The 230,686-nt window shown below is 73.2% G+C and carries 138 protein-coding genes and 7 pseudogenes (2 of these 145 only partly in view); 83 read left to right on the forward strand and 62 right to left on the reverse strand.

What is annotated here, in order from left to right:
- Nucleotides 1–1,148, reverse strand: the 5' end (the start) of a protein-coding gene (locus MUY14_RS00265) for a toll/interleukin-1 receptor domain-containing protein (protein WP_247019616.1). The gene continues 1,663 nt to the left of window position 1, outside the view; 1,148 of the gene's 2,811 nt are visible here — the first part of the coding sequence; its start codon is at nt 1,146–1,148; the stop codon falls past the left edge of the window.
- Nucleotides 1,149–1,496: 348 nt separating this feature from the next.
- On the opposite strand from MUY14_RS00265, the gene MUY14_RS00270 reads away from it, so the two are divergent.
- Both MUY14_RS00270 and shbA read left to right on the forward strand, forming a co-directional pair.
- Nucleotides 1,497–1,904 carry a hypothetical protein gene (locus MUY14_RS00270; protein WP_247019617.1) on the forward strand — a complete coding sequence of 136 codons (408 nt, stop codon included), beginning with the start codon at nt 1,497–1,499 and terminating at the stop codon, nt 1,902–1,904.
- Nucleotides 1,905–1,935: 31 nt separating this feature from the next.
- Nucleotides 1,936–2,586, forward strand: coding sequence for an RNA polymerase sigma factor ShbA (shbA, locus tag MUY14_RS00275; protein WP_247019618.1), 651 nt, complete (start codon nt 1,936–1,938; stop codon nt 2,584–2,586).
- Between the two features lie 60 nt (nt 2,587–2,646).
- Here shbA and MUY14_RS00280 read toward each other — a convergent pair.
- A pseudogene (locus MUY14_RS00280) lies at nt 2,647–3,182 on the reverse strand (sigma-70 family RNA polymerase sigma factor).
- Nucleotides 3,183–3,441: 259 nt separating this feature from the next.
- Nucleotides 3,442–3,807: an RNA-binding S4 domain-containing protein gene (locus MUY14_RS00285; RefSeq protein ID WP_247019620.1), complete on the reverse strand. Its 366-nt coding sequence runs from the start codon at nt 3,805–3,807 to the stop codon at nt 3,442–3,444.
- A gap of 209 nt (nt 3,808–4,016) precedes the next feature.
- Here MUY14_RS00285 and MUY14_RS00290 point away from each other — a divergent pair, with 209 nt between their 5' ends.
- Nucleotides 4,017–5,579 (forward strand): GMC oxidoreductase, encoded by a 1,563-nt coding sequence (locus tag MUY14_RS00290; protein ID WP_247019621.1) that lies wholly within the window; start codon nt 4,017–4,019, stop codon nt 5,577–5,579.
- Between the two features lie 49 nt (nt 5,580–5,628).
- Here the strand turns inward: MUY14_RS00290 and MUY14_RS00295 are convergent, their stop codons facing one another.
- Together MUY14_RS00295 and MUY14_RS00300 are read right to left on the reverse strand one after the other, a co-directional pair.
- Nucleotides 5,629–6,114, reverse strand: coding sequence for a carboxymuconolactone decarboxylase family protein (locus tag MUY14_RS00295; RefSeq protein ID WP_247019622.1), 486 nt, complete (start codon nt 6,112–6,114; stop codon nt 5,629–5,631).
- Nucleotides 6,111–7,190, reverse strand: coding sequence for a dihydrodipicolinate reductase (locus MUY14_RS00300; protein WP_247019624.1), 1,080 nt, complete (start codon nt 7,188–7,190; stop codon nt 6,111–6,113). The genes MUY14_RS00295 and MUY14_RS00300 overlap by 4 nt, the downstream gene beginning before the upstream one ends.
- Before the next feature lie 113 nt (nt 7,191–7,303).
- Between MUY14_RS00300 and ilvD the strand changes: the two genes are divergently transcribed.
- Nucleotides 7,304–8,995 carry a dihydroxy-acid dehydratase gene (gene ilvD, locus MUY14_RS00305; protein ID WP_247019626.1) on the forward strand — a complete coding sequence of 564 codons (1,692 nt, stop codon included), beginning with the start codon at nt 7,304–7,306 and terminating at the stop codon, nt 8,993–8,995.
- A 185-nt stretch (nt 8,996–9,180) separates the two neighbouring features.
- Here ilvD and MUY14_RS00310 read toward each other — a convergent pair whose 3' ends face one another.
- Together MUY14_RS00310 and MUY14_RS00315 are read right to left on the reverse strand one after the other, a co-directional pair.
- Nucleotides 9,181–10,545, reverse strand: a complete 1,365-nt coding sequence (locus MUY14_RS00310) for a class I adenylate-forming enzyme family protein (protein WP_247019628.1) — start codon at nt 10,543–10,545, stop codon at nt 9,181–9,183.
- 13 nt (nt 10,546–10,558) lie between these two features.
- Nucleotides 10,559–10,972: an SsgA family sporulation/cell division regulator gene (locus MUY14_RS00315; RefSeq protein WP_247019630.1), complete on the reverse strand. Its 414-nt coding sequence runs from the start codon at nt 10,970–10,972 to the stop codon at nt 10,559–10,561.
- 345 nt (nt 10,973–11,317) lie between these two features.
- Between MUY14_RS00315 and sigK the strand changes: the two genes are divergently transcribed.
- From sigK to MUY14_RS00335, 4 genes and pseudogenes are all read left to right on the forward strand, one after another.
- A complete protein-coding gene (gene sigK / locus MUY14_RS00320; RefSeq protein ID WP_247019631.1) occupies nt 11,318–11,914 on the forward strand; it encodes an ECF RNA polymerase sigma factor SigK in 597 nt (198 codons plus the stop codon).
- Nucleotides 11,911–12,612: an anti-sigma factor domain-containing protein gene (locus tag MUY14_RS00325; RefSeq protein ID WP_247019632.1), complete on the forward strand. Its 702-nt coding sequence runs from the start codon at nt 11,911–11,913 to the stop codon at nt 12,610–12,612. Before sigK ends, MUY14_RS00325 begins: the two co-directional genes overlap by 4 nt.
- A 99-nt stretch (nt 12,613–12,711) precedes the next feature.
- Nucleotides 12,712–14,252, forward strand: a pseudogene (locus MUY14_RS00330) (molybdopterin-dependent oxidoreductase).
- A gap of 93 nt (nt 14,253–14,345) precedes the next feature.
- Complete coding sequence (locus tag MUY14_RS00335; protein WP_247019633.1) at nt 14,346–15,014, forward strand: fasciclin domain-containing protein; 669 nt, start codon at nt 14,346–14,348, stop codon at nt 15,012–15,014.
- A 4-nt stretch (nt 15,015–15,018) separates the two neighbouring features.
- Here the strand turns inward: MUY14_RS00335 and MUY14_RS00340 are convergent, their stop codons facing one another.
- Together MUY14_RS00340 and MUY14_RS00345 are read right to left on the reverse strand one after the other, a co-directional pair.
- On the reverse strand, nt 15,019–16,026 hold the full coding sequence (locus MUY14_RS00340) for an LLM class flavin-dependent oxidoreductase (RefSeq protein ID WP_247019634.1): 1,008 nt from the start codon (nt 16,024–16,026) through the stop codon (nt 15,019–15,021).
- Between the two features lie 45 nt (nt 16,027–16,071).
- The gene (locus tag MUY14_RS00345) at nt 16,072–16,725 is read right to left on the reverse strand and encodes a TetR/AcrR family transcriptional regulator C-terminal domain-containing protein (RefSeq protein ID WP_247019635.1); all 654 of its coding nucleotides are present in this window, start codon (nt 16,723–16,725) and stop codon (nt 16,072–16,074) included.
- A 91-nt stretch (nt 16,726–16,816) separates the two neighbouring features.
- On the opposite strand from MUY14_RS00345, the gene MUY14_RS00350 reads away from it, so the two are divergent.
- Nucleotides 16,817–17,794, forward strand: coding sequence for an NAD(P)-dependent alcohol dehydrogenase (locus MUY14_RS00350; RefSeq protein ID WP_247019636.1), 978 nt, complete (start codon nt 16,817–16,819; stop codon nt 17,792–17,794).
- On the opposite strand, the gene MUY14_RS00355 is transcribed toward MUY14_RS00350, so the two are convergent.
- Nucleotides 17,775–18,656, reverse strand: coding sequence for an aldo/keto reductase (locus tag MUY14_RS00355; protein WP_247019637.1), 882 nt, complete (start codon nt 18,654–18,656; stop codon nt 17,775–17,777). The genes MUY14_RS00350 and MUY14_RS00355 overlap by 20 nt on opposite strands.
- Nucleotides 18,657–18,756: 100 nt before the next feature.
- Here MUY14_RS00355 and MUY14_RS00360 point away from each other — a divergent pair, with 100 nt between their 5' ends.
- Complete coding sequence (locus MUY14_RS00360) at nt 18,757–19,596, forward strand: helix-turn-helix transcriptional regulator (RefSeq protein WP_247019640.1); 840 nt, start codon at nt 18,757–18,759, stop codon at nt 19,594–19,596.
- A 23-nt stretch (nt 19,597–19,619) separates the two neighbouring features.
- Here MUY14_RS00360 and MUY14_RS00365 read toward each other — a convergent pair whose 3' ends face one another.
- Nucleotides 19,620–20,549, reverse strand: coding sequence for a dienelactone hydrolase family protein (locus MUY14_RS00365; protein ID WP_247019642.1), 930 nt, complete (start codon nt 20,547–20,549; stop codon nt 19,620–19,622).
- A 426-nt stretch (nt 20,550–20,975) separates the two neighbouring features.
- Nucleotides 20,976–21,575, reverse strand: coding sequence for a QsdR family transcriptional regulator (locus MUY14_RS00370; protein ID WP_247019644.1), 600 nt, complete (start codon nt 21,573–21,575; stop codon nt 20,976–20,978).
- Nucleotides 21,576–21,662: 87 nt separating this feature from the next.
- Here MUY14_RS00370 and MUY14_RS00375 point away from each other — a divergent pair, with 87 nt between their 5' ends.
- A complete protein-coding gene (locus MUY14_RS00375; protein ID WP_315863313.1) occupies nt 21,663–22,295 on the forward strand; it encodes a DsbA family oxidoreductase in 633 nt (210 codons plus the stop codon).
- Here MUY14_RS00375 and MUY14_RS00380 read toward each other — a convergent pair.
- Nucleotides 22,273–22,455, reverse strand: a complete 183-nt coding sequence (locus tag MUY14_RS00380) for a hypothetical protein (protein WP_160701928.1) — start codon at nt 22,453–22,455, stop codon at nt 22,273–22,275. The genes MUY14_RS00375 and MUY14_RS00380 overlap by 23 nt on opposite strands.
- Before the next feature lie 208 nt (nt 22,456–22,663).
- Nucleotides 22,664–23,650, reverse strand: coding sequence for a LacI family DNA-binding transcriptional regulator (locus tag MUY14_RS00385; protein ID WP_247025548.1), 987 nt, complete (start codon nt 23,648–23,650; stop codon nt 22,664–22,666).
- Between the two features lie 131 nt (nt 23,651–23,781).
- On the opposite strand from MUY14_RS00385, the gene MUY14_RS00390 reads away from it, so the two are divergent.
- The 7 genes from MUY14_RS00390 (at nt 23,782) to MUY14_RS00420 (ending at nt 33,139) form a co-directional block, all read left to right on the forward strand.
- On the forward strand, nt 23,782–24,711 hold the full coding sequence (locus MUY14_RS00390) for a carbohydrate ABC transporter permease (RefSeq protein WP_247019646.1): 930 nt from the start codon (nt 23,782–23,784) through the stop codon (nt 24,709–24,711).
- A 1-nt stretch (nt 24,712) separates the two neighbouring features.
- Nucleotides 24,713–25,576 (forward strand): carbohydrate ABC transporter permease, encoded by an 864-nt coding sequence (locus tag MUY14_RS00395; RefSeq protein ID WP_247019647.1) that lies wholly within the window; start codon nt 24,713–24,715, stop codon nt 25,574–25,576.
- Between the two features lie 28 nt (nt 25,577–25,604).
- A complete protein-coding gene (locus tag MUY14_RS00400; protein ID WP_247019648.1) occupies nt 25,605–26,942 on the forward strand; it encodes a sugar ABC transporter substrate-binding protein in 1,338 nt (445 codons plus the stop codon).
- Nucleotides 26,939–28,465, forward strand: a complete 1,527-nt coding sequence (locus MUY14_RS00405; protein ID WP_247019649.1) for an alpha-N-arabinofuranosidase — start codon at nt 26,939–26,941, stop codon at nt 28,463–28,465. The genes MUY14_RS00400 and MUY14_RS00405 overlap by 4 nt, the downstream gene beginning before the upstream one ends.
- Nucleotides 28,458–30,212 carry a beta-galactosidase family protein gene (locus MUY14_RS00410; protein ID WP_247019650.1) on the forward strand — a complete coding sequence of 585 codons (1,755 nt, stop codon included), beginning with the start codon at nt 28,458–28,460 and terminating at the stop codon, nt 30,210–30,212. The genes MUY14_RS00405 and MUY14_RS00410 overlap by 8 nt, the downstream gene beginning before the upstream one ends.
- A 35-nt stretch (nt 30,213–30,247) precedes the next feature.
- Nucleotides 30,248–32,227, forward strand: coding sequence for a glycoside hydrolase (locus MUY14_RS00415; RefSeq protein WP_247019651.1), 1,980 nt, complete (start codon nt 30,248–30,250; stop codon nt 32,225–32,227).
- 186 nt (nt 32,228–32,413) lie between these two features.
- Nucleotides 32,414–33,139 (forward strand): ANTAR domain-containing response regulator, encoded by a 726-nt coding sequence (locus MUY14_RS00420; RefSeq protein WP_247025549.1) that lies wholly within the window; start codon nt 32,414–32,416, stop codon nt 33,137–33,139.
- Here the strand turns inward: MUY14_RS00420 and MUY14_RS00425 are convergent.
- Together MUY14_RS00425 and MUY14_RS00430 are read right to left on the reverse strand one after the other, a co-directional pair.
- Nucleotides 33,093–33,701, reverse strand: coding sequence for a decarboxylase (locus tag MUY14_RS00425; protein WP_247019653.1), 609 nt, complete (start codon nt 33,699–33,701; stop codon nt 33,093–33,095). The genes MUY14_RS00420 and MUY14_RS00425 overlap by 47 nt on opposite strands.
- A 165-nt stretch (nt 33,702–33,866) precedes the next feature.
- Nucleotides 33,867–34,745 (reverse strand): MurR/RpiR family transcriptional regulator, encoded by an 879-nt coding sequence (locus tag MUY14_RS00430; RefSeq protein WP_247025550.1) that lies wholly within the window; start codon nt 34,743–34,745, stop codon nt 33,867–33,869.
- 130 nt (nt 34,746–34,875) lie between these two features.
- Between MUY14_RS00430 and MUY14_RS00435 the strand changes: the two genes are divergently transcribed.
- The 3 genes from MUY14_RS00435 to MUY14_RS00445 are packed head-to-tail and all read left to right on the forward strand — an operon-like array spanning nt 34,876 to nt 37,903.
- The gene (locus MUY14_RS00435) at nt 34,876–36,267 is read left to right on the forward strand and encodes an MFS transporter (RefSeq protein WP_247019655.1); all 1,392 of its coding nucleotides are present in this window, start codon (nt 34,876–34,878) and stop codon (nt 36,265–36,267) included.
- On the forward strand, nt 36,264–36,689 hold the full coding sequence (locus MUY14_RS00440) for a GAF domain-containing protein (RefSeq protein ID WP_247019656.1): 426 nt from the start codon (nt 36,264–36,266) through the stop codon (nt 36,687–36,689). The genes MUY14_RS00435 and MUY14_RS00440 overlap by 4 nt, the downstream gene beginning before the upstream one ends.
- Nucleotides 36,686–37,903 (forward strand): amidohydrolase family protein, encoded by a 1,218-nt coding sequence (locus tag MUY14_RS00445; protein ID WP_247019657.1) that lies wholly within the window; start codon nt 36,686–36,688, stop codon nt 37,901–37,903. Before MUY14_RS00440 ends, MUY14_RS00445 begins: the two co-directional genes overlap by 4 nt.
- 49 nt (nt 37,904–37,952) lie before the next feature.
- Here MUY14_RS00445 and MUY14_RS00450 read toward each other — a convergent pair whose 3' ends face one another.
- From MUY14_RS00450 to MUY14_RS00460, 3 genes are all read right to left on the reverse strand, one after another.
- The gene (locus MUY14_RS00450) at nt 37,953–39,020 is read right to left on the reverse strand and encodes an aldo/keto reductase (RefSeq protein ID WP_247019658.1); all 1,068 of its coding nucleotides are present in this window, start codon (nt 39,018–39,020) and stop codon (nt 37,953–37,955) included.
- A gap of 74 nt (nt 39,021–39,094) precedes the next feature.
- Nucleotides 39,095–39,337, reverse strand: a complete 243-nt coding sequence (locus tag MUY14_RS00455; protein ID WP_315863314.1) for a DUF6130 family protein — start codon at nt 39,335–39,337, stop codon at nt 39,095–39,097.
- A gap of 343 nt (nt 39,338–39,680) precedes the next feature.
- Nucleotides 39,681–41,207 (reverse strand): tannase/feruloyl esterase family alpha/beta hydrolase, encoded by a 1,527-nt coding sequence (locus tag MUY14_RS00460; RefSeq protein ID WP_247019659.1) that lies wholly within the window; start codon nt 41,205–41,207, stop codon nt 39,681–39,683.
- A 142-nt stretch (nt 41,208–41,349) separates the two neighbouring features.
- On the opposite strand from MUY14_RS00460, the gene MUY14_RS00465 reads away from it, so the two are divergent.
- Both MUY14_RS00465 and MUY14_RS00470 read left to right on the forward strand, forming a co-directional pair.
- Nucleotides 41,350–44,097: an AAA family ATPase gene (locus MUY14_RS00465; RefSeq protein ID WP_247019660.1), complete on the forward strand. Its 2,748-nt coding sequence runs from the start codon at nt 41,350–41,352 to the stop codon at nt 44,095–44,097.
- A gap of 92 nt (nt 44,098–44,189) precedes the next feature.
- Nucleotides 44,190–45,215 carry an alpha/beta fold hydrolase gene (locus MUY14_RS00470; RefSeq protein WP_247019661.1) on the forward strand — a complete coding sequence of 342 codons (1,026 nt, stop codon included), beginning with the start codon at nt 44,190–44,192 and terminating at the stop codon, nt 45,213–45,215.
- Nucleotides 45,216–45,275: 60 nt separating this feature from the next.
- On the opposite strand, the gene MUY14_RS00475 is transcribed toward MUY14_RS00470, so the two are convergent.
- The 3 genes from MUY14_RS00475 to MUY14_RS00485 form a co-directional block, all read right to left on the reverse strand.
- Nucleotides 45,276–46,046, reverse strand: coding sequence for an alpha/beta fold hydrolase (locus MUY14_RS00475; RefSeq protein WP_247019662.1), 771 nt, complete (start codon nt 46,044–46,046; stop codon nt 45,276–45,278).
- Nucleotides 46,046–46,477 carry an organic hydroperoxide resistance protein gene (locus MUY14_RS00480; protein ID WP_247019663.1) on the reverse strand — a complete coding sequence of 144 codons (432 nt, stop codon included), beginning with the start codon at nt 46,475–46,477 and terminating at the stop codon, nt 46,046–46,048. Before MUY14_RS00480 ends, MUY14_RS00475 begins: the two co-directional genes overlap by 1 nt.
- A gap of 71 nt (nt 46,478–46,548) precedes the next feature.
- Nucleotides 46,549–48,144 carry an ABC-F family ATP-binding cassette domain-containing protein gene (locus MUY14_RS00485; protein ID WP_247019664.1) on the reverse strand — a complete coding sequence of 532 codons (1,596 nt, stop codon included), beginning with the start codon at nt 48,142–48,144 and terminating at the stop codon, nt 46,549–46,551.
- Between the two features lie 168 nt (nt 48,145–48,312).
- Here MUY14_RS00485 and MUY14_RS00490 point away from each other — a divergent pair.
- Nucleotides 48,313–49,334 (forward strand): annotated as a pseudogene (locus MUY14_RS00490) (NAD-dependent epimerase/dehydratase family protein).
- A gap of 43 nt (nt 49,335–49,377) precedes the next feature.
- On the opposite strand, the pseudogene MUY14_RS00495 reads toward MUY14_RS00490, so the two are convergent.
- The 5 genes and pseudogenes from MUY14_RS00495 to MUY14_RS00510 form a co-directional block, all read right to left on the reverse strand.
- A pseudogene (locus tag MUY14_RS00495) lies at nt 49,378–49,764 on the reverse strand (VOC family protein); the annotation flags it as partial.
- The gene (locus MUY14_RS00500; RefSeq protein ID WP_315863251.1) at nt 49,721–50,008 is read right to left on the reverse strand and encodes a DUF4383 domain-containing protein; all 288 of its coding nucleotides are present in this window, start codon (nt 50,006–50,008) and stop codon (nt 49,721–49,723) included. The pseudogene MUY14_RS00495 and the gene MUY14_RS00500, both read right to left, overlap by 44 nt.
- 1 nt (nt 50,009) lies before the next feature.
- Nucleotides 50,010–50,123, reverse strand: coding sequence for a DUF4383 domain-containing protein (locus MUY14_RS47065; protein WP_315863252.1), 114 nt, complete (start codon nt 50,121–50,123; stop codon nt 50,010–50,012).
- A 44-nt stretch (nt 50,124–50,167) separates the two neighbouring features.
- Complete coding sequence (locus MUY14_RS00505; RefSeq protein ID WP_247019665.1) at nt 50,168–50,434, reverse strand: hypothetical protein; 267 nt, start codon at nt 50,432–50,434, stop codon at nt 50,168–50,170.
- A gap of 186 nt (nt 50,435–50,620) precedes the next feature.
- The gene (locus MUY14_RS00510) at nt 50,621–51,580 is read right to left on the reverse strand and encodes a helix-turn-helix transcriptional regulator (RefSeq protein ID WP_247019666.1); all 960 of its coding nucleotides are present in this window, start codon (nt 51,578–51,580) and stop codon (nt 50,621–50,623) included.
- A gap of 324 nt (nt 51,581–51,904) precedes the next feature.
- Between MUY14_RS00510 and MUY14_RS00515 the strand changes: the two genes are divergently transcribed.
- The 22 genes and pseudogenes from MUY14_RS00515 (at nt 51,905) to MUY14_RS00630 (ending at nt 156,338) form a co-directional block, all read left to right on the forward strand.
- The gene (locus MUY14_RS00515; RefSeq protein ID WP_247019667.1) at nt 51,905–55,123 is read left to right on the forward strand and encodes a BTAD domain-containing putative transcriptional regulator; all 3,219 of its coding nucleotides are present in this window, start codon (nt 51,905–51,907) and stop codon (nt 55,121–55,123) included.
- Nucleotides 55,124–55,276: 153 nt separating this feature from the next.
- On the forward strand, nt 55,277–56,878 hold the full coding sequence (locus tag MUY14_RS00520) for a carboxylesterase/lipase family protein (RefSeq protein ID WP_247019668.1): 1,602 nt from the start codon (nt 55,277–55,279) through the stop codon (nt 56,876–56,878).
- A gap of 188 nt (nt 56,879–57,066) precedes the next feature.
- The gene (locus tag MUY14_RS00525; protein ID WP_247019669.1) at nt 57,067–69,789 is read left to right on the forward strand and encodes a type I polyketide synthase; all 12,723 of its coding nucleotides are present in this window, start codon (nt 57,067–57,069) and stop codon (nt 69,787–69,789) included.
- On the forward strand, nt 69,782–72,943 hold the full coding sequence (locus MUY14_RS00535) for a type I polyketide synthase (RefSeq protein WP_281506238.1): 3,162 nt from the start codon (nt 69,782–69,784) through the stop codon (nt 72,941–72,943). The genes MUY14_RS00525 and MUY14_RS00535 overlap by 8 nt, the downstream gene beginning before the upstream one ends.
- Complete coding sequence (locus tag MUY14_RS00545) at nt 72,940–80,325, forward strand: type I polyketide synthase (protein ID WP_247019670.1); 7,386 nt, start codon at nt 72,940–72,942, stop codon at nt 80,323–80,325. Before MUY14_RS00535 ends, MUY14_RS00545 begins: the two co-directional genes overlap by 4 nt.
- A 173-nt stretch (nt 80,326–80,498) precedes the next feature.
- A pseudogene (locus tag MUY14_RS00550) lies at nt 80,499–90,899 on the forward strand (type I polyketide synthase); the annotation flags it as partial.
- Nucleotides 90,900–90,901: 2 nt separating this feature from the next.
- Nucleotides 90,902–105,784 (forward strand): type I polyketide synthase, encoded by a 14,883-nt coding sequence (locus MUY14_RS00555; RefSeq protein ID WP_247019672.1) that lies wholly within the window; start codon nt 90,902–90,904, stop codon nt 105,782–105,784.
- 29 nt (nt 105,785–105,813) lie between these two features.
- The gene (locus MUY14_RS00560; protein ID WP_247019674.1) at nt 105,814–119,760 is read left to right on the forward strand and encodes a type I polyketide synthase; all 13,947 of its coding nucleotides are present in this window, start codon (nt 105,814–105,816) and stop codon (nt 119,758–119,760) included.
- A 45-nt stretch (nt 119,761–119,805) separates the two neighbouring features.
- On the forward strand, nt 119,806–125,013 hold the full coding sequence (locus MUY14_RS00565; protein ID WP_396126888.1) for a type I polyketide synthase: 5,208 nt from the start codon (nt 119,806–119,808) through the stop codon (nt 125,011–125,013).
- 56 nt (nt 125,014–125,069) lie between these two features.
- The gene (locus MUY14_RS00570) at nt 125,070–133,226 is read left to right on the forward strand and encodes an SDR family NAD(P)-dependent oxidoreductase (protein WP_396126889.1); all 8,157 of its coding nucleotides are present in this window, start codon (nt 125,070–125,072) and stop codon (nt 133,224–133,226) included.
- Between the two features lie 67 nt (nt 133,227–133,293).
- Nucleotides 133,294–144,048 (forward strand): annotated as a pseudogene (locus MUY14_RS00575) (SDR family NAD(P)-dependent oxidoreductase); the annotation flags it as partial.
- Between the two features lie 20 nt (nt 144,049–144,068).
- A complete protein-coding gene (locus MUY14_RS00580; protein ID WP_247019683.1) occupies nt 144,069–145,289 on the forward strand; it encodes a cytochrome P450 in 1,221 nt (406 codons plus the stop codon).
- Nucleotides 145,286–146,512: a cytochrome P450 gene (locus MUY14_RS00585; protein WP_247019685.1), complete on the forward strand. Its 1,227-nt coding sequence runs from the start codon at nt 145,286–145,288 to the stop codon at nt 146,510–146,512. The genes MUY14_RS00580 and MUY14_RS00585 overlap by 4 nt, the downstream gene beginning before the upstream one ends.
- On the forward strand, nt 146,509–147,738 hold the full coding sequence (locus MUY14_RS00590) for a cytochrome P450 (RefSeq protein ID WP_247019688.1): 1,230 nt from the start codon (nt 146,509–146,511) through the stop codon (nt 147,736–147,738). The genes MUY14_RS00585 and MUY14_RS00590 overlap by 4 nt, the downstream gene beginning before the upstream one ends.
- Nucleotides 147,735–148,478 (forward strand): thioesterase II family protein, encoded by a 744-nt coding sequence (locus tag MUY14_RS00595; RefSeq protein WP_247019690.1) that lies wholly within the window; start codon nt 147,735–147,737, stop codon nt 148,476–148,478. The genes MUY14_RS00590 and MUY14_RS00595 overlap by 4 nt, the downstream gene beginning before the upstream one ends.
- Before the next feature lie 175 nt (nt 148,479–148,653).
- Nucleotides 148,654–150,141, forward strand: a complete 1,488-nt coding sequence (locus MUY14_RS00600; protein WP_247019692.1) for a PKD domain-containing protein — start codon at nt 148,654–148,656, stop codon at nt 150,139–150,141.
- Nucleotides 150,142–150,158: 17 nt separating this feature from the next.
- Nucleotides 150,159–151,613: a hypothetical protein gene (locus MUY14_RS00605; RefSeq protein ID WP_247019694.1), complete on the forward strand. Its 1,455-nt coding sequence runs from the start codon at nt 150,159–150,161 to the stop codon at nt 151,611–151,613.
- Between the two features lie 430 nt (nt 151,614–152,043).
- Nucleotides 152,044–154,188: an ATP-binding protein gene (locus MUY14_RS00610; RefSeq protein ID WP_247019695.1), complete on the forward strand. Its 2,145-nt coding sequence runs from the start codon at nt 152,044–152,046 to the stop codon at nt 154,186–154,188.
- Nucleotides 154,185–154,619, forward strand: a complete 435-nt coding sequence (locus MUY14_RS00615) for a roadblock/LC7 domain-containing protein (protein ID WP_247019696.1) — start codon at nt 154,185–154,187, stop codon at nt 154,617–154,619. Before MUY14_RS00610 ends, MUY14_RS00615 begins: the two co-directional genes overlap by 4 nt.
- Entirely contained in the window at nt 154,616–154,993 is a 378-nt protein-coding gene (locus tag MUY14_RS00620) for a DUF742 domain-containing protein (protein WP_247019697.1), read from the forward strand. Before MUY14_RS00615 ends, MUY14_RS00620 begins: the two co-directional genes overlap by 4 nt.
- On the forward strand, nt 154,974–155,561 hold the full coding sequence (locus MUY14_RS00625; RefSeq protein ID WP_247019698.1) for an ATP/GTP-binding protein: 588 nt from the start codon (nt 154,974–154,976) through the stop codon (nt 155,559–155,561). Before MUY14_RS00620 ends, MUY14_RS00625 begins: the two co-directional genes overlap by 20 nt.
- Nucleotides 155,562–155,579: 18 nt before the next feature.
- Nucleotides 155,580–156,338, forward strand: coding sequence for an MHYT domain-containing protein (locus MUY14_RS00630; protein WP_247025553.1), 759 nt, complete (start codon nt 155,580–155,582; stop codon nt 156,336–156,338).
- 11 nt (nt 156,339–156,349) lie between these two features.
- Here MUY14_RS00630 and MUY14_RS00635 read toward each other — a convergent pair whose 3' ends face one another.
- Nucleotides 156,350–156,967, reverse strand: coding sequence for a PaaI family thioesterase (locus tag MUY14_RS00635; protein ID WP_247019699.1), 618 nt, complete (start codon nt 156,965–156,967; stop codon nt 156,350–156,352).
- A gap of 31 nt (nt 156,968–156,998) precedes the next feature.
- Nucleotides 156,999–157,757, reverse strand: a complete 759-nt coding sequence (locus tag MUY14_RS00640; protein ID WP_247019700.1) for an SDR family NAD(P)-dependent oxidoreductase — start codon at nt 157,755–157,757, stop codon at nt 156,999–157,001.
- Between the two features lie 46 nt (nt 157,758–157,803).
- On the opposite strand from MUY14_RS00640, the gene MUY14_RS00645 reads away from it, so the two are divergent.
- Nucleotides 157,804–158,340 carry a ferritin gene (locus MUY14_RS00645; protein WP_247019702.1) on the forward strand — a complete coding sequence of 179 codons (537 nt, stop codon included), beginning with the start codon at nt 157,804–157,806 and terminating at the stop codon, nt 158,338–158,340.
- Nucleotides 158,341–158,651: 311 nt separating this feature from the next.
- Here the strand turns inward: MUY14_RS00645 and MUY14_RS00650 are convergent, their stop codons facing one another.
- The 5 genes from MUY14_RS00650 to MUY14_RS00670 are packed head-to-tail and all read right to left on the reverse strand — an operon-like array spanning nt 158,652 to nt 163,920.
- Nucleotides 158,652–160,541: an esterase gene (locus tag MUY14_RS00650; protein WP_247019703.1), complete on the reverse strand. Its 1,890-nt coding sequence runs from the start codon at nt 160,539–160,541 to the stop codon at nt 158,652–158,654.
- Nucleotides 160,538–161,647, reverse strand: a complete 1,110-nt coding sequence (locus MUY14_RS00655) for an alpha/beta hydrolase (RefSeq protein ID WP_247019704.1) — start codon at nt 161,645–161,647, stop codon at nt 160,538–160,540. Before MUY14_RS00655 ends, MUY14_RS00650 begins: the two co-directional genes overlap by 4 nt.
- Before the next feature lie 19 nt (nt 161,648–161,666).
- The gene (locus tag MUY14_RS00660) at nt 161,667–162,650 is read right to left on the reverse strand and encodes an ABC transporter permease subunit (RefSeq protein ID WP_247019705.1); all 984 of its coding nucleotides are present in this window, start codon (nt 162,648–162,650) and stop codon (nt 161,667–161,669) included.
- The gene (locus MUY14_RS00665) at nt 162,647–163,528 is read right to left on the reverse strand and encodes an ABC transporter ATP-binding protein (RefSeq protein ID WP_247019706.1); all 882 of its coding nucleotides are present in this window, start codon (nt 163,526–163,528) and stop codon (nt 162,647–162,649) included. The genes MUY14_RS00660 and MUY14_RS00665 overlap by 4 nt, the downstream gene beginning before the upstream one ends.
- Nucleotides 163,525–163,920: a GntR family transcriptional regulator gene (locus MUY14_RS00670; RefSeq protein WP_160697495.1), complete on the reverse strand. Its 396-nt coding sequence runs from the start codon at nt 163,918–163,920 to the stop codon at nt 163,525–163,527. The genes MUY14_RS00665 and MUY14_RS00670 overlap by 4 nt, the downstream gene beginning before the upstream one ends.
- Before the next feature lie 256 nt (nt 163,921–164,176).
- Here MUY14_RS00670 and MUY14_RS00675 point away from each other — a divergent pair, with 256 nt between their 5' ends.
- Nucleotides 164,177–165,682, forward strand: a complete 1,506-nt coding sequence (locus MUY14_RS00675) for an alpha/beta fold hydrolase (protein ID WP_247019708.1) — start codon at nt 164,177–164,179, stop codon at nt 165,680–165,682.
- A gap of 179 nt (nt 165,683–165,861) precedes the next feature.
- Here the strand turns inward: MUY14_RS00675 and MUY14_RS00680 are convergent, their stop codons facing one another.
- The gene (locus MUY14_RS00680) at nt 165,862–166,035 is read right to left on the reverse strand and encodes a hypothetical protein (RefSeq protein WP_247019710.1); all 174 of its coding nucleotides are present in this window, start codon (nt 166,033–166,035) and stop codon (nt 165,862–165,864) included.
- Between the two features lie 190 nt (nt 166,036–166,225).
- Here MUY14_RS00680 and MUY14_RS00685 point away from each other — a divergent pair, with 190 nt between their 5' ends.
- The 4 genes from MUY14_RS00685 (at nt 166,226) to MUY14_RS00700 (ending at nt 174,511) form a co-directional block, all read left to right on the forward strand.
- Nucleotides 166,226–166,909, forward strand: coding sequence for a hypothetical protein (locus tag MUY14_RS00685; protein WP_247019711.1), 684 nt, complete (start codon nt 166,226–166,228; stop codon nt 166,907–166,909).
- Between the two features lie 497 nt (nt 166,910–167,406).
- On the forward strand, nt 167,407–168,960 hold the full coding sequence (locus MUY14_RS00690) for a DNA polymerase Y family protein (protein WP_247019713.1): 1,554 nt from the start codon (nt 167,407–167,409) through the stop codon (nt 168,958–168,960).
- Nucleotides 168,961–169,116: 156 nt separating this feature from the next.
- The gene (locus MUY14_RS00695; protein WP_247019715.1) at nt 169,117–172,434 is read left to right on the forward strand and encodes an error-prone DNA polymerase; all 3,318 of its coding nucleotides are present in this window, start codon (nt 169,117–169,119) and stop codon (nt 172,432–172,434) included.
- 79 nt (nt 172,435–172,513) lie between these two features.
- Nucleotides 172,514–174,511, forward strand: coding sequence for a cellulose binding domain-containing protein (locus MUY14_RS00700; protein WP_247019717.1), 1,998 nt, complete (start codon nt 172,514–172,516; stop codon nt 174,509–174,511).
- 11 nt (nt 174,512–174,522) lie between these two features.
- Here the strand turns inward: MUY14_RS00700 and MUY14_RS00705 are convergent, their stop codons facing one another.
- The gene (locus MUY14_RS00705; protein WP_247019719.1) at nt 174,523–174,933 is read right to left on the reverse strand and encodes a MarR family winged helix-turn-helix transcriptional regulator; all 411 of its coding nucleotides are present in this window, start codon (nt 174,931–174,933) and stop codon (nt 174,523–174,525) included.
- A 53-nt stretch (nt 174,934–174,986) separates the two neighbouring features.
- Between MUY14_RS00705 and MUY14_RS00710 the strand changes: the two genes are divergently transcribed.
- A complete protein-coding gene (locus MUY14_RS00710) occupies nt 174,987–175,391 on the forward strand; it encodes a hypothetical protein (RefSeq protein ID WP_247019722.1) in 405 nt (134 codons plus the stop codon).
- 172 nt (nt 175,392–175,563) lie between these two features.
- Complete coding sequence (locus MUY14_RS00715) at nt 175,564–175,989, forward strand: class I SAM-dependent methyltransferase (protein WP_247019724.1); 426 nt, start codon at nt 175,564–175,566, stop codon at nt 175,987–175,989.
- Between the two features lie 474 nt (nt 175,990–176,463).
- On the opposite strand, the gene MUY14_RS00720 is transcribed toward MUY14_RS00715, so the two are convergent.
- Complete coding sequence (locus tag MUY14_RS00720; protein ID WP_247019726.1) at nt 176,464–177,324, reverse strand: LLM class flavin-dependent oxidoreductase; 861 nt, start codon at nt 177,322–177,324, stop codon at nt 176,464–176,466.
- Complete coding sequence (locus MUY14_RS00725; RefSeq protein WP_247025554.1) at nt 177,324–178,343, reverse strand: aldo/keto reductase; 1,020 nt, start codon at nt 178,341–178,343, stop codon at nt 177,324–177,326. The genes MUY14_RS00720 and MUY14_RS00725 overlap by 1 nt, the downstream gene beginning before the upstream one ends.
- 89 nt (nt 178,344–178,432) lie before the next feature.
- On the opposite strand from MUY14_RS00725, the gene MUY14_RS00730 reads away from it, so the two are divergent.
- The 8 genes from MUY14_RS00730 (at nt 178,433) to MUY14_RS00765 (ending at nt 185,506) form a co-directional block, all read left to right on the forward strand.
- Nucleotides 178,433–178,975: a TetR/AcrR family transcriptional regulator gene (locus MUY14_RS00730; RefSeq protein ID WP_247019728.1), complete on the forward strand. Its 543-nt coding sequence runs from the start codon at nt 178,433–178,435 to the stop codon at nt 178,973–178,975.
- Complete coding sequence (locus MUY14_RS00735; RefSeq protein ID WP_247019730.1) at nt 178,972–180,075, forward strand: cytochrome P450; 1,104 nt, start codon at nt 178,972–178,974, stop codon at nt 180,073–180,075. Before MUY14_RS00730 ends, MUY14_RS00735 begins: the two co-directional genes overlap by 4 nt.
- 4 nt (nt 180,076–180,079) lie before the next feature.
- Nucleotides 180,080–180,514, forward strand: coding sequence for a pyridoxamine 5'-phosphate oxidase family protein (locus MUY14_RS00740; RefSeq protein ID WP_247019732.1), 435 nt, complete (start codon nt 180,080–180,082; stop codon nt 180,512–180,514).
- 294 nt (nt 180,515–180,808) lie between these two features.
- On the forward strand, nt 180,809–182,011 hold the full coding sequence (locus MUY14_RS00745) for a cytochrome P450 (protein WP_247019734.1): 1,203 nt from the start codon (nt 180,809–180,811) through the stop codon (nt 182,009–182,011).
- Nucleotides 182,008–182,673, forward strand: coding sequence for a TetR/AcrR family transcriptional regulator (locus MUY14_RS00750; protein ID WP_247019736.1), 666 nt, complete (start codon nt 182,008–182,010; stop codon nt 182,671–182,673). Before MUY14_RS00745 ends, MUY14_RS00750 begins: the two co-directional genes overlap by 4 nt.
- Nucleotides 182,654–182,854, forward strand: a complete 201-nt coding sequence (locus MUY14_RS00755) for a ferredoxin (RefSeq protein ID WP_247019738.1) — start codon at nt 182,654–182,656, stop codon at nt 182,852–182,854. The genes MUY14_RS00750 and MUY14_RS00755 overlap by 20 nt, the downstream gene beginning before the upstream one ends.
- Nucleotides 182,851–184,020 (forward strand): NAD(P)/FAD-dependent oxidoreductase, encoded by a 1,170-nt coding sequence (locus tag MUY14_RS00760; RefSeq protein WP_247019740.1) that lies wholly within the window; start codon nt 182,851–182,853, stop codon nt 184,018–184,020. The genes MUY14_RS00755 and MUY14_RS00760 overlap by 4 nt, the downstream gene beginning before the upstream one ends.
- 88 nt (nt 184,021–184,108) lie before the next feature.
- Entirely contained in the window at nt 184,109–185,506 is a 1,398-nt protein-coding gene (locus MUY14_RS00765) for a BNR repeat-containing protein (protein ID WP_247019742.1), read from the forward strand.
- 3 nt (nt 185,507–185,509) lie between these two features.
- Here MUY14_RS00765 and glmS read toward each other — a convergent pair whose 3' ends face one another.
- Genes glmS through dapA form a run of 3 tightly spaced genes read right to left on the reverse strand, consistent with a single transcriptional unit; the run spans nt 185,510 to nt 188,493 of the window.
- Nucleotides 185,510–187,333, reverse strand: a complete 1,824-nt coding sequence (glmS, locus tag MUY14_RS00770) for a glutamine--fructose-6-phosphate transaminase (isomerizing) (protein ID WP_247019744.1) — start codon at nt 187,331–187,333, stop codon at nt 185,510–185,512.
- Nucleotides 187,334–187,345: 12 nt separating this feature from the next.
- Entirely contained in the window at nt 187,346–187,618 is a 273-nt protein-coding gene (locus MUY14_RS00775; protein ID WP_247019746.1) for a hypothetical protein, read from the reverse strand.
- A complete protein-coding gene (gene dapA / locus MUY14_RS00780; protein WP_247019748.1) occupies nt 187,615–188,493 on the reverse strand; it encodes a 4-hydroxy-tetrahydrodipicolinate synthase in 879 nt (292 codons plus the stop codon). Before dapA ends, MUY14_RS00775 begins: the two co-directional genes overlap by 4 nt.
- A 73-nt stretch (nt 188,494–188,566) precedes the next feature.
- Here dapA and MUY14_RS00785 point away from each other — a divergent pair, with 73 nt between their 5' ends.
- Entirely contained in the window at nt 188,567–189,472 is a 906-nt protein-coding gene (locus MUY14_RS00785) for a LysR family transcriptional regulator (protein WP_247019751.1), read from the forward strand.
- On the opposite strand, the gene MUY14_RS00790 is transcribed toward MUY14_RS00785, so the two are convergent.
- Nucleotides 189,438–189,848: a hypothetical protein gene (locus MUY14_RS00790; protein WP_247019753.1), complete on the reverse strand. Its 411-nt coding sequence runs from the start codon at nt 189,846–189,848 to the stop codon at nt 189,438–189,440. The two genes, MUY14_RS00785 and MUY14_RS00790, sit on opposite strands and share 35 nt — an antisense overlap.
- On the reverse strand, nt 189,845–190,618 hold the full coding sequence (locus MUY14_RS00795) for a hypothetical protein (protein WP_247019755.1): 774 nt from the start codon (nt 190,616–190,618) through the stop codon (nt 189,845–189,847). Before MUY14_RS00795 ends, MUY14_RS00790 begins: the two co-directional genes overlap by 4 nt.
- A gap of 163 nt (nt 190,619–190,781) precedes the next feature.
- On the opposite strand from MUY14_RS00795, the gene MUY14_RS00800 reads away from it, so the two are divergent.
- Entirely contained in the window at nt 190,782–191,258 is a 477-nt protein-coding gene (locus MUY14_RS00800) for a VOC family protein (RefSeq protein WP_247019757.1), read from the forward strand.
- A gap of 8 nt (nt 191,259–191,266) precedes the next feature.
- Nucleotides 191,267–191,671 carry a hypothetical protein gene (locus tag MUY14_RS00805; protein WP_247019760.1) on the forward strand — a complete coding sequence of 135 codons (405 nt, stop codon included), beginning with the start codon at nt 191,267–191,269 and terminating at the stop codon, nt 191,669–191,671.
- A 37-nt stretch (nt 191,672–191,708) separates the two neighbouring features.
- Here the strand turns inward: MUY14_RS00805 and MUY14_RS00810 are convergent, their stop codons facing one another.
- From MUY14_RS00810 to MUY14_RS00825, 4 genes are read right to left on the reverse strand one after another with little or no spacing between them, the layout of a single operon-like run.
- Nucleotides 191,709–192,053 carry an STAS domain-containing protein gene (locus tag MUY14_RS00810; protein WP_247019762.1) on the reverse strand — a complete coding sequence of 115 codons (345 nt, stop codon included), beginning with the start codon at nt 192,051–192,053 and terminating at the stop codon, nt 191,709–191,711.
- Nucleotides 192,050–193,264, reverse strand: coding sequence for a PP2C family protein-serine/threonine phosphatase (locus MUY14_RS00815; RefSeq protein WP_247019764.1), 1,215 nt, complete (start codon nt 193,262–193,264; stop codon nt 192,050–192,052). Before MUY14_RS00815 ends, MUY14_RS00810 begins: the two co-directional genes overlap by 4 nt.
- Nucleotides 193,261–194,061, reverse strand: a complete 801-nt coding sequence (locus MUY14_RS00820) for an alpha/beta hydrolase (RefSeq protein WP_315863253.1) — start codon at nt 194,059–194,061, stop codon at nt 193,261–193,263. Before MUY14_RS00820 ends, MUY14_RS00815 begins: the two co-directional genes overlap by 4 nt.
- 38 nt (nt 194,062–194,099) lie before the next feature.
- Nucleotides 194,100–194,468, reverse strand: a complete 369-nt coding sequence (locus MUY14_RS00825) for an STAS domain-containing protein (RefSeq protein ID WP_247019766.1) — start codon at nt 194,466–194,468, stop codon at nt 194,100–194,102.
- Between the two features lie 198 nt (nt 194,469–194,666).
- Between MUY14_RS00825 and MUY14_RS00830 the strand changes: the two genes are divergently transcribed.
- A complete protein-coding gene (locus tag MUY14_RS00830; protein ID WP_247019768.1) occupies nt 194,667–195,398 on the forward strand; it encodes a hypothetical protein in 732 nt (243 codons plus the stop codon).
- On the opposite strand, the gene MUY14_RS00835 is transcribed toward MUY14_RS00830, so the two are convergent.
- Together MUY14_RS00835 and MUY14_RS00840 are read right to left on the reverse strand one after the other, a co-directional pair.
- Nucleotides 195,377–198,244, reverse strand: a complete 2,868-nt coding sequence (locus MUY14_RS00835) for a beta-galactosidase (RefSeq protein WP_247019770.1) — start codon at nt 198,242–198,244, stop codon at nt 195,377–195,379. The two genes, MUY14_RS00830 and MUY14_RS00835, sit on opposite strands and share 22 nt — an antisense overlap.
- Entirely contained in the window at nt 198,241–198,672 is a 432-nt protein-coding gene (locus MUY14_RS00840) for a hypothetical protein (protein ID WP_247019772.1), read from the reverse strand. The genes MUY14_RS00835 and MUY14_RS00840 overlap by 4 nt, the downstream gene beginning before the upstream one ends.
- A 210-nt stretch (nt 198,673–198,882) precedes the next feature.
- On the opposite strand from MUY14_RS00840, the gene MUY14_RS00845 reads away from it, so the two are divergent.
- Entirely contained in the window at nt 198,883–201,153 is a 2,271-nt protein-coding gene (locus MUY14_RS00845) for a cellulase family glycosylhydrolase (protein WP_247019774.1), read from the forward strand.
- A gap of 27 nt (nt 201,154–201,180) precedes the next feature.
- Entirely contained in the window at nt 201,181–202,992 is a 1,812-nt protein-coding gene (locus tag MUY14_RS00850; protein ID WP_247019776.1) for a rhamnogalacturonan lyase, read from the forward strand.
- Here MUY14_RS00850 and MUY14_RS46735 read toward each other — a convergent pair.
- A complete protein-coding gene (locus MUY14_RS46735) occupies nt 202,979–203,452 on the reverse strand; it encodes a winged helix-turn-helix domain-containing protein (RefSeq protein ID WP_281506239.1) in 474 nt (157 codons plus the stop codon). The two genes, MUY14_RS00850 and MUY14_RS46735, sit on opposite strands and share 14 nt — an antisense overlap.
- 92 nt (nt 203,453–203,544) lie before the next feature.
- Here MUY14_RS46735 and MUY14_RS00860 point away from each other — a divergent pair, with 92 nt between their 5' ends.
- From MUY14_RS00860 to MUY14_RS00870, 3 genes are read left to right on the forward strand one after another with little or no spacing between them, the layout of a single operon-like run.
- Nucleotides 203,545–203,775 (forward strand): hypothetical protein, encoded by a 231-nt coding sequence (locus MUY14_RS00860; RefSeq protein WP_247019778.1) that lies wholly within the window; start codon nt 203,545–203,547, stop codon nt 203,773–203,775.
- Nucleotides 203,776–203,828: 53 nt separating this feature from the next.
- Entirely contained in the window at nt 203,829–203,984 is a 156-nt protein-coding gene (locus MUY14_RS00865; RefSeq protein WP_247019780.1) for a hypothetical protein, read from the forward strand.
- A 46-nt stretch (nt 203,985–204,030) separates the two neighbouring features.
- Entirely contained in the window at nt 204,031–204,180 is a 150-nt protein-coding gene (locus MUY14_RS00870) for a hypothetical protein (protein WP_247019782.1), read from the forward strand.
- A gap of 183 nt (nt 204,181–204,363) precedes the next feature.
- On the opposite strand, the pseudogene MUY14_RS00880 reads toward MUY14_RS00870, so the two are convergent.
- The 4 genes and pseudogenes from MUY14_RS00880 to MUY14_RS00895 all read right to left on the reverse strand — a co-directional run.
- Nucleotides 204,364–204,525 (reverse strand): annotated as a pseudogene (locus MUY14_RS00880) (F420-dependent methylene-tetrahydromethanopterin reductase); the annotation flags it as partial.
- 40 nt (nt 204,526–204,565) lie between these two features.
- A complete protein-coding gene (locus MUY14_RS00885) occupies nt 204,566–205,897 on the reverse strand; it encodes an NtaA/DmoA family FMN-dependent monooxygenase (RefSeq protein WP_247019783.1) in 1,332 nt (443 codons plus the stop codon).
- Nucleotides 205,898–205,908: 11 nt separating this feature from the next.
- Complete coding sequence (locus MUY14_RS00890) at nt 205,909–207,105, reverse strand: LLM class flavin-dependent oxidoreductase (RefSeq protein WP_247019785.1); 1,197 nt, start codon at nt 207,103–207,105, stop codon at nt 205,909–205,911.
- Between the two features lie 111 nt (nt 207,106–207,216).
- Nucleotides 207,217–207,705 carry a carbonic anhydrase gene (locus MUY14_RS00895; RefSeq protein ID WP_247019787.1) on the reverse strand — a complete coding sequence of 163 codons (489 nt, stop codon included), beginning with the start codon at nt 207,703–207,705 and terminating at the stop codon, nt 207,217–207,219.
- A 156-nt stretch (nt 207,706–207,861) separates the two neighbouring features.
- Between MUY14_RS00895 and MUY14_RS00900 the strand changes: the two genes are divergently transcribed.
- The 5 genes from MUY14_RS00900 (at nt 207,862) to fahA (ending at nt 213,650) form a co-directional block, all read left to right on the forward strand.
- Entirely contained in the window at nt 207,862–209,115 is a 1,254-nt protein-coding gene (locus MUY14_RS00900) for a sulfite oxidase (protein ID WP_247019789.1), read from the forward strand.
- 409 nt (nt 209,116–209,524) lie between these two features.
- Entirely contained in the window at nt 209,525–211,057 is a 1,533-nt protein-coding gene (locus MUY14_RS00905) for a hypothetical protein (protein ID WP_247019791.1), read from the forward strand.
- A gap of 54 nt (nt 211,058–211,111) precedes the next feature.
- Entirely contained in the window at nt 211,112–211,645 is a 534-nt protein-coding gene (locus MUY14_RS00910) for a MarR family winged helix-turn-helix transcriptional regulator (RefSeq protein WP_247019793.1), read from the forward strand.
- A 17-nt stretch (nt 211,646–211,662) separates the two neighbouring features.
- Nucleotides 211,663–212,484, forward strand: coding sequence for a hypothetical protein (locus tag MUY14_RS00915; RefSeq protein WP_247019796.1), 822 nt, complete (start codon nt 211,663–211,665; stop codon nt 212,482–212,484).
- Nucleotides 212,481–213,650, forward strand: a complete 1,170-nt coding sequence (gene fahA / locus MUY14_RS00920; protein WP_247019798.1) for a fumarylacetoacetase — start codon at nt 212,481–212,483, stop codon at nt 213,648–213,650. Before MUY14_RS00915 ends, fahA begins: the two co-directional genes overlap by 4 nt.
- A gap of 172 nt (nt 213,651–213,822) precedes the next feature.
- Here fahA and MUY14_RS00925 read toward each other — a convergent pair whose 3' ends face one another.
- Entirely contained in the window at nt 213,823–214,860 is a 1,038-nt protein-coding gene (locus MUY14_RS00925; protein WP_247019800.1) for a glycoside hydrolase family 43 protein, read from the reverse strand.
- A gap of 161 nt (nt 214,861–215,021) precedes the next feature.
- Between MUY14_RS00925 and MUY14_RS00930 the strand changes: the two genes are divergently transcribed.
- Nucleotides 215,022–215,528, forward strand: coding sequence for a DUF6630 family protein (locus tag MUY14_RS00930; protein WP_247019802.1), 507 nt, complete (start codon nt 215,022–215,024; stop codon nt 215,526–215,528).
- Nucleotide 215,529: 1 nt separating this feature from the next.
- Here MUY14_RS00930 and MUY14_RS00935 read toward each other — a convergent pair whose 3' ends face one another.
- The 3 genes from MUY14_RS00935 to MUY14_RS00945 all read right to left on the reverse strand — a co-directional run bounded on the left by MUY14_RS00935 (nt 215,530) and on the right by MUY14_RS00945 (nt 217,581).
- Nucleotides 215,530–216,354, reverse strand: a complete 825-nt coding sequence (locus MUY14_RS00935) for a DUF72 domain-containing protein (RefSeq protein ID WP_247025556.1) — start codon at nt 216,352–216,354, stop codon at nt 215,530–215,532.
- An 85-nt stretch (nt 216,355–216,439) separates the two neighbouring features.
- Complete coding sequence (locus MUY14_RS00940; protein ID WP_247019804.1) at nt 216,440–216,685, reverse strand: SRPBCC family protein; 246 nt, start codon at nt 216,683–216,685, stop codon at nt 216,440–216,442.
- Between the two features lie 14 nt (nt 216,686–216,699).
- Nucleotides 216,700–217,581: a cyclase family protein gene (locus MUY14_RS00945; RefSeq protein WP_247019806.1), complete on the reverse strand. Its 882-nt coding sequence runs from the start codon at nt 217,579–217,581 to the stop codon at nt 216,700–216,702.
- A gap of 121 nt (nt 217,582–217,702) precedes the next feature.
- On the opposite strand from MUY14_RS00945, the gene MUY14_RS00950 reads away from it, so the two are divergent.
- Entirely contained in the window at nt 217,703–219,670 is a 1,968-nt protein-coding gene (locus tag MUY14_RS00950) for an ATP-binding protein (protein ID WP_247019808.1), read from the forward strand.
- On the opposite strand, the gene MUY14_RS00955 is transcribed toward MUY14_RS00950, so the two are convergent.
- Both MUY14_RS00955 and MUY14_RS00960 read right to left on the reverse strand, forming a co-directional pair.
- The gene (locus tag MUY14_RS00955) at nt 219,671–220,531 is read right to left on the reverse strand and encodes a hypothetical protein (protein WP_247019810.1); all 861 of its coding nucleotides are present in this window, start codon (nt 220,529–220,531) and stop codon (nt 219,671–219,673) included.
- A gap of 116 nt (nt 220,532–220,647) precedes the next feature.
- The gene (locus MUY14_RS00960) at nt 220,648–223,782 is read right to left on the reverse strand and encodes a LamG-like jellyroll fold domain-containing protein (protein WP_247019812.1); all 3,135 of its coding nucleotides are present in this window, start codon (nt 223,780–223,782) and stop codon (nt 220,648–220,650) included.
- Between the two features lie 418 nt (nt 223,783–224,200).
- On the opposite strand from MUY14_RS00960, the gene MUY14_RS00965 reads away from it, so the two are divergent.
- Complete coding sequence (locus MUY14_RS00965; protein WP_247019814.1) at nt 224,201–224,998, forward strand: tyrosine-protein phosphatase; 798 nt, start codon at nt 224,201–224,203, stop codon at nt 224,996–224,998.
- Nucleotides 224,999–225,011: 13 nt separating this feature from the next.
- On the opposite strand, the gene MUY14_RS00970 is transcribed toward MUY14_RS00965, so the two are convergent.
- Together MUY14_RS00970 and MUY14_RS00975 are read right to left on the reverse strand one after the other, a co-directional pair.
- Complete coding sequence (locus MUY14_RS00970; RefSeq protein WP_247019815.1) at nt 225,012–225,878, reverse strand: fumarylacetoacetate hydrolase family protein; 867 nt, start codon at nt 225,876–225,878, stop codon at nt 225,012–225,014.
- 13 nt (nt 225,879–225,891) lie between these two features.
- Nucleotides 225,892–227,055, reverse strand: coding sequence for a mandelate racemase/muconate lactonizing enzyme family protein (locus tag MUY14_RS00975; protein ID WP_247019817.1), 1,164 nt, complete (start codon nt 227,053–227,055; stop codon nt 225,892–225,894).
- A gap of 72 nt (nt 227,056–227,127) precedes the next feature.
- On the opposite strand from MUY14_RS00975, the gene MUY14_RS00980 reads away from it, so the two are divergent.
- From MUY14_RS00980 to MUY14_RS00995, 4 genes are all read left to right on the forward strand, one after another.
- The gene (locus MUY14_RS00980) at nt 227,128–227,874 is read left to right on the forward strand and encodes a FadR/GntR family transcriptional regulator (RefSeq protein ID WP_247019819.1); all 747 of its coding nucleotides are present in this window, start codon (nt 227,128–227,130) and stop codon (nt 227,872–227,874) included.
- 47 nt (nt 227,875–227,921) lie between these two features.
- Complete coding sequence (locus MUY14_RS00985) at nt 227,922–229,070, forward strand: Gfo/Idh/MocA family protein (protein WP_247019821.1); 1,149 nt, start codon at nt 227,922–227,924, stop codon at nt 229,068–229,070.
- 72 nt (nt 229,071–229,142) lie between these two features.
- The gene (locus MUY14_RS00990) at nt 229,143–230,567 is read left to right on the forward strand and encodes an ABC transporter substrate-binding protein (protein ID WP_247019823.1); all 1,425 of its coding nucleotides are present in this window, start codon (nt 229,143–229,145) and stop codon (nt 230,565–230,567) included.
- On the forward strand, nt 230,564–230,686 hold the start of the coding sequence (locus MUY14_RS00995; RefSeq protein ID WP_247019825.1) for an ABC transporter permease subunit. The gene runs 1,887 nt beyond the window's last position; the window shows 123 of its 2,010 coding nt (coding positions 1–123); it begins with the start codon at nt 230,564–230,566; the stop codon falls past the right edge of the window. The genes MUY14_RS00990 and MUY14_RS00995 overlap by 4 nt, the downstream gene beginning before the upstream one ends.

Raw genomic sequence — 230,686 nt, forward strand, 5'->3', positions numbered from 1 at the left:
GTGGCCCGCAACGTGACCGGGTGCCCGCCGCAGCGGTCGGCGAAGCGGAGCACGGCCTCGCGTTCGGCGTCGTCGGCCGGCGCCCGGAACTCCGAGAAGAGCCGCAGGCCCTCCTCCGGCGTGAGGCCGGGGAGCTCGATCGTCGCCGCGTCCCACGGCGCGTGCCCGTACCGGCTGGTGATCAGCGTGTGCACCCGGTCGCTCGGCAGCAGCAGCCGGTCGAGGACGGCGGGCGGCAGGCCCGCCGGGACGTCGTCGACGAGCACCAGCACCCGGTCGCCCGCCGCGTCGAGCCGGTCGGCGAGCAGCTCGCGCAGGCGGTCGAGGTCCAGCCCGGACACGTCCGTGCCGAGGCGGTCCGCGGCGGCCCGGGCGAGGGCGAGCGGGAACTGGGCGAGGAAGTCGTCCGGTTCGTGGTGCCCGAACGGGCCCAGCCGGATCACCCCGCCGCCGAACGCGTCGTGGAACAGGTAGGCGTACTGCTCGGCCAGCGCCGTCTTGCCCGCGCCCGGCAGGCCGCGCAGCACGGCCACCGGCCGCGAATACGCTGTGGCGCAAGGGAAAGCGGCCGCGTTCAGTGCACTGTGGACGGACCACAGTTCCGGGTACCGGCCGGCGAGCCGCGGTGGCGGCCGCCGGCCCGGCGGGGCCGTCCGCCCGGTGGGTGCGCCGAGCGGGACGCGGGTGCGCTCCACCTTCCGCCGCACCCGGCCGACCAGCTCCGGCAGCGCGCCGTCGGTCACCGGGCCGGTGCAGAACTTCGCGTCGGCCAGCTCGACCGGTGCGAGGTGGTCGGTCCCCGGTTCCGGGTTGATCACCAGCACGCGGTCCGCCGGGTCGCCGTGGCGCCGCGCGGCGACGAACGCGGCCGTCAATTCCCACTGGCACGCGTACCGGGACGGCAGGATCCGCGAATAGTAGACGAGCAGCACGCGCGAACCGGCGATTGCGTCCGCGAGTTCACGGGTGATCGGTTCGAAAAGGCCGATCCCGGAGTCGCGGAACACGCGAAGCCCGGCGGCGCGCAGCGCTTCTTCGATCCGGTCGACCGCGATCGCGCCGTCGGGGTCGGCCCGGGTGAAACACAGGAACACGTCGAATCGGTCCGCCGTGCGGGTGCCGGACAGACCGGGATCGGGATCCGTCATCGGGGAACACTCTCCGGTGGCGTCAAGTGGGGGCATTTCAGTGGGTGATCATGATGGGGTCCTGGTGGTCGGCGGCGGTACGGGCGGAGGATCGGTGCCGGGCTCGTTTTCGCTACCGCTCTTCGCGCGCCGGCGGGAATTGTCAAGAATTTGACCTGTAGTCCGGTGGTGTCCGCCGGGGCCGCCGAACAGGCGGTTTCTGGTTAACGGACAACTTGTGGACAAGAAGTGCGGCCGTGCAACGCCCCAGGTCAGCGCCTCGATAACCGAATTGTTCGGAGTGCGAATCGTAGGAGCGGACATGGAATGCGCGGATGATCCACAGTGGCCGGTGAGGCGGGCGGAGCCGTGACCCTCCTCGTCATCCTGCTCGTGGTCGTCGCGGGCGGCTACCTGTGGTCGGCCGCGACCACCTGTTCGCTGACCGGGTTCGCCCCCGGCGCCACCGTGGTCAGCCAGGTGATGGGGCCGGGGGCGCACGCCGATTTCGCGGCGGCCCTCGCCGCCGTGCCCGGCGTGCGGGTGCTCGAACGGGCCGACGACGCCGTGCTGGTGTCGGCGATGCCGGTGCCCGGGTCGCTGGAGCGCGGGCTGGGGCTGTTCGCCGTCGCGCGGCGCACCGAGGACGACGGGATCGTGCTGCTCGGCCGCGGCAGGCTGCCCGTGGCGCCCGGGCTCGAAGCCGCGCTGCGGCAACTGGAACGCGACGTGCGGATGCGGGTCTCGGAGGACCCGCGGTCCGGCGGCGATCGATGACGCCCCTGGTGGCGGACGCGAGGAGGGACCCGTGGAAACCGTGATCTCGGCGCCGGCGGCGCCGGAAGCACTGGACGGCTATTCCGTGCCGGCGGACTTGCCGCGGCCGGAGGGCAAGCTGGGGAAGGAGGAGCTCGACCCCGTCGTGGCGGCCGCGCGGGCCGGGGACCCGGAGGCCGTGCAGACGCTGCTGCGGCTGGTCAAGCCGACCGTCGTGCGGTACTGCCGCGCGCGGATCGGCGGGCGCGACCTCTCCTACCTCTCCGCCGACGACGTCGCGCAGGAGGTGTGCCTGGCCGTGCTCAAGGTGCTGCCCGGCTACCAGGACCGCGGGGGCTCGTTCCTGTACCTCGTGCGGGCCATCGCCGCGAACAAGGTCGCCGACGCCTTCCGGTCGGTGGCGCGCGACCGGTCGAAGCCGGTGCCGGAGCTGCCGGACCGCCCGCTCGGCGGCAACGAGCCCGAGAGCCACGTGCTCGACCTCGACCTCGGTGCCCGGCTGGGCAAGCTGCTCGCGCTGCTGCCGCCGCTGCACCGGGAGATCCTGTCGATGCGGATCGTGGTCGGGCTGTCGGCGAACGAGACCGCGGAAGCGCTCGGCATCTCGCCGGGCAACGTCCGGATCACGCAGTACCGCGCGCTGACGAAGCTGCGCGGCATGATCGGCGAACGCGGGCTCTGAGCGTCACTCCGGCCGTGAGCTGAAGGGGACCTTCAGCTCACGGCGCGGGACCTTGCCCGCTCAGCCCGCCACGGCTTTGCGCAGCTGGCTCAGCGCCCGGTGCTGGGCGACGCGCACCGCACCCGGCGTCGACCCGACCGCCTCCGCCGTCTCCTCCGCGGACAGGCCGACGGCGACGCGCAGCACCAGGATTTCCCGCTGCTTCTCCGGCAGGACCCGGAGCAGCTTCGCCATGCGCTCGCCGAGTTCGCGCTGCAGCGCGTGGTGCTCGGGGTCGAGCGCCGCGTCGACCTCGTCCGGCAGCTCGGCGACCGGTTCGGCCCACTGCCGCGCGGCGGCCTTGCGGGCGGCCTCGACCTGGTGGCGCGCGATCCCGCAGACGAACGCCGGGAAGGACCGCTCCGGCCGCCGCCCGGGCAGGGCCTTCAGCACCGCGAGGCAGACCTCCTGCACGACGTCGTCGGGATCCTGCCCGGTGCCGAGCCGGGCCCGGCAGTAGCGCACCACGAGCGGCCGCACCGCGGCCAGCAACCGGTCCGGGCCGCCCGGTTCCCGGGCAGCGCTGCTCGCCATGACGTCCTCTCCCCATCGCCCACGCCGGCGGATCGCGCACCGGCAGGGGGGACTACCCGTTTTCCGGACGGCCCGACCCGCGCCCGCGGAATTCCCCGCTCTGTCCGGGCAAGCCGCGCCGCGGACGGCGATCCCTCGATCAAGTCACCGGATGACCATCGGCGGCTCGGGCCCGCGCGATGCGAGCCGACGCCGAGCGCGGATCCTGGAGGTCGCGCGCGCGGCACCGAAGGCGTCCAGTGCCGAGCCGGCGTTGCTGCCGGGCGTCGTGAAGCCGCCGGCCTAGGGCTCCTGCTGCCGGAACGCGTCCAGCACGCGACGCTCCCTTTTGGTCGGCCGCCCCGCGCCGCGGTCCCGGCGGGCGACCGGGATCGCCGTCTCCGGCGGGGGTTTCGGGGTGCGGTCGACGTAGCACGTCGCCGCGTCCGGGGCGCCGACGCGCTTCTGGATCACGCGGACCACGTCGAGGACCTTGGTCGTGCCGGCGATGCGCAGGCGCACTTCGTCGCCCGGGACGACGGTCGTCGCGGGCTTCGCGGGTTTGTCGTTGACGCGCACGTGCCCGCCGCGGCACGCCGCCGCGGCGTCCGGTCGGGTCTTCGTCAGCCGGACCGCCCACAGCCAGCGGTCCACACGGGTCGACTCCACAGTCGTCCATCATGGCCCATTCAGCGGAACTCCCGCACAACCCGGCGATGTTACTCGTGGGTATATGTCGACTTGTCTGCACCACTGAGCTATAACCTGTTCTAATATACCTCAACGGTGAGGACTATCACATGCGCGACGAATCCATGTGGAGTACAGCTTCTGGGGGAGTTTCCCGCCGTCTCTTCATCGCAGGAACCGGTTCTATCTTGGCGGGTGCCGCGCTGGCCGGCCGAGCGTCGGCCACGACCGCCGGAGCGGCCACCAAGGCCGCCATCCCCGACGGCGCCTCGGTCTCCGCGCTGGTGATCGGCACCGGCTACGGCGGCTCGGTCGCCGCGCTCCGGCTCGCGGAGGCCGGCGTCGACGTGCACATGGTCGAAATGGGCATGGCCTGGGACACGCCCGGCTCGGACGGCAAGATCTTCGCCAACACGACCACCCCCGACCAGCGCTCGTTCTGGTTGCGCACCAAGACGAAGCAGCCGCTGTCCAACTTCCTCGGGTTCCCCATCGACCGGGACATCCCGCGCTACACCGGCATCCTCGACGCCGAGGAGTTCAGCGGCATCACCGTCTACCAGGGCCGCGGGGTCGGCGGCGGCTCGCTCGTCAACGGCGGCATGGCCGTCACGCCCAAGCGGGAGAACTTCGGCGCGATCCTCCCGACGGTCAACGCGGACGAGATGTACAACACCTACTACCCGCGCGCCAACGCCGGGCTCGGCGTCGCCACCATCCGCCCGGCCTGGTTCGACACCACCGACGCCTACCAGTACGCCCGCGTGGGCCGGAAACAGGCGCAGCGGTCCGGGTTCCCGTTCGTGTTCGTGCCGGACGTGTACGACTGGAACTACATGGAGCAGGAAGCCGCGGGCACCGTGCCGAAGTCGGCGCTGGCCGGGGAAATCCTGTACGGCAACAACTACGGCAAGAAGTCCCTGCAGAAGACCTACCTCCCGCGGATCGCCGCGACCGGCCGCGTCACCATCTCCCCGCTGCACCGCGTGACGCAGGTGGTGCCCGCGTCCGGCGGCGGCTACACGGTGACGATCGAGCAGCTGACCACCGCCGGCGCGGTGGCCACCACCAAGACCGTGACCGCGGCCAAGGTGTTCTTCGCCGCCGGCAGCGTCGGGACGAGCAAGCTGCTGGTGAAGCTGAAGGCGACCGGCGCGCTGCCCAACCTGAACGGCGAGGTCGGCAAGGGCTGGGGCGACAACGGGAACGTGATGTGCGGGCGTGCCAACCACATCTGGGACCCGACGGGCAGCCTCCAGTCGTCCATCCCGTGCGGTGGCATCGACAACTGGAACGCGGGCGGTGCCTTCGCGGAGGTCGCGCCGCTGCCGACCGGGATCGAGACGTGGGCGTCGTTCTACCTGTCGATCACGAAGAACCCGAACCGCGCGCAGTTCACCTGGAACCCCACCACGCGCGCGGTCGAGCTGAACTGGCAGACGGCGTGGAAGCAGCCGTCGATCGACATGGCGAAGACCATCTTCGACAAGATCAACTCGACGGAGGGGACGATCTACCGGACCGACCTCTTCGGCGTGTACAAGATCTGGGGCGACCATCTCACCTACCACCCGCTCGGCGGCGCGGTGCTCGGCAAGGCGACCGACAACTACGGCAGGCTCGCCGGCCACCCGGGCCTGTACGCGATCGACGGCTCGCTGATCCCGGGCAACACCAGCGTCAACCCGTTCGTCACGATCACGGCGCTGGCCGAGCGCAACATCGAAAAGATCATCGCGACCGACTTCTAGCCCCACCCGGGTCGTGAGTGGTCCGGGCGGTCAGGACCGCCCGGACCACTCACGACCGGTGGGACGGCAGGACGCAGACGACGTCGAGACCCAGGACGTGGTTGAGGCGCCCGAAAGCCAGCCACGCGCCGAGGCTCATGCTGAGCTCGACGATCTCCTGCTGGCTGTAGCAGGCGGACATCCGCTTCCAGAACTCGTCGTCCAGGTTGTGGTGGTCGAGGGTGTACCGCTCGGCGTACTCGGCCGCGAGGCGCGTGCGCTCGTCGAAGCGGTCCGTCGTGCGCCAATCGAGAACGGCGTCCGCGAACTCCTCCTCGACCTTCTGCCCGTCGCGTTCGGTCCGCCAGTCCAGGCAGAAGACGCAGCCGTTGAGCTGCGCGATCCGCAGCCGCGCGGCCTCGAACTCCCGCAGCCCCAGCGTGGTGTGCTCGTACACCGCGAGCGAGAACTGCGAAGCGGCGATCCCGATGCCGGGCACCAGCTCGCCCCACACGTACCCGATCGGGTCCTTGCCCTCGGGGATGTCGATGTTCACGAGCGCCTCCTTCCGAGCTTGCCGGCTGCCGGGCGCAGCGGGACGTCGAGTGCGTCGTAGAGACCGGGTTCCGCGCCGGCCAGCCAGTCGATGGCGCCGACGAGCCGGCCGACGGCGGTCGCGTTGCCGCCCGCGGACCGGTTTTCGCCTTCGTCGGAAGCTTCGACGCTGACCTCGATGCGCGGCCGGCCTTCGATGATCACGCGGTGCGCGCCGTCCCCGCTCGGCGGCGTCGGCCAGTCCGGCGCGCACGACGGGTGGATGCGGGTGACGTGCTCGACGACGATCCGCGGCTCGCCGTCGACGATCCCCTGGACCTCGAACCGCACCGCGCCCTGCGTGCCCTTTTCGAACTCGCCCATGGTCCGCGTGGACACGGTCTCCTCCAGGGGCCGCCGGTCGAGCGTCTCGCGCAGCTCGGCCACCTCGACGCCGAGGCCGCGCGCGATCAGCCGCACCTGCCCGCCCCACACCATCGACGGCACGCCGGTCATCAGCATCGGCGGGTCGTAGTCCATCGGCTGGCCCATGCCGACCAGGTACCGGACGGAGTCGGGCTGCTCGTAGGTCGAGTAGTCGAAGATCTCCTGGCAGCGGATGACGTCGACGTCGGTGCCGAGCCCGCTGATCAGCAGCGGCAGCACGTCGTTGCCCCAGCCGGGGTCGACGCCGGAGACGAACAGCGAGCCGCCGCCCTCGTCGATCGCCTTCAGCACCGGGTCGCGCAGCTCCGGCGGCGCGTTGCGCTGGTCGTAGAGCGGGTAGAGGGCCGGCGTCACGACGACCGCGCCCGCCCGGACGGCCCGCACGATGTCGGCGAACGCGCCGTCGAACCGGACGTCACCGGAAGCGGCGTAGACCACGGCCCCCGGGCTCGCCGCGAGCACCGTCTCGACGTCGTCGGTCGCTTCGACCCCCAGCTCGACGTCGAGCCCGGCCAGCGCGCCCGCGTCCTTGCCGACCTTCGCCGGGTCGTGGACGAGCACCGCGGTGAGCTTCAGCGCCGGATGGGCGTCGACGGCCCGGATTGCCGCACGGCCGACGTTGCCCGTGCCCCACACCACTGTGGCGATCATGGCCCGAGTTTTCGCCCGTACGCGACGGTCCGGGAAGGGATTCGTTCCGCCCAGCGGACCGTCCGGACGTTGGTAGCATGCAGTTCGTCCGGACGTCGTATCGGAGGCCCACGATGACGATCGACCCCAAGCCCCGCAGCCGCACGGTGACCGACGGGATCGAGGCGGCACCCGCCCGCGGCATGCTCCGCGCCGTCGGGATGGGGGACGGCGACTGGCGCAAGCCGATCATCGGCGTCGCCAGTTCCTGGAACGAGATCACGCCGTGCAACCTGTCGCTGGACCGGCTGGCGCAGGCGTCGAAGGAAGGCGTGCACGCGGCCGGCGGCTACCCGCTGCAGTTCGGCACGATCTCGGTGTCCGACGGCATCTCCATGGGCCACGACGGCATGCACTTCTCGCTGGTTTCGCGCGAGGTCATCGCGGACTCCGTCGAGACGGTCATGCAGGCCGAGCGGCTCGACGGCTCGATCCTGCTGGCCGGCTGCGACAAGTCGCTGCCCGGCATGCTGATGGCCGCGGCGCGCCTCGACCTGGCGTCGGTGTTCCTCTATGCGGGCTCGATCGCCCCCGGCTGGGTGAAGCTCACCGACGGCACCGAGAAGGACGTCACGCTGATCGACGCCTTCGAGGCCGTCGGCGCGTGCCGGGCCGGGCGGCTGAAGACCGACGACCTGGACCGCATCGAACGCGCCATCTGCCCCGGTGAGGGCGCCTGCGGCGGCATGTACACGGCGAACACGATGGCTTCGGCCGCCGAGGCGATGGGCATGAGCATGCCCGGCTCGGCCGCGCCGCCGTCCGCGGACCGCCGTCGCGACCACTACGCGCACCTTTCGGGTGAAGCCGTGGTCGGCCTGCTCGAGAAGGGCATCACCGCGCGGGACATCCTCACGCGCGAGGCGTTCGAGAACGCGATCACCGTCATCATGGCCCTCGGCGGCTCGACCAACGCCGTGCTGCACCTGCTGGCCATCGCGCACGAGGCGAAGGTCGAGCTCACCCTCGACGACTTCAACCGCGTCGGCGACCGCGTGCCGCACCTGGGCGACCTGAAGCCGTTCGGCAAGTACGTCATGAACGACATCGACCGCCACGGCGGCATCCCGGTGCTGATGAAGGCGCTGCTCGACGAGGGATTGCTCCACGGCGACGCGCTGACCGTCACCGGCCGCACGGTCGCGGAGAACCTCGCCGAGCTGGACCCCGAGCCGATCGACGGCGAGGTCCTGCGCCGGCTGGACAACCCGCTGCACCCGACCGGCGGCATCACCATCCTGCGCGGCTCGCTCGCCCCCGAGGGCGCCGTGGTGAAGTCCGCGGGCTTCGACACCGCCAACTTCGAGGGCCCGGCGCGCGTGTTCGAACGCGAGCAGGAGGCGATGGCGGCGCTGAACGAAGGCCGCATCGAGGCCGGCGACGTCGTCATCATCCGCTACGAGGGCCCCAAGGGCGGCCCGGGCATGCGGGAGATGCTGGCGATCACGGCGGCGATCAAGGGCGCCGGCCTCGGCCGCGACGTCCTGCTGCTGACCGACGGCCGCTTCTCCGGCGGCACCACCGGCCTGTGCATCGGCCACGTAGCCCCGGAGGCGGTCGACGGCGGCCCGATCGCCTTCGTCCGCACCGGCGACCGGATCGCCGTGGACATCAAGGCGCGCAGCATCGACCTGCTGGTCGACGCGGCCGAGCTGGCGCGGCGGCGCGAGGGCTGGGAGCCGCTGCCGAACAAGTTCCCGGAGGGCGTGCTCGGCAAGTACGCGAAGCTGGTCCGCTCGTCGTCCTACGGAGCGGTCACGAGCTGAACGAGGGCGCGCTTGTCGACCTTGCCGACTTCCGTGAGGGGCAGCGCGTCGAGGAAGTCCACGCCGGCGGGTACGTAGTGTTCCCGGCCGAAGGCGGCCCTGGTGTGGGCCCGGACCTCTTCGGCGGTGACCTCCCCGGCGGCGGCGAGGGCGTGCAGCAGCTGGCCGGACCGCCGCGGCCCCCCTCACGAGCTGAACGCGGCTCGCAGCGCGCGTTTGTCGACCTTCCCGACTTCCGTGAGCGGCAGCGCGTCGAGGAAGTCCACGCCGGCCGGAACGTAGTGCTCCCGGCCGAAGGCGGCCCTCACGTGGGCCCGGACCTCCTCGGCGGTGACCTCCCCAGCGGCGACGACGACGGCGTGCAGCAGCTGGCCGTCCAGGCCCGGCACGCCGAAGACGGCCGCGGTCGTGATCGACGGGTGGGTCGCGATGGCGTGCTCCACCACGGTCGTGGGGACCTTCGTGCCGTGCTCGCCGACCACGACGACGTCGTCCGCGCGGTCGAGCAGGGAGAGGTAGCCATCGGCGTCGAAGCGGCCGAGGTCGCCGGTGCGGAGCCAGCCGGGGCCGATCTCCGGGCCGCCGAGGTAACCGTCCATCATGGACAGTCCGCGGACCTCGACCTCGCCGTCGGGGGTGAGGCGGGCTTCCATGCCGGGCACGATCCGCCCGACCGAGCCCAGCCGCTCCGGGCGGTCGATCAGCTCGGCCGCGGAGATGCTCGCGATCATCGGGGCCTCGGTGAGGCCGTAGCCCTGGCCGACGACCGGCCCGAACACCTCGAGCGCCTGCGCGAGCCGGTGCGGTGGCAGCGGGGCGGCCCCGAGCGACAGCGACCGGACGCTGCTCAGGTCGGTGGCCGGCCGCGCGGGGTGGTCGAGGATCGCCGCCAGCCGCGGTGGGGTCAGCGAGAGCGTGTCGATCCGGTGCTCCTGGATCGCGGCGAGGACCGCGCCCGCGTCGAAGCCGTCGTGCACCACGACGGTGTCGCGCCGCAGCAGCGCGCCGAGCACGGTGGCGTTGCCGGTCATGTGCGTCATCGGGGCGACGAGCAGCGTGCGGCCCGGGCCGTCCGGCGACGGCGCGAAGATGTGCGCCATGCCGTCGTAGATGCCGCTGTGGCGGATGAGCTTCGGGGTGCCGGTGGTGCCGCCGGTGGGGAAGAGGAGACGGACCGTTTCCGGCGGGTCGAGCGGCTCCGGCTCGCCGTCGAGCTCGGGGAGCGTCCGGACGTCGGTGCCCGGCCAGTGCTGCGGGCGGTCGGTGACGACGGTGGTCACGCCCGCCCGTTCGTAGCGCTCGCCGTCCGGTGCGGACGCCGGGACCAGCAGGACGGTCGCCCCGCGCAGCAGGGCGGCGACCTGGACCAGGACCGTCTCCGGGCGGTTGCGGAGGTCGACCGCGACGACGCCGGTGCCGCCGAGGCCCGCGTGCAGCCGGCGGAGGCGGGCGCGGGCCTGGTGGTAGGTCGTGACGCCGCCGGAGATGAACAGGGGGCGGTCGCCGCCGTCGTCGAGCGCGGCGAGGACCTTCGTCAGGAAGAAGCTCACCCGGCGACGGTACTCAGTCCTGGTAGGAGAGCTTTTCGAGTTCGGTGTCGAAGTCGAACCAGTCGCTTTCGCTGCCGGCCGGGACGACGTCGTAGGTCCGGTCGAGGAACGCCGCGATCTCCTTCGCGGGCGCTTCGAGCACGGCGGCGCCGTCGGGGGAGTTCAGCTCCACGACGACGAGGGCGGGGTCGCCGGCCGGCCCGATGCGGACGTCGCCGTCGCCACAGCGCGCGAGGAGGCCGTCGGCCAGCAGGTCGCGGCCGAAGAGCCAGCGGACCGCGCTCGGGCCGGCGTGCAGCACCACGGCGACCGCGTACGGGTCACGGGTGTCGTAGGCCAGCTCGGCGGGCACCGGCCGCGGACCGGCCCCGAAGGTGCGCAGGGCGAAGTCGATGCTGGCGCTGGTCTGGCTGTGCGGGTCGGTCATCGGACCGCCTTTGCTACTCGTCGGTTAACTTCGGCTGGTTCCACAGATAACGCATAGTGAGTTCAACGCCCAGCGTTCCGAAAAACTTTCACACTTCGGGGTGATCAAGAAGTGTCGGAGGTTACCGCCGGCGTGGCCGAACGGGCACTTTCTCACGCACCGTGACGCGCCCCGGGAACTTCGCGTCCCGAGTTTTCGGAGCTGCCCGGGTGCCGGATGGGTCGGCGCCCCGGAGTTGGGCCTTCCGGGTGGGAAGGACCACTGCGCACCAGTCCGCGCCGCTGTCCAGCCGCGAACCCCTGTCGAGGCCGGAGGGCGTGGTGGGTGACGTGGAGGTTGCCGGACATGGGTGAACGTGGACGGCTACGGCTGCATCCGGGTGAGGTGCCGGTGCCCGCGCCGGGTGCCGAAGAACTGCTCGGGCGGGTGGCGGTGGGGGACGAGATGGCGTTCTCGGCGCTCTACGACCTGATCGCCGGCCCGGTGCTCGGGCTGGTGACGCGCGTGCTGCGCAACCACGCGCAAGCCGAGGAAGTGGCTCAGGAGGTTCTGGTGGAGGTGTGGCGCAAGGCCGCGAGGTACGTCCCGGAGCGCGGGAGCGCGCTTTCGTGGGTGCTGACGATCGCGCACCGCCGGGCCGTGGACCGCGTGCGTTCGCACCAGGCCGTGCTCGACCGCGAGGACCGGGCGGGCCGGATGGACGTGCGGCGGCCGTTCGACGAGGTCACCGAGTCCACTTTGGCCGGTCTGGACCAGCAGCGGGTGCGGCAGTGCCTGTCCGCGCTCACCGACCTGCAGCGCGAGTCGATCGTGCTCGCCTACTACAACGGCTACACCTACCCCGAAGTCGCCGAGGTGCTGAAGGTGGCGCCGGGAACCGTGAAGACCCGGATCCGCGACGGCCTGATCCGGCTGCGTGACTGCCTGGGGGTGGACCGATGACCGCCGAGCTGCACACGCTGACCGGGGCCTACGCGCTCGACGCCGTGTCCGATGTGGACCGGGCCGAGTTCGAACGGCACCTCGGGGAGTGCCCGGCCTGCCGCCAGGAGGTCGAGGAACTGCGCGCGACCGGCGCCCGCCTCGGCGCGGCCGCCGCAGTGACGCCGCCGCCGGAGCTGAAGCTGGTCGTGCTCGCCGACGTGGCCCGCACCCGCCAGCTGCCGCCGCGGGTGCCGGTGGTCCGCAAGCTCAGCCGCGCCAAGACGTGGCAGCTGCGCATCGCGCTGTTCGGCGCCGCGGCGGCGGCCGTGGTGGCGGTGATCGTGGCCGGCGTGCAGACCACGACCACGGTCCCGCAGCAGAAGGCCGACCCGGTGCTGGCCGCCCCGGACGCCACGGCGATCCAGGGCTCCGGCCAGGGCAGCGCGACGCTCGTGGTGTCCCGCAGCCGGAAGCAGGCGGTCCTGCTCGCGTCCGGGCTGCCGGCCCTCGACGCGGCCCACGTCTACCAGGTCTGGCTCATCGGCAAGGGCGGCGCGCACTCGGCCGGCCTGATGCAGCCGGAGTCCCCGGACCGCATGCGCCCCATGCGGGCGGAGCTGCCCCCGGGCGTCGACCGCATCGGGATCACGGTCGAGCCCGCGGGCGGTTCCCCGGGCCCGACGACCCCGGCGGTCACCCGGATCGACCTGACCTGACGACCGCGCGAGCGCCCCGAGATGGCCTTGGTCGCGTCTGCCGCACCGAAGGCCGCCTTGGGGCGCACCCGCGACCCCAGAACCCTGACCAGGAACAGCATGAGCACCTCGACGCTGGAGCCGCCGGTGGCCGCCGAACCGCGCCTGCGGCGGTGGCTCGCCGCGGCGCTGGGCGTCGTGGCGCTCCTCGCCGCACTCGCCGCCGGCCACCTCGTCGCCGGGTTCGTCGGCGTCAACGCGTCGCCGTACCTCGCGGTCGGCAACGGCGCCATCGACCTGACCCCGGTGCAGCTCAAGGACTTCGCGGTCCGCACCTTCGGCACCTACGACAAGCTCGTGCTGCTGTCCGGGATGGCCGTCGTCATGGTGGTCGTCTCGGCGGTGGCGGGCCTGCTTTCCCGCCGCTCGCCGTGGCCGGGCACCGTCGTGATCGCCGGGTTCGGCCTGGTCGGGCTCGTTGCGGTGTACGCCCGGCCCGACCTCGACACCGTCGCGTTGCTCGCCCCGCCGGCGAGCCTGGTCGCCGGGGTCGCCGCGTTCACCTGGCTGTACCGGCTGGCCCGGCGCGACGCCGCACCGGAACCGGCCGGAGGTTCCTCGCGCCGGACGGTCCTGCTGGCCGGCGCCGGGGTGGTCGCCGGGGCCGGGGTGGCCGGCGTCGGCGGGCAGCTGCTCGCCGTCGCGGGAGGCGGTCGGGCGCCTGGTCCCGGCGCGCACCGCGCCGATGATCCCGGCCGACGCCGACTTCGCGAAGCTCGGGACGCCGGCGTTCGTCACCCGCAACGCCGACTTCTACCGCGTGGACACCGCGCTGTCCGTCCCGCAGGTGCGCACCGAGGACTGGAGCCTGCGCCTGCACGGCATGGTCGACCGCGAGGTCCGCTACCGCTACGGCGACATCCGCAACCGGCCGCTCGTCGAACGCACCATCACCATGACCTGCGTGTCCAACGAGGTCGGCGGCACGTACGTGTCCACCGCGAACTTCATCGGCGTCGACCTGGCGGACCTGCTCGAAGAGGCCGGCGTGCGCCCCGGCGCCGAGCAGCTCTATTCGTCCAGTGTGGACGGCTGGACGTCGGGCAGCCCGGTCGCCGCCGCGATGGACCGCGGGCGCGGCGCCATGCTCGCCATCGGGATGAACGGCGAGCCGCTGCCGATCGAACACGGTTTCCCGGCCCGCCTGGTCATTCCGGGATTGTACGGCTACGTGTCGGCCACGAAATGGGTGACCGACCTCGAAGTGACGACGTGGAAGGCGCGGCAAGCCTATTGGCTGAAACGCGGCTGGGGCCGGGAAGCGCCGATCAAGACGGAATCGCGGATCGACACGCCGAAGGGTTTCGAAACCGCCCCTTCGGGGAAGGTCCGCGTGGCCGGGATCGCCTGGGCGCAGCACCGGGGTCGCCCGGGTCGAGCTGCGGATGGACGACGGCCCGTGGCGGGAAGCCATCCTGTCCCAGGAAGTCAACCAGAACACCTGGCGCATGTGGTGGCTCGAGTTCGACGTCGCGCCCGGCGGGCACCAGGTCGTCTGCCGGACGACCGACAAAAGCGGGTACGCGCAGACCGAAATGCGCGCGGGAACCGTGCCCGACGGCGCGACCGGGTGGCATAGCATCGCTTTCACCGCCTGGTGACCCAGGTCACCCGATCGGGTACCAATCCGATTTCCCAGTAGTTCCGAATACCCGGCAAGAAGAAGTTCTCAGCTGATTGTGGGAGTGATTTTCGTGACCAAGCTTCGTGTCGCCGGAATCGGCGTCGCCGCTGTCGCCGCCCTTTCGCTGGCCGCGTGCAGCAGCAGCGACACCGCTTCGTCGGGCAGCTCCAGCAGCTCGATGGCGCCGTCGTCGTCGATGGCGGCGCCGTCGTCCAGCGCGGCCTCCGCGGACGGCGTGACCACCAACGCCGACGTGTTCGGCCCCGCGTGCAGCCAGCTGCCGCAGGGTTCCGCCCCCGGTTCACTGGACTCGATGGGCCCGCAGCCGGTCGCCTCGGCCGCGTCGACGAACCCGCTGCTGACCAAGCTCGTGGCCGCCGTCAAGGCCACCAACCTGGTCGACACGCTCAACAGCCAGCAGGCCATCACCGTGTTCGCGCCGGCCGACCCGGCGTTCGCCGCGCTGGGCGACGCCAAGTTCGCCGAGCTGGCGGGCAAGCCGGCCGAGCTGGCGCCGATCCTGCAGTACCACGTCGTCGGCAAGCGCTACGACGCCAAGGGCCTCGCGTCCGCGGGCTCGCTCGACACGCTGAACACCGCCGGCGGCCCGCTGAAGATCGAGGGCTCGGGCGAGAACATGACCGTCAACGGCGCGAAGATCCTGTGCGGCAACATCCCGACGAAGAACGCCACCGTCTTCGTGATCGACAAGGTGCTGACCCCGGGCACCAACAAGTAAGCGGTCAGGAACTCCGGCCCAGCGCCGGGCCGAGGCGTTCCGCGATGTCGGTGAGGATCTGCACGTAGTCTTCGTGGTCGAAGGTGAACGGCAGGGCGAAAGCCACCTCGTCGACTTCGCGGAACGCCTCGTGCGCGTCGAGCCGGTCGGCGATTTCGGCCGACGTGCCCACGAAGTCGGGGGAGAAGAGCATCCGCGCCGGGCCTTGTGGTCCGGCCGTGCGCGGCAGCCGTTTCCGGGCGTAGTCCTCGTACTTCGCGCGCTGCTCGGCGGTGGCGCTGTCGGTCGGGATCACGACCAGGCCCTGCGAGACCCGGGCGGCCTCGCCGTCCGGGTGGTGCGCGCGGAACGCCTTGATGTGCGACAGCTGGATTTCCGCGAAGTCCGTGCTGTCGCTTTCGGCCTTGACCACGCTGCTGGTCAGGAAGTTCATCGCGTGCTTGCCCGCCCACGCGGCCGAGCGCAGGCTCGCACCGCCGTACCACATCCGGTCGCCGAGCCCGGGTGCTTGCGGCTGCACCCGGTCGGAGAACACCTCGAAGCCCTGGGTCCCGCTGAACCCGGTGGCCGGCTTGCCGCGCACGAAGCCGAGCAGCCGTTCCACGCGGTCGTAGGAGAAGTCCTCGACGTCGGCGGTGTCCGGGTAGAGGGCGCCTTTGACGTCGTCCCAGCGCATCGGCGGCCCCACGCTGAGCCCCGGGTTGAGCCGCCCGCCGGAGAGCAGGTCGACGGTGGCGAGGTCCTCGGCGAGCCGCAGCGGGTTTTCCCAGCCGAGCGGGATGACGGCGGTGCCGAGGTGGATCCGGCTGGTCCGCTGCGTCGCGGCGGCGAGCACGGCGACCGGCGACGAGATGCCGTACTGCAGGTGCCGGTGCCGCACCCACGCGCTGTCGAACCCGAGCCGCTCACCCAGTTCGATGATCTCGAGGGTCGACTCGTGCCCCCGGCGCGGGTCGGCCGCGTCGAAGAGGCCGATGGTCAGGAAGCCGAGCTTCCGCAGAGGTCGTGCCACCCCGCCGATTCTGCTCCGGTGCTCCGGGGTGTCCCACGTGATGGACTACCGCGCCCGGTCCAGCCCGTCGAGGATCAGGTCCAGGCCGAATTCGAACTCCGCCTGGTCGTCGCACCAGCCCAGCGTCGAATCCGGGTCGTCGTGGGCGATCTCGCTCAGCATGGCCACCAGGTTCGGCAGCTGCGCGGCCACTTCCGCCGGGACCTCGGCCGACGCGTCCGGGCCGGGGTCGAACGGCTCCTGGCTGAACCCCAGCGCCCGGCTGCCGAGCGCGTGCAGCGCGTGGTGGATCCGGTCGTGCGAGAACCCGCCCTCGCGCATCAGGCCGACCAGGTTGTCGTAGTACTTCAGCACCGCCACGCTGGTCGAGGACCGCGTCCCGAACAGCGCCGGCGCCCAGCGGTGGCGGAGCAGCACCGCACGCGCGGCGAGGATGCGCCGACGGGCCGTGTCCTTCCAGTCCGGGCCGGCGTCCAGGCGTGCGACGGCCTCGTTGATCTCCTGGGCCACGACGTCGACGATCCCGGCGAGCACGTCTTCCTTCTTGGCCACGTGGTAGTAGAGCGACATCGCTTCGGCGCCGAGCTCCTCCGCGAGCCGGCGCATCGTCACCGCGGCCAGGCCTTGCTCGTCGGCGAGCGCGACGGCCGTGCGCAGGACGCGCTCGCGGCTCAGCGGGATCCGGGCTTCGGTGGTCACGCACAAGATCGTACAGCGTAAGTCTTCCTTGACGCGGCGTCGCGCCCGGAGCTACCTTACGACGTAAGACTTACAACGTAAGGGAGACGTCATGAAGGCCCTCGTCCAGCGTGTGTACGGCCCGCCCGACAGCCTGAACTGGGAAGACGTGCCCGATCCGGTGCCGGGCGAAGGCGAAGTGCTGGTCCGCGTGCACGCCACTTCGGTCAACCCGTACGACTGGCACTTCCTCAGAGGCGAGCCCTACGCGGCGCGCCTGATGACCGGCGGCTTCGGGCTGCGCCGCCCGCCGGTGGGCGTCCTCGGCTGCGACCTCGCGGGCCGGGTCGAGACCGCCGGGACGGAGTTCGGCCCCGGCGACGACGTCTACGCGCTGCTGCCCGGGGGTGCGCACGCCGAGTACGTCTGCGTGCCGGAGAGCCTGCTGGCGCGGATGCCGGCGAACCTCTCCCCCGAGCAGGCCGCGACGCTGCCGATGGCGGGCGTCACGGCGCTGCTCGCCCTGCGCGGGGTGCGGCCCGGGCACCGGGTCCTGGTCAACGGCGCTTCCGGCGGTGTCGGCACCTTCGCCGTCCAGCTGGCCAAGGCGCTCGGCGCGCACGTCGACGCCGTGTGCGGCGCGGCCAACGCCGATCTGGTGCGTTCGCTCGGCGCCGGGCACGTCGTCGACTACCGGACCGAGGACTTCACCCGCGTCGGCCGCCGCTACGACTTCGTGCTGGACATCGCCGGCGGCCGGTCGGTGTTCGCCTGCCGCCGGATCCTCGAGCACGGCGGGACGTTCGTCGCCGTCGGCGGCCCGGCCGGACGCTGGCTGCAGCCCGCCGGGCACGTCTTCGCCGCGCTGGCCGCCGGGCCGTTCGCGCGGCGGCGGGTCGTGCTCGCCGACGCGGTGGGCTGTCCGGACAAGAAGGCGGTCCTGGGTGAGCTGGCGGCGTTCGCCGAGCGCGGCGAGCTCACCCCGGTCCTCGACCGGACCTACCCGTTCGACGACCTGCGGGCCGCGTTTGCCCACCAGGAAGCCGGGCACGCCCGGGGAAAGGTCGCCGTCACCCGCGCAGCGCGGTGATCGCGGCGAGCTCTTCGGGGCTCAGGACGAGGTCCTGCGCGGCGAGGTTCTCCCGCACGTGCGCGAGCGACGTCGTCCCGGGGATCGGCAGGACGGCGGGCGAGCGGTCGAGCAGCCAGGCGAGCGCGACCTGGGAGACGGTGGCGCCGTGGCGTGCGGCGATCGGTTCGAGGACGCCGCGGACCGCCGCCGGGCCTTCGGTGTCGGTCGGCGCGCCCGGCGTGCTGAGCGAGACCGGCTGCCAGGGGACGAAGACCGCGCCGGCCTCGGCGGCGGCGTCGAGCAACGGCTGTTCGTGGCGGTCCACCAGGTTGTAGTGCGCGGTGACGGCGGTGATCTCGACGATCTCCCGCGCGGCCTTCAGCTGCTCCAGCGTCACGTTGGACAGGCCGATGTGCCGGATCACGCCCTCCTGGCGCAGCTCGGCGAGCGTGCCGACCTGGTCTTCGAAGGACGCGTCCTGCGCGTAGCCGCTGTGCAGGTAGTAGAGGTCGATCCGCTCGACGCCGAGGCGCCGCGCGCTCAGCATCGCGGACTGCCGCAGGTACTGCCGCTGCCCGATCGCGGCGATCGTCGAGATCTCCGGGCCGCTGCGGACGAAGCCGCCCTTGGTCGCGAGCAGCAGGTGCTCGGGGTAGGGGTGGAGGGCTTCGCGGATCAGCTGTTCGTTGGTGTGCGGGCCGTAGACGTCGGCGGTGTCGATCAGCGTCACACCGGCGTCGACGACCCGGCGCAGCAGCTCGAGGCCCGCGGCCCGGTCGGGGTAGTCGCCCCAGTGGCCGGGGCCGGTGAGCCGCATCGCGCCGTAGCCGATCCGGCCGGTCGTCAGGTCGCCGAGGGAGAGGGTGGTTCGTTCGGTCATGGCTCCACCGTCGCCCGGTCCGCCGGTGGGGGCCAGGGAGGGAACTGCCTATGCAGCCTGGTACCAGGCACGCGGCGGGCGATCTTGCGACACTGGGGGCATGGCTGCCACCGATCTGGGCGAGTTCCTGCGGGCTCGCCGCGCCGCGCTCGACCCGCGACGGGCCGGGCTGCCCGACGACGGCCGGCTCCGGCGCGTCCCCGGCCTGCGCCGGGAGGAGCTGGCCCAGCTCGCGCACATCAGCATCGACTACGTGGTCCGGCTGGAGCAGGGCCGCACGCGCCGGGTGTCCCGGCCGGTCCTCGACGCGCTCGCGGACGCGTTGCAGCTGGCCCCGGACGAACGCGCGTACCTGTTCACCCTGGCCGACGTCGCCCCGGAGACCCGGGTGCCGGCCGGGGACCACGTCGCCGGCCCGCTGCGGCAGCTGCTCGACGGCATGCCGGACGTGCCGGCGATGGTGCTGAACCGCCGTCAGGACGTGCTGGCCTGGAACCGCGCGGCGGTCGCGCTGCTGGGCGACTTCGGCGCGCGGCCGCCCGCCGAGCGCAACCTGATCCGGCTGACGTTCCTCGACGAGGACTACCGCGCCCGGTACGCGGACTGGCCGCGGGCGGCGGGCGCGTGCGTCGAGGTGCTGCGGATGGAGTCGGGCCGCGACCCGGCCGACCCGGTGCTCGCCGCCCTCGTGCGCGAGCTGCTGGAGAAGGACGCGGACTTCCGGACGTGGTGGGAGCGCCACCAGGTGCGCGGGGCCCGGGAGCTGACCAAGACCTACCGCCACCCGGTGGCCGGCCCGGTCACCCTGGACGTCCAGCAGTTCGCCGTCGAGACGCACCCGGGTCAGCGGCTGGTGGCCTACACCGCCGAACCCGGGTCGCCGTCGGAAGAAGCGCTGCGGTTCCTGCTGCAGTGGTCCGCCGAGCCCGCGCAACGCTGACCGCGGGCCCGGCGGGCCGGGTGTCAGCCGTTGTGCGGGCAGTTGCCCCGGTAGTCCGAAATGGACAGGCTGGTGCCCGGGATCGGGCAGAGGAACTGCTCGTAGCGGGTGTCGTTGTCGATGAACCGCTTGAGCCAGGACAGCGTGTACTTCGCGATCGTCGTGTTCGACGAGTTCGGCGCGAAGTGGCTGGCACCGCGCAGTTCCAGGTACGCCTTGTCCAAAGAGGACGGCAGGCTGGTGTAGAACGGGATCGAGTGCGTCGCCACCGGCGCGATGGTGTCCGCTTCGGCCCCGACGACCAGCGTCGGCACGCGCACCGTCGACCAGCTCTTCGTCAGGTTCCAGCCGGTCAGCGGCACCGCGGCCTGCAGCGACGGCCGTGAGCGCGCCGCTTCGAGCGTGCCGCCGCCGCCCATCGAGTGCCCGACGACGCCGAGCCTGCTGCTGTCGATGCGGGACCGCACCGAGCTCTGCTGGGTGAGGTAGTCGAGCGAGGCCAGCAGCTGCCTGCCCCGGCTGTCGGGCTGGTCGCTGGTGGTCAGGGTGTCGATGGTGAACACCACGAAGCCTTGGGACGCCAGGCGCGGGCCGAGCCACGCCATGCTCGACTGCGTGGCGGTGAAGCCGGGGGCGATGGAGATCGCGCCGAAGGTGCCGGCGGTGGTGGTCGTCGGGTAGTAGATGGTGCCGCCGCCGAAGCCGGAGACGGACAGCCGCGAAACGGTGGCGGTGCTGGTCGCGAAGCTGCCCCGGCTGGCCTCGATGCTGGCCGTGGTCGGGGCGGGCCCGCGTTCGTAGGGGTTGTCGGCGGCGGGTGCCGGCGAGGCGACCGCGGTGGTCACCGCCAGCGCGGCGGCGATGACCCCGGCGGCCTTGGCGCGCCACGGTCGGCGGCGGGAAATTTTCTCACCCGGGCCAGACGACGTCGGCGGGCTGGTGAGTAAGGACATGGATCGCTCTCTTTCCCCGGGCAGGCGAAAGCGGGCCCGGACACGGACGGGCGGACCGATGGAACCGTTGCACGGCAACGAAGAGCGTGCCGTCACCCCGGGTGCGGGGAACCGCTTCCCGGTCGCCCTATGAAACACTTCGTCGAAATGTTCCACAACGGCCGAACGGGTGAGTGGTTGACAGACTGGGCGGTCGCTCAGTGGGTCGGGGAGGCGCGGCACTCACGCGCGTGACAAAGGTGGGCGCTCAGCGCGGCCGGTCCGGCGGCCCGCAATGTCATGAACGAGTCGTTCACCGCGTCTGGCGAGGTGAAAGGGTCGTTCATGACGTTGCGGGCCTGGGATCACGGCGAAACGCCCAGCCGGCCCGGCGGCATTGCCGCGCCCCCTGACCCGGAGGCGGCACTTTCACGTGAAAGTGCGGGCTCAGGGGGTGGCGCTCGGCTCCAGCGCGCCGCGGACGAGCGTGTCCAGCAGGGTCGTGGCCACCGTCAGGTCGACCGTGCGCGCGGCCAGCACGTCCGAGTACAGGAACGACTCCCCGAGCCGCACCACCGCGAACGCGAGATCCGGCAGCCCCACCAGCGGCGTCAGCCCGGCCGCTTCGGCGTCGGCGCGGAAGAGCTCCACGTGCTCGTCGACCAACGCCGGCTGGACCGCGCCGCGCGGATCGGTCAGCACCCGCAGGGCGACCGTCGACTCCGCCTCGATCAGCTTGCGCATGCCGTCGCTGGCGGCGACCTCGCGGCGGTACTCCTCCATGACCCACAGGCAGCGCAACCGGCCCTCCGGCGTGCGGACCGCGTCGCCGTGCGTGGTGCGCCAGCCGTCGAGCGCGCGCTGCCAGGTGCGGTCGGACAGCAGCCGCAGCCCGGCGCCCATGAGGTCGTCGCGGTTGCCGACGCGGCGGAAGAACGTCGTGCGCGAGATCCCCAGTTCGGCGGCCATCCGGCCGAGGTCGAGGCGGGTGCCGGTGACCAGCAGGCGGGCGGCGTGCCGGACGATGTCGTCGGTCGAGACGGTCACCGGGCCAACCCTATCCCGCAGGTCGCGGACAGTTACCTTGAAGTGCGCGGGGCCCGGTCGGTTAGCGTGGACGTCGTGCGCGTAGACATCTGGTCCGATCTGGTCTGTCCCTGGTGCTATCTCGGCAAACGCCGCTTCGAGCAGGCGGTCGCCGAACTCGGGGTCGACGTCGAGGTGGTGCACCACTCGTTCCAGCTCGACCCGTCGTTCCCGCGCGGGACTTCCCGGCCGACGCGCGAGGTGCTGTCCGAGAAGTACGGCCGGACACTGGAAGAAGCCGACGCGATGGAAGCGCAGATGGAAGAGCGCGCGGCCACCGACGGGCTCGAGTACCACCTGGACGGTGTCCACATGGGCAACACCGTCGACGGCCACCGCCTGGTCCACCTCGCCACCGACCGCGGCGTGGCCGACGCCGTCGTCGATCGCTTCTACCGCGCGCACTTCACCGAGCGCCGGTCGCTGTTCGACCGCGATTCACTGGTGGAGCTGGCCGCCGAAGCGGGCCTGGACGCGGCGGAAGCGCGGGCCGTGCTCGAATCCGACGCCTACGAAGCCGAAGTCGCGGCGGACGGCGAGCAGGCCCGCGCCCTCGGCGCGTCCGGCGTCCCGTTCTTCGTGGTCGACCAGCGCTTCGGGGTCGCCGGAGCCCAGTCGCCCGAGGTGTTCGCGCAGGTGCTGACGCGCGCGGCGGAGGTCAGCGGCGCCGCCGCCGGCTGAACCGCGACCGGTCGGTGGCGACGCCGGCCAGGTGCAAGGCGACGCACAGCAACCCGGCGGTGGTCAGCGTGCCGGTCGTGACGACCGGACCGAGCCCGAACCCGGCCAGCTCCATCAACAGGGCGAGCCCGAAGAGCACGGCGGCGAGAATGGCGAGCATGAGACCCTCGTTTCGGTGGGGATGACGCCGAATGGTCCACACCATTACGACGTTCGCGGTACCGGTGGTCCCGGCTTGGCTGGCCGGTAATGCCCCGGCTTCCGCGCGGTGAAACGAGAACTTCCGCGTGGCTGCCGCCCCCGGTTTCCACGCTACCGGCCGGCACCGACAATTCCGCTGGGGGAGCCGAGCCGGACTCCGCGTCGCGTCAGGACGGGGGAGGCGCGGTGCTGGAGCGCAGGACCAGTTCCGTCGGGACGCTCACCGGTTCCCCCACCTCCGCGCCTGTCTCGATCTCCGTCAGCAGCGCCGCCACCGCGTAGCTGCCCACCGCCTCGAACGACTGGCGGATCGTCGTCAGCGGTGGCCAGAAGTGCGCCGACTCCTCCATGTCGTCGAACCCCACCACGCTCACCTCGCCCGGCACCGCCCGGCCCGCCTCGTGCAGCGCCCGCAGCAACCCCAGCGCCATCTGGTCGTTGGCCGCGAACACCGCCGTCACCGTGGGATCCGCCGCCAGCGTCAACCCCGCCTCGTACCCCGACGACGGCGACCAGTCACCGGTCAGCACCGGGGGCACGAACGCGCCCGCGAGCTCCAAAGTGGACCGCCACGACTTCCGCCGCCGTTCGGCCGAATAGGACTGCGGGGGTCCCGCGATGTGCCACACCGTCTCGTGCCCCAGTGAAAGCAGGTGCCGGGTCGCTGTCGCGGCGCCGTCGGCCTGGTCCGTGTCGACGACCGGGTAGTCGTAGCGCGCGCTGGAGTCGATCACCACCACCGGGAGCCCGTGCGGGAGCTCGATCGAGCTCTGGTCGAGCTGGTGCTGCTCGATCAGGATGATCACGCCGTCGACCGCCTGCTCGTTGAGCTTGCTGAACGCGCCGGTCACCTCGCCCTGCGTCGGGCGCGTCACCGGCATCAGGATGATCGAAAACCCTTGGGCGACGACCGCCGCCGCGATGGCGTCCAGGGTGCGGCTGTTGCCGAACGTCGGGAGCGCCGAAATGATCACGCCGATGCTGCGGAACTTGCCGTTGCGCAGTGCGCGGGCCGCGCTGTTGGGGCGGTAGCCGATCCGGCGCATCGCGGCGAGGACCCGGTCGCGCGTGGCGTCGTCGACGTTCGTCTTGCCGTTCGCGACCCGGGACACGGTCTGGCCGGAGACCCCAGCCTCGCGCGCGACGTCCGCCATCGACGGTCCACGGCGCGGGGAAGCAGTCGGCACGGGTGGCTCCTCGAAGTGTCCTGGACATGTTTACGTCAACACGTTACCCTCCGACCGTCCATGTTGACGTAAACATCTGCACGAACACCGGAGGGACGATGACGTCCACAGCGGCACCGCCGGTCGCGGCACCGGCCCGCCCGGCGCCGCCGGCCCGTCGCCGGCGGCGCAACTGGCGCGGCTGGCTCTTCGTCGCCCCCTTCATGCTGGTGTTCGCGCTGACGTTCATCGCGCCCGTCGTCTACGCCTTCGTCCTCAGCCTCTTCCGGGACCAGGCCTTCTTCGGTGGCACGGTGTTCGTCGGCGCCGACAACTACGCGCAGGTGCTCGCCGACCCGAAGTTCTGGGAGTCCTTCCAGCGGGTGCTGGTGTTCCTCGCCGTGCAGGTGCCGATCATGCTGCTGCTCGCGCTGGTCGCGGCGCTCGCGATCGACAGCGCCCGGCTGCACGCCGCCGGGTTCTTCCGGATCGTGATCTTCCTGCCCTACGCGGTGCCCGCCGTGGTCGCCGCGCTGATGTGGGGCTTCATCTACGGTGACCACTTCGGACTCGCCGCGGACCTCAACCACCTGCTCGGCACCGATGCCGTGAAACCGCTGTCCCAGAACTGGCTGCTCACGTCGATCGGCAACGTCGTCACGTGGGAGTTCGTCGGCTACAACATGCTCATCTTCTACTCGGCCCTGAAGGTGATCCCGAAGGAGCTGTTCGAAGCCGCCGCGATCGACGGCGCCGGCGCGTTCCGCACGATCGTCTCCGTCAAGCTCCCCGCGATCCGCGGCGCGATCGTGATCGCGACGATCTTCTCGATCATCGGCAGCTTCCAGCTGTTCAACGAACCCAACATCATGCGCAACCTGGTGCCGAACGTGATCGGCACCTTCTACACACCGAACATGTACGCCTACAACCTCTCCTTCGCCGGCCAGCAGTACAACTACTCCGCCACGGTCGCGATCGTGATGGGCGTGATCACCGCGGTCATCGCCTACGTCGTGCAGCTGCGCGGCACCCGGAAGGGGATGTGACGTGGCCACGCTCTCGGTGACGCGCCCCAAGAAGTCGCGCACGCTCACCGCCGTCATGGCGCTGTACCTGCTCTACACCCTGGTTCCCCTGATGTGGCTGGTGATCAACGCGACCAAGACGCAGGCGTCCCTGTTCTCGACGTCGGGCCTGTCCTTCGGCGGCCCGTTCGCGCTGTTCGACAACATCGCCCAGACGTTCACCTACAACAACGGGATCTTCTTCCGCTGGCTCGGCAACACCCTGCTCTACGTCGTGGTCGGCGCCGGCGGGGCGACCATCCTCGCCACGGCGGCGGGGTACGGACTGGCCAAGTACCGCTTCCCGGGCCGCCGCGCGGTGTTCGCCGTCGTGCTCGGTGCGGTGGCCGTGCCCGCCACCGCGCTCGCCGTGCCGACGTTCCTGATGTTCAGCAAGCTCGGGCTGACCAACACCCCGCTGGCCATCATCATCCCGTCGCTGATCAGCCCGTTCGGCCTCTACCTGATCTGGGTCTACGCCGCCGATGCCATCCCCGACGAGCTGCTGGAAGCGGCGCGGATCGACGGCGCGGGCGAGTTCCGGATCTTCCTCACCGTCACGCTGCGCCAGCTCGTGCCCGGGATCGTCACCGTCGCGCTGTTCACCGTGGTGCAGACGTGGAACAACTACTTCCTGCCGCTGATCATGCTCAGCGAGCCCAAGTGGTACCCGCTGACCGTCGGGCTGAACCAGTGGAGCGCGCAGGCCAACGGCGCCGGCGCGCAGCCGATCTTCAACCTGGTGCTCACCGGTTCGCTGCTCACCATCATCCCCCTCGTCCTCGCTTTCCTGCTCATGCAACGGTTCTGGCAGTCCGGGCTGAGCGCGGGCAGCGTCAAGCAATAGCCGTCACACCGTCGTGAAGGGACATTCGATGTCACGCATCCGCAGTCGCGCCAAGGCGTTCGCCGCCGTGGCGCTGGCCGCCGCACTGGCGGCCGGTTGCTCGTCCGGGAGCTCGTCCGGGCCCGCCGCCGCCACCGGCACCCAGGACTCGGTCGACGCCGCGCTCAAGGCGGGCGGGGAGATCACCTACTGGAGCTGGACGCCGTCGGCCAAAGACCAGGTCGCCGCGTTCGAGAAGGAATACCCGAACGTCAAGGTCAACTACGTCAACGCCGGGACGAACAAGGACGAGTACACCAAGCTGCAGAACGCGATCAAGGCCGGCTCCGGCGCCCCGGACGTCGCGCAGATCGAGTACTACGCCCTCCCGCAGTTCGCGCTGACCGATTCACTCGCCGACCTGAACCAGTTCGGCTTCGGCTCGTTCGAAAAGGACTACAGCGCCTCGACGTGGGCGCAGGTCAAGAACGGCAACGGGATCTACGGCCTGCCGCAGGACTCCGGGCCGATGGCGTTGTTCTACAACAAGGAAGTCTTCGACAAGAACGCCATCGCGGTGCCGAAGACGTGGGACGAGTACATCGCCGCGGCGAAGAAGCTGCACGCCGCCGACCCCACCAAGTACATCACCTCGGACACCGGTGACCCGGGCTTCGTGCTGAGCATGATCTGGCAGGCGGGCGGGCGCCCCTTCGCCGTCGACGGCCGGAACGTGAAGGTCAACCTCGCCGACGCGGGCACCAAGAAGTGGACCGCGATGTGGGACCAGCTGATCCAGGGCAAGCAGCTCGCCCCGGTCAAGGAGTGGTCCGACGACTGGTTCCGCGCCCTCGGCGACGGCACCATCTCCTCGCTGGTCACCGGCGCCTGGATGCCGGGCAACTTCATCTCCTCGGTGCCCGGCGGGGCCGGCAAGTGGGCGGTCGCGCCGATGCCGACCTACGACGGTAAGCCGGTGACCTCGGAAAACGGTGGTAGCACGCAGTCGGTGCTCAAGCAGAGCAAGAACCCGGCGCTGGCCGCGGCGTTCGTGCGCTGGCTCAACCACGGCGGCGGTGTCCAGCCGTTCATCAAGAGCGGCGGCTTCCCGTCCACGACGGCGGACCTGGGCGCGCCCGCGTTCGTCGACCAGGCCGTGCCGTACTTCGGCGGCCAGAAGGTCAACGAGGTGCTGACCCAGGCGTCGAAGGACGTCGCACCGGGCTGGACCTACCTGCCGTACCAGACCTACGCCAACAGCGTCTTCAGCGACACCGCGGGCAAGGCCTACCTCAACGGCACCGGGCTCGACGCCGGGTTGGCGGCCTGGCAGCAGGCCATTGTGGACTACGGCAACCAGCAGGGCTTCACGGTCAGCGCGGGATGACCGTCCACATCGAAGGTGACGCGGGCCAGGTCGTCGGCCCGGTCCCGCGTCGCCTCTTCGGCTCGTTCGTCGAGCACATGGGCCGTTCCGTGTACACCGGGTTGTACGAGCCCGGACACTCCACTTCGGACGAACGCGGGTTCCGCGGCGACGTCCTGGAGCTGGTGCGCGAGCTCGGCCCGACCGTGCTCCGGTACCCCGGCGGCAACTTCGTCTCCGGGTACCGCTGGGAGGACGGCGTCGGCCCGGACCGGCCCGTCCGGCTCGACCCGGCCTGGCACAGCGTGGAATCCAACCGCTTCGGCCTGCACGAGTTCGTCGCGTGGGCCGAAGCCGCGGGTGCCGAGGTGATGTACGCGGTCAACCTCGGCACCCGCGGCATCCAGGAAGCCGTCGACGTCCTGGAGTACTGCAACCACACCGGCGGCACGGCGCTGAGCGAGCGGCGGCGCGCTAACGGCGCCGACCACCCGTTCGGCTTCAAGCTGTGGTGCCTGGGCAACGAGATGGACGGCCCGTGGCAGATCGGCCACAAGACGGCCGACGAATACGGGCGCCTGGCCGCCGAAACCGCGCGGGTCATGCGGATGATCGACCCGGCCGTCGAACTGGTCGTCGCGGGCAGCTCGCACGCGGACATGCCGACGTTCGGCGAGTGGGAACGCACGGTGCTGCGCCACACGGCCGGGCTGGTCGACCACATCTCGCTGCACGCCTACTACCAGGAACTGCACGGCGACACCGACAGCTACCTGGCCAGCGGGGCCGCGCTCGACGCCTACATCGGCAAGGTCGCCGGGATCATCGACGAGCTCGGGCTCGGCGGCCGCGTCGGGATCAGCGTCGACGAGTGGAACGTCTGGGACCTGCGCCGCTGGAACGAAGTCGACCAGGCGCGCTTGGCCGAAGGCGGCTGGCGGGAGCACCCGCGAATCATCGAGGACGACTACACCGTCACCGATGCCGTCGTCGTCGGCTCGCTGCTGAGTTCGCTGCTGCGCAACGTCGACCACGTCACCATGGCGAACCAGGCGCAGCTGGTCAACGTCATCGCGCCGATCCGCACCGAGCCCGGCGGCCCGGCCTGGCGGCAGTCGACCTTCCACCCGTTCCGGCAGGTCGCCGCGCTGGCCGGCGGGTCGAGCCTGCGCCTGACCGTCGACGGCCCGCGGCTGCGCACCGCGCAGCACGGCGAAGTCGACCTCGTCGACGTCGCCGCGACGGCCGAGGAGTCCGGGCGCGGCGCGGTGTTCCTGACCAACCGCGCCACGGCGTCGCCGACCGAGGTCCGCATCCGGCTCCGCGGCGCCGGGTTCGGCGTGTACGCCGCCGAAACGCTGACTGCGCCGGAGGGCGAAACCCGGCACGCCGTCAACACCGCTGTCTCGCAACCGGTCCGGCCGGTGCCGCTCCCCGGCACCGCCGTGACGTCCGACCCAGGGGGGACCACCATCACCGCGACACTGCCACCGCTGTCCTGGACCGTGCTCCAGCTGAGCCCGGAGGCGGGCCGGCATGCCTGAGTTCGCCGTCGGGGACACCGACTTCCTGCTGGACGGCCGCCCGTTCCGGATCCTTTCCGGTGCCCTGCACTACTTCCGGGTGCACCCGGACCTGTGGGCCGACCGGATCGACAAGGCCCGGCGGATGGGCCTCAACACCATCGAGACGTACGTGCCGTGGAACGCGCACGCGCCCGAGCCCGGCGTCTTCGACCTCACCGGCGGGCTCGACCTGGACCGCTTCCTGCGGCTCGTCGCCGACGCCGGGATGTACGCGATCGTGCGGCCCGGCCCGTACATCTGCGCCGAATGGGACAACGGCGGCCTGCCGGCGTGGCTGTTCCGCGACCCGGACGTGGGGGTGCGGCGCTTCGAACCGCGCTACCTCGCCGCCGTGCGCGAATACCTCACGCGCGTCTACGAAGTCGTGGTGCCGCACCAGGTCGACCGCGGCGGGCCGGTGCTGCTGGTCCAGGTCGAGAACGAGTACGGCGCGTTCGGCGACGACAAGCGCTACCTGAAAGCGCTTGCCGAGCACACGCGCGCGTCGGGGATCACCGTGCCGCTGACCACAGTGGACCAGCCGACGCCGGAGATGCTCGAGGCCGGCAGCCTGGACGGGGTGCACCGCACCGCTTCCTTCGGCTCCGGCGCGGTGGAGCGGCTGGCGATCCTGCGGGCGCACCAGCCGACCGGGCCGTTGATGTGCAGCGAGTTCTGGAACGGCTGGTTCGACAACTGGGGCGCGCACCACCACACGACGTCCGCCGCGGATTCGGCGGCCGAGCTCGACGCACTCCTCGCGGCCGGCGCGTCGGTCAACCTGTACATGTTCCACGGCGGCACCAACTTCGGGTGCACCAACGGCGCCAACGACAAGGGCGTCTACCAGCCGATCGTGACGTCGTACGACTACGACGCGCCGCTCGACGAAGCCGGTGACCCGACGCCGAAGTACCACGCCTTCCGCGACGTGATCGCCCGCTACCACAAGGTTCCCGACACCGTCCCGCCGCCGGCGCGCCCGGCACCGACCCCGCACGGCGTCCTGCGCGACCCGATCCGCCTCCTCGACGCCCCGGACCGCTGGGGCACCTGGGAGTTCCACGAAGAGCTGCCCGCGTTCGACGACCTGACGCCGATGCCGCGGGTGGCGTTGCTGCGCTGCGCCGTCGAGGGGGACCGGCCCGGCGTGCTGACCTTCGGCGAGGTGCGCGACCGCGCGACGGTGTTCTTCGACGGCGACCCGGTGGGCACGCTCTCGCGGGAGCACCACGACCGCGCGATCGCGCTGCCGCGGGCGGCGGGCGAGCTGCTGGTGCTGGTCGAGGACCAGGGCCGCGTCGACTACGGCCCGCGGATCGGCGAGGCCAAGGGGATCGTCGGCGGCGCGGAACTGCACGGCGAGCCGCTGACCGGCTGGGACGTCCTGCCGCTCGACCTGACCGAGGTGCCTTCGCTGCGGTCCGCGACCAAGGCCGTGGTTTCGGGCCCGGTGGCGGGGCCGGTCCTGCTGCGCGCCGACATCGATGTCGACGCGCCCGCCGACCTCTTCCTCGACACCGGGGAGTGGGGCAAGGGCCTGGCGTGGTTCAACGGCTTCCCGCTCGGCCGGTACTGGCGGCGCGGGCCGCAGCGGACGTTGTACGTGCCGCGCCCGGTGGCCCGGGCCGGCGGCAACGAACTCGTCGTGCTCGAACTGGGCACGATGCTCGACCCCGCGGCCCGGTTCACGCCGCGGCCGCTGCTGGGCCACACGGAGGCCTGAGAGAAGTCCCCACCGCTCCGAAGGGCAGTTCGACGATGAACCGCAGGCGTTTGCTCACCGTCCTTTGTGTACCTCTGATCGGCGCCGCGGTGGTCGCGGCACCGGCGGCGGCGGCCACCGCCGTCACGGTGAAACCCGACCCGACCTACCGGCAGCAGTCGTTCGACGGCTGGGGCGCCAGCCTGGCCTGGATGGCCGAGGCGACCGGCGGCTACCCCGACGCGATCCGCAACCGGCTGGCCGACCTGGTCTTCGGCGCCGACGGGCTGAACCTGAACATCGCCCGGTTCAACGTCGGCGGCGGCAACGCCCCCGACGTCCCGCCGTACCTGCGCGCGGGCGGCGCCGTCCCGGGCTGGTGGAAGGCGCCGGCGGGCACCACGCGCGCGGACAAGGACTGGTGGACCCCCGGCGACCCGGCCGAGTTCGACACCGCCGCGGACCCGAACCAGCGCTGGTGGGTCGACAGGATCAAGCAGCGCGTCACGAAGTGGGAGGCGTTCAGCAACTCGCCGCCGTACTTCCAGACCGTCTCGGGATACGTCTCGGGCGGCTTCACCGCCACCGACGAGCAGCTGCGCCCGGACAAGATCGGCGACTTCACCGCGTACCTGGCGCAGGCGGTGCGCACGCTCGAACGCGCGCACGGCATCAAGTTCACCTCGGTGAACCCGCTGAACGAGCCCAACACGAACTACTGGAAGACCACCCTCGGCGCCGACGGCAACCCGACCGGCGGGCGGCAGGAAGGCGCGCACATCGGCCCGTCGGTCCAGGCACAGCTGATCCCCGCGATGGCGGCCGCGCTGGCCGGGTCGAAGACGATCGTCTCCGCGCCCGACGAGACCAATCCGGACATCTTCGCCGCGGACTGGTCCGGCTGGTCGGACGCGGCCCGCGCGGCGGCGGGCCGGCTCAACGTGCACACCTACGGCACCGGCAACCGGCCGATCCCGCGGGACCTGGCCAAGGGCGCGTCGAAGCCGCTGTGGATGAGCGAGGTCGGCGGGAGCTGGCTGGACCGGCAGGACTTCACGTCGATGGACCCCGGCCTCGGGATGGCCGAGCAGATCACCGACGACCTGCGCCTGCTGGAGCCGAGCGCGTGGGTGAGCTGGCAGCCGATCGAGGACTACAACAACATGAAGCCCGGTGGGGAGTCCGCGGCCGGGATGAACTGGGGCGAGATCCAGGTCCCCTTCGACTGCCCGGCCTCGGCCACGCCGCAGACGTGCCGGATCCGGACCAACACGAAGTTCGACACGATGCGGAACTTCACCCACTACATCCGGCCGGGTGACCGGCTGACCGGGGTGGACGACCCGGCGTCGACGGCCGCCATGCGCGGCGAGGACCTGGCGACGGTCGTGCACACGAACGCGGGCACGGACGCCCAGGACGTCACCCTCGACCTGTCCGGCTTCCGCGGCATCCGCCCGGGTGCCTCCGTGACGCCGGTCGTCACCGACGTCACGGGTGCGTTGAAGCGGGGCAAGCCGGTGAAGGTGACGTCGGCGCACGCCACGCTGCGGGTGCCCGCGCGCTCGGTGACGAGCTTCCTGGTCGACGGCGTGTCCGCGACGGCGGCCGGCACGGGCCTGGGCTCGGGCAAGCCGTTCGCCTTCACCGGCGTGCAGAGCGGCAAGACGCTGTCGGCGGAGAACGGCACCCTGGTCCAGCGCACGACCGACGTCTCGGCGCCGGCCCAGCGCTGGACGCTGGCCGACCGCACCGGCCGCTACGGCAACCGCGACCGGTTCACGATCACCAACACGGGCACCGGCCAGGTGCTGGCCACGGCCGGCGGCGCGGTGACCCTGGCCCCGGCGGGCACGTGCGACCCGGCCGCCCAGTGGACGCTCTCCACGACCGGCGACGGCACGTGGACGTTCGTCAACGCGGCGACCGGGCAACTGCTGGACGTGCCGGGCGAGTCCCGCGACGACGGCGCCCGGATCGGCCTGTACCGGCCGACCAACGGCCCGAACCAGCGCTGGCAGGCCGTGGCCCGCTGACCGCGGTCCGTCGTCGGCGGCCCACCGGCGCGGCCCTCGCCGGACCGGGGGCCCTGGGCCGGTAGAGTTCACCCGGACCCGTTGAAACGCCAGCGGTGGTCTTGGTTGACGCTGCTGGCGAGCTCATCCCCGTGCTCGCCGCTTGACGCATGGGAGGGGTGGGCCTTGCCGACCACTGGCGACGGCATGGCGGAGCGGGTCGACGAGCTGAACGCCGTACTGGCCGATCTCGTCGGGGTCCTCGAATCGGTGTCCGACACACCCGGGCTGCTCGACGCGGTCTGCGGCGAGGCGGTCCGCGTGGTGCCGGACGCGGACCTGGCCAGCATCATGGTGGTCCGCGACGGCGTGACGCAGACGGCGGCCTTCACCGACGAGCGCGCCCGGCGCATCGACGACGTGCAGTACGCGGCGGGCGACGGCCCCGGCCTGCTCGCGGCATTGACGGGCGAGGTCGTGCGGGTGACGGTCGGCGAGACGGACGAGCAGTGGCCCGAGTTCGTGGCCGCGGCGAAGGAGATCGGCGTCGGCAGCTACCTGGCGGTCCCGCTGCGCGTGGACGACACCCTGGTCGGTGCGGTCACGCTGTTCGGCTTCGGCGCCCACGGCTACCACGAGTTCGACACGAAGGTGCTGCGCCTGTTCACGTTGTGCGTGGAGACTGTCCTGCGCCTGACCCGCCGCTACCGCGAAGCCCGGCGCCTGGCCGACGAGCTGCGCAACGCGATGGAGACGCGCGCGGTGATCGAGCAGGCCAAGGGCATGCTGATGCTGATCCACCGGGTCAACGAGGACGCCGCGATGCAACGCCTGATCGTGGAGTCCCAGCACACGAACATCAAGCTCCGCGACGTCGCGGCCCGCTTCACGAGGAGGATGAGCTCGGCCGACGGCGGCCCGCCGCGCCACTGAACAACGTCCCGAGACCGTCCTGGACCGGCTCCGCACCGAGCCGGTCCAGCGCGTCCCAGACGGTGACGGCGGTGGCGGTCAGCACCGGTTTGCCGAGCCGCGCTTCCAGCTCACCGAGCAGCGGCGTGGTGTGCAGGGCGGTCTCGGGCAGGAGCACGGCTTCGGCGTCGTCGTGCGCGCCGGCTTCGGCCAGTCCGGTGATCCGCGCCGGGCTCCAAGTGGCCAGGTCCCGGTCTCGGCCGGCGCCGGCCGAGACCGCGTGCACCGTCTCGACGCCCGCCTCGGCGAGGAACGCGGAGAGCCGGGCGGTCAGCTCCGGGTGGTAGACGGAAGCGAGTGCGACGCGCCCGGCGCCCAGCCGCTCGAGCGCGGCGAGGTAGGCGAGTGAAGTGCTGCTCGCGGGCACCCCGAGGTGCGCGGCGAGCGCGCCGGCCTGGGCGCGGGCGCCGTCGAGCCCGCGGGTGAAACTGCAGCTCGAGCAGGCCCAGCTGACGACGTCCGGGGTGGTGGCGAACGCGTCGGCGGCCCGGGTGAGGCGCTCGGGCGCGCCGATCTCGCGCACGGCCGCGGTCTGGCCTGCCGCGTCCGACCGGCCGGCGGCCGGGCCCTACTCCGGATGGGCGAAGCCGACGCCGATGGCCGGGTCGAGCCGCCGGCACAGCTCGGCGAAGTCGTCCTCGCCGCGGTCGCGGGCCGGGTACAGCAGTCCGAGTTCCATGCCCCCGGGCTACCCGGATTTGGCGGACGGGCGCCGGTGCAGGAGGTCGAACCGCGACCACATGGCCTCCGCCGCCTCGATCGACTCGCTCGTGCGGGCCGGGTCGACCGCCGCCAGCTGGGCGACGATCGCCTGGACCAGGGCCATGCCCGCGGTCAGGGACGGGAAGAACGTCACGCCCTCGGCGGGCACCATCAGCACGTGCTCGGCCGCGCCCGCGAGCGCCGGGCTGGCGGCGTCGGTGATGGCGAAGACGCGCGCGCCGCGGCTCTTCGCCTCGTTCGCCGCCAGGACCGTGCTCTCGTAGAGGCGCCAGAAGCTGATGGCGACCAGGACGTCGTCGCCGGTCAGCTTCGCCGTCTGGTTGGCGAGCTCCGCGTCGCCCGCCGTCACGGCGTGGACGTCGTAACCGGCCAGGCGCGCGTTGTGCGCCATCGCGATCCCGACCGCCGCGTAGCTGCCGTCGGCGATGACCAGCGTGCGGCGGGCCGCGCCGATCGCGCGGGCGACTTCGCGCAGCACCTCCTCGTCGAACCGGCGGTTGAGCAGGGCCAGGCCGTCGAGGTCGCGGCGCAGGGACGCCGAGCCCGGCGAGTCGACACCGCGGTGCTCCTCGGCGACCTGCGGCGCGCTCAGCGACGACATGTACCGCGCCCGCAGCTCCTGCTGCAGCGCCGGCCACCCGGCGAAGCCCAGCGCCTGCGCCGTGCGCGTCACGGTCGCGACGTTGACGCCGGCGAGCTGCGCCAGCTCGGCCGTCGACCCGAACGACGCCCGCCGCGGCTGGGAGACCAGCACCTCCAGCACGGCGGCCGACTTCGGCCGCAGGCCCCGCGCGGGCAGCCGGTCGCGCAGCCACGTCTCGAAACCGTCGTCGGTCTCCGCCACTTCGGTGCCTCCCCTCATCCGCGTAGACCGTAACGCAGCGAGTTCGTCTTGCAATGAACGTTGCAAATTCCGAGAAACGCAGTATACGTTGTCCGCACTCCCCGACGCCCGGACACGGAAGGCGTTCCCCATGACCCTGCTGGCGCGACTGGACCGGCTCCCGCTGAGCCGGCCCCACTACAAACTGCTGCTCATCGGCGGGCTCGGCTACACCTTCGACGGCATGGACTCGGCGGTCGTGGCCTTCCTGCTGCCCAGCGCCAAGGCCGCGTGGGGGCTCGACAACGGCCAGCTCGGGCTGATCGGCTCCGCGACGCCGTTCGGCTTCCTCTTCGGCGCGATCGCGGCCGGCCTGCTCGGCGACCGCATCGGCCGCAAGAAGGTCATGATGTACGCGCTGGCCTTCTACGCGCTGTTCTCGGTCATCGCGTCCTTCTCGCCCAACTACGAAGTCTTCCTCGGTGCCCGCGTGCTGGCCGGCGCCGGTGCGGGCGCGGAAAGCGCGATCATCGCGCCGTTCCTGTCCGAGTTCGTCCCGGCCAAGCGGCGCGGCTGGTTCGTCGGCGCGCTCGCCGGGTTCTTCTCCTTCGGCTTCGTCGCGGCCGCGCTGATCGGGCGGTTCGTGGTGCCGTCGTTCGACGAAGGCTGGCGCGTCGCGCAGCTCGTCACCGCGCTGCCGATCGTGATGCTGCTGTGGTGGCGCCGGTCCCTGCCCGAGTCGCCGCGGTTCCTGCTGGCGCAAGGGCGGTCGGCCGAAGCCGAGAACGTCGTCGCGAAGCTGGAGCGTGACGTCGAACGGGCGACCGGCGCGGTCCTGCCGCCGGTGCCGCCGTCCGGCGCGCAGCCCGCGACCGAGACGCCGAAGGTCAACCTGTTCAGCGCCCTGAAGTTCCTGTGGAGCCCCGCGATGCGGCGCCGGACGGCGGTGATCTGGACCGTCTGGTTCGTGATCACGTTCTCCTACTACGGTTTCTTCTCCTGGATCCCGACGCTGCTCGTGGAGCGCGGCATCACGGTGACGAAGAGCTTCGAGTTCTCGATCATCATCTACCTGGCCCAGGTGCCCGGGTACTTCTCGGCCGCGTGGCTGTCCGAGCGGCTCGACCGCAAGCACACGATCGCGCTGTACCTCGCGGGTTCGGCGGTGAGCGCGTTCTGGCTGAGCCAGACGAGCGCGCCGTGGTCGATCACCCTCGCCGGCGCGGTGCTGTCGTTCTTCCTCAACGGCACGTACGCCGGGGTGTACTCCTACACGCCCGAGGTGTTCCCGACCTGGATCCGCGCCAGCGGCACCGGCCTGTCCAGCGCGTTCGGCCGCGTCGGCAGCATCCTGGCCCCGACGATCATCGGCCTGTCCGCGGCGAGCCTCGGCTTCGCCGGCGTCTTCGGCCTGACGACGGCGGTGCTGGCCGCCGGCGTGCTCTGCGTGCTCGTCTTCGGCCTGTCCACCGCGGGCCGTTCCCTGGAAGAACTGACCGAACACGGCGCCCCGAAGGCGGTCGCGAAGGAGATGACGAAGTGACACTGTCCACAGTGGAAGAACGGGTGCGGACCGAGCTGGGCGTGCGGTTGTTCACGGTCCTCGCGTGGATCCCGGAGCGCGGGGCGTTGCGGCGCGTGCACAGCAGCCACCCGGCGGAGTACCCGGTGGGCGGGGAGAAGACGGTGGAGGTCGCGGCCGGCTGGCTGGACCGCTGCATCACCGCGCGGGAGCCGTACTTCGGCCCGGACCGCGCGGCGGTGCGCGAGATCTTCGCCGACCACGAGCTGATCGAATCCCTCGGCTGCGGCTCGATCATCAACGTGCCGGTGGTGTCCGGCGGCCGCACGCTCGGGGTGCTGAACATCCTCGACGCGGAAGGCGCGTACGACGAGAAGTCGGTCGCACTGGCCGAATCCCTGGCCCCGCTCGCGGTGCCGGCCCTGCTGGAGGTGACCTGGTGAACCTGGTGCTGCGCAACGCCCGTCTGCTCGACCCGCGCTCCGGCGAATACACCGAGGGCGACCTGCGGTGCGCCGACGGCCGCATCGTGGAAACGGGCCCCGGGCTCACCGCGCCCGACGTGCCTTCCCTCGACCTCCGCGGCGCGGTCGTGCTGCCGGGACTGGTGGACGCGCACGTCCACGTCACGGCGTCGACGGCGGACCTGGGGTCGCTCCCGTCGACGTCACCGTCCTACGTGACCGCCCACAGCGCCCGCACGATGAGCCGCATGCTGGACCGCGGCTTCACGACGGTCCGCGACGCGTCGGGCGCTGACTACGGCCTGGCGGACGCCCAGTCGGAGGGCCTGTTCCGCGGCCCCCGCCTGCTGTTCTGCGGCCGCGCGCTGAGCCAGACGGGCGGCCACGGCGACAGCCGGACCAGGGGAGCCCACGCGAAGGACGACCACCCGTGCTGCGCGGGTCTCGGCCGCGTGGCGGACGGCGTCGACGCGGTCCGCGCGGCCGCCCGCGACGAGCTGAGGAAAGGCGCCCACCACATCAAGGTGATGGCCTCGGGCGGCGTCGCCTCCCCGACGGACCGCATCGATTCGACCCAGTATTCGGCCGACGAACTGCGCGCGATCGTCGAGGAGGCATCGGCGGCCAACCGTTACGTGGCGGCCCACGCGTACACGGCTCGGGCGATCAACCGCGCCCTGGAACTGGGCATCCGGTCGATCGAGCACGGCAACCTGCTGGACGAGCGGAGCGTTTCGCTGTTCCTGGAGCACGACGCGTACCTGGTGCCGACGCTGGTGACGTACTGGGCGCTGAAGGAGGAAGGCCGCGAGCACGGCCTCCCGGAGTCGAGCTGGCGCAAGGTGGACGACGTCCTGGGCGCGGGGTTGTCAGCCCTGGAGCGCGCGGCCCGCGGCGGGGTGAAGATCGTCTACGGGACGGATCTGCTGGGCGGGATGCACCGGCACCAGAACCACGAGTTCCGCCTGCGCGGGGAGGTCCAGACGCCGTTGGAGGTCATCCGTTCGGCCACGTCGACGGCGGCGGACCTGGTGAACCTGACGGGGGAGATCGGCACGCTGGCGGTGGGTGCGCACGCGGACCTGCTGGTGGTGGCGGGGGATCCGCTGGCGGACATCGGGGTTTTGGCGGAGCCGAAGAACTTCACCCACATCGTGCAGGGCGGGGAAGTGGTCGGGGGAACGGCCGCCTGAGCCGCTGGTGCCCTGGACGTGCGTCCGGGGCACCAGACGTGCTCCGCCGTCACCAGTTCCGGACCGCCGGTGCGTAGCCCGCCGGCTTGGTGCCCACCTTCAAGCCCGGGCTCACGATCCAGTTCTGGTACTCCGCCGTGAACATCCGGTACACCGACGCCGGCGCGACCGCGCTCGCCTCGTCCAGCAGCTTCCGCTGCTCGGCCGGGAGCTCGAAGTCCAACGCGGCCATGCTCTTGCCCAGCTGCTCGGCACTGCTGGCGCCCACGATCGCCGACGCGATGCCCGGCTGGGTGGCCACCCAGTTGATCGCCACCTGGGCCATCGTCACGCCCAGCTGGGCCGCCACCTGCTCCAGCGGCTTCAGCAGCTGCCAATCGCGGTCGGTCCACTGGTTGTCCGCGTCACTGAAGCGGCCCGCGCCGCCGTTGCGGTACTTGCCCGTCAGGAAGCCGCCGGCCAGGGGGCTCCAGGCCGTGACGCCCAGGCCCAGTTCCTGGCCCATCGGGACGTGCTCGGTCTCGATCTCGCGCTGCACCAGGGAATACGGCAGCTGGAGGTTGATCATCGGGGCCAGCGAATGGGCCTCGGCGTACGTCTGGGCGCGGGCCGCGTACCAGCTCGGGACGTCGGACAGACCCGGGTAGCGGATCTTGCCCGCGCGGACGAGGTCGTCGAACGTGCGGACGACCTCCTCCACCGGGGTGATGCGGTCCCACGTGTGCAGCAGGAACAGGTCGACGTAGTCGGTGCCCAGCCGGCGCAGCGACGCCTCCAGGGCGCGGATCATGTGCTTGCGCCCGTTGCCGCCCGCGTTGGGGTCGGCCGGGTCGACGCTGTTGGTGAACTTGGTGGTCAGGACCACCCGGTCGCGCGTGCCCGTCTCGGCGATCAGCTTGCCGAGGATCGTTTCGCTTTCGCCCGCCGTGTAGAAGTCCGCCGTGTCGAGGAAGTTGCCGCCTTCGTCGAGGTACTTGCGGAAGATCGGGCGGACCTCGTCCTCGGTCTTCCCGTAGGCCGCGTGGAAGCCGCCGGTGCCGAAGTTCATCGTGCCGAGGGCGAGCCTGCTCACGCGCAGACCGGAGCGGCCGAGGAGGTAGTACTGGTCGAGAGGCATGGGAAGTGCTCCTGGGAAAGGGAAATCCGTTGACTTCTCCACCGTGCCCGCACATTTTTGGACCCGCAAGTCCACTAGTGGTGGCCGCCACCCGGGGGCACCACGAAGCTCACCGTCTTGCTGTCCAGCACCTTGTGGGCGGGGTCGGCGAGCCCGATCCACAGCCGGTGCGGACCCGGCGGCAGCGCCTGGATGATGAGCGGCTCGCCACTGGCGTCGGCCCAGTGCCACGGCGCGTCGTCGACCGTCACGTGGATGTGGCCGACGCGCGGGGAGACGTCGAGGGCCGCGGGGCCGTAGACCGGGACGATCCGCAGGTTCTCCGCGCGGTAGCCGGAGCACGACGAGCCCCATGGCGAGCTGCTCGGGCAGCGGCGCGTCGACGACGAGCGCGGGCGGCGGCTGTGAGGGGAGCGGGACGACCTGCGCCGGGGCCCAGCCGGCCGGGGTGGCGGGTGGTGCGGGCGGCGCCGCGCTCGCCTAACAGGCGGCGGCGAGCGCGACGACGGCGGTCAGAACGGCTCCGCGGATCAGGTGCGGCATGCCTTCGACGCCAGGTTCTCGATGATCGGCTTCGCGCCCGCCGGACGACGCTGCCGGCGTACGTCGCCGGGCAGGCGCCCCGATGCGGTGGGGCCGGCCGCATCGGGGCGCGTGGACTCAGCGGCAGCGGTAGCTCGCCGCCGTGGCCGGGTCGCCGTGGCCGGTGTAGCGCGAGACCTTCGGGTACGCGCACAGGTCACGGGTCGCGCCGCTCGCGGTCGCCGCCGCGAGGGTGGCCGGGGCCTTGCCGTGCTCGACCCAGTCGACCAGCGCGCCCAGCGGGTTCGACGGCTGCGGGCCGATGCCGCCGCCGCAGTGCTCGACGCCCGGGGCCAGGAACAGCCGGTAGAAGTCGTTCACCCGCTGCGGGCCGCCCAGTGCGCGCTCGACCTGCTGGCGGTAGTACAGCGCGCCGCCGGGCGGGATGAGCTGGTCGCTCGTGCCGACGTAGGTCAGCAGCTTGCCGCCGGAGCGGCGGAACGCCGACAGGTCGGGGTCCGACGTGCCGATCACGCCGTCGTACTCGCGCACCGACTGCCGGAAGACGTCCCGGTACTGCGCGTACGTCAGCTTCGAGGTGTCGAAGCCCGGCTGCTTCTCGAGGAACGACTGCACCCACAGGACGGCCACCGGGAAGCCCGGCGCGGTCAGCGTGCCGTCGGGTCCGGCCTGCGTGCCCGCGACCCACGTGTAGTCCGCGCCCTTCGGCAGCCCGGCCCACAGCTTGCGGCCGCGCTCGTCGGTCGGCCCGGCCCAGATCTTGCGCATGACCTCGGCGTCGGCCGCGGTCACGGTGAACTCGTGGCCGTCGCAGACGACCTTCGTGCCGACCAGGCTGCGGGGGTCGTAGCTGCACTCGTCCGGGTGATCGATGATGCCGTCGGTGACGCCGTCACGCGCGTCGCACGTCTGCACCGCGGCCTTCTGGAACGCCGAAAGCACGCAGTTGCTGGGGAAATCGTGCTCGTTGTTCATCACGACCTGCGGCCAGAGCGTCGCGACCGCGAACTGCGACCACTCGACGGCCGGGGCGTTCGCGAGGATGCCGTCGAAGTCGCCGGCGTGGTTCTGGGCCTCCGAGTAGCCTTGGCGGCCGCCGGTGGAGCAGCCGGTCCAGTAGGAGAACGTGATCGGCCGCTGGTAGTGGCGTTCCGTGACGGCCTTGCCGAGCACGGCCTCTTCGTGGGCCGACCGGGTGGCGAAGTTCGTCAGCAGGGTGCGGTCGACCTTGCCGCCGGCGGTCAGCGCCCACGACGTGTCGAGCGGGTTCGCGGACACCCCGGCGTCGGTCGTCACGGCGCTGTAGCCGTCCTTGACCGCCTGGGTGAACGGCGCCCCGGACTCGCCGGCGGCGTAGGCGCTGCCGCCGAGGGCCTGCAGGCGCCCGGTCCAGCCGGATTCGGGCAGCCCGACGACGACCTTGACGTGGTCGTGGCCGTCGTGGGTGAGGGTCACGGTGATCTGGCAGAACGCGGGCGCGTCGGTCTTGCGCTCCGCCGACACGGATTCGACCTTCGCGCCGGGCGGGGCCGGCACCGCGACGGCGGCGCACGCCGGCGCGGCCGAAGCCGAGGCGGCGGGTGCGAGCTGCGTGACGGTGGTCAGCAGGAGCGGCACGGCGGCCGCGAGGAGTATGCGTCTCATCGGTCTCTCTGATCGCTTGCGTCTTTCATCCGCTGCGAAAGCTAGGTGCCGGCCCGGGGGCGCCGCGCCCGTCGGGTGACGCTGTCGATGTACGTCACTCGGCGCTGAACTGCGAAAACGTGCGTTGGGTAAGGTCGTTTCCATGGTGCTGCGTGGCCGGGAAACCGAGCTGAAGGAGCTGGGCGAGCTCGTCGACGGCCCGGAAGACCGGGCCGGGGTGCTCATCCGCGGCGAAGCGGGCATCGGCAAGTCCGCGCTGGTGACGGAGACGGCGGCCGCGGCGTCGGTCGCCGGGCTGCGGGTGCTGCGCACGACCGGCGCCGAGGGCGAGCAGAACCTCGCGTACGCCGGGCTGCACCAGCTGCTGTACCCGGTCCGTGGCGGGGCGGCCGCGCTGCCGGCGCCGCAGCGTGACGCCCTGCGGACGGCGCTGGGGCTGGCGGACGGCGCTGAGCCGAGCGCCTACCTGGTGGGGCTCGCGGCGCTGACGTTGCTGGCCGAGGAGGCCGTGGCGAAGCCGTTGCTGCTGGTTGCGGAGGACGTGCACTGGCTGGACCGCGCGAGCGCGGACGTTCTGGCGTTCGTCGCGCGGCGGATCGAGACCGAGCCGGTAGTACTGGTCGCCACGCTGCGCGAGGGGGCGGAGTCACCGCTGCTCGACGCGGGTCTGGCGCCGATGCCGCTGGATCGGCTGGCGGCCGACGACGCGGCGGAGCTGCTGGACTCGGTGGCGCCGCGGCTGGCCCCGGCGGTCCGGACGCGGTTGCTGGCCGAGGCGGCGGGCCACCCGCTGGCGTTGACGGAGCTGCCGGCGGCGGTGGCCGAGCTGGACGGGCTGGACCCGGTGCTGCCGTTGACGGAGCGGCTGGAGCGCACGTTCACGGCCCGGGTGGCGGCGTTGCCGGCGGCGACGCGGACGGCGTTGCTGGTGGCGGCGCTGAACGAGACGACTTCACTGGCGGAGACGCTGACGGCGACCAGCACACTGCTCGCGGACGACGCGCCCGCGACCGGCGCCGGGCAAGGTGCGGCGGCCGACTCTCCCACCACCAGCGCCGATCCCGGAATCCTCGCCCCCGCCGTCGAGGCTCGGCTGATCGAACTCACCGCCGGCGTTCTCACCTTCCGCCACCCCCTCATGCGCTCCGCCATCCCGGCCGCCGCCAACGCTCTCGACCGGCGCCGGGCCCACCTCGCCCTCGTCGAAGCCCTTCAAGACCAACCCGACCGCCGCGCCTGGCACCAGGCCGCCGCCACCGCCGGGCCCGACGAAGCCGTCGCCGAAGAACTCGAGCGCACGGCCGAACGCGCCCGGTACCGGGGCGGAGCCGCCGCCGCGATCGCCGCGCTCGAACAGGCCGCTCGGCTCAGCTGTGCGCCCGGGCCGCGGGCCGATCGGCTGCTCAAGGCCGCCGAACTGGCCGTCGAATCGGGACGGCGGGAGACCGCCGAACGGCTGGTCCGCGAAGCCCGGCCCGCCGACCCTCGACGCCGGGCCACCGCGAGCCGGCTGCTCAGCGAGTTCGAAGACGGCGTCCGCGAAGATCCCGCGCGCGTCGCCGAGCTGGCCGAGGTCGCGCGGGCCGTCGCGGCCGACGGGGAGCGCGACGCCGCCATGCGGATCCTCTGGAGCGCCGCCATGCGCTGCTTCTGGACCGAGCCCGGGGCCGCCGCGAGGCAAGCGCTGCTCGACGTCGCCGACCTGCTGCCCGTCCCGGCCGACGACCCGCGGATCGTGGCCGTCACCGCGTACGTCGCGCCGTTCGAGCGGGGCGAGGCCGTCCTCGGGCACCTTCGGGCGCTGGTCGCGCGGACCGGGGCCGATCCCGAGGTCGACCGGTACCTCGGCAGCGCCGCGCTGCAGGTCGGCGCCTTCGACCTCGCCGCCCGGTTCTCCGCGGCCGCCGCGCCCGGCCTGCGCGCGCAGGGGCGGCTCGGGCTGCTGCCGCGCGCGCTCGCCGTGCTCGCCTGGAGCCGCGTGCGGCTCGGGGACCTGGCCGGCGCCGTGCCCGCCGCGGCGGAGGCGGCTCGGTTCGCGCAGGAGACCGGGCAGCCGTTCATGGCCGGGCTGGCCACCGCCGTCCAGGCCGAGATCGCGGCGCTGCGGGGTGACCACCGGCAGGCCGGGGCGCTGGCCGCGGAGGCCGAACGCGCCGGGCTCGCCGCCGGGGCGCGGCCGGTGCTCGCCACCGTCCAGCTCACGCGTGGTCTCGTCAACCTCGGCGAAGGGCGCTTCGAGGACGCCTTCGCCGACCTTCGCCGGCTGCTCGATCCCGCCGACCCCGCGTACCAGCTGGCGTTGCGCGCCTACTGCGTCGCCGAGCTGACCGAAGCCGCCGTCCGGGCCGGGCAGACCGACGCGGTGCGGGACATCCTGGCCGAGCTGGAGCGCCTCGGCTCGCCGTCACCCGCGCTGCACATCGGGCTGCGGTACGCGCGCGCCGTGCTCGACCCGTGCGACGAGCGGTTCGCCGAAGCGCTGCAGGCCGACCTGGCCGGCTGGCCCGCCGAACGCGGCCGCGTCCACCTGGCGTTCGGCGAGTGGCTGCGGCGGCAGCGGCGGGTCGTCGAATCGCGGACGCACCTGCGCACCGCCCGCGAGACGTTCGACGCGCTCGGCATGACGACGTGGGCCGAGCGGGCCCGGCGCGAGCTGCGCGGCGCGGGCGAGTCGAGCCCGAACCGCGGTCCGGACGCCCGGGACAAGCTCACCCCGCACGAGCTGAGCATCGCGCAGCTGGCCGCGGAGGGGCTGACGAACCGGGAGATCGGGCAGCGGCTGTACCTTTCGCACCGGACCGTCGGCACGCACCTGCACCGGATCTTCCCCAAGCTCGGCGTGAGTTCGCGCGCCGACCTCGCCGGGACGCTGAAGGCCCTGGAAGGGTGACTTACACCCGCTGCGTCACCTGACGGGCGCGCAGCTCACCGGACACTCCCTAACGTCGTGAAAGTCCCACAGTCTTTCGCGCAGGAGTCACGATGATCAGCAGGAGAAGGTTCGGGCAGGCGTTCGCGGCGGGACTGGCGGCGACCTCCTTGGCGGCCTGCTCGTCCCCGGCCGCCCCCGCCGCGTCCACGGCACCCGACCTGCGGGCCGGGTCCGGCGAGCACACCTCGCTCGGCGAGGTCAAGCACGTCGGCGCCGGGGTGCTGGACATGGCGTACTTCGAGGCCGGCCCGGCGACCGGGCAGCCGGTGGTGCTGCTGCACGGCTGGCCGTACGACCCGTACAGCTACGTCGACGTCGCGCCGATCCTGGCCGCGGCCGGCTACCGGGTGATCATCCCGTTCCTGCGCGGCTACGGGCCGACGGTCTTCAAGTCGGCGGCGACCGTCCGCAACGGGCAGCAGGCCGCGGTGGCGCTCGACGTCGTCGCGCTGATGGACGCGCTCAAGATCGACAAGGCCGTCCTGGGCGGCTACGACTGGGGCGCGCGGACGGTCGACATCATCGCGGCGCTGTTCCCGGAGCGATGCAAGGCGGTCGTCGCGGTGAGCGGGTACATCGTCACGAACCTGGTGGCCAACCAGAAACCCCTGGCGCCGCAGGCGGAACTCGGCTGGTGGTACCAGTACTACTTCGCGACCGAGCGCGGCCGCGCGGGCTACGCGGCGAACCGTCACGACTTCAACAAGCTGATCTGGAAGACGGCGTCCCCGGCGTGGCACTTCGACGACGCGACGTACGACCGCAGCGCGGCGGCGTTCGACAACCCGGACCACGTGGCCATCGTCGTCCACAACTACCGCTGGCGCCTGAGCCTCGCCCCGGGCGAGCCGCAGTACGACGCCTACGAGCAGAAGCTGGCCACCGGCCCGGCGATCACGGTCCCGTCGATCACGATCGGCAGCGACTTCGACGCGGCGGCCAAGGACGGTAAGGCGTACCGCGCGAAGTTCACGGGCAAGTACGAACACCGGGTCCTCGACGGGATCGGCCACAACGTGCCGCAGGAGGCCCCCAAGCCGTTCGCCCAGGCCATTGTGGACGCCGACCGGATGTGACGTGGCCGGTCGTGAGTGTGCAGGCGGGTTCTAACCCTCCTGAACACTCACGACCGGCACTCAGCGGGACGCGCGGTGGATCACGTCGACGACGGCGTCGGGAGCCGCCGACGCGATCGCGTGCGGGGAGGGCACCTCGGTGATCGACGCGTGGGCGCGCCGGGCCTCGAAGCGTTCCGCCGCCGGGGGAATCGCCTGGTCGCGCGTCGCAACCAGTGCGTACTTCGCAATCCCCGAAGGGGCCGTGGAGAGCACCTTCTCGTCGAACGCCGCCGCCAGGATCGGGCGCTGGCCCGCTGCGGCGACCGCGGTGTCCAGGGCCGGCAGGCCCGCGGCGAACAGCGAGGGGTAGCTCGCCGCGTTCACGAACAGGTCCGGGCCGACCGCGTGCGTCGTCGACGGGCCGATCAGCGAGCCCGGGAACCGGGCGTTCAGCTGACCCGCCGTCTCGCCCGCCTCCGGGATGAACGCCGCCGCGTAGACCAGCGCCTTCACCTCGGACGTCGAGCCCGCCAGCTCGCTGATCAGCAGCCCGCCGTACGAGTGCCCGACGAGGATCTTCGGGCCCGGCACGGAATCCAGGACCCCTTGCAGCGAAGCCACATCCGCCGCGACGCCGCGCAGCGGGACCGCCGGCGCGAGCACCGGGTAGTGCTCGGCCAGCAGCCGGCGGGTGACCGGGGTCCACGCCGACGCGTCCTCGAACGCGCCGTGGACCAGCACGACCGTCGGCTTCGGGTGCGACGTCACGGCGGCGCCGGGGGTGGCGGCGGTGAGCACGCCCGCCCCGACGACCGCCGCGACGCCCAGGACGCCGAGCGCGCGTTTCATCACGCGACCGTCGCGTCGAGGGTGACCTCGATGTTGCCGCGCGTCGCCTTCGAGTACGGGCACACCTGGTGCGCGCCGTTGACGAGCTCGTCGGCGGTGGCCTGGTCGATACCGGTCGCCTCCAGGTGCAGCACGGCGCTGAGCTGGAACTCGCCCGCTTCGGTGTCGTGGTGGAGGGTGACCTCCGCGACGACGGCGAGGTCGTTCAGCGGCACCTTCTTCACGCTCGCGACGCGGCGCACCGCACCGACGAAGCAGGACGCCCAGCCCGCCGCGAACAGCTGCTCCGGGTTGGTGCCGTCGCCCGCGCCGCCGAAGGCTTTCGGGACGGCGAGGGTGACGTCGAGGGCGCCGTCGTCGGAGGTCGCGCGGCCGCCGTTGCGGCCCTCCGCGGTGGAGGTGGCGACGGCGGTGTAGGTGACTTCGGACATCGTGTTCCTTTCAGCGGGTGATGGCACCACGCTAGGAATCCGGGCACCCCCGCGGCGACCGTCGTGCGACGTCACCCGTGTAAGTCACCGTTTTCCAGGCGCAGCCACCGGTCGACGCCGATCGCGTCGAGGAACCGTTCGTCGTGGCTGACGACGACGAACGCGCCCCGGAACGCCGCCAGTGCGCTCTCCAGCTGTCCGGTGCTCACCAGGTCGAGGTTGTTCGTCGGCTCGTCGAGCAGCAGCAGCTGCGGCGCCGGTTCGGCGAACAGGACGCAGGCCAGCGTGGCGCGCAGCCGTTCCCCGCCGGAGAGCACGCCGACCGGCAGGTGCACACGCGAGCCGCGGAACAGGAAGCGGGCCAGCAGGTTCATCCGCTGCGCCGTCGGCAACGCGGGGGCGGCCGCGGCCAGGTTCTCGGCCACCGAGCGGTCCTCGTCCAGCAGGTCCAGCCGCTGGGAGAGGAACGCGATCCGGCCGTCGGCGCGGGACACCGCACCGCCGCCGGGCTCGAGGTCGCCCCGCAGGATCCGCAGCAGGGTCGACTTCCCGGCGCCGTTGGGGCCGGTGAGCGCGATCCGCTCGGGGCCGCGGATGGCGAGGTCGACGCCGGTGCCGAAGAGGTCGCGCACGCGCAGGCCCTCGCCGAGGAACAGCGTCCGGCCCGCCGGGACCACCGTCTGCGGCAGCTCCAGGCTGATCTTCTGCTCGGTGCGCAGCTCGCGCTCGGCCTGGTCGAGCTTGGCCTTCGCGGCGCCGACCCGCGCGGTGTGCGTGCCATCCGCCTTGCCCGCCGACTCCTGGGCGTTGCGCTTCATGGTGCCGGCGAAGATCTTCGGCAGCCCGGCGTTGCCGAGGTTGCGCGACGCGGTGCTCGCCCGGCGCGCGGCGCGTTCCCGCGCCTGCTGCAGTTCCCGCTTCTCGCGCTTGACTTCCTGTTCGGCACTGCGGATGTTCTTCTCCGCGACCTCACGCGCGGCTCGGACGGCCGTTTCGTACGACGTGAAGTTCCCGCCGTGGAACCGGATTTCCCCGCGGTCGAGCTCGGCGATCCGGTCCATCCGGTCGAGCAGCGCGCGGTCGTGGCTGACGACGAGCAGGCAGCCGGACCAGTCGTCGAGCACGGCGTGGAGCTTGCGCCGCGCGTCGAGGTCGAGGTTGTTCGTGGGTTCGTCGAGCAGCAGCACGTCGGGGCGCTTCAGCAGCTGCGCGGCCAGTCCCAGCGAGACGATCTGGCCGCCGCTGAGGGAGCCGAGCGTGCGCTCGAGCGCGACGTCGCCGAGCCCGAGCCGGTCGAGCTGGGCGCGGCTGCGTTCCTCGACGTCCCAATCGGTGCCGATGGTGGTGAAGTGCTCCTCGGCGGCGTCCCCGGATTCGACGGCGGCGAGCGCACGCAGAACCGGCGCCACGCCGAGGATTTCGGCGACGGACGGCTCCCCGCTCAACGGCAGGTCCTGCGGGAGGTAGCCGAGCACGCCGTCGGTGACGACGCTGCCGGCCGACGGGGTCAGGGTGCCGGCGACGAGCTTCAGGAGCGTCGTCTTGCCGGCGCCGTTGGGCGCGACGAGCCCGGTGCGCCCGCCGGGGAAGGTGGCGGAGAGGCGGTCGAAGACGGGGGTGTCGTCCGGCCAGGAGAAGGACAGGCCGGACAGAATGATTTCGGACACGGTGAAGACCTTTGTGGAGGGTGGCGGAAAAGGTGGTCGACAAGGGCGGCCCGCACCGGCGCTGCCGGGGGCCTGCCTGCTCCGGAGCTATCCGGAGATGTCGACGTCACCTGCCACGCTTCCGAAGATAGCAGGGTTGACCGCCGGGGTGCGGGGTAGCCGCCGTGCATGCGCGTAGCCGTCACCGGAGCAACCGGCAACATCGGGACGGGCGTGGTCGCCGCCTTGCGCGCCGACCCGCAGGTCGGCACGGTCGCCGGGCTGGCCAGGCGGCCGGCGGAGGGGGTCGTCACGGCCGACGTCGAGCGCGACGACCTCGTGCCGCACTTTCGCGGCGCCGACGTGGTCGTGCACCTGGCGTGGCTGTTCCAGCCGGCCCGCAGTCCCGAACGGACGTGGCGTGCGAACGTCCTCGGCTCGATGCGGGTGTTCGACGCGATGGCGGCCGCCGGCGTGCCCAAACTCGTGTACACGTCTTCGATCGGGGCGTACTCCCCGCGGACGGACGACGAGCCGGTCACCGAGGACTGGCCGACGCACGGCTGGCCAGGAGCGGCCTGCACGCGGGAAAAGCTTATCCGGAGCGGTACCTGGACGCGTTCGAGGCCCGGCACCCGGAACCGGCCGTCGTCCGCCTGCGGCCGGGGTTCGTGTTCCAGCGCGCCGCGGCGACCGAACAGCGGCGGCTCTTCGCCGGGCCCTTCGTCCCGGGCTCGCTGGTGCGTCCGAGCTTGCTCCCGGTGGTGCCGGACGTCCGCGGGCTGCGTGCGCAGATCGTGCACACAGCGGATCTCGCGGACGCCGTTCGCCGGGCGGTGACCCGGCCGGTGCGAGGGGCGTTCAACATCGCGACCGGTCCGGTGGTGGACGCGCGGTTCGCCGCGGACCTGCTGGGCGCCCGCACGATCCCGGTGCCGGCGGCCGTGGTCCGGGCCGCGGTGGCCGCGGCCTGGCGCCTGCACGCCGTCCCGGCGACACCGGGGCTGTTCGACGCCGTGCCGCGGCTGCCGTTGCTCGACACGAGCCGCGCACAGTCCGAATTGGACTGGCAGCCGCGCCACGATGCCGCGGGCACGCTGAAGGAGTTCCTCGCCGGGCTGCGTGCGGGTGCCGGGGCGGACACCGCGCCGCTGGCCCCGGACCGCCACCGCCTGCACGAGATCGCCACCGGGGTGGGCCGGAAGCCGTGAGGCAGCCGCTCGACGGAGCCCTGCTGAGGTCGACCACGCAGAAGCGGTTGCCGTCCGGGCCGGCGAGCACGACGAAGTCCGGGACGGCCGGGTAGCGGTCCCACGCCACCTCGGACGCCCCGAGCCGCAGGAGCCGGGCCACTTCGGCCTCGTGCTCCTCGGTCGTGTCGACGAGCAGGTCGAGGTGGATCCGCGGGTACGGTTCGGGCACCGATTCGCTGGACATCAGCCCGAGGGCGCGCCCGGAGCCGTCGGCGTGCTCGAGGGTGCGCCAGCCCTCGCTCGCCCACTCGTCGGTGGCGACGAGGTTCAGCGCCGCCGTCCAGAAGGCGGTGGCGCGCGGGACGTCGGAGACGCCGATCACCGGGAAGCCGAGCCGGAGCACCTCAGCGGCCCTGCTTCTCCGGCTCCGGGTACTGCCCCCGCGCACGATCCGCCGCGGCCGTCGCGATGCCGGTGGCGATCATCGCCACTCCGAGACCCAGGTGCAGCCAGTCGTCGGCGTTGTCCATCGGGAGGAAGTTCGCCGCGCTGTCGTGGTCCATCGCCAGGCCGAACACCCACAGCAGCACGTAAACCCCGCCACCGATCATCAGGAACGCCCGCGAACTCCCGTTGGCGCGCGAGGCCGGCACGCCGAGCACACCGAACAGCAGGTGGACCAGGTTGTGCACCTTAGTCCGCGGTGATCCCGGGGACGAACCCCAGCACCCCCACCGCCAGGAACGCGATCCCGAACAGTGCCGCGGCGGTCCGGGCGGTACTGCGTCGAACTCGCACATCCGTCATGGGCCCGGGCTACCCGGCGGCCGCGCCGGCAAACGGACCCGGCGTCAGGCGAGCTCGGCCGAAACCACCGCGGGCAACGCGCGGAGCTGCTCGAGCAGACCGTCGATCTCGTCGCCGCCCAGCAGGACGGCGCAGACCATGCTGCTCTCCCGGACCCCGTCCCTGATGTCGACGGACAGCTCGTGCACCGAAGTGCCACCGAGCGCGCGGACCAGCGCCGGGATTTCCCCGGCGCCACCGGTGAAGTACGTGGCGATGCGGCGGCGCAGCAGCATGGCCGGGCGGGTGGCGAACGACGTGGGACTGGACATGGCGTGATCTCCACGGGGAAGTGCGGATGGGATCGGGGCCAGGTCCCGAAAGAGGTGCCGCGGGGAATCCGCGATCGCCGGAGCTGCGCGCCGGCGACCTGGGTTCAGCCGGCGCGCCGGACTACGAGTCGCGAGAACATCGTGGGGCGCTGCACGGCGACAGGCTAACACGCCGGGGCAAGTCCCTCAGCTCGCCCGGATGACCCCCAGGCCCAGCGGCGTGATCTCGTGGATCTGCGACTTGCCCGACCGCGCGCTCGTGATCAGCCCGCTCGCCCGCAGGATCGACGCGTGCTGGCTCGCCGTGGCCAGCGAAATCCCCGTCAGCTCCGCCAGCTCGCTGGTGTTGCAGCGCGTGATCGCGACCGTCATCAGCACCCGCGCCCGCGTGTGGCCCAGCAGCGCCGCCAGTGACGGGCCCGGCTCCGCGTCGCTGTCGAAGCGCGTGTGGCTGATCGAATAGACCAGCACCGGGGGCAGGCCCGGGTCCTTGTACGTCGTCGGCATGCCGTGCGCGAAGAACGTCGGGATCAGCCGGAGGCCGCGGCCGTCCAGGTGCAGTTCCTGCTCGATCGGGAAGCGGACGCGCAGCACCGGCGGGGTCCACGTGATGTCCGGGTGCAACGTCGACAGCAGCAGCTGCGGGCCGCCGCGGTCCAGGCCGGACTGCAGGCGGCGGCGGTCGCGGGCGACCGCGCGGCGCACCGCCGGCCAGTCCGGGGCCACGCACTGGCGGTAGTAGTCGTGCAGGGCCGTGCCCAGGCGCCGCAGTTCGGCGGGTTCGCCCTCGCCGAGGCGCCGCAGCCACGGCGGCACGCGGGTGCCCTGCGCCGCCAGCTCGGCGACGTCGGCGGCCAGCACCGGGGACGTCGTTTCGAGCACCGTCGAGACGCCTTCGCCGATGGTGCGGGCGCCGGCCGGGGTGAGGAAGTCGGGGCAGTAGCCGTACGGCGGGACCGCCGACATGAGCAGCCGGCCGGACTCGGGGACTGCGGAGCGTGATCCCCGGCGCCACCGGCCGAACAGCGGTTCGCCTTCGGGACGCCGGATCCGGTAGCTGCTCATCAGCAGCTCCCACATCGGGTCGGCGTCCTCGGCGATGGTCACCCGCGCCAGGTCCGCTTCCGTGAAGTGAATTTTCAACAACGCCGCCCGCTCCCTTCCCGGCTGAGGATAGCCCTGGTGGAGCGGGTTTTCGCTGGCACGGGCCCGACGTCACAGAGGTTCCGGAATTCGGGTCCCGAGTGGACGTTTCGGGCTGGCGCGAAACGTTTTCGAGCCGGTTGACGCTGCTCGCGCGCCGCTGGCACGTTCGGCTCGACGAGAGTGTCTTCACCCGGCCGGGGGACGACGTGGTGACGATCTGAACACTTTCCGTCACTGGGGCTGAACTTTACTGGGGAAGGCGGACGCCCGCATGACGAACGACGCACGCAGAGCGCGGTTCCTCCGGCGCGCCGGAGGACGCCGATGACGGCCGACGAAGTCTCGTACCGGTCCGTGCCGGTGCGAACCCGGCCGGCGCCCGTGCTGACGCTCCCGGCCTTCACGGACCTCAAGTACCGCCTGCTCGGGCCGGTGTCGGCGGTCGGCGTCGACGGGCCCGCCCGGCTCGGCGGCCCGAAGCAGCGGACCGTCCTGGCCGCGTTGCTGCTCAACGCCAACCAGGTCGTCTCGGAAGACCAGCTGATCGAACTGCTGTGGGAAGACCGCCCGCCGGCCAGCGCGCGCGGGCAGCTGCAGGTGCGCGTCTGGGAGCTGCGCAAACTGCTCGGCCGCGAGGTGATCGTGCGCCGCGAACCGGGGTACCTGATCGAGGTCGGGCCCGGCGAACTGGACACCGAGCTCTTCGACGACGTCGCCAAGGACGCGCGGCGGCTGATCGAGAGCGGGGAGCCGCGCCGGGGCGTCGAACGCCTGCGCGCGGTCCTGGAGCTGTGGCAGGGGCCGCCGCTGGGCGGGGTCACCGACGTGCTCGTCCGGCGCAGCGGCCAGCTCCTGGCCGAGCAGCGGATGAGCGCGCTCGAGACGCTCTTCGACGCCGAACTCACCACCGGACGGCACACGCACGTCGTGCGGGAGCTGCGCCACTTCGTCGACGAATACCCCTTCGGCGAGCGGCTGCAGGAGCAGCTGATGCTCGCGCTGCAGCGGTCCGGCCGGACGCCGGAAGCGCTGGAGGTCTACACCGCGACCCGCGAGCGCCTCGACGCCGAGCTGGGCGTCGAACCCGGCGAGCGGCTGCGGGCGATGCACCTGCAGGTGCTCAAGGGCGAGGGCGACGAGCCGCCCGAGCCGCCGGCGCCGGTGGGCGAGGTCGTCGTCCCGGCCCGGCCCGCCGAACTGCCCCGAGACGTCCGGGGCTTCGCCGGGCGGACCGAACAGCTGGCGCAGCTGGACCGCCAGCTCGCCGCGCGCGCCGGCTCCTACGCGTCGGACGTCTGGCTCGTGCACGGCATCCCCGGCGTCGGGAAGACCGCGCTCGCGCTGCACTGGGCCCACCGCGTGCGCGAGCGGTTCCCGGACGGGCAGCTGTACGTCAACCTGCGCGGGTTCGACGCCGACCGCGAGCCGATGGAGCCGGCGGTCGCGCTGGCCCAGCTGCTGCGCGCGCTCGGCGCCGACCCGCGGCGGATCCCGGAGGAGGTCGACGCGCAGGCCGGGCTCTACCGGTCGCTGCTCGCCGACCGCCAGGTGCTGCTCGTGCTCGACAACGTCCGCGACGCCGAGCAGGTCCTGCCGCTGCTGCCGCCGACCGGGACGGTGCTGGTCACCAGCCGTCACCGGCTCGGCAGGCTGGTCGCCGAGTACGGCGCGTTCTCCCTCGGCCTCGGCGCGCTGACCGAGGCCGACTCGCGGGCGTTGCTCGGCGGCGTGCTCGGCGAAGGCCGGGTGGCGGCCGAGCCGGCGGCGGCCGGGGAGCTGGCCGAGCTGTGCGGGCACCTGCCGCTGGCGCTGCGGATCGCCGCCGCGAACATCGCGACCGGCCCGGACACCACGGTCGCCGCGATGGCCGCGGACCTAGCCAAGGGCGACCGGCTCAAGCAGCTCGTCGTGGACGGGGCGGAGGAGAGCGCCGTGACGCGGGCGTTCGCCGTCTCCTACGAGGCGCTCGCCCCGGAGCTGCGGCGGCTGTTCCGGCTGCTCGGCCTGGCTTCGTGCGCCGACTTCACCGCCCGCGGCGCCGCGGCGCTCACCGGCGACCCGGTCGACACGGTGGCGCGGCAGCTGCGGCTGCTGGCCGCGGCACACCTGGTCGAACAGCACGTGGCCGGGCGCTACCGGCTGCACGACCTGCTGCGGGCGTACGCGCTGCGGCAGGCCGGGGCGCACGAAGCCCCGGCGGCGCGGGCCCGGGCGTGGCGCCGGTTCGTCGAGCTGTACCTCTCCGGCGCGGACGCGGCCGAACGGATCTTCGGCAGACGGCACGACCCGCGGCTGCCGCGCGAGCCCGCCGTGGTGCCGGCGAACCCCCTCTCCTTCGCCGACTCCGCCGAGGCCGCGGCCTGGCTCGACGCCGAGCACGAGAACCTCTGCGCCGTCGTCACGCAGGCGGTCACCGACGGGCCGTACCCGATCGCCTGGTACCTCGCCGACGCCGTGCGCTCGGCGTTCTACCACCGGGGACGGCGGGTCGAGTGGGTCGACATCGCGACCACGGTCCTGGCCGCCGCGCGCCGCCTCGACGTGCCCGCGGTGGAAGCGGTCACCGCGCAGAGCATCGGCCTGGCGTTCGTCCACCGGGAACGGCACGAGCAGGCCGTCGAGTGGATGACCGAGGCGCTGCGCGTGTTCGAGCGCGTGGACTGGCCCGAGGGCAAGGCCGCCGCGCTCAACGCGTCCGCCATCGCGCTGCGGGTCGCCGGCCGGTTCGAGGAGGCGGCTTCGCAGTTCGAGCTGGCGCTGGAGCTGCAGCGGCAGTCCGGCTACCGGCTGGGCCAGGTGAGCGTGCTGAACAACCTGGCTTCGGTGCACCGGCAGCGCTGCCTGCTCGACGCGGCCCGCGCGTGCCTCGACGAGGCGCTGGAGCTCGCGGTCGCCGAGGGCTACCAGCTGGGGGAGGCGGTGGTGCTCGTCGGGATCGGCGTCGTCCAGCGGCTGCAAGGTGACCTGCCGGGCGCGCGGCGGTCGCTGACCCGGGCGTTCGACCTGCACAAGGCGCACTCCCACCCGTACGGCCAGGGTTCGGCGCTGTGCGGGCTGAGCCTGGTGTCGATCGACCTCGGCGAGTTCGAGCAGGGCCGCGCGCAAGCCGTGCAGGGGCTGGAGATCGCGCGTCAGGAACAGAACCGCGAGACCGAAGTGGGCGCGCTCAACGCGCTGGCCAGGGCGGAGGCGGCGCTGGGGGAGACGTGCTCGGCGGTCCGCCACCAGCAGGAGGCGGTCGCGGTGGCCCGGCACTGGGGTTCGCCGTGGCACGTGGCGGAAGCGCTGAGCGGCATGGCGGCGGTCCACGGCGCCCGCGGCGACCACGCGGAGGTCCTGCTGATCGGCACGGAAGCCCTCGACCTGGCCCGCGGCGGCGGGTTGCGCCTGATCGAGGTCCGCTGCCTGCTCGCGCTGGCCCGCGCCCACGCGGGTCAGGGGCGGCGAGAGGAAGCGCGCCGCCTGTGCGGCGAAGGCCTGCGGCTGGCGGCCGGGCTCCCCGCGTTGCAGACCCGCGCCCGCGAGGTGCTCGCCCGCCTCTGAGAAGCCATGAACGACTCGTTCACCTCGCCTGACGCGATGAACGAGTCGTTCATGACGTCCGCGCCGCGCGTGCTTGCCGGGGGAAGCGGATTGGAAGCGGGCGCGCCTAGCGTCCCGACCGTCCCTTCCGGCGAGAGAACCTTCGGAGCTTTGATGAGATGGGGTAGAGCCGTCGCCGCGGTCGGTGCCGTGGTCGCGCTCGCGGTGTCGGGGGTCGCCGGTCCGGCGGCCGCCGGTGAGGCGAAGTACGTCGGGGAGCTGGCGCTCACCGAGACCGGCGTGGTCCGCGGGACCGCGGCCGCCGACCTGGTGACGTTCAAGGGCGTGCCGTACGCCGCCCCGCCGGTCGGGGCGCTGCGCTGGCGGGCACCGCAGGCCGCGAAGGCGTGGGACGGCGTCCTCGACGCCACGAACTTCCGCAGCCAGTGCGCGCAGCTCGGCGGCCTCGGCGGGATCATCGAGTCCTACGAGGAGAACTGCCTCTACCTGAACGTCTTCGCGCCGAAGACCGCCGGGGTCAAGCCGGTGGTCGTCTGGTTCTACGGCGGCGGTTTCCAGAACGGCACCAGCTCCACCTACGACGCCGCGCGCCTGGCCGCGCAGGGTGACGTCGTGGTCGTCACCGTCAACTACCGCGTCGGCGTGCTGGGCTTCCTCGCGCTGCCGTCGCTCGACGGCGAGACGCCCGGCGTGCAGTCCGGCAACTTCGGCATCCAGGACCAGCGCGCGTCGCTGAAGTGGGTGCAGCGCAACATCGCCGGCTTCGGCGGGAACCCGGGCAACATCACCATCGGCGGCCAGTCCGCCGGCGCCGGGGCCGCGTGCATCCACCTCGCCTCACCCGCCTCGGCCGGGTTGTTCCAGCGCGCCATCGGCGAGACCTACAGCTGCGGCTCGCCGCTGCTCACCAAGGACGCCGCCGAGACCATGGGCACGACCGTGGCCACGCAGTCCGGCTGCGCCGACGCCGCCACCGCCGCGAACTGCCTGCGCGGCAAGACCGACGTCAAGGCACTGATGCAGGCGTGGCCGCCGCTGCCGCAGGGGCCGGTGGCCGGGGGCAGCGAACAGCCGCTGCAGCCGATCGACGCGTTCCGGCAGGGCAGGTTCAACCGCGTGCCGATGCTGTGGGGCAACAACCGCGACGAGATGCGGCTGATCGTCAGCATCCAGTACGACGCCGCGGGCAACCCGGTCACCGCCGAGTCGTACCCGCGGATCATCCGGAACACCTTCGGCGTGGACGCCGACCGCGTGCTGGCGAAGTACCCCGCGGCCGCGTACCCGACGCCGGGTCTCGCGCTGTCGCAGGTGCTCAGCGACGCCGGGGACGACCAGCTCGCCACCTGCCAGCACGTCACGGCGTACCGCGCCGCGATCGCCGGGCAGGCCAAGCTGTTCGTCTACCAGTTCTCCGACCGCACGGCCCCGCCGGTCGTCGACATCCCCGGCTTCGACGAGGGTGCCGAGCACGGCGCGGAGCTGAACTACCTGTTCCCGAAGTTCACCGGTGCGACGCTGAACGCGCCGCAGCAAGCGCTCTCCGACCAGATGGTGAAGTACTGGTCGACGTTCGCCCGCACCGGCGACCCGAACGCTTCGGGCCTGCCCGCGTGGCCGCGCTTCAGCACGGGAACGGCGCGTGACGCGCTGTCGCTGGACCTCGCGTCCGCCGGCGGCAACCAGAAGATCGACCTGGCGACGCGCAGCCAGTGCGACTTCTGGGCGACCGTGCCGCCTCCGCCGGGAGCCTGAAACCCGTTGGTACCGAAGGGGACTGCCCGCGAGGGCAGTCCCCTTCTTCGTGTCCGGGGGGCACCACGGATCGCGTCGCTCCCGTCGCGGCCGGTGACTTTCAGGCCCGGGGAAGCCGGTGGAAGCGAAGCAGAAGCCACGCCTTCTAGGTTTTTCCAGGTACCGCAAGAAAACTGTGAGGAGGGCCCATGCCGGACGGGATCGCGATCGTCGGCCTGTCCTGCCGGCTGCCCTCGGCCGCGGACCCCGCCGGGTTCTGGGCGCTGCTGCGCGAAGGCCGCAGCGCGATCGGGGAACCGCCCGCCGGCCGCGCCGCTTCCCCCGGCGCGCCGCCGGCGGCGTACCTCGAGCGCGTCGCGGACTTCGACCCCGCGTTCTTCGGGATCTCGCCGCGGGAAGCCGCCGCGATCGACCCGCAGCAGCGGCTGATGCTCGAACTCGCCTGGGAGGCCGTGGAAAACGCCGGTCTCGTGCCGGGGCCGCGGACCGGCGTCTTCCTCGGCGCCGCCTCCGACGACTACGCCACCCTGCTCGACCGCGCCGGTGCCGACGCCGTCACGCGGCACTCCATGGCCGGGATCCGCCGCGGCCTGATCGCCAACCGCGTCTCCTACGCGCTCGGTCTGCGCGGGCCGAGCTTCACCGTCGACTCCGGACAGTCGTCGTCGCTGGTCGCGGTGCACCAGGCCGCGGAAAGCCTGCGCCGCGGGGAATGCGCGGTCGCGCTCGCCGGCGGTGTGCACCTCAACCTCGTACCGGAAGGTGCTGTCCTGGCCGAACGTTTCGGCGGGCTGTCGCCCGACGGCACCACTCACGTCTTCGACGCGCGCGCCAACGGGTTCGTGCGCGGCGAGGGCGGCGCGGTCGTCGTCCTCAAGCCCCTCGACCAGGCCCTCGCCGACGGCGACCTCGTGCACGCGGTGCTCCTCGGCGGCGCGGTCGGCAACGACGGCGGCGGCGCCGGTCTCACCGCGCCGGACGCCGACGGCCAGGCCGAAGTCCTGCGGCGGGCTTACGCGGGGGTCGACCCGCGGTCGGTCCAGTACGTCGAGCTGCACGGCACCGGCACGAAGGCCGGCGACCCGGTCGAAGCCGCCGCGCTGGGCCGGGTCCTCGGCCGTCCGGACGCGCCCCTGATCGTCGGGTCCGCGAAGGCGAACGTCGGTCACACCGAAGCCGCGGCCGGGATCACCGGCCTGGTCAAGGTGGTTCTCGCGCTGCGGCACCGGAAACTGCCGCCCACCCCCGGTTTCGAGACCTCGGCGATCCCGCTGGCGGAGCTCGGCTTGCGGGTGCAGACGTCGTTGTCGGACTGGCCCGAGCCCGGCCGCCCGCTCGTGGCCGGCGTGTCCTCGTTCGGCATGGGCGGAACGAACTGCCACCTGGTCTTGCAGGAGCCGCCCGCGCGGGAGAAGGCGGCACCGGACGTCCCGCACGCGTTGCCGTTCCTGCTGTCGGCGCGTACGCCGGAAGCCCTGCGCGATCAGGCGTCACAGCTTTCCACGATGTCCGAAATGGACACCGTGGACGTCGGTCTTTCGCTGGCCACCACGCGCAAGCACCACGAACACCGGGCCGTCGTCGTCGGCCGGGACCGCGCGGCGCTCCTGGCCGGCCTGCGCACGCTCGCCGGCGGCGGCAGCGCCCACGAGATCGTCCGGGGCCGGGTGGCGGACCGGGGCGCGCTCGCCTTCCTGTTCAGCGGGCAGGGCAGCCAGCGCGCCGGGATGGGCCGGGAGCTGGCCGAAGCCTTCCCGGCGTTCGCCTCAGCTTTCGCCGAGACGTGCGCCGCCTTCGACGGCCTGCTCGACCGGCCGCTGGCCGACGTCGTCCTCGAAGACGCCGTCGATCGGACGGAGTACACCCAGGCCGGCCTTTTCGCGTTCGAAGTGGCGCTGTTCCGGCTGTTCGAGGCCGCCGGGGTGCGGCCGGACTTCGTCGCCGGGCACTCGGTCGGCGAGCTGGCCGCCGCGCACGTCGCCGGCGTGTTCTCCCTGACCGACGCGGCCCGGCTGGTCGCCGCCCGCGGCGCGCTCATGCAGGCCCTCCCGGCCGGCGGGGCGATGGTCGCGGTGGAAGCCGCCGAGGCCGACGTACGGTTGCTGCTGGGCGAGCGCGTCTCGCTCGCCGCGGTGAACGGGCCGTCGGCGGTCGTGCTGTCCGGTGACGAAGACGCCGTCCTCACCGCCGCGGCCGAGCTGGCCGCGCGCGGGCACCGCACCAAGCGGCTGACCGTCAGCCACGCCTTCCACTCCGCGCGGATCGAGCCGATGCTGGCGGCGTTCGGCGAAGTCGCGAGTGGACTGTCCTATGCGGACGCGCGGATCCCGGTGGTGTCGAACGTGACCGGCCGGCTCGCGACGGCCGAACTGGGCACCGCCGCATACTGGGTGCGGCACGCGCGCGAGGCGGTCCGGTTCGCCGACGGCGTCCGGACGCTGGAAGCCCGCGGCGTAACGGACTTCGTCGAGATCGGCCCGGCCGGGGTGCTGACCGAGCAGGTCCGCGCGACCGTCGCGCGGGCCGCCGTCGTCCCCGCCCAGCGCGGCGCGCGGTCCGAGACCGCTGCATTACTGCGGGCGCTGGCGACCCTGCACGTCACCGGCCGCGACGTCGGCTGGGCCGCGCTTTTCGCGCCCTGGCGAGGCAACCGCGTCGAGCTGCCGACGTACCCGTTCCAGCGCGCGAGCTACTGGCTTCCGGACCGGCGGGACATCCTGACCGCCGGCCCGGTTGCCGAGCGGGTCCCCGAACGCGGGGCCGGGGACCCGCTCGTTCCCCTCGACCTGGTCCGCGCCGAGGTCGCGGCCGTCCTGGAGTACGCGTCGGCGGCCGACGTCGACCCGGCGCGGAGCTTCCGCGACCTCGGCGTCGACTCGCTGACCGGCCTCGAGCTGCGGGACCGGCTCGCCGAGGCGACCGGCCGCGCGCTGCCCGCGACGCTGCTGTTCGAGCACCCGACGCCCGAGGCCGTGGCCGCGCACCTGGCCGGTGCCGCCGAGGCCCGCGACGACTTCGCCGCCGCGTCGGGCGAACCCATCGCGATCGTGGCGATGGCCTGCCGGTTCCCCGGCGACGTCCGCACGCCGGAGGACCTCTGGCAGCTGGTCGCATCGGGCCGGGACGCGGTGTCCGCGCCGCCGTCGGACCGCGGCTGGGACAGCGACGCCGTCCGCGAGGGCGGGTTCCTGACCGGGGCGGCCGAGTTCGACCCGGCGTTCTTCGGCATCAGCCCGCGCGAGGCGCTCGCGATGGACCCGCAGCAGCGGCTGGTGTTGCAGGCGGTGTGGGAGGCCTACGAGCGCGCGGGCATCCGACCCGAGACGGTCCGCGGCCACCGCGACGGCGTCTTCCTCGGCGCGACCTCGCACGAATACGGCCCGCGGCTGCACGAAGCCGAGGACGGCCACCTGCTGACCGGGACGTCGCCGAGCCTGATCTCCGGCCGCGTCGCGCACGTCTTCGGGCTGGAAGGCCCGGCGATCACGGTGGACACGGCGTGCTCGTCGTCGCTGGTCGCACTGCACCTGGCGGTGCGGTCGCTGCGGGCGGGCGAGTGCGGGATGGCGCTCGCGGGCGGGGTCACGGTCATGTCCGGGCCCGGGATGTTCGTCGAGTTCGCCAAGCAGGGCGGCCTGTCCGCCGACGGCCGCTGCCGCGCGTTTTCGGCCGACGCGGCCGGCACCGGCTGGGCGGAAGGCGCCGGGGTGGTGCTGCTGGAGCGTCTGTCCGACGCGCGGCGCCACGGCCACCCGGTGCTGGCCCTGGTCCGCGGCACGGCGGTGAACTCCGACGGCGCGTCCAACGGCCTGACCGCTCCGAGCGGCCCGGCCCAGCGCCGGGTGATCCGGGCGGCACTGGCGGACGCGGGACTGACGGCGTCCGAGGTGGACGTCGTCGAGGCGCACGGGACGGGCACGGTCCTGGGCGACCCGATCGAGGCGTCGGCGGTGCTGGCGACCTACGGCCAGGACCGCTCGACGCCGTTGTGGCTGGGCTCGCTGAAGTCGAACATCGGTCACGCCCAGGCGGCGGCCGGCATCGGCGGCGTGCTGAAGCTGGTGCTGGCGATGCGGCACGGGATCCTGCCGAAGACGCTGCACGTCGGCGAGCCGACCCCGCACGTGGACTGGACGTCGGGCGCGGTCGAGCTGCTCACCGAGAGCCGCGCCTGGCCCGAGGTCCCGCGCCCCCGCCGGGCGGCGGTCTCGTCGTTCGGCATCAGCGGCACGAACGCCCACGCCATCCTGGAGGCACCCCCCGAGCACCCCAACGCCACATTGGGTCGCTCGGCCGCGCCGTGGGTGCTCAGTGCCAAGACTCCGGATGCGCTCCGGCGGCAAGCCCTTGACCTGCGGGAACACCTTCTCGCACACCCCTCGCTGACGTCCGGCGAGGTGGCGGCCACGCTGGCCGCGCGGAGCCGGTTCGAGTACCGCGCGGGGATTGTCGGCGGTCAGCTCGACGCGCTCGAAGCGCTGGCCGAGCACGGCACCGGCATCCATCGCACGACCCCGGGCAAGCTCGCTTTCCTCTGCACCGGACAGGGTTCCCAGCGCGCCCGCATGGCCCAGCCCCTCTACGACGCCGACCCGGTCTTCGCCGCCGCCCTCGACGAGGTTTTCGCGGCGCTCGACCCGCACCTGGACCGTCCACTCAAGACCGTCGTCTTCGCCGACGACACCACCCTCCTCGACCGCACCGCCTACACCCAGCCCGCGCTCTTCGCCGTCGAAGTGGCGTTGTTCCGGCTGTTCGAGCACCACGGCATCCGGCCGGACTTCGTGGCCGGGCACTCGATCGGCGAACTCGCTGCCGCACACGTCGCCGGGATCCTCGACCTCGCCGACGCCGCCCGGCTCGTCGCCGCCCGCGGCACGCTGATGGACGCACTCCCCGGCGGCGGGGCGATGGCCGCCATCGAAGCGACCGAGGCCGAGATCCCGCTCGGCGACGGCGTTTCCCTCGCCGCGGTCAACGGGCCCCGGTCCGTCGTCGTCGCCGGCGACGAAACCGCCGTTGCGAAGATCGAAACGCACTTCGCCGGACTCGGGCGGCGGACCCGGCGCCTCACCGTCAGCCATGCCTTCCACTCCCCGCACATGGACGGCATGCTCGACGCCTTCCGCGCGGTCGCCGGGTCGGCCACGTTCCACCCGGCGCGCATCCCGCTGGAGGTCGACGGCGATCCCGCGACGCCGGAGTTCTGGGTCCGGCACGTCCGCGGCACCGTCCGCTTCGCCGACACCGTCGCCCGCCTGGCCGACGCCGGCGTCACCACGTTCGTCGAGCTGGGGCCCGACGGCGTCCTGACCGCCATGGGCCGCGATTGCCTGCCGGACGGCGACTTCCTCCCGACCCTCCGCTCCGGCCGCGACGACGTCCAAGCCGTGTACCCGGTGCTGGCCGTGCTCGGCGAAGCGATTCCGAGTAAGTCCACAGTAGACTTGCCGACTTATCCGTTCGAGCGGCAGCGCTTCTGGCTCCCGCCACGCTCGCTGCGCGCCGACGTCGCGGCCGCGGGCCTCACCCCGACCGGCCACCCGCTGCTCGGCGGCGGCGCCGAGGTCGCCGGCACGGACGGCGCCCTGTTCACCGGCCTCCTGTCCGTGCGGACCCAGCCGTGGCTGGCCGATCACGTCGTGCTCGGCGCGAACCTCCTGCCCGGCAGTGCTTTCGTGGAACTCGCGCTGCTCGCCGCCGGGCAGGCGGGCTGCGACCGGCTCGACGAGCTCGTCCAGGAGACCCCGCTCGTCCTGCCCGCGGACGGCCGCGTCCAGCTCCAAGTTTCTCTCGGCGCACCCGACGAGTCCGGCCGCCGCGCGGTGGCCGTTTCGTCGCGGCCCGACCAGCCGTCGGTGACCGCGGGCTGGACCCGCAACGCCGCCGGGTCCGTCTCCGCCGGCGGAACCGTGCCCGCGCCGGAGCCGGTCTGGCCGCCGGAAGGCGCCGAGCCCGTCGACCTCGACGGCCGGTACGACCGCATCGCCGACGCCGGGTTCGGCTACGGCCCCGAATTCCGGTGCTTGCGCGCGGTCTGGCGGCGAGGCGACGAGCTGTTCGCCGAAGTGGCACTGCCTGAGCACCGCGTCGCCGAGGCCGCGGACTACGGCCTGCACCCCGCCTTGCTCGACGGCGCCCTGCACGTCGTCGCGTTCGGCGACCCGGAAGGCGTCGAGGCGGGCCGGATCCCGTTCTCCTGGCACGACGTCCGTCTGCACGCGGCCGGCGCGAGCACGATCCGCGTCCGCTACACCGCGGCCGCCGGAATGTCCATCGTAGACACCGCAGGTGCTCCGGTCGCCGAAGTCGGTGCCCTGTCCCTGCGGCCCGTCGCCGCGGACCAGCTGACGGCCACCGTCTCCCGCGACGACCTCTACCGCGTCGCCTGGACGCCGGTGCCCGCCCCGGTCACGACGGCGACCTGCGTGCTCACCACCGGCCTCGACCTGGCCGAGGTCCCCGACTTCGTGGCGGTGCGCCCCGAGTCCGGCACAAGCGCGGTGCCGGCCCGGGTGCGCACCGCCACGAACCACGCGCTCGGCCTCATCCGCACCTGGCTCGCCGACGCCCGCTTCGACGGCGCCCAGCTCATCTTCGTGACCAGCGAACTCGCTGACGCCGGGGTGCGCGGGCTGGTCCGCTCGGCCCAGACCGAGCATCCCGGCCGGTTCGTGCTCCTGGACACCGACACCGAGCTGACGCCGAAGGAAATCGCCGCCGTCGCGGCCACCGGCGAACCGGAACTGGCGTACCGGGACGGCGTCGTGCTCGTCCCGCGGCTGGCCCGGGCCACCGTGCCGGACGCGGTCCCGGCTCCGCACGGCACCGTGCTCATCACCGGCGCGACCGGTGGTCTCGGCCGCGCGCTGGCCCGGCGCCTCGCCGAGCAGGGCGTCCGGCACCTGCTGCTGGTCAGCCGCCGCGGTCCCGCCGCGGAAGGCGCCGGAGAACTGGTCGCGGAACTGGAGGCGCTGGGCGCGGAGGTGACCCTCGCTGCCTGCGACGTCGCCGATCGCGACGCACTGGCCGCGCTGCTGTCCGAACACCCGGTGACCGCGGTCGTCCACGCCGCCGGTGTTCTCGCCGACGGTCCGGTCGAGACGCTCACCACCGAGCAGCTCGACGACGTCCTGCGCGCGAAGGTCGATGCCGCCTGGAACCTGCACGAGCTGACCGGCGAGCTGACCGAGTTCGTGCTGTTCTCCTCCGTTTCCGGCCTGCTCGGCACGGCGGGTCAGGCCAACTACGCGGCCGCGAACGCTTTCCTCGACGCACTCGCCGGACATCGGCGTGCTCAGGGACTTCCGGCCACGGCGCTGGCGTGGGGTCTGTGGGAGACGGCGGACGGCATGGGCGGCGGGCTGGCCGCCGCGGACCGGACCCGGATGTCCCGCACCGGCGTCGGCACTTTGTCCACTGTGGACGCGCTCGACCTGTTCGACACCGCCCGCGGCGCCGCAGACGCGCTGCTCGTGCCTCTGCGCGTCGACGAAGCCGGACTGCGTGCCGCGGGGACGGTGCCGTCGCTGCTGCGAAGCGTCGTCCGCTTGCGCGCCGGCCGCGGTGCCACCAAGACCGCGATCACCGTCGAGGGGATCGCCGACGTCGTCCGTGCCGAGGTCGCGGCCGTGCTCGGGCTGGGGAACCCGGCCGCGGTGGAGCCGGGCCGGGCGTTCAAGGAGATCGGGTTCGACTCGCTCACGTCGGTCGAGCTGCGCAACCGCCTGGCCGCCGCGACCGGGCTCCGGCTGCCGGCCACGCTCCTGTTCGACCACCCGACGCCGGCCGCGGTGATCGACCGCCTGCACGCGGAACTGGGCGGCGGCGAGGAAGCCGCGGAAGCCGCCACACAGACCGCCGTCGTGGGGGACCCGGTCGCCATCGTCGGCATGGCCTGCCGCTTCCCCGGGGGCGTGACCGGCCCGGACGAGCTGTGGCAGCTGGTCGTCGACGGCCGGGACGCGATCAGCGAGTTCCCGGTCGACCGCGGCTGGGACGTCGAGGCGCTGTACGACGCCGATCCCGACCGCCCCGGCCGCACCTACACCACGCGCGGCGGGTTCCTGCACGACGCGGGCGAGTTCGACGCCGAGTTCTTCGGCATCAGCCCGCGCGAGGCCACCGCGATGGATCCGCAGCAGCGCCTCCTGCTCGAAACCTCCTGGGAGGCCTTCGAAAACGCCGGGATCGACCCGCTCGGCCTGCGCGGCAGCCGCACCGGCGTCTTCGCGGGCGCGATGTACCACGACTACACCGCGCGCCTGGCCCCGCTGCCCGAGGAAGCCGAGGGCTACTCGTTCACCGGCGGGTCCGGCAGCGTCGTTTCCGGCCGCGTCGCCTACACCTTCGGGTTCGAAGGCCCGGCCGTCACGGTCGACACCGCGTGCTCGTCGTCGCTGGTCGCGCTGCACCTCGCCGCGCAAGCCCTGCGGCAGGGCGAATGCGGCCTCGCGCTCGCGGGCGGCGTCGCGGTGATGGCCACGCCGGGCTCGTTCGTGGAGTTCAGCCGCCAGCGCGCGCTCGCCCCGGACGGCCGCTGCAAGCCGTTCGCGGCCGCCGCCGACGGCACCGCCTGGGCCGAGGGTGCCGGGATGCTGCTGCTGGAATGCCTGTCCGACGCCCGCCGCAACGGGCACCCGGTGCTCGCCGTGCTGCGCGGGTCCGCGATCAACTCCGACGGCGCGTCGAACGGCCTCACCGCCCCGAACGGCCCGTCGCAGCAACGCGTGATCCGCGCCGCGCTCGCGACCGCGGGCCTGACGACGTCCGATGTGGACACCGTCGAGGCGCACGGCACCGGCACCCCGCTCGGCGACCCGATCGAGGCGCAGGCCCTGTTGGAGACGTACGGCCAGGGCCGGGAAACGCCGCTGTGGCTGGGTTCGCTCAAGTCGAACGTCGGGCACACGCAGGCCGCCGCGGGTGTCGGCGCGGTCGTGAAGATGGTGCAGGCGATGCGGCACGGCGTGCTGCCGAAGACACTGCACGTCGACGAGCCGTCCCCGCACGTCGACTGGACGGCGGGCGCGGTCGAGCTGCTCACCGAGAACCGCGCCTGGCCCGAGGTCGCACGGCCGCGGCGCGCGGCGGTGTCGTCGTTCGGCATCAGCGGGACCAACGCGCACGTGATCCTCGAAGCCGTTCCGGAACCGGAGCCGTCCGCGACAGCGAACGAGCCGGCCCCGTGGGTGCTCTCGGCCCGCACGGAACCCGCACTGCGTGAGCAAGCCCGGCGCCTTCTGTCCCTTGTGGACGGCGATCCCGCCGGCGTCGCGCGGGCGTTGGTCGAGCGACCGGCGTTCGACCACCGCGCCGTCGTCACCGGTGACCTGAAGGCCGGGCTCACCGCGCTCGCCGAGCGGGGGACCGGCGCCGGTGTGGCGCGGCCGGGCCGCCGGGTCGTGTTCGTCTTCCCCGGTCAGGGCTCGCAGTGGGCCGGGATGGGCCGGGAACTCCTCCAGACCGAACCGGTGTTCGCCGAGCGGATGGCCGAGTGCGCGGCCGCCCTCGGCTCCTTTGTGGACTGGCACCTCCTGGACGTCCTCGGCGACGCCGAGGCGCTGCAGCGGGTCGACGTGGTCCAGCCCGCGCTGTGGGCGATGATGGTGTCGCTCGCCGCCGTCTGGCGGGCGTACGGCGTCGAACCCGCCGCCGTCGTGGGCCACTCCCAGGGTGAGATCGCCGCCGCGGTCGTCGCGGGTGGACTGTCCCTGTCGGACGGTGCCCGCGTGGTCGCGCTGCGCAGTAGGGCGTTGCTGGCGCTGTCGGGACGCGGCGGCATGGTGTCCGTGGCCGCGCCGGCCGATCGGACGCGGGAGCTCATCGCTCCTTGGCCGGGGCTCGCGGTCGCCGTGGTCAACGGCGGCGCCTCGACCGTGGTGTCCGGTGACGCCGACGCGCTCGACGAGCTGCTGGCCTCGGACGTCCCGGCCAAGCGGATCGCCGTCGACTACGCCTCCCACTCGCCGCACGTGGAAGTCCTCGAAGACGAGCTGGCCCGAGTGCTCGCCCCGGTGCGGCCGCGGTCGGGGGAGATTCCCTTCCACTCCACCGTGACCGGCGAACTCACCGACACCGCCGACCTCGGCGCCGCGTACTGGTACCGCAACCTCCGTCAGCCCGTCGAATTCGCGCGCACCACCGAAAACCTCACCGAAACGGGCCACGACGTCTTCATCGAGTGCAGCCCGCACCCGGTCCTCGTCAGCGCCCTCGCCGAGACCACCACCGCCCTCGGCACGCTCAAGCGGAACGACGGCGGTCCGGTCCGCGTGCTCGCGGCACTCGGCGAGGCGCACGTCCACGGCGTGCCGGTCGACTGGGCGCTGCCCGCGGGCACTCGCGCGGCCCTGCCGACCTACCCCTTCCAGCGCGAACGGTTCTGGCTCGACGCGGTCGAAACCCCCGCCGGCGTCGACGGGCTCGGCCTCGACGCGGCCGGGCACCCGCTGCTGGCCGCCTCGACCCGGCTCGCCGACCCGGACGTCCGGCTGTTCACCGGCCGGCTGTCGCTGCGGGCGATGCCGTGGCTCGCCGACCACGCCGTCCTCGACACGCCGTTGCTGCCCGGCACCGCGTTCCTCGACCTCGCCCTGCACGCGGCCCGCGAAACCGGTGCCACCGTGGAAGATCTGACCGTCGAAGCACCGCTCGTCCTGCCGCGCCGCGGCGCCGTGCTCGTCCAGGTCACCGTCAGTGAAGACGCCGTGAAGATCTTCGCCCGCACCGAGGACGGGCCCTGGACGCGGCACGCTTCGGGCACCCTCGGCCCGGCCACCGCCGCGGTCCGCCCGCCGCTGACCTGGCCACCTGCCGGGACCGAGATCGACGTCGAGAAGTTTTACGTCGCCGCGGCCGAAGACGGCTTCGACTACGGCCCCGCCTTCCAGGGCCTGGCCCGGGCCTGGCGGTCCGGTGACGACGTCCACGCCGAGATCAGCCCGGCCGAGCCCGGCACCTTCGTGGTGCACCCGGCCCTGCTCGACGCCGCGGCCCAAGCGGTCCGGCTCGGCGGCTTCTTCGCCGACGACGCCCCCCGGCTGCCGTTCGCGTGGTCCGGCGTCACCGCCCACGCGTCCGGCGCCCGGGCGCTGCGGGCCCGGCTTTCCCCGGCCGGCCCGGACGCGGTGTCGCTGGCGGTGGACGACGAGGACGGCCGTCCGGTGCTGACGGCGGAAGCGCTGACCCTGCGCCCATTCTCACCCGCGCAGCTCGCGGCCGGTTCGGACTCGCTGTACCGCCTCGCGTGGCAGCCGGCCGAGACCGGCGCGCCGGTCGAGGGCGACGTGGTGGTGTCCGCCGGCACCGGAGAAGTCCGCGAAGTCCTCACCCGGCACCTGGACCTCGTGCGCGAGTTCCTGGATTCGCCCGCCGACGGCCGGCTCGTGGTGCTGACCAGCGGCGCGACCGAAGACGACCTCACCGGCGCCGCGCTCTGGGGGCTCTTGCGGTCGGCGCAGGCGGAGCACCCGGGCCGGATCGTGCTGGCCGACGTCGACGACGACCCGCGTTCGCGGGAAGCTCTGCCCGCCGCACTCGGGACCGGGGAGGGGCAGCTCGCCCTGCGTGCCGGGGTCGCGTACGTTCCGGCGTTCGCCCGCGCGGACGTCCGCGCTGCCACCGGGCCGCTGCTCGACGCGGCCGGCACGGTGCTCGTGACGGGGGCGCTCGGCACGCTCGGGCGGCTCGTCACCCGGCACCTCGTGCTCGCCCACGGCGCCCGCCACCTGCTGCTGCTCAGCCGCCGGGGACCGGAAGCCGACGGCGCGGCCGAGTTCGCCGCCGAGCTGGCGGAGCTGGGCGCGGAGGCTGAGGTCGTCGCCGCGGACGCCGCCGACCGGGACAGGCTCGCCGACGTGCTCGCGGCGATCCCGGCCGAGCGCCCGCTGACGTCGGTCGTGCACGCCGCCGGGGTGCTGGCCGACGCGACCTTCTCCGCGCTCACCGCCGGGCAGCTCGACACCGTGCTGTGGCCGAAGGTCGACGCCGCCCGGCACCTGCACGAGCTGACCGCCGGACTCCCGTTGCGCAGCTTCGTCCTGTTCTCCTCGGTCGCGGGCACGCTCGGCACCGCGGGGCAGGCGAACTACGCCGCCGCGAACGCCTACCTCGACGCGCTCGCCCGGCACCGCCGCGCGCACGGGCTGCCGGCGTTGTCGCTGGGCTGGGGCCTGTGGGCCGAGGCGAGCACGATGACCGGCGGGCTGGACCGCACCGACCTGGGCCGGCTGGGCCGCACGGGGGTGCTGCCGCTGTCGAACCGGCAGGGCCTGGATCTCTTCGACGCGGCCTGGGCGGCCGGGGAGGCGGTGCTGTACCCGGTCCGGCTGGAGACGTCGGCGGCCCGGCTCGGCGAGGTCCCGCCGTTGCTGCGCGGGCTCGTCCGCGCTCCGGTCACCCCGGCGAAAGCGCGGGTCGAGCTGACCGACGTCCCCGCCGCCGAGCTGCCGAAGGTGCTGCTCGACCTGGTCCGGGGCGAGGTCGCCGCGGTGCTCGGGCACCAGGGGACGGCCGCGATCGACCCCGCCCAGCCGTTCGCGGAGATCGGGTTCGACTCCCTGACCGCGGTCGAGCTGCGCAACCGGCTCACCGCCGCGACCGGGGTGCGGCTGCCCGCGACGCTCGTCTTCGACCACCCGACGCCGTCGGCCGTCGCCGCGCACCTCGAACGCGGGCTGGTCACCGGCCCGGCCCGGCCGGCGGCGCTCGACCACGTCGAGCGCCTCGAGCACGCCCTCGCCGACGTCGACGAGTCCGTGCTGGCCACGGTGCTGGCCCGGCTCGAAGCCCTCGGCGCCCGCCTGCGGCGGCCCGAACCCGAACCCGGCGACCCGGCGCAGCACCTGCGCACCGCTTCGGCCGGCGAACTACTCGACTTCATCTCCAAGGAGCTGGGCAACCATGGCTGAGCACGACGACCGCGTGCTGGAGAACCTCCGCTGGGTCACCCTCGAACTGCACCAGGCCCGCGAGAAGCTGCGGGCCGCCGAGGAGCCGATCGCCGTCGTCGGCACCGGCTGCCGGTACCCCGGCGGCGTCACCACGCCCGAGGACCTCTGGCGGCTGCTCGACGGCGGCACTGACGCCATCACCGAGTTCCCCGGAGACCGCGGCTGGGACGTCGAAAGCCTGCACCGGCCGGACGAACCGGGGCACTCCAGCACCCGCCACGGCGGGTTCCTCGCCGAGCCGGGCGCGTTCGACGCCGGGTTCTTCGGCATGTCCCCGGCCGCCGCCGAGGTCACCGACCCGCAGCACCGGCTGCTGCTCGAACTGTCCTGGGAGGCCGTCGAACGCGCCGGCATCGACCCGCAGTCGTTGCGCGGCAGCCGGACCGGCGTGTTCGCCGGGACGATGTACGCCGACTACGGCACCGGCGCGGCCGACGCGGACCTCGCCGGCCGGGTGCTGATGGGCACCTCCGGCTCCCTGGCCTCGGGCCGGATCGCCTACACCCTCGGCTTCGAAGGCCCGGCGCTGACGCTCGACACCGCCTGCTCGTCGTCGCTGGTCGCCGTGCACCTGGCGGTGCAGGCGCTGCGCCGCGGCGAGTGCACGCTCGCGCTCGCGGGCGGCGCGACGGTGCTCGCGACGCCGTCGGTGTTCGTCGAATTTTCCCGCCAGCGCGGGCTTTCCGCCGACGGGCGCTGTAAGGCGTTCGGCGCGGGCGCCGACGGCACCGGCTTCGCCGAGGGCGCCGGGGTCCTGTTGCTGGAACGGCTTTCCGACGCGCGCCGGCTCGGGCACCCGGTGCTGGCCGTGGTGCGCGGCTCGGCGGTGAACTCCGACGGCGCGTCGAACGGCCTGACCGCGCCGAACGGTCCCGCGCAGCAGCGGGTCATCGCGCAGGCGCTCGCCGACGCGCGGCTGGCACCGTCCGATGTGGACGTCGTCGAGGCACACGGGACCGGTACCGCGCTGGGCGACCCGATCGAAGCCCAGGCGGTGCTCGCCGCGTACGGACAGGATCGGGCGGAGCCGCTGTGGCTCGGGTCGGTCAAGTCGAACCTCGGGCACACCCAGGCCGCCGCCGGCGTCGCCGGGCTGCTGAAGATGATCCTGGCGTTGCGGCACGGCGTGCTACCGAAGACGTTGCACGCCGACGAGCCGTCACCGCACGTGGACTGGACGGCGGGCGCGGTGTCGCTGCTGACCGAACCGCGGCCGTGGCCCGCGGGGGACCGCCCGCGCCGGGCCGGGGTGTCGTCGTTCGGGGTCAGCGGGACCAACGCGCACGTGATCCTGGAGGAGGCGCCCGCGGCCGAACCGGCTGTCTCGTCGCCGGACGTTCCCTCGGCACCGTGGGTGCTGTCCGCCCGGAGTGCCACGGCGTTGCGTGGCCAGGCCACCCGGCTGCTGTCCGTCGTGGACGATAACCCGCTCGACGTCGCCCACTCGCTGCTGAGCTCACGCAGCCGGTTCGACCACCGCGCGGTCGTGCTCGGCGAGGACCGGCGCCGGGGGCTCGCGGCGCTCGCCGCCGGGGAGGAATCGTCCACTGTGGTCACCGGGATCGCCGACGCCGGGCCGGACGCGGTGTTCGTCTTCCCCGGCCAGGGTTCCCAGTGGGCCGGGATGGGCCGTGAGCTGCTGGAAACGTCTCCGGTGTTCGCCGCCCGGCTGGCCGAGTGCGCGGCCGCGCTGGTGCCGTTTACCGACTTCGACCTGCTGCGCGTCCTGCGCCGCGGCGACGAGCTCGACCGCGTCGACGTCGTCCAGCCCGCGCTGTGGGCCGTGATGGTGTCGCTGGCGGCGCTGTGGGAGTCCCACGGCGTCCGGCCCGCGGCCGTGCTCGGGCACAGCCAGGGTGAGATCGCCGCCGCGTGCGTCGCCGGTGCACTGTCCCTTTCGGACGGTGCGCGGGTGGTCGCGTTGCGCAGCAGGGCCCTGGCCGCGTTGTCCGGCCAGGGCGGGATGGTGTCCGTGCGGCGGCCGGTCGGCGAGGTCGAGCAGCTGCTGACGCCGGGGCTGTCGATCGCCGCGGTCAACGGGGCCGCCTCGGTCGTCGTGTCCGGCGAACCGTCCGCATTGGACGAACTCGTCGAGAAGTGCGGTGAGCACGCGAAACGGATTCCGGTGGACTACGCGTCCCACTCCGCGCAGGTCGACTCGCTGCGGGAGCGGCTCCTCGCCGACCTCGCGCCGATCCGGCCGCGCCGGGCCGAGGTCCCGTTCCTCTCGACGGTGACCGCGTCGGCGTTCGACACCACCGGGCTGGACGCGGAGTACTGGTTCACGAACCTGCGGCAGCCGGTGCTGTTCGACCCGGCGCTGCGGGCCGCGCTGGCCGAGGGCTGGACCGCGTTCGTCGAGCTCAGCCCGCACCCCGTGCTCACGCTGGGCATGCAGCAGACGGCGCCGGGCGCGGTCGTCGCCGGTGCGCTGCGCCGCGGCGACGGCGGCCTCGGCCGGGTCCGGCTGGCGCTGGCCGAACTGGCCGTCCGCGGGATCGACGTCGACTGGGCACTGCCGGCGGGACGGCGGATCGACCTGCCCACGTACGCGTTCGACCACCGCAACCACTGGCTCACCACCCAGACCGCACTTTCACGTGAAAGTGATCCGGAGGAGCCCTCTCCAGATCACTTTCACGTGAAAGTGGTGGGGCTGACCGGCGCCGAGCGGCGGCGGGCGCTGGTGAAGCTGGTCCGTTCCGCCGCGGCGGCCGTGCTCGGCCACGCCTCGGCCGACGACGTCCGGCCGGCCGGGTCGTTCCGCGAGCTGGGCTTCGACTCGGCGGCGGGTGTCCAGCTCCGCAACCGCCTCGCCGCGGCGACCGGGCTGGAGCTGCCGGTGACGGTGGTGTTCGACCACCCGACCGCCGCTGCGCTGGCCGACTACCTGCTGGCTTCGCTGGCGGACACGCCGTCGGCCGGCCTCGACCGCCACCTCGACGCGCTCGAGGCCGGCCTGCGCGACCTCGACGGCGCCGCGCGCGACCACGTGCTGACCCGGCTCCGGACGCTCGTCGCGGCCGGGCCGGGCGCCGCGGCGGAACTGGCGGGCGCCACGGCCGACGAGATGTTCGCGCTGCTCGACGAAGAACTGGGTGCCGCCAAGTGACGAACGAACAGAAGCTCCTCGACTACCTCAAGCGCGCCACCGGCGACCTGCGCGAAGCCCGCGGCCGGGTCCGGGAGCTCGAGGACCGCGCGCACGAGCCGATCGCCGTCGTCGGGATGAGCTGCCGGTACCCCGGCGGTGTCGCTTCGCCCGCTGACCTGTGGACGCTGGTCGACGAGGGCCGCGACGCCGTCACGGAGTTCCCGGCCGACCGCGGCTGGGACCTGGCGAAGCTGGCCGATCCCGCGTCGGCGTCCGGCACGAGCTACGTCCGGCACGGCGGGTTCCTCGACGACGTCGCCGGGTTCGACGCGGCGCTGTTCGACCTCAGCCCACGCGAAGCCACGGCGATGGACCCGCAGCAGCGCCTGCTGCTCGAAGCCGCCTGGGAAGCGTTCGAACGGGCCGGCATCGCACCGGATTCCGTGCGCGGCAGCCGGACCGGCGTCTTCGCGGGGACCAACGGCCAGGACTACGGGCCGCGGCTGCACGAGGCACCCGCCGACGTCGAAGGCCACCTGCTGACCGGGCTGGCCGCGAGTGTCCTTTCCGGACGGATCGCCTACGCGTTCGGCCTCGAAGGCCCGGCGCTCACGGTGGACACCGCGTGCTCGGCGTCGCTGGTCGCGGTGCACCTGGCGATCCGGTCGCTGCGCGCGGGGGAGAGCACGCTCGCGCTGGCCGCCGGCGTGTCGGTGATGAGCACGCCCGGCGGGTTCGTCGAGTTCAGCCGCCAGCGCGGGCTCGCCCCGGACGGCCGCTGCAAGTCCTTCGGCGCCGGCGCGGACGGCACCGGCTGGGCCGAGGGCGTCGGCGTCCTCGTGCTGGAACGCCTGTCGGACGCGCAGGCGAACGGCCACGACGTCCTGGCCGTGCTGGCGGGTTCGGCGGTCAACTCCGACGGCGCGTCCAACGGCCTCACCGCGCCCAGCGGTCCCGCGCAGCAGCGGGTCATCCGGGCCGCGCTGGCCGACGCGCGGCTCGTCCCGTCCGATGTGGACGCCGTCGAGGCACACGGCACCGGCACCGTGCTGGGTGACCCGATCGAGGCTTCGGCGCTGCTGGCCACCTACGGCCAGAACCGGGAAACGCCGCTGTGGCTGGGATCGCTCAAGTCCAACATCGGGCACGCGCAGGCCGCGGCGGGCATCGGCGGGATCATCAAGACGGTCCTCGCCCTCCGCGCGGGGAAGCTGCCGCGCACGCTGCACGCGGACGAGCGCTCACCGCACGTCGACTGGACGGCCGGCGCGGTGTCCCTCCTGACCGAAGCCCAGTCGTGGCCCGCGGGGGATTTCCCGCGCCGTGCGGGGGTCTCGTCGTTCGGGGTCAGCGGAACCAACGCCCACGTGATCGTCGAGGAAGCTCCGGCGGTCACCGCCGAACCGACCGAGCGGGTCGCGCCTGTCGTGCTGCCGTGGTTGCTGTCGGCCAAGACGCCCGAAGCTCTGCGTGCCCAGGCGGCTCGGCTGGGTGGGGTCGAGCCGAGCGTCGACGTCGCGTTTTCGCTGGCCACGACCCGGGCGCAGCTCGAGCACCGGGCCGTTGTCGTCGGGGAGCTGCCTGCCGGGCTGGCCGCGTTGGCTGCGGGGTTGCCCGCCGCCGGGCTCGTCCAGGGCCAGGCTCGCGCCGAGACCAAGCTCGCCTTCCTGTGCACCGGCCAGGGCGCCCAGCGGCCGGGCATGGGCCGCGAGCTGTACGCCGCGTTCCCGGTGTTCGCGGCCGCGTTCGACGCCGTCTGCGCCGAGATCGACGCCCGCCGGGACGGCGCGCCGCCGCTCAAGGACGTCGTCTTCGCCGACGTCGGCACGCTGCTCGACCGCACCGACCACGCGCAGGCCGGGCTGTTCGCGGTCGAGGTCGCGCTGGCCCGGCTCGTCGAGTCTTGGGGCATCCGCCCGGACGTCGTCGCCGGGCACTCGCTCGGCGAGATCACCGCGGCGCACCTGGCCGGCGTGCTCTCCCTCGCCGACGCGGCCGCGCTGGTCGCCGCGCGCGGCCGGCTGATGGCGGCGGTGCCCGCGGGCGGCGCCATGGCCGCGATCGAGGCCGGGGAAGCCGAACTCGACCTGCCACCGGACGTCGACCTGGCCGCCGTCAACGGGTCGGCCGCGGTCGTCGTCTCCGGCCCGGAAGACGCCGTCGCGGACGTGGTCGCGCACTGGGCGGCCCGGGGACGCCGGACCCGGCGGCTCACCACGAGCCACGCCTTCCACTCCGCCGCGATGGACCCGGTCCTCGAGCCGCTGGCGGAAACCGTGCGGACACTGGACTTCCGGCCGCCGGTCGTCCCGCTGGTGTCCACCCGCACCGGACAGGCCGCCGAGATGTCCACAGTGGACTACTGGGCCGCGCAGGTCCGGGAGCCGGTCCGCTTCGCCGACGCCGTCGCGACGTTGGCCGGGCAGGACGTCACGGCCTACCTGGAACTCGGCCCCGACGGCGTGCTCACCGCGATCGCCCGCGGCCTCACCGACGCCGTGACGGCGGTCGCGCTGCGCCCGGACCGCGACGAGCCGGCCACCCTGCTCACGGCGGTCGCCACCCTGCACACGCACGGCGTCCCGGTCGACTGGACCGCGTTCTTCGCCGGTGCGCGGCGCACCGACCTGCCGACCTACGCCTTCCAGCACGAGCGCTACTGGCTCACCGCGGACGGCCGCACGCCGGCTCGTGTCCGCGCGGAAGTTCCCGTACCAGGCGGGAACCTGACCGATATGGTCCGCGCGCAGGCCGCGGCCGTCCTGGGCCACCCCGAAGCCCTCGACGCCGAGCGCGCGTTCGCCGACCTGGGCTTCGACTCGCTGACCGCCGTCGAACTCAGCTCCCGGCTGGGCACCGCGACGGGGCTGACGCTGCCCGCCACGCTCGTCTTCGACCACCCGACCCCCGCCGCGCTCGCCGCGTGGCTCGCGGGCAAGACGCCGGCCGGGGCGATCACCGCCCACGCGGGCTCGGCCGACCCGATCGTCGTCGTCGGCATGGGCTGCCGCTACCCGGGCGGCGTCGCGTCCCCGGCCCAGCTGTGGGACCTGGTGCTGAGCGGCACCGACGCGATCAGCGCGTTCCCCGCCGACCGCGGCTGGGACGTCGACGGGCTGCACGACCCGGAACCCGGCCGGCCGGGCAAGACCTACGTCCGGCACGGCGGGTTCCTGGCCGACGCCGCCGGGTTCGACGCCGGCTTCTTCGGGCTCAGCCCCCGCGAGGCCCTGGCGACGGACCCGCAGCAGCGGCTGCTCCTGGAAGTCGCGTGGGAGACGTTCGAGCACGCGGGCATCGACCCGCGCGCGGTTCGCGGTGACGCCGTCGGCGTGTTCGCCGGCACTGCGTCCCAGGACTACGGACCGCCGCTGCACGAAGCTCCCGAGCACGTCGGTGGCAACCTCGGCACCGGCACCGCGGCCAGTGTCCTTTCCGGACGGATCGCCTACACGTTCGGCTTCGAAGGCCCGACGCTGACCGTCGACACGGCGTGCTCGTCGTCGCTGGTCGCGCTGCACCTCGCGGCGCAGTCGCTGCGCGCGGGCGAATGCACGCTCGCCCTCGCCGGCGGGGTCACGGTCATGTCGAGCCCCGGCGCGTTCGTCGAGTTCAGCCGCCAGCGCGGGCTCGCGCCGGACGGCCGCATCAAGTCCTTTTCGGACACCGCGGACGGCACGGCGTGGGCCGAAGGCGCCGGGATGCTGCTGCTGGAGCGGCTTTCGGACGCGCGGCGGCTCGGGCACCCGGTGCTGGCCGTGGTCGCCGGGTCGGCGGTCAACTCCGACGGCGCGTCCAACGGCCTCACCGCGCCCAACGGGCCGTCGCAGCAGCGGGTGATCCGGCAGGCACTCGCCAACGCCGGACTGTCCGCTTCGGACATCGACGCGGTCGAAGCCCACGGCACCGGCACGGTGCTGGGCGACCCCATCGAGGCGCAGGCCGTCCTGGCCACCTACGGTCAGGACCGGACGGCGCCGCTGTGGCTCGGGTCGCTGAAGTCGAACATCGGCCACGCGCAGGCCGCGTCCGGGGTCGGCGGGATCATCAAGATGATCGAGGCCATGCGCCACGGCGTCCTGCCGCGGACCCTGCACCTCGAGTCGCCATCGGCCAAGGTGGACTGGACGGCCGGTGCGGTCGCGTTGCTGACCGGCACCACGCCGTGGCCCGAGACGGACGTCCGGCGTGCCGCCGTGTCGTCCTTCGGCGTCAGCGGCACGAACGCCCACGTGATCCTCGAACACCCGGCGGGCACCGCCGCACCGGACGGGTTCACGGGCCCGGTGCCGTGGCTGCTGTCGGCGCGCACCGAGACGGCGTTGCGCTCGCAGGCCGGGCAACTGCTCGAGGTCGACGCCGATCCCGCGGAGGTCGCGCGGGTCCTCGCCTCCGGCCGGGCCGCGTTCGCGCACCGGGCGGTCGTCCTCGCGGACACGCCGGAGGACCGCGCCGCCGGACTGGCCGCGATCCGCGACGGCCGTGGCGCGATCACCGGGGAAGCCGGACCCGGCCGGACGGCGTTCCTGTTCACCGGCCAGGGTTCCCAGCGGGCCGGGATGGGCCGCGAACTGTACGGGACGTACCCGGCGTTCGCGGCCGCGTTCGACGCCGCGTGCCCGGATCCGCGAGTCCGGGAGGTCGTCTTCGCGGGCGGCCCCGAGCTCGACGGCACCGAGTTCGCGCAGCCGGCCATCTTCGCGGTCGAGGTCGCGCTCGTGCGGCTGCTCGAATCGTGGGGCGTGCGGCCGGACGCCGTGCTGGGCCACTCCGCCGGCGAGATCGCCGCCGCCCACGTCGCCGGCATCCTGACCCTCGAAGACGCGGTCACGCTGGTCACCGCGCGGGGCAGGTTGATGCAGGCGCTGCCCGAGGGCGGCGTGATGATCGCGGTGCAAGCGTCCGAAGAGGACGTCCGGCCGCTGCCGGCCGGGGTGTCGCTGGCCGCGGTCAACGGCCCGGACGCCGTGGTGCTCTCCGGGGAAGCGGCCGCGGTCGCCGAGGTGGCGGCGCGGTTCGCCAAGACCAAGCGGCTCGCCACGAGCCACGCGTTCCACTCGCCGCTGATGGCCCCGATGCTGCCGGACTTCCGCGCGGCACTCGAAACGGTGTCCTTCGCCGCGCCCGCACTCCCGTTCGTCCCCACCGGCGGGACCGGCCCGGAGACGGCGGAGTACTGGATCGGGCAGGTCGAAGCCACCGTCCGGTTCGCCGACGGCATCGAGGCCCTGCGCGCCGACGGCGTCACGACGTTCGTCGAGATCGGCCCGGACGCCGTGCTGGCGGCGCTGGTCGAGGACGCCGTGCCGGTGCTGCGCGCGGACCGGCCCGAAGCCGAGACGCTGCTGACGGCGGTGGCCCGCCTGCACGTCCAGGGCAAGGGTCCACAGTGGACGTCGATCCTGGGTTCGGCGACCACGCGGGTCGACCTGCCGACGTACCCGTTCGAGCGCGAGCGGTTCTGGCTCGACCCGGGCACGCCCCCGGCGGCCGACCCGGCCGGCGCGCGGTTCTGGGCCGCCGTCCGCGACGGCGACGGCATCGGGCTGGCCGAAACCCTCGGCGTCGAAAGCTCCACAGTGGACGCCGTGCTGCCCGCGCTCGCCCGCTGGCGCGGCGAAGCCGACGGCGGGACCACCGGCTGGCGGTACCGCGTGGCCTGGCAGCCGATCGACACCCCGGCCGCGCTCGACGGCTGGTGGCTCGCCGTCGTCCCCGAAGGCAGCGACCTGCGGCTTCCCGAAGGCGTCACGGTGCTGGAGGTGCCTGCCGGGATCAGCCGCGCGGACCTCGCGGCGCGGCTGCCGGAGACCGACGGCGTGCTGTCGTACCTCACCACCGCCGAGGACGTCCTCGTGCTGGTCCAGGCCCTCGGGGACGCGGGCCGGGACGCGCCGCTGTGGTGCGTCACGCGCACCGCCGTCCAGGTCGGACCGGGCGAGCCGGTGGACCCCGCCGCGGCCGGGATCTGGGGTCTCGGCCGCGTCGTGGGGCTGGAGCACCCGCGCCGCTGGGGCGGGTGCGTCGACCTCGCGGACGGCGCCGACCTCGTGCTCGGCGGCGGCGAGGACCAGATCGCGGTGCGGCCGTCCGGGGTGTTCGGACGGCGGCTCGTGCGGACGACCGGGCGGCAGGTCCGCGAGTGGCGCCCGCGCGGCACGGTGCTGATCACCGGCGGCACCGGCGCGCTCGGCGGGCACGTCGCCCGGCGCCTGGCGGCCGGCGGCGCCGAGCACCTGGTGCTGACCAGCCGTCGTGGCCAGGCCGCACCCGGGCTCGCCGAGGACCTGACCGCGCTCGGCGCGCGGGTGACGGTCCGCGCGTGCGACGTCGCCGACCGGGCCGCGCTGGCCGCGCTGCTGGCCGAATTCCCGCCGTCCGCGGTGGTCCACGCCGCCGGCGCGGCCGATCCCGAGTACCTGGCCGGCACCTCCGTGGCCGAGTTCGCCCGCGTCCGCGCGGCGAAGGTGCTGGGCGCGGCCCACCTCGACGAGCTGCTCGGGGACACCCCGCTCGACGCGTTCGTGCTGTTCTCGTCGATCGCGGCCACCTGGGGAAGCGGCGGCCAGGGCGCGTATTCCGCGGCGAACGCGGCGCTCGACGCCGTCGCCGAGTCACGCCGGGCCCGCGGCCTGACCGCGACGTCGATCGCCTGGGGCCCGTGGGCCGGGCCGGGCATGGCCGAGGGCGAGGCCGGCGTGCAGATGGCGCGGCGCGGGGTGCCCGGGCTGCCGCCGGAGCGCGCGGTCGCCGAGCTGATCGCGGCGGTCGAGCGGGACGAGCCCACAGTCGTCGTCGCGGACGTCGACTGGACGCGGTTCGTGCCGGCGTTCACCGCCCAGCGCCCGAGCCCGCTGCTCGGCGAGCTGCCCGAGGTCCGCGAGGTCCTGGCGCTCGAACCGGCGGCCGGCGGCGCGGTCGCGGAGATCCTCGGCACCGCCCAGGGGCCAGAGCTGGACCGGCTGCTGCTCGACATCGTGCGCGGCGAGATCGCCGTGGTGCTCGGGCACGCGACGCCGGAGTCGGTGGACGTCCGCCAGCCGCTGCGCGACCTCGGCCTCGACTCGCTGGCCTCGGTCGAGCTGCGCAACGGGCTGTCCCGCGCGACCGGGCTCGCCCTGACCAGCACGCTGGTCTTCGACCACCCGACGGCCGAAGCGCTGGCCGCGCACCTGCGCACCCGCGTCGAGCCCGCGCCCGACGGCCTCGCCGAGGAGCTGGACCGCCTCGAAGCCGGCCTGACGTCGGCGGGTGCCCAGGACCGGGGCCGGGCGCTGGCCCGCCTGGAGGTCCTGCTCGCCCAGTGGCGCGAGGACCGCGAGTCGATCGCGGAACGCCTCGACTCGGCCGACGACGACGAGATGTTCCGCCTGCTCGACACCGAATTCGGCATCTCCTGATGCCGCCGACCCCCTGCCACCGCTCGGCGCCGACGCCATGAACGACCCGTTCACCGCGTCCGACGTCATGAACGACTCGTTCATGACGTCCAGCCGCCGCCCAGCGACCCCCTGTTCCCCGAGGACCACCCATGTCGAGTGAAGACAAGCTCCGCTACTTCCTCAAGCGCGTCACCGCGGACCTGCACGACGTCCGCGCGCGGCTGCGTGAGGCCGAAGAGAAGGCCGGCGAGCCCATCGCGATCGTCGGCACCGCCTGCCGGTACCCCGGCGGGGCGGACACGCCCGAACGGCTGTGGGACCTGGTCGCCGCGGGGACCGACGCGATTTCCGGCTTCCCCGCCGACCGCGGCTGGGACACCGCGCGGCTCTACCGGCCCGGCGGCCCGCGGCCCGGGCACAGCTACGTCCGCGAGGGCGGATTCCTCGCGGAGGCCGCGGACTTCGACCCCGAGTTCTTCGGGATCTCACCGCGCGAAGCCGTCGCCATGGACCCGCAGCAGCGGCTGCTCCTCGAGGTCGCGCACGAGGCGTTCGAGCGCGCCGGCCTGCCCGTCGACGGCCTGCGCGGCAGCCGCACCGGCGTCTTCGTCGGTGGGATGGCGCAGATCTCCGGCCCGTCCGAGGAGCAGATCGAGGCGCTGTCCGGGTACCTCCTGACCGGCAGCGCGGCCAGCGTGTTCTCCGGCCGGATCGCCTACACCTTCGGGCTCGAAGGCCCGGCGATCACCGTCGACACGGCGTGTTCGTCGTCGCTGGTCGCCCTGCACCTCGCGGCGCAGGCCCTGCGCGCGGGCGAGTGCACGCTCGCTCTCGCCGGCGGGGTCACCGTGATGACGACGCCCGAGGGGTTCGTCGAGTTCAGCCAGCAGAACGGGCTCGCGGCCGACGGCCGCTGCAAGGCGTTCGCCGAAGCCGCCGACGGCACCGCGTGGGGCGAGGGTGCCGGGATGCTCGTGCTGGAACGGCTTTCCGACGCCCGCCGCCACGGCCACCCCGTGCTCGCCGTGCTGCGCGGCTCGGCGGTGAACTCCGACGGCGCGTCCAACGGCCTCACCGCGCCGAACGGCCCGTCGCAGCAACGGGTGATCCGGGCCGCGCTGGCCTCCGCGCGGCTGGCACCGTCCGATGTGGACGTCGTCGAGGCGCACGGCACCGGGACTTCCCTGGGCGACCCGATCGAGGCTGAGGCGCTGCTGGCGACGTACGGCCAGGACCGCGACCGGCCGTTGTGGCTGGGCTCGCTGAAGTCCAACATCGGGCACACGCAGGCCGCCGCCGGGGTCGGCGGGGTGATCAAGGTGATCGAAGCGATGCGGCACGGCGTGCTGCCCCGCACGCTGCACGTCGACGCGCCCTCGTCGCACGTGGACTGGACGGCCGGGCAGGTCCGGCTGCTGACCGAAGCCGTGCCGTGGCCGGAAACCGGCGCGCCGAGGCGCGCCGGGGTGTCGTCGTTCGGGGTCAGCGGGACCAACGCCCACGTGCTCATCGAAGCGGTCCCGGCCGAGGCGGACGAACCGCCCTCGTCGTTGCCCGTGGTGCCGTGGGTGCTGTCGGCCAAGACCGGTCCGGCGCTGCGCGATCTCGCGCGGGCGCTGCGAAACCACGACGGTGACCCGGTCGACGTCGGTCGTGCGCTGGCCACCACGCGGTCGGTGCGCGAACACCGGGCCGTGGTTCTCGACGCCGCCGGGCTGGATGCTGTCGTCGACGGTGTCAGCGAGCCGGCCGACCCGGGTGACGTCGTCTTCGTGTTCCCCGGGCAGGGTTCGCAGTGGGCCGGGATGGGCCGGGAGCTGCTCGGTTCCTCGCCGGTGTTCGCGGCGCGGATGGCCGAATGTGCTGCCGCGCTGTCGTCATTCGTGGATTGGGACCTGCTGGAGGCCCTCGACGGCGACCTGGATCGGGTCGACGTCGTGCAGCCCGTGCTGTGGGCGGTCATGGTGTCGCTGGCGGCGGTGTGGCGCTCGTACGGTGTCGAGCCCGCCGCTGTGGTGGGGCATTCGCAGGGTGAGATCGCGGCCGCGGTGGTCGCGGGTGGACTGTCCCTTGAGGATGGTGCTCGAGTGGTTGCCTTGCGGAGCAAAGCCATCCTGCGACTGTCCGGACTGGGCGGCATGGTGTCGCTGGGCGCGCCCGTCGAGCGGGCGCGAGAGCTGATCGCGCCGTGGGGCGGAAAGATTTCGGTCGCCGCGGTGAACGGCCCGTCGTCCGTGGTGGTGTCCGGTGAGCCCGGCGCTTTGGACGAGCTGCTGGCGTCGGTGGACGTCCGAGCGCGCCGGATCGCCGTCGACTATGCCTCCCACTCGGCGCAGGTCGAGTTGCTGGCCGACGAGCTGGCTTCCGTGCTGGCCGAGGTGAAGCCGCGCTCCGGCCGGATCCCGTTCGTGTCCGCGGTGACCGGGGAAGTGCTCGACACGGCGGAGCTGGACGCGGCCTACTGGTACCGCAACCTGCGTGAACCGGTCCGGTTCGACCAGGCCGTCTCGACCCTGCTCGGCCTGCGCGCGACCGTCTTCGTCGAGTGCAGTGCCCACCCCGTGCTCACCGTCGGCGTCGAAGAGACCATCGACGAGGCCGGGGCGGCCGCCGCCGCGGTCGGCACCCTTCGCCGGGGCGACGGCGGCCTGACCCGGGTCGTCACCTCGCTGGGCGAGGCGTTCGCCCGCGGTGCCGACGTCGGCTGGGCCGGGCTGTTCGCGGGCACCGGTACCCGCCGCGTCACCCTGCCCACCTACCCGTTCCAGCGCGACCGCTACTGGTCCGAGGCCGCGCCCGGCCGTCGCACGGCCGTCGACGACCTGCGCTACGAAGTCACCTGGCGGCTCGTCCCCGTCGAACCGTCCACTGTGGCGGGTACCTGGGTCGTGTGCGCCCCGGACGACGACCTCGCCGACCGCATCGCCCGAGGCCTCAGCCGTCACGGCGCCGAGGTGATCCGCACGGCCGAACCCGGCGATGTCACCGGTGTCACCGGCATCATCGCCGTCGCTCCGGCCGGGCGGACTCCTGATCACCCGGACGTTCCCGCCGGGCTAGCCGCCGCATTGGCCCTCGTGCACGCCGACGTTCCCCTGTGGATGGTCACCCGCGGCGCGGTCTCGACCGGGGCCGCGGACCCGGTCACCGACCCGGAGCAGGCCCTCGTCTGGGGCCTCGGCCAGGTCGTCCGCCAGGAGCAGCCGAGCCGCTGGGGTGGCCTCGCCGACCTGCCCGCCGACACCGGCGACGCCACCGTCGACCTGTTCCTCGGCGCCCTGACCGGCCCCGAGGACGAACTCGCCGTCCGGCCCGACGGCGTCTTCGCCCGCCGTCTCACCCGGCCGGCCGCCACGAGCGCCCGGCGCACCTGGCGTCCCGAAGGCACCACGCTGATCACCGGCGGTACGGGCGCGCTCGGCGCCCACGTCGCCCGGCGGCTGGCCGCCCAAGGGGCCCCGCACCTGCTGCTCGTCAGCCGCAGTGGCCGTGCCGCCGAAGGGGCCACGGAGCTGGCAGCCGAGCTGACCGGCCTCGGGTCCCGGGTCACCGTCGCCGCGTGCGACGCCGCCGACCGCGACGCGCTCGGCGCGCTGCTCGGTGACCTGCCCGCGGACGCGCCGCTGCGCGCGGTGGTCCACACCGCCGCCGTGCTCGACGACGCCGTGCTCGACGAGCTCACCCTCGACCAGGTCGGGCGCGTGCTGCGGGTCAAGGCCGAGGCCGCGCTCGCCCTGCACGAACTGACCCGCGACCTCGACCTCGACGCCTTCGTGCTGTTCTCCTCCCTCGCCGGCACCTACGGCGGCGCGGGTCAGGGGAACTACGCTCCGGGAAACGCTTTCCTCGACGCGTTCGCGCGCTTCCGCCGCGGCCTCGGGCTGCCGGCGACGTCGATCGGCTGGGGCCACTGGGCGGGCGGCGGCATGGCCGAGGGCGGCCTGGAGACGCGGCTGCGGCAGCGCGGGGTCCCGCCGATGCCGCCGGAGCTGGCCCTCGACGGCCTGCAGCGGGTCCTCGACCTCGACGACACGGCCGTCGTCGTCGCCGACGTCGACTGGACGGCCGCGCAGGAGCCCGGCCGGCTGCTCGCCGACCTGCTCCCGCGCACCGGGACCGACGCCGCCGAGCCCGGCCTCGCGGGTCTGGCACCAGGGGAGCGGGACCGGCGGCTGCTCGAGATCGTGCGTACGCAGATCGCCGCCGTGCTCGGGTTCGCCGAGCCGGACCGGATCGACCCGGCCCGCGCCCTCCGCGACCTGGGGTTCGACTCGCTGACCGCGGTCGAGCTGCGCAACAAGCTCGGCGCCGCGGTCGGCCTGAAACTGCCCGCCACGCTCGTTTTCGACCACCCGAGCCCGGCCGCGCTGGTCGGCCACCTCGCGTCGCACTTCAGCGGCGCGACCGCTACCACCGAACTCGTCGAGCGCGGTGCGGCCGACGAGCCGATCGCGATCGTCGCGATGAGCTGCCGCTTCCCCGGCGGCGTCGGCTCGCCCGAAGACCTCTGGGACCTCCTGGCCGAAGGCCGGGACACGGTCGCGCCCTTCCCGGCGGACCGCGGCTGGGACGTCGACGCCGTGTACGACCCCGACCCGGAAACCCCGGGCCGGTCCTACGTCCGGCACGGGTCCTTTGTGGACGACGTGACCGGTTTCGACGCCGTGTTCTTCGGGATCAGCCCGCGCGAGGCCCTCGCGATGGACCCGCAGCAGCGGCTGCTGCTGGAGACGTCGTGGGAGGCGTTCGAACGCGCCGGGCTCGACCCGTCGGCGCTGCGCGGCAGCCGGGTCGGCGTGTTCGTCGGCACCAACGGCCAGGACTACGGCACCCTGCTGATGAACGCCCGCGACCAGGTCGAGGGCTACCTCGGCACCGGCAGCTCGGCGAGCGTCTTCTCCGGCCGCGTCGCGTACGCGCTGGGCTTGGAAGGACCGGCGGTCACCGTCGACACGGCGTGTTCGTCGTCGCTGGTGGCACTGCACCTGGCGGCGCAGGCGCTGCGCTCGGGTGAGTGTTCGCTGGCGCTGGCCGGCGGTGTGACGGTGATGTCGACGCCGATCGGGTTCGTCGAGTTCTCGCGGCAGCGCGGCTTGGCCGCCGACGGCCGCTGCAAGCCGTTCGCGGCCGCCGCCGACGGCACCGCCTGGGGCGAGGGCGCCGGCCTCCTGCTGGTGGAAAGGCTTTCCGACGCCCAGCGGCTCGGTCACCCGGTGCTCGCCGTGCTGCGCGGTTCCGCGGTGAACTCCGACGGCGCGTCGAACGGGCTGACCGCGCCGAACGGGCCGTCACAGCAGCGGGTGATCCGGGCCGCCTTGGCCACGACGGGACTGACACCGTCCGATGTGGACGTCGTCGAGGCCCACGGAACCGGGACCCGCCTCGGTGATCCCATCGAGGCGCAAGCGCTGCTGGCCACCTACGGGCAGGACCGGGCGGAGCCGTTGTGGCTCGGTTCGGTGAAGTCGAACCTCGGGCACACCCAGGCGGCGGCCGGGGTCGCCGGGGTGATCAAGGTGGTCGAGTCGTTGCGGCACGGTGTGCTGCCCCGGACGTTGCACGTCGATTCGCCATCGTCCCAAGTGGACTGGTCGGCGGGTTCGCTTCGGCTGCTGACGGAGTCGGTTGCTTGGCCCGCATCCGACCGGGTACGGCGGGCTGGGGTGTCGTCGTTCGGGATCAGCGGGACCAACGCGCACATCGTGCTGGAGGAAGCGCCCCGTACCGCCGACCCGGCCGAGACGTTCTCCGGGGCCGTGGTGCCGTGGCTGGTTTCGGCACGGACCGAGGAAGGCTTGCGGGCGCAGGCTTCCCGGCTGCTGTCGTTCCTCGAAACCGGTCCGGATCTCGTCGCGACCGCGCGGACGCTCGCCACGGGCCGGGCGCCGCTCGAATGCCGGGCGGTCGTGCTCGCCGCGGACGTCGAGGGCTTCCGCCGCGGGCTGGCCGGGCTCGCCGAGGGACGGCCCGTCGCCGAAGTCGTGCGACCCGGGGGTGTCGGCAAGGTCGCTTTCCTGTTCTCCGGTCAGGGTTCGCAGCGCGTCGGGATGGGCGAGGAGCTGTACGAGGCTTTCCCGGTCTACGCGACGGCGTTCGACGCGGCGTGCGCGCACCTGGACCCGCGGCTTCGCGACTTCCTCGGCTCGGCCGAGACCGAGTTCGCCCAGCAGGGCATCTTCGCGCTCGAAGTTGCGCTCTTCCGGCTCCTGGAGTCGTGGGGTGTCCGGCCGGACTTCGTCGCCGGGCATTCGGTGGGTGAGATCGCGGCGGCGCACGTCGCCGGGATCCTGTCGCTGGAAGACGCTTGCGCGCTGGTATCGGCGCGAGGCCGGTTGATGCAGGCGCTGCCACCGGGTGGCGTGATGATCGCGGTCCAGGCGTCCGAAGAGGACATCGAGCTTCCTGCCGGTGTGTCGCTTGCCGCGGTCAACGGCCCGGACTCGGTGGTGCTGTCCGGCGTGGAAACCGCGGTGACCGAGTACGCGTCGACGTTCGCGAAGACCAAGCGGCTCACCACGAGCCACGCGTTCCACTCGGCACTGATGGAGCCGATGCTGGCCGATTTCGCCGCGGCGATCGACGGGCTGGGGTGCGCCGAACCGGTCATCCCCTTCGTGTCCACTGTGGACGAGTCGGTGGTGACGCCGGGGTATTGGGTGCGGCAGGTGCGGGAGCCGGTCCGGTTCGCCGAGGCCGTCGAGCGGCTGCGGGCTTCGGGGGTGACCGGGTTCGTCGAGCTGGGCCCGGACGCGGTGCTGACGCCGATGGTCGACGGTGCGATCCCGACCCTCGTCGCCGGCCGCCCGGAGGAGAGCGGCGTCCTGACCGCGCTCGCCCACCTCGACGTCGGCTGGGCGCGGGTGGTGGGCGCCGGTCCGATCCGCACGGATCTGCCGACGTACGCGTTCCAGCACGAGCGGTTCTGGCTGGACGCGGCCGCCGAGGGGCAGCCCGGCACGCTCGGCCACCCCCTGCTCAGCGCGGCGGTGGAGCTGCCCGAATCCGGCGGCCGGGTGCTCACGGGCGTCCTGTCGACGCGGAAGTCGCCGTGGCTGGCGGGCCACGCGGTGCACGGCACGGTCATCCTGCCCGGCACGGCGTTCGTCGAACTCGCCCTCCGCGCGGGCGCCGAAGCCGGGTGCGGGACCCTGGAGGAGCTGACGATCGCGGCACCGCTCGCGCTGACGGAACCGGTGCGCGTCCAGGTGGCAGTCGGTTCGCCGGACGACGCCGGTCGCCGTCCGGTCACCGTCCATTCGCGACGTGACTCCGAGCCGTGGACGCGGCACGCGACCGGCACCCTGTCCGACAGCGCTTCGGCGGCCGAGGAGCTCGGCGAGTGGCCGCCGCCCGGAGCGTCCGAAGTGGACGTGACGGACCTGTACCAGGGCTTCGAAGACCGGGGCTTCACGTACGGCCCGACGTTCCAGGGACTGCGATCCGCGTGGCTCCACGAAGGTTCGGTGTTCGCGGAGGTGGCCCTGCCGGCCGCCGACCACGACGCGGCGGCCCGCTTCGGCGTGCACCCGGCGTTGCTGGACGCGGCCCTGCACGGCCTGGGCCTGGGCGGCCTCCTCCCCGACGACGGCCAGGGCCGCCTCCCGTTCACGTGGACGGGAGTGACCCGCCACAGTTCGGGCGCGGCGTCGCTGCGGGTGCGGCTGACGCCGATCGAGCCGGGCACGGTGTCCCTGACGGTCGCGGATGGTGAGGGCCGGCCGGTGCTGACGGTGGCATCGCTGGTGCTGCGTCCGGTGCTCCCGCAGGTGAGCGACGCGCTGTTCCGCCTGGAGTGGCGCGAGGCCGAGCCCGGTACGGCGGCGGTGTCACCGGTGTTCTCCCCGGTCGAACCGGCGGACGTCCGCACGACGACGGCGACGGTCCTGGCGGCGATCCGCGCGTGGCTGTCCGGCGACCGCGACGGCGAGCTGGTGTTCGTGACCAGGGGAGCGGTCGCGGCGGCGGACGGCGACGAGGTGCCCGACCTGGCCGCGGCGGCGGCGTGGGGCCTGGTCCGCGCGGCCCGGACGGAGCACCCGGGCCGTTTCCGCCTGCTGGACCTCGACGACTCCCCGGCCCCGGAGCTGCTGCCGGACGGCGAGCCGGAGCTGGCGGTCCGCGCTGGGCGGATCCTGGTGCCTCGCATCGCCAGGGGTACGGCGCCCAGCCTCGACCTGCCCCCGGGCGACTGGCAGCTGGTGGTGACCGCCCCAGGCACGGTCGACGGCATCACAGCGGTCCCGCTCGCGGCGGCGGTCACTGTGACCGGCCCGGCGGGTTCGCTCGGCACCGGTGCGGACATCACCTCGCACCGCGAGGCCGCAAGCCCGGCGGGTTCGCTCGCCGAGGGGGCGGATGCCACCCGTCTGGCGCCGCTCATCGCCGGTGAGGTGCGTGACGTGACCCGCTCCGCGCCGCTCGCCGCCGGGGAGGTGCGCGTCGCCCCCCGCCCCGCGCCACTCGCCGAGGGTGCGGATGCCCCCCACCCCGCGCCGCTCGCCGCCGGTGAAGTGCGCGTCGCCGTCCGGGCTGCCGGGGTCAACTTCCGTGACCTCCTCAACGTCCTCGGCCGCTACCCCGGCGGGCCCGTCCCCCTCGGCCAGGAAGCCGCCGGCGTGGTCACCGAAACCGGCCCCGGCGTCACCACCCTCCACCCCGGTGAGCGCGTCTTCGGCCTCTTCCCCGGCACCTTCGCCACCCACGCCACCACCGACCACCGCCTCCTCAAACCCCTCCCCGCCGGCTGGAGCTTCGCCCAAGCCGCGACCACTCCCGTCGCCTTTCTCACCGCCTACTACGGCCTCGTCGAGCTCGCCGAGCTCAAGCCCGGCGAGTCCGTCCTCATCCACGCGGCCGCCGGTGGGGTCGGGATGGCCGCCGTGCAGGTCGCGCGGTACCTCGGCGCCGAGGTCTACGCCACCGCCAGTCCCGGCAAGCACGCCGCCGTCGACGTCGAGGCGAGCCACCTGGCCTCCTCGCGCACCCTCGAGTTCGCCGAGCGCTTCCCCCGGATGGACGTCGTCCTCAACTCGCTGACCGGCGAGTTCATCGACGCCTCCCGGAAGCTCCTCGCCGACGGCGGCCGGTTCCTCGAGATGGGCAAGACCGACGTCCGCGAGGCACCGGGCTACCGCGCCTTCGACCTCGCCGAAGCCGGGGCCGAGCGGCTCGGCCGGATGCTCACCGAAGTCCTGGAGCTCTTCGCCGCCGGCCACCTGCGGCCGCTCCCGGTGCGCGCGTGGGACATCCGGCGCACGCCGGACGCCTTGCGCTTCCTGAGCCAGGCCAAGCACATCGGGAAGCTCGCCCTGACCGTCCCGCGCGCGCTCGACCCGGACGGCGTCGTCCTGATCACCGGCGGCACCGGTGCGCTCGGGGCCGCGCTGGCCCGGCACCTCGTCCGCGGCGGTGCCCGGCACGTCGTGCTCGCCGGCCGGCGCGGGATGGCCGCGCCCGGTGCGCGGGAACTCGCCGCCGAGCTGCCCGAGGTGACGATCGCCGCGTGCGACGTCGCCGATCGGGACGCCGTGGCCGAGCTGGTCGAGACGCTGCCGCTCACCGCGGTCGTGCACGCCGCCGGCGTGCTGGCCGACGCGACCGTCGACCGGCTCACCGACGACGACCTCGCGGCCGTCCTGGCCCCCAAGGCCGACGGCGCGCGGCACCTGCACGAGCTGACCCGCGACGCCGACCTCGCCGCCTTCGTGCTGTTCTCCTCGGTGTCCGGGCTCGCGGGCACCGCCGGCCAAAGCGCGTACGCGGCCGCCAACGCCTACCTCGACGCGCTCGCGGCCCACCGCCGGGCCGCCGGCCTGCCGGGTACCTCGATCGCCTGGGGCGCTTGGGAAACCGGCATGGCCGGAGAACTCGCCGAAGCCGACCGGGCCCGGATGAGCCGCTCCGGCCTGCTGCCACTGTCCACGGAGGACGGATTGGGCCTGTTCGACACGGCGGTCGCGGACGCGTCGAGCCTGCTCGTCCCCATGCGGCTCGACCCGGCGGCCCTGCGCGGCGACGACGTCCCGCCGCTGCTGCGCGGGCTCGTCCGGGCGCGGGCGCCGCGCACGACCCAGGCGGCCGACGCCGCCGGGCTGGTGCGGCGGCTGGGCGGGCGGAGCCCGGCCGAGCAAGACGGGATCGTGCTCGACCTGGTCCGCGAGGCGATGGCCGCCGTGCTCGGGCACGCCGACGGCACCGGCGTCGACCCCGGCCGCGGGTTCCTGGACGTCGGCTTCGACTCGCTGACCGCGGTCGAGCTCCGCAACCGGCTCGCCACGGCGACCGGGCTGCGGCTGCCGTCCACGCTGGTCTTCGACCACGCTTCACCCGCCGAGCTCGCGGCGCACCTGCGCGGCGAACTCACCGGCGCCGAGCCGGACGCGGACCGGCTGCTGTCCGAAGTGGACAGCCTGGAAACCCGCCTGCTGGCCGCCGAGCTGGACGACGCCGCGCGGGCGGCCGTGCACGGCAGGCTCCGGACGTTGCTGGCCAAGTGGTCCGGCACCGCGCGGGCCGCCACCGTCCCGGACCGCCTCGCCACGGCGTCCGCGGACGACCTCTTCGACTTCATCGACAACGCACTGGGGAGCTGACGGTGTCCAACGAGGACCGGCTGGTCGAGTACCTCCGGCGGGTGACCGCCGAACTGCAGCAGACGCGCACGCGCCTGCAGGAGGTCGAGTCCGGCGAACCCGAGCCGATCGCCGTCGTCGGCATGAGCTGCCGGTACCCCGGTGGCGTGGCGTCGCCCGACGACCTGTGGGACCTGGTGCGGGACGGCCGCGACGCCGTCACGCCGTTCCCGGCGGACCGCGGCTGGGACCTCGCCGCACTGTCCGATCCGGACGGTCGCGGCACGAGTACCGCGGCCGCCGGCGGTTTCCTCGACGACGTCGCCGGCTTCGACGCGGACTTCTTCGGCATCTCGCCGCGCGCCGCCCTCGCGATGGACCCGCAGCAGCGGATCCTGCTCGAATCGGCGTGGGCGCTGTTCGAGGACGCCGGCGTCGACCCGGCGGACCTGCGCGGCGGCCGCACCGGCGTGTTCGTCGGCGCGTCCTCCTCCGGCTACGGCAGCGGCTGGTCCGTCGCCCCCGAGGGACTCGAAGGCCACCTGCTCACCGGCAACGCGGGCAGCGTGATCTCCGGCAGGCTCGCCTACCAGTTCGGCCTCGAAGGCCCCGCGGTCACAGTGGACACGGCGTGCTCGTCGTCGCTGGTCGCGCTGCACCTCGCCGCCCAGGCCCTGCGCGCGGGCGAATGTTCGCTCGCGCTCGCGGGCGGGGTCATGGTGCTGGCCTCGCCGACGTTGTTCGTCGAGTTCAGCCGCCAGCGCGGGCTGGCCGCGGACGGGCGGTGCAAGTCCTTCGCCGCCGCCGCGGACGGCACCGGCTGGGCCGAAGGCGTCGGCCTGCTCCTGCTGGAACGGCTGTCCGACGCCCGCCGCAACGGTCACGACGTCCTCGCCGTGGTCCGCGGTTCCGCGGTCAACCAGGACGGCGCGAGCAGCGGGCTCACCGCGCCCAACGGGCCGTCCCAGCAACGGGTGATCCGCGACGCGCTGGCCGGGGCCCGGCTCGCACCGTCCGATGTGGACGCGGTCGAGGCGCACGGCACCGGCACCCGGCTCGGCGACCCGATCGAAGCGCAGGCCGTGCTGGCCACCTACGGCCGCGACCGGCCGCACCCGCTGTGGCTGGGCTCGCTGAAGTCGAACATCGGGCACACCCAGTCCGCCGCCGGTGTCGGCGGCGTGATCAAGATGATCCAGGCCCTGCGCCACGGCGTGCTGCCGAAGACGCTGCACGTCGACGAGCCGACCCCGCACGTCGACTGGACGGCCGGGAACGTCCGGCTGCTCACCGAGCCGGTGCCGTGGCCCGAGACCGGGCGGCCGCGCCGGGCGGGCGTGTCGTCGTTCGGGATGAGCGGCACGAACGCCCACGTCATCCTCGAGCAGGCCCCGGCGGCCGAACCGGCCGGGCTGACCGCGTTGCCGGTCACGCCGGTGCTGCTGTCCGCGCGGACCGCGTCCGCCTTGCGCGAGCAGGCCGAGCAATTGTCTACTGTGGACGCGGATCTGCCGGAGCTGGCGGCCGCGCTGGCCACGCGGGGCGGGCTGGCCCACCGGGCCGTCGTGGTCGCCGGCTCGCAGGACGCACTTCGGGCGGCGTTGCGCGAGTTCGACGTCATCCAGGGCGAACCCGGCGGCAAGACGGCGTTCCTGTTCACCGGCCAGGGTTCGCAGCGGGCCGGGATGGGCCGCGAGCTGTACGAGGCGTTCCCGGCCTACGCGGCAGCCTTCGACGCCGTGTGCGCACACCTCGACCCGCGGGTGAGGGAGCTTTCGGGGTCGGCGGAGACGGAACTTGCCCAGCAGGCGATTTTCGCCCTCGAAGTCGCGCTCTACCGGCTGCTGGAGTCCTGGGGGGTGCGGCCCGACCTGCTCCTCGGGCACTCGGTGGGCGAGATCGCGGCCGCGCACGTCGCCGGCGTGCTCTCCCTCGAAGCCGCCTGCACGCTCGTCGCCGCGCGGGGCCGCCTGATGCAAGCTCTGCCGGAAGGCGGCGCGATGATCGCCGTGCAGGCCTCGGAAGCCGAAGTCCTGCCGCTGCCCGAAGGTGTTTCCCTCGCCGCGGTGAACGGCCCGGACTCGGTGGTGCTGTCCGGGGTCGCCGAAGCGGTCGAGGCGGTCGCCGCGAAGTTCGCGAAGACCAAGCGGCTCAGCACCAGTCACGCCTTCCATTCCGCGCTGATGGAACCGATGCTCGCCGAGTTCCGCACCGTCCTCTCCGGACTTTCGTACGCCACCCCGGCGATCCCGCTCGTGTCCACTGTGGAAGAGGACGCGGCCTGGGACGCGGACTACTGGGTCCGCCAGGTGCGGCAGCCGGTCCGGTTCCACGACGGCGTCGAGCGGCTGCGCGCCCAGGGCGTCACCGTCTTCGCCGAACTGGGCCCGGCCGCGGTCCTCGCCCCGCTCACCGACGGCGCCGTCCCGCTGCTGCGCGCCGACCGGCCCGAGGCCGCGACACTGATCCGCGGCCTGAGCACCCTGCACGTCCGCGGCACGGCCGTCGACTGGCCGTCGTTCTTCGGTGGCGCACGTCGCCTTCCGCTGCCGCACTACCCGTTCGAGCACGAGCGGTTCTGGCTGGCCTCACCCGTCGCGCCCGGCGACGTCACCGCCGCCGGGCTCACCCACCCCGACCACCCGCTGCTCGGGGCCGCGCTGGCGCTGGCCGACGGCGACGGCTTCCTGTGCACCGGCCTGCTTTCGCCGCGGTCGCACCCCTGGCTCGCCGACCACGTGGTGCTCGGCTCGACGCTGGTGCCGGGCACGGCGTTCGTGGAGCTCGCCCTGCGCGCCGCCGAGCAGGCCGGCTGCGACGGCATCGGCGAACTCACCCTCGAAGCGCCGCTCACCCTCCCGGACAGCGGCGTCGAGGTGCAGATCGCCGTCGGCGCCCCCGGCGCCACGCGCACCCTGCGGATCTACTCGCGCCCGGCCGGCTCGGGGTTCGACGAGCCCTGGACCCGGCACGCCACCGGCACGCTGACCAGCGGAAACCGGCTCGCGACCAGCGCGGTCGAGTGGCCGCCCGCGGGTGCCGAACCCGTCGACGTCGACGACCTCTACACCCGGTTCGGCGACCGCGGCTTCGGCTACGGCCCGGCGTTCCAGGGCCTGCGCGCGGCCTGGCGGCGGGGAACCGACGTCTTCGCCGAGGTGCAGCTGCCCCTGGACAACGCGGGGAAGTTCGCGCTGCACCCGGCGTTGCTCGACAGTGCGCTGCACGCGATGGCGCTCGGCGTCCTCCCGGACACCGGTGCGGGCCGGGTGCCGTTCAGCTGGACCGGTGTGACGGTGCCCGCGCGCGGCCGCTCGACCCTGCGTGTCCGGCTGTCGGCCACCGGCGCCGAGACGATCACGCTGGTGGCCACCGACGAAGCCGGGGAGCCGGTCGTCGCGGTCGAGGCGCTGACCGTGCGGCCCGTGGCGGTGCCGCGGCAGTCGCTGTTCGCCCTCGACTGGCCGCAGTTGCCGCCGGGCGGCACGGCCGAGGACATCCGGCCGGTGTTCCTGACCGTCGCCGCCGGTACGGATCCCGCCGCGGTGCACGCTGAGACCGCGCGGGTGCTCGCCGAGCTGCAGGACTGGCTCGCCGCGGATCCCGCGCCGGACGAGCGCCTGGTCGTCGTGACGCGGGGCGGGGACGACCTCGTGGGTGCGGCCGTGGGCGGTCTGGTCCGGGCCGCGCAGGCCGAGCACCCCGAGCGGTTCGTGCTGGTGGACACCGACGACGTCGAGGGGCTGACCCGGTTCCCGGCCGGCGAGCCGCAGTTCGCGGTTCGCGAGGGCCGGGTGTTCGTGCCCCGCCTGACCCGCGCCGCCGTGCCGGCGGCGGATTTCCCCTCGTGGGAAACGGTTCTCGTCACCGGCGGCACCGGCGCGCTCGGCACCGCGCTCGCCCGGCACCTCCTCGACCGGGGTGTCGGACGCGTCGTCGTCGCGGGTCGCCGCGGTCCGGCCGCACCCGGGGCGGCGGCCCTCACCGAGCTGGGTGCCGAGGTCGTGGCCTGCGACTTCACCGACCGGGACGCCGTTTCGGCGCTGGCCGGCTCGCTGCCCGGCCTCTCGGCGGTGGTGCACGCCGCCGGAGTGCTCGACGACGGCGTCCTCACTTCGCTGACGCCGGAGCGGCTCGAGGCCGTGCTGCGGCCGAAGGTGGACGCGGCCTGGCTGCTGCACGAACTCGTTCCCGACGCGCACCTCGTCCTGTTCTCGTCGGTCGCGGGCGTCTTCGGCGCGGCCGGCCAGGCGAACTACGCCGCCGCCAACGCTTATCTGGACGCGCTGGCGGACCACCGTCGCGCCGCCGGTCTCCGGTGCAGCTCGATGGCTTGGGGTGCTTGGGAAACCGGCATGGCCGACGGCCGCGACGGACTGTCCATCGAGGACGGTCTCGCGCTCTTCGACGCAGCGTTGTCCGCGGATCAGGCGGTCACCCTGCCCGTGCGACTGGACCTCGCGGCCTTGCGCGGCGGTCCGGTGCCGGCGTTTTTGCGCGGCCTCGTGCGCACCCCGGCCCGGCGCGTCCGCCCGGTTTCGTCGTTCGGCGACCGGCTGGCCGCCGCACCCGCGGCCGAGCGCGAGACGTTGCTGCTGGACCTGGTGCGGACGGAAGCGGCGGCCGTGCTCGGGCACGAGCCGGGTGCCCGCGTCGACGCCGCCCGCGCGTTCAGCGACCTCGGCTTCGACTCGCTGACCGCGGTCGAGCTGCGCAACCGGCTCGCCGAGGCAACCGGGCTCCGGCTGTCGTCAACGCTCGTCTTCGACCACCCCGGCGCGGACGCGCTGGCCGCCTACCTCGGCGCGGAGCTGCTGGGCACCTCGGTGTCGGAAGTTGCGGCGACGGTCGTCCCGGCCGACGAGCCGATCGCGATCGTGGGCATGAGCTGCCGGTACCCCGGCGGCGTCGCCTCGCCGGACGACCTGTGGCGGCTGGTCGCGGAAGGCCGCGACGGCATCGGGTTCTTCCCGGACGACCGCGGCTGGAACGTGGAACACAGCGCCGACCCGGAGCGTTCGGGCACGACCTACACCCGTGAAGGCGGTTTCCTCTACGACGCCGCCGAGTTCGACGCGGCGTTCTTCGGGATCTCGCCGCGCGAGGCGCTGGCGATGGACCCGCAGCAGCGGTTGCTGCTGGAGACGTCGTGGCAGGCGTTCGAACACGCGGGCATCGCGCCGGATTCGCTGCGCGGCAGCCGGACCGGCGTCTTCGCCGGCTTGATGTACCACGACTACGGCGCCCGGCTGACGACCGCGCCGGCGGACGTCGAAGGGTTCCTCGGGATCGGGAACTCCGGCAGTGTCCTTTCCGGACGGATCGCTTACTCGTTCGGACTGGAAGGCCCGGCGGTCACGGTGGACACGGCGTGTTCGTCGTCGCTGGTCGCGTTGCACCTGGCTTCGCAGGCGCTGCGGTCGGGCGAGTGTTCGCTGGCGCTGGCCGGGGGTGTCACGGTGATGGCGACCCCGGCGACGTTCGTCGAGTTCTCGCGCCAGCGCGGACTCTCGGCCGACGGGCGGTGCAAGTCGTTCGCCGCGGCGGCCGACGGCACCGGGTGGGGTGAAGGCTCCGGCGTCCTCGTCCTGGAACGCCTGTCCGACGCCCGGCGCAACGGGCACCGCGTGCTCGCGGTGGTCCGCGGTTCGGCGGTCAACTCCGATGGTGCGTCGAACGGCTTGACGGCGCCGAACGGGCCGTCGCAGCAGCGGGTGATCCGCGCTGCGTTGGCGACTGCAGGTCTGACACCGTCCGATGTGGACGCTGTCGAGGCGCACGGCACCGGCACTCGTCTCGGGGATCCCATCGAGGCCCAGGCTGTGCTCGCCACCTACGGGCAGGATCGCGCGGAGCCGCTGTGGCTCGGGTCGATCAAGTCGAACATCGGCCACACGCAGGCCGCGGCGGGGGTCGCGGGTGTGATCAAGATGGTGCAGGCCCTGCGGCACGGGGTCTTGCCGAAGACACTGCACGTCGACGAGCCGACCCCGCACGTCGAGTGGACCGACGGTGCGGTTCGGCTGCTCACGGAGTCCGTCGAGTGGCCGGCTTCCGGCCGGCCTCGGCGGGCCGGCGTGTCGTCGTTCGGGATCAGTGGGACCAACGCGCACGTGGTGCTGGAAGAGGCTCCCGATGCCGTGGTCGCGTCGGCCGGGCTGCCGGTCGTGCCGTGGGTGCTCTCGGCCAAGTCGCCGGCTGCTCTTCGCGAGCAGGCACGACGGCTGATTGCGGCGCCGGAGCAGCCGGTCGAGGCGGTGGCTCGCACGTTGGCCACCGGACGCGCGGCGCTGGACCACCGGGCTGCGGTCGTCGGCGCGGACCGGGCCGAACTGCTGCGCGGGCTCGAGGCCGTGGCGGCGGGGTCGGGTGCCCACGTCGGGCAGGCCGAGAGCGGCAAGGTCGCGTTCCTGTTCACCGGGCAGGGTTCGCAGCGGGCCGGGATGGGCCGGGAGTTGTACGAGACCTTCCCGGTGTACGCGGCGGCTTTCGACGCTGCATGCGCCTATCTTGACCCGCGGGTCAAGGAACTCTCCGGGGCGGCGGATACCGATCTCGCGCAGCAAGGCATCTTCGCTCTCGAAGTGGCTCTCTTTCGCCTGCTGGAATCGTGGGGAGTCCGGCCTGATGTCGTTGTGGGGCATTCGGTGGGCGAGATCGCGGCGGCACACGTCGCTGGGGTGCTGAGTCTCGAAGACGCGGCCACGCTGGTCGCGGCGCGGGGGCGGTTGATGCAGGCGCTGCCCGAGGGTGGCGTGATGATCGCGGTCCAGGCGTCCGAAGCGGACCTTCAGCTGCCGGAGGGTGTTTCCCTGGCCGCGGTGAACGGGCCGGACTCGGTGGTGCTGTCGGGCGAGGAAGCTGCCGTGACCGAGTACGCGTCGACGTTCGCGAAGACCAAGCGGCTCAACACGAGTCACGCTTTCCATTCGGCACTGATGGAGCCGATGCTGGCCGAGTTCGCGGCGGCCATCGACGGGCTCGCCATGGCCGAACCGGTCATTCCCTGGGTGTCCACTGTGGAAGGTGACGGCTCGGGCTACTGGGTGCGTCAGGTCCGCGAGTGTGTCCGGTTCGCTGATGCGGTCGCGGCCGCGGACGCGCGGACGTTCGTCGAGATCGGGCCGGACGCGGTGCTGAGCGCGATGGTCGACGGAGCCGTTCCGGTGCTGCGGGCCGGTCGCGCCGAAGTCGCGTCGGCGATGTCCGCGTTGGCCCGGCTGCACGTCAGCGGGGTTTCGCCGCGGTGGTCGGCCGTGTTCGCCGAGTCGGCCCCCGTCGATTTGCCCGGTTACGCCTTCGAGCGCAGCCGGTATTGGCTCGACGCCGGTCCGGCCGCGGGGGACGTGACGGCGCTCGGCCAGTCCGCGCCCGGGCACCCGCTGCTGGGCGCCGCCGTCGAGCTGCCCGACGCGGGGACGGTGTTCACGGGTTCGCTGTCGGCCCGGACGGTGCCGTGGCTGGCCGAGCACGAGGTGCTGGGCACGCCGTTGCTGCCGGGTTCGGCGTTCGCGGAACTGGCGTTGCGCGCGGGCGCGGAACTGGGCTGGCCGGTCGTCGACGAACTGACGTTGGGTGCGCCGCTCGTCCTGCACGGCGAGGTCGCTCTCCGCGTGGCGGTGGGATCCGATCGCACCGTGACCATCCACTCGCGACAGTCCGATGAGGACGTTTGGACGCTGCACGCCACCGGCAAGGTGAGCGAGGAAGCCGTCGAAGCGGAAGACCTCACCGAATGGCCGCCCGCGGTCGCGGTGCCGGTGGACGACCTCTACGATCGCGCCGCGGAACAGGGTTTCGGTTACGGGCCTGCGTTCCAGGGCCTGCGGGCGGCTTGGCGGGACGGCGAGACGGTGTACGCCGAGGTCGCGCTGCCGTCGGAGTACGCGCCGGAGGACTACGGCCTCCACCCGGCCCTGCTCGACGCGGCTCTGCACGGACTCGGCCTCGGCGGCTTCGTCGACGGCCCGCACCTGCCGTTCTCGTGGACGGGTGTGTCCCTGACGGCGGCGGGCGCGGGCGCCCTGCGGGTCCGCATCCGGCCCGCGGGCCCGGACGCGGTGACGCTGACCCTCGCCGACGAGACCGGCCGCGCGGTGGCGAGCGTGCGCTCGCTGGCCTTGCGCCCGGTGGCGGCGGCGCAGGTCACGCATCCCCTGTACCGCCTGGACTGGGTCCCGGCCGACGTCACCGAGCCGGTGCCGGTGGTCGCCGTCGAGTGGGAGTCGTGTGACCTGGCCGAGGCGGTGGCGAACGCTCTCGAGCTGGTGCGGAACTGGCTCGCCGACGAGCGCTCCGCCACGGCCCGCCTGGTCGTCATGACCCGCGGTGCCGTGGCGACGCAGCCGGGGGAGGACATCACCGACCTGGCTGCCGCCGCGGCTCGCGGCCTGCTGCGGACCGCGCAGCTGGAACACCCGGGCCGGTTCGTGCTGGCCGACCTGGGGCCGGACGACGAGCTGCCCGCGTTGCCCGACGAGCCGGAAGCCGCGGTCCGGAACGGCCGCGTCCTCGTGCCGCGACTGGCCCGCGCCGAAGCGGCCGGCGACCCCGTGCGGATCGCCGGCCCGCAGGGGACGGTCCTGATCACCGGCGGCACGGGTGCCCTCGGCGCGGCCATCGCCCGGCGGCTCGCTGAGCAGGGGACCGGGCACCTGGTGCTCACCTCCCGCCGCGGCCTCGACGCGCCCGGGGCCGAGGACCTCGTCGCCGAACTGGAAGCCGCCGGGGCGAAGGTCACCGTGGTCGCGTGCGACGTCGCCGACCGGACGGCCGTGGCGGACCTGGTCAAGACGCTGCCCCCGACCGCGGTGGTGCACGCGGCCGGCGTCCTCGACGACGGCCTCCTCGCCACCCAGGACCCGGCCCGCCTCGCCGCGGTGCTCGCCCCGAAGGCCGATGCGGCCCGGCACCTGCACGAGCTGGCCCCGGACGCGAACCTGGTGCTCTTCTCCTCGGTCGCGGGCGGCTTCGGCAGCGCGGGGCAGGCGGGGTACGCGGCAGCGAACGCCTACCTCGACGCACTCGCCACCCACCGCGCGGCCCACGGCCTCCCGGCCCGATCGCTGGCCTGGGGCCCATGGCTGGACGGCGGCATGGCCGCCGAGCTAGCAGCGACCGAGCGGCGCCGCATCGAGGGCGGCGTGGGTGCGGTTGATGCCGAGGCCCGTCGTTTCGACGGTGGTGGGCTGCGTGCGGTTGATACCGCGGCCGAGGGTGGTGGCGATACCGCGGCCCGGGTCGTGGCGGTCGAGGGCGGCCGGATCGAGGGTGGTGGTGGTACCGCGGCCCGGGTCGTGGCGGTCGAGGGCGGCCGGATCGAGGGTGGTGGCGATACCGCGGCCCAAGTCGCCGTAGCTGAGCGCCGCCGTATCGAGCGCAGTGGTATGCGCTCGATCGATACCGAAACCGGGCTGGCGATGTTCGACGCCGCCCTCTCGCACGCCGAACCCGTGCTCTGGCCGGTGCTGCTCGACCACGCCGGCCTGCGGGCCCGGGGCGAGCACCTTCCGCCGATCCTGCGCGGGCTCGTCCGGGTGCCGATCCGGCGGGCCGCCTCGGCACCCCGCACCGAGAACCTCCTCGAGGTCGTCCGGGCGGAGGCCGCGGCCGTGCTCGGGCATGCGTCGGCCGCCGCGGTCGATGCTGGGCAGGCGTTCTCCGAGCTGGGGTTCGACTCGCTGACCGCCGTCGAGCTGCGCAATCGGCTCGACGCCGTCACCGGGCTGCGGCTCGCCGCGACCGTCGTGTTCGACTACGCCACCCCCGCCGCACTGGCCGAGCACCTCGAAGCCGAGCTGACCGGGGAACGCGCGGACTCGGAAGCGCCGGTGATCGCGGCCGTCGACGAGCCCATCGCCATTGTCGGCATGAGCTGCCGCTACCCGGGTGGCGTCACCAGCCCGGACGACCTCTGGCGCCTGGTCGCGGAAGGCCGTGACGGGATCGGCGAGTTCCCGGCCGACCGCGGCTGGGACGTCGAGTACGACCCCGACCCCGAGCGCACCGGCACGACCTACACCCGCGAGGGCGGATTCCTCTACGACGCGGCGGAATTCGACGCGGCGTTCTTCGGGATCAGCCCCCGCGAAGCCCTCGCCATGGACCCGCAGCAACGGCTGCTGCTCGAGACGTCGTGGGAAGCCTTCGAGAGCGCCGGAATCGACCCGGGTTCGTTGCGCGGCAGCCGGACCGGTGTCTTCGCCGGCCAGATGTACCACGACTACGGCGCCCGCCTGACCACCGTTCCCGAGGGCGTCGAAGGGTTCGTCGGCATCGGCAACTCCGGCAGTGTCCTTTCCGGACGCGTCGCGTACTCGTTCGGGCTCGAAGGCCCGGCCGTCACCGTCGACACGGCGTGCTCGTCGTCCCTGGTCACCCTGCACCTCGCCGCCCAGGCGCTGCGGCAGGGGGAGTGCTCGCTCGCGCTCGCCGGCGGAGTCACGGTGATGGCGACGCCGGCGACGTTCGTCGAGTTCAGCCGTCAGCGCGGCCTGGCGCCCGACGGTCGCTGCAAGCCCTTCGCGGCCGCCGCCGACGGCACCGGCTGGTCGGAAGGCGTCGGGGTCCTCGTGCTGGAACGGCTGTCCGACGCCCGGCGCAACGGCCACCACGTGCTCGCCGTCGTGCGCGGGTCCGCGGTCAACTCCGATGGCGCGTCCAACGGCTTGACGGCACCGAACGGACCCTCGCAGCAGCGGGTGATCCGGGCGGCGCTGGCGACCGCAGGGCTCGAACCGGCCGATGTGGACGTCGTCGAGGCGCACGGCACCGGCACCCGTCTCGGCGACCCCATCGAGGCCCAAGCGGTGCTCGCCACCTACGGGCAGGGCCGGGAAACCCCGCTGTGGCTCGGGTCGATCAAGTCCAACCTCGGCCACACCCAGGCCGCCGCGGGGGTCGCGGGCGTGATCAAGATGGTGCAGGCGCTGCGCCACGGCGTACTCCCCAAGACCCTGCACGTCGACGAGCCGACCCCGCACGTCGACTGGACCGCCGGTGCCGTCCGGCTCCTCACCGAGCCGGTCAGCCTGCCGGCAGGGGTCCGGCGGGCCGCGGTGTCGTCGTTCGGGATCAGCGGCACCAACGCCCACGTCATCCTCGAAGCCGGTCCGGGGGCCGCCGAAGCGGCCGTCCCGGCGCACCCGTGCCCGCCCGTCGTGCTCACCGCCAAGTCGCCGGCCGCCCTGCGCGCGCAGGCGATCCGGCTGCGGGCGCACCTGGCCGGCCACCCGCTCCCGGCCGTGGCCCACGCGCTGGTCACCACGCGGGCGCAGCACGCCCACCGCGCCGTCGTCGTCGGCGACGTCGAGGCCGGGCTGGCCGCGCTCGGCCGTGGCGAACCCGGCGTCGTCACCGGCGCCGTCGTGCCGGACGGCCGGACCGCGTTCCTCTTCACCGGCCAGGGCTCGCAGCGGCCGGGCATGGGACGTGAGCTGTACGAGGCGTTCCCGGTCTTCGCGGAAGCGTTCGACGCGGTTTGCGCGCACCTCGACCCGCGGCTGAAGACCGTTCTCGACACCGCCGAACTCGACCGCACCGAGTTCGCGCAACAGGCGATCTTCGCGCTCGAGGTCGCGCTGTTCCGGCTCCTGGAAGCGTGGGGCGTCCGGCCCGACGTCGTCCTGGGGCACTCGGTCGGGGAAATCGCGGCCGCACACGTCGCCGGGGTGCTGAGCCTCGAAGACGCGGGCACGCTCGTGGCCGCGCGCGGTCGATTGATGCAGCAACTCCCCGAGGGTGGCGTGATGATCGCCGTCCAAGCGTCCGAAGTGGACATCCAGTTGCCGGACGGTGTCTCGCTGGCCGCGGTCAACGGACCGGACTCGGTGGTGCTCTCCGGTGAGGAAGACGCGGTCACCGAGTACGCGGCGACGTTCGCCAAGACCAAGCGGCTCAACACCAGTCACGCCTTCCACAGTGGACTCATGGAGCCGATGCTCGAAGAGTTCCGAGCGGTCGTCGAGGGCCTGACCTTCGCCGACGCCGTCATCCCGATCGTGTCCACAGTGGAGGACAGCGATCCGGCCACGGCGGCGCACTGGGTCCGTCAGGTCCGCGAGCCGGTCCGGTTCCATGACGCCTTGCGCGCCACCGGTGCCACGGACTTCCTGGAACTCGGCCCCGATGGCGTGCTGAGCGCGATGGTCGGCGACGGCGAGGCCGTCCCGACGCTGCGTGCCGGCCGGCCGGAGGTGGAAACGCTGGTCACCGCGCTGGCCCGGCGGTACGTCCGGGGTGGCGCGGTCGACTGGGCCGCCGGCTTCGGCCCCGGCGGCGGGCACGTCGGCCTGCCCTCCTACGCCTTCCAGCGCGAGCGGTTCTGGCTGGCCGCCGCGCCATCCGGCGACGTCACCTCGGCGGGCCTGGCCGCGACCGGCCACCCGCTGCTCGCGGCGGTCGTGCCGCTGGCGGACGAGGACGGCGTCCTCGGCACGGCCCGGCTCTCGCCGCGGACGCACCCGTGGCTGGCCGACCACACCGTCGGCGGCACCACGCTGCTGCCGGGCACCGCGCTGCTGGAGCTCGTGCTGCGGACCGCGGCCGAAGCCGGCTGTGACGTCGTCACGGAGCTGACTCTCGAAGCGCCGCTCGTGCTGCCGGAGCAGGGCGTTCAGGTGCAGGTCACGGTCGGTGCTCCCGAAGCCGGGGCGCGGCCGGTGCGGGTCCACGCCCGCCGGGACGCCACCGAGCCGTGGACCCGGCACGCCGAGGGCACGGTCAGCGAGGGCGCCAAGCCCGCGGTGGCCTTGAGCGAGTGGCCGCCCGCCGGTGCCGAGCCGGTCGCGGTCGACGACGTCTACCCGCGGTTCGCCGAGGCCGGGTTCGGCTACGGGCCGGCGTTCCAGGGCCTGCGGGCGGCGTGGACGCGGGGCGAGGAGCTGTTCGCGGAGGTCGGCTTGCCCGACGTCCCGGCGGGATTCCTGCTGCACCCGGCGTTGTTCGACGCGGCACTCCACACGGCGGCGCTGCGAGGCGACGGCACCGCGAAGCTGCCGTTCGCCTGGACCGGCGTGCACCTCACGGCGACCGGGGCGACGAGCCTGCGGGTCCGGCTCACCCCGGTGCCCGAAGGGTTCGCGCTCGCCCTCGCCGACGGGACGGGCGCTCCGGTGGGGGTCGTCGACGCGCTGGCCCTGCGGCCGTTCTCGGCCGAGGGCCTCGGCGTGCGCGACGCGCTGTTCCGCGTCGACTGGGTCCCGGCGGCGGTCACCGAGCCGCCGTTCACGACGTGCGCGGTGCGCGGTGACGACCCCGACCTGGTCGCCGCGCTGGAGCGGTCCGGTGCCGAGGTCGTGAGTGGGAAACAGGGTTCCCACCCTGCTTCCCGCTCACGACCGGAGGTGGTGTTCCTGCCGGTGCCGCGGCTCGAAGGCGCGGTGCCGGACGTGGTGCGGGAGACCGTCACGAGCGTGCTGGACACCGCGCGGGAGTGGGTGGCCGGGGACGGGGCACGGCTGGTCGTCGTGACCCGCGGTGCCGTCGCCACCCGGCCCGGCGAAGACGTGCCGGACCTCGCCGCGGCCGCGGTGTGGGGCCTGCTGCGCTCCGCGCAGGCCGAGCACCCGGACCGGTTCGCGCTGCTCGACCTGGACGACCCGGCCGCCGTGCCGGTGCCGACCGGGGAACCGCAGGCGGCGGTCCGCGACGGCGGTCTTCTGGTGCCGCGGCTGGCTCGCGTCCGCGCCGGCGACGGCGAAGTCCCGGCGACCGGCGGAACCGTCCTGGTCACCGGCGGGACGGGAGCGCTCGGCGCGGCCGTCTCGCGCCACCTGGCCACCCGCGGGGCCGAACACCTCGTGCTGGTCAGCCGACGCGGCGAGGCCGCGCCGGGAGCCCCCGAACTGGCTGCTGAGCTGCGCGAACTCGGCGCGGACGTCACGCTCGCCGCGTGCGACCTCGCCGACCGGGACGCGGTGGCCGCACTGCTCGCGCAGCACCCCGTCACGGCGGTGGTGCACGCCGCCGGGGTGCTCGCGGACGGCGTCGTCGAGACCCTCACGCCGAAGCAGGTCGAGACCGTGCTGCAGGCCAAGGCCGACGCCGCCTGGCACCTGCACGAGCTGGCCGGCGACGTCACGGAGTTCGTCCTGTTCTCCTCGGCCGCGGGCACCCTCGGCACGCCGGGGCAGGCCAACTACGCGGCCGCGAACGCGTTCCTCGACGCGCTCGCCGCCCACCGCCGCGCGGCGGGTCTGCCCGCGCAGTCCCTCGCGTGGGGTCTGTGGGCGGACGGCATGGGCGACGGCGAACGCCGGGGCGGCGTCACCGCACTGTCCACGGAGGACGGACTGGCGCTGTTCGACGCGGCTCGCGCGGACGGCGGCGCGACGCTGGTCCCGATGCGGCTCGACCTCACGGTGCGCGGCGAAGTGCCCGCGCTGCTCAAGGGTCTCGTGCGGGCCCCGGCCCGTGCGGCCGCACCCGCGCAGCTGCGGGAACGCCTGGCCGCAGTGCCCGAAGCCGGGCGGCTCGACGTGCTCGTCGGGTTCGTCCGCGCCCACGTGGCGGCCGTGCTCGGGCACGCCGACCCGGACGCCGTCCCGCCCCGGCAGGCGTTCCGCGACCTCGGTTTCGACTCGCTCACCGCGGTCGAGCTGCGCAACCGGATCGGCGCCGAAACCGGCCTGCGGCTGCCCCCGACGCTGGTGTTCAGCTACCCGGACGCGACCGCGCTCGCGACGCACCTGGAAGCCGAGCTGCACGTCGAACCGGCCGAGCCCGACCTCGCCGCCGTGCTCGCGGCGATCCCGGTGGACCGGCTGCGGGAAGCCGGACTGCTCGACGCGGTGCTGCGGCTCGCCGACCCGGCCGCCGGTCTCGCCCGAACCGCCGAACCCGCCGAAGCCTCGATCGACGCCATGAACGTGGACGACCTCGTCTCCCTGGCCCTCGATCTTCCCTGACCAGAACGAAACCGCGGAGACCGACCACCATGGCCACAGCACCGGACAAGATCGTCGAAGCCCTGCGCGCGTCGCTCAAGGAGAGCGACCGGCTGCGGGAAGTCAACCGACGGCTCGAAGCGGCGGCGGGCGAACCGATCGCCGTCATCGGGATGAGCTGCCGCTACCCCGGCGGCGCCGGGTCCCCCGAAGCACTGTGGGACCTCGTCGCCCGCGGCGGCGACGCCGTCACCGGCTTCCCGGCCCGCCGCGGCTGGGACCTCGAAGGGCTCTACGACCCGGACCCGGACGAGCCGGGCAAGGTCTACACCCGCGAAGGCGGCTTCCTGCACGACGCCGACCACTTCGACCCGGCGTTCTTCGGCATCAGCCCGCGCGACGCCCTCGCCATCGACCCGCAGCAGCGGCTCCTGCTGGAGGTGTCGCACGAGGCGTTCGAGCGGGCCGGGCTGACCACGGACGCGGTGCGCGGCAGCCGCACCGGCGTGTTCGCCGGCGTGATGTACAACGACTACGCGGGCCGGATGTACCAGGTCCCGGAGGGCTTCGAGGGCTTGCTCGGCAACGGCAGCGCGGGCAGCGTCGCGTCCGGGCGGCTCGCCTACACCTTCGGGCTCGAAGGGCCGGCGGTCACCGTCGACACGGCGTGCTCGTCGTCGCTGGTCGCCGTCCACCTGGCCGCGCAGGCTCTGCGCCAGGGTGACTGCAGCCTCGCGCTCGCCGGGGGCGTTGCCGTGATGGCGACGCCGTCCGCGCTGATCGAGTTCAGCCGGCAGCGGGCGCTGGCCCCGGACGGCCGCTGCAAGGCGTTCGCGGCCGCCGCCGACGGCACCAGCTGGGCCGAGGGCGCCGGAGTCCTGCTCCTGGAACGGCTTTCCGACGCCGAGCGCCTCGGCCACCCGATCCTCGCGGTGGTGCGCGGCACCGCGGTGAACCAGGACGGCGCGTCCAACGGCATGACCGCGCCCAACGGTCTCGCGCAGCAGCGCGTGATCCGCGCGGCGCTGGCCAACGCGGGGCTGGCCGCGTCCGAAGTGGACGCCGTCGAAGCGCACGGCACCGGAACTTCCCTGGGTGACCCGATCGAAGCCGAGGCGCTGCTGGCGACGTACGGGCAGGACCGGGAGCGGCCGCTGTGGCTGGGGTCGCTGAAGTCCAACATCGGGCACACGCAGGCCGCCGCCGGGGTCGGCGGGATGATCAAGATGATCCAGGCGATGCGGCACGGCGTGCTGCCTCGCACGTTGCACGTCGACGCGCCTTCGCCGCACGTGGACTGGGCGTCCGGCGCGGTCGAGCTGCTCACCGAGCCGGTGGAATGGCCGGAGACCGACGTCCGGCGGGCGGGCGTCTCGTCGTTCGGCGTGAGCGGCACGAACGCCCACGTAATCCTCGAAGCCCGGCCGCGACCCGAGCCCGCCCCCGCCGTGGCGGATCCGGTGGTGCCGTGGGTCCTTTCGGCTCGCAGTGAGCCGGCGTTGCGTGACCAGGCCCGGAACCTGCTGTCACTTGTGGACGGTGACCCAGCCGCCGTCGGGGCCGCGCTCGTGCGGACGCGGCAGGTGTACGAGCACCGGGCCGTCGTCGCCGGGGATCTGCGGGCCGGGCTGACCGCGCTGGCCGAGCAGGGTGCCGGCGCCGAAGTCGCACGCGGGACACGGCGGGCCGTGTTCGTCTTCCCAGGACAGGGTTCGCAGTGGGCCGGGATGGGACAGGAACTCCTTGCGTCCTCACCGGTGTTCGCCGCGCGGCTGGCCGAATGTGCGGCGGCCCTGAAGCCCTTCGTGGACTGGGACCTGCTCGACGTCCTCGACGGCGACCTCCAGCGCGTGGACGTCGTGCAGCCCGCGCTCTGGGCCGTCATGGTGTCGCTCGCCGCAGTCTGGCGCTCCCACGGCGTCGAGCCCGCCGCCGTGATCGGGCACTCCCAAGGTGAGATCGCCGCCGCCGTCGTCGCGGGTGGACTGTCGCTTGAGGACGGTGCGCGCGTGGTCGCGCTGCGGAGCAAGGCGATCCTGCGGCTGTCCGGCCGCGGTGGCATGGTTTCGCTCACCGTTCCCGTGGCGCGCGCGGAAGAGCTGATCGCGCCGTGGGGCGAGCGGCTGTCGATCGCCGCCGTCAACGGGCCGTCCTCGGTCGTCGTCTCCGGCGACGCCGCCGCTCTCGACGAACTGCTGGCCCAGGACGTCCCGGCCAAGCGGATCGCCGTCGACTACGCGTCCCACTCCGCCCACGTCGAGGGCATCGAAGCCGAGCTCCTCGAAGCGCTGGCCCCGATCCGCCCGCGCACCGGTGACGTCCCGTTCCACTCCACCGTCACCGGCGACCTGCTCGACACCGCCGCGCTCGACGCCGCCTACTGGTACCGCAACCTGCGCCAGACCGTCCACTTCGACCGAACCGTGCGCGGCTTCGGCGGCAAGCCCGTGTTCGTCGAGTGCAGCCCGCACCCGGTGCTCGTCCCCGGCCTCGACGACGCGGCGGTCGGCACCCTCCGCCGCGGCGACGGTGGCCGCGCCCGGCTGCTCACGTCGCTCGGCACCGCTTTCGGCCACGGCGTCGCCGTCGACTGGGCCCGCGAGTTCGACGGCGTCGACGCGACCGGCGTCGAACTGCCGACCTACCCGTTCCAGCGGACGCCGTTCTGGCTCGACGCCCCGGCCGTCACCGGTGACCTCGCCGGGCTCGGCTCGGCCGGGCACCCGCTGCTCGGCGCGGTCGTCGCGCTCGCCGACGGCGACGGCTACCTGTTCACCGGCCGGCTTTCGCCGAAGTCGCACCCGTGGCTGGCCGACCACGTCGTCCGCGGTTCGGTCGTGCTGCCCGGCACGGCGATGCTCGAACTCGCCGCGCGCGCCGCGCAGGAGACCGGCACCCGGGTCGTCGAGGACCTCGTCCTGGAGACCCCGCTGGTGCTGCCCGAGCAGGGCGCCCTCGAGGTCCAGGTCTCGGTCGGCGCGCCCGACGGCACCGGACGCCGCCCGGTCGGCGTGTTCAGCCGGGACGGCGACGACGGCTGGACCCGGCACGCGAGCGGCGTGCTCGGCGGCCCCGAGCCGGCGGGCACGGACCTGCTGACCTGGCCTCCGACCGGCGCCGACGCTCTCGACGTCGACGGCCTCCACGACCGGTTCGCCGCCCAGGGCTTCGCCTACGGCCCGGCGTTCCGCGGGCTGCGCGCGGCCTGGCAGCTCGGCGAGGAGCTCTACGCCGAAGTCGCGCTCCCGGCGGACCTTGCCCCCGAGGCGGCCCGGTTCGGCCTGCACCCGGCGCTGCTCGACGCGGCCCTGCAAGCCGCGGCCCTCGGCGGCGGCGAGCGGGCCATGATGCCCTTCGCGTGGTCCGGCGCGGTCCTGCACGCCGGCGGCCCGGCCACCCTGCGCGTCCGCATCCGGCCGGCCGGCGACGACGCCGTGGCGCTCGACATCGCCGACGGCACCGGGGTCGCCGTGGCCACCGTGTCGTCGCTGGTCCTGCGGCCGCTCGCCGCGCAGCAGCTCGTCACCGACTCGCTGTTCCGCCCGGAGTGGACACCGGTCACGGTGCCGTCCGATGTGGACACCGACTTGACGCTGGTGCCCGTCGCCGGCGATCCGGCCGACGTCGGCGGGAGCGTCCGGCGCGTCCTGGCCGAGGCGCTCCAGGTGATCCAGGACCACCTGGACGGCGACGGCCGCCTGGTGCTCGTCACCCGGGGCGCGACCACCGGCGAAGACCCCGCGGCCGCCGCCGTCTGGGGCCTGGTCCGTTCGGTCCGCGCCGAGCACCCCGGCCGGTTCCTGCTCGCGGACACCGACAACGACGACCTCACCCCGCTCCTCGCCGTGCTCGCCGCGGGGGAGGAGCCCGAAGCCGTCCTGCGCGACGGCGTCGTGCTCGTGCCGCGGCTGGCCCGCGCCGAGCAGCCGGACGCCGAGGCCGCGCCCGCGTTCGACGTCAGCGGCACGGTGCTGATCACCGGCGGCACCGGCGCGCTCGGCTCGCTGCTGGCCCGGCACCTCGTCACCGAGTACGGCGCCCGCCACCTGCTGCTGACCAGCCGCACCGGTGCGCCCCACCCCGGTCTCGCCGACCTCGACGCGGACGTCCGTGTCGTCGGGTGCGACGTCGCCGACCGCGCGCAGCTCGCCGCGGTCCTCGAAGACGAGCAGGTCACCGCCGTCGTGCACGCCGCGGGTGCGCTCGCCGACGGCGTCGTCGAGTCGCTGACCACGGAGGACTTCGAGAAGGTGCTGCGGCCCAAGGTGGATGCCGCGCTGATCCTGGACGAACTCACCGACGCCCCGACGTTCGTGCTGTTCTCCTCCGCGACCGGCACGCTCGGCAGCGCCGGGCAGGCCGCCTACGCCGCCGCGAACGCGGTCCTCGACGCCCTCGCGCGGCGACGGCCGGGCGCGCAGTCGCTGGCCTGGGGCCTGTGGGCGCGCAGCGGCGGCATGACCGGCGCGATGACCGACCTCGACCGGCGGCGGATGACCCGCGCCGGCTTCCCGCCGCTGGCCGACGAGCAGGGCCTCGCGCTGTTCGACACCGCCCGCACGCTGGCCGACGCGGTGCTCGTCCCGGTGAAGCTGAACGTCGCCGCGCTGCGCGACCAGCCGGTGCCGCCGGTGCTGCGCAAGCTGGTCCCGGCCCGCGCGGCCGCGGTCGATCCCGGCCTGCGGTCGAGGCTGGCCGGGCTCGACGAAGCCGGGCGCGAGCGCCTGCTGACCGAGATCGTCCGCACGCAGGTCGCCGTGGTGCTCGGCCACGCCGACGTGTCCACTGTGGACGTCTCGATGGCGTTCCGGGACCTGGGGTTCGACTCGCTGACCGCGGTCGAGCTGCGCAACCGGCTCTCGGCCGCGACCGGGCTGCGGCTGCCCGCCGCGCTCGTGTTCGACCACCCGACGCCGGTCGCGCTCGCCGCGTTCCTGCGGACCGAACTCGGCGGGGCCTCGGCCACTCGCGAGACGGCGACCGTGGCCGCGTCGGACGAGCCGATCGCGATCGTCGGGATGAGCTGCCGGTTCCCGGGCGGGGTGACCTCGCCGGAAGACCTCTGGCGGCTGCTGGACGACGGCGTCGACGCCATCGGCGAGTTCCCGGCCGACCGCGGCTGGGACGTCGAAGGGCTCTACGACCCCGAGCCGAAGCCCGGCAAGACCTACGTCCGCGCGGGCGGGTTCCTCGACGGCGCCGCGGACTTCGACCCCGGCTTCTTCGGCATCTCGCCGCGGGAGGCCCTCGCCATGGACCCGCAGCACCGCCTGCTGCTGGAGGCGGCGTGGGAGGCGTTCGAGCGGGCCGGCCTCGACCCCGGCACGCTGCGCGGGAGCCGGACCGGCGTGTTCGCCGGGCTGATGTACCACGACTACGGCCCCCGCCTGTCCGACGGCCCGGACGACGTCGAGGGCTTCCTCGGCGTGGGCAACTCCGGCAGCGTCGCCTCGGGCCGGATCGCCTACACGTTCGGCCTCGAAGGCCCGGCGGTCACGGTCGACACGGCGTGCTCGTCGTCGCTGGTCGGCCTGCACCTGGCCGTCCAGTCGCTGCGCTCGGGCGAGTGCACGATGGCGCTGGCGGGCGGCGCGACGGTGATGGCCACCCCCGGCACGTTCGTCGAGTTCTCGCACCAGCGCGGCCTTTCGCGCGACGGGCGCTGCAAGGCGTTCTCGGCCGACGCGGACGGCGCCGGCTGGGCCGAAGGCGTCGGCATGCTCCTGGTGGAACGGCTTTCCGACGCGCGGCGGCTCGGGCACCCCGTGCTCGCCGTGGTCCGCGGGACCGCGACGAACTCCGACGGCGCGTCCAACGGCCTCACCGCGCCCAACGGCCCGTCGCAGCAGCGGGTGATCCGCGCCGCGCTGGCGAACGCCGGGCTGCGGCCGTCCGATGTGGACGTCGTCGAGGCGCACGGGACCGGGACGTCGCTGGGCGACCCGATCGAGGCGGACGCGCTGCTGGCGACCTACGGCCAGGACCGTGCGCACCCGTTGCTGCTCGGCTCGGTGAAGTCGAACATCGGGCACACGCAGGCCGCCGCCGGGGTCGCCGGCGTCGTCAAGATGGTGCTCGCGCTCGGTCACGACACCGTGCCGCGCACCCTGCACGCCGCGACGCCGACCCCGCACGTGGACTGGTCGTCCGGCGCGATCCGGCTGCTCTCGGCGCCCGAGCCGTGGCCGTCGACGGGCCGGCCGCGGCGGGCGGCGGTCTCGTCGTTCGGGATCAGCGGGACCAACGCGCACGTGATCCTCGAAGCGGCTCCCGCGGTGGAGCCGATCGCGGTCGAGCGGGTGGTGCCGCCGGTGGTGCCGTGGGTGTTCTCGGCCCGGAGCGCGGAAGCTCTGCAAGCTCAGGTGGGTTCGCTGAGCGGCGATCTGCTGGACGTCGGGTTCTCGCTGGTCACCACCCGGGCGCTGTTCGAGCACCGCGCGGTCGTCCTCGACGGCGACGCGGACCGAACGATCACCGGCGTGGCCCGGCCGGGGCGCCGGGTGGCGTTCGTCTTCCCCGGCCAGGGTTCGCAGTGGACCGGGATGGGCCGGGAGCTGCTCGGCTCGTCGCCGGTGTTCGCCGCACGGATGGCCGAATGCGCGGCGGCACTGGAACCCTTCGTGGATTGGAAGCTCCTCGAAGCGCTCGACGGTGACCTGGAGCGGGTCGACGTCGTGCAGCCGGTGCTGTGGGCCGTCATGGTGTCGCTGGCGGAGGTGTGGCGTTCGTACGGCGTCGAACCCGATGCCGTCGTCGGGCATTCGCAGGGTGAGATCGCGGCCGCGGTGGTCGCAGGTGGACTGTCCCTTGAGGACGGCGCGCGAGTGGTCGCGTTGCGGAGCAAGGCGATCCTGCGGTTGTCGGGGCTGGGCGGCATGGTGTCGCTGGCCGCGCCGGTCGAGCGGGTGCGGGAGCTGATCGCGCCGTGGGGTGCGCGGATTTCGGTGGCGGCGGTGAACGGCCCGTCGTCGGTCGTGGTCTCGGGTGAGGCCGCGGCGCTGGACGAGCTGCCGGCGTCGGTGGACGTCCGGGCGCGCCGGATCGCCGTCGACTACGCGTCCCACTCGGCGCAGGTCGAGTTGCTGGCCGACGAGCTGGCGTCGGTGCTGGCCGAGGTGACCCCCCGGTCGGCGCGGATCCCGTTCGTCTCCGCGGTGACGGGCGAGGTGCTCGACACGGCCGCGCTGGACGCCGGCTACTGGTACCGCAACCTGCGTGAACCGGTCCGGTTCGACCGGGCGATCGGAGGGTTGCTGGAGTCGGGGCACACCGCGTTCGTCGAGTGCAGCGCGCACCCGGTGCTGACGGCGGGTGTCGAGGAGACGGCCGACGCTGCGGGCCGCGAGGTCGTGGCGACGGGCACCCTGCGCCGTGCCGACGGCGGGCCCGGCCGGCTCACGCGGTCACTGGCGGAGGCGTTCGTGGCCGGCGTCCCGGTCGACTGGACGGTGGCGTTCCGCGGGACCGGCGCGGCCCGGGTCGAGCTGCCCACGTATCCGTTCCGGCACCGGCGGTTCTGGCCGAGCGACCCGGAACCGCGCACGGCGAACCCGGTCGACGACCGGTTCTGGGACGCGCTGGAGCGCGCGGACCTGGGCGCACTCGGCGTCGACGAGGAACAGCGTGCGGCCCTGGATTCGGTGCTGCCGGTCCTGTCGTCCTGGCGGCGGCGCAGCCAGGAAAAGTCCACTGTGGACGGCTGGCGCTACCGTGTCACCTGGCGGCCGCTGAAGCCCGCCGCGGCCCAGCTGAGCGGCCGCTGGCTGCTCGTGGTTCCCGAAGGCGGCACCGATTCACTCGAAACGTCGCTCGCCGCGCGCGGGGCGGAGGTCAGCCGGCTGACGGTGGACCCGGCCGCCGACCGCCCGGCGCTGGCCGCGCTGCTGGCCGGACACGAGGACGTCGACGGCGTCGTCTCGCTGCTCGCCGCCGCGCCCGGCCGGCACCCGGCGTACCCGGCCGTCCCGCTGGCGCACGCCGCCACCGTCACCCTCGTCCAGGCACTCGGGGACGCGGGTGTCGAAGCACCGCTCTGGGTGCTCACCCGGGGTGCGCTGAGCACCGGCCCGGCCGACCCCGTCGAAGATCCCGAGCAGGCCCTCGTCTGGGGCCTCGGCCCGGTCGTCGGCCAGGAGCACCCCGCGCGCTGGGGTGGCCTGATCGACCTGCCCGCCACGGGGGACGTCGCCGACCAGGTCGCCGCGGTGCTGGCGGCGCCGGGCGGCGAAGACCAGCTCGCGGTCCGGGCCTCCGGTGTGCTCGCCCGGCGGCTGGCGCACGCCACCGGCGGTGGCACCGCGAAGGCGTGGCGGCCCCGGGGAACCGTGCTCGTCACCGGCGGCACCGGGGCCCTCGGCGCGCACGTCGCCCGGTGGCTCGCCCGCGGCGGGGCCGAGCACGTCATCCTCACCGGACGCCGGGGTCTCGACGCGCCCGGCGCCCCCGAGCTGGTGGCCGAACTGGAAGAACGCTGCCGCGTCAGCGTGTCCACTGTGGACCTCGCCGACCGCGCGGCGCTCGCGGCGCTGCTGGACGGCGTCCCGCTGACCGCCGTCGTGCACACCGCCGCCGCGCTCGACGACGCGCTCCTCGAGCAGCTCACCCTCGAGCAGGTCGAGCACGTCCTGCGGGTCAAGGCCGAAGCGGCGGTCAACCTCCACGAGCTGACCCACGACCTCGACGCGTTCGTGCTGTTCTCCTCCTTCGGCGGCATGTTCGGCGCCGCGGGTCAGGGCAACTACGCCCCCGGCAACGCCTTCGTCGACGCCCTCGCGCGCCGGCGGCGGGCCGAAGGGCTGCCCGCGACCGCCGTCGTCTGGGGGCACTGGGCCGCGGGCGGCATGGCCACCGGCGCCGTCGAGGAGCGCATGCTCTCCCGCGGGGTCCCGGCGATGGACCCGGACCTGGCGATCGCGGCTCTGCAGCGCGTGCTCGACCACGACGAGACCAGCGCGGTCGTCGTCGACATCGACTGGGCCCGCGTCGTCGCCGTGTCCGGGACGCCGAGCCCGCTGTTTCGCGAGATCCCCGAGGTCCGGCGGCTCGTCGCCGAGGCCGCCCCGGAAGCGGCGACCGACTTCCTCGGGGTCGTCCGCGCGCAGGTCGCGGCCGTGCTCGGCTACGACTCCGGCGCCGACGTCGACGCCGACCGGGCGTTCCGCGACCTCGGTTTCGACTCGGTCACCGCCATCGAGCTGCGCAACCGCCTCCAGGCGGCCACCGGACGGCGGCTGCCCGCGACGCTCGTTTTCGACTACCCGAACCCCGAAGCGCTGGCCCGGCACCTCGGCGGCGAGCAGGAGACCGCCGCCTCCGTCACCACGGCGAGGACCGACGAGCCCATCGCGATCGTCGCCATGAGCTGCCGGTTCCCCGGGGGCGTCGGCTCGCCCGACGACCTGTGGCGGATGCTCGACGCGGGCGGCGAGGGCATCTCCGGGTTCCCCGCCGACCGCGGCTGGGACCTCGGCGGCCTCTTCGACCCGGACCCGGACGCCCCCGGCAAGACCTACGTCCGGGAAGGCGGTTTCCTCGACGGCGTCGCGGACTTCGACCCCGCGTTCTTCGGGATCAGCCCCCGCGAAGCCCTTGCGATGGACCCGCAGCAGCGGCTGCTCCTGGAGGCGTCGTGGGAGGCGTTCGAAAGCGCCGGCATCACCCCGGCCACCCTGCGCGGCAGCCGGACCGGCGTCTTCGTCGGAGCGAGCACGTCGTCCTACGGCGCCAACCTGGCCGAACCGCCGGAAGGCACCGAAGGGCACCTGCTCACCGGTACCTCGATGAGCGTCACCGCCGGCCGGCTCGCCTACACCTACGGCACCGAAGGCCCGGCCGTCACGCTCGACACGGCGTGCTCGTCGTCGCTGGTCGCGCTGCACATGGCCGGGCAGTCCCTGCGCAGCGGGGAAAGCGAGCTGGCGATCGCCGGCGGCGTGACCGTGATGGCGTCGCCGGCGCCGTTCGTGCTGTTCAGCCGTCAGCGCGGGCTCGCGAAGGACGGCCGCTGCAAGGCGTTCTCCGCCGACGCGGACGGGATGGGCATGGCCGAGGGCATCGGCATGGTCGTCCTGGAACGGCTTTCCGACGCCCAGCGCAACGGCCACCCGGTGCTCGCGGTCATCCGCGGTTCGGCGGTCAACTCCGACGGCGCGTCGAACGGCCTCACCGCGCCGAACGGCCCGTCGCAGCAACGGGTGATCCGGCAGGCGCTCAGTGTTGCCGGCCTGCAGCCGTCCGATGTGGACGCCGTCGAAGCGCACGGCACCGGTACGTCGCTGGGTGACCCGATCGAGGCGCAGGCCCTGCTGGCCACCTACGGCCAGGACCGTGCCGAGCCGTTGTGGCTGGGCAGCGTCAAGTCGAACATCGGGCACACGCAGGCCGCGTCCGGGGTCGCGGGCGTGATCAAGATGGTCATGGCCCTGCGCCACGGCGTCCTGCCGCGCACGCTGCACGCCGCCGAGCGCTCGACGCACATCGACTGGACGGCGGGCTCGGTCGAGCTGCTCACCGAGCCGCGGCCGTGGGAACCGGGCGACAAGCCGCGCCGCGCCGGGGTTTCCTCCTTCGGCGTCAGTGGTACCAACGCGCACCTGATCCTGGAGCAGGCGCCCGGAACGACGCCGGCCGAGCCCGTGACGCCGCCCGCGGTCCCGTGGGTGCTCTCGGCTCGCACCGCCGATGCGTTGCGGGAACAGGCCGCCAACCTGCTGTCGCGAGTGGACGCCGCGCACCCGGCCGACGTCGGGTTCTCGCTGGCGACCACGCGGTCCGAGTTCGCGCACCGGGCCGTCGTCGTCGGCCGGGACGCCGCCGAACTGCGGGACCGGCTGGGGAAGCTGGCCGGGCCCGGCGTCGCGGAAGGCGTGGCCGGGACACCCGGCAAGGTCGTGTTCGTCTTCCCCGGCCAGGGTTCGCAATGGACCGGCATGGCCGCCGAACTGCTGGACGCCTCCCCGGTGTTCGCCGCGCGGATGGCCGAGTGCGCGGCGGCGCTGACGTCCTATGTGGACTTCCCGGTGCTCGACGTCGTCCGGGCGGGCGAGCCGATCGAGCAGGTGGACGTCGTGCAGCCGGTGCTGTGGGCGATCCTCGTGTCGCTCGCCGCCGTCTGGGAGTCGCTCGGCGTCCGGCCCGACGCCGTGCTCGGGCACAGCCAGGGCGAGATCGCCGCGGCCGTGGTCGCCGGGGGACTGTCCCTCGAGGACGGTGCCCGGGTGGTCGCCCTGCGCAGCCAGGCCATCCGTGAGATCGCCGGCCGGGGCGGGATGGTCTCGGTCGCGCTCGGCGCCGACGCCGTGCGTGCCCGGCTGGCGGACTACGCGGACCTCTCGGTCGCGGCGGTGAACGGGCCCGGTGCGGTCGTGGTGTCCGGAGGTGCGGCCGAGCTGACCCGCTTCCACGACACCTGCGCCGCCGACGGGGTGCACGTCCGGCGGATCCCGGTGGACTACGCCTCGCACTCGGCCCACGTGTCCCGCATCGAGGACCGGCTGGCCGGGCTGCTGGCCCCGGTGCGCCCGGTGCCCGGCCGGGTACCGTTCTGCTCGACGGTGACCGGCGAGCCGGTCGACACCGCCACGCTCGACGCGTCCTACTGGTACCGCAACCTGCGTCAGACCGTGGAGTTCGAGCAGGCCACGCAAGCGCTGCTGGAGTCCGGGCACGGCGTGTTCGTCGAGTGCAGCCCGCACCCGGTGCTGACGATGGCGATCGGCGGGACGGCCGAACGCGCCGGACGCCCGGTCGTCACCGGTGGCACCCTCCGGCGGGACGCCGGCGGCGCCGACCGGGTCCTGCTGTCCGCCGGCGAGTTGTACGTCCAGGGGGTGCCGGTCGACTGGGCCGGCGTCTTCCCCGGGGCCGGGCGCGTCGAGCTGCCGGTGTACCCGTTCCAGCACCAGCGGTTCTGGCTGGACTTCCAGCTGCCCGCGGCGGCGAAGGCGGAAGACGCCGGATTCTGGTCCGCGGTGGACGCGGGCGACCCGGCCGGGCTGGCCGCGGTCCTCGGCGCCGACTCCGAAGCGGTGGCGTCGGTGCTGCCCGCGCTGGCGCGCTGGCGGGCCGACCGCGCCGAAGAGTCCGCTGTGGACTCGATGCGCTACACCGTCGAGTGGGAGCCGGCCGCCGAACCGGTCGCGGGCGAGCCGGGCCGCTGGCTGGTCGTCACCGCGGACGGCGGCGACCCGCTCCTCGCGGAATTCACCCGCCACGGCCACGAAGTCGTGGTCGCCGGGCCGGCCGGTGAACTCGCCGGCGAGTTCACCGGCGTCGTCTCGCTGCTCGCCGCCGACCGCTCCGAACTGCGGCCCGGCGTCACGGCGGGGCTCGTCGCGAACCTCGTGCTGTCCCAGAAGCTGACCGAGGCCGGGATCACCGCACCGCTGTGGTGCGTGACCCGCGGGGCCGTGCGCGTCACGACGGCGGACCTCCCGCCGGACCCGGTGCAGGCCCAGACCTGGGGCTTCGGGCGCGTGCTCGGCCTCGAACAGCCGCAGCGCTGGGGCGGTCTGGTCGACCTGCCCGCCGACGCGGACGACGCCGCTCTCGGGCGCTGCCTCGCCACCATCACCGGCGGCGGCCCGGAAGACCAGATCGCCGTCCGCGCCGACGGCGTCTTCGGCAGGCGGCTGGTCCGCGCGGTCAAGCCGGCCACCGCGCCCGCGCCGTGGCGGCCGCGCGGCACCGTCCTGGTCACCGGCGCGACCGGCGCGCTCGGCCCGGTGATCGCCCGCAAGCTCGCCGCGGACGGCGCCGAGCACCTGGTGCTCACCAGCCGCCGGGGCAGCGCGGCGACCGGGATGGCCGAGCTGGCCGCGGAACTCACCGAGGCCGGTGTCGGCGTGACCGTCGCGGCCTGCGACGTCGCCGACCGGGACGCGCTGGCGACGCTGGTCGAGAAGACCGAGGCCGACCACGGGCCGATCCGGTCGGTGGTGCACGCCGCCGCGCTGATCCGGCTCACCGCGCTGGCCGAGTCCACTGTGGACGAGTTCGCCGACGTCCTCGCGGCGAAGGTCGCCGGGGCCGCGCACCTCGACGAACTCTTCGCCGGCCGCGACCTCGACGCCTTCGTGCTCTTCTCCTCGATCGCCGGGGTGTGGGGCAGCGGGGACCACGGTGCGTACGCGGCGGGGTCGGCCTACCTCGACGCGCTCGCCGAGCGGCGGCGGGCGGACGGCGGCACGGCGACGTCGATCGCCTGGGGCGTGTGGGACGCCCGGCACGTGCTCGACGACGGCGTCGTGGTCGAGGACCTGATGGACCTCAACCCCGAGTGGCACGGCCTGTCCCCGATGGCGACGGCGGCCGGCATGCGCGGGATGCAGCGGGCGCTCGACCTCGGCGACACCTTCGTCGCGGTCGCCGACGTCGACTGGGCGCGGTTCACCGCCGCGTTCACCTCGGCGCGGCCGAGCCCGCTGCTCGGCGGGATCGAGGACGTCCGGCGCATCCTCGCCGCCGAAGCGGAGGCCGACGCCGCCGCTATCGGGACGATGGAAGCGTTTCGGGAGCGGCTGCTGGCAATGTCGGTCGTCGAGCGGCAACGGACCGTGCTGGAGCTGGTCCGGGGCATGGCGGCGACCGTGCTCGGGCACGATTCGCCGTCGGCGCTCGACCCGGCCCAAGCGTTCCAGGAGCTCGGGTTCGACTCGCTCACCGCGGTCGACCTGCGCAACCGGCTCGCGACGGCCACCGGGCTGCGGCTGCCCGCCACGCTCGTCTTCGACCACCCGAGCGCACAGGCCCTCGCCGCGCACGTCCTCGCCGAGCTCCTGCCCGGCGACGCGGGCGCGGGCCTGGCCGAGCTCGACCGGCTGGAGGCGGCGCTCTCCGGCGGTGTCGCCGACGGCCCGGCGCGCACGGAGCTGGCGCTGCGGCTGACGACGCTGCTGAGCCGGCTGACCACCGCCGAACCGGCGCCCGGGGACCGCGACCTCGGTGCGGCGACCGACGACGAGCTGTTCGACGTCCTCGACGGCCTGCGCACCCCCTGACCTTTCGCACCTAGGAGCACCACGATGGACACCCCCGAAGAGAAGCTGCGGGAGTACCTCCGCTGGGCCACCACCGACCTGCGCGACACCCGCAAGCGGCTGGCCGACCTCGAAGACCGGACGCACGAGCCGATCGCGATCGTCGGCACCGGCTGCCGGTACCCGGGTGGCGTCCGCTCGGCCGCCGATCTCTGGCGGCTGGTCCACGAGGGTGGCGACGCGGTCGGCGAGTTCCCCGCCGAGCGCGGCTGGGACGTCGAGGCGCTCTACGACCCCGACCCCGACAGCCAGGGCACGACGTACGCGCGCGGCGGCGGCTTCCACCGCGACGCGGGGAAGTTCGACGCGGGCTTCTTTTCGATCAGCCCGCGCGAGGCCCTCGCGATGGACCCGCAGCAGCGGTTGCTCCTGGAGATCGGCTGGGAGGCGTTCGAAAGCGCGGGCATCGACCCGGTGTCGGTGCGGGGCGAGCAGGCGGGTGTGTTCGTCGGCGGCGGGTTCTCCGACTACGGCGGCGCGATGCAGTCCGCGCCCGAAGGCGTCGAAGGCCACCTCGTCACCGGCAAGGCCGGCAGTGTCCTTTCCGGACGGATCGCCTACACCCTCGGCCTGGAGGGACCGGCCGTCACGGTCGACACGGCGTGTTCGTCGTCGCTGGTCGCGCTGCACCTGGCCGTGCAGGCGCTGCGGCGCGGCGAGTGCACGATGGCGCTGGCCGGCGGCGTGACGATCATGTCGACCCCGGCCGTGCTGATCGAGTTCAGCCGCCAGCGCGGGGTCGCCCCGGACGGGCGCTGCAAGGCGTTCGCGGCGGCGGCCGACGGCATGGGACTGGCCGAGGGCGCGGGCGTGGTGCTGCTGGAACGGCTTTCGGACGCGGTCGCGAAGGGCCGGACCGTGCTCGCGGTCCTCCGCGGCTCCGCGATCAACCAGGACGGCGCGTCCAACGGTCTCTCCGCCCCGAGCGGCCCCGCCCAGCGGCGCGTGATCCGCCGGGCCCTCGCGGACGCGCGGCTCACGCCGGCCGAGATCGACGTCGTCGAGGCGCACGGCACCGGCACCGAGCTGGGCGACCCGATCGAGGCGCAGGCGCTGCTGGCGACGTACGGCCAGTCCCGGTCGGGTGCGCCGTTGTGGCTGGGGAGCGTCAAGTCGAACATCGGGCACGCGCAGGCGGCGTCCGGGGTCGCGGGTGTCCTCAAGATGGTCGAGGCGCTGCGGCACGGGGAGTTGCCGAAGACGTTGCACGTCGACGAGCCGTCGCCGCACATCGACTGGGCGTCGGGTGAGGTTTCGCTGCTCACCGAGGCCCGGGAGTGGCCGGCGGCGGACCGGCCCCGGCGGGCGGCGGTGTCGTCGTTCGGGGTGAGCGGCACCAACGCCCACGTGATCCTGGAGGAGGCGCCGGAAGTTGCGGTGTCCTCGAGCCGTGGCGGGCCGGGGGTGGTGCCGTGGGTGCTGTCGGGCAAGACGCAGAGCGCGTTGCGGGCTCGGGCTGCGCAGCTCAGTGCGGTCGAGGGGGAGCCGGCGGACGTCGGGTTTTCGCTGGCCACCACGCGGACCGTGCTGGAGCACCGGGCCGTCGTCCTCGGGGACGGGGACGAGCTGCGGCGCGGGCTGGCCGCGCTGGCCGCCGGTGAGCCGGACCCGGCGGTCGTCGAGGGGACGCCGTCGGGTGGGGGCGGGGTCGTGTTCGTCTTCCCCGGTCAGGGCTCGCAGTGGGCCGGGATGGGGCAGGAGCTCTTGGCGGCCGAACCGGTGTTCGCGGCCCGGATGGCCGAGTGCGCCGCGGCCCTGGAGTCCCATGTGGACTGGAAGCTCTTCGACGTCCTCTCCGACGAAATCGCTTTGCAGCGCGTCGACGTCGTGCAGCCCGCGCTGTGGGCCGTGATGGTGTCGCTGGCCGCGGTGTGGCGGGCCCACGGTGTCGAACCGGCGGCCGTGATCGGGCACAGTCAAGGGGAGATCGCGGCGGCCTGCGTCGCCGGGGCACTGTCCCTTGAGGACGCCGCCATGGTCGTCGCGGTGCGCAGCCGTGAGCTGTTGCGCCTGGCAGGCGGGGGCGGGATGGTCTCGGTCGCGCAGCCGGTCGCTGCGGTGACCGACCGGATCGAGGGCACCGGGCTGGCCATCGCCGCCGCCAACGGGGCCGCGTCCGTGGTCGTGTCCGGCCCGGCCGACGCGCTCGAGAAGCTCCTGGCCGGGTGCGAGGCCGACGGCGTCCGCGCCCGGCGGATCCCGGTGGACTACGCCTCGCACTCCGAGCAGGTCGAAGCGATCGAAGAGCGGCTCCTCGAAGTCCTCGCGCCGGTGCGGCCGCGGGCGGGGGAGCTGCCGTTCTACTCGACCGTCACCGGCCGCCCGGCCGACCCGACCCAGCTCGACGCCGGCTACTGGTACTGCAACCTGCGCCAGACCGTCGAGTTCGAGCAGGCCACGCGCAAGCTGCTCGCCGACGGCCACGGCGTGTTCGTCGAGTGCAGCCCGCACCCGGTGCTGGCCACGGCCGTGCAGGAGACGGCGGAGGACGCGGGCCGCGAGATCGTGGCGGTCGGCTCGCTCCGTCGTGACGACGGCGGCCGGTCGCGCCTGCTGCGCTCGATGGCCGAGGCCTTCGTGCGCGGGGTGCGCGCGGACTGGGCCACGGCGTTCGAGGGCGCGAACACCGTCCCGCTGCCCACCTACCCGTTCGAAGGCGAGCACTACTGGCTCCCGGCCACGGCGGCCGCGGCGGACCTCGGCTCGGCGGGACTGGCCTCCGCCGGGCACCCGCTCCTCGGGGCGGCGGCCGAGCTGCCCGGCGACGGCGGATTCCTTTTCACCGGAAGGCTTTCGCTGCGCTCCCACCCGTGGCTGGCCGAGCACGCCGTGCACGGCACGGTCCTGCTCGTGGGCACGGCGTTCGTCGAACTCGCCCGGCACGCCGCGGCCGAAGCCGGGTGCGCCGAGGTGGAGGAGCTGGCCTTGGAAGCACCGCTCGTGCTGCCGCCCGAGGGTGCGGTGCTGATCCGGCTCACCGTCGGTGCGGCCGGCGACGACGGCCGCCGATCCTTGACGCTGCACTCGCGGCCGGAGGACGACCTGCTCGGTGAGTGGACGCGGCACGCCGCCGGGTTCGCCGCGCCGGGCGGTGCCGTCCCGGCGGCCGGGCTCGCGCTGTGGCCACCGGCGGACGCCGAACCGGTGCCGCTCGACGACGTCTACGGGCGCGCGGCCGACCGCGGGTTCGCGTACGGGCCGGTGTTCCAGGGCCTGCGGGCCGTCTGGCGGCGTGGCGACGAGGTCTTCGCCGAAGTGGCGCTGCCGCGCGAGCACCACGCCGAGGCCGCGCGGTTCGGCGTGCACCCGGCATTGCTCGACGCCGCCCTGCACGCCGTCGCGCTCGGCTCGTTGAACACCGAAGGCACCGGGCGGCTGCCGTTTTCGTGGGCCGGGGTCCGGCTGTACGCGGCGGGCGCGACGGCGTTGCGCGTGCGCCTCACGCCGTCCGGCACGGAGACGCTGACCGTCGAGGTCGCCGACGAAGCCGGGGCGCCGGTCGCGGTGATCGACGCGCTCACCTCGCGCCCCGTCGTGCCCGGTCAGGTGCGGGCGGCCCGACGCTCCGGCCCGCTGTTCCGCGTCGACTGGGTGCCCGGCGGTCCCGGTGCCCGGGTGGACGCCGAGTTCGTCCCGGTTCCGCGGGGCGACGTCCGGGAAGTGCTGGGTTCGGTGCTGGCCCGCATCCAGTCCGATTTGGACGGTGACCGGCGATTGGTGTTCGTCACCTCCGGGGGGACCACCGACGATCCGGCCGCCGCGGCCGTCTGGGGACTGGTGCGTTCGGCGCAGGCCGAGCACCCGGACCGGTTCGTCCTGCTCGACCTGGAGCACCCGGGCGACCCGGTGCCCGCCGAGCTGCCCGCGGACGAGAACCAGCTGTCGGTCCGAAGTGGACAGATCTACGTGCCGCGCCTGGCGCCGGTCGCCGCCGAACCGGCCGAGCCGCCGTCGTTCGACGGCAGCGTGCTGATCACCGGCGGCACCGGGACGCTCGGCCGACTGGTCGCCCGGCACCTCGCGCGGAACGGGACGAAACGGCTGGTGCTGGTGAGCCGGGGCGGGTACGCCGCCCCCGGCGCCGCCGATGTCGTCTCCGGCCTGACCGCGCTGGGTGCCGAGGTGACCGTCGTCTCGTGCGACGTCGCCGATCGGGCCCGGCTCGCGGAGGTCCTCGACGACGTGCCCGACCTCGCCGCCGTGGTGCACACGGCGGGTACGCTGGACGACGGCGTCGCCGAAACCCTGACACCGGAACGGATCGACGCCGTGCTGCGGGCCAAAGCAGACGCCGCGTGGCACCTCCACGAGCTGGCTCCCGCCGCGCACCTGGTGCTGTTCTCGTCGGCCGCGGGCACGTTCGGTACGCCGGGGCAGGGCAACTACGCCGCCGCCAACGCTTACCTCGACGCGCTGGCCCGGCACCGGCGGGCGCTGGGCCTGCCCGGGCAGTCGCTCGCCTGGGGCCTGTGGGCGGACACCAGCGAACTGACCGGCACGCTCGGCTCGGCCGGACTGGACCGGTTGCGCCGCACCGGGTCCCGGGCCTTCACCGCCGAGGACGGACTCGCGGCGTTCGACCTGGCGCTGGCGTCCGGCGAGCCGGTGGTGGTGCCGGTGCAGCTCGACCTGCGCGTACGCGGCGACCAGGGCGTGCCGCCGTTGCTGCGGGGGCTGGTCCGCGCGCCGCTGCGGCGGACCGCGGCCGTCGACACTTCGCTGCGCAGTCAGCTGGCCGGGCTCGCGCCGGAGGAACGGGACCGGGTGCTGCTCACGCTCGTACGGGCGCAGGCGGCCGCGGTCCTCGGGCACGCCGGGCCGGGCGCGGTCGAGCCGGGCCGCGGGTTCCTCGACCTCGGATTCGACTCGCTCACCGCGGTCGAGCTGCGCAATCGCCTGCAGGCCGCGACGGGCGCGCGGCTGCCCGCGACGCTCGTGTTCGACCACCCGACGGCGACGGCGCTGGCCCGGTTCCTCGCCGCGCGGCTCGGCACGGACACCGCTCCGGCGCTCGCGCCCGCGCTCGCCGAACTCGGCCGCCTCGAGACCGTGCTGGCGCCGTTCACCGGCGAGGCCCGCGAGGCGCTCACGGTGCGGCTCAAGGAACTGCTCTCCCGCTGGAGCACCGAACCCGAAGCCGGCCCGGCCGCCGACATCGACGCGGCCACGGACGACGAGCTGTTCGGCGTCCTCGACGAGCTGCGCACCCCCTGACCCCCGCCCGCCGGGGCACACCTTCCTGGAGCCATCGGATGTCGAACGAACAGAAGCTGCGCGACTACCTCAAGCAGGCCGCCAAGGACCTGCGCGAGGCCCGCGGCCGGGTGCACGAACTCGAGGAGCGCGACCGCGAGCCGATCGCGATCGTCGGGATGAGCTGCCGGTACCCCGGCGGCGTCACCTCGCCCGACGAGCTGTGGCGGCTGGTCGCCGACGGCACCGACGCCATCTCGGCGTTCCCGGACGACCGCGGCTGGACCGCCGGCGACGTCTACGACCCCGACCCCGAGACGCCCGGCAAGTCGTACGTGCGCGAGGGCGGGTTCATGTCCCGCCCCGCCGACTTCGACCCCGGCTTCTTCGACATCAGCCCGCGCGAGGCCCTCGCGATGGACCCGCAGCACCGGCTGCTGCTGGAGACGTCGTGGGAGGCCTTCGAGCGCGCGGGCATCGACCCGGCTTCCGTGCGCGGCCACAAGATCGGCGTCTACGCCGGCGTGATGTACCAGGACTACGCCGCCCGCCTGACGTCCGTGCCCGAGATCGTCGAGGGCTACCTCGGCAGCGGCAACGCGGGCAGCGTCGCCTCCGGGCGCGTCGCCTACACCTTCGGCTTCGAGGGCCCGGCGATCACCGTCGACACCGCGTGTTCGTCGTCGCTGGTCGCGCTGCACCTCGCCGTCCAGTCGCTGCGCCGCGGCGAGACGACGATGGCCCTCGCCGGCGGCGTGACGATGATCGTGACACCCGCCGGGTTCATCGAGTTCAGCCGCCAGCGCGGCCTCGCCCCGGACGGCCGCTGCAAGTCGTTCGCCGGCGCGGCGGACGGCACCGCGTGGGCCGAAGGCGTCGGAATGCTGCTGGTGGAACGGCTTTCCGACGCGCGGCGGCTCGGGCACCCGGTGCTCGCCGTCGTCCGCGGCACCGCCGTCAACCAGGACGGCGCCAGCAGCGGCCTGTCCGCACCCAACGGGCCCGCGCAGCAGCGCGTCATCCGTGCCGCGCTCGCCGACGCCGCGCTGACGTCCGACCTCGTCGACGCCGTGGAAGCGCACGGCACCGGCACCGTCCTCGGCGACCCGATCGAGGCGCAGGCCGTGCTGGCCACCTACGGCGCCGAGCGACCGGCCGACCGGCCGCTGCTGCTCGGCTCGTTCAAGTCGAACGTCGGTCACACGCAGGCCGCGGCCGGCGTCGGCGGCGTGATCAAGATGGTCGAGGCCATGCGCCACGGCGTGCTGCCGAAGACCTTGCACGTCGACGAGCCGACCCCGCACGTCGACTGGGAAGCGGGCGCGGTCGAGCTGCTCACCGAGGCCCGGGAGTGGCCGGAGACCGGCCGTCCGCGCCGGGCCGGGGTGTCGTCGTTCGGTGTCAGCGGCACCAACACGCACGTCATCCTGGAGGAAGCGCCGGACAAGGAAGCGCCGGAATCCGCTGCGGCGCCCGCGATCCTGCCGTTCGTCCTTTCCGGACGGACCGAAGCCGCGTTGCGCGCCCAAGCCGGGCGACTGCTGGACGTCGACGCCGATCCGGTCGACCTGGCGGCGTCGCTGGCGCTGAACCGGGCGCACTTCGGCGAGCGGGCCGTCGTCCTCGGGGACCTCGACGCGGGGCTGCGTGCGCTCGTCGCCGGAGAACCGTCGCCGTCGGTGATCCGGGACGCCGTCACCGCGGGTGAAGTCGCGTTCCTCTTCTCCGGCCAGGGTTCCCAGCGCGCCGGGATGGGCCGGGAGCTGTCCGAGACGTACCCGGTCTACGCGGCGGCGTTCGACGAGATCTGCGCGGGTTTCGACCCCCGCGTGCGTGAGCTGGTCCTCGACGGCGGCGCGGACCTCGACCGCACCGAGTACGCCCAGGCCGCGCTGTTCGCCGTCGAGGTGGCGCTGTACCGGCTCGCCGAGTCGTGGGGCGTCCGCCCGGCCGCCCTGCTCGGGCACTCGATCGGCGAGATCGCCGCCGCGCACGTCGCCGGGGTGTTCTCGCTGGCGGACGCGCAGACGCTCGTCACGGCCCGCGGCCGGCTGATGCAGGCGCTGCCGGACGGCGGGGTCATGGTCGCCGTCCGGGCGAGCGAGGACGACGTCCGGGCGGCGCTGCGCGACGGCGTGTCGATCGCCGCGGTCAACGGGCCGCGGTCGGTGGTGCTCTCCGGCGAGGCCGGCGCCGTCGCCGGGGTCGCGGCCGGGTTCGGGAAGGCCAAGGCCCTCACCACCAGCCACGCGTTCCACTCCGCGTTGATGGACCCGATGCTGAGCGAGTTCCGGGCGGCCATCGACGGAATTGCGTTCGACGAACCGCGGATCCCGCTGATCTCCGACGTGACCGGCGCGTTCGCCACGCCGGGTCTGCTCACCAGCCCGGACTACTGGGTGCGGCACGTGCGCGAGACGGTCCGCTTCGCCGACGGTGTCACGACGCTGCACACCGAAGGCGTCCGGACGTTCCTCGAACTCGGCCCCGACGGCGTGCTGAGCGCGCTGGCCCAGGACTGCCTGCCCGGCGACTCGGCGGCCGTCGCCGTCCTGCGCGCCGGGCGGCCGGAAGCGCGTTCGGCCGTCGCCGCCCTCGCCCGGCTCCACGCCCGGGGCGTCACCCCGGACTGGAGCGCCTACTTCGCGGGCAGCGGCGCCCGCCGTGTCGACTTGCCGACTTACCCGTTCCAGCGGACGCGCTACTGGCTGGAAGCCACCGGGACCGGCGGGTTCATCGAGCCCGCCGCGAAGCCGGAACCGCCCACGGGAGCGCTGGCGGCCCGGCTGGCCGGCGCGCCGGCCCACGAGCGGATCCGGGTGCTGACCGACCTGGTCCGCGGGCAAGCCGCGGTCGTGCTCGGCCACGGGTCCGCCGACGGAATCCGCGCGGACCGGCCGTTCAAGGAGCTGGGTTTCGACTCGCTCACCGCCGTCGAGCTGCGGACGCTGCTGGCCACCGCGCTCGGGCGCGAGCTGCCCGCCACGCTCGTCTTCGACCACCCGACGCCGTCGGCGCTGGCCGCGTTCCTCGACGGCGAGGAGATCGCGGCGCCGGAAACCGTGGTGGCGCACGACGAACCGATCGCCATCATCGGGATGAGCTGCCGCTACCCGGGCGGAGTCGGTTCGCCCGACGACCTGTGGCGGCTGGTCGCCGACGGCACCGACGCCATCTCGCCGTTCCCCGCCGACCGCGGCTGGGACATCGACGCGATCTTCGACCCCGACCTGTCCCGGCCGGGCACCACGTACTCGATCGAGGGCGGGTTCGTCGACGGCGCCGCCGAGTTCGACGCCGCCTTCTTCGGCATCTCCCCGCGTGAAGCGCTGGCCATGGACCCGCAGCAACGGCTGCTGCTGGAGGCGTCCTGGGAGGCGTTCGAGCACGCCGGCGTCGACCCGACGGCGTTGCGCGGCGCGAAGGTCGGCGTCTTCGCCGGCACCTCGGCGCAGGACTACAGCTCGCTGCTCGCCACGATCCCGGCCGAGGCCGAGGGGTACGTCGGCACCGGCACCGCGTCGAGCGTCGTCTCCGGCCGGATCGCCTACACCTTCGGTTTCGAGGGGCCGGCGCTCACGGTGGACACGGCGTGCTCGTCGTCGCTGGTGGCGCTGCACCTGGCCGCGCAGGCGCTGCGTTCGGGCGAGTGCTCGATGGCGCTGGCGGGCGGCGTGACCGTGATGTCCACCCCGGCCGGGTTCATCGAGTTCAGCCGCCAGCGCGGCCTCGCCCCGGACGGCCGTTGCAAGTCGTTCGCCGCGGCGGCCGACGGTGTCGGCTGGTCGGAGGGCGCCGGCGTGCTGCTGGTCGAGCGGCTCTCGGACGCGCTGCGCAAGGGGCACGAAGTTCTCGCCGTGGTCAAGGGTTCCGCGGTGAACCAGGACGGCGCTTCGAACGGCCTCACCGCCCCGAACGGGCCCGCGCAGCAGCGGGTCATCCGCGCCGCACTGGCTTCCGCGCGGCTGGCACCGTCCGATGTGGACGTCGTCGAGGCGCACGGCACCGGCACGGTCCTCGGCGACCCGATCGAGGCGCAGGCCGTGCTGGCCACCTACGGCCAGGACCGGCCGGAGCCGCTCCTGCTGGGCTCGCTCAAGTCGAACATCGGCCACACGCAAGCCGCGGCGGGCGTCGCCGGCGTGATCAAGGTGGTCCAGGCGATGCGCCACGGCGTGCTGCCGGCGACGCTGCACGTCGACGAGCCGTCGCCGCACGTGGACTGGACGGCCGGCTCGGTCGAGCTGCTCACCGAGGCCCGGCCGTGGCCCGCTTCCGACCGGGTCCGGCGGGCCGGGGTGTCGTCGTTCGGGGTGAGCGGCACCAACGCGCACGTCATCCTGGAGGAACCGCCGGTCGTCGAGCCGCGGGAAGGGGAAGCCCGGCCGGTGCTGCCGTTCGTGGTCTCCGGACGTGATGCCGAGGGCTTGCGGGCGCAGGCGGCGAAGCTGCGGGCTGCCGACCTCCCGTTCGCCGATGCCGCTTGGACTCTGGCCACCGGGCGGGCGGCGCTGGAGCACCGGGCCGCCGTGGTGGCCGCGGATCGGGACGAGCTGATCGAGGGGTTGGGGGCGCTTGCGGAAGGGCGGGCGCACCGGTCTGTCGTGCAGGGCACGCCGGTGAGCGGCGGCGTGGCGTTCCTGTTCACCGGTCAGGGTTCGCAGCGGGCGGGGATGGGCCGGGAGCTGTACGAGACGTTCCCGGTGTACGCGGCGGCGTTCGACGCGGCTTGTGCGTTCCTCGACCCGCGGGTCGGGGAGCTGTCGGGTGCGCCGGACACCGATCTTGCGCAGCAGGGGATTTTCGCGGTGGAAGTGGCGTTGTTCCGGCTGCTGGAGTCGTGGGGTGTGCGGCCGGACGTGGTCGTGGGGCATTCGGTGGGGGAGATCGCGGCGGCACACGTTGCCGGAGTGCTGAGCCTTGAAGACGCGGCCACGCTGGTCGCCGCCCGGGGGCGGTTGATGCAGGCGCTGCCCGAAGGCGGCGCGATGATCGCGGTCCAAGCGTCCGAAGAGGACATTCAGCTCCCGGACGGCGTATCCCTCGCCGCGGTGAACGGGCCGGGCGCCGTGGTGCTCTCCGGCGAGGAGGCTGCCGTGACCGAGTACGCGGCGACGTTCGCGAAGACCAAGCGGCTCAACACGAGTCACGCGTTCCATTCGGCGTTGATGGAGCCGATGCTGGCGGAGTTCGCCGCGGCGATCGACGGGCTCACCGTTGCCGAGCCGGTTGTCCCGTGGGTGTCCACTGTGGAAGGTGACGGCTCGGGCTACTGGGTGCGTCAGGTCCGTGAGTGTGTCCGGTTCGCGGACGCGGTCAAGGCCACGAACGCGAGCACGTTCGTCGAGATCGGACCGGACGCCGTCCTGAGCGCCATGGTCGACGGTGCCATCCCGGTGCTGCGCAAGGACCACGGCGAAGTGCGGACCGCGATGGCCGCCTTGGCGCGGCTGCACGTCCGCGGGGTGACGCCGGACTGGACGCGCGTGCTGCCCGGCGGGCGGAAGACCGACCTGCCGACGCAGGCGTTCCGGCGCGAGCGGTTCTGGGTGGAGACGTCCTGGAACGCGGGGGACGTCACCGCCGCCGGGCTGGCCGCCGCGGACCACCCGCTGCTCGGTGCGGCCGTCGAGCTGCCCGGTACCGGCGGGTGGCTGCTCACCGGCTCGCTGTCGGCCAGGACACACCCGTGGCTGGCCGACCACGCCGTGCAGGGCACCGTGCTGCTGCCCGGCACCGCGTTCGTCGAACTCGCGCTGCGCGCCGCCGACGAGGTGGGCTGCGCGGCGATCGAGGAGCTCACCCTCGCCGCGCCGCTGATCCTGCCGCCGAAGGGCGCGGTCCGGGTCCAGGTCGCCGTCGGGGCGGCCGACGACGACGGCAAGCGGCCGATCACCGTGCACTCGGCCACCGGCGACGACGACCAGGCGTGGCAACTGCACGCCACCGGCACCCTCGCCCTCGAGGCACCGGCACCGGGCAGCCTGAGCACTTGGCCGCCCGAGGGCGCCGCGGAAATCGACGTCACCGGGCTCTACGACGGCTTGCAGGACAACGGCTTCGGCTACGGTCCCGCGTTCCAGGGCCTGCGCGCGGCCTGGTCGCTCGACGGCGCCGTCTACGCCGAAGTCACCCTGCCCGACGAGCAAAAGGACGCCGCGGGCCGGTTCGGGCTGCACCCGGCGTTGCTCGACGCCGCTCTGCACGCCGTCGGGCTCGGCGACTTCGTCACCGCCAAGGGACAGGGGCACCTGCCGTTCTCGTGGAACGGCGTCGCGCTGCGGACGTCCGGGGCGGCGAGCCTGCGGGTGCGGCTGGCGCCGGCCGGGCCGGACACGATCACCCTGACCGTCGCCGACGCGCACGGCCGGCCGGTCGCCTCGGTGGAATCCCTGCTGCTGCGCGCGATCTCGGCGGCCGGCATCGAAGCGCGGGCCGAGTACCACCGGTCGCTGTTCCGCCTCGACTGGGCGCCCGCCGCCACCGGCGCGGTACCGGCGGCCACCTGCGCGGTTCTCGGCGACCCCGCACTGGCGGCCGCTTTGCGCGGTGCCGGAGCGGTCGTCAAGACGGGCGGCGAACCGGCGGACTACACGTTCCTGCCGATCACCGGCGACGACGTCCACCAGGTCACCACCGAAGTGCTCCGGACCGTGCAGGACTGGTCGACCGGCCGCCTGGTGTTCGTGACCAGGGGTGCGGACCAGGACGTCGCCCTCGCGGCCGCGCGGGGTCTCGTGCGCACCGCCCAGGCCGAAAACCCGGACCGCTTCACGCTCCTGGACCTCGACGGCGACCTCGACGGCCGCGCCGTCCTCGCCGCCCTCACCGGCGGCGAACCCCAGGTCCGGCTGCGCGGCGGCGAGACTTTCGCGCCCCGCCTGGCTCGCGTCCCGGCGGGGGAGGCGGCCGCACGCGAGTGGAACCCGGACGGCACCGTGCTCATCACCGGCGGCACCGGCACCCTCGGCGGCCTGCTCGCCCGGCACCTCGCGGCGAAGGGCGTCCGGCACCTCGTGCTCGCGGGCCGTCGCGGACCGGACACGCCGGGTGTCGCCGAGCTCGTGTCCGCATTGGACGGCCTGGGGGCGCGGGCGGAAGTCGTGGCGTGCGACGCCGCCGACCGCGACGCCTTGGCGTCGCTCCTGGCCGGGATCCCCGCCGAGCACCCGCTGACCGCCGTCGTGCACACCGCCGGCGTCCTCGACGACGGCGTCGTCGCCTCGCTGACCCCGGAGCGGTTCGCGACCGTGCTGCGGCCGAAGGCGGACGCCGCGTGGCACCTGCACGAGCTGACCGAGCACCTCGACCTGGCCGCGTTCGTGCTGTTCTCTTCCGCGGCGAGCACGCTCGGCAACGCCGGGCAGGCCAACTACGCCGCCGCCAACGCCGTCCTCGACGCACTGGCCCGCCACCGGCACGCCCGCGGCCTGCCCGCGACGGCGCTGGCCTGGGGTCTGTGGGAGCAGTCGAGCGGCCTGCTCGGCGAGCTCACCGACGTCGACAAGCGCCGGATGAACCGCGGCGGCTTCGGCGCGCTGGCCACGGCGGACGCGCTCGCGCTGTTCGACACCGCCCTCGGCCTGGCCGAACCGGTGCTGCTGCCGATGGAGCTGGACCTCGCGGCGATGCGGACGCGGATCGGGAGCGGCCCGGTGCCGCCGCTGTTCCGCGGGCTCATCCGCGGCGCCCGCCGTCCGGCCGCCGCGCCGGAGGAAGGTGCGCTGGCCGCCCGGCTGGCCGCGGTGCCCGCCGAAGAGCAGGAAGCCGTCCTGCTCGACCTGGTGCGGACGCAGGTCGCGGCCGTGCTCGGGCACAAGTCCGCCGACGCCGTCGACCCGGAACGCGGGTTCGGCGACTTCGGGTTCGACTCGCTCAGCGCCGTCGAGCTGCGCAACAACCTGGCCGCCGCGACCGGTCTCCGGCTGCCCGCGACGCTGATCTTCGACTACCCGGACCCGCGGGTTCTCACCGGCTTCCTCCTCGCGGAACTGGGCCGGGGCGAGACCGACGTGGCCGATCCGGCGCTCACGGCGTTGGCCCAGCTCGAGGCCGGTCTGGCCGCCGGGGAACCGGCGGAAGCGACGCGGATGGCGCTTAGAACCCGTTTGGAAGTGCTGCTTGCCACCCTCTACCCGCGGACCGGTGACGAGGGCGGCACCGGTGCGGGCCTGGACACCGCGACGGACGAAGAGCTGTTCGCCCTGATCGACCAGGACTCCGAGGTCCACTAGCGGCCGCCCGCCGACCCACCGATCCACCGAGGAGACGCCCGGAATGGCGAACGAAGACACCCTCCGCGACTACCTGAAGCGGGCCACGGCCGACCTGCAGCAGGCCCGGCAGCGGCTCGGCGCGACGCGCTCGCAGCTGGCCGAGCTCGAAGCGCAGGCCAGGGAACCGATCGCCATCATCGGGATGAGCTGCCGCTACCCCGGTGGCGTCGGCGACCCCGACGGGCTGTGGGACCTGGTCGACACCGGCCGGGAGGGCATCGGGCCGTTCCCCGACGACCGCGGCTGGGACCTGGGCAAGCTCTACGACCCGGACCCCGACCAGCCCGGCACGTACTACGTGACCGAAAGCGGGTTCCTGCGCGGGGCCGCGGACTTCGACCCGGCGTTCTTCGGCATCTCGCCCCGGGACGCCCTCGCCATGGACCCGCAGCAGCGGCTGCTGCTGGAGCTGTCCTGGGAGGCCGTCGAGGCGGCCGGGCTGGCCCCGGCGTCGCTGCGGGGCAGCAGGACCAGCGTGTTCGCCGGCGTGATGTACAACGACTACGCCGCCCGGCTGCAGCCCGTGCCCGACGGCTTCGAAGGGTTCATCGGCAACGGCAGTGCGGGCAGCATCGCGTCCGGGCGCGTCGCCTACACCTTCGGGCTGGAAGGCCCGGCGCTCACCATCGACACGGCGTGCTCGTCGTCGCTGGTGGCGCTGCACCTGGCCGCCACCGCGCTGCGCCGCGGCGAGTGCTCGCTGGCACTGGCAGGCGGCGTGACCGTGATGTCCACCCCGACCGCGTTCATCGAATTCAGCCGGGCCCGCGGGCTCGCCCCGGACGGGCGCTGCAAGTCCTTCGCCGCCTCCGCCGACGGCACCAGCTGGGGCGAGGGCGCCGGGATGCTGCTGGTGGAAAGGCTTTCCGACGCCCGGCGGCTCGGCCACCCGGTGCTGGCCGTCGTCCGCGGGACCGCGGTGAACCAGGACGGCGCGTCCAACGGCCTCACCGCGCCGAACGGCCCGGCCCAGCAGCGGGTGATCCTCGACGCGCTGGCCGCCGCCGGGCTCTCACCGTCCGAAGTGGACGCTGTCGAGGCACACGGCACCGGCACGGTGCTCGGCGACCCGATCGAGGCCCAGGCGGTGCTCGCCACCTACGGCCAGGACCGCGCGGAGCCGCTCTACCTGGGGTCGCTGAAGTCGAACATCGGGCACAGCCAGGCCGCGGCCGGCGTCGGCGGCGTGATCAAGATGGTGCAGGCCATGCGCCACGGCGTGCTGCCGAAGACGCTGCACGTCGACGAGCCGAACCCGCGCGTCGACTGGACCGCGGGCGCCGTCGAACTGCTCACCGAAGCCCGGCCGTGGCCGGAAACCGGGCGGCCGCGGCGCGCGGGTGTGTCGTCGTTCGGGGTCAGCGGCACCAACACGCACGTGGTGCTCGAACTGCCCGAGGAGACCGACACCGGCGAGCGGACCCTGCCGCCGGTGCTGCCGTTGCTCGTTTCCGCCCGCAGCCAGGACGCACTTGCCGCCCAAGCGCGGTCTCTTGTGGACCGCCTTGACGGGGAGTCCCTTGTGGACACCGCGTTCACCACGACAACCCGGGCGCGGCATCCGCACCGGGCCGTCGTGCTCGGCCGCGACCGCGAGGAACTCCTTGCCGGGCTGGCGGATCTCGCGGCCGGGAAGCCCACCGCCGTCACGGACACCGCGGCACCGGGCAAGACCGCGTTCCTCTTCTCCGGGCAGGGCGCCCAGTACGCGGGCATGGCGACGGAACTGTATGAGGCGTACCCGGTGTTCACGGCCGCCCTCGACGCGGCTTTGGCCGAGCTGGACCCCGCGGTGCGCGGGGCGGTGTTCGACGGCGACCGCCTGGACGACACCGAATTCACCCAGCCCGCGCTGTTCGCCGTCGAGGTCGCGCTGTTCCGGCTCCTCGAAGCCTGGGGCGTGCGGCCGGACTTCCTGCTCGGGCACTCGATCGGCGAGATCGCGGCCGCGCACGTGTCCGGCGTCCTCTCGCTGGCCGACGCGGCCACGCTGGTCACCGCCCGCGGCCGGCTGATGCAGGCCCTGCCCGCGGGTGGCGTGATGGTCGCGGTCGAGGCCGGCGAGGGCGAAATCGCCCCGACGCTGCCCGACGACGTCGCGATCGGCGCCGTCAACGGGCCTGGCGCGGTGGTGCTCTCCGGCCCGGCCGAACCGGTTACGGCGGTCGCCGCGGCCTGGGCGGACAAGGGCCGCAAGACCCGGGAACTCGTGACCAGCCACGCGTTCCACTCGCCGCTGATGGCGCCGATGACCGCGGACTTCCGCGCCGCGCTCGCCGGGCTCGCGTTCGGGACGCCGTCGATCCCGGTCGTCTCGACCGTGACCGGGAAGCCGATCGCCGACGAGTTCGCCGACCCCGGCTACTGGGTCACGCACGTGCTGGCCACGGTCCGGTTCGCCGACGGCGTTTCGACCCTGCGCGAGGCGGGCGTGACGACGTACGTCGAGGTCGGGCCGGGCGGCCGGCTGGCGGCGCTCGTGCCCGAGGACGCCGTCGCCGTCGCCACGCTGCGGCCCGAGCGGCCGGAACCGCTGACCTTCGCGGCCGCGGTCGCCCGGCTGCACACGCGCGGCCGCGAACCGGACTGGGCGGCGCTGTTCGAGGGCACCGGCGCGCGGCGGATCCCGCTGCCGACGTACGCTTTCCAGCGCGACCGCTACTGGCTGGAAGCCAAGGAAACCGCCGGTGACGCGGCTTCGGTCGGCCTGGGGGAGACCGAACACCCGCTGCTCGGCGCGGCGGTGTCGCTGGCCGGCGGCGACGGGTTCCTCTTCACCGGCGTGCTGTCCCGGCGGGCGCACCCGTGGCTCGCCGACCACGCCGTGCTGGGCACGGTGCTGCTGCCGGGCACGGCGATGCTTGAACTCGCGCTGCGGGCGGGGGAGCAGGCGGGCTGCGGACGCGTCGAGGAGCTGACGCTGGAAGCCCCGCTCGTCCTCGGCGACGACGGCGTCCAGGTCCAGCTTTCGGTGGGCTCGCCGGACGCCGAAGGGCGGCGGAGCGTCGGCCTGCACTCGCGCCCGGACGGCGCCGCCTTCGACGAGCCGTGGGTGCGGCACGCCACCGGCTTCCTGGCGCAGGGGACGGCTTCTCCGGGACCGGACCTGAGCGAGTGGCCACCGCCGGGTGCCGAACCCGTTTCGGTGGAGGGGATCTACGACGCCGTCGAGACGGCCGGATTCCACTATGGACCGGCGTTCCGCGGGCTGCGCGCGGCTTGGCGCCGGGGCGACGAGGTGTTCGCCGAAGTCGCGCTCGACGCCGAGTACGACGCCGGACGCTTCGGCGTCCACCCGGCGTTGCTGGACGCGACCCTGCACGCGGCGGGCCTGGCCACGCCGGACGCGACGCCGGAAGGGCGGCTCCCCTTCGCGTGGACCGACGTCTCGCTGTTCGCCTCGGGCGCCTCCGAGGTCCGGGTCCGGCTGGTCCCGGCGGGCACCGATGCGGTGTCGCTGACGCTGGCCGACCCGGCCGGGAAGCCGGTCGCCACCATCGGTTCGCTGGTCTCACGACCGGTGTCGGCCGACGGCCTGGACGCCGCCCGCAGCTTGCGGGACGCACTGTTCACCGTGGACTGGCAGCCGGTGCCGGAAGGGGACTTCGCCGGGCCGGTCGAGGTCGTCGAGCTTCCGGCCGCCACGGGCTCGGTGCCTTCCCGGGTCCGGGCGGCGGCCGCCGCGACGTTGAAGCTGCTCCAGGACTGGCTCGCGGGCTCGTCCGAAGCCCGGTTCGTGCTGGTGACGCGGGGTGCGGTGGCCGACGAACCCGACCTCGCCGCGGCCGCCGCGTGGGGGCTCGTGCGGGCCGCGCAGTCGGAGAACCCGGGCCGGTTCGTGCTGCTCGACATCGACACCGACGAGCTGTCCGAGGATGTCCTCGCGGCCGCCGCCGCCACCGGGGAACCCCAGCTCTCGCTCCGCGACGGCGAACTGCGGATGCTGCGCCTGGTCCGCCCACCGAAGTCCGATGTGGACGCTCCCGTGCTCGACGGCACGGTGCTGATCACCGGTGGCCTCGGTAGCATCGGTGCGCTGACCGCCCGGCACCTGGCCGGGCAGGGGGTGCGGCGGCTGGTGCTGACCGGGCGTCGCGGACCGGACACCCCTGGTGCCGCCGAACTGGTCGCAGAACTCACTTCGCTGGGCGCCGAGGCCGTCGTGGTGGCGTGTGACGTCGCCGATCGTGAGGCGCTTGCGAAGGTGCTGGCGGACATCCCCGACCTGACCGCGGTCGTGCACGCGGCGGGCGTGCTCGACGACGGCGTCGTGGAATCCCTGACGCCCGAACGGTTCGAGGCCGTGTTCCGGCCCAAGGTCGACGCCGCCTGGGCGTTGCACGAGCTGACCGTGGACCGGCCGCTCGCCGCGTTCGTCGTGTTCTCGTCGGCTGCCGGTGTCATGGGCGGCGCGGGGCAGGGCAACTACGCCGCGGCCAACGCGTTCCTCGACGCGCTGATGACCCGGCGCCGGGCCGCCGGCCTTTCGGGCACCGCGATGGCGTGGGGTGCCTGGGCCCAGGGCATGGCCGCCGACCTCGCCGACGCCGACCTGCGCCGGATGAGCCGCGGCGGCATGATCCCGCTGTCCACTGTGGATGGTCTCGCATTGTTCGACGCGGCGCTCGCTTCGCCGTCACCGGTGCAGCTCCTGAGCCGGCTGGACCTCGCCGTGCTCGGCAAGCAGGCCGCGTCCGGGATGCTGCCGTGGCTGCTGCGCGGGCTCGTCCGGACGCCGATGCGGCGAGCGGGCGAGGCGGTCGACACCGGGCTCGCCCAGCGGCTGGCCGGACTGGCCGAGCCGGCGCGCCGGGAACTGCTTTCCGACGTCGTCAGCACGCACGTCGCGGCCGTGCTCGGGCACGGTTCGGCGGCCGCGGTCGACCTCGACGGCGCGTTCAAGGACCTCGGGTTCGACTCGCTGACCGCGGTCGAGCTGCGCAACCGCCTCGGCGGCGCGACCGGCCTGCGGCTGCCCGCGACGCTGATCTTCGACTACCCGAGCCCGGCCGCGCTGGTCGAGCACCTGGTCACCGAGCTGGGCGGCGCGGCCGCCCCGGTGGTCCCGGTGACGACGTCCGCCCCGGCCGACGAACCCCTGGCCATCATCGGGATGAGCTGCCGCTACCCCGGCGGGGTCGGCTCGCCGGAGGAGTTCTGGGAGCTGATCGCGGCCGGCCGCGACGGCATTTCGGGCTTCCCGACCGACCGCGGCTGGGACCTGCCCGAGACGGACTTCGTGCCCGAAGGCGGTTTCCTCTACGACGCCGACCGCTTCGACCCGGAGTTCTTCGGCATCTCGCCGCGCGAAGCGATGGCGATCGACCCGCAGCACCGGCTGCTGCTGGAGACGGCGTGGGAGTCGTTCGAGCGCGCGGGCATCGACCCCGGCTCGGTCAAGGGCAGCCGGACCGGCGTGTTCGCCGGGCTGATGTACCACGACTACGTCTCGCGGCTCACCGCCGTGCCGGACGACCTGGCGGGCTACCTCGGCAACGGCAGCGCGGGCAGCGTCGCCTCGGGGCGCGTGGCCTACACGTTCGGGCTGGAAGGGCCCGCGGTCACGATCGACACGGCGTGCTCGTCGTCGCTGGTGGCCCTGCACCTGGCCGCGCAGTCGCTGCGTTCGGGCGAGTGCACGATGGCGCTCGTCGGCGGCGTGACGGTGATGTTCACGCCGACCGCTTTCCTCGAGTTCAGCCGCCAGGGCGGGCTGTCGGGCAATGGGCGCTGCAAGTCCTTCGCCGCGTCCGCCGACGGTACCGGCTGGGCCGAAGGCGCGGGAATGCTGCTGGTGGAACGGCTTTCCGACGCACGGCGGCTCGGGCACCCGATCCTGGCCGTGGTCCGCGGGACGGCGGTCAACCAGGACGGTGCGTCCAACGGCCTCACCGCGCCCAACGGCCCGGCGCAGCAGCGCGTCATCCGGGAAGCGCTGGCCGGGGCCCGCCTTCGGCCGTCCGAAGTGGACGTCGTCGAGGCGCACGGCACCGGGACCTCGCTGGGCGACCCGATCGAGGCGCAGGCAGTGCTGGCCACGTACGGGCAGGAGCGCTCGGAGCCGCTGTGGCTGGGCAGCGTCAAGTCGAACATCGGCCACACGCAAGCCGCGGCCGGGGTCGCGGGCGTGATCAAGATGGTCCAGGCCATGAAGCACGGCGTGCTGCCGGCGACGCTGCACGTAGACGAGCCGTCTCCGCACGTCGATTGGGAAGCGGGCGCGGTCTCGCTGCTCACCGAAGCCCGCCCGTGGCCGGAGACGGGCCGTCCGCGCCGAGCGGCGGTCTCGTCGTTCGGGGTCAGCGGCACCAACGCCCACGTCGTGCTCGAACAGGCTCCTGACCTGTTCGTTCCCGCCGAGAGCCGGTCGGTGGGTGTCGTGCCGTGGGTGTTGTCCGGGCGGAGTGCCGGTGCGCTGCGGGGGCAGGCCGAGGCGCTCGCCGCCGTGACCGCGGAGCCGGTGGACGTCGGGTGGTCGCTGGCCACCACGCGGGCCGCCTTCGACCACCGGGCCGTCGTGCTCGGGCGGGACCTCGCGGACTTCGCCACCGGCCTCGGAGGTGCCCGGGTGGTGAGCGGGATCGCGGGCCGGCCGGGCAAGGTCGTGTTCGTCTTCCCGGGGCAGGGTTCGCAGTGGGCCGGGATGGCGGTCGAGCTGCTCGACTCGTCGCCGGTCTTCGCCGAGCGACTCGCGGAGTGCGCGGCCGCGCTGTCGTCCTTTGTGGACTTCTCCGTGCTCGACGTGCTGCGGGAGAACCGTGACCTCGACCGCGTCGACGTCGTCCAGCCGGTGCTGTTCGCCGTGCTGGTCTCGCTGGCCGCCGTGTGGCGGGCGCTCGGCGTCGAGCCGGCCGCCGTCGTGGGGCACTCGCAGGGCGAGATCGCCGCCGCGGTCGTCGCCGGTGCGCTGTCCCTCGAGGACGGTGCGCGCGTGGTCGCCCTGCGCAGCAGGGAAATTCTCGCGCTCGGCGGCGACGGCGGGATGGCGTCCGTGGCGCTGTCCGCCGAAGCGGCGGCCAAGCGGCTGACCGACTGGGGCGGCGAACTCTCGCTCGCCGCGGTCAACGGCCCGTCCTCGGTGGTCGTGTCCGGTGACGCCGGTCTGCTCGCCGAGTTCGTCGCGGGCTGCGCGGCCGACGACGTCCGCGCCAAGCTGATCCCGGTCGACTACGCGTCGCACTCCGCGCACGTCGACCGCATCCACGACCGGCTCCTGGAAGTCCTGGCGCCGATCACCCCGCGCACCGCCGACATCCCGTTCTGCTCCACCGTCACCGGCGGCTTCCTCGACACCAGCGGGTTGGACGCCGCCTACTGGGCCCGCAACCTGCGTGAGACCGTCGACTTCGCCGGTGCCACGAAAGAACTCCTGTCCGACGGCTACGGCGTCTTCGTCGAATGCAGCCCGCACCCGGTGCTCACCATGGCGATCGAGGAGACGGCGGAGCGGGCGGTCGTCGCCGTCGGCACCCTCCGACGCGAGGACGGCGGTCCGGCCCGGCTGCTGACGTCGCTCGCCGAAGCGTGGGTCCGGGGCGTGCGCGTCGACTGGACCGCGGCGCTCGACGGCGGCCGGCGCGTCGACCTGCCGACCTACGCCTTCCAGCGCGACCGCTACTGGCTCGAATCACCGGCCGGTGCCGGCGACGTCAGCTCGGCCGGCCTGGCGACGGCGGACCACCCGCTGCTCGGCGCGGTCGTCCCGCTGCCGGAGTCCGGCGGGCTGGTGTGCACGGGCGCGCTGTCGCTGCGCACGCACCCGTGGCTGGCCGACCACAGCCTGCTCGGGACGGTCCTGGTCCCCGGCACGGCGCTGGTCGAGCTGGCCCTGCAGGCGGGCGCGCACGCGGGCCGCCCGGCACTGGCGGAGCTGACCCTGGAGGCACCGATCGTGCTGCCGCCGGTGGGCGGGATCCAGGTGCAGGTGGTGGTCGGCGCTTCCGGCGAGATGACCGTCCACTCGCGACCGGCGGGTTCCGAGGACCCGTGGCAGCGCAACGCTTCCGGCGTCCTCGGCACGAGCTCGGTCCCGGGGCTGTCCCTGACCGAGTGGCCGCCGGCGGGAGCCACCGCCGTCCCGCTCGAGGGCGCGTACGCGGCACTGGCCGAACGCGGGTTCGGCTACGGCCCGGCGTTCCAGGGACTGCGCGCGGTCTGGCGCCGGGACGAGGAGGTCTTCGCCGAGGTCGCGATCGACGACGCCGACCGCTTCGGCCTGCACCCGGCGCTGCTCGACGCGGCCCTGCACGCGGGCATGGTCGCGGGGGACGGCGACGGCGGCGCGCGGATGCCGTTCGCGTGGACCGACGTCGTCCTGCACGCGACCGGCGCGTCGGCGATCCGCGTCCGGCTGACCCCGGACGGGCACCTCGACGTCGCCGACCCGACCGGCGCCCCGGTGGCGACCATCGGCTCGCTGGCGACGCGCCCGGTCTCGACGGTGACCGCGGGCCGCGACCCGCTGTTCCACGTCCAGTGGACGCCGGTCGGCTCGCCGGTCGCGACGGGCCCCGCGGAGCTGTTCGAGGTCCCGGCGGGCTCGGTGCACGAGGTCACGGCGTCGACGCTGGCCAAGCTCCAGCAGGAACCGGCGCGGCTCGCGATCGTGACGCGTGGTGCGGTGGCGGCCCGGCCGGGCGAGGACGTCCCCGACCTGGCGGCGGCCGCCGTGTGGGGCCTGGTGCGCTCCGCGCAGACCGAACAGCCGGGCCGGTTCGTGCTGCTCGACGCCGAGGCCGGCACCCCGCGTGAGCTGCTGGAACGGCTCGCGGCGGGCGAGGAACCCCAGGTCGCGGTGCGGGACGGGCAGGTACTCGCACCGCGCCTGGCCCGCCTGCCGGTCGAGGCCGCCGAAGCGGCCGGCTTCGACCCGGCCGGGACCGTGCTCATCACCGGCGGCACCGGGCTGCTCGGCAGCCTCGTCGCCCGGCACGTCGCCGCGGCCGGTGCCGGGCACATCGTCCTGACCAGCCGCCGGGCCGCCGAACGGGCCGGACAGCTGGTCGCCGACCTGACCGCAGCCGGTGCGCGGGTCACCGTCGCCGAGTGCGACGCCGCCGACCGCACGGCCCTCGCCGGCGTCCTGGCCGCCATCCCGGCGGAGTTCCCCCTCCGCACCGTCATCCACGCCGCCGGCGTCCTCGACGACGGGCTGCTCGCCGGCCTCACCCCGGACCGCCTCGCCACGGTGCTCAAGCCCAAGGCCGACGCGGCCCGGAACCTCCACGAGCTGACCCGCGACCTCACCGGCTTCTTCCTCTTCTCCTCGGCCGCCGGCCTCCTCGGCAACGCGGGGCAGGCCGGGTACGCCGCGGCCAACGCCTACCTGGACGCCCTCGCCGCCCACCGGCGCGCGAACGGGCTCCCGGCGACGTCGCTGGCCTGGGGCCTCTGGGACGAAGCCAGCGACCTCACCCGTCAGCTCGGCGACGAAGGACGCGCAAAGGTGAGCCGCGCCGGGTTGCGGCCGCTCTCCACCGAGGAGGGCCTGCGGCTCTTCGACACGGCCCGCGCGACGGCGGAAGCCGTGCTGGTCCCGATGCACCTCGACGTCGCCGCGCTCCGGCGGCAGTTCGGGACCGGGGGCGTGCCGCCGCTGCTGCGGGGGCTCGTCCGGCCGGCGATCCGCAAGGCCGCCGCCGCGGGCGCCGTGCCGCTCACCGGGCTCACCGGGGACGCGCTCCGGGACGTCGTCCTGGCGCAGGTGGCCGGCGTGCTCGGGTTCGCCGGGCCGGAAGCGATCCCGGCGGGGGTCGGCTTCCCGGAGATGGGCTTCGACTCGCTCACCGCCGTCGAGCTGCGCAACCGGCTGATCGGGCTCACCGGCCTCCGGCTGCCCGCCACCCTCGTCTTCGACCACCCGACGCCGGACGCGCTCGTCGAGTTCCTCGGCGGCGAGCTCGTTCCGGCGGAACCGGAAGCGTCCACAGCGGACACCGCGCCGGAGGAGGAGACCGGCAGCATCCAGCTCCTCTACCGGAAGGCCTGCGACGAAGGGAAGATCGCCGAAGCCGTCGAGTTCATCAAGGCGGCCTCGCGCCTGCGCCCGGCGTTCGACCGCCTCGACGACCTGCAGCAGCTGCCGGAACCGGTCCGCCTCGCCCGCGGCGACACGACCCCCGCGCTGCTCTGCTTCGCCGCGCCGGTCGCCATCACCGGGGCCCAGCAGTACGCGCGGTTCGCCGCCGGGTTCCGCGGGGAACGCGAGCTGACGATGATCCCCGCGCCCGGGTTCCGGCCGGGTGAACTGCTGCCCGCCACCGTGGAAGCGACCGTCGAGCTGCAGGCCGAACTGGTCTGGAACGCCGCGGGCGGCACGCCGTTCGTGCTGCTCGGGCACTCCTCCGGCGGCTGGCTGGCGCACGCCGTCGCCACGCACCTGGAACAGCTCGGCTCGCCGCCCGAAGGCATCGTGCTGATGGACACCTACGTGCCGCAGAGCGGGCAGATCGACCGGTTCAAGAGCACCTTCGTCACCAGCGCGCAGGACCGCGAAGAGGAAGCCGGCGGCATCGACGACCGCAAGCTGACCGGCATGGGCTGCTACTTCCGCGTGTTCGCCGACTGGACGCCGGCGGAGACCGCCGTGCCGACGTTGTTCGTGCGCGCCACCGAATCCCTCCAGTCGGTCGGCGGGGAAGCGGCCGAAGGCGACGCCTGGCGGCCGACCTGGACGCCCGCGCACGTCGGCGTGGACGTGCCCGGCAACCACTGGTCGATGATGGAAAACCACGCCACGACGACCGCCGACGCCGTCCGCGCCTGGCTCGAGAACCTCTGAAACCCAAGAGAAGGAACAAGATGACCGACTTCGTCATGCCGCAGATCGACCCGGCGCTGCTGCCGCCGTCCGTCCGTTATGGACTGTCGGACACGCTGCCGTGGCTGGGCCGGATGCGTGCGGCCAACCCGGTGCTGCGCGACCCGTTCGGCATGCACCACGTGTTCACCTACGCCGAGGTGCAGCAGGCGCTGGCCGACCCCGGCACGTTCTCCAGCGACCCGTCGCACGTGATGCCGCAGGCCGCCGCCGAACTGTCCGCCGGCATGCTCGCGGTGATGGACCCGCCCGCGCACACCAAGGTCCGCCGGATCGCCAGCGCCGCGTTCACCCCGAAGCGCGTCAAGGACCTCAACGACCGCATCGCGCAGATCGCCGAGGAGCTGCTCGACGCCGTGCCCGGCGACGAGTTCGACTTCGTCACGGCGTTCTCGCAGTACTTGCCGCTGGTCGTGGTGTCGGAGCTGCTCGGCATCCCGAGGACCGACCTGCCGCAGTTCATCGCCTGGACCGAGGCACTGCTCCAGGTCACCGTGCCGAACCCGAACGACGCCGCCGAGATGGACGCCGCCATGCAGGCGGCCATGTTCGGCCCGCTCGTCCAGATGCAGCAGTACATGGCCGGCTTGTGCGCGGAGCTGCGTGCGAACCCGCGCGACGGCTTCATCAGCGACCTGCTCCAGGCCGAAGTGGACGGTGAGCGGCTCGCCGACCACGAAGCCGTCAACCTCGCCATCCAGCTGCTGCAGGCCGGGCACATCACGTCGGCGTCGGTGCTGGCGAACTTCGTGCTGCGGCTGGGCGAGCACCCGGGCGTCGAGGCGCGCCTGCGCGCCGACCCGGCGCTGATCCCGGCCGCCGTCGACGAGGCACTGCGGTTCACCCCGCCGGTGCCGCGCCTGCAGCGGTTCACCACCACCGACACCGAGCTCGGCGGCGTCGCCATCCCGGCGAAGAGCATGGTCTTCCTGTCGCTGCTGTCGGCCAACCACGACGAAAAGGTGTTCGCGAACCCGGACGCGTTCGACATCGACCGCGGTGCCGCCCGCAACCTCACCTTCGGCCACGGCATCCACTACTGCTTCGGCGCGGCGCTGGCCAAGACCGAGGCGAAGTTCGGCATCGAAGCCCTGCTGCGCCGGTACTCCTCGATCGAGGTCCTGACCGGCGAGCCGGTCGAGTTCTACGAAAGCGAGCTGTTCACGCCGAAGAGCGTCCGGGTGCGGGTGCGGCGGGCGTGACCAGCGCACTGTCCAGTGAGGACGTCCCGTCGGCGCGGTTCGGCCTGGGCGAGCAGCTCGCCTGGCTGCGGCGCAAGCGGGAGGACGGCGGGGTGCACGTCGACGCGTCCGGGGCGCACCACGTCTTCTCCCACGCCGACGTCGAGCGCGTCACCAAGGACCCGGCCACGTTCTCCAGCAACCCGGCGCGGGTGCTGCCCGAGGACGTGCCGAACATGACCGAGGGGATGATGCTCGTCGCCGACCCGCCGCAGCACGGCAAGCTGCGGCGGCTGGCGGCGCAGGCGTTCACCCCGCGCAAGATGCGCGACCTCGGCCCGCGGGTCACCGAGATCGCCGAGGGCCTGCTCGCCCGCGCGCCGGAAGGCGGCTTCGACGCGGTCGAGCACTTCACGGTCGAGCTGCCCGCGACGATGATCGCCGAGCTGTTCGGCATCCCGGCCGCCGACGCGGGCGCGTTCCGGTCGCTGGTCGAGCAGATCATGGCGATCGAGCCGCCGGACCTCACCGACGAAGCCGCGGTGCGGGCGGCGGCGGACAGCGCGCTGGGCGGCCCGTTCCTCGAGCTGATGGGCTACCTGCTGCAGCTGTGCGCGCGCCGGCGCGCCGAACCGGGGCCGGGGTTGATCTCGGACCTGGTGCGCGCGCGGCTGGACGGCGAGCGGCTGGCCGATCCGGAGGTGGCGAGCCTGGCCGTGCAGATCCTGCAGGCCGGGCACCTCACCACCGCCGCCGTGCTCGGGCACGCCCTCGTGCTGCTGGCCGAGCACCCGGAAGCGCAGGCCGCGCTGCGGGCCGACCGCGCGCTGATCCCGGGCGCGGTCGAAGAAGTGCTGCGCTGCCGGCCGCCGTCCACGCGGCTGCAGCGCTACACCACGGTGGACACCGAGGTCGCCGGGCACGGGATCCCGGCGGGCGCGGTCGTCGTGCCGTGGATGCTCTCGGCCAACCACGACGACGCCGTGTTCGACGCCCCGGACGTGTTCGACATCCGCCGCAGCCCGAACCGCCACCTGACGTTCGGGCACGGCATCCACTTCTGCCTCGGCGCGATGCTCGCGCGCGTCGAGCTGACCGGTGCGCTGAACGCGCTGTTCGACCACGTTCCGCCGTGGACGGTCGACGGCGTCGTCGAGTACCAGGAATCCCATCTGCTGTTCGGACCGAAGCGGGTTCCGCTGGTCGTCAGCACCACCCCCACCGATCGGAGAGATCTCCCGTGACCGAAACCCTCGACACCGCGACCGGGGTGCCGTCGTTCCCGCTGCCGCGCGGCAAGTGCCCGTACCACCCGCCCGCCGCGTACGCGGAGCTGCACGAGAACGCACCGCTGTCCGAAGTGGAGCTCGTCGACGGCAAGCGGGCCTGGGTCGTCACCGGCTACGCGGAAGCCCGCGCGCTGCTGTCGGACCCGCGGCTCTCGGCCGCCCGTTCGCACCCGGACTTCCCGAACAACGCCAAGATCATGCCCGGCACCGGCATGCCGCAGCCGGTGCCCGAGGGCGACGCGCTGACGTTCGCGCAGCTCGACGACCCGGAGCACAACGCCCAGCGCAAGCTGGTGATCCCGAGCTTCACGCTGCGCCAGGCCAAGGCGATGCGCCCGAAGATCCAGAAGATCGTCGACGAGCTGATCGACGGCATGCTGGCCGACGGCCCCGGCGCGGACCTCGTGTCGGCGTTCGCGGTGCCGTTCCCGGCGATGATGATGGCGGAGCTGTTCGGCGTGCCGGAGGAGGACCGCGCGGTCTACACCGAGCACGTCCAGTACCTGGCGACCCGGCCGGACATGATGGTGCCGGCGATCTACACGCTGTCCGACTTCTACACGAAGCTCTTCGAGCGCAAGCGCGCCGAGCCGGCCGACGACCTGGCCACGCACATGGTCACCAGCTTCGACGAGCGGCCCGAGGAGATCGGCTTCCAGCAGCTGCTCAACTCGGCGATGCTGGTCACGGTGTCGGGCAACGAGTCCACGATGACGATGATCTCGCTGGGCGCGTTCGCGGTGCTGGACAACCCGGCGCAGGCGGACGTCCTGCGCGCCGACCCGGCGGGCGCGGCCCCGCGCGCGGTGGAGGAGCTGCTGCGCTACATCTCGGCCGGTGACATCATTTCGCGCCTGGCCACCGAGGACATCGAGATCGGCGGCCGGACCGTGCGTGCGGGGGAGGGCGTCATCCTGGCGACGCCGGCGGTCAACCGCGACCCCGAAGCGTTCCCGGCGCCGCACGAGCTCGACCTGCGCCGCGACCACAAGACGCACCTGACCTTCGGCCACGGCCCGCACCAGTGCGTCGCGATGAACTTCGCGACGGCCGCGCTCGAGGTCGTCTTCTCGACGCTGTTCACCCGCCTCCCCGGCCTGCGGCTGGCGGTCCCGTCGGAGGAGGTGCCGCCGGGCGGGCTGGGCGTCTACCGCGTCGCCGAGCTCCCGGTCACGTGGTGACCGCGGACCGCTGGTTCCGCCGGTTCCACGAGGCGCCGGCGGCCAAGGCGCGGCTGGTGTGCCTGCCGCACGCGGGCGGTTCGGCGTCGTTCTACTTCCCGGTGTCGCGGGCGCTCGCCCCGGACGTCGAAGTCCTGTCCGTGCAGTACCCGGGGCGGCAGGACCGGCGGAAGGAACCGTTCGTGCCCACCGTCGGAGGGCTCGCCGACGAGATCGCCACCCTGCTGCGGGGGCTCGACGAGCGGCCGCTGGCGCTGTTCGGGCACAGCATGGGCGCGATGGTCGCGTACGAGGTCACGCGGCGGCTGGAGGCCGGCGGGCCGGCGCCGGTGGCGCTGTTCGTCTCCGGCCGCCGCGCGCCCGACCGGTACCGCGACGACCGCGTCCACACCCGCTCCGACGAGGGGGTGCTGGCCGAGGTGCGCCGCCTGAGCGGCACGGAGGCGGACCTCCTCGGCGACGACGAGGTGGTCCGGATGATCCTGCCGGTGCTGCGCAACGACTACCGCGCGGTGGAGACCTACCGGCACCCGCCGGGCGTCCGGCTGGCGACGCCGGTGGTGGCGTTCACCGGCACCGAGGACCCGGTGGCGTCGGTGGACGAGGTCTCCGCCTGGGCGGAGCACACCACCGGCGGCTTCGAGCTGGTGCCGCTGCCGGGTGGCCACTTCTTCCTGACCCGCCACCAGGACGCCGTGCTGCGGACGATGGCCGACCGGCTGGGCCGGGTTCCCGCCTGAGAGCGGACCGCGGGGTGCGGGTGGTCCGCACCCCGCGGTCTACTCGGAGTAGTGCGGTTGCGACGTCCGGGCTATTTCCGGCCGGATCGGTCACACCGGGCCCCCTTTCGTCGATGTGCCCCGCGGGGATCCCCGCCGCGAGTGTGGGGACGGGACACATCTGGGGGGATGACTCGTGCTGCTTTCCTTGCGATCGCGCGGCCGGATCGCCTTGGCCACCGCGCTCACCGCGGCGTTCGCGCTGCTCGTACCGGGGGTCGCGCACGCGGCGCCACCGTCCGGCGACGACTTCGACCAGGCAACGGTGATCACCGCGCTGCCGTTCACCGCGCAGCAGGACACGAGCGAGGCCACCCGGGCGGTCGACGACCCGTCCTGGTGCCAGTCGTCCGACGTCCGGGCGTCCGTCTGGTTCCGGTACACGGCCACCGCGGACGGGTACCTGCGCGCCTCGACCAAGGGCAGCGACCCGGAGATGATCCTCGCGGTCCACACCGGGACCCGGGGCGCGCTCCGCGGCGTCGACAACGGCTGCGGCATCGGCGCGGACGCGACGTTCCTGGCGAAGGCCGGCACCACGTACTCCATCATGATCTCCGGCTACGACGTCCCGGGCGGCGCGCTGTCGCTGAAGCTGGACTCCGTCCCGGCCGCGGCCAACGACGACTTCGCGAACGCGCAGCCCGTGCCGTCGCTGCCGTTCTCCGCGCAGCCGGACTTCTCGGTCGCCTCCTACGAAGCCGACGACCCGGAGTCGACCTGCCAGTCCGAGGCCAACCTCGCCCCGTCGGTCTGGTACGCCTACACCAACACCGGTGAGGCGAAGTCGGTCACCGCGCGGACCACCGGGTACGGCTCGGCCCTCTCGGTCTACACCGGGAGCAGCCTGCCGGAGCTGAAGCAGGTGGCCTGCAAGAACGACTCGTACGGGCAGCCGACCGCGTTCCGCGCCGCCACCGGCACGACCTACTACGTCCGCGTGACCGGGCCGGCCGGTTCGTACGAGCCCGTCACGCTGTCCCTGGCCGACGCGCCGGCGCTGGACCCGTCGATCTCCCAGTCGCCGTCGTACCCGACGGTCTACGACACCGTTTCGTTCTCCGCGGACTCCTGGAACGAGATCGACCGGCCGATGACCGCCGACTGGGACTTCGGCGACGGCGCCACGGCCCCGGCCGGCACCGCGCCCGTCTCCCACCACTACGCCACCGACGGCACGTACACCGTCACCACGCACGCGACGTCGCCGGACGGCCGCACGGCCACCAAGACGACGCTCGTCACGGTGACCACGCACGACGTCGGGATCGCCAAGTTCGCCGTGCCCACCGCGGCCCGCGTGGGCGTCAGCAAGCCCATTTCGGTCGACGTCAGCAACACCCGCTACGCCGAAACGGCGACGGTCGTGCTGTCCCGCAACGACGGGACCTCCTGGCGGCAGGTCGCCACGCTCACCCTGACCGTGCCCGCGCGGCCCACCAAGACCGTGCGGTTCCCGTTCGCCTACACCTTCACCCCGGAGGACCTGGCGGACGGCAAGGTCACCTTCCGAGCGAGCGTCTCGCTGGACTACCCGATCCGCGACGCCCGGCCGGCGGACAACGAAGTGATCGCCATCGCCACGACCGTCAAGCCGGCCGCCACGCGCATCACCGCCGTCTGAACACTGGGGGGAACAGAATGAGGACCACCGCTTTCCGGCGCCTGCTGGTCGCCGGCCTGGCCGTCGCGGCCGCACTGGTGGCACCGGCCACCGCGCACGCCGACACACCGGCCAACGACGATTTCGACACCGCCACCACCGTCACCGCCCTGCCCTTCCGGGCCACCCAGGACTTCGGCGAAGGGACGAAGGCCGCCGACGACCCGACCTCGTGCTACGCCTGGATCGCGACGAGCGCGTGGTACGACTACACCGCGTCCGCCGACGGGTTCGTCCGCGCCCTGCCCACGGGCGCCAACCAGTTGCCGTTCATCGCGGTCTACACCGGCTCGCGCGGGGCGTTGTCGCAGGTGCCCGGCGCCTGTGCGGAGTGGAACTCCGGGCCGTCGGTGACCTTCCCGGTCACCGCCGGGCAGACGTACCACATCATGGTGTTCAAGCCGTACGCCGGCGCCGGCCAGGTGGCCACGCTGGACCTTTCCAGCGTCCCGCGGGAGGCGAACGACGACTTCGCGGCGGCCGCGGTGGCGACGCTGCCCGGGACGTTCTCGGGTGACCTTTCGCGGTCTACGAGCGAGCCGGGCGAGGTGACGGCGAGCTGCGATCCCGAGGCCGACCACTCGGTGTGGTACCGGTACACACCGGACCGCACCCGGCCGATCAGCGTGGAGCGGCGGGGCGGCCGGACGCCGTCGGTCGCGGTGTACCGCGGCCCGGAACTGTCCGAAGTGGACTGCGCGGGGGAGCTGGACGGCACCAAGCGCGTGGTCTTCACGGCCGAAGCCGGCCGGCAGTACTGGCTCCGGGTGGCCACCGACGCCGACGGCGCGTCCCCGTACGACATCCGCCTGACGACCGCGCCGGCGTTGACGCCCAACGTGTACCTGTACTCCGGGGTGAATTCGGTGTTCGACGACATCCAGATGTTCCCGAACGCGGGCGACCACCTCGGCCGCCCGCTGGTCAGCGGCGAGCTGAAGTTCGGCGACGGCACGTCGGTGGCGCTCACGTCGAACGCCGCGCTGACGCACCGCTACGCCGCGGACGGCGACTACCGCCTGGAGATCAGCGCGACGACCGACGACGGGCGCTCGGGGACCGGCAGCCAGGTGGTGCACGTCGAGACGCACGACGTCACGCTGACCGGGCTGTCCCTGCCCGCGCAGGCGCGTGCGGGGCAGACGAAGCCGGTCAAGGTGTCCGTGGTGAACAACCGCTACGACGAGAAGGTCGTCGTCTCGTTGCGCAAGAAGGGCGAGAGCGGGTACTTCGAGGAGGTCGGCACGCTGACCCAGTTCGTGCCGGCGGGCGGCCGGGTGGAGTTCCCGTTCGCGTATTCGTACACGCCGGCCGACGCGGCGGCGGGCCAGGCGGAGTTCGAGGTGACGGCCACGCTCGAGGGCCGTTACGACGGCGACGCCCACCCGGTGGACAACCGGCTGACCGGCGTCACCAAGGTCCGCGCGAGCTGAGTCCCCGCCCGGGCGCTTGCCGGCGCCCGGGGCGAGGTGACCACGGTCCGTGGCCGGTCGGCGGTGTGCGCCGGCCGAGTCCACTTTCGCCTTGGCGGGGCCCCTCGTCCCGCCAAGGCGGAAATTCACCTACCTCGCAGGGGACCCCGTGCATCCTTCGAATCGTTCTCACCCTCCGCAAGGGTAAAAAGCCGCGCGGTGGAAGTTCACCCTGTGTAGCTGATGCGTACGGGGGAAACGGCTCGCGTTCCTTGACAGCACCGGCCCCGCCGGAGTTATGTCACCGCCTGAATTCCGCGGAAAAGGAACCGGAAATCGTTCTCGGGCCACCGGTACGAATCGAGCCACGCCACCGATGAAAGAAGACCCACGTCGTTCCGCCCCCTCCTGGAATCCGGGTGACTGGGGGCTGCGCACCAAGATCTCCGTCGTGCTGCTGCTGCCCGTCCTGGTCGCCTTGCTGCTGGCCGGGGCCCGGGTGCAGGGCGAACTCGCCCGGGCCGGCGGGCTCAGCGCCGTGCGCGACCAAATGCCCGTCGTGCAAGGGATTTCCGAACTCGCCGGGCTCGTCGACGACGAGATGATCCACGACGGTGCCGCCGCGCAGACCGCCGCCGTCGACGGGAAAGCCGCGTCGGTGCGCCGGGACGCCGCATTTTCGCAGCTCACCCCGCAACTCGCCGGCGCATTGGAAGATCAGCTCGGTAAATTGGCCGAGCTGCGCCAGCAGACCGGTTCCGCGGCCGCCAAAACCGCCGCTTACCACGACTTCACGGTCGTGCTCGGCGAAGTGATCCCCGGCGTTGTCGGCCAAGCCGGGAATGCCGATCTCGGCGCGTCGGCGAGTCTCAGCGCGGCGTTGGTGCAGCTGAGGACCGTGCTCGCCGTCCAGGAAGCCGTGGCGGGCGACCCCGGTGGCGCCGCGGTGGCCGAGCGCGCCGTGTCCGAAGAGGCCGTGCTCACCGGTCAGATCCGCCGCGTGACGCCGGCGGGCGCGGCGGCGGCCCGGTTCGCCGCGGCGACCAGCCCGGGTGCCGGCGGTCCCGCCGCGAAGCGCGCGGTGCTCGGCACCGTGCTGGCCGAACAGGTGAAAACGCTTTCGGACGCGGTCGGCGTGCAGACCAACCTCGCCCGCTCGGACGCGCTGCGCGACGCCGCGCTGGTGCTCGCGGCCCTGCTCTGCGCCCTCGCCATCGCGCTCGCCGTCGCCCGGTCCGTCGTGGCCCCGATCCGGCGGCTGCACGCGGCCGCGCTCGACACCGCGCGCCGACGGCTGCCCGGCACCATCGAACGCATCCGGGGCGGCGAGGACGTCGACTGGCGGGCGACCCCGCCGCTGCCGGTCGACTCGGAGGAGGAGGTCGGCCAGCTCGCCCGCGCCTTCGACGACATGCACCGGCAGGCGGTCCGGCTCGCCGTCGGCGAGCAGGCCGAGATGCGGATCCAGGTCAGCGAGATGTTCATGACGCTGTCGCGGCGCAGCCAGTCGCTGGTGGAGCTGCAGCTTTCGGTGATCGAGGACCTCGAAGCCGACGAGCAGGACCCGCAGCGGCTGGCCGAGCTGTTCCAGATCGACCACATCGCCACGCGGCTGCGGCGCAACGGCGAAAACCTGCAGGTCCTCGCCGGTGGCCGGCCGGTGCGGCGGGAAACCGGCCCGGTGGCGACGGTCGAGCTGCTGCGGGCGGCGACGTCGGAGGTCAAGGACTACCAGCGCATCACCCTCGGCAACGCCCCGCGCGGCTCGGTGCAGGCCGAAGCCGCGGCCGACATCGTGCACATCCTCGCGGAGCTGCTGGAGAACGCCATCCGGTCGTCGCCGCCGGGGGAGCAGGTCGTGCTCACCGCCGACCGCGGCTTCGACGGCGGCGTGCTCGTCGAGGTCGTCGACGTCGGTCTCGGCATGACCCGCGAAGACCTCGAAGCGGCCAACGCCCGGCTGGCCGCCGGCGCGTCGGTGAGCCCGGAGACCACCCGCCGGATGGGCTTGTTCGTGGTGAGCAGGCTGGCCGCCTCGCACGGGATCACCGTCCGGCTGCGGCCGACGACCACGCGGACCGCGAGCGCCGGCATCACCGCCAGCGTGCACGTGCCCGGCGTGCTGGTCCTGGTCGACCTGCCGGCCCGGCCCGGCCCGCTCGCGCTGCTCCCGGCCGTCAACGGCACCGCGCGGCCCGAGCTCGAACCCCGGTGGCCCGCCGAAGAACCCGGACCCGCGCCGCCGGCGGACCCGCCGACCCCGATCTTCGACCAGATGCTGTCGCACTGGTTCGCCGAAACCCCGCCGGAAGCGGCGCGCCCGGCGGGCTGGGCGAGCCCCGCCGACCAGGTGCGGCAGGCCGCCGAAGCCGCGGTCGGGACCGTCGGCGAGCCCGAGTTCACCGACTCGGGCCTGCCGGCCCGGCAGCCCGGCGCGCAGCTGGCCCCGGGCTCGGCCGCCCCGCGCCACCCGCAGCAGGGCGACCCGTCCTTCCGCGACCCGGCGGCGGTGCGGAGCAACCTTTCCCGGCACTACAGCGGTATGCGCGCGGCCCGCCACCGGGTCTCGGCCGAGCCGGACGCGGAGCAGCGATGAGTACCCGGCAGGAAGGAACGGAAGTGACCGACGGGTCCCGGAACTGGCTGGTGTCGGCGTTCACCCAGGAGGTGCCCGGGGTGGCGCACGCGGCGCTCGTCTCGGCGGACGGGCTGCTCGTGGCGGCGAACGACACCCTGCCGCGCGACCGCGGCGACCAGCTCTCGGCGATCGCGTCCGGGCTCGCCAGCCTCGCGCTCGGCACGGCCGACCTGTTCACCGCCGGCCGCGTCGTGCAGTCGGTGATCGAGATGGAGCAAGGATTTCTGCTGCTGATGAACGTCGGGGACGGCTCGAACCTGGTCGTGCTGGCCAACCCGGGCTGCGACATCGGGCTGGTCGGCTACGAGATGACGTTGCTGGTGGACCGGGTCGGGAAGGTGGTCGAGACCCCGGCGCGGCCGGCGGCCTCGCCGGGAGCGGCCCGGTGACCGACGGCCGGCGACGCGAGGGCGGGCGGCACGCGGCGTCGCTGGCCCGCCCCTACGCCTGGACCGCCGGTCGCACGCGGCCGAAGGTCGACCTGGCGGTGGAAGCCCTCGTCGAGACGACGGCGGAAGGCCGCACCGCGTCCTTCAGCCCGACCAACCCCCTGGCCGCGGTGATGGAGCTGTGCCTGCACAAGCGTTCGGTGGCCGAGGTCGCGGCCCACCTCGGCGTGCCGCTCGGGGTGGCCAGGGTGCTCATCGGCGACCTGCTCAGCGCCGGCCAGGTGTCCATCCGCGACACGCTCACCGCGGACGCCTCCTGGGACGAACGCAACGACCTGCTCGAAAGGGTCCTCAGTGGACTACGTGCACTCTGACAAACTGATCACGTCGGCCAAGATCGTCGTCGCGGGCGGCTTCGGGGCCGGGAAGACGACGTTCGTCGGCGCCGTCTCGGAAATCGACCCGCTGCGCACCGAAGCGCTGATGACGTCGGCGGCGGTCGGCGTCGACCGGGTCGAAGCGGTGCCCGGGAAGGTCGCGACGACGGTCGCGATGGACTTCGGCAGGCTCACCCTCGCCGAGGACCTGATCCTCTACGTCTTCGGCACGCCGGGCCAGCACCGGTTCTGGTTCATGTGGGACGACCTGGTCTGCGGCGCGGTGGCCGCGATCGTCCTGGTCGACACGCGCCGGCTGGCGGACTCGTTCGCGTCGATCGACTTCTTCGAATCCCGCGGCCTGCCGTTCCTGGTGGCCATCAACCAGTTCGAGGACACCCGCCAGCACCCGCCCGCGCAGGTGCGCGAAGCCCTCAAGGTCCCAGCGGCGGTGGAGGTCGTCACCTGCGACGCGCGCTCCCCGGAGTCCACGAAGCGGATCCTCATCGCCGCGGCCGAGCACGCGCTCGCCGAGCACCACTCACCACGATCGCGGAAAGCCTGACAGGAGCCCGAAATGCCCATGAACCACGACGATTTCGCGATGGGGCACTGGCTCGTGGTGCTCGCCTACCTGACCTCGGTGGTGGGGTGCGCCCTCGGGCTCGCCTGCACGCTGCAGGCGCGTTCGACCGACAACCCGCGCGTCCGGCTGACGTGGCTGGGCCTCGCGGCGCTGTCCATCGGCGGCGTCGGCATCTGGGTCATGCACTTCATCGCGATGCTCGGCTTTTCGACCCCGGGGATGCCGGTGCGCTACGACATCCTCCGCACGGCGGTGTCGGCGCTCCTCTCGGTGGTGGCGGTGTTCTGCGGCCTGCTGGTGTTCGGCGTCCGCAACCGCTTCGCCTGGCGTCGCCTGCTCCTGGGCGGCCTGCTCACCGGCCTCGCGGTGGCGGTGATGCACTACACGGGCATGTGGGCGGTCCAGGTCAAGGGCACGATCGGCTACGACCCGACGCTGGTGGTGCTGTCGGTCCTCATCGCGGTGGTCGCGGCGACGGCGGCCCTGTGGTTCACGGTCGGCCTGGACAAGCTCCTGCCCCGCCTGGCCGCGGGCCTGGTGATGGGCGCGGCGGTGACGGGCATGCACTACACGGGCATGGCGGCGGTCCGCCTGAACCTCGACCCGGCGGCGCCGGACCCGTCGGGCACGGAGGTGTTCTCGTTCCTGTTCCCGGTGTTCGTGCTGGCGGCGCTGGCGATGGCGGTCCCGATCTGCGCGGTGCTGATGGCGACGTCGAGTTCGGAGGCACCACGGCACACGACGGTCGGGTCCTGAGCGGTCTTGAATCAGTCCGTGGGCACCGGGAAGCGGTCCGCGCTGAAGTGCACCAGGATCGCCGTCGCCGTCGCGCAGACCTCGTCCCCCGCACGCAGCGTGCCCGACGCGTGCAGCTTCCGCTCGTCACGGCGGACGAGCCGGCCCTCGGCGACGAGCGGGACCGCGTACGGCGTGCCGCGGTGGTAGTCGACCGTCAGCGAGGCCGTCATCCCCGGGTAGCCCGCGGCCGCCGTGGCGCGGCCGAGGACGTGGTCGAGGACCGCCGCCACCCAGCCGCCGTGGACCCGGCCGGGCGGCCCTTCGTGCGCGGCGCCGAGCAGCACCTCGGCCCGCACCGACTCCGGGCCGACGGCGACCCAGGACAGCGGCGGGGCCAGCGGGTTCCCGGGCCCTTCCAGGGGGTTGTTGACGCTCAGGTGCCCGCCGCCTTCGAGGGCGGCCAGCAGCAACGGCGGCGCCTCCCCGGCCGCGCGCAGGGCCGTGGTCACCGCTTCGACCCGGCGCGCCGCCGCGGCCAGGTCGGCTTCGTCGTCGCGCACGCGCACCGAGGCTTCGATCAGCTCGCGGATCCGGGTGCCGAGCAGGGCACGCCCGGGCGGAACGCCGTCGACCACCGGGAAGGTCATCGCACCCCCTGAAACTAGAACGTGTTTCAGGTTACCAGGTCGGGCGGGCGGTGACGCCGCCGTCGACGACCAGGTCGTGGCCGGTCACGAAGGACGCCAGCGGGGAGGCCAGGAAGACGCACGCGTTGCCGACGTCGGCCGGGGTGCCCAGGCGGCCCAGCGGGGCCGAGCGCTGCCAGCGCTCGACGCCCTCGGGCCAGTCCCGCGCGAGTCCCGGCCGGTCGATCAGCCCCGGCGACACCGTGTTGACGCGGATCCCGCGCGGCCCGTACTCCAGCGCCGCGCCGCGCGCGTGCACGACCAGCGCCGCCTTCGCCGCGCTGTAGTGGACGTGCCCCGGTGCGGGCTGCCGGGCCTCGATCGACGCCACGTGCGTGACGCTCCCGCCATCGACCAGCAGCCGGGCCGCCGCCTGGGTGCAGGAGAACGCGCTGGTCAGGGTCGCGTCCAGCATCGCCCGCCAGCGCTCGGCCGTGATGTCGGCAAGGGGTTCGACCGGCTGGACGCCGGCGTTGTTGACCAGCGCGTCGAGCCGCCCGCCCCACTCCGCGACGGCGTCGAGCAGGGCGTGGCACGCGGTGTCGTCGGTGAGCTCGGCGGCGAACGCGCGGGCCCGCCCACCGGCGGCTTCGATCGCCTCGACGACGTCGTCCGCGGCGCCGGGACGCCGGTGGTGCACGGCCACCGCGCTGCCCGCCTCGGCGAACCGGAGCGCGATGCCGCGCCCGATGCCCCCGGACGCGCCGGTGACGCAGGTGATCGTGCCGGAGAGATCGAGTGCGCTGCTCATCGCCTCGATCGTAGATCCGCGCCCCGGTCCGTCGTACCTTGTGGGCATGGCCAAGACCCAGAAGTTCGCCGAGCTGCTGCGGACCCAGATCCGCCACGAGTTCACCGCCGCCCAGCAGTACATCGCGCTCGCCGTCTGGCTGGACGCGCGTGACCTGCCGCGGCTGGCCAAACGCTTCTACCGGCAGGCGATCGAGGAGCGGAACCACGCGCTGGCGATGGTGCGCTACCTGCTCGACCGCGACCACCCGGTGGCGATCCCGGGCACCGGCGACGTCCGGAACGACTTCTCGAGCGTGCACGAGGTGATCGAGCTGGCCCTGCAGCAGGAGCGCGCGGTCACCACGGACATCGAGGCGATGGCGAAGGCCGCGCGCGCCGAGGAGGACTACCTCGGCGAGCAGTTCATGGGCTGGTTCCTCAAGGAGCAGGTCGAGGAGGTTGCCCAGATGACGACACTGCTGGCGGTCGTCGAGCGGGCCGGCGACAACCTGTTCGAGGTCGAGAACCACCTCTACCGCGAGGCGGCGACCGAGGCCGAGGACGCCCCGGACATGCCCCCGGTGGCGGGCGGCAAGCTCTGACGGCGTGAGCACGGGTGGCGCCGGGGGCGGGTCGTGCGTCGCCGGGCTGGGGCCCGCGTCGGACTGGTACCGCAACGTCGAGGCCCGGCCGCCGGTCGAGGTCGTCGTCGGCACCCGGCGGTTCGCGCCGCGGCACCGGGTGCTCGGCGAGGCCGAAGCGGCGGAGGTCATCGCCGCCTACGAGCACCGCAACCGCTGGGCGCGCCCGATCCTCCGGGCAGCTGCCCCTCGTCGCGTTCGGCGATCCGTCCGTCCACTGAGGACGCGGCGGAAGCGGCATCCCCCCGGGCGATGCCGCTTCCGCCTTTCCTTCAGTGGCAGAAGGAAACTTCCGGGAACCCCGGCCGGTCGAGCAGTGGCCGCGGCTCGCCGCGCAGGTGCTGGTCGAAGAAGGCGTTGACGTAGGCCCGGGTGATGGCCTGCGTGCGCACACCACCCGTCGTGGCGCCCGTGTCGATGCCGAACTCGTCCGCCAGCAGACCGACATCGGTGAAGGACGCGTGCTGCGTGCCCGCCACCTCCGCCCAGCGCTTCCAGCCGGTCAGCTGCGCCCAGTCCCGTTCCCACGGCTCGTTGCCCGGCGCGCACGCCGTGGCCGCGAGCCGGTGGCTCACGAACATGAACGGCCGGTCCAGGCCGGGCGCGGTGAGCGGGACCTCGGTGGTGCCGTCGATGTCCATCCCGGCCTTGACCCGGGCGTCGGCGACCATCGTGGGCAACGAGCTGGCTCCGCCGACGGAGTGCCCGGCCATGCCGATCCGGGACGCGTCGATCAGCGACCCCCACTTCGAGCGCGTCAGCGAGTCCAGCACGAACGACACGTCGGCGGCCCGGCCGAGCACCAGCTTCCGCCAGAAAGCGCTGTCGTGCGGCACTTCGCACGACGCGCACCCGGCGAACCGCCCGCCGGGCATGCTCTGCCCGCTGTTTTCGTAGGTGTGGCCGACGACCGCGACCGCGTAGCCGTGGCTCGCCAGGTCCTCGGCGAGCGCGGAGAGCGTGGCGCGCGGCTTGGTGTAGCCGGGGGACAGGACGACCAGCGGCAGGTGCCGCCCGCCCGGCCGGACGTCGGCCACGGAGTTCGTCACCATCGTCGTGAGCAGGTCCGGCGGCACGTCCAGGCCGCTGCCCTCGAGCAGGGCCGCGGATTCCGCCGGCGTGAGGTACTGCGTCTTCGGGCCGGTCGAGGCCGCCGCCGGGTAGAACAGCGTGACCATCAGCTCGCGGTAGGGCACCGACGGCACCCACGGGTCGGGCCGCGAAGTGTCCTTGAGGTACACCGAAGTGCTGCCCACCGGCCGGTCTCCGGTCGGCGCGGGCAGGTACGGCGTCGACGTCCGCGCGAAGCCCACTTCCGGGTACCGCGCGGACGGCTGGGCCAGCAAGGGCTGGGGTTCGCCGCTCAGGTGCTCGTCGAAGAACGCCCGGACGTACGCGGCGGTGACGGCCTGGACGCGCGCGGCCGGTGTCGTCGCGCCGAAGCCGACGCCGAGCTGTTCGCCGATCAAGCCGAGGTCGGTGAACGACGCGGAGACCGTCCCCGCCACGACGAGAGAGCGCTTCCAGCCCGTCAGCCGGTTCCAGTCCGGTTGCCGCGCTTCCGTGCCCAGGAAGAGGAACGGCCGGTCGAGCGCGGGCGGCGGGCCGTCCGTGGTGCCGTCCAGGTCGAGCCCGGCCCCGACCCGCGGATCGGCCGCCACCGCGTCGATCGTGTTCGCGCGCCCGGCCAGCCCGATCCGGGACGGGTCGATCAGCGGTGCCCACTTCGAGCGCAGCAGCGAATCCAGCACGGCCGGGACGTCCGCGGTCCGGCCGGTCACCGCGACGACGGTGCCGTGGCTCGCCAGGTCCTCGGCGAGCGAGGTCAGTTCGGCGCCGGAGGAGAGGACGACCAGCGGCAGGTGCCGTCCGGCCGGACGCGCGTCGACGAACGCGTCGGTGCGGACCGCGGTGAGCGCCGACGGCGGGATCGTGGTGATCCCGGCTTCCGCGAGGGCGGCTTTCGCCTCCGCTCCGGTCATGAACTGCTTCCGCTTGCCCGATGCGGAAACCGCCGGGTAGAACAGGTCGCCCCGCGCCAGGGCAGCCGTGCCCACCGGCCGGTCGCCGGTCGGTTTCGCCAGTGCGGGCGCCGGAGCCGCCGACGCGGCGGGTGCGGACAGCGTGAGGGCGAGCGCGGTGATCACCATGAGGCTCTTCATCCGATGAAGGTCACTTCCGGGTAGGCGGGCGACGGCGCGGCCAGCAGTGGCTGCGGGCGGCAGCGCAGGTGCTGGTCGAAGAAAGCGCTTACGTAGGTCCGCGTGACGGCCAGCGCGCGTTCGGCGTCGATGGACGCGCCGAGGTCGACGCCGAGTTGCGCGGCGAGCACCCCGAGGTCGGTGAACGACTGGTGCACCGTGCCGGACACCATGAGCCAGCGCTTCCACCCGGTGAGGTGGGTCCAGTCGGTTTCCCAGTCGTCGTACGGTCCCTGCTGCCCCGGCGTGTAGCCGTCCATGCTGCCGAGGAACAGGAACGGCCTCGCCAGTCCGGACGACGGCAGCGGCACGTGGATGCTGCCGTCGATGTCGGCGCCGGCGCGGATCCGCGGGTCGGCCAGCATCGCCTGCGTCGTGACCGCGCCGCCCGCCGAGTGCCCGGTCATGCCGATCCGCGCCGGGTCGATGAGCGCGCCCCACTTCTTCGAGCGCAGCAGCTCGTCGAGCACGAACGACGTGTCCTTCGACCGGACCCGCGTGAACTTCTCCCAGAAGCCGGGCTGGTCGTCGGCTTCGCACGCGGCGCAGCCGGTGACGTGCCCGTCCGGGAAGGTGGTCGCGCGGTTTTCGTAGGTGTGGTCGATCGCCGCCACGGCGTACCCGCGGCCGGCGAGTTCCTCGGCCAGCGCGGTGAGCGTGGCGCGGGGCTGGGTCCACCCCGGTGACAGCACGACCAGCGGCAGGCCGTGCCACCGCCCGGCCGGCCGCGCGTCGACGACGGCGTTCGTCCGGACGGTGCTCAGGACGTCCAGCGGCAGCCCGGGGATGTTCTCCCGTTCGAGGTTGCGTGCGGATTCCAGCGGCGTCATGTACTGCTTCGTGGGCCCGTTCGCCGAGGTCGCCGGGTAGAACAGGGAGACCATCAGTTCCCGGTAGGGCACCGACGGTACCCAGGGATCGGGGCGTGAAGTGTCCTTAAGGGACAGTGAAGTGACACCGACGGGCTCGTGACCCGTCGGACGGGGCAGGTGGGGCGTGGTGCTCGCCTCGGCGGGTGTCGCGGACAGTGTCAGGGTCAAGGCGGTGGCCACCGCGAGTGTGCGCATTATTCCCCCAGGAACCGGATCAGGAGAGGTGGCGGAGACGACGGAAGCAGAACCAGGTGAGCAGCGCGGTCATCGCGAGGTAGAGCGCGAGTTCGAGCCACTGCAGCGGCCAGAACCGCGAGCCGGGCTGGTAGGTGAGGCGCTGCTGGTAGCCGTGCTGCCCCAGCTGCGACATGCACGCTTCCATGCTGCCGCGCTCCGGCGGGCCCTGGCCGGGCCGCGGGGCGCAGTTCTGCACGAACGACGGCAGCGGGGAGGCGACGGTGCCCGCCGGGTCCACGGTTTCGTTCGCCAGCACCCACGCTCCGGCCGGGTTGCGCACGCCGATCTCCAGGATGCCCTGGGTGTCGTCGCCGGTGATGTTCGTGATGTCCTCGCCGACGATCGCGACCGTCATCGTCTGCGGCGGGATCAGGTACGGCCGCACGAAGTTCGGCACCAGGAGCAGCACGGCGGCGAGCACGGCGAGCGTGACGGCCATCGCGGCCACCGTCCGCTTCAGCAGCATCCCGACCGCGACACCGAGCGCGAGCGCGAAAGCCGCGTAACCGATCGGGGCGATGCCGCGCGCGCCGAACACGACCGGCGCGATGCGCGAGAGCATCCCGCGGTCGGTCTGCGCGGCCGCGAGCGCGTCGATCGGGCTGGCCCACCACGACACCGCCCAGCCGAGCAGGCCGGCCGCGACCATCGCGACGAGCAGGCCGAAGCCGAGTTTGGTGGTGAGCCACCGCTTGCGCGTGACGGTCTGGTTCCACACGAGGTTGTGCGTGCCGCTTTCCAGCTCGCGTGTGATCAGCGGGACGCCCCAGAACACGCCGATCGCCGCCGGCAGCAGGTAGAGCACCAGGATCGTCCCGCCGAAGAGGGCGTCCTGGTCGGAGAAGTTCGTGCGCCCGACCAGCTCCGGGCCGGTGATCGCGAGCACGATGCCGATCACGAGCAGCACGGCGAACACGGACAGCGCGGGGGCGCGGAACTGGCGCCAGGTCAGCCAGGTCATCGCAGGACCTCCAGGGCGGGTCGGGCGGCGGCGGGGTTGCTCATGTACTCGAGGACGAGGTCTTCGAGGCCGATCCGCGCGACCGTCCACACGGGATCGAGGATCGGCGCCTCGGTGCGGACGAGCACGGTGGTCTGCCGGTCGGTGTGCTTCGCGGAGATGACGTGCTGGTCCGCGGGCAGCGTTTCGACGTCCCGCCGCGGCCCGGAGAGCCGGTGGTGCGTGGCCAGCAGGTGTTCGACTTCGCCGATCACCCGCACCTGCGAGTCGACGAGCACGATGAGGTGGTCGCAGACCCGTTCCAGGTCGTTGACCAGGTGCGAGGACATCACCACGGACAGCTCGTGCTCGGCGACGGCTTCCATCAGGTCCTGCAGGAACTCCCGCCGCGCCAGCGGATCCAGCGCGGCGACCGGTTCGTCGAGCAGCAGCAGCTCGGGCCGCTTGGCGATGCCGATCGTCAGCGCCAGCTGGGCGCGCTGCCCGCCGGACAGCTTCCCGGCGTGCTGCTTCGGGTCGAGCCCCAGCCGTTCGATGCGCTTTTCGGCGAGCGAGGTGTCCCAGCGCGGGTTGAGGTGCGCGCCGAGCCGCAGGTGCTCTTCGATGCTCAGCCCGACGTAGACCGGCGTGTTCTGGGCGACGTAACCGACTTTCGCCAGCTGGTCCGGCCCGCTGCCGGGCACCCCGCCGCACACCTCGATCGTGCCGGTGGTCGGCTCGAGCATGCCGGACGCGATGTTCAGCAGGGTCGACTTGCCGGCCCCGTTCGGCCCGACCAGCCCGGTCACGTGGCCGGGCTCGATTTCCAGGGTGCAGCCGGACAACGCCCAGGTGCGCTTGTACTTCTTGCCCAGTCCCCGGGCACGCAGGACGCTCACGCTATGTCCTCTCTGGCGGAGTCGCGAAACGTGGACATCAACAGGGCCTCGATGCTCTCTTCGTCGAGACCGGCCTTGCGCGCCTTGCCCAGCCAGCGGCGCAGGTCCTGCCGCAGCGGCCCGAGCACGGCGAACGACGCACCGCCGTTCAGCGTGGCGGTGACGAAGGTGCCGACGCCGGGCCGGGCGGAGACGAGCCCGTCGTGCTCCAGCTCGCGGTAGGCCTTCAGCACGGTGTTCGGGTTGATCGCGAGGGAAGCGACCACGTCCTTGACCTTCGGAAGCTGATCCCCCTCGTCCAGCAGGCCGAGGCGCAGCGCGTGCCGCACCTGCTGGACCAGCTGCTGGTACGGCGACAAGCCGGACCTCGCGTCCAGGTGGAACTCGATCATCGGCAACTCCATTTATCTAGTTGCCTAGTACTATAGACATGCAGCACAAGTCCGCGCCACTGATCTTTTCGGCGGCGGCGGCGGCGGACGGCCGGGAACCCTCGCCGCGGGATCTGCGAACAACCAGGGGGCGGCCGCGCCACTGATCTTTTCCGGGGGCCCGGCCAACCTCACCGCCCCCTCACCCGTCTGGGGAGGTGATCGTTTCCGTTCTTCGAAAGGACTTCCTTTGCGTCGTCTCACTGGGGGAGGCTTCGTGCGCGGCTTGGTCGTCGCGCTCGGGGTCGCACTGGCGGTGCCCGCGGTGGCCTCCGCCTCCGCCGACAGCGTTCCCACGCCGCAGCTGAGCTGGACCGATTGCCAGGACGGCTTCCGATGCGCCACGGCGAAGGTGCCGCTGGACTACGACCGCCCGGCCGGTGCGAAGATCGACCTCGCGCTCATCAAGGAACCCGCCACCGATCCCGCGCACAAGATCGGCACGCTGTTCGTCAACTTCGGCGGCCCGGGCGCGTCCGGCCTGCAGCGGCTGCGGGAGCGCGGCAAGTGGCCGTGGCTGTTCTCCGCCGAGCTGCGCGCGCGGTTCGACGTCGTCTCGTGGGACCCGCGCGGGATCGGCGCCAGCACCGCGGTGCGCTGCTTCGACACCCTCGCCGAGCAGGAGTCCTTCTTCGGCTCCTTCCCGGAGATGCCCGGCGACCCGAGCGGCAATTCGGCCTTCTACGCCAAGTCCGAGGAACTGGCGGACCGCTGTGCGGCCAAGGCCGGCCCGGTCCTGGAGCACGTCTCGACGGCGAACACCGCGCGGGACCTGGAAATGCTGCGCCGCGCGGTCGGCGACCCGAAGCTGACCTACCACGGCATTTCCTACGGCACCCAGCTCGGCGCCACCTACGCGAACCTGTTCCCGAACCGGATCCGCGCGATGGTGTTCGACGGCACGATGGACTTCGCCGGCAACGCGACCGGCCACGACGGGGCCGGCAAGACCGTCCCGCTGGACACCCGCCAGGACGTCGCCACCGGGATTTCCCGGACGTTCGACCAGTTCCTGCGCCTGTGCACCGAAGCCGGCCCGAAGTGCGCGTTCTCCTCGGGTGACCCGAAGGCGAAGTGGACGGCGCTGACCGCCCGCGCGAAGCAGGCGCCGATCACCGTCGACGGCGAGACCTGGACGTATTCCGGGATCATCAACGTGGCCGCCGACCTGTCGGACTCGCGCGGCTGGCCGGACATCGCGGCGCTGCTGCAGCGGCTTTACGAGGCCCCGCAGGTCCAGCAGGCTTCGCAGGCGTTCAAGGCGGGCGAGCCGTACACGTCCAACCGCACCGAAGCGTTCAACGCCATCCAGTGCAGTGACAGCGATGTCCCCACCGACCCGGCGATCTACAGCCGGTACGCCGAAACCGAAGACCAGCGCGTCCCGTACTTCGGCCGGATCGCCGTGCTGGACATGATGAGCTGCGCGTTCTGGCAGGCGAAGGACGCCGACCGGTTCACCGGCCCGTGGAACCGCCCGACGTCGGCGGAGATCCTGGTGCTCAACAACCGGTACGACCCCTCGACGCCGCTGGCCGGGGCCCGGGACGGCGCCGCGGAACTGGCGCGCGCCCGGGTGTTCGTGACCGAGGGGTACGGGCACTCGTCGATGTACGTGCCGAGCACGTGCACCGAGCAGGTCAAGCGGGACTACCTGATCTCGGGCGCGTTCCCGGCCGCGGGCAAGACCTGCGCCGTCGACGCGAGCCCGTTCGCGGGCTGAGGCGGGCGGGCCGCGCCGGCGACGGTGCGGCCCGCTGCCACGAACGCGCCGTGCCCGCGGGACCTTCTCGGGCGCGCCCCGACGACCGGCGCGGTCAGCACCGGCCACCACGAGTGCGCGCGGCCGCACCTGGAAGTCACCCAAGTGGGTGGTGCGGGGCGGGGTTCACGAGCCCCGCGTCAGTCCTCCGGTGTCTGCAGGCCGATGGTGGGCCAGGTGGACGGCGTGGTCGTCCCGAGCACGTCCCGCCGGCCGCGGCGGCCGGTCAGCGCCTGGCTGCGGTCGGCGACGTTCGACGAGCGGGGGAGCACGAGCGGGCCGACGGGGTCCTCCGGCAGTGCGTTCTCGGTCATGAGGGTTCCTTCCGTGGTCGAGGGCACCGCTTACACGTCCGCCGGCCCCGATCGGTTGAGCCCGGCTTGACACGGGGCCCCGTCGTCTCGCACTATGCGAACAAGTGTTCGATGATTCCCCTGGGTTCGCTCGCGGCTTCCGTTCGCGGGTGTCTCCGGTGCGAGTACGTGGTGCTGGAGGTGCGTGGCGATGGCGGTGCCGGAGGCGCTGGCGGGGATCCCGGGGGTCCGCACGGCGGCGCAGCTGGGCGAGCCGGACCCGGCGGGCCGGCTGACGGTCTTGCCCGCACTGGCCGGGCTCCTCCCCGGAGGCGCCCTGCGGCGCGGCACGACGGTGTCGGTCCGCGGCGCGACGTCCCTGGTGCTCGCTTTGGTGGCGGCGGCCACCCGCGACGGCTCCTGGGCGGCGGTCACGGGCCTGCCGGAGCTGGGCCTGGCCGCGGCCGCGGAACTCGGCGTGGACCTGGACCGCATCGCCCTGGTGCCGCACCCCGGGGCCGAGCCGGCGGCGGTGGTGTCGGCGCTGGTGGACGGGTTCGACCTGGTGGTGCTCGGCCGGTCGCTGGCCGGGAGCGTCCCGCCTCAGCTGGCGCGTCGCCTGGCCGGCCGGGTCCGCAACCGGGGCTCGGTGCTGCTGGCGGCGGGGTCCTGGCCGGGCGCGGATCTGGAGCTGACGGTTTCGGGCCGCCGGTGGCACGGCTTGAGCGCGGACGGCCACGGGCACTTGAGGTCTCGTTCGCTGGTGGCGACCAGCCGGGGCCGGGGATCGGCTGGCCGGCCCCGGTCGTTGCCGCTGCAGCTGCCGGGCCCGGCGGGCGCGTTGGCGACGACGACGCGCGCGGAGGCCCCGGTTTTCCCTGCGCGCGTGGGGTGAGAGCACGTGCGATGGCGGGCGTGGTGCCCTGGCCCGGTGCCGGCTCGGCGACCGGCCGGGTGGCTGGGTGATCTGGTCGGTCGAGACCGCGGGGCCGACCGGCCGAGCGGTGGTCGGCCGGTCGGCTTGGCGCGGGCTGCCGGAGGTGTTCATGGCCGCCGTGGTCGGTCGAGGGGTGGTCGGCCGGGTGGCCTGGCGCGGGCTGCCGGAGGTGTTCGTGGTCGGTCGAGGGGTGGTCGGCTGGTCGGCTTGGCGCGGGCTGCCGGAGGTGTTCGTGGCGTGGGTTGTGGTCGGTCGAGGGGTGGTCGGCTGGGTGGCTTGGCGCGGGCTGCCGGAGGTGTTCATGGCCGCCGTGGTCGGTCGAGGGGTGGTCGGCCGGGTGGCCTGGCGCGGGTCGCCGGCTGTGATCACGCCAGGCCGGGCCGGGCCCGGCGGCTTGCGAGCCACTCGGTCACCGCGCGGCCGTCGAAGTCCGAGCACTTCGCCGAAGGCGTCCGGTGACCGATGCGCCGCGGCTGCTGGTGCTGTGGTGCCCGGACTGGCCGGTCGTCGCCGCGGGGGCCGCCGCCGGCACGCCGCCCACCGCTCCCGCCGCCGTTTTCTCCGCCAACCGCGTCGTCGCCTGCTCCGCCTCCGCGCGGGCCGGCGGGGTCGGGCGCGGGATGCGCCGGCGGGATGCCCAGTCCCGCTGTCCCGGCCTGGTCGTCCACCAGCACGACCCGGACCGCGACGCGCGGCTCTTCGAATCCGTCGCCGCCGCCGTCGAAAGCCAGGCGGTCGGGGTCGAGGTCGTCCGGCCCGGGCTGGTGGCCGTCCCCGTCACCGGGGCCGCCGGGTACTTCGGTGGGGAGGCCGCGCTCGCCGAGCTGCTCATCGACGAAGTCGCCGCCCGGGCCGGGGTCGAGTGCCAGGTCGGGATCGCCGACGGGCTCTTCGCCGCGACCCTCGCCGCCCGGCGGTCCGCGCTCGTGCCGTCCGGGCGCGCCGCCGGGTTCCTCGCGCCGCTCGCGATCACCGAACTGGACCAGCCGGGCGACGACCGCGGCGAGCTGGTCGCCCTGCTGCAGCGGCTCGGGCTGCGCACCCTGGGCGCGTTCGCCGCGCTCGCCGAACGGGACGTCGCCGGCCGGTTCCCGAAGGACGCCATCACCGCCCACCGCCTCGCGCGCGGCCTTTCCGAGCGTCCGCCGCTGCGCCGCGCCCTGCCGCCGGACCTGTCGGTCACCGAAACCTTCGAGCACCCGCTGGCCCGGATCGACGAAGCCGCGTTCGTCGCGAAGACGCTCGGCGAACGCTTCTTCGCCGGCCTCGCCCGCCACGGCCTCGCCTGCACCCGGCTGGCCGTCGTCGCGATCACCGAAGCCGGCGAGGAACGCGTCCGCGTCTGGCGCTGCGCCGAACCGCTGACCGCCCGCGCGACGGCCGACCGCGTCCGCTGGCAGTGCGAGGGCTGGCTCAACGCCCGCGACCGCCCCACCGCCGGCATCGTCCGGCTGCGCCTCGACCCCGAAGAAGTGGTCGGCGGGCAGGCGCTGCAGCTGCAGTTCGGGTCGCTGGGCCGCGACGCCGACGCCGCCGAGCGCGCCGCCCGCGCCCTGGTCCGCATCCAGGGCCTGCTGGGCCCGGACGCAGTCGTCACCCCGCTCCTCGACGGCGGCCGCGGCCCGGCCGAGCGCGTCCGGCTCGTCCCGTGGGGCGAGCCCCGCACCCCGGCGACGGCCGACCAGCCCTGGCCGGGCCGCCTCCCGGCCCCCTCCCCGACGGTGGTGGCCGCCCGCCGCATCCCGGCCACGGTCATGGACGCGGCGGGCAACGAGGTCCGCTGCACCCCCCGCGGCGAGCTGAGCCGCCCACCCGCGACGGTCACCACCGAGGACGCCCCGCCCCGGCCCGTCCTCGGCTCGGCGGGCCCCTGGATCGTCCACCACCGCGGCGACCGGCTCGCCCGCGTCCAGGTGGTCCTGGACACCGACGAAGGCGACGTCGCACTCCTGCTCAAGGCCACGATCGGCGACAATCCACAATGGACGGTCGAAGGCTGCTACGACTAGTGCTCGCGGTGGCGGTCCTGTGACGACCACGACTCCGCCACGGTCCACAGTTGACACCGCCCTCTCTCCGGCTCAGGATCGAAGCCAGTAGTCGTACGTGTGTTCGATCGGTATTCGCTGGCTTCCCCTCAGTGAACTTTCCTGCGGGAGCTGGCTTTGGCGTTCAACAACCCGAGCGTGCCGTGGTCCGAAGTGGAGCGGGTCGCCTCCGGGCGGGCGCCCGTGCCCGGGGACGGCAGTGATGCCCCGGCGTGGTCGCGCAAGCGCGAAGGGTATGGCGGGGCGCCCGACGATCTGCGGGCGCGGCGGCGGCGGGACGACGGTGGGGACCGGATCCGGGCGCCCTACGCCGAGCTGCACGTCCACTCCAACTTCAGCTTCCTCGACGGCGCCAGTCATCCCGAGACCCTCGTCGAAGAAGCCGCGCGGCTGGAGCTCGACGCGCTCGTGCTCACCGATCACGACGGTGTGTACGGCGCCGTCCGGTTCAGCGACGCCGCCCGGGAGCTCGGGGTGCGCGTCGGGTTCGGGGCCGAGCTCTCGCTCGACCTGCCCGCGCCGCAGGCCGGTGAACCGGATCCGAAGGGGTCGCACCTGCTGGTGATCGCCCGGCAGCAGGACGGGTACCACCGGCTGTGCCGCGTCATCTCGCGCGCCCAGCTCGCCGGCGGGGCGAAGGGGCGGCCGGTGTACGACGTCGAGGAGCTGGTCGACGAGCTGGCCGGGCACGTCGTCGTGCTGACCGGGTGCCGGAAGGGCGCGGTCCGCCAAGCGCTCGCCCGCACCGGGCCCGCCGCCGCGCACGCCGAGCTCGCGCGGCTCGTCGACCGGTTCGGGCGGCAGCACGTCGCCGTCGAGCTGATCGACCACCGGCTGCCGCTCGACGACGCGGCCAACGACCTGCTCGCCGAAATGGCCCGCGACCTGCGGCTGCCGACCGTCGTCTCGAACAACGCGCACTACGCCCGGCCGGAGGACGCCGTCGTGGCGGACATGGTCGCCGCGGTCCGGGCGCGCCGGTCGGCCGAAGACCTCGAGGGGTGGCGGCCGCCGTCGGGGCAGGCGTTCCTGCGGTCGGGCATGGAGCAGCGGCGCCGGTTCGAGCGCCGCTACCCCGGCGCCGTCGGCCGCGCCGCCGTGCTCGGCGTCGAAGTGGCGTTCGACCTGCGGCTGGTCGCCCCGGACCTGCCGCCGTTCCCGGTGCCGCCCGGGCACGACGAGATGTCGTACCTGCGCGAGCTGACCCGGGCGGGCGCGGCGGACCGCTACGGCCCGCGCGAAGCGAACTCCAAGGCCTACGCCCAGCTCGGCCACGAACTCGCCGTCATCGAAGCCCTCGGCTTCCCCGGCTACTTCCTCGTCGTCTGGGACATCGTCCGCTTCTGCAAGGAGGCGAACATCCTGTGCCAGGGCCGCGGCTCGGCCGCGAACTCCGCGGTCTGCTACGCCCTCGGGATCTGCCACGCGGACCCGGTGAAGTGGAACCTGCTGTTCGAGCGGTTCCTGGCCCCGGAGCGGGACGGGCCGCCGGACATCGACATCGACATCGAGTCCGACCGGCGCGAGGAAGCCATCCAGTACGTCTACGCCAAGCACGGCCGCTTCCACGCCGCGCAGGTCGCCAACGTCATCACCTACCGGGCGCCTTCGGCGATCCGCGACGCCGCCAAGGCGCTCGGGCACAGCCCCGGGCAGCAGGACGCCTTCGGCAAGCTCGTTGACCGCTGGGGCGGCGTCACGGCCACGAAACAGCAGTCCTCCGGCGAGATCCCCGCTGATGTGCTCGACCTCGCTGCCCGGATCGAGGACTTCCCGCGCCACCTCGGCATCCACTCCGGCGGCATGGTGATCTCCAAGCAGCCGGTGTCGGAGATCGTGCCGGTCGAGTGGGCGTCCATGGCCGACCGGTCGATCTTGCAGTGGGACAAGGACGACTGCGCCGCCGTCGGGCTGGTCAAGTTCGACCTGCTCGGCCTCGGCATGCTTTCCGCGCTGCACTACGCGATCGACCTCATCGCCGAACACCACGGGTCCACTGTGGACCTCGGGAAGCTCGACCTGGCCGACCCGGCCGTCTACGACATGCTCTGCGAGGCCGACGCGATCGGCGTCTTCCAGGTCGAATCGCGCGCCCAGCTGGCCACCCTGCCGCGGTTGCGGCCGCGGGAGTTCTACGACCTCGTCGTCGAAGTCGCGCTGATCCGGCCCGGCCCGATCCAGGGTGGCTCGGTGCACCCCTACATCCGGCGCCGTCGCGGCGAGGAGCAGTGGCAGCACGCGCACCCGCTGCTGGCGTCCAGTTTGGACCGCACGCTCGGCGTTCCCCTGTTCCAGGAACAGGTGATGCAGATGGCCGTCGACGTCGCGAGTTTCACCCCGGCCGAAGCCGACCAGCTGCGCCGCGCCATGGGCGCCAAGCGGTCGAGCGCGAAGATGAAGGCGCTGATGGCGCGGTTCTTCGCCGGCTGCGAAGCCAACGGGATCGGCCGCGAGCTCGCCACCCGGATCTTCGAGCAGATCCACGCCTTTTCCGGGTACGGCTTCCCCGAAGCGCACTCGATGTCGTTCGCGCTGCTGGTGTACGCGAGCGCGTGGGTCAAGCGCTACTACCCGGCCGCGTTCTGCGCCGGGCTGCTGCGCGCCCAGCCGATGGGGTTCTACAGCCCGCAGTCGCTGGTCGCCGACGCCCGGCGGCACGGCGTGCACGTCCGCGAACCGGACGTCAACGCCAGTCTCGCCCACGCCACCCTCGAACCCGATCCCGGCAGCACCGGCGGCGTCGCGCTGCGCCTCGGCCTCGCCGGCGTCCGCCACCTCGGCGGCGAACCGGCCGCGGCGATCGTCGCCGAACGCGAGGCCAACGGGCCGTACGGCGGCGTCGGCGACCTCACCCGCCGCGTCCGGCTGAAGAAGAACGCCGTCGAAGCCCTCGCGACCGCGGGCGCGTTCGGCGGCGACCGGCGGCAGGACCTGTGGGCGGCCGGCGCGGCGGCGGCCACCCGGCCCGGCCACCTGCCCGGCCTCGCGCCGGGGCTCGACGCGCCCGCGCTGCCGGGCATGACGCGGCTCGAGATCACCGCCGCCGACCTCTGGGCCACCGGCGTTTCCCCGGACAGCCACCCGGTGGAGTACCTGCGCGAACTGCTCGACGCGCGCGGGGCGATCACCACCGCCGAGCTCACGCGCGTGCGGGACGGCACGCGCGTGTGGGTCGGCGGCGCGGTCACCCACCGGCAGCGCCCGGCGACCGCGGGCGGGATCACGTTCCTCAACCTCGAAGACGAGACCGGCATGGCCAACGTCCTCGTCTCGCCCGGCCTGTGGCGACGGCAGCGGCTGGTCGCCCGCACCAGCGCCGCGCTGCTGGTCCGCGGCCGGGCCCAAGCGGCCGAAGGGGTGGTCACCCTCGTCGCCGACCGGCTCGAACGCATCGATCTTTCGATGCGCGCGGGGCCGTCCCGGGACTTTCGTTGACTTGCGGGCCGCGCGGTGGTTCTCTCTCTGAGAGCGCTCTCAGCCATCCGTTCGTGCCCGACGAGAGGATGGACTTCCCATGACAGCACGACGTCTGCGCTGGGCAGCGTGGCCGGTGATCGCCGTGCTCGCCGCGGCGGTGCCCGCCGCCGAAGCCGCCGAACCGCCCGGAGCGACGGTCACCGTCGACGTCCGCGCGGGGCTGGCCACCGTGCCGGACACCGGGATCGGCGTCAACCACGCGGTGTGGGACAGCCAGCTGGGGACCGACGCCGTGGCGGACCTGCTCGGCGGCGCCGGCGTGCGGATGCTGCGGTACCCCGGCGGGTCCTACGGCGACATCTACCACTGGAAGGACAACACCGCACCGGGCGGCTACGTCGCTCCCGACACCGATTTCGACAAGTTCATGGGCGGTGTCCGGCGGACCGGTGCCCAGCCGATCGTCATCGCGAACTACGGCACCGGCTCGCCGCAGGAGGCGGCGGACTGGGTGCGGTACGCCAACGTCGAGAAGGGCTACGGCGTCAAGTACTGGGAAATCGGCAACGAGAACTACGGCAACGGCCACTACGGGGCCGACTGGGAAGCCGACGACCACGCCGACAAGAGCCCGACCGCGTACGCCAACGAAGTCGTGGCGTACGCCGACGCGATGAAGGCCGCCGACCCGGCGGTGAAGATCGGCGCCGTGCTGACCACCCCGGCGAACTGGCCGGACGGCATCGTCGGCGAGGGCGACACGGCGACGTGGAACCAGACGGTGCTGTCGATCGCCGGCCCGCACGTCGACTACGTCATCCTGCACTGGTACCCCGGCGGCTCGACGGCCGCCGAGGCGCTCACGAAGACCGAGCAGGTGGGCGACATGATCTACCTGGCCCGCGAGCAGATCGCGCGGTACGCGGGCCGCCCGCTGGGCATCGCGATGACCGAGACGAACACGCCGGTGGGCATGAACACCCAGCCCGGCGCGCTGTTCGCCGCCGACGCCTACAGCGCGCTGCTCGCCAACGGCGTGTTCACAGTGGACTGGTGGAACACGCACAACGGCGCGACGAAGGTGTCCACTGTGGCCGGTTACCCGGACTACGCCGACTTCGGCTTGCTCTCGAGCGCGACCTGTCTCGCGGACGGCTGCGAGCCGGCCTTCAACACCCCGTTCGCGCCCTACTACGGGTTGAAGCTGCTGAGCGGGTTCGCACATCCCGGCGACCAGTTCGTCCGGGCGGGTGCGGACGACCCGCTCGTCAGCGCGCACGCCGTCCGCCGCCCGAACGGCGACCTGGCGGTGCTGCTGATCAACAAGGACCCGGACGCGTCGCGCGCGGTGACGCTCGACTACACGGGTTACACCCCGGCCGCGGCCACGCCCCAGGTGTCGACCTTCGCCAACGGCGCGACGTCGATCACCACCGGCCCTTCGGGTTCGCCCGGCGCGCAGACGCTGCCGCCGTACTCGCTGACGACCGTGGTCCTGCACCCGGCTTCCCCCTCGGCCGGCCCGGGCGCACCCGGACAGCCGACCGGCACGACGACCGACCGCACGGCGACGGTCGCGTGGCCCGCGGCGGCGCCGGCCGGGCACCCGATCGCGAAGTACGAGGTGTACGCGGACGGTCAGCTGTGGGGCGAGACGGCCGGGACGACGTTCACGGCCCGGAACCTGGTGCCGGGCAGCCGGTACGCGGTGAACGTGCTGGCTCGTGACACGGCGGGGAACGTGTCGTGGGGGTCGCCGCCGTTGACGCTGACGACCGGTGCCCCTGCCGCGAGCAGCTGCACGGTCCGGCTGACGGACGTGACGGACTGGGCGAGCGGCTTCGTGGGCGGCATCCACGTCGTTTCGCCCGCGGTGACGGGGGATTGGACGCTGACGTTCTCGTGGCCGACCGCGCGCCAGCGGGTGACGAGCGGCTGGAACGGAACGTGGACGCAGACGGGAAGCACGGTGACGGTGACGTCGACGGCGTCCGTGGCGTCGGGCGCCGACGTGGGATTCGTGGCGGACTACGGCGGGCCGAACATCCTGCCTGCGGCGTTCACGCTCAACGGAACCCTCTGCTCGGTGGCGTGAGCCGGCTGCGGTCAGTCCGCGTTCGCCAGGTGGGCGAGGGCTGACCGCAGCACCCGCCGCGTTTCCGCGTCCAACCCCTCGAGCAGCTCGTTCTCCACCACCCGGATCGCGTCGCGCACCGCCGCGTGGCGGCGGGTTCCGAGGGGGGTCAGGCGGACCACGCGGGCGCGGCGGTCCGCCGGGTCGGGGTCGCGGCTGACCAGGCCCTCCGTCACCAGGCCGTCCAGCAGCGTGATCAGGCGGGTCTTGTCGTAGTGGATCTGCTGCGCCAGGACCAGCTGGCTCGGCGCCGAGCCGCGGGCCAGCGCCGACAGCACCACGTACTGCCACATCGAGAGCCCGTGCTCGGTCAGCACGGGCTGCTCGGCTTCGGCCAGCCGGCGGCCCGCCCACGCGCAGAGTGCTCCGAGATCCTCGTCCACCCGCCGGATTTTACGCGTGGACAAATGATACGCAGATGCGTACGGTTAACCCCATGACAGCATTCCGTCCGGGGCGCGCCGAGACGCGCACGACGTCCATCGCCGCTTCGCCCGAACGAGTCCTCGGCTACCTGGCCGACGCGCGCAACCTGCCCGACTGGGCACCGGGGTTCGCGCCCGCCGTCGAGCACGACCACGACGACGTCTGGCGCATCCCGGACGACGCCGGCCCGCGGCTCGTCGCGGTCAAAACCGCGCCGGAGCACGGCGTCGTCGACTTCGTCAGCGCGGCGGCGCCGAACCTCGGCCTCTTCACCCGCGTCGTCCCCAACCTGACCGGCGCCGAGCTGATCTTCAGCCTGTTCTTCCCCGAGGGCGCCGACCCCGCCGCGGTCGACGCGCAGATGGCGGTCGTCGACGACGAGCTGCGGACCGTCCGAGTGCGCGCCGAGGCGTGAACCGGACCGCTTCTACGAAGATCGCGACCGCCCGGTCCCGTTCTTCGTCACCGAGCCCGACGAGAACCTCGACGCCTGGCTCGGCGACGGTCTGCGGGCGGGCGGCCGGGCGCTGGAGCTGGGCTGCGGGCCGGGGCGCAACGCGGTCCGCCTCGCCGAAGCGGGCTAAGACGTGGACGCCGTCGACCAGTCGGCGAGCGCGCTCGCCTGGGCCCGGGAACGCGCCCCGGACATCCGCTTCCGCCAGGCGGACATCTTCGCCGTGGACCTGCCGCACGAGCGGTACGACCTGGTCTACGACTCCGGCTGCCTGCACCACCTCGCCCCGCACCGCCGGACCAGCTACTTGGCGCCCGGCGGCCACTTCGGGCGCGTGTGCTTCGCGGCCGGCACCGGCGACGGCAACTCCGGTACCGAGGTCCCCGACGCCCAGCTCTACCGGGACGGCTCCCTCCACGGCGGCCTCGCCTACACCGCCGACGAGCTGCGGCACCTGTTCCAGGACTGCACCGAGGTCGAACTGCGTCCGATGCGAGCGGACACCGAGCTGTACGGGATGCCGTTCCTGCTCACCGGCCTCTTTCGGAAGGAGCCGTAGTCCCGGCGGCACCCGCAGCCCGGTGACCTCGCCGGTGGCGTCCACCGCGACGTCCGGCGTGCCGCTCGCCGGCGGAAGTCCCCGCACCCGCAGCGTCCCGACCGGGCTCGGCCGGGGTGGGGACAGGGTCACCGTGCCGGCCGGTGGTCGCCGCGCTCTACCTCCACCTCTTCCTCATCCAGCTCGCGACGGCGTTCAAGACCGACGCCACCGCCAACCCGCTGCTGCCGTGGCCGCGGGAATGGCCGGCGAATTCGGTGTTCGTCTCGGTGGCGATCACCGTCGGCCGGGTCGTGCTCACCTCACTGGCCGGGTATGCGTTGTCCCGGCTGCGGTTCCGTGGCCGCGCGCGATCTTCGGGGCCGTCCTCGCCGTCATCGCGGTGCCGAGTTGACCAGCGGCGTGGCGAGCCGGCAAGTAGCGCGCGGTGCAAGGCTCGTGAGTGGGAAACAGTGTTCCAACCCGGTTTCCCGCTCACGACCCGCTGCGGATCAGCTCGTCGGCGACCCAGCGCACGACGCCGTCCGGGTACGGGTTCGCCAGGCCCAGTACGACGTGCCCGAAGCCGGCGCCGACCGCTTCCTCGATCTTTTCCCGGGTGGCGGCGGGCTTGTCGTAGTCGACCGGCAGGAAGATCGAGCGGGTGATCTCCGCCGGGTCGCGGCCGATCTCCGCGCAGTAGCGGTCGAGCAGCCGACTGCGGCCGGCGAGGTCTTCGATGTCGCCGCCGCCGGGGATGTTCCACTGGTCGGCGTGCTCGGCGACCACCCGCAGCGTCGCGCTCGCGCGGCCGCCGATCATGATCGGCGGGTGTGCCTGGACCGGTTTCGGATTCCCGAAGGCGCCCTTCAGCTGCACGTACTCGCCGTCGAAGTCGAACGGTTCCGGTTCCGTCCACAAGCGACGGATGACCGTGCACGCCTCGGCGAGCGCGGCGACGGCGTCGTCCCGGGAGTGGTACGGCAGGCCGTGCCCGTCGTATTCGCGCCGGGCCAGGGGGTGGCTCGGCCGGGAGCCGGCGCCGATGCCGAAGTCGAGGCGGCCGCCGGACACGACGTCCACCGTGGCCGCGATCTTCGCCAGCACCGCGGGCGGCCGGAAGCGGTTGCTGGTCACCATCAGGCCGAGCCGGATCCGCTCGGTCTGCGCGGCCATCGCCGAGAGCAGCGTCCAGCCTTCGAAGATCGGGCCGTCCGGGTCGCCGCCGATCGGCATGAGGTGATCGAACAGCCAGGCGTGCTCGATCTCGGGGATCGCGTCGGCCTCGCGCCAGACGCGCTGGATCTCGTCGTAGCCCACGTTCATGGGCGGGGTCATGATGCCGAAGCTGGTCATCAACGCCTCCGGAGGGACGGGTCGAGCAGGGCGGGCGGGGTGTCGAACTTCTCGTGCGCGGCCAGGTCGACGCCGGGGGCGACGATCGCGTCGATCTCGTCGAGGACGTCGGCGGGCAGCACCGTGTCGGCGGCGGCGAGCTGCGACTCGAGGTGGCCGGGCGTGCGCGGGCCGATGAGCGCGCTGGTCACGGCCGGGTGCGCGGTGACGAACCCGAGCGCGAGCTGAATCAGCGAAAGTGCGGCCTGGTCGGCCAGCTTGGCGAGCTTCTCGACGGCGTCGAGGCGGGCCTGGTTGGCCGGGTCGGTGAGGTCGAAGCGCTGGGGGAGCGCCTGCGAGCGGCTGGTCGTGATCTCCTGGCCGGCGCGGACGGCCCCGGAGAGCCAGCCCGACGCGAGCGGGCTCCACGCGAGCACGCCGAGGCCGTACTCCTGCGTCACCGGCAGGACGTGGGCTTCGATGCCGCGCTGCAGGATCGAGTAGCTGGGCTGCTCGGTGGCGTACCGGCTCAGGTGGTGCTCGCGCGCGGCCCACTGGGCCTGCACGATCCGGTACGCGGGGAACGTCGACGAGCCGAAGGCGCGGATCTTGCCGGCGCGCTGCAGGTCGGTCAGCGCGGAAAGCGTTTCCTCGTCGCTCGTGGCCGGGTCCCAGCGGTGGACCTGGTAGAGATCGACGTGGTCGACGTCGAGGCGGCGCAGGCTGTCGTCCAGCGCCTTGACCAGCCAGCGGCGGGAGCTGCCGCGGTGGTTGCGCTCCTCGCCCATCGGCATGGCCGCCTTCGTGGCGAGCACGAGGTCGTCGCGGCGGTTCTTGATGGCCCGGCCGACCATGACCTCCGACTCGCCTTGGCCGTACATGTCGGCGGTGTCGATCAGGTTGATGCCGCCCTCGATGGCGGCGTCGACGATGGCGGTGGCGTCGTCCTGGGTGGTGCGCCCGATGGCGCCGAAGTTCATCGCGCCGAGTGCGAGGGCGCTGACCTGGACGCCGGTGCGGCCCAGAGTGCGGTACTGCATTTCGATGGCCTCCATGGCAGGATGGCAAGCGGAACGTTGCTCCGCTAACGATACGGAACAATGTTCCGGTTAGCAACCCTGGAGGTGTGGTGAGCCCGAGCAAGCCCAAGCGCGCCGACGCCCGGCGCAACGAGAAAACGCTGCTGGACGCGGCGGCCGCCGTCTTCGTCGCCTCCGGCGTGGACGCGCCGGTGCGGGACATCGCGGCGAAGGCGGGCGTCGGGATGGGCACGATCTACCGCCACTTCCCGACCCGGGCGGACCTGATCATCGCCGTCTACCGGCACCAGGTGGAGGCGTGCGCCGAAGCCGGGCCCGCGCTGCTGGAAGCCGCCGGCTCGCCGCACGCGGCGCTGGCGGAGTGGATCGACCTGTTCGTCGACTTCCTGGTGACCAAGCACGGGCTGGCGGGTGTCCTGCAAGGCGACGGCTTCGACACGCTGCACGCGTACTTCCTGGACCGGCTGGTGCCGGTGTGCGCCCGGCTGCTCGAAGCCGCCGAGCTGACCGCGCGGGTGCGGCCGCTGGAGCTGATGCGCGGTGTGGGCAATCTGTGCATCGGCGCGGAGGACAACCCGGACTACGACGCGCGGCGCCTGGTCGGCCTCCTGATCGCGGGGCTGCGGGCGTGATCGACCAGCTCACGGCCGACCCGTACCCGCTGCTGTCCCGGCTGCGCGCGACCGAGCCGGTGTCCTGGCTGCCGGAGCTGAACGGCTGGCTGGTCACGCGGCACGACCTGGCGCTGGAGGTGATGCGCGACGCGGCCACCTTCACCGTGGACGACCCCCGCTTCTCGACGGCCCGGGTCGTCGGCCCGTCGATGCTTTCGCTGGAGGCGGCCGAGCACACCCGGCACCGGGCGCCGTTCGCCCGGCACTTCCGCCCCCGCGAGATCGCGGACCGCTTCACCGGGTTCGTCCGCGCCGAATGCACCCGGCTGGTCGACGGTTTCGCTGCGGCCGGTCACGCGGAACTGCGGCGGGAGCTGGCCGGCCCCCTCTCCGTCGCGGTGGTCGCCGACGCGCTCGGCCTCGACGACACGGACACGGCGAAGGTGCTGGCCTGGTACGACGCCATCGTGTCCACAGTGGACTCGCTTGCGGCGGGTGGCCTGCCGGGTTCCGGTGGCGCGGAGGCGTTCGGCGAACTGCGTGCGCACATCGAGGGCTCGGTCGGCCGGCGCTCGCTGCTGACCGAGGCGGCTTCGGCGTTGGCGTTGCCGGAGGTGGTGTCCAACGCGGCGGTGCTGATGTTCGGCGGCATCGAGACGACCGAGGGCATGATCGCCAACCTCCTGCGGCACCTGCTGCGCGAGCCGTCGCTCCCGGACCGCGCCCTCCTCCCCGCCGCCATCGAGGAGTCCCTGCGCCTGGAACCCGCGGCGGCGGTCGTCGACCGCTACGCGACTCGCGACGTCTCGCTCGCGGGCGCGTCGATCGCCCGCGGCGACCTCGTGACGGTCTCGCTCACGGCCGCCAACCGCGACCCGGCGGTGTTCGAAAACCCCGACGTCTTCGATCCGCGCCGCCCGGACCTGCGCAAACAGCTGGCGTTCGCGCACGGCCCGCACTTCTGCCTCGGCGCCGACCTCGCCCGCCTGGAGGCGCGGATCGCCGCCGAGACCGTGCTGGACCGGCTGCCCGGCATCGCGTTGGCGGAAGATGTCCCGCCGGCCGGGCTGGTGTTCCGCAAACCCGCGGCCGTGCCCGTGCGCTGGGTGTCATCATGACCGCATGACGGCGTGGCGGGAGTTCGAAGCGGCGGAACCGGAGTTCGCGGGGCGCGTGCGGACGTTGTTCGACGCGCACAAGCACAAGACGATCGCCACCCTGCGGGCCGACGGCTCGCCGCGGATTTCGGGGATCGAGACGGTCATCGCGGACGGCGAGCTGACGTTCGGCTCGATGCCGAACGCGCGCAAGGGCGCGGACCTGGCCCGGGACCCGCGGTTGGCGCTGCACAGCGCGACGGTCGACCCGGTGGAGGGCGCCGAGGCGGCGTGGCCGGGGGAGGCGAAGATCTCGGGCCGGGCGGTGCCGGCGGACGGCGGGGGCTTCCGCGTCGACATCGCCGAGGTGGTCCACACGCACTTGAACGCGGCGGCGACGTTGCTGGTGGTGGAGTGGTGGACGCCGGCCGGCGGGCTTCGCAAGGTCGAGCGCGAGTGAGCTGAACCGCTCGCCGGATGTCATGAACGAGTCGTTCATGACGTCCGGGCGGCGGGGTGCGCGGCTTGCTCGGGGGTGGTGACGCCGGCGCCGCTCGGCCCCGGCTGCCCGGCTCGGTGCCGGCCTGCGGCGATGGGACTGCGTTGCAGGCCGCCTCGCTGGCGTGCTTCGGCGCCTGCGGTGCTTCGCGCCGCCGGGCACCCGCCTCACCAGGTCTTAAGTCAACTGCTTGACTTAACGGTCGATCTTGGCCATCCTCGGGAACAGGGGACATTCACCAACGAGGAGCCCGTGATGACGCCGACCCACACCGATCCGCTGCCGCGCTTCCCGTTCGAAACCGCGACCGCTCTCGAGCCGCCGGCCGAATGGGCGGAGTTCCGCGAAAAGTGCCCCGTCGCCCACGTCGCCCTCGCCAGCGGCGACCAGGCGACCCTGATCACCCGCTACGACGACGTCAAGACCGTCCTCTCCGACCCTCGCTTCACCCGCCCGACCCCCGCCGACAACGCCGCGCGGGTCGCTGACACCGAGTCCGGTGGGGTCTTCAACTCCGAGATGGCCACCGTGCTGCCGCAGCACGGCGAAGCCCACATCACCTGGCGGCGCACGCTCGGGAAGTGGTTCACCGCCAAGCGGATGAACGCGCTGCGGCCCGGGATGGCCGCGATGGCCGAGCAGCTCATCGACGACCTGGTCGCCAAGGGCGCGCCCGGGGACCTCAAGGCCGGGGTCGCTTTCCCGCTGCCCGTGTGGGTCATCTGCGACATGCTCGGCGTGCCCGACGCCGACCGGGACCGGTTTGCGCACTGGTCCGACGTCATGCTCAGCATGACCCGCTACACGCAGGCCGAATTCGACGCCGCCCAGCGGGAGTTCGGGCAGTACATGGGCGGGCTCATCGCCGGGAAGCGGGCCGAACCCGGGGAAGACATCCTGAGCGCGCTGCTGCCCGAAGGGTGGCCGGACCCGATGCTCATCGCCACCGGGATCGGCCTGCTCATCGCCGGGCACGAGACGACCGCGAACATGATCGCCAAGATGGTCGCGATGCTGCTGGCCGACCGGAGCCGGTGGGAGGCGCTGCTCGCCGACCCGTCGCTCGTGCGCACCGCCGTCGAAGAATCGCTGCGGCTGGACGCCAACGCCGGCGTCGGCATGATGCGCTACCTCGGCGAAGACTTCGAGGTCGGCGGCACCGTGTTGCCGCGCGGCACCACCGCGATGTGCAGCATGGCCGCGGCCAACCGCGACGAGCGGGCGTTCGGCGACGCCGCCGAGATGGACCTGGGCCGCAGCCCGAACCCGCACCTCGCCTTCGGGGCCGGCGCGCACGCGTGCCTCGGGCAGCCGCTGGCGCGCACCGAGCTGCAGGTCGTCCTGGAAGTGCTGCTGCGCAAGCTGCCCTCGCTCGAGCTCGCCGTCCCGGCGGACGAACTGCGCCGGGTCGAAGGGCTCGCCGTCGGCGGCCTGCGGGAACTGCCCGTCCGCTGGTGACGGACCGGGCGCAGGCGACGCGGGAGCTGATCCTGACCGTGGCGGAACGGCTCTACGCCGAGCACGGCGTGCTCGCCGTGTCCAACCGGCAGATCAGCGAGGTCGCCGGGCAGGGCAACAACACCGCGGTCGGCTACCACTTCGGCACCCGCGCCGATCTGGTGCGCGCCATCGCGCGACGGCACTCCGCCCGGGTCGAGGAGCTCCGCCAGGGCATGCTGGCGGAGCTCGGCGGCCGCGCCGGCCTGCGGGACTGGGTCCGCTGCCTGGTGCACCCCTCGACCGAGTACCTGGCGACGGCGGGCCCGCCCAGCTGGTTCGCCCGGTTCACCGCGCAGGTGATGACCGAGCCGTCGCTGCGCGCGGTCGTCGCGGCGGAGACGCTGTCGTCGCCGTCGCTGGCGCGGACCGTCGAGGGCCTGGCCCGGTGCCTGCCCGAGCTGCCGCCCGACGTCCGCGCCGAACGCAACGCCATGACCCGGCAGCTGCTGATCCACACGATGGCCGAGCGCGAACGCGCGCTGGCCGAAGGCGGCGACACCCCGAGGTCCACCTGGCGCGAGGTCGCCACCGGCCTGACCGACGCACTGGCCGGCCTGTGGCTCGCGCCCGTCACGAATCACCCGAGGGAAAGGAACGGCCATGAAGGTCACCGTCGATGAGGAAAAGTGCTGCGGCGCCGGAACTTGCGTGCTGCTCGCGCCGGACGTGTTCGACCAGCGCGAAGAGGACGGGATCGTGATCCTGCTCGAGGAGCGCCCCGGCGAGGAGCACCACAAGATCGTCCGGGAGGCGGCCAGCGTCTGCCCCGGCGTCGCGATTTCGGTCAGCGAGGACGCGTGAACGTCCTCGTCGTCGGGGCGTCCGCCGCGGGGCTCGCCACGGTGGAAGCCCTGCGCCGCAAGGGGTACGAGGGCAGCGTAACGGTGCTGGGTGCCGAAGCGCACCTGCCCTACGACCGGCCGCCACTGTCCAAACAGGTCCTCGCCGGGGCCTGGGAACCCGAGCGGGCCCGGTTGCGCCCGCCGGAGGCCTTGGCCGGCCTCGCGGCCGACTTCGTGCTGGGCGACCCGGCGGTCCGGCTCGACGCCGCCGCGCGGACCGTCCACACGCTGGGCGGGCGGGAGCTGACCGCGGACGCGATCGTGCTGGCCACCGGTCTGCGGCCGCGCACCCTGCCCGGACAGCACGGCCTGGCGGGCGTCCACGTGCTGCGCACCCTCGACGACGCGCTCGCCCTGCGCGCGGACCTCGCGCCGGGCAAGCGGGTGGTGGTCGTCGGGGACGGGGTGCTGGGCGCGGAGATCGCGGCCACCCTGTGCGGGCTCGACGTCGAGGTCACGCTGGCCGGGCCGCAGGAAGCGCCGCTGGCGTACCAGTTCGGCCCGCTCGTCGCCGGGGCGCTCGCCGCGCTGCACGCCCGCGGGGGCGTCCGGCTCCGGCTCGGCGCCGCCGTCACCGGGCTCACCGAGGCGGACGGGCGGGTTGCCGGGGTGCGGCTCGAGTCCGGCGAGGTGCTGCCCGCCGACGTCGTCGTGGTGGCCTTCGGTGCCGCGCCGGCGACGGAGTGGCTGGCGGGCAGCGGCGTGCTGTGCGACAACGGCGTGGTGTGCGACTCCCGGTGCCGCGCGGCCGAGGGGATCCACGCGGCGGGCGACGTCGCCCGCTGGCACCACGAACGGCTCGATGTCCTGCTGCGGCTGGAAAACCGGACCAATGCCACCGAACAGGCGATCGCCGTCGCCGGCAACGTCCTCGGCGAAGACCGCCCGTACACGCCGGTGCCGTACTTCTGGACCAACCAGTTCGACGCCCGGATCCACGTGCACGGCACGCCGGCCGCGGACGCCGAGGTGTCCATTGTGGAAGGTGATCCGGCGGAGGGCCGGTTCGTCGTGCGCTACCACCGGGGCGGCGCCGTCGTCGGTGTGCTCGGCTGGAACATGCCCAAGCAAGCCCGGCTGCGGCGGCAGGAGATCGACGGCGCGGTCTTCGCCGGGCGGTCCTGAACCGGGGAAACCCGCCATCCGCCGGTTGACGGGGCCGCGGGGACGGCCGATCCTTGTTCGCGTTAACACCGCGTGGGAGGGAACGGCCATGAGGAAGAGAGCGCTTTCCCGCATCCTCGGCGTGCTGGTGGCCGCGGCCCTGCCGCTGTTGCCCGCCACGCCGGCCGAAGCCGCGGTGTCCGTGGTCGAGGTCGGGGACACGCAGCTCGACGCGGCGGCGCTGTACTTCGTCTCCTACGACGGGCTGGTGAACAACGACTCCTTCCAGCAGAGCGGCATCTTCAGCTACGCCGGCTACCAGTACGCGGCCTGGTACACCGCCGACCGCAGCGCCGTGCTCGCCCGGCGCGCCGGGTTCACCGGTGCGTGGCAGACCCTCGTGCTGCCGCACAAGCTCACCGCCGACGACTCGCACAACGTGATCTCGATGGGGGTTTCGCCCGACGACGGCCGCCTGCACGTGGCCATGGACACCCACGGCAACCAGGTCTACTACACCGGATCCGCGGCGGGCCTGCTCTCGTCGCCGGCCTCGCACGCCTGGACGGCGTCGGCGTTCGGCCCGGTGCAGCGCACCCTGGACGGCGTCGACCTCGGCGCGATCACCTACCCGCAGTTCGTCGTCACGCCCGAACGGAAGCTGCAGCTCAGCTACCGGACCGGCGGTTCCGGCAACGGCGTCGACGAACTCGCCGAGTACAGCGGCGGCAGCTGGCGCAAGCTCGGGCCGTGGACGTCGGCGACCGGCTCGTGGACGGCCGGCAACGGCGTGACCAGCACGACCCGCAACATGTACCTGCACGGCCTCACCTACGGCCCCGGCGGGCGGCTGCACGCGGCGTTCACCTGGCGCGAGGGCAACACCGGCGTACTGTGCAACGCTGGCGGCCTGGCCAACCACGACACCGGGTACGTCTACAGCGACGACCGAGGCCGCACCTGGCGGACCAGTTCCGGTGCGGCCGCCGCGACCCCGGTGTCGGTGAGCACGCCGGGCACCGTCGTCGACCCGCTCGGCGTCGACCACGGCCTGATGAACCAGGAGAGCCAGGCCGTCGACGCCGCCGGGCAGCCGCACGTCGTGATCAGCTACGTGCCCGGCCGCTTCACCCAGTGCGTCACGAACTACTCCGCGCAGCGCAAGCAGTACGGGCGCACGTTCTTCTTGAGCCGGGCGGCCGACGGCGGCTGGACCAAACGCGAAGTGCCGGTGGCGCCGGAATCGACCCAGCGCACGAAGCTCGTGTTCGACCGCGCCGACAACGCCTACCTCGTCATGCCGTACGGCAGGATCGTCGCGGCGACCAAAGCGAGCGGGTGGACCGACTGGAAGACGGTGTACACCCCGGACCTGCGCGCCTTCGGCGAAGTCGACGTCGACGACTCGCGGCTGGCCACCGACGGCGTGATTTCGGTGATGTACCAGCAGGTGTCGGCCGGGACGACGCCGTCGCCGATCCGGGTGGCCGACTTCCGGCTGGGCTGACGCTCACTCCACGGTGACGGACTTGGCCAGGTTGCGCGGCTTGTCGATGTCGTAGCCCAGGCTGAGCGCGGCGTGGTAGGCGAGCAGCTGCAACGGGATCGTCAGCAGGATCGGGTCGAGCTCCGGCTCGGTCTTCGGCACGACGATCCGCGGCACGTCGAGCTCGCCGAAGTCGACGTCCTCGTGCGTCACGGCCAGTACCGCGCCGCCGCGGGCCTTGATCTGCTGCACGGCGGCCAGGTTGCGCCCGGTCAGCTCGTCCGAGGGCACGATGGCGACGGTCGGGAGCGCCGCGTCGATCAGGGCGAGCGGGCCGTGCTTGAGCTCGGACGTCTGGTACGCCTCGGCGTGGCGGTAGGAGATCTCCTTGAACTTCTGCGCGCCCTCGCGCGCCACCGGGTAACCCCGGACGCGGCCGACGAAGAACAGGCTGTTCGCGGTGGCGACTTCCTTCGCGTGCTCGGCGATGCGCGGTTCCTCGTCCAAAATGGACTTGATCTGGCCGGGCATCGCGCGCAGCGCGTCGATGATCCGCTGACCGTCCGCGTTGGACAGGTCGCGGACCCGGCCGAGCGCGAGCGCGATCAGGGCGAAGCCGATCGCCATGTTGGTCAGCGCCTTGGTCGACGCGACTGCGATTTCGGGACCGGCGTGCAGGTACACGCCGCCGTCGCAGGCGCGGGCGATGGTCGAGCCGACGACGTTGACCAGGCCGACCACTCGGCCGCCCTTGCGCTTGATCTCCTCGACGGCGAAAGCGGTGTCGATCGTCTCGCCGGACTGGCTGACCGCGATGTAGAGCGTGTCGGCTTCGACGATCGGGTTGCGGTAGCGGAACTCCGACGCGGCTTCGGCGTCGGCGGGGATCCGTGCCAGCTCCTCGATCATCGTCGCGCCGACCTGGCCGGCGTAGTAGGCGGAACCGCAGCCGAGGATCTTCACCCGGCTGAAGCCGCGCAGCTCCCGGGGCGTCAGGTTGAGCCCGTCGAGGCGCGCGACGCCGAACCGGTCGTCGAGCCGGCCGCGGATGATCCGCTCCACGGATTCCGGCTGCTCCTGGATTTCCTTGGCCATGTAGTGCGGGTAGCCGCCCAGGTCGAGGTCTTCGGCGGCGATGTCGATCTCGGTGGCCGGCTTGGTGGTGTCGCTCTCGTCGACGGTGAAGGTCCGGTAGCCGGTGGCGAAGACGGTCGCGAACTCGCCGTCGTCGAGGTGCGCGACCTGCGAGGTGTGCCGGACGAGCGCGGCGAGGTCGCTGGCGATGAACATCTCGCGCTCGCCGACCCCGATGATCAGCGGCGAGCCGTTGCGCGCGATGACCAGCCGGTCCGGGTATTCGCTGTCGGTGACGGCGATCGCGTACGTGCCGGTGATCCGGGAGACGGCTTCGACGACGGCGTCTTCGAGGGTGCCGGCGCCGGAGCGGGCGATCAGGTGGGCCAGGACCTCGCTGTCGGTCTCGGACGTCAGGGTGACCCCGGCGTCGGCGAGCTGGGCGCGCAGGGCGTCGGCGTTGTCGATGATCCCGTTGTGGACGACGCAGACGCGGCCGTCCTCGGAGGTGTGGGGGTGGGCGTTCGCCTCGGACGCGGGACCGTGGGTGGCCCACCGCGTGTGCCCGATGCCGACCTTCCCGGTCAGGCGCTTGGGCAGCGCCGCGGCGAGGTTGCGGACCCGCCCGACGACCCGGTGCACCTGGGCGGTGCCCTTGGCGCCGAGCACGGCGATCCCGGCCGAGTCGTAGCCGCGGTACTCCAGCCGCGTCAGGCCTTCGAGCAGGATGGGGGCGGCGTTCTGGCCGCCGATGTAGCCGACGATTCCGCACATGGCGAACCTCTTCTAGCTGTAGACGATGCGGCGCAGCTGCCGCTCGGACAACGCGGGCGCGGCGACGAGGCGCCCGCGGAGCTCGGCGGCGATGAGCGGGAAGATCTCGGGGTTCTTCCGCCCTTCGGCCTGCAGCTCGGTGTGCCGTCGCCGGACGTAGGCCTCGGTGGGCGTCCGGTAGAAGGCGAGGACGTCGTCGACGACCCGCGCGGCGACCCCGGGCGGGAGCCCGGTGGACGCGGCGACGCGATCGACGATCTCGGTGTCCGGCACGTCGGCCATCATGCACTGCTTGGATGGCGAAACCCAAATTCTTGCCCGAAATCGGGCAAGTTTGCTTCGATCAAGGGGAGACGCACGGTCGCGTGCGGGAGGATCCCCAGCTCCACCAGGGCGGCCTTGGCCATCGCGGTGCCGGGGCCGGCGTGCATGACGGCGTCGATCACCGGGTTGAGCGCGTGCTGGATCCGGCGCGCCGACGCCAGGTCGCCGGCGCGCACCGCGCGGATGAGGTCCGCGGTGCGGTCCGGCACGACGTTGCCCACCACGCTGACCAGGCCCGCCGCGCCGCACGCGAGGTACGGGAGGTTCAGCTCGTCGATGCCGCAGTAGTACGCCAGCGACGTGCGGGCCAGCACGGTCATCGCTTCGAAGAGGTCGCCCTTGGCGTCCTTCACCGCGCGGACGCGGGGGTGGCCGGCGAGCTCGACCAGGGTCTCCGGCGCCATGGCGATGCCGGCCCGCGCGGGGACGTCGTAGAGCATCACCGGCAGCTCGGTGGCGTCGGCGACCGCGAAGCAGTGGGCGAGCACGCCCGCCTGCGTCGGCCGCGAGTAGTAGGGGCAGACGAGCAGCAGCCCGCCGGCGCCGGCCGCCTCGGCGTCGCGGGCGCGGCGGACGCTCTCGGCGGTGTCGTGGGTGCCGACCCCGGCGATCACGGTCGCTTGGCCGCGGGTCCGGGCCACCACGCTCCGGACGAGCCCGGCCGACTCGGTCGCGCTCAAGGTCGGGGCTTCGCCGGTGGTCCCGCCGACGACCAGGCCGTCGGCCCCGCCGGCGAGCAGGTGGTCGACGAGCCGGGTGAGGCCGGGTTCGCTGAGCGTGCCGCCGGGCCCCATCGGGGTGACCATCGCGACGAGGTTGGCGCCGAAGTCCGTCATGGCGTCGACCCTGCCCGCGGTGAATGCTGCGGTCCAGCGATGCTTTTTTGCCGGTACTGCGTAGCCTGGCTTCATGATCGAGGTCGGTGCACTGCGGGCGCTGCGTGCGGTGGCGGCGCTCGGCACGCTGGCGAAAGCGGCCGATGAGCTGGGGTTCACGGCGTCGGCGGTGTCGCAGCAGCTCAAGCGCCTGGAACGGCAGGTGGGCCTGCCGGTCCTCGCCCCGGCGGGCCGCGGCGTCGTGCTGACCCCGGCCGGCCAGGCGATCGCCGACTCGGCGCCGGAGGTGTTCCAGGCACTGGAGCGCTGCGCCGAAGCGGCCCGATCGGTGTCGGAGGGCGCGCCCCGCGGCACGCTGCGCGTGGCCGCCTTCTCGACCGGCATCCGCGGCCTGCTCGCCCCGGCACTCGGCCGGTTGTCCGCGCGGTGCCCGGAGTTGCGCCTCGACATCACCGAGCAGGACCCGGACCAGGCCCTGCGCAGCGTCGACGCGGGGACGGCCGACCTCGCCCTGATCCACGACGCCGACGGCCTGCCGGCCGTGCTCCCGCCGTCGTTGACGCAGCGGCACGCGCACACCGACGTCGGCGACGTGGTGCTGAGCCGCCACCACCCGCTGGCGGCGGTGGACCGGCCGCTCGGTGCGGAGCTCGCGGGCCACGCGTGGGTGACGAGCCCGCCGGGAACCGTGTGCCACCAGTGGTTCCGGCGCCTGTTCGAGACGGTGCCGGAGGTCCGCCACCTGGTCGACGACTTCGCGACGCAGCTGTCATTGGTGGCGGCGGGCGAGGTGATCGCGCTGATCCCGAGGCTGGCCCGGCCGCCGTTGGGGGAGGAGCTCGTGTCACGGCCGTTGCGGCGCCCGCCGAAGCGGGAGGTGCACGCGGCTTGGCGGCGAAGCGCGGACACGAGCCCGGCGATCCGGGCGGTGCTGGCGGAGGTGGTTACTCGGCCTTCTCCTCCGGAGCACGCCGGCTGAAGAGCGGGCCCGCCGCGCGCCCCGTCACGAAGATCGCGACCACCGAAACCGCACCCGCGCCGAGCGCGACGCTGGCCTGCGTCGGTGCGCCGTGCCCGATGAACTGAGCGGCGATCAGGGCGAAGACGACGAGCGCGCCGAACCCGAGCAACGCCGAAGCCGCCCGGAAGCCGAACCAGGCCCACTCCAGCCGTCTCCGGTGCCGGGCTTCGACGACCTCCGCGTCGTGCCGTTGCCCGAGCCGCAGCTCGACCAGCTTCAGGACCCGATCGGCGCTGTCGGGTTGTTCCTTGTAGAGGTCACGCACGTGTTCGAGCACCCGCATGCCCAGCCACTCGTCGACCAGCGAAGAGCCCGACGTGGTCTGTTCGGTCATCGTCGGTCCCCTGCTTCCGGCGCGAGGGCGGCGTGCTCCGAAACGACCAGGGCGAACTCGCCGAGAACGTCCCGGGTGGCACCGGTGACGTCCCGGCAGGCGGCCACGACATCGGTCGCCGGGTGGTGCCGCGGTGGTGGCACCAGGCCGAACGCGCGGGCGAGAGCACGTACCCAGCCGCGCCGGGGTTCCGGTGGGGCTTCTTCCCGGGCTGCCTTGCGGAGCAGGAGGGCGGCCTCGAGGTCGTCGCGCGCGGTGCGCCGGCCACGGCGGGGCCCGGGCACGCCGGAAGTCGACAGCCGCCAGATCTTCTTGAACAGCCGCGCTCTGGTCGGGCCGATCGCGCCGGCTGGGATCTCGGTGTAGCGCGCGACATCGGCGTAACCGGAGCCGCCGCGCAAGATGACCAGGAGCAGGTGCCGCTCGGTCACCGACAAACTGCTCAAGGTCCGGTCGACTTCGGAATACCGGCCTGCCGGGTACTCCCGCACCGCCCGCAGCACCCAAGCGATCAGCGAGTCCTCGTCGTCGATGCGGTGCACCTCCCGGCGCAAGCGGGCGGGTACGTCCGCCGCGATCGATTCGCCGGTCGGGGGATCGATCCCCGCGCCTCGAACCAGCGTCGTCAAGAACGGTTCGACCATGGCCAGGAGGTCCGACCAAGCGGCTTCGTCGCCGTCGCGGGCGGCGGCCAGCAGTGCCGAAGTGCGCTCCCGGCCGGCCTGTTCCCGCCACTGCGGCGTCACTGAGGTCCGGCCGGGTTCGTCCACCTTCCCACTGTCGCCGTGGCCGTCCCGCCCGGCAAGGGGCCGGTCCGGTGACCGACGCCTGGCACGGCGGCGCGGAAGCGGGCTAAGCTCGCCGGCGAACGGGTGCGGCGTCGGAACGCCCGTTCGGCGACTTCCCTTGGCGCACCAAGCGGAGGAGTGCGCCTTGCCCACGTTCGCCGGGATGAGCCTGCCGGTCGCCAGTCTCGATCGCTCGCTTCCCTTCTACGAATCCCTCGGGTTCACCACCGAAGTCCGCAACGGCCGGTTCGCGCTGCTGCGGCTCGGGGCCGGCACCCTCGGGCTCCTCGAGCTCGGTGACGCCGTCGAACGGGACAGTGGCCGGCTGCGGGCGTTCGTCCAGGTCGAGCTGCTCGCCGACGACCTCGACGAGCTGTACGCCGACTTCATCGCCCGCGGGGTGCCCGTTTCCGGGCCGCCCCGGGACCGCGGATTCGAACGGCAGCTCCAGCTGCGGGACCCGGACGGCTTCACCGTCGAGTTCGCCGACCGCAGCCCGCGCCAGTCAGGGGCCGGAGGTCGGCCGCCGGGTTCGGGAGGCCCTGTGCTCTTGACGTACGATTCCGGCACCGGCGGGAGGGGGCAGGGGTGTTCGGTCGGAAGAAGAGACTCGACGATCTGAACGATCTGATGGCGCAGCTGAGGCCCGACCTGAGCCGGGAATCGCTCGGCGTCGGCCCCGATTTCCCGGGCGTCGCCCCGAACCCGCTCCTGAGCGGTGGTGCGCGGAATCGCACCGCGGAACTGCGTGCGGGGGTGCTCGCGCTCGGCGTTCTCGTCGACTGGCGGGAGGTCAACAGCAATCCCCGCGTGGTCCTGATGTTCGACGTGGAGACCGCCGACGGCCTCTCGTTCCGCGGTATCGCGGACGAAGACCTCACGCTCACCGAGTTCACCCGGCTCGCCCCGGGACAGACGTGGCCCGTGCGCTACCGGCCGGCCGTCATGGACCACTACGTCGCCCTTGCCCGGGACGCGGATCCCGCCCACGTGCAGCAGCTTTCCGATCGGATCGCCGGCCGCAAGCGGACCTGACCCCGGGTGACGGCGCGGGAGCTTTGTCCCCCACGTCCTAACCGTGCGCGGTGATGGCCGCTTCGGCGCTCGGGTACGTCGGGAAGAAGTCCGCCAGCCCGATCAGGCCGAACGTCCGGCTGAGCCGGGCGGGGACGGCCGCCAGCGCCACGCCGGCACCCGCCGTCTCGGCGACGTTGCGGGCCGCGATCAGGGCGGAAATGCCGCTGGAGTCGCAGAACGTCACGCCGGCCAGGTCGATCACCAGCAGCTGCCCGCGGTCCAGGGGCGCGGAGGCGATCGCGGCGCGGAGGCGGGGTGCCGTCGCCACGTCGAGCTCGCCTTCGACCGTGACCACCGGGCCGGATGCGGTGGTCCGGGAGGTGGTCGAAAACTGGGTCACGATGGATCGCCTCCGGGGAGCGGGATGCTCAGCGCGAGCAGCGCGGTGTCGTCGTCGACGCCGTCGCCGAAGCCGGCGAGCAGCTCGGTCACGGCCGCGACGACCGCCGGTGCGGTGGTGGGCGCGCGGCCGGTCAGGTACGCCTGCAGCTGCTCCCCGCTGTAGCGGGTGCGGCCGTGGGTGCGGGCTTCGGTCAGCCCGTCGCTGTAGAGGAGCAGGGTGTCGCCCGGCGCCAGCCGGACGTCCACGGTGGCGAAGCGCGCCTGCGGGAACGCGCCGACCAGCTGCCCGCCCGGGATGTCGAGGAACGCCGACGTGCCGTCGGCGCGCAGCAGCAGGGCCGGCGGGTGGCCGCCGGAGCCGAGGGTGACCGCCGCGCCGTCGTCATCCGGGCGGACGACGCCCTGCACGACCGTGCAGTAGCGCGGGTCCGCACCGCGGTATTCCTGGTGCAGCACGGTGTTGAGGTGCGCCAGCACGGTGGCCGGCGCCGGGTCGTACGCCGCGGCCGCGCGCAGCGTGTACCGCGCCAGCGACGTCACCACCGCCGCGCCGGCGCCCTTGCCGGAGACGTCGCCGAGGAAGAACCCCCACGCGTCGCCGGTCAGCGCGAACAGGTCGTAGAAGTCGCCGCCGACCTCGTCGGCCGACGCGGGGTGGTAGTACGCCGCGACCCGCACGCCCGGCACCTCGGCCAGCGCCGGCGGCAGCAGGGTCTGCTGCAGCGTCCGCGCCAGCCGCTGCACCCGGTCGCGTTCGCGTTCGGCGGCTTCGCGCGCCCGCAGCAGCTCCTGCTCGTAGGCGCGCCGGTCCCGCGCGTCGAAGACGGTGGTGCGGATGAGCTGCGGCTGCCCGTCGGTGCCGACCTTGACCGTCGACGTCACGAGCACCGGCAGCCGCGTGCCGGTGGCGGTCTTCAGCTCGAACGCGACCCCGCCGAGCTGGCCCTGCATGCGCAGCAGCGGCGCGAAGTGCGTCTCGTGGTAGATCCGGCCGCCGACGGTCAGCAGGTCGGCGAACCGGCGCCGCCCGACGACGTCCTCGCGCTCCCAGCCCAGCCAGCCGAGCAGCGTGGCGTTGATCTTCGCGATCGTGCCGTCGAGCAACGTCGAGAGGTACCCGCAGGGCGCGTGCTCGTAGAGGTCTTCGGCGCTGTCTTCGAGCAGCGCCGAGAACGCCGGGCCGGCCTGGTCACCGGCGTCGCACATCATGGCCGGTCCACGAACGCGGTGATCGCGGCGGCGGTGGCCTCCGGCGCGCTGAGCTGCGGGCAGTGCCCGGTCGCGTCCAGCGTGACGAGCACGCTGCCCTCGATCCGCTCGTGCGTGAACTGCCCGACCTCCCGCGGCGCGATGGCGTCCTGCGCGCACTGGACGACCAGCGTCGGCACGGAAACCTTCGCCAGGTCGGCGCGGTTGTCGGAGAGGAACGTCGCCCTGGCGAACACCCGCGCGATCGTGGGATCGGTGCGGCAGAAGCTGTTCGTCAGCTCCTCGCCGAGCTCCGGGCGCTCCGGGTTGCCCATGATCACCGGCGCCATCGCCGCCGACCAGCCCAGGTAGTTGGAGTCGAGCGCTTCGAGCAGCTCGTCGATGTCCTCGCGGCTGAACCCGCCCCGGTAGTCCCCGTCGTCGAGGTAGCACGGCGACGGCGTCAGCAGCACCAGCTTCGCGAACCGGTCCGGCTCCCGGTTGGCGGCCAGCACCGCGATCATCGCGCTGACCGAGTGCCCGACCAGGACGACGTCCCGCAGTTCGAGCTCGTGGCAGATCGCCAGGACGTCGTCGGCGTAGCCGTCGAGACCGCTGTAGCGCCCAGCGGTCCACGCCGAGCTGTCCGACTGACCGGCCCCGGTGTGGTCGAACAGCACCAGCCGGTAGCGCTCGGCGAGCGGCGGGACGACGAGGCGCCAGAGGTTCTGGTCACAGCCGAAGCCGTGCGCGAGCAGCAGAGTGGGGCCGTCCTCGTTACCGGCGACGACGACGTTGTTCCGGTGGCGCATGCTCACCGGCACATCCTCCCACCCGGCGGCCCGGATCGCGTGGTTCAGCGGGCGAGAGCTTCGTCGCGGGTAGCCGTGACGGCCAGTGCCTCGCGCAGGCCGGTCAGCTGCAGGGTCCGGGCGACGACGCTGCGCTCGGGCGCGACGACCCGCACCCGGGTGGCGGTGCCGGCGCCGCGGCGGGCTTCGAGCAGGGCCGTGATGCCGATGGAGGCCAGGAACGAGACCCCGGTCAGGTCGATCACGAGCAGTTCCGGCGGGTCGGCGAGCGCCGCGGTGATGCCTTCGCTCAGCACCGACGCGCTGAGCAGGTCGACTTCGCCGGCCACGTCCAGGACGACCGCGCCGCCGACGCGTTCGGGCGTCACGCGCACCAGGTCCTGGGGCCGGAGCCGATTGCCGTCCGTGCTCACCTGGTGCTCCTCCTCTGCCTGGTTTCCACCGAATGGTGGCTTACCCAGACCGGGTGACGGCCAAACCTCGCCACCTCCGGCGCTCGGGCCAGGGGAGATGTCCGTCTCGCGGGGCCGGCGGGGTGTAACGGATCACCCGGTCGGCCGATAGCCCGATCGTGTCCGGGCGTGGCCCGGCCCTCATGAACGGACTATCCGATGCGACGCCTGTCCCTCGCCGCCGCCCTCGCGGCCGGCACCCTCGCCCTCGCCGCCTGCTCCGGCACCTCCGGCACGGTGGAACCCGCCGGGGCCACCTCCTCCGCGGCCGCCGCCGCGCCCAGTTCGACCGCGCCGCCGGCGCTCGAGGCCGCCAAGGTCGGGTCCGCCGTGGCCGACGCCGCCAAGCAGGCGTCCTCGGTGCGCGTGAAGGGCACCATGGCGAGCGAGGGCAACATCAACCTGGACCTGCAGCTCAACCAGGACAGCGCGAGCGGCACCGTGGTCAAGGACGGCATCGAGATCCCCGTCCTGCGCGTCGGCGACAAGTACTTCTTCCGCTTCACCGACTCGCTGGTGAAGGAGGCCGGCATCCCGGCCTCGATCGGCAAGAAGCTCACCGGCAAGTGGGTCCCGTCCACCGCCAAGATCGGCGCCGGCATCGGCGACGCCTTCAAGGTGTTCCTCGACTACAAGTCGTTCACCGAGAACACCGTCGGCGAGCTGGCTTCCGCGAGCTTCACCGGCGGCGAGCCCACCACGCTCGGCGGCGTCCCGGCGCTGAACTTCACCAGCCCGGACGGCACCGCCACGGTCGCCGCCGACGCGCCGCACTACCTGCTGCGCATGCAGGACCCCAAGAGCGGCGCCATCGAGTTCAGCGACTGGAACAAGCCGGCCCCCGTCGAGGCGCCCCCGGCGTCGGAGATCTACTCCGGTCCCGGCGCCTGAAGCCGGACGGGGACGCCGCCCCGGACCGTGCCCAGGTTGGTCAGCGCGACGTTCTCCAGGCCGTTGCCCGGACCGCCGTCGCTGGTCACCGCCAGCGCGAGCGTGTTGCGCCCGTGCGGGTCGAGGACGCCGGTCGGCAGCACGAACGTGTGCTGCGGGCCGACGTCCGCGACGTACTGCCCGAGGTTCCACCCGTTGACGAAGATCAGCGCCCGGTAGCGGCCACCCGATCGCGGGACCGCCGGGTCGCCGATGGTCAGGCCCAGTGAGGCGTCGTGCCCCTTCGGCACGGCGAGGGTGAAGTCCTTGCGGTACCAGGTCGTCCCGGGTGCCGCGGTGGCGGCGGGGACCTGCCCCGCCGCCCACCCCGCGTCGGAGTGGCGGGGCAGGGTCCAGCCGGCCCGTTCGCCGTCGAGGCCGCCGTTGTTCAGCGGGCCCCGCACGGGATCCGTGACGCCGCCGCGGATCTTCCACGCGACACCGTCGAGCGACGCCGAGATCAGCCCGCGCCCCTCCTTGTGGGCGTCGTTGACGCCGCCGTCCTCGTTGTGGCCGTTGTTCCGCACCATCACCGACAGCACGTGGCCGCCGTCGCCGCGCAGGTCGGCCGGCACGGTGAAGCTCGCGGTGCCGGTCGTGGGCGGCGAAGCGAGCGCGCTCGGCAGCACGTGCTGGCCGAGGTACCGCCCGTCCAGCCACGCCTGCAGCATCCCGGCGCCGCCCCCGCCGTAGCCGAAGCTCAGCGACTCGGGAACCAGGCCGCCGAAGTGCCCGCGGTACCAGACGTCGCCGGTGTGGAAGCCGTAGTCGTCCGCGGTGAGCGCGGGTTTGTCCGCGGGCTGCCACGCCGAGTCGTCGTAGGCGGCCGCCGCCTCGGGCGAGCCCGGGGCCTGCTTCCAGCCGGTCAGCGCGGGCAGGGGCACCGCGTCCGGGCCGGGGAGCCGGGCCGCCGCCAGCAGGCTCGACGACGACGTCCGCCGGGCCGGGACTCCCCGCCCGTTCCACGTGGCCCGCGTGCCCGGGCCCCACACTTCGAGGTCGCCGGCCTGGGCGGTGTCGCCGGTCAGGGCGAGCACGCTTCCGTCGAGGCGGGCCGTCCGCAGCAACGCGGGCCCGCGGACCAGGGCGGGACCCTGGCGCCAGAACGTGTCGGCGGTGGCGTCGTCGGCGAGCAGCAGGGTGACCGGTGGCCGGCCGCCACCGGACACGCGGACCCGGGAGAGTCCTTTGTGGACGTAGTTCAGCCGCAGGTCGCCGCGCGCGGCGTCCCAAGTGGACGTCACGTTCCCGGCCAGTACCTCGACCTTCGGCTCCCGGCTGTAGCGCAACGTCGTCTCGCCGTCCTCGCCCGGCCGCCCGTGCAGCAGGGCGGTTTCCCGGACCGCGGTCATGATCTCCGACGTCGAGTACACCAGGTGCTGGCCCGCCAGCTCGAAGTTCGCCACCAGCTGCTTGGCGTCCTGGCCGTGCACCCGCAGGGTGCCCGCCTGCGGCACGGTGTAGGAACCGTCCGGTGTGGACACCGGGAACGTGAAGGCGTCGTCCGTGGTGTCCTTGGACGGGTTGTGCATCGGCACGTAGAAGTGCGTGAGCGTGTCCGGGTTGACGTTGTGGTACACCTTCACCGCCGTCGACGACGGGGCGATGGCCGCTGCCTTGTCCTGCTTGGTGATCGGCGGCACCGCCTGCAGGAAGTAGCCCAGTTCCTTCATCGTGAACGCCTTGGGCCGCAGCTGCCGGGCCTCGTCGATGGCCGCGCCGTAGTCGTAGGAGCTGAAGACGACCGGTGCCGGCAGCCAGCCCCACGACGTGCCACCGAAGGTCATGTAGAAGTTCTGGACGGTGAGCCCGTTCGCGATGTTGGTGCCGTAGAAGACGCGCTCGTACCCGGGGCCCTGGCGGACGGCCGTGCACGGATAGGTGCCGTTGCTGCCCCAGTAGTCGAACCAGCCGCCGCCGAACTCGGCGGTGAAGCCGGGGGTGTTCGGCGACGCGCTCGCGCCGCCTTTCGCTCCGCCCGGGCCGTACAGACCCCAGTCCGGTGCGGTGTTCGGGGTACCGGGCGTGGCGTCGGGGCGGCAGGTGCCGCCGGGGTAGGTGTCCCACGCGTAGAGGTCGACCTTGCCGGGCACGGTCCCCGGCACGCCGGAGTCCGGCGGCACCCAGATCCCGTTGCGGCCCTTGTCGTTGTGGAAGATCGGCACGCCGATGCCGTCCGCGCGGACCTTGTCGTAGAGGTGGGCGATGTAGTCGCGCTGGCTTTGGCCGGTCGCGGCCAGTTCGTTCTCGATCTGGTACAGGATCACCGGACCGCGGCCGTCGACGTACTGGTGCCGCGCGATGACGCGGTCGATCGCGGTCAGCCACTCGTCGGCCGCGGCCAGGTAGTCGGGGGCGTCGCTGCGGGCCGTGCCCGCCTGGGTGGTCAGCCAGCCGGGGAAGCCGCCGCCGGTGACCTCGGCGTTGATGTACGGGCCGGGCCGCGCGATCACGTACAGGCCGGCCTCGCGGGCGAGGTCGAGCACCTTGTCCATGTCGCGGACGCCGGTGAAGTCGTACACGCCGGGCGCGGGCGAGTGGTAGTTCCAGTCGAAGTAGATCGACACGGCGGTGTAGCCGGTCGCCTTCATCTTCTGCAGCACGTCGCGCCAGAGGTCCGGGCTGGGCAGCCGGAACGGGTGGAACTCGCCGGACCAGACGAACTCCCGCCGTCCGTCGAGCAGCATCGAATACTTGTCGAACGTGATCCGGTGCTTCGCGGTGGTGACGGCCGCGGCGGCGGTGGGCGCGGTGCTCAGCCCGGCCGCGGTGACGAGAACGAGGAACAGGGCGAGCAGACGCCTCATCGTCGAAGCCTTCCGGGACGCAGGAACCGCGCGAGCGGCGAGCGGGCCTCGGCGACGGCATCGGCGACGAGCGCGGCGTACCGCTCGGCGCCGTACCGGCTGAGGTGGGTCGCGTCGTCGACGCCGTCGTGCGCGAGGGTCAGGTAGAGCGGCCACGAAGCGGCTTCGCCGAGGCCTTCGACGAGGGCCTGGCTGCGGGCGGTCAGGTCGAGCAGCGGGATCCCCTCGCCCCGGGCGACGTCCCGCATGACCGCGGGCAGGTCGACGCCCAGGTTTCGAAGGTGCAGTCCGCCGCGGCCGTCGAGCCAGTGCAGCCGGACCTCGGGATCGGTCGCTCGCGCGGCGGCCGGGCGCGCGACGGCCGTGGCGGCCAGCGCGGACACGCCACCGAGGAAGACGCGCCGGGTGAGCGGGAACTGCGGGGACATCGCCGGCCTCCGGTCAGCTCGCGACCGCTGTGGTCGAGCCGATTCAAGCCAGCGGCGTCCGGGCTTGTCAACCTCGGGGACCCGATCAGTCCAATACCTCAGTAAGCGCTTTCTCGGGAAACCGCCGGTCCTCAAACCCGCACCCGCGTGCTAGCGTGGGAGCGCTCCCAGATCGAACTGTCCTGTCGAGCGGTACTCCAGGAGGTCGGTATGAAGTGGCGTTTTCCCCGCGCGGCCGTGGCCGGCCTGCTGCTGGCCGCCTGCGCTGTCGTGGCCCCCACGCCGGCCGGCGCGGCCACGCCCACGCGCGTCATGGCGCTGGGTGACTCCATCACGGGGTCGCCCGGGTGCTGGCGGGCCCTGCTGTGGCGGCACCTCCAGCAGACCGGGCACACCGACGTCGACTTCGTCGGCACGCTGCCGCCCCAGGGCTGCGGGTTCACCTACGACGGCGAGAACGAAGGCCACGGCGGCTTCCTCGCGACCGGGATCGTGCGGGACAACCAGCTGCCCGGCTGGCTGTCCTCGACGCACCCGGACGTCGTCCTGATGCACCTGGGCACCAACGACGTCTGGAACGGCATCGCCGCGAGCACGATCCTGGACGCCTACACCACGCTGCTGGGGCAGATGCGCGCGAGCAACCCGGCGACCAAGCTGATCGTCGCGAAGATCATCCCGATGAACCCGTCGAACTGCGCGGCCTGCGCCCAGCGGGTGGTCGACCTGAACGCCGGCATCCCCGCCTGGGCCGCGGCGCACAGCACGGCGGCGTCCCCGATCACCGTCGTCGACCAGTGGACCGGGTTCGACACCGCGGCCGACACCACCGACGGCGTCCACCCCAACGGCACCACCGGGATCGCGAAGATGGAGAGCAGGTGGTACCCGGCCCTGGTCGCGGCGCTGAGCCCGGCCACGCCGGCCGCCACCGGGCTGCACGTCGACGGCACCCGCGTGCTCGAGGCGAACGGCGCCGCGTTCGTGATGCGCGGGGTCAACCACCCGTACGCCTGGTACACCGGCCAGAACAGCGCCTTCGCGAACATCAAGTCCTTCGGCGCCAACACCGTCCGGGTCGTGCTGGGCAGCGGCAAGCGGTGGGGACCCACGTCGGCGGCCGAAGTCACGAACATCATCTCGCTGTGCAAGCAGTCCCGGCTGATCTGCGTCCTGGAAGTGCACGACACCACCGGCTACGGCGAAGAAAGCGCGGCGGCGAGCCTCGACCAGGCCGCCGACTACTGGATCAGCATCGCGAGCGCGTTGAAGGGCCAGGAAAACCACGTCGTCGTCAACCTCGGCAACGAGCCGTTCGGCAACAACGCGCAGGTGAGCGCGACTTGGGCGAGCGCGACGTCGAGCGCCATCACGCGGCTGCGCGGTGCCGGGCTGCAGCACCTGATCATGGCCGACGCGCCGATGTGGGGCCAGGACTGGCAGAACATCATGCGCGACGACGCGGCCTCGGTGCTCAACGCCGATCCGCAGCACAACACGGTGTTCTCGATCCACATGTACGGCGTCTACGACACCGCGGCGGAGATCACCGCCTACTTCGACGCGTTCCGCACCGCCGGGCTGCCGCTGGTCGTCGGCGAGTTCGGCAACATGCACAGCGACGGCAACCCCGACGAGGACACGATCATGGCCCAGGCGCAGGCCCGCGGTCTCGGCTACCTCGGCTGGTCGTGGAGCGGCAACGGCAGCGACGTCGCCTACCTCGACATGACCAACGGCTTCGACCCCACCAGCCTGACCGCGTGGGGCGAGCGGTTCCTCAACGGCACCAACGGCGTCCGCCAGACGTCGAAGGAAGCGACGATCTACGGCGGGGGCACCGTCGACACGCAAGCGCCGACGACGCCGGGCACCCCGGCCGTCTCGGGCGTGACCTCCTCCGGCGTCACGCTGAGCTGGACGGCCTCGACGGACAACGTCGGCGTCACCGGCTACGACGTCCTGCGCGCGCCCGGCGCGTCCGGCGGCACGTTCGCCGTGGTCGGCTCGGCCGCGTCGACGACGTTCACCGACTCGGGCCTGACCGCCTCCAGCACGTACCGCTACCAGGTGCGGGCCAAGGACGCCGCGGGGAACATCTCGGCCGCGTCCGGTGCGGCGTCGGCGACGACCGGCGCGGGCGGCGGGAGCGGGGCGTGCAAGGTCGCCTACGCCGCGCCCGGCTGGGGTGGCGGCAACGGGTTCACCGCCTCGGTGACCATCACCAACACGGGTACGAGCCCGGTGACCGGCTGGACGCTGGCCTTCACCTACACCTCGGGTCAGCGGGTGACGCTGCCCGGCTGGGGCGCGACGTTCACCCAGTCCGCCGCCGGCGCGGTGACCGCGACGAACCTGGACTGGAACGGCACCCTCGCGCCGAACGCCTCGACCGGCATCGGTTTCAACGGCACCTCCAGCGGCACCAACCCCGCGCCGGCGTCCTTCGCCCTGAACGGGAGCACTTGCACGATCGGCTGATCGAGTCTACTTCGGACGGAGAAGGTCATGTCCTTGCGCACATCCGCCCTCAGCCGGCTGCTGGCCGTGGGCCTGCTGGCGGCCGGGCTCGCCCCGGCCCCGGCCGGCGCGGCCGCCGCACCGCAGATCGACGAGCTGAACCGCGGGGTGATCAGCGTCCACAGCACGGCGGGCAACCGGGTCGGCTGGCGGCTGCTCGCCGGCGACCCGGCCGGGGTGGCGTTCGCCGTCTACCGCGACGGCACCCGGGTGACCACGACCGCGGCCGGCGGCCCGACCGGCTACCTGGACGCCGGGGCGCCCGCAGGGGCGAAGTACACCGTGCACGCGGTCGTCGACGGCGTGGAGCGGATGTCGGCGTTCGCCGCGGAGGAGTCGCTGTCGCTCGACAGCACGGCCGCGGCGAGCACCCGTGACGTGCCGATCCAGGTCCCGGCCGGCGGCACGACGCCGTCGGGCGAGAGCTACACCTACAGCGCGAACGACGCTAGCGTCGGCGACCTGGACGGCGACGGGCAGTACGAGTTCGTCGTGAAGTGGGATCCCAGCAACGCCAAGGACAATTCGCAGTCCGGGTATACCGGCAACGTCTACGTCGACGCCTACCGGCTGGACGGCACGCGCCTGTGGCGGATCGACCTCGGCCGCAACATCCGCGCGGGCGCGCACTACACGCAGTTCCAGGTCTTCGACTACGACGGCGACGGCAAGGCCGAAGTCGCGATGAAGACCGCGGACGGCACGCGCTCGGGCACCGGCCAGGTCATCGGCAACGCGAGCGCGGACTACCGCAACTCCAGCGGGTACGTGCTGTCCGGCCCGGAGTTCCTGACCGTGTTCAACGGCCAGACGGGCGCGGCGGCGGCCACGGTGAACTACGACCCGCCGCGCGGCACGGTGTCGTCGTGGGGCGACAGCTACGGCAACCGCGTCGACCGCTTCCTGGCGGGCACGGCGTACCTCGACGGCTCGCGCCCGAGCCTGATCATGAGCCGCGGCTACTACACGCGCACGGTGATCGCGGCCTGGGACTTCCGCGGTGGCGCGCTGACCGAGCGCTGGAAGTTCGACTCGAACACGGCCGGCTCGCAGTACACCGGCCAGGGCAACCACCAGCTGGCGATCGCCGACGTCGACGCGGACGGCCGTGACGAGATCGTCTTCGGCGCCATGGCGATCAACGACAACGGCAGTCCACTGTGGAACACCCGGCTCGGCCACGGCGACGCGATGCACGTCGGCGACCTGATCCCGGGCCGGCCGGGGCTGGAAGAGTTCAAAGTGGACGAAGACACGTCGAAGCCGGGCGCCTGGATGGCCGACGCGAAGACCGGGCAGATCCTGTGGCAGTTGCCGTGCGGCTGCGACAACGGCCGCGGGGTGTCGGACGACATCTGGGCGGGCAGCCCGGGTGCGGAGTCCTGGTCGTCCGGGGTGGCGGGGCTGCTGAACACGAGCGGCCAGAACACCGGGCGCAAGCCGTCGTCGGCCAACTTCGTCGTCTGGTGGGACGGCGACGCCCAGCGCGAACTGCTGGACGGCACGCACATCGACAAGTACGGCACCGGCGCGGACACGCGCCTGCTGACGGCGTCGGGCGTGCACGCCGACAACGGCACGAAGAACACGCCCGCGGTGCAGGCGGACCTGTTCGGGGACTGGCGCGAGGAAGTCGTCTGGGCGACGTCGGACAACCGGGCCCTGCGCATCTATTCGACGACCGACCCGACGAGCATCTCGCACGTGTCGCTGATGCAGGACCGGCAGTACCGGGAAGCCGTGGCGTGGCAGAACACCGCGTACAACCAGCCGCCGCACCCGAGCGTCAATCCAGCGTGACGGGCGCCGAGCTTTCGAAGCGGTAACCGACCCCGCGCACGGTGGTGATCGGATCGAGGTGCGGCTCGAGCTTCGCCCGCAGCTTGCGGACGTGCACGTCGACGGTCCGGTCGTTCCCGTCCTGCCGCGGCCACAACGCGCTCTTGAGCGCGGTGCGGGTGAAGACGCGGTCGGGGTGGGCGCGCAGGTAGTGCAGCAGATCGAATTCGAGGCGGGTCAGCTCGAGCGGGCGACCCAGCAGGATCGCCCGCCTCGAGCGGGCTTCGATCCGCAGGAGGGGATCGGGAACGGCCCGCAGGTGCCGGCGCGAGCTGACGACGTCGACACTCGCGACGCCGTCGAGCGCACTGGCCAGCCGAGCGGCGACGGTGGCGGCGTCGACGGCCCGGCCGACGAGGTCGATCCGAATCCCCACGTGCAGAACCTCGGCGTCGGCTCGCCGTTCCGGCAGGATCTTCATGCGGACAGATTGTCGAGGTCCGACCGGGGAAAGGGGTAGTGCGCCCGGCTGGTGAAACGACTTGCTTCCCGCCGGGCCGGCCGCGGGGCAGGATGACCACCGTGGTGGAGATCAGCTTCCTGACCGAGTCCGACCGCGCCGCCTGGGAAGTGCCGGCCCGCGGGAAGGACACCTACTTCGCCGTCGACCGCGCGGCCGCCGACTACGACCGGACCTGGCGGCGCCTGCTCGACGACGACCGGATCCGCGGCATCGCCGCCCGCCTCGACGGCTTCGCGCACTACCTCTTCCACGCCAGCGTCTGGTACTCCGGCAAGTGCTAGCTCGCCGACTTGTTCGTGGCTCCCGGGGCCGGCGCCAGGGCGTCGCGACCGCGGTGCTCGGCTGGGTGGCGCGCGACGCCGAGGAGCAGGGCTACCCGGGTCTCTACTGGAACACCCTCGAAGACGCCCCGGCCCGCGCGCTCTACGACCGGGTCGGCCGGCTGCACGAAGGGCTCATCCACTACGGCTACCGCCGCGGGCCGGGCTGATTCCCAGCATGTGGGTGCGGTCCGCCGGACTGGTTAGAGTCCGGGCGTGACCTCGACGATCCGCGCCGCCGCGCTCGTGCTGATGGCCGTCGTCGTGCTCGCCGGGTGCCGCCACGACCCGCCCGCCGCACCGGGAAAGCGGTGGCCCGTGGTCGCCGAGGCGGGCGGGCCGCAGCTTCAGTCCAGTCCGAGGTGATCGCGCAGGGTCGTGCCGGTGTAGTCGGTGCGGAAGGAGCCGCGCTCTTGTAGCAGTGGGATGACTGTGTCGGCGAATTCGTCCAGGCCGCCCGGGGTCATGTGCGGGACGAGGATGAACCCGTCGCTCGCGTCGGCTTGTATCGGGGAATCGGTGGGCTGAGGCGGCCGAGCTGAGCCGGGGTCAGTCGAGTCCGAGGTGATCGCGCAGGGTCGTGCCGGTGTAGTCGGTGCGGAAGGAGCCGCGCTCTTGTAGCAGTGGGATGACTGTGTCGGCGAATTCGTCCAGGCCGCCCGGGGTCACGCGCGGCACCAGGATGAACCCGTCGCTCGCGTCGGCTTGCACCGGGGAATCGGTGGGCTGAGGCGGCCGAGCCGAGCCGGGGTCAGTCCAGTCCGAGGTGATCGCGCAGGGTCGTGCCGGTGTAGTCGGTGCGGAACGAGCCGCGCTCCTGCAGCAGCGGGACCACCGCGTCGGCGAACTCGTCCAGGCCGCCCGGGGTCACGTGGGGCACCAGGATGAACCCGTCGCTCGCGTCGGCCTGCACCAGCTCGTCGATCGCGTCGGCGACCGTCGACGGCGAGCCGATGAACGTCTGCCGGGCCGTGACTTCGATGATCAGCTCGCGGATCGACAGGTTCTTCGCCTCCGCCAGCTGCCGCCACTCCCGTGCCGTCGCCAGCGGGTCGCGGTACATCCGGACGCTCGCGCGGCCGCGGGCGATCGTGTGGTCGCCGAGGACCGGGTCGGACTCCGGCAGCGGGCCGTCCGGGTCGTACGAGCTGAGGTCGGTGTTCCACAGCTGCTCGAGGAACTTGATCGCGGTCTGCCCGCTGACCTGCTGCCGCCGGACGACGTGGGCGCGCTCGTGGGCGTCCGCGTCGGTGTCGCCGAGGACGAACGTCGCCGCCGGCAGGATCACCAGCTGCTCCGGCGTCCGGCCGTACTTCGCCAGCCTGCTCTTGACGTCGGAGTAGAACGCCTGCCCCGCTTCGAGCGTGCCGTAGCGGCTGAAGATCGCGTCGGCGGTCGCCGCGGCGAACTCGCGGCCCTCCTCGGAATCCCCGGCCTGGATGATCACCGGACGGCCCTGGGGGCTGCGCGGCACCGGGAACCGGCCCTCGATGTCGAAGTGCGCGTCGTGGTGGGCGAACGCGCCCGCCGACGGGTCACGCAGGAACACCCCGGTTCCGGCGTCGGCGGCGACCTCGTCACCGCGCCAGGAGTCGAACAGCTCCCACGCCGTGCGCAGGAACGTCTCCGCGCGCTCGTAGCGCTGGTCCTGCGGCAGGAAGCCGCCGCGGCGGAAGTTCTCGCCGGTGAAGGCGTCCCACGACGTGACGACGTTCCAGGCCGCGCGCCCGGCCGAGAGGTGGTCCAGCGACGCGAACTGCCGGGCCACCTCGAACGGCTCGTTGAACGTCGAGTTGATCGTCCCGGCCAGCCCCAGCCGCTCGGTGACCGCCGCCAGCGCCGACAGCACGGTGAACGTGTCCGGGCGGCCGACGACGTCGAGGTCGTAGATCTCCCCGTTCTGCTCGCGCAGCCGCAGGCCCTCGGCCAGGAAGAAGAAGTCGAACTTCGCGCGCTCGGCGGTCTGCGCGAGCTTGACGAACGAGCTGAACTCGATGTGGCTGCCGGCCGCGGGGTCGCTCCACACGGTCGTGTTGTTGACGCCGGGGAAGTGCGCCGCGAGGTGGATCTGCTTGCGGGTCATCTCGGTCCTCCTCAGACGGCGGCGTAGCGGTTGGCCGGGCGGGCGAGGCCGAGCAGCCCGCGCAGGGTGCTCGCCTCGTACCCGGTGCGGAAGGCCCCGCGGCCCCGCAACTCGGGTACCAGTCCCCGGGTGATGGCGGTCAGGTCGTGCGGCACCGCGCCCGGCCGCAGCCGGAAGCCGGACAGCCCGGCCGCCTGCCAGTCGAGCAGGAGGTCGGCGAGCCCGGCCGGGGTCCCGGTGAAGACGTGCGCGTCGGAGGTGTACCGGGCGCCGGACAGCTCGTCGAGCCGCGCCTTGCGGTCCGCGGCCGCCTGCTCGGTCTCGTCGAGGAACACGACGACGTCGCCGAAGACGTGCAGCGTCTCCGCGCCGCGGCCGGCGAGCTCCTGCTCGTCCCGCACCTCGGCGACGATCGACGCGGCCCGCGCGCGGTCGGACGGCGTCACGTAGACGACGTCGGCGGAGCGGGCGGCGAGCCGGTAGGGGACGGCGGCGTGGGCCAGCGCGGTGACCGGCGGCTGGCCCTGCGGCGGCCGCGGCGTGATCGACGGGCCCTTGACCGAGAACCAGCGGCCCTCGAAGTCGATGTAGTGCAGCTTCCCGCGGTCGACGAACCGGCCGGTGGCGACGTCGCGGATCTCGGCGTCGTCCTCCCAGCTGTCCCACAGCCGGCGCAGCACCTCGACGTAGTCCGCGGCCTCGTCGAACAGGTCGCGCAGCGGGCTCGGCTTGCCCGGCTCCGCGGAGTCCTCGAGCCGGAACTCGCCGAACTCGCGCCGCCCGAAGTGCCGGTTGTCCTCGGCGCGCCCGGCGACCTGCACGCGGACGCCCGCGCGGCCGGTGCTGACGTAGTCGAGCGTGGCGATCGCCTTGGACAGGTGGAACGGCTCGGTGTGGGTGACGACGGCGGTCGGCACCAGCCCGATGTGCGAGGTCAGCGGCGCGACGCGGGCGGCGATCAGCACCGCGTCGAGCCGTCCCTGGACGATGCCGTCCCGCTCGCCCGGCCGGTCGAGGGGCTGCACGGTCTGCAGGGCCAGCGAATCTTCGAGGGTGACGAAGTCCAGCAGGCCGGCCTCGGCTTCGCGGACGACGTCGGTCCAGTAGCCCGCGGTGAGCAGCTCACCGGGCCGCGCGCCGGCTTCCCGCCAGGCGGCGGGGTGCCACCCGGCCCCATCCAGCGCGACGGCGATCCGTGGTCCTGTCATCCCCGCGTCCCTTCTCTCGGCCCGTCCCCGTAGTGTGCGCCGGTTGCCGCGGGACGGGCCGGAGCGGCCAGTGGCTGGGACGAGCCGGGTGCGCCGGGAATAAACCGCGGATCAGCCGACTTCGTTCAGCTTCCCGGTGGCGACGTCGAAGACGAACCCGCGCACCGAGTCCTTCTTGGGGACGAACGGGCTGCCCTTGATCCGCGCGATCGACTGGCGGACGTCCTCGTCGAGGTCGGAGAACGCTTCCGCGGCCCACGCGGGCTTGACGCCGACGTCCTGCTGGATGGACCTTTTGAAGTCGTCGTCGGTGAAGGTGAGCATGCCGCAGTCGGTGTGGTGGATGAGGATGATCTCCTCGGTGCCGAGCAGCCGCTGGCTGATGGCGAGCGAGCGGATCTCGTCCTCGGTGACGACGCCGCCGGCGTTGCGGATCACGTGCGCCTCGCCTTCCTGCAGCCCGAGCACGCCGTAGACGTTGATCCGGGCGTCCATGCAGGCGAGCACGGCGACGTGCTTGGCGGGCGGCAGCGGCAGCGGCCCGGCGAAGCGCGCGGCGTATTCGGCGTTGTTGGCGAGCAGCTCGTCGGTGACCGACATGGTGGTCCCTTCCGCGTGGATGTGGTGGGCCGAGTGGACGCGTCGCGTGCACCCGTGCGCAACCGTGCCCACCACCTGGACTGTCCACTGTGGATTTCGGTTCCGCTCCGTGGACGTCCTGGCCGGGCGGTCGCGCCGCCGCCGACAATGCCCCGCATGACGAGCGAAGAAACGGCGTACGACCGGACCCGCCTGGCCCAGTGGCGGGACGGGGAGGCACGCCTGCCGGGACTGAGCCGGCGAGACCTGCTGCGGCTGACCGCGGCCGGTGGTCTCGCGCTGGCCGCGGGCACGGCCACACCGGGGGCGGCCGCCGCGGAACCGGGACCGATCGTGAAGCCGCTGCCGCCCGAGCTGTTCGACGTCCACGGCACCAACGCCGAGATGCGCTGGGAGTCGATGCGCGGCCAGGGCTACCTGACGCCGGTCGACCGGTTCTTCGTCCGCGACCACACCTCCACGCCCCTGCTGGACGCCGCCGCCTGGCGGCTGAAGCTGTTCGGCTCGGGCCTGCGCGGCGCGCCGACGGCCGGGGCGCCGATCGAGCTGTCGTACCGCGACCTGCGCGCGCTGCCGTCGGAGACGATCACCGCGTTCGTCGAATGCACCGGCAACGGCCGCGCGTTCTTCACCGGCCAGCAGGGGCAGACGGTCAGCGGGACGGCGTGGAAGCTGGGCGCGGTCGGCGTGGCGCGCTGGCGCGGCGTCCGGCTCGCGACGGTGCTCGCGCGGGCCGGGCTGACCCGCGACGCCGTCGACGTCCTGCCGGAAGGGCTCGACCACGACTACACCGCGGCGGGGGTGAACCTCGGCAAGGTGCGGCGGCCGCTGCCGGTGGGCAAGGCACTGCAGGACACCCTGCTGGCCTACGAAATGAACGGCCGGCCGCTGCCGCCCGACCACGGTTTCCCGGTGCGGCTCGTGGTGCCGTCGTGGGCCGGGATCGCGTCGATCAAGTGGCTCGGCCGGATCGAGGTCTCGGCGACGCCCCTGGTGTCGCCGTGGAACACGCAGTTCTACCGGCTGCTGGGCCCGGACTACCCGCCCGAGGGCACGCTCGTCACCGAACAGGTGGTGAAGAGCGCGTTCGAGCTCCCGTGGGACGCGACGCTCGCGGCCGGGCAGCGGCAGGTGCTGCGCGGCCGGTCCTGGTCGGGCCACGGCCGGATCCGGCGGGTCGAGGTGAGCACGGACGGCGTCACGTGGGCGCCCGCGAAGCCGATCAGCCCGGCACTCGACCGCGGCTGGCTGCAGTGGGAGTTCCCGTGGCGGCCCCGCACGGCCGGGTCGTACACCCTGCGGGCGCGCGCCACCGACGTCACCGGCACCCGGCAGCCGGACGTCTCGCCGTACAACACGCAGGGGTACCTGTTCGGCGCGGTCGTCCGGCACCCGGTGACGGTGGCCTGACCAGGGCAGCCCGAGGTGCTCCCGCAGCGTCGTGCCCTCGTATTCGGTGCGGTGGACGATCCGGAACGGGAAGTACGCGGAGGTGCTGAAGCGGTGGCACCTGACGTCGGAGGCCCTGCTCGCGTCGGAGATCAACCCGCAGGTCCGTCCATTGTGGATTCTGGTGCGCTCAGCAGTGCGTTTCCATCGCGTCCTCCTTCCCCGTCGTGCTTCCGACGGTAGGAAGGGAAGCGGGAGCGGAAGGCCGCCGTCGCAGTGAAAAACCGGCCGGCAACGACCCTTGACAACGGGGTGCGGCCGAACGGGCCCGGCGCGTTCAGCGGATGCGGCGGGCCCGTTCGCGGCAATTCTGCAACGCCGCTGGCCCCGCGCGGACTCCCGGGTGTTCGCTGGAGCGGGAGGGCGTGCGATGCGGAAGGTGAACGCGGGACGGCGGATCAGCTGGCTGCTGCGGACGAACCGGGTGCTCGGCGCCCGGCCACGCTACCGCCGCCTCGCGGCCTTCGCTGCGGATTTCGACGCCGATGGCGTGACGCCCTCGGTGTCCGTCAGCACCCTGTCCCGCTGGGAGAACCGCGTCACGACCGTGCCGGGCGCGGCGGTGCGGCGCTACGAACAGCTGCTCGACCTGCGTCCCGGCCTGCTCGCCGCGGTCAACGACACCGTCGCGCGCTACCTCACGCCGCCGACCCAGGCCGTCCCGCCGTGGGCCCGGCACCGGCGGCCGAACCCGGGCGCGCCGCTCGACGAGCTGGTCGACCTGGCCGTCACCGACGCCGTCCTCGGCAGCGAGGAATGGGACCGCCTGACCGAGCTCCTCGCCTGCCGGCCGCAGCTGATCCTGAGCCCCGCGTCGACGTGGGACCGGCTCTCGGAGCGGCTGCTCACCGAGATGTGCATCGCGGACGGCGTTTCGTGGATGCGCCGGGCCGAGGCGTTCCACCGGCTCATCGTGCACCCGGTCGGCCAGCAGGCGGCGATGACCACGGCCGCCGCCGCGGCGGCCGACACCTCCGCGCAGAGCCTGATCGGCACCCTCGGCGTCTTCAGCGCGAGCGCCCACCCCGACGCGAGCTCGTCGGTCGTCCGGCACCTCACCGACCCGCTGACCGACCGGACGTTCTACGGAGCCCTGCTGACCAGCGTCAAGAAACTGCGGTTCGGGCACTTCGACGACCGCCAGACGGCGGCCCTGCTGCCGATCCTGTGCGCGCTCGTGGCGGCGGGCGGCGGCGAGCGGACGTCCCTGGCGGCCCGGTTGCTGCAGCTGCTGCCCCGCGAGCTGCAGGCGAAGGTCCCGAGCCGGGTGTGGGCCGCGGCGACGGCGGCGCTCTGGCCGGCGGCGGCCCCGGTCGCGGAACGGCTGTCCGCCGAGACCCTGGAAGCGATCGAGGAGCCGCCCGCCGACCCGCTGCTGGCCGTGTTCGTCGACGAAATGCTGCACGACCCGGTGTTCGACGTCCGGCTGTGCACGATGTTCCTGCTCTACGCGACGCCGTACCGCGCGCCCTTGGCGCACGCGCTGGCCCGCGAACTGGTCACCACCCTCCGGCGGCGCGGCCGCCCCGACTGGGTCCAGCGGCTCCTCGACGCACTGCGCATCCTCGGCGGCGCGGAGGAACGACGGCTGATCGAAGCGATGGTGCTGTCCGAACACCTCGGACCCGCGGTGCGCGATTCCGCCGCGTACGCACTGGGCCACGTGGGCGGCGCGAGCCCCGACGACTTCTACCGCCGGGCGTTCGCGTTGCACGCGCGCCACGAGGAGGGCGCGCACTCGACGTCGGTGCTGGACCGGCTGGTGTACTGCATGGGGATCACCGACCGCCGCGCCCTGCTCGGCGAAGTGGTCACCCGCCCGGAACTCCCAGCCCGCATCCGCACGGCGGCGACGTGGTGGACCGGGCTGCCGGCCTACATCCGGGAGAGCGCGGCGCTCTAGCCCGAGATAGTTTCAACTTTGACTACCTGTCGTGGCCGCGTTAGGCTGCGCCCCGTGCAGGACGTGACCGCCGCCGAGCTGGACTTCTGGTCCTTCGTGGCGCTGGCCAACCGGCGGCTGGCCGAGGAGTACGGCTTCCGGCACCAGCTCGCCACCGAGGTGCTGCTGACCCTCAACCGCGCCTCCGACCTGGTCACCTACGACCTCGAAGCCGCCGTGCACCGGCCGCGCGGGCGGTCGTGGTCGGCCTTCCGGCTGCTCTTCGTGGTCTGGCTGGCCGGCCCGCTGGAGCCGAAGAGCGCCGCCCGGCTGACCGGGATGAGCCGCGCGGCCGTGTCGAACCTCGCCAAGGTGCTGGTCGCGGACGGCCTGCTCGACCGCACCCCGGACGAGCACGACGGCCGCTCGGTCCGGCTCTCGCTGACCGACGCGGGCCACGACGAGATGGTTTCGGTGTTCCAGGAGCACAACGAGCGCGAGTTCGGCTGGACGGACGCGCTCACCGAGACCGAGCAGCGCATCCTCGTGATGCTGCTCGGGAAGCTGATCACCAGCCGCGCCGGCTTCGACGCGCGCAGCCGTAGTTAGTAAAGGTGTGAACCAAGTTGGCTGAGGAGGCGCCCACCGTGATCCCCGCGCTGTTCACCGGCTTGTGCGACGACGCCGCGGTGTTCCCGCCCGGCCTGGCGCCGCTGCCGGACGCCGTCGTCGCGCACGACGGGTACTCGACGGCCTGGTACGCCGACCTGGTCGGCCCGCTGGTGGTCGCCGCCCCGGCGCTCGGCGAGCTGGCCGGCGTGCTCGGCGCCCGCGAGACGCCGTTGCCGCTCGCGGTGACGCTGCCCGGCGGCCCGGCGCAGCTGCCCGGCGTGCTGGCCGCCGTCCCCGCGCTGCCCGTCGACCTGCAGGCCCTCGAGATCGCGGTGCCGGACGGTATGGGCCCGGCCGAGGTGCTCGACGCGGTGTCCGCCGCGACCGCGCCGGTGTATGTCGAGATCCCGCGCGACGACCGGCGCGTGCCGCTGCTGCGGGCGCTCGCGGGCACGGGCCACCGGGCGAAGTTCCGGACCGGCGGCGTCCGCGCCGAGCTCTACCCCGGCGACGCCGAACTGGCGGCGGCGATCCGGGCCGCCGTCGACGCTGGCGTCCCGTTCAAAGCGACGGCCGGCCTGCACCACGCGCTGCGCAACACGGACCCGGAAACCGGCTTCGAGCAGCACGGCTTCCTCAACCTGCTGCTCGCGTCCGCCGACCCGGACCACGCCGAAGCCCGCCTCGCCGAGCGTGACGGCCGGGCGGTCGCCGCGCTGGTGCGCGACCTGCCCGCCGGCGTCCGCGCGCGGTTCACGTCGTTCGGCACGTGCAGCATCACCGACCCCCTGACCGAACTGGCCGAGCTCGGCCTGCTGCCCCGAGGAGAGGCATGACCACGATCGCGATCCCGGCGGATTCCCCCTTCGGGACCGGCAACCTCCCGTACGGCGTGTTCTCGCCCGCCGGCGGCACCCCGCGCGTCGGCGTCCGTGTGGGCGACTCCGTGCTCGACCTGGCCCGTGCACTGGGCGACGACGTGTTCGACGCGCCGACGCTGAACCCGTTCATGGCGCAGGGCCACGACCGCTGGGTGGCGGTCCGCGCGCAGCTGACGTCACTGGTGACCGGCGAGGTCCCGGACGACGCCGTGCACGCGCTCGCCGACGTCACGATGCACCTGCCGATCGAGGTCGCGGACTACGTCGACTTCTACGCGTCGGAGCACCACGCGTCGAACGTCGGCCGCCTGTTCCGCCCGGACGCGGAACCGTTGCTGCCCAACTGGAAGCACCTCCCGGTCGGCTACCACGGCCGCGCGGGCACGGTCCTGGTCTCGGGCACGGACATCGTCCGCCCCAGCGGCCAGCGCAAGGCCGACCCGGCGCCGGTCTTCGGACCCAGCACCCGCCTGGACATCGAGGCGGAACTGGGTTTCGTGGTGGGCACGGGAACGCCGTTGAACACCCCGATCTCCCCGGACGACTTCCCCCGCCACGTGTTCGGCGCGGTGCTGCTCAACGACTGGTCCGCGCGGGACATCCAGGCGTGGGAGTACGTCCCGCTGGGCCCGAACCTCGGCAAGAGCTTCGCGACTTCGATTTCGGCGTGGGTGGTCCCGCTGCTGGCCCTGGAAGCCGCGCGCGTGCCCTTGCCGGGCCAGGACCCGGAGCCGCTGCCGTACCTGCGGGAGAGCTCGCCGTGGGGCTTGGACGTCGAGCTGGTGGTGGAGTGGAACGGCGAGGAGGTCAGCCGCCCGCCGTACCGCGAGATGTACTGGTCACCGGCCCAGATGCTGGCCCACCTGACGGTGAACGGCGCGTCGTCCCGCACGGGTGACCTGTACGGCTCGGGCACGATTTCCGGCCCGGAGAAGCACCAGCGAGGGGCGTTCCTGGAACTGAGCTGGGGCGGCGCGGAACCTTTGACGGTGAAGGGCGAGCAGCGGTCGTTCCTGCAGGACGGCGACGAAGTGGTGATCACGGCAACGGCCCCGGGAGCGGACGGCACGCGCATCGCGTTCGGCGAGGTGCGCGGCCGCATCCTCCCGGCGGGGGAGTGAGTCAGCGGGCTTCGGCCATCCGGCCCTGGGGCAGCAGCACTCGCCCCGCGCTCCCAGCGGCGCCAGCGGGACCACCATTACGGCGACGGCCAACGCGCCGATCCAGCTCACCCCCTCGACGATCGGGCGCCAGGGGCGTCTCCCAGCCAAGTCACCCCCGAATGGGCCCGGCTCATTCGAAGAACTTCAGGCTCCACCCCGTGTCGGTGTTCGCGCCCGGGACGTTCGCCCGCCGGTAGGTCGTCGACCCCCACCAGCAGAACGTTCCCGTGTACCAGTACCGGTTCGCCCACGAATACGGCGTCCCCTTGGCGACCGCGTGGTACATCAACGGGAACTTGGGCCCCGCAGGCGGGCTCGTCGCGATATCGCCGTTCAGCAGGACGAAGCTGTTGTGGCCGGGCCCGTTGACGTACAACGTCGGGTCCCAGCCCGCCATCATCGTGGCCCGGTTCGAGCCGAACAGGCAGCCGTTGGACTTGTACCAGTCCCACACGTACGTCGGGTCGCCGCCGGCGCGCAGGCGCAGCTCCGCGATGCAGTACTGGTCGCTCCAGCTCCCGTTGGCCGAATAGACGATGTGCAGCTGCCCGTTCGGGTCCTTGATCGCCTCGGGGGCCTCGTTGATGTACGGGTTCCCGACGACCCGCTCCCAGCTCTCCCGCGGCTGCGAGATCACGTACCGCGCGCCGGACGGCGTCGTCGGGGTGCTCATGCGGGCGATGTACAGGTTCTGCTCGACGTTCGTGTCGCCGGCCCAGCCCGACCAGACGAACCACCGCTGGCCGCCGAAGGTGAACATCGTGCCGTCGATCGCCCACTTGCCGTCGGGGAGCGCGAGCTGCGTTTCCGCCGTGTAGCCGCTGTCGGCGACGGCCGAGCTGATCACGTACATCCGGTGCGCCGCCCCGGTTCCGGCCGTGAAGTAGACGTAGAACCGGCCGCCGTCGGTGACGATCTCCGGAGCCCACACCTCGCCGAGGCCGCGGCTGTCCGACCAGATCCGCCGCGCGGGCGCGCTCGCCAGCCCGTCGGTGGACGCGGCCTGCCGCACCACGATCCCGCCCCCGGACGACTGGACGGCGACGTAGGTGGACCCGACCCGCAGCACGCTGGGATCGGCCGCGCGCAGAGCGGTCTGCCCGGCCTCCGCGGTCCCGGTGGTCGCGGCGGCGAGGAGGGCGAAAACGAGAACGAGGCGGCGGAACACGGCGACCACATCCCTCGGTCGATCCAGACGGGGGAACTGAAGGATCACCCGCGACCGGCCGCGTCCGGTAGAGCTTGCTCGATCAAGGTGGCACCAGATTGGTCTGAACCGGTGAGCTGAGATCATGGTCCCGCCCGCCCCTCGCCCCACGGAGGACCCCGATGACCACGCCGGCTCGCGACGCACTGGTGGCCGTGGCCACGCTCCTGGCCCCGGACACCCCCGAGGTCCCCGCCCGGGCGGCGGCCGCCCTCGACGACCCCGCCGCGTACGTGCGGGAGCACGCCGACCGCCTCGACGACCGCGGCATCGACGAGCCCTTCGACGGCCTCCCGTGGATCGCCCTGGTCGACGCCCTCGCCGACCACGGCCTGCTCGCCGAGGTCGACTGGAAGGAAGCCGCCGACGAGATCACCGCCCAGCTGCGTGCCCTGCGCTCGGCCCCACCGGCCGATGAGCTGTGGACGTCTCTGGCGGCGAGCGAACTCCCGACGTACGACTTCCTCGAGACGGCGGGGAACCGGCTGCGCGAGACGGGAACGGCGCTCGCGGTCCTGGACATCGAGTCGGACTGCTACCCGCTCGTCCTCCTGCCGGCGACCGACGCGGAGACGCTGACGACTTCCGCTACGGCAGCGGGCTTCACGGCGGAGGTGCTGGGCGGATAGCTCAGAACAACGTCGCCGGCTCGATCGGTTCCGGCTCCGGAAGCGCCTCGAGATCCGGCACCAGCGCCCGTACGTCGTCGTGGAAGCGGCGGGCCAGTGCCGGGGCCTCGTCGTTGTCCGGGGTGTGCACGAAGACCGTCGGTGTCCGGTCCTCGCGCAGCCAGCCGGCGACCACCTCGGTCCACGGCTGCCAGCCCGCGACCGTCTCCTCCACCGAGTCCCGGCCCAGGTAGCGGACCACCGGCTGGTCGGTCAGGGCCCGCGTTCGCCGCGGTAGCCGCGGTTTCTTGCCCCACGCCTCCTGCTCGGCCTCGCTGATCGGCGGGCTCGCGAAGAAGACGGTGGTGTCGAACGGCACCCACTCGGCCTCCGCGCCGGCGAGCGTCCCCTCCAGCAGCGACGTCGAGCGCGGGTCGGTGAAGAACTCGGGGTGGCGCACCTCCACCGCGCGCCGGAGATTGGCGGGGAGGCGGCGCAGGAAACGGGCGAGGGCGTCGACGTCCGCGGGGCCGAACGAGCCGGGCAGCTGGGTCCACAGGACCGCCCGCTCACCCAGGGGTTCGATCGCGTCCAGGAACGCCCGCATCTCGGTCTCGACCCCGGTGAACCGGCGCTCGTGCGTGACGACCTTGGGCACCTTGACCACGAACCGGAAGCCGGGGCCGGTCTGCTCCGCCCACGTCTCGACGGTGCCGCGGGCCGGCGTCGCGTAGAACGTCGTGTTGCCTTCGACCGCGGTGCACCAGCCGGCGTAGGCGCGCAGGCGCTCCTTGGCCGGCAGCGACGGCGCCAGGAACCGCCCCGGCCACGCCTTGTGCGTCCACATCGCGCAGCCGACGTGCAGACGTGCCACCCGCGTCAGCTCCCGTCGAAGACCCCTTGCCGTGGTCGGATGGTACCGCCCCGGCGCGTCAGCGAGTCCGTGCTCCCCGCTTCTCCGCGGTGCAGCGGGCCGGCTTCACGGCCGTGACCGTCGACTCGACGTGCATGTTCTGCGGCGACCAGGAAAACACCGGGCCCGGCCGCAGCGGTCCCGATGTTCCCTTGTGGGCGGGGGTGATTTCCGGGATCCAGCGCTGCCAGCGGTCGATATCCGTGTGCAGGCGCCGGATTTCCGCCGGCGGCGCCTTGATGAGCACGCTCGCCCGGCTGATCACCGGCGCGATTTCGCTCAGAAGATGGCCAGCGGGTTCACCGGCAGCCCGGTGGTGCCAAGGATGCGCGGAACCGCGGCCACGAAAAGGAATGTGCAACGGCCCTGCTCCCGGCAGACCGCCGCGAGTTCCTCGCCGCGGGCGCCGTCGATCAGCACCAACCCGAGGCGGGCGAGGCCCAGCCGGTGCAGGGCGCCGGGGAAGTCGTCCTGCACCGGCGGCGACGCGTCGCCGATGTCCCCGGCGTAGACGGCGATCCCGTGGTCGTGCATCCACCGGACGGCCCCGGAAGTCATTCCCGGCAGCGCCCGGCCGTGGTCGGGGACCCGGTCCCAGCCCGCGCGCACGACGAGCGCGTCACCCGGCTCCACCACGACGTCCGCCCGCGCCGCCGCCGCGTCCAGGTCGTCGGCCGTGACCGCGTGGCCGTCGGGCAGCTTGCCGTCCGGGGCCAGGTCGAGCAGCACGCCGCGGGTCACGATCCCGTCGGCGAACACGTCCGCCGCGCAGTGGGTCACGCCCGCGGGCCCGGAGCTCTCCGCCTGCGCGATCCCGGGGTAGACCTGCCCGTCCACGACCATGTGCGACAACGCATCCAGGTGCGTCACCTCGGGGTGGTGCGTCGTGACCAGCATCAGCTCGGCCATCGCCAGCGGCGGCGAGCCGGTGAACGACATGATGGTCTGCACGCCGGTGGTGTCCGCCCGCAGCGCGGCCATCGGCCCGCCCATCAGCGGTGCGGTCGGGGTCTTGCGCGCCAGCGACACCGTCAATCCCTTGCGCGCCTGGGCAACGCCGCGCGCGCGGGCCTCGGCGGTGATCAGGTTGACGGTGCCGAGCTGATCGGTGGCACCCCAGCGTCCCCAGTTGCTGGGGAACTCTTCGGGGTTCTGAACCATGACTGCTTCCTTCGCTCGGGAACAACGCCAAGATCGTCACCGAGCGGGCCCGCGGCCACCAGCCCAGCCGCTGCCCGTTCGGTGCCCACTCCGGTCGGCGGCGATGGATACAGTCGGGTGCATGACATCACTCGGCCGGACCGTGCGGGAGCTGCAGCGGCGGGCTTTCACGGGGCGGGACGAGGAGGTCGCCCTGTTCCGCGACGCGCTGGGCGCGCCCGGCGTGCTCTTCGTGCACGGGGTCGGCGGGGTGGGCAAGAGCGCGTTGCTCGACGTCTTCGCCGACGTGGCGGCCGAGAAGGGCTTCGAGCCGGTCCGGGTCGACGCCCGGCACCTGGCCCTCGGCCGGGCAGCCCTGCCCGCCCCGGCCGGCGACGTGCTGCTGATCGACACGTACGAACTGCTGGAGCCGGTCGACGACTGGGTCCGCGAGCAGTACCTGCCGTCCCTCCCGGCGTCCTGCCTGGTGGTGATCGCCGGGCGGCGCTCTCCGGGGCCGCGGTGGCGCGCGGACCCGGCCTGGCGGACGCTGACGAGGGTCGTCGCGCTCGGCAACCTCTCGGCCGAGGAGGGAAGCGCGTACCTGACCACCCAGGACGTTCCCGGCGAGACGCACGACCGGTTGCTGAAGATCAGCCGCGGCCACCCGCTCACCCTGTCGCTGATGGTGGACGCCGTACGCCGCGGTGCCGCGCCGCGGACGCTGTCGGACCTGCCCGACGTCGTGGGCCCGTTGCTGGCGCAGATGCTCGACGAGGTGCCGAGCGCCCGGCACCGCACGGCGCTGGAAGTGTGCGCGCTACTGCTCGTCACGACCGAGGACCTGCTGCGCTCGATGGTCGGCGGTGACGCCGGCGAGTTGTTCGCCTGGCTGCGCACGCAGGCGTTCGTCGACGAGTCCCCGTACGGGCTCTACCCCCACGACGTGGTCCGCGACGCCATCACCGCGGACCTGCGCTGGCGCGATCCCAGCCGCTACGCCGACCTGTACCGCCGGAAGCTCGCCGTGTTCCACGACCAGGTCCGGGCGACGGCGGACGAGCGGGAGCGGCTGGACCTGGTCGTGCTGACCGTCGTGCTGAACGGTGCCCGTTCCCCGTTCGCGGCGCTGGCGTCGCTGCCGCCGACGATGGGGGCGCACGCCGACGGGCTGCGCGACGGCGACCGGTCGCCGATCGTCGCCATGACCGCCGAGTGGCAGGGGAGCGCGCAAGCCGAGCTGGTGGCGCATTGGCTGCGGCGCCGGCCCGGGGACTTCCGGGTCTTCCGCACCGAGACCGGCGAGCCGCGCGGTTACGGCGCCTGCCTGGACCTGACCGAGGCCGACCTCGGCGTCGACCCGGGTACCGACGCGATGTGGGGCTACGCCGCGAAGTTCGGGCCGCCACGCGCCGGGGAACGGGTCCGCGCCTGGCGGTTCTTCCTCGACCGCGACCACGGACAGCGCCCGTCCCCGTCGCTGACGCTGTTCGTCGCGTGGCAGATGCTGGACATCCTCCTGGTCGGCGCCGGCACGGCGTGGAGCTTCGTCGGCGCGTTCGGCGACGGGGAACTGTGGGCACCCGCGATGGAATCCCTCGACTTCTGGGCGGCCACCGAAGCCGGTTACGAAGTCGGCGGCGCGCGGTTCCCGGTGTTCGCGCACGACTGGCGCCGGACCGGCATCACGACGTACACGGACCTGCTGCACACCCGCCGGCTGGGCGCGCCGGCGCGCCCAGCCGGGCAGGACCTCGACGAGCCGGTGCTGTCCGAGCCGGAGTTCACCGACGCCGTCCGCTCCGCCCTGCGCACCCTGCACACGCCGGAACTCCTGCGCTCGAACCCGCTGCTGCGGTCACGGCTGGTCCGGCAGCACGAACGAGCCGGCCGCACCCCGGCCGAGATCCTGCGGGACGTGCTCGACGAAACGGCCGCCACGCTGAAGCCGGATCTCGGCGTGCTGATCGAGCGCACGTTCCTGCGCCCGATCGGCGTCCAGGAGCGCGTGGCGAACTCCCTGCACCTGTCGTTCAACACCTACCGGCGGCACCGCGACAAGGCGGTCGCGCAGCTGACCGAACTGCTGTGGGCCCGCGAAACCGGCTGATCAAGCCGGCAGCCAGTCGGCGAGGGCCGGGTGGCGGCGGAGGGCGACGAAGACCGCCTTCTCGTCCGCGGAGCGGGCCGGGTCGAAGAGGACCTCCGCGCCGCCGGGCCCGACAGCCAGTTCGGTCTCGCGGCTGCGGCGGGTCGCCCAGCGGCGGACGCCGGCCGGGTCGGTGTAGGACACCGTCACCGTCGAGCCGACGATCCGGGTGCCCGACTCGTCGCCCGCGAGGCGGAGCTTGACGTCGACCACGGCCGCGGGCACCCGGCAGCCGTGGGCCAGCAACCGGTCGCGGGTCGCGGCCAGCCGGGTCTGCCGGCGGCCGTCCGCCACGGCCCATCCCAGCGTGAGCAGCGTCAGCCCGAGCAGCAGCGCGGGCGCCCACCAGTCGGCGTAGTAGCACACCCACGCCCAGAACCCCCAGGGTTCGTCGTGGTGGAAGACCGGATCGACCGCGGTGCCGACGGCGAGCGGCGGAAGCCAGTCCCGGGCCGAAACCGCAACGCCCACAGTGCTTCCGCCCAGTGCCAGGACCGCCGGGAACACCGGCCCCGACGGGCGTGCCCGGTAGCGCCGCGCGGCGGCACCGGCCAGCGTCGCCGCGAGGAGGCAGCCGAGCAGGCCGAAGGTGCCCCACATGACGACGTAAGGCGGGTCTCCGTCCCCGCGGTCGTCGAAGACGCTGTCGATCGCCGTCGTCCGGAACTGCTCGAGGATCCCGCCGAAGCCCAGCCCGGCCAGGACACCCAGGGCCGGCGTGGTCACCGACGCCACCGCGATCCCGGCGAGCAGCCAAGGGTTCTCGTGCCACCGCTCAAGACGCTCTCGCCGGGCCCGCGCCGGATCCACCGTGTTCACCACGCCCACCTCCGTTCGGCGGGGCCCAGCCTCCCCCGGGCCGGGCGCTACCGAACCCGGGTTTCGGGCACGCGGCGACGCGGGTGCCGGGGTGCGGCACCCGCGTCGCAGGGTGAAGGTCAGGAGACCTGGGCGACCTCCGTGTCCGTCAGCGCCTTGCCGACCACGCGGACGTCGTCGACCGCGCCGGGCCAGAAGTCGACGTTGCGGCCGTCGTACTTGGCCCGGCCGACCGTGAACGCGCCGGTGCTGACCAACGCCGGTCCGGCCGGGGCGGTCGCGACCTTCACGCCGTCCACGTAGAGCCGGATCTCGGTGCCGGCCCGGACGCCCGTCAGCTCGTACCAGCGGCCGGTCTCCGGCACGACCTCGTACCGGGCCCGGTTGCCGCCGGGCGTGCTGAACGCGAACGCGCCCTGCCCGTACTGCAGGTAGAACGGGCTTTCCCGGTCCCGGCCGTCCTGGCTCACCGCGGTCGCGTAGTTGCCGGGCAGCTGGTCGAGCCGCACCTTCGCGGACACGGTGTAGTCGCCGGTCGTGTCGACGACCGGGCCGTAGGTGTCGGCCGAGCCGCCGCTGAACTGCAGCGCGCCGTCCTTGAAGGCCGCCCCGGTCGGGGTGAGCGTCAGCGGGTTCTTGCCACCGCTCGAGTCCTTCGCGGTCGTTCCGCCTCGCTCGTCGAGGTTCCACGAGCCCTTCCCCGCGTACGGGTAGGGCTTGCCGGCGCCGGCACCGGCTTCGATCACCCGCCGGTTGATCTCGCGGACCGGACCCGGGTCGACCTTGATGCGTTTGCGGTCGTAGGTCCAGAGCCCGTTGAGCTCGCCTTCCAGGTCGGTGACCTGCGTGTACACCGACGCCGACAGCTCGGCCCGAGCCTGCCCGAGGTAGAACGTGCGGGTGTTGTCGACGTACTTCGCCGTCAGCGCCGCCTTGTCCGCCACCCCGCTGTAGATCGCGATCGGCGCACCGGGCCACTGGTGACCCGGCGTGCGCAGCGTGAAGCCGCCGTGCTCACCGTCCATCGCGACGCGCTTGCCGTCCGAGGCCGCCGGGTCGGTGTTGTTGTAGTCGTGGTGGTCGATGACGTCGCCCGCGCCCGAGTCACCCTTCGAGGCACAGCAGTTCACCCCGCTGTGGGCGTTGACGATCCGGCTCGGGTCGGTGGCCTTGACCTGGTCGGTGATCCGGCCGGTCGCGGTCTTGTCCCACTCGCCCCAGCCCTCGTTGAACACGATCCAGGCGTAGACCGACGGGGAGTTCTGCAGCTGGTGCATCTCCTCCAGGCCCTGGCTGAGCCACGCCTGCTGCGCCGCCGGGTTGGTGCCGTCCTCGACGGACACGAAGTCCTGCCACACCAGCAGTCCGAGCTGGTCCGCGTGGTAGTACCAGCGGGCGGGCTCGACCTTGATGTGCTTGCGGACGGCGTTGAAACCGAGGTCCTTCTGCGCCTTCAGGTCGAAGACGAGGGCCTCGTCGCTCGGCGCGGTGTTCAGGCCGTCCGGGTAGAAGCCCTGGTCCAGCTGCATCAGGTTGAAGATCGGCTTGCCGTTGAGCGTCAGCTTGGGCGTGCCGTTGACGTTCGTGATGCCGGTGGACCGCATGCCGAAGTAGCTCTTGACCCTGTCGCCCCCCAGCTTGACCTCCAGCTGGTACAGGTACGGGTCGTCCGGCGTCCACAGGTGCGGGTTCGGCACCGGAATCTTCAGGTTCGCGTTCGCCGGCCCGGTGACCGCGGCGACCTGCCGGCCACGAGCGTCCTTGGCGACCGCCGTGACGGTGGCGTTGCCCGCGGACTTGACGGTGAGCGCCAGCGAGTTCGTCGTGAGGTCGGGCGTCGTCTTGATCTCGTCGATGCCCTTGTCCGCCACCGGTTCCAGCCACACCGTCTGCCAGATGCCCGACGACGGCGTGTAGAAGATGCCGCCGGGGTTGGCGGACTGCTTGCCCTTGGGCTGGTACGGGCCGGTCGTGTCGGTGACGGCGACGACGATCTCCTGCTCGTCACCGCGCTTGAGCGCGTCGGTGATGTCGGCGCTGAACGCCGTGTACCCGCCGGTGTGCTCGGCGACGACCTTGCCGTTCACCCAGACCTTGGCCTGGTAGTCGACCGCGCCGAAGTTGAGCTTGAGGCGCTGCCCGCCGCCGATCTTCCAGTCGCGCGGGACGCTGACCGTGCGGCGGTAGAACATGTGGTCTTCGTGCCGTTCGAGCCCGGAGAGCTGCGACTCGATCGGGAAGGGCACGATCACCTTCTCGGGCAGCTTCTTGCCGAACGCCGGCTGCTGGGCCTCTGTGGCGGCCGAGAACTCCCACGGGCCGTTGAGGTTGACCCACTTGTCGCGTTCGAGCTGCGGCCGCGGGTACTCCGGCAACGGGTGGCGCGTGTCGACGTGCTCGCCCCACGGCGTCTTGAGCCGTTCGGCCGACGCGTTCGCGACGATGCGCGCGGCTTTGCCGATCTTCGTGCCGTCCACCGCGAGCGCGCCCGCGCCGTCGTAGTAGAGGGTGACCCGCTGGCCCTTCAGGACCGCCTCGGCCAGCCGGATGGTGACCCGGCTGCGGCTCGCGGTGAGGGACGAGACCGGCATCGGCGTCGCGTCGACCTCGATCCGCAGGTGGTCCGCCAGGTCGCCGGTCCCCGAGACGCGGCCGTCGAAGTCGGCCGTGAGCGTGCGGCCGTCCTGGGAGACGTCCGCGGTGCGCGGCACGGCCCGGAAGCCGGCCGGCGGCGTGAACGCCGAGAGCGGCACGATCTGCTTCGCGATGGCCGCGCTGGACCAGCGCAGGAACATGTTCGCGCCGCCGGTGTCCTGGAACATCTCCAGCTTGAAGTCGTGCTGCGTGCCGGCGGCCAGCGTGACCGGAGCGCTGGTCTGCTCCTTGTCCCAGTCGCCGACCCAGTGGTCGATCACCGGCGCGCCGTCGATGAACAGCCGGAACCCGTTGTCACCGATCGCGTAGAAGGTGTAGTCCCCGGTCTGCGGCACGGCGAGCTGCCCGCTCCACCGGGCGGTCGTGTTCTCGGTGCGCCCGGTGACCAGCCCGAAGACCGAGGTCAGGTCCGGGTGGTCGACCTCCCCGTCGAGCGCGGTGCCGGCCAGGTTCGCGAAGTCGTGCGCACCCGGCGCCGACATCGTGAAGTACTCGGCCTTCAGGCCGTGCACGGCCTCGGCGGCACTCGCGGGCGGCGTTCCCGACGCCACGCCCAGCGCCACCAGCAGGGCCAGGAGGACAGAAGCGGCTCTTCTCATCGGCGGGGACCCTTCACTTTTACAACGTTGTAAAACGCTCCTGGTGAGATCCAATCAGATAAATCGGACTCCTGTCCAGGCCGTCTCCCGGGGCGGCCGCTCGTCTGATCACGGGTGGTGGGCCGGTTGGCACCGAGCAGGCTTGACGGCGGTGGGCGCGGGGGTGCGCGGTGGAGTGGCTGCCGGTGGCCGCTCGTCTGATCGCGGGCGGTGGGCCGGCCGGCACCGAGCAGTCCTGACGGCGGCGGCTGCCGGTGGGGGCGAAGGGGAGCGCGGGGTGCGCCGTGGAGCGGCCACCGCCCTCAAGCCGGTGGCCGCTCGCTGAACTCCCCGCGAACCCTTCACCTTTTACCGTTGTCCTCCCCGGCGAACGCGGGAACCATTCACGTTCGTCCCGGCACTCGGCGGAGGGAGCGACATGCGCGTGCGAAAGCTGCTCGTGATCGGCGCGGCGGTGACCACACTCGTCAGCGGGATAGCAGCCCCGGCATCGGCCGTCGTCAGCGCGGTAAGCCTGGAGGGCGCCAGGAACTTCCGCGACATCGGCGGCTACCCCACGACCGACGGCCGCACGGTCCGCACCGGCGTCGTCTACCGGTCCAACAAGCTCTCCAACCTCACCGACGCGGATCTCCAGCGGCTCACCGCGGCGAACGTTTCGCTGGACGTCGACCTGCGCAACGTGCAGGAGCGCCACGACGAGCCGGACCGCGTACCCGCGGGGGCCCGCTACCAGGTGGCCGACGTCGTCTCGCTCGCGCACGGCCTGCGGTTCCACGACAACGCCGCCGTCACGCTGGTGAAGGCCGTCGCGGCCGGGCTGCTCAACGGATCGGACAACCTGGGCCAGTCGATCGGCTACCCCTTCATGGTCGACTTCGTCGGCGCGGACCACGCGTTCGGCGACCTGCTGCGCGCCATCGCGGCGAACGGTTCCGGCGCCACCGTGTTCCACTGTTCGGCGGGCAAGGACCGCACCGGCTGGGGTACGGCGATCCTGCTGAGCCTGCTGGGCGTGCCGCGCGCGACTGTCGAGGCCGATTTCCTGCTCAGCAACGAAAAGCTGGGCGACCCCGAGGCTGTCGAGCTGAGCTGGCTGCGCGCGGCTTTCGCCGAGGTCGATCACCTGTACGGATCCATGGACGCCTACGCCCGCCAAGGCCTTCGCCTCGACGACGCGACCATCGACGCGCTGAAGGCCCGCCTGCTGGCCTGACCCCCGGCCGGACTCAGCGAGCCGCGAGCGCCCGGCGCACCTCCTCCGCGCCCAGCACCACGTGGGAGTGCAGGGAGCCGACCTCGTCGATCTCGATCTCGACCACGTCGCCGGGGCGCAGCCCGAGGTCGAGCCCCGGCACGACGGACGTGCCCGTGGAGAGCACCGCGCCGTCGGGGAAGTCGTTGTCGCGCCACAGGTATTCGACCAGCCCCGCCGGTTCGCGGTTGAGCTGCGAGGTGTTCGCTTCGCCGGCGAACACCTCGTGGCCGTCGCGGCGGATGCGCATGCGGAGCCCGAGCGACAGCGGGTCCGGCACCTCCCAGGCCGGGCGCACCCGGGCCGACACCGCGCACGAACCCGTGTAGATCTTGGCCTGCGGGAGGTACAGCGGGTTCTCGCCTTCGATGCTGCGGGAGCTGACGTCGTCGACGACCACGTACCCGGCGACCTCCCCGGTACTGGTCAGCAGCAAACCGAGTTCCGGCTCCGGCACGTTGTTGGCGGAATCGGCGCGGACGGCGATCGGTTCGCCGTCGGTGACGACGCGCCACGCGGCCGACTTGAAGAACAGCTCCGGCCGCTGGGCGCGGTACACCCGCGCGTAGACGTCCTCGTCGGTGCTCTCCTCACGGCGGGCTTCCTCGGACCGCTGGTAGGTCACGCCGGCGGCCCACACCTCCATCCGCCCGTCCAGCGGCGGCAGCAGGCGCGCCCCGCCCACGGGTGCGCCGGCGGCCTCGGTCAGCTCGCGGATCTCCGCCACGGAGCGGCGCAGCAGGTCACCCATCGACGCCACCGCGAGCGGCCGCAGTTCCGCGTCGGCGAGCAGGCCGACGCGGACGCCGGTTCCGTCGGAGAATCGCACCAAGTGGCTCAAGCCGGACCTCCTGTCACCGGGTTTCGAACACCCCGTAGCCCGCGACCGCGTGGGCGCGGACGCCGTCCATGTCGAGTTCCACGCCGATGCCGGGCGTGTCGGGGAGCGTGATGTAGCCGTCCTTGACGATCGAGCCGCTCCCGTCGGGGACGTGGACGTAGCTGTCCCACACCGCGCGCTCCTCCAGAGCGTGCCACTCCTGGACGAAGAAGTTGGGGATCGCCGCGCACTGGTGCGAAGTCGCCATCGTGCCCAGCGGCGTCGACACCAGGTGCGGGGCGAACGGGACGTAGTGCAGCTCCGCGAGGTTGGCGATCTTCTTCGCCTCGGCCAGGCCGCCGCACTTCGGGACGTCCGGCTCGATGAAGTCCACGGCGCCGCGTTCGAGCAGTTCGCGGAATCCCCAGCGCAGGTAGAGGTTTTCGCCCGCGCAGATCGGCGTGCGGGTCTGTTCGCGCACCCGCACCAGCGCGTCGACGTTCTCCGCCGGCAGCGGCTCCTCGAGCCACATCAGGTGGAACGGCTCGAGCTCCCACGAGATCCGGCACGCGCTCGGCACGTCGTAGCGGGCGTGCAGGTCGATGGCCAGGTCGACGTCCGGGCCGATCGCTTCCCGGACGGCGGCCACGCGCTCGACCATCGAGCGCAGCTCGGCGGCGTTGACGGTGTGGTTGAAAGCGTCGAACTTGGCCGGGTGGTGCAGGTCGTCGATGTCGAACTTGAGGGCGGTGAAGCCTTCCGCGACCATCCGCTGGGCCCGGTCGACGCAGCCGGCGACCGAACCCGCCGGGTCGTCGCCGTCGCCGCAGTCGGCGTAGAGGCGGACGCGGTCGCGGAACTTCCCGCCCAGCAACCGGTACACGGGCTGACCCGCGGCCTTGCCCGCGAGGTCCCACAGCGCGAGTTCGATCCCGGACAGGGCGATCACGAACACCCCGCTCTGGGCGCCCGCGAACACCTTGCTGCGGCGCAGTTTCTCCCAGCACCGTTCGACGTTGCGCGGGTCCTCGCCGAGCAGAAGGGGCGTCAGGGACTCGATCATCCCGACGACGGCACCCGCGCCGGCGTCCGGATTGGCCTCGCCGAACCCGCTGAGGCCCTCGTCGGTGTCGATGCGCACCAGCGTGGCTTCACCGTGGTAGGCGACCACCGCCGTCGTGATGTTCACGATCCGCATTGCTCTCCTGCCGCAGGGTCATGCAGATGAACGGGCTAACGTGAAGTGCAACTTGTCCGATAAGCTGATGACATGCAAAGGAGACAAGAGTCTCCGGACGCTGTCAAGGTCCGGACCCTCCCGGTGCAGGTGGCCGCCCACCTGACCCGCCGCATCGTCAGCGGCGGGTTCGAGGACGGCCGGGCTCCGTCCGAACTCGACATCGCCGGTGAGTTCGGGGTTTCTCGCGTGGTGGCGCGGGAAACGCTCAAGATCCTCGCTTCGCTCGACATCGTCGACGTCGCACAGGGCCGCCGGGTCGTCGTGCGCCCCCGCGCGGAGTGGGACTACCTGAGCCCGTTGCTGATCGAGTGGCTGCCCACGGAGATCGTCGACGAGCTGCTGCAGGAACTGCACCAGATGCGCGCGCTGCTCGAACCCGAGCTGGCCGCGATGGCCGCGGCCGGCATCACCGACGAGACGCTGGCCCGGCTCGGGGACGAGGTCGAGCGCATGGCGGCGCTCGAGACCGATCCCGAGGCCTACCTCGAGGTGGACCACGAATTCCACATGGAGATCTGCCGGGCGGCCGACAACCGCATTCTCGACCGGATCATGTACTCCGCCCGCTGGCTCGGCACGGCCAGCCGGCGCCTGACCAACGAGGCACCGGCCGGCCTGCGCCGCGCCACCGCGCAGCACACGAAGATCTACGAGGCCCTCGTGGCGCGCGACCCGGAAGCGGCCCGCGCGGCGATGCGCGAGCACCTGAGCAACAACTTCTCCACGCTCGTCGCGGAGAAGGAACAGCGAAGCAAGCGGGCCGCCGAGCGGCGTTAGCAGACTGCACGACCGAGTTCCGGAACCGATGACGAGGACGGACAGGTATGGCGGCACCGGCTATCCCGCCGATCCGGCTGGGGCTGATCGGCACCGGGCTCGCGGTCGAAAAGCTGCACTGGCCGGCGTTGCGCACGCTCACCGACCGGTTCGCGCTCACCGCGTTCACGGACTCCTCCGCCGAGCAGGGCCGGAGGTTCGCCGCCTACAGCGGAACCGATCCGGCCCGCGCCACCGCCGACCGGGCCGCGTTGCTGGCCCGCGACGACGTCGACGCCGTGCTCATCTCGGTGCCGATCCCGCACCTGTACGAGGTGGCGCGAGACGCGCTCGCGGCGGGCAAGGACGTGTTCTGCGAGAAGCCGACCGGCGTCGACGCGGGGCAGGCGGAAGACTTCCTGGTGCTGGCGGCCGGGCACCCGGACCGCACCTTCATGGTGGGGGAGAACTACTTCTACCGCGACGACCTGCGCTACACCCGCGCGTTGCTCGACAGCGGCGCGATCGGCCGCCCGCACCTGATGGCGTGGCGGCACGCCGGGCAGTCGGTGCCCCGGCCGGGCGGGTTCACCAGCACGCCGTGGCGGCAGCGGCCGCAGTACCGCGGTGGGGTGCACCTCGATTTCGGCGTGCACCACATCGCCCAGATCCGGCTGCTCTGCGGCGACGTCGCCCGCGTGCACGGCGCCGTGCAGACGGCCAACAGCACGATCGACGGACCGTCGGACCTCACGCTCAACCTCGTCTTCACCGGAGGCGCCATCGGCAACTACACCGCGTCCTTCCCGGAAATCCCGGTGCCGCCCGAACCCAACGACATGCGGCTGTACGGCACCGAGGGGGTGCTCGTGCTCGCCGGATCCGACGCGGAACGCCGTGTGACGCGCAGCAGCCCCGACGCCACCACGCACACGACCGTCTTCCGCGGCATCGACAACGGCTACCGCGCGGAACTCGCCGACTTCGCCGACGCCGTGCAGTTCGGGCTGCGGCCGGTCGGCAGCGTCGCGCAGAGCGTCGCCAACGCGATGGTCGTCCAGCGGGCGCTCGACTCCGCGGAACAGGCAGCCGCCCTGACGCTCGACCCCGTGCCCGGCGCGGGCGCGGTGCCGCTGTGGCGGCCCCGCGGCTCGACCGGGCTGTTCGACGGGCTGCCAGGACAACGCAGCAGCAGTACGGCGTCCTTCGCCGCGTGAACGACCCGCAGCGCGGTACTCGCCGCGCTGTCCCGCCGGTTGCAACGTCGCCCGTCGGTACGAGGAGTTGTCATGGAAGAGAAAACTGACCTGTCGAGGCGCACGTTCCTCGGAGTGAGCGCGCTGGGCGTGCTCGGTCTCGCCGGGTGCGGGAGCGGTCCCGCACCCGCACCGCAAGTCGACGTCCAGGTGCCGCAGGCACTGCTCGACCAGGCGGCGCGGCTCCGCGGCGGGTCCGTGGGGATGTTGTCGCAGAAGCTGTACTCGGAGGCCGCCAACAAGGCGCTGGACAAGTCCCTGCAGGTGTTCGCCCAAGCCACCGGCACCACGATCCGCAACGACCTCGTCTCCGGCGACGCCGGTGACATGGTCGCGAAGATGGACGCCGAGGTGAAGGCGGGCACCAACCGCGACCTGGCCTTCTTGAGCGACCGCCGGTTCGTCGGCCAGCTCCACAACCTCGGCGCCCTCACCGACGTCACCGACGTGGTCGAGGAGATGAAAGCGCTTTACGGAGAGCCCGCGACCGAGGCGAACGACTACTGCGTGTTCGACGGGCGCTGGTTCGCGATCCCGTACCACTTCATCGCGTCCGGGATGTACCTGCGCAAGGACTGGTACCAGGAAAAGGGTCTCCCGCTCAAGCCCTACTACACGTGGGAAGAGCTGCGCGACAACGCGTTGGCGGTCTCGGACCCGGCGAAGCGGCGCTTCGGCTGGGGGCTCACGGTGAACCGCTCGGGTGACGCCAACGGCTTCATCCAGAACGTCGTCAACACCTACGGCGGGGCGATCGCGGACAACACCGGCACGAAGGTGGTGTTCAACTCGCCGGAGACCGTCGCCGCCGTCACGTTCATCGGCGACATCTACACGAACCCGAAGTACCGGCCGATGCTGCCGCCCGGGATCGGCAGCTGGACCGATTCGAGCAACAACGAGAACTGGCTGGCCCAGATCCTCGGGCTCACGCTCAACCAGTTCAGCGTCTACGCCGATTCGAAGACCAAGAAGAACCCGGTGTACGCCAACACGCACGTGTTCAACGGCGCCACCGGACCGGCGCTCGACCGGCCGCTGGCGTTCGGCGAGTCGAATTCGTTCGTCGTGTTCAAGGGAGGGAAGAACCCCGACCTCGCCAAGCTGGTCGCGAAGTTCATGGCCGGCGGGAGCGCGCTGCTCGGGGTCGCGAAGGAAGCACCGTGCCTGGTGAACCCGTCGTGGAGCAAGGTGTGGGACTCCGACCCGTATTACACGAGCGGTGACCCGGCCTACCCCGCGTTGCGGGAGCAGACCCGCGCGCAGCTCCCGGTGACCACCAAGACCGGGTACGCGTTCCCCCAGGCCCCGAGCCCCGGCGAGCAGGCCGCCCTCGCCGCCTACCTGCTGACCGACATGATGCAGTCGGTCATCCAGGGCACCCGGCCGGCCGACGCCGTCGCCGCGACGCACACCCGGATCGTCCAGATCTTCGAACAACAGGGCTACCGGCAATGACCACCCTGCGTCCGCGCCCGGCGCCGGCCCGTCCGGCGCCGGCCGCGTCGTCCTCGCTCACGCCGACGCAGCGGCGGCTCGGGCGCGACTGGCGCCTCGCCGCGGTGTTCATCGGGCCG

The sequence above is a fragment of the Amycolatopsis sp. FBCC-B4732 genome (genome assembly GCF_023008405.1).
GTDB classification, from domain to species: Bacteria; Actinomycetota; Actinomycetes; order Mycobacteriales; family Pseudonocardiaceae; genus Amycolatopsis; species Amycolatopsis pretoriensis_A.

Coding starts and splice junctions, on each gene's coding strand:
- MUY14_RS00300 (WP_247019624.1), bottom strand. CDS start 7,190: ATGATCGCCACAGTGGTGTGGGGCACGGGCAACGTCGGCCGTGCGGCA.
- ilvD (WP_247019626.1), top strand. CDS start 7,304: ATGACGATCGACCCCAAGCCCCGCAGCCGCACGGTGACCGACGGGATC.
- MUY14_RS00315 (WP_247019630.1), bottom strand. CDS start 10,972: ATGACCGACCCGCACAGCCAGACCAGCGCCAGCATCGACTTCGCCCTG.
- sigK (WP_247019631.1), top strand. CDS start 11,318: ATGGGTGAACGTGGACGGCTACGGCTGCATCCGGGTGAGGTGCCGGTG.
- MUY14_RS00325 (WP_247019632.1), top strand. CDS start 11,911: ATGACCGCCGAGCTGCACACGCTGACCGGGGCCTACGCGCTCGACGCC.
- MUY14_RS00350 (WP_247019636.1), top strand. CDS start 16,817: ATGAAGGCCCTCGTCCAGCGTGTGTACGGCCCGCCCGACAGCCTGAAC.
- MUY14_RS00355 (WP_247019637.1), bottom strand. CDS start 18,656: ATGACCGAACGAACCACCCTCTCCCTCGGCGACCTGACGACCGGCCGG.
- MUY14_RS00360 (WP_247019640.1), top strand. CDS start 18,757: ATGGCTGCCACCGATCTGGGCGAGTTCCTGCGGGCTCGCCGCGCCGCG.
- MUY14_RS00365 (WP_247019642.1), bottom strand. CDS start 20,549: ATGTCCTTACTCACCAGCCCGCCGACGTCGTCTGGCCCGGGTGAGAAA.
- MUY14_RS00380 (WP_160701928.1), bottom strand. CDS start 22,455: ATGCTCGCCATTCTCGCCGCCGTGCTCTTCGGGCTCGCCCTGTTGATG.
- MUY14_RS00385 (WP_247025548.1), bottom strand. CDS start 23,650: ATGGCGGACGTCGCGCGCGAGGCTGGGGTCTCCGGCCAGACCGTGTCC.
- MUY14_RS00390 (WP_247019646.1), top strand. CDS start 23,782: ATGACGTCCACAGCGGCACCGCCGGTCGCGGCACCGGCCCGCCCGGCG.
- MUY14_RS00400 (WP_247019648.1), top strand. CDS start 25,605: ATGTCACGCATCCGCAGTCGCGCCAAGGCGTTCGCCGCCGTGGCGCTG.
- MUY14_RS00405 (WP_247019649.1), top strand. CDS start 26,939: ATGACCGTCCACATCGAAGGTGACGCGGGCCAGGTCGTCGGCCCGGTC.
- MUY14_RS00410 (WP_247019650.1), top strand. CDS start 28,458: ATGCCTGAGTTCGCCGTCGGGGACACCGACTTCCTGCTGGACGGCCGC.
- MUY14_RS00415 (WP_247019651.1), top strand. CDS start 30,248: ATGAACCGCAGGCGTTTGCTCACCGTCCTTTGTGTACCTCTGATCGGC.
- MUY14_RS00420 (WP_247025549.1), top strand. CDS start 32,414: ATGGCGGAGCGGGTCGACGAGCTGAACGCCGTACTGGCCGATCTCGTC.
- MUY14_RS00435 (WP_247019655.1), top strand. CDS start 34,876: ATGACCCTGCTGGCGCGACTGGACCGGCTCCCGCTGAGCCGGCCCCAC.
- MUY14_RS00450 (WP_247019658.1), bottom strand. CDS start 39,020: ATGCCTCTCGACCAGTACTACCTCCTCGGCCGCTCCGGTCTGCGCGTG.
- MUY14_RS00460 (WP_247019659.1), bottom strand. CDS start 41,207: ATGAGACGCATACTCCTCGCGGCCGCCGTGCCGCTCCTGCTGACCACC.
- MUY14_RS00465 (WP_247019660.1), top strand. CDS start 41,350: ATGGTGCTGCGTGGCCGGGAAACCGAGCTGAAGGAGCTGGGCGAGCTC.
- MUY14_RS00470 (WP_247019661.1), top strand. CDS start 44,190: ATGATCAGCAGGAGAAGGTTCGGGCAGGCGTTCGCGGCGGGACTGGCG.
- MUY14_RS00475 (WP_247019662.1), bottom strand. CDS start 46,046: ATGAAACGCGCGCTCGGCGTCCTGGGCGTCGCGGCGGTCGTCGGGGCG.
- MUY14_RS00480 (WP_247019663.1), bottom strand. CDS start 46,477: ATGTCCGAAGTCACCTACACCGCCGTCGCCACCTCCACCGCGGAGGGC.
- MUY14_RS47065 (WP_315863252.1), bottom strand. CDS start 50,123: ATGACGGATGTGCGAGTTCGACGCAGTACCGCCCGGACCGCCGCGGCA.
- MUY14_RS00505 (WP_247019665.1), bottom strand. CDS start 50,434: ATGTCCAGTCCCACGTCGTTCGCCACCCGCCCGGCCATGCTGCTGCGC.
- MUY14_RS00515 (WP_247019667.1), top strand. CDS start 51,905: ATGACGGCCGACGAAGTCTCGTACCGGTCCGTGCCGGTGCGAACCCGG.
- MUY14_RS00520 (WP_247019668.1), top strand. CDS start 55,277: ATGAGATGGGGTAGAGCCGTCGCCGCGGTCGGTGCCGTGGTCGCGCTC.
- MUY14_RS00525 (WP_247019669.1), top strand. CDS start 57,067: ATGCCGGACGGGATCGCGATCGTCGGCCTGTCCTGCCGGCTGCCCTCG.
- MUY14_RS00535 (WP_281506238.1), top strand. CDS start 69,782: ATGGCTGAGCACGACGACCGCGTGCTGGAGAACCTCCGCTGGGTCACC.
- MUY14_RS00560 (WP_247019674.1), top strand. CDS start 105,814: ATGGCCACAGCACCGGACAAGATCGTCGAAGCCCTGCGCGCGTCGCTC.
- MUY14_RS00580 (WP_247019683.1), top strand. CDS start 144,069: ATGACCGACTTCGTCATGCCGCAGATCGACCCGGCGCTGCTGCCGCCG.
- MUY14_RS00605 (WP_247019694.1), top strand. CDS start 150,159: ATGAGGACCACCGCTTTCCGGCGCCTGCTGGTCGCCGGCCTGGCCGTC.
- MUY14_RS00615 (WP_247019696.1), top strand. CDS start 154,185: ATGAGTACCCGGCAGGAAGGAACGGAAGTGACCGACGGGTCCCGGAAC.
- MUY14_RS00630 (WP_247025553.1), top strand. CDS start 155,580: ATGAACCACGACGATTTCGCGATGGGGCACTGGCTCGTGGTGCTCGCC.
- MUY14_RS00635 (WP_247019699.1), bottom strand. CDS start 156,967: ATGACCTTCCCGGTGGTCGACGGCGTTCCGCCCGGGCGTGCCCTGCTC.
- MUY14_RS00640 (WP_247019700.1), bottom strand. CDS start 157,757: ATGAGCAGCGCACTCGATCTCTCCGGCACGATCACCTGCGTCACCGGC.
- MUY14_RS00645 (WP_247019702.1), top strand. CDS start 157,804: ATGGCCAAGACCCAGAAGTTCGCCGAGCTGCTGCGGACCCAGATCCGC.
- MUY14_RS00650 (WP_247019703.1), bottom strand. CDS start 160,541: ATGAAGAGCCTCATGGTGATCACCGCGCTCGCCCTCACGCTGTCCGCA.
- MUY14_RS00655 (WP_247019704.1), bottom strand. CDS start 161,647: ATGCGCACACTCGCGGTGGCCACCGCCTTGACCCTGACACTGTCCGCG.
- MUY14_RS00660 (WP_247019705.1), bottom strand. CDS start 162,650: ATGACCTGGCTGACCTGGCGCCAGTTCCGCGCCCCCGCGCTGTCCGTG.
- MUY14_RS00670 (WP_160697495.1), bottom strand. CDS start 163,920: ATGATCGAGTTCCACCTGGACGCGAGGTCCGGCTTGTCGCCGTACCAG.
- MUY14_RS00680 (WP_247019710.1), bottom strand. CDS start 166,035: ATGACCGAGAACGCACTGCCGGAGGACCCCGTCGGCCCGCTCGTGCTC.
- MUY14_RS00685 (WP_247019711.1), top strand. CDS start 166,226: ATGGCGGTGCCGGAGGCGCTGGCGGGGATCCCGGGGGTCCGCACGGCG.
- MUY14_RS00700 (WP_247019717.1), top strand. CDS start 172,514: ATGACAGCACGACGTCTGCGCTGGGCAGCGTGGCCGGTGATCGCCGTG.
- MUY14_RS00710 (WP_247019722.1), top strand. CDS start 174,987: ATGACAGCATTCCGTCCGGGGCGCGCCGAGACGCGCACGACGTCCATC.
- MUY14_RS00720 (WP_247019726.1), bottom strand. CDS start 177,324: ATGACCAGCTTCGGCATCATGACCCCGCCCATGAACGTGGGCTACGAC.
- MUY14_RS00725 (WP_247025554.1), bottom strand. CDS start 178,343: ATGCAGTACCGCACTCTGGGCCGCACCGGCGTCCAGGTCAGCGCCCTC.
- MUY14_RS00740 (WP_247019732.1), top strand. CDS start 180,080: ATGACGGCGTGGCGGGAGTTCGAAGCGGCGGAACCGGAGTTCGCGGGG.
- MUY14_RS00745 (WP_247019734.1), top strand. CDS start 180,809: ATGACGCCGACCCACACCGATCCGCTGCCGCGCTTCCCGTTCGAAACC.
- MUY14_RS00755 (WP_247019738.1), top strand. CDS start 182,654: ATGAAGGTCACCGTCGATGAGGAAAAGTGCTGCGGCGCCGGAACTTGC.
- MUY14_RS00765 (WP_247019742.1), top strand. CDS start 184,109: ATGAGGAAGAGAGCGCTTTCCCGCATCCTCGGCGTGCTGGTGGCCGCG.
- glmS (WP_247019744.1), bottom strand. CDS start 187,333: ATGTGCGGAATCGTCGGCTACATCGGCGGCCAGAACGCCGCCCCCATC.
- MUY14_RS00775 (WP_247019746.1), bottom strand. CDS start 187,618: ATGATGGCCGACGTGCCGGACACCGAGATCGTCGATCGCGTCGCCGCG.
- dapA (WP_247019748.1), bottom strand. CDS start 188,493: ATGACGGACTTCGGCGCCAACCTCGTCGCGATGGTCACCCCGATGGGG.
- MUY14_RS00785 (WP_247019751.1), top strand. CDS start 188,567: ATGATCGAGGTCGGTGCACTGCGGGCGCTGCGTGCGGTGGCGGCGCTC.
- MUY14_RS00790 (WP_247019753.1), bottom strand. CDS start 189,848: ATGACCGAACAGACCACGTCGGGCTCTTCGCTGGTCGACGAGTGGCTG.
- MUY14_RS00805 (WP_247019760.1), top strand. CDS start 191,267: ATGGCGCAGCTGAGGCCCGACCTGAGCCGGGAATCGCTCGGCGTCGGC.
- MUY14_RS00815 (WP_247019764.1), bottom strand. CDS start 193,264: ATGATGTGCGACGCCGGTGACCAGGCCGGCCCGGCGTTCTCGGCGCTG.
- MUY14_RS00830 (WP_247019768.1), top strand. CDS start 194,667: ATGCGACGCCTGTCCCTCGCCGCCGCCCTCGCGGCCGGCACCCTCGCC.
- MUY14_RS00835 (WP_247019770.1), bottom strand. CDS start 198,244: ATGAGGCGTCTGCTCGCCCTGTTCCTCGTTCTCGTCACCGCGGCCGGG.
- MUY14_RS00840 (WP_247019772.1), bottom strand. CDS start 198,672: ATGTCCCCGCAGTTCCCGCTCACCCGGCGCGTCTTCCTCGGTGGCGTG.
- MUY14_RS00845 (WP_247019774.1), top strand. CDS start 198,883: ATGAAGTGGCGTTTTCCCCGCGCGGCCGTGGCCGGCCTGCTGCTGGCC.
- MUY14_RS00850 (WP_247019776.1), top strand. CDS start 201,181: ATGTCCTTGCGCACATCCGCCCTCAGCCGGCTGCTGGCCGTGGGCCTG.
- MUY14_RS46735 (WP_281506239.1), bottom strand. CDS start 203,452: ATGAAGATCCTGCCGGAACGGCGAGCCGACGCCGAGGTTCTGCACGTG.
- MUY14_RS00860 (WP_247019778.1), top strand. CDS start 203,545: ATGACCACCGTGGTGGAGATCAGCTTCCTGACCGAGTCCGACCGCGCC.
- MUY14_RS00885 (WP_247019783.1), bottom strand. CDS start 205,897: ATGACCCGCAAGCAGATCCACCTCGCGGCGCACTTCCCCGGCGTCAAC.
- MUY14_RS00890 (WP_247019785.1), bottom strand. CDS start 207,105: ATGACAGGACCACGGATCGCCGTCGCGCTGGATGGGGCCGGGTGGCAC.
- MUY14_RS00895 (WP_247019787.1), bottom strand. CDS start 207,705: ATGTCGGTCACCGACGAGCTGCTCGCCAACAACGCCGAATACGCCGCG.
- MUY14_RS00900 (WP_247019789.1), top strand. CDS start 207,862: ATGACGAGCGAAGAAACGGCGTACGACCGGACCCGCCTGGCCCAGTGG.
- MUY14_RS00905 (WP_247019791.1), top strand. CDS start 209,525: ATGCGGAAGGTGAACGCGGGACGGCGGATCAGCTGGCTGCTGCGGACG.
- fahA (WP_247019798.1), top strand. CDS start 212,481: ATGACCACGATCGCGATCCCGGCGGATTCCCCCTTCGGGACCGGCAAC.
- MUY14_RS00930 (WP_247019802.1), top strand. CDS start 215,022: ATGACCACGCCGGCTCGCGACGCACTGGTGGCCGTGGCCACGCTCCTG.
- MUY14_RS00935 (WP_247025556.1), bottom strand. CDS start 216,354: ATGTGGACGCACAAGGCGTGGCCGGGGCGGTTCCTGGCGCCGTCGCTG.
- MUY14_RS00945 (WP_247019806.1), bottom strand. CDS start 217,581: ATGGTTCAGAACCCCGAAGAGTTCCCCAGCAACTGGGGACGCTGGGGT.
- MUY14_RS00950 (WP_247019808.1), top strand. CDS start 217,703: ATGACATCACTCGGCCGGACCGTGCGGGAGCTGCAGCGGCGGGCTTTC.
- MUY14_RS00960 (WP_247019812.1), bottom strand. CDS start 223,782: ATGAGAAGAGCCGCTTCTGTCCTCCTGGCCCTGCTGGTGGCGCTGGGC.
- MUY14_RS00965 (WP_247019814.1), top strand. CDS start 224,201: ATGCGCGTGCGAAAGCTGCTCGTGATCGGCGCGGCGGTGACCACACTC.
- MUY14_RS00975 (WP_247019817.1), bottom strand. CDS start 227,055: ATGCGGATCGTGAACATCACGACGGCGGTGGTCGCCTACCACGGTGAA.
- MUY14_RS00980 (WP_247019819.1), top strand. CDS start 227,128: ATGCAAAGGAGACAAGAGTCTCCGGACGCTGTCAAGGTCCGGACCCTC.
- MUY14_RS00985 (WP_247019821.1), top strand. CDS start 227,922: ATGGCGGCACCGGCTATCCCGCCGATCCGGCTGGGGCTGATCGGCACC.
- MUY14_RS00990 (WP_247019823.1), top strand. CDS start 229,143: ATGGAAGAGAAAACTGACCTGTCGAGGCGCACGTTCCTCGGAGTGAGC.